Annotated in this window: 219 protein-coding genes and 1 pseudogene (1 of these 220 running past the window's edge); 125 read left to right on the forward strand and 95 right to left on the reverse strand. The window is 66.0% G+C overall.

Features of this window, described 5'->3' with window-relative positions; genetic code table 11:
• The 4 genes from BLS91_RS04655 to BLS91_RS04670 all read right to left on the reverse strand — a co-directional run.
• A partial coding sequence (locus BLS91_RS04655; RefSeq protein WP_208859933.1) for a DUF222 domain-containing protein occupies window positions 1-1,093 on the reverse strand: 1,093 nt, incomplete at its 3' end.
• Between the two features lie 432 nt (window positions 1,094-1,525).
• Window positions 1,526-2,014 (reverse strand): FBP domain-containing protein, encoded by a 489-nt coding sequence (locus BLS91_RS04660; protein WP_092339582.1) that lies wholly within the window; start codon window positions 2,012-2,014, stop codon window positions 1,526-1,528.
• 84 nt (window positions 2,015-2,098) lie between these two features.
• Window positions 2,099-2,389 carry a hypothetical protein gene (locus tag BLS91_RS04665; RefSeq protein ID WP_092339583.1) on the reverse strand — a complete coding sequence of 97 codons (291 nt, stop codon included), beginning with the start codon at window positions 2,387-2,389 and terminating at the stop codon, window positions 2,099-2,101.
• Window positions 2,390-2,407: 18 nt separating this feature from the next.
• Entirely contained in the window at window positions 2,408-2,893 is a 486-nt protein-coding gene (locus BLS91_RS04670; protein WP_092339584.1) for a phospholipase A2 family protein, read from the reverse strand.
• Window positions 2,894-3,277: 384 nt separating this feature from the next.
• Between BLS91_RS04670 and BLS91_RS04675 the strand changes: the two genes are divergently transcribed.
• Window positions 3,278-4,246 carry an NAD(P)-dependent alcohol dehydrogenase gene (locus tag BLS91_RS04675; RefSeq protein WP_092339846.1) on the forward strand — a complete coding sequence of 323 codons (969 nt, stop codon included), beginning with the start codon at window positions 3,278-3,280 and terminating at the stop codon, window positions 4,244-4,246.
• On the opposite strand, the gene BLS91_RS04680 is transcribed toward BLS91_RS04675, so the two are convergent.
• Window positions 4,224-4,808, reverse strand: a complete 585-nt coding sequence (locus tag BLS91_RS04680; RefSeq protein ID WP_092339585.1) for a CGNR zinc finger domain-containing protein — start codon at window positions 4,806-4,808, stop codon at window positions 4,224-4,226. The two genes, BLS91_RS04675 and BLS91_RS04680, sit on opposite strands and share 23 nt — an antisense overlap.
• Window positions 4,809-4,893: 85 nt before the next feature.
• On the opposite strand from BLS91_RS04680, the gene BLS91_RS04685 reads away from it, so the two are divergent.
• Window positions 4,894-5,913 carry an EamA family transporter gene (locus BLS91_RS04685; protein ID WP_092339586.1) on the forward strand — a complete coding sequence of 340 codons (1,020 nt, stop codon included), beginning with the start codon at window positions 4,894-4,896 and terminating at the stop codon, window positions 5,911-5,913.
• Here BLS91_RS04685 and BLS91_RS04690 read toward each other — a convergent pair.
• From BLS91_RS04690 to BLS91_RS04700, 3 genes are read right to left on the reverse strand one after another with little or no spacing between them, the layout of a single operon-like run.
• Entirely contained in the window at window positions 5,910-6,548 is a 639-nt protein-coding gene (locus tag BLS91_RS04690) for a hypothetical protein (RefSeq protein ID WP_092339587.1), read from the reverse strand. The genes BLS91_RS04685 and BLS91_RS04690 overlap by 4 nt on opposite strands.
• A gap of 44 nt (window positions 6,549-6,592) precedes the next feature.
• On the reverse strand, window positions 6,593-7,249 hold the full coding sequence (locus tag BLS91_RS04695) for a response regulator (protein ID WP_092339847.1): 657 nt from the start codon (window positions 7,247-7,249) through the stop codon (window positions 6,593-6,595).
• Window positions 7,240-8,499, reverse strand: coding sequence for a sensor histidine kinase (locus BLS91_RS04700; protein WP_092339588.1), 1,260 nt, complete (start codon window positions 8,497-8,499; stop codon window positions 7,240-7,242). The genes BLS91_RS04695 and BLS91_RS04700 overlap by 10 nt, the downstream gene beginning before the upstream one ends.
• A gap of 128 nt (window positions 8,500-8,627) precedes the next feature.
• Here BLS91_RS04700 and BLS91_RS04705 point away from each other — a divergent pair, with 128 nt between their 5' ends.
• Both BLS91_RS04705 and BLS91_RS04710 read left to right on the forward strand, forming a co-directional pair.
• On the forward strand, window positions 8,628-9,524 hold the full coding sequence (locus BLS91_RS04705) for an ABC transporter ATP-binding protein (RefSeq protein ID WP_092339589.1): 897 nt from the start codon (window positions 8,628-8,630) through the stop codon (window positions 9,522-9,524).
• Window positions 9,521-10,324, forward strand: coding sequence for a hypothetical protein (locus BLS91_RS04710; protein WP_092339590.1), 804 nt, complete (start codon window positions 9,521-9,523; stop codon window positions 10,322-10,324). The genes BLS91_RS04705 and BLS91_RS04710 overlap by 4 nt, the downstream gene beginning before the upstream one ends.
• A gap of 168 nt (window positions 10,325-10,492) precedes the next feature.
• Here BLS91_RS04710 and BLS91_RS04715 read toward each other — a convergent pair whose 3' ends face one another.
• Window positions 10,493-11,818 (reverse strand): hypothetical protein, encoded by a 1,326-nt coding sequence (locus tag BLS91_RS04715; protein WP_134505364.1) that lies wholly within the window; start codon window positions 11,816-11,818, stop codon window positions 10,493-10,495.
• Between the two features lie 195 nt (window positions 11,819-12,013).
• Window positions 12,014-12,646 (reverse strand): ABC transporter ATP-binding protein, encoded by a 633-nt coding sequence (locus BLS91_RS04720; protein WP_092339592.1) that lies wholly within the window; start codon window positions 12,644-12,646, stop codon window positions 12,014-12,016.
• Window positions 12,647-12,873: 227 nt separating this feature from the next.
• Here BLS91_RS04720 and BLS91_RS04725 point away from each other — a divergent pair, with 227 nt between their 5' ends.
• Genes BLS91_RS04725 through BLS91_RS04735 form a run of 3 tightly spaced genes read left to right on the forward strand, consistent with a single transcriptional unit; the run spans window position 12,874 to window position 14,814 of the window.
• Complete coding sequence (locus BLS91_RS04725; RefSeq protein ID WP_241983196.1) at window positions 12,874-13,503, forward strand: DnaJ family domain-containing protein; 630 nt, start codon at window positions 12,874-12,876, stop codon at window positions 13,501-13,503.
• Between the two features lie 5 nt (window positions 13,504-13,508).
• Complete coding sequence (locus tag BLS91_RS04730) at window positions 13,509-13,748, forward strand: nucleoside triphosphate pyrophosphohydrolase family protein (protein WP_174775009.1); 240 nt, start codon at window positions 13,509-13,511, stop codon at window positions 13,746-13,748.
• A gap of 34 nt (window positions 13,749-13,782) precedes the next feature.
• A complete protein-coding gene (locus BLS91_RS04735) occupies window positions 13,783-14,814 on the forward strand; it encodes an NADPH:quinone reductase (protein WP_092339593.1) in 1,032 nt (343 codons plus the stop codon).
• A 176-nt stretch (window positions 14,815-14,990) separates the two neighbouring features.
• Here BLS91_RS04735 and BLS91_RS04740 read toward each other — a convergent pair whose 3' ends face one another.
• Entirely contained in the window at window positions 14,991-16,859 is a 1,869-nt protein-coding gene (locus BLS91_RS04740) for a DEAD/DEAH box helicase (protein ID WP_092339594.1), read from the reverse strand.
• A 244-nt stretch (window positions 16,860-17,103) separates the two neighbouring features.
• Here BLS91_RS04740 and BLS91_RS04745 point away from each other — a divergent pair, with 244 nt between their 5' ends.
• A complete protein-coding gene (locus tag BLS91_RS04745) occupies window positions 17,104-17,535 on the forward strand; it encodes a VOC family protein (RefSeq protein ID WP_092339595.1) in 432 nt (143 codons plus the stop codon).
• A gap of 26 nt (window positions 17,536-17,561) precedes the next feature.
• Here BLS91_RS04745 and BLS91_RS04750 read toward each other — a convergent pair whose 3' ends face one another.
• On the reverse strand, window positions 17,562-18,338 hold the full coding sequence (locus BLS91_RS04750; RefSeq protein WP_092339596.1) for an alpha/beta fold hydrolase: 777 nt from the start codon (window positions 18,336-18,338) through the stop codon (window positions 17,562-17,564).
• A 105-nt stretch (window positions 18,339-18,443) separates the two neighbouring features.
• Here BLS91_RS04750 and BLS91_RS04755 point away from each other — a divergent pair, with 105 nt between their 5' ends.
• Window positions 18,444-18,845, forward strand: a complete 402-nt coding sequence (locus BLS91_RS04755; RefSeq protein ID WP_198412850.1) for an ankyrin repeat domain-containing protein — start codon at window positions 18,444-18,446, stop codon at window positions 18,843-18,845.
• A 73-nt stretch (window positions 18,846-18,918) separates the two neighbouring features.
• Here the strand turns inward: BLS91_RS04755 and BLS91_RS04760 are convergent, their stop codons facing one another.
• The 3 genes from BLS91_RS04760 to BLS91_RS04770 all read right to left on the reverse strand — a co-directional run bounded on the left by BLS91_RS04760 (window position 18,919) and on the right by BLS91_RS04770 (window position 21,254).
• Complete coding sequence (locus tag BLS91_RS04760; protein ID WP_092339597.1) at window positions 18,919-19,482, reverse strand: hypothetical protein; 564 nt, start codon at window positions 19,480-19,482, stop codon at window positions 18,919-18,921.
• A gap of 234 nt (window positions 19,483-19,716) precedes the next feature.
• Window positions 19,717-20,577, reverse strand: a complete 861-nt coding sequence (locus BLS91_RS04765; protein WP_369827374.1) for a 3-methyladenine DNA glycosylase — start codon at window positions 20,575-20,577, stop codon at window positions 19,717-19,719.
• A 2-nt stretch (window positions 20,578-20,579) separates the two neighbouring features.
• A complete protein-coding gene (locus BLS91_RS04770) occupies window positions 20,580-21,254 on the reverse strand; it encodes a TetR/AcrR family transcriptional regulator (RefSeq protein ID WP_092339599.1) in 675 nt (224 codons plus the stop codon).
• A gap of 118 nt (window positions 21,255-21,372) precedes the next feature.
• Between BLS91_RS04770 and BLS91_RS04775 the strand changes: the two genes are divergently transcribed.
• Complete coding sequence (locus tag BLS91_RS04775; protein WP_092339600.1) at window positions 21,373-22,848, forward strand: MFS transporter; 1,476 nt, start codon at window positions 21,373-21,375, stop codon at window positions 22,846-22,848.
• 97 nt (window positions 22,849-22,945) lie between these two features.
• Here the strand turns inward: BLS91_RS04775 and BLS91_RS04780 are convergent, their stop codons facing one another.
• From BLS91_RS04780 to BLS91_RS04790, 3 genes are all read right to left on the reverse strand, one after another.
• The gene (locus tag BLS91_RS04780) at window positions 22,946-23,935 is read right to left on the reverse strand and encodes a dihydrodipicolinate synthase family protein (protein WP_369827375.1); all 990 of its coding nucleotides are present in this window, start codon (window positions 23,933-23,935) and stop codon (window positions 22,946-22,948) included.
• Between the two features lie 176 nt (window positions 23,936-24,111).
• Entirely contained in the window at window positions 24,112-25,995 is a 1,884-nt protein-coding gene (locus BLS91_RS04785) for an HNH endonuclease signature motif containing protein (protein WP_159433823.1), read from the reverse strand.
• 467 nt (window positions 25,996-26,462) lie between these two features.
• A complete protein-coding gene (locus BLS91_RS04790; protein ID WP_092339602.1) occupies window positions 26,463-26,657 on the reverse strand; it encodes a hypothetical protein in 195 nt (64 codons plus the stop codon).
• A gap of 284 nt (window positions 26,658-26,941) precedes the next feature.
• Between BLS91_RS04790 and BLS91_RS04795 the strand changes: the two genes are divergently transcribed.
• From BLS91_RS04795 to BLS91_RS04805, 3 genes are all read left to right on the forward strand, one after another.
• On the forward strand, window positions 26,942-27,412 hold the full coding sequence (locus BLS91_RS04795) for a methyltransferase family protein (protein ID WP_159433824.1): 471 nt from the start codon (window positions 26,942-26,944) through the stop codon (window positions 27,410-27,412).
• Between the two features lie 63 nt (window positions 27,413-27,475).
• Entirely contained in the window at window positions 27,476-28,474 is a 999-nt protein-coding gene (locus BLS91_RS04800; RefSeq protein ID WP_092339604.1) for an LLM class flavin-dependent oxidoreductase, read from the forward strand.
• 9 nt (window positions 28,475-28,483) lie between these two features.
• Window positions 28,484-28,855, forward strand: coding sequence for an MmcQ/YjbR family DNA-binding protein (locus tag BLS91_RS04805; protein WP_092339605.1), 372 nt, complete (start codon window positions 28,484-28,486; stop codon window positions 28,853-28,855).
• Here BLS91_RS04805 and BLS91_RS04810 read toward each other — a convergent pair.
• Window positions 28,812-29,630: a histidine phosphatase family protein gene (locus tag BLS91_RS04810; protein WP_420838490.1), complete on the reverse strand. Its 819-nt coding sequence runs from the start codon at window positions 29,628-29,630 to the stop codon at window positions 28,812-28,814. The two genes, BLS91_RS04805 and BLS91_RS04810, sit on opposite strands and share 44 nt — an antisense overlap.
• On the opposite strand from BLS91_RS04810, the gene BLS91_RS04815 reads away from it, so the two are divergent.
• Window positions 29,620-29,946 (forward strand): antibiotic biosynthesis monooxygenase family protein, encoded by a 327-nt coding sequence (locus BLS91_RS04815; protein WP_092339607.1) that lies wholly within the window; start codon window positions 29,620-29,622, stop codon window positions 29,944-29,946. The genes BLS91_RS04810 and BLS91_RS04815 overlap by 11 nt on opposite strands.
• A gap of 43 nt (window positions 29,947-29,989) precedes the next feature.
• Here the strand turns inward: BLS91_RS04815 and BLS91_RS04820 are convergent, their stop codons facing one another.
• Genes BLS91_RS04820 through BLS91_RS04830 form a run of 3 tightly spaced genes read right to left on the reverse strand, consistent with a single transcriptional unit; the run spans window position 29,990 to window position 31,940 of the window.
• The gene (locus BLS91_RS04820) at window positions 29,990-30,406 is read right to left on the reverse strand and encodes a hypothetical protein (RefSeq protein WP_233197494.1); all 417 of its coding nucleotides are present in this window, start codon (window positions 30,404-30,406) and stop codon (window positions 29,990-29,992) included.
• A 23-nt stretch (window positions 30,407-30,429) separates the two neighbouring features.
• Window positions 30,430-31,446 (reverse strand): DUF6545 domain-containing protein, encoded by a 1,017-nt coding sequence (locus BLS91_RS04825; RefSeq protein WP_092339609.1) that lies wholly within the window; start codon window positions 31,444-31,446, stop codon window positions 30,430-30,432.
• The gene (locus BLS91_RS04830; RefSeq protein WP_134505357.1) at window positions 31,446-31,940 is read right to left on the reverse strand and encodes a hypothetical protein; all 495 of its coding nucleotides are present in this window, start codon (window positions 31,938-31,940) and stop codon (window positions 31,446-31,448) included. Before BLS91_RS04830 ends, BLS91_RS04825 begins: the two co-directional genes overlap by 1 nt.
• A 126-nt stretch (window positions 31,941-32,066) precedes the next feature.
• Between BLS91_RS04830 and BLS91_RS19525 the strand changes: the two genes are divergently transcribed.
• The 3 genes from BLS91_RS19525 (at window position 32,067) to BLS91_RS19865 (ending at window position 36,700) form a co-directional block, all read left to right on the forward strand.
• A complete protein-coding gene (locus BLS91_RS19525) occupies window positions 32,067-32,729 on the forward strand; it encodes a hypothetical protein (protein ID WP_134505356.1) in 663 nt (220 codons plus the stop codon).
• 53 nt (window positions 32,730-32,782) lie between these two features.
• Entirely contained in the window at window positions 32,783-36,412 is a 3,630-nt protein-coding gene (gene metH, locus BLS91_RS04840; RefSeq protein WP_092339612.1) for a methionine synthase, read from the forward strand.
• Window positions 36,413-36,523: 111 nt separating this feature from the next.
• On the forward strand, window positions 36,524-36,700 hold the full coding sequence (locus tag BLS91_RS19865; protein WP_158252869.1) for a hypothetical protein: 177 nt from the start codon (window positions 36,524-36,526) through the stop codon (window positions 36,698-36,700).
• 113 nt (window positions 36,701-36,813) lie between these two features.
• Here BLS91_RS19865 and BLS91_RS04850 read toward each other — a convergent pair whose 3' ends face one another.
• The 11 genes from BLS91_RS04850 to BLS91_RS04910 form a co-directional block, all read right to left on the reverse strand.
• Window positions 36,814-37,641 (reverse strand): ECF transporter S component, encoded by an 828-nt coding sequence (locus tag BLS91_RS04850; RefSeq protein WP_092339614.1) that lies wholly within the window; start codon window positions 37,639-37,641, stop codon window positions 36,814-36,816.
• The gene (locus tag BLS91_RS04855; protein WP_092339615.1) at window positions 37,638-39,590 is read right to left on the reverse strand and encodes an ATP-binding cassette domain-containing protein; all 1,953 of its coding nucleotides are present in this window, start codon (window positions 39,588-39,590) and stop codon (window positions 37,638-37,640) included. Before BLS91_RS04855 ends, BLS91_RS04850 begins: the two co-directional genes overlap by 4 nt.
• Complete coding sequence (locus BLS91_RS04860; RefSeq protein WP_092339616.1) at window positions 39,590-40,171, reverse strand: hypothetical protein; 582 nt, start codon at window positions 40,169-40,171, stop codon at window positions 39,590-39,592. The genes BLS91_RS04855 and BLS91_RS04860 overlap by 1 nt, the downstream gene beginning before the upstream one ends.
• A 20-nt stretch (window positions 40,172-40,191) precedes the next feature.
• Window positions 40,192-41,559 (reverse strand): O-acetylhomoserine aminocarboxypropyltransferase/cysteine synthase family protein, encoded by a 1,368-nt coding sequence (locus tag BLS91_RS04865; protein ID WP_092339617.1) that lies wholly within the window; start codon window positions 41,557-41,559, stop codon window positions 40,192-40,194.
• Window positions 41,560-41,615: 56 nt separating this feature from the next.
• On the reverse strand, window positions 41,616-42,797 hold the full coding sequence (locus BLS91_RS04870) for a MalY/PatB family protein (protein WP_092339618.1): 1,182 nt from the start codon (window positions 42,795-42,797) through the stop codon (window positions 41,616-41,618).
• A gap of 130 nt (window positions 42,798-42,927) precedes the next feature.
• Window positions 42,928-43,185, reverse strand: a complete 258-nt coding sequence (locus tag BLS91_RS04875; RefSeq protein WP_241983193.1) for a hypothetical protein — start codon at window positions 43,183-43,185, stop codon at window positions 42,928-42,930.
• 299 nt (window positions 43,186-43,484) lie between these two features.
• Window positions 43,485-43,748, reverse strand: a complete 264-nt coding sequence (locus BLS91_RS04880) for a type II toxin-antitoxin system RelE family toxin (RefSeq protein ID WP_092339619.1) — start codon at window positions 43,746-43,748, stop codon at window positions 43,485-43,487.
• A complete protein-coding gene (gene relB / locus BLS91_RS04885; RefSeq protein ID WP_158252870.1) occupies window positions 43,745-44,032 on the reverse strand; it encodes a type II toxin-antitoxin system RelB family antitoxin in 288 nt (95 codons plus the stop codon). Before relB ends, BLS91_RS04880 begins: the two co-directional genes overlap by 4 nt.
• 963 nt (window positions 44,033-44,995) lie before the next feature.
• Window positions 44,996-45,256, reverse strand: a complete 261-nt coding sequence (locus tag BLS91_RS04900) for a Txe/YoeB family addiction module toxin (RefSeq protein ID WP_092339621.1) — start codon at window positions 45,254-45,256, stop codon at window positions 44,996-44,998.
• On the reverse strand, window positions 45,253-45,504 hold the full coding sequence (locus tag BLS91_RS04905) for a type II toxin-antitoxin system Phd/YefM family antitoxin (RefSeq protein ID WP_092339622.1): 252 nt from the start codon (window positions 45,502-45,504) through the stop codon (window positions 45,253-45,255). The genes BLS91_RS04900 and BLS91_RS04905 overlap by 4 nt, the downstream gene beginning before the upstream one ends.
• 493 nt (window positions 45,505-45,997) lie before the next feature.
• Complete coding sequence (locus tag BLS91_RS04910) at window positions 45,998-46,732, reverse strand: phosphotransferase (protein ID WP_092339623.1); 735 nt, start codon at window positions 46,730-46,732, stop codon at window positions 45,998-46,000.
• A gap of 210 nt (window positions 46,733-46,942) precedes the next feature.
• Here BLS91_RS04910 and BLS91_RS04915 point away from each other — a divergent pair, with 210 nt between their 5' ends.
• A complete protein-coding gene (locus BLS91_RS04915; RefSeq protein ID WP_104090569.1) occupies window positions 46,943-47,566 on the forward strand; it encodes a Pr6Pr family membrane protein in 624 nt (207 codons plus the stop codon).
• Window positions 47,567-47,726: 160 nt separating this feature from the next.
• On the opposite strand, the gene BLS91_RS04920 is transcribed toward BLS91_RS04915, so the two are convergent.
• Both BLS91_RS04920 and BLS91_RS04925 read right to left on the reverse strand, forming a co-directional pair.
• On the reverse strand, window positions 47,727-49,385 hold the full coding sequence (locus tag BLS91_RS04920) for an MFS transporter (RefSeq protein ID WP_092339625.1): 1,659 nt from the start codon (window positions 49,383-49,385) through the stop codon (window positions 47,727-47,729).
• The gene (locus tag BLS91_RS04925) at window positions 49,382-50,191 is read right to left on the reverse strand and encodes a tryptophan-rich sensory protein (RefSeq protein WP_092339626.1); all 810 of its coding nucleotides are present in this window, start codon (window positions 50,189-50,191) and stop codon (window positions 49,382-49,384) included. The genes BLS91_RS04920 and BLS91_RS04925 overlap by 4 nt, the downstream gene beginning before the upstream one ends.
• 58 nt (window positions 50,192-50,249) lie before the next feature.
• On the opposite strand from BLS91_RS04925, the gene BLS91_RS04930 reads away from it, so the two are divergent.
• The 8 genes from BLS91_RS04930 (at window position 50,250) to BLS91_RS04970 (ending at window position 63,102) form a co-directional block, all read left to right on the forward strand.
• Window positions 50,250-50,723, forward strand: coding sequence for a MarR family winged helix-turn-helix transcriptional regulator (locus BLS91_RS04930; RefSeq protein ID WP_198412844.1), 474 nt, complete (start codon window positions 50,250-50,252; stop codon window positions 50,721-50,723).
• An 823-nt stretch (window positions 50,724-51,546) separates the two neighbouring features.
• Window positions 51,547-53,790, forward strand: coding sequence for a HelD family protein (locus tag BLS91_RS04940; protein ID WP_167552417.1), 2,244 nt, complete (start codon window positions 51,547-51,549; stop codon window positions 53,788-53,790).
• Between the two features lie 138 nt (window positions 53,791-53,928).
• The gene (locus BLS91_RS04945) at window positions 53,929-56,037 is read left to right on the forward strand and encodes a S9 family peptidase (RefSeq protein ID WP_092339630.1); all 2,109 of its coding nucleotides are present in this window, start codon (window positions 53,929-53,931) and stop codon (window positions 56,035-56,037) included.
• A gap of 57 nt (window positions 56,038-56,094) precedes the next feature.
• Window positions 56,095-57,618, forward strand: a complete 1,524-nt coding sequence (locus BLS91_RS04950; protein ID WP_158253345.1) for a DUF3375 family protein — start codon at window positions 56,095-56,097, stop codon at window positions 57,616-57,618.
• Complete coding sequence (locus tag BLS91_RS04955; protein ID WP_092339632.1) at window positions 57,611-58,318, forward strand: DUF4194 domain-containing protein; 708 nt, start codon at window positions 57,611-57,613, stop codon at window positions 58,316-58,318. The genes BLS91_RS04950 and BLS91_RS04955 overlap by 8 nt, the downstream gene beginning before the upstream one ends.
• Entirely contained in the window at window positions 58,315-61,683 is a 3,369-nt protein-coding gene (locus tag BLS91_RS20930) for an ATP-binding protein (RefSeq protein ID WP_092339633.1), read from the forward strand. The genes BLS91_RS04955 and BLS91_RS20930 overlap by 4 nt, the downstream gene beginning before the upstream one ends.
• A gap of 173 nt (window positions 61,684-61,856) precedes the next feature.
• Window positions 61,857-62,333 (forward strand): DUF2231 domain-containing protein, encoded by a 477-nt coding sequence (locus BLS91_RS04965; RefSeq protein ID WP_092339634.1) that lies wholly within the window; start codon window positions 61,857-61,859, stop codon window positions 62,331-62,333.
• Between the two features lie 94 nt (window positions 62,334-62,427).
• Window positions 62,428-63,102: a hypothetical protein gene (locus tag BLS91_RS04970; protein ID WP_134505354.1), complete on the forward strand. Its 675-nt coding sequence runs from the start codon at window positions 62,428-62,430 to the stop codon at window positions 63,100-63,102.
• On the opposite strand, the gene BLS91_RS04975 is transcribed toward BLS91_RS04970, so the two are convergent.
• Both BLS91_RS04975 and BLS91_RS20150 read right to left on the reverse strand, forming a co-directional pair.
• On the reverse strand, window positions 63,089-63,556 hold the full coding sequence (locus BLS91_RS04975; RefSeq protein ID WP_092339636.1) for a DoxX family protein: 468 nt from the start codon (window positions 63,554-63,556) through the stop codon (window positions 63,089-63,091). The two genes, BLS91_RS04970 and BLS91_RS04975, sit on opposite strands and share 14 nt — an antisense overlap.
• 190 nt (window positions 63,557-63,746) lie before the next feature.
• A complete protein-coding gene (locus BLS91_RS20150; RefSeq protein WP_092339637.1) occupies window positions 63,747-63,911 on the reverse strand; it encodes a hypothetical protein in 165 nt (54 codons plus the stop codon).
• 153 nt (window positions 63,912-64,064) lie between these two features.
• Between BLS91_RS20150 and BLS91_RS04985 the strand changes: the two genes are divergently transcribed.
• Window positions 64,065-66,362 carry an FdhF/YdeP family oxidoreductase gene (locus tag BLS91_RS04985; protein WP_092339638.1) on the forward strand — a complete coding sequence of 766 codons (2,298 nt, stop codon included), beginning with the start codon at window positions 64,065-64,067 and terminating at the stop codon, window positions 66,360-66,362.
• An 18-nt stretch (window positions 66,363-66,380) separates the two neighbouring features.
• Here the strand turns inward: BLS91_RS04985 and BLS91_RS04990 are convergent, their stop codons facing one another.
• The 3 genes from BLS91_RS04990 to BLS91_RS05000 all read right to left on the reverse strand — a co-directional run bounded on the left by BLS91_RS04990 (window position 66,381) and on the right by BLS91_RS05000 (window position 68,589).
• Entirely contained in the window at window positions 66,381-66,698 is a 318-nt protein-coding gene (locus BLS91_RS04990) for a DUF6457 domain-containing protein (protein ID WP_092339639.1), read from the reverse strand.
• Window positions 66,699-66,810: 112 nt separating this feature from the next.
• Window positions 66,811-67,299 (reverse strand): DUF427 domain-containing protein, encoded by a 489-nt coding sequence (locus BLS91_RS04995; protein WP_092339640.1) that lies wholly within the window; start codon window positions 67,297-67,299, stop codon window positions 66,811-66,813.
• A 9-nt stretch (window positions 67,300-67,308) separates the two neighbouring features.
• Complete coding sequence (locus BLS91_RS05000) at window positions 67,309-68,589, reverse strand: MFS transporter (protein ID WP_092339641.1); 1,281 nt, start codon at window positions 68,587-68,589, stop codon at window positions 67,309-67,311.
• A gap of 85 nt (window positions 68,590-68,674) precedes the next feature.
• On the opposite strand from BLS91_RS05000, the gene ligD reads away from it, so the two are divergent.
• A complete protein-coding gene (gene ligD, locus BLS91_RS05005) occupies window positions 68,675-69,697 on the forward strand; it encodes a non-homologous end-joining DNA ligase (RefSeq protein WP_092339642.1) in 1,023 nt (340 codons plus the stop codon).
• Window positions 69,698-69,717: 20 nt separating this feature from the next.
• On the opposite strand, the gene BLS91_RS05010 is transcribed toward ligD, so the two are convergent.
• Both BLS91_RS05010 and BLS91_RS05015 read right to left on the reverse strand, forming a co-directional pair.
• Entirely contained in the window at window positions 69,718-70,719 is a 1,002-nt protein-coding gene (locus BLS91_RS05010; RefSeq protein WP_092339643.1) for a glutathione S-transferase family protein, read from the reverse strand.
• Window positions 70,720-70,728: 9 nt separating this feature from the next.
• Window positions 70,729-71,064, reverse strand: a complete 336-nt coding sequence (locus BLS91_RS05015) for a hypothetical protein (protein WP_092339644.1) — start codon at window positions 71,062-71,064, stop codon at window positions 70,729-70,731.
• 144 nt (window positions 71,065-71,208) lie between these two features.
• On the opposite strand from BLS91_RS05015, the gene BLS91_RS05020 reads away from it, so the two are divergent.
• Window positions 71,209-71,676, forward strand: coding sequence for a VOC family protein (locus BLS91_RS05020; protein WP_092339645.1), 468 nt, complete (start codon window positions 71,209-71,211; stop codon window positions 71,674-71,676).
• Here the strand turns inward: BLS91_RS05020 and BLS91_RS05025 are convergent.
• On the reverse strand, window positions 71,650-74,124 hold the full coding sequence (locus BLS91_RS05025) for an ATP-dependent DNA ligase (RefSeq protein ID WP_092339646.1): 2,475 nt from the start codon (window positions 74,122-74,124) through the stop codon (window positions 71,650-71,652). The genes BLS91_RS05020 and BLS91_RS05025 overlap by 27 nt on opposite strands.
• A gap of 71 nt (window positions 74,125-74,195) precedes the next feature.
• On the opposite strand from BLS91_RS05025, the gene ku reads away from it, so the two are divergent.
• Window positions 74,196-75,035 carry a non-homologous end joining protein Ku gene (gene ku / locus BLS91_RS05030; RefSeq protein ID WP_092339647.1) on the forward strand — a complete coding sequence of 280 codons (840 nt, stop codon included), beginning with the start codon at window positions 74,196-74,198 and terminating at the stop codon, window positions 75,033-75,035.
• Between the two features lie 33 nt (window positions 75,036-75,068).
• On the opposite strand, the gene BLS91_RS20155 is transcribed toward ku, so the two are convergent.
• Window positions 75,069-75,212 (reverse strand): hypothetical protein, encoded by a 144-nt coding sequence (locus tag BLS91_RS20155; protein ID WP_166792444.1) that lies wholly within the window; start codon window positions 75,210-75,212, stop codon window positions 75,069-75,071.
• A gap of 101 nt (window positions 75,213-75,313) precedes the next feature.
• On the opposite strand from BLS91_RS20155, the gene BLS91_RS20510 reads away from it, so the two are divergent.
• Genes BLS91_RS20510 through BLS91_RS05040 form a run of 3 tightly spaced genes read left to right on the forward strand, consistent with a single transcriptional unit; the run spans window position 75,314 to window position 76,075 of the window.
• Window positions 75,314-75,484 (forward strand): hypothetical protein, encoded by a 171-nt coding sequence (locus BLS91_RS20510; RefSeq protein ID WP_233197497.1) that lies wholly within the window; start codon window positions 75,314-75,316, stop codon window positions 75,482-75,484.
• Window positions 75,478-75,627 (forward strand): hypothetical protein, encoded by a 150-nt coding sequence (locus tag BLS91_RS20515; RefSeq protein WP_233197498.1) that lies wholly within the window; start codon window positions 75,478-75,480, stop codon window positions 75,625-75,627. The genes BLS91_RS20510 and BLS91_RS20515 overlap by 7 nt, the downstream gene beginning before the upstream one ends.
• 25 nt (window positions 75,628-75,652) lie before the next feature.
• Window positions 75,653-76,075, forward strand: a complete 423-nt coding sequence (locus BLS91_RS05040) for a YbaY family lipoprotein (protein WP_092339648.1) — start codon at window positions 75,653-75,655, stop codon at window positions 76,073-76,075.
• Here BLS91_RS05040 and BLS91_RS20520 read toward each other — a convergent pair.
• The 4 genes and pseudogenes from BLS91_RS20520 to BLS91_RS05050 form a co-directional block, all read right to left on the reverse strand.
• Complete coding sequence (locus tag BLS91_RS20520) at window positions 76,046-76,348, reverse strand: DUF8189 domain-containing protein (protein ID WP_476728478.1); 303 nt, start codon at window positions 76,346-76,348, stop codon at window positions 76,046-76,048. The two genes, BLS91_RS05040 and BLS91_RS20520, sit on opposite strands and share 30 nt — an antisense overlap.
• Window positions 76,305-76,520, reverse strand: a pseudogene (locus BLS91_RS21115) (DUF8189 domain-containing protein); the annotation flags it as partial. The pseudogene BLS91_RS21115 and the gene BLS91_RS20520, both read right to left, overlap by 44 nt.
• A gap of 30 nt (window positions 76,521-76,550) precedes the next feature.
• A complete protein-coding gene (locus BLS91_RS20290; RefSeq protein WP_198412843.1) occupies window positions 76,551-77,819 on the reverse strand; it encodes a M12 family metallopeptidase in 1,269 nt (422 codons plus the stop codon).
• A 132-nt stretch (window positions 77,820-77,951) separates the two neighbouring features.
• Window positions 77,952-79,442, reverse strand: coding sequence for a maltokinase N-terminal cap-like domain-containing protein (locus BLS91_RS05050; protein WP_104090595.1), 1,491 nt, complete (start codon window positions 79,440-79,442; stop codon window positions 77,952-77,954).
• 268 nt (window positions 79,443-79,710) lie between these two features.
• On the opposite strand from BLS91_RS05050, the gene BLS91_RS05055 reads away from it, so the two are divergent.
• A complete protein-coding gene (locus BLS91_RS05055) occupies window positions 79,711-80,391 on the forward strand; it encodes a GntR family transcriptional regulator (protein WP_092339649.1) in 681 nt (226 codons plus the stop codon).
• A gap of 17 nt (window positions 80,392-80,408) precedes the next feature.
• Here the strand turns inward: BLS91_RS05055 and BLS91_RS05060 are convergent, their stop codons facing one another.
• From BLS91_RS05060 to BLS91_RS05085, 6 genes are all read right to left on the reverse strand, one after another.
• Window positions 80,409-81,641: a M20 family metallopeptidase gene (locus BLS91_RS05060; protein ID WP_092339852.1), complete on the reverse strand. Its 1,233-nt coding sequence runs from the start codon at window positions 81,639-81,641 to the stop codon at window positions 80,409-80,411.
• 9 nt (window positions 81,642-81,650) lie between these two features.
• Window positions 81,651-82,862, reverse strand: a complete 1,212-nt coding sequence (locus tag BLS91_RS05065) for an aminotransferase-like domain-containing protein (RefSeq protein WP_241983192.1) — start codon at window positions 82,860-82,862, stop codon at window positions 81,651-81,653.
• 58 nt (window positions 82,863-82,920) lie between these two features.
• Entirely contained in the window at window positions 82,921-84,093 is a 1,173-nt protein-coding gene (locus BLS91_RS05070) for a M24 family metallopeptidase (RefSeq protein WP_092339651.1), read from the reverse strand.
• Between the two features lie 79 nt (window positions 84,094-84,172).
• A complete protein-coding gene (locus BLS91_RS05075; protein ID WP_092339652.1) occupies window positions 84,173-85,657 on the reverse strand; it encodes an NAD-dependent succinate-semialdehyde dehydrogenase in 1,485 nt (494 codons plus the stop codon).
• Window positions 85,654-88,605: an FAD-binding and (Fe-S)-binding domain-containing protein gene (locus BLS91_RS05080; protein WP_198412842.1), complete on the reverse strand. Its 2,952-nt coding sequence runs from the start codon at window positions 88,603-88,605 to the stop codon at window positions 85,654-85,656. The genes BLS91_RS05075 and BLS91_RS05080 overlap by 4 nt, the downstream gene beginning before the upstream one ends.
• Before the next feature lie 34 nt (window positions 88,606-88,639).
• A complete protein-coding gene (locus BLS91_RS05085; protein ID WP_092339653.1) occupies window positions 88,640-89,926 on the reverse strand; it encodes an aspartate aminotransferase family protein in 1,287 nt (428 codons plus the stop codon).
• Between the two features lie 133 nt (window positions 89,927-90,059).
• On the opposite strand from BLS91_RS05085, the gene BLS91_RS05090 reads away from it, so the two are divergent.
• The 6 genes from BLS91_RS05090 to BLS91_RS05115 all read left to right on the forward strand — a co-directional run bounded on the left by BLS91_RS05090 (window position 90,060) and on the right by BLS91_RS05115 (window position 95,248).
• Window positions 90,060-91,052, forward strand: coding sequence for a D-2-hydroxyacid dehydrogenase (locus tag BLS91_RS05090; protein ID WP_092339654.1), 993 nt, complete (start codon window positions 90,060-90,062; stop codon window positions 91,050-91,052).
• Between the two features lie 165 nt (window positions 91,053-91,217).
• Complete coding sequence (gene ehuB, locus BLS91_RS05095; protein ID WP_092339854.1) at window positions 91,218-92,111, forward strand: ectoine/hydroxyectoine ABC transporter substrate-binding protein EhuB; 894 nt, start codon at window positions 91,218-91,220, stop codon at window positions 92,109-92,111.
• Window positions 92,112-92,210: 99 nt separating this feature from the next.
• The gene (gene ehuC / locus BLS91_RS05100) at window positions 92,211-92,921 is read left to right on the forward strand and encodes an ectoine/hydroxyectoine ABC transporter permease subunit EhuC (RefSeq protein WP_092339655.1); all 711 of its coding nucleotides are present in this window, start codon (window positions 92,211-92,213) and stop codon (window positions 92,919-92,921) included.
• Window positions 92,918-93,574 carry an ectoine/hydroxyectoine ABC transporter permease subunit EhuD gene (gene ehuD / locus BLS91_RS05105; protein ID WP_092339656.1) on the forward strand — a complete coding sequence of 219 codons (657 nt, stop codon included), beginning with the start codon at window positions 92,918-92,920 and terminating at the stop codon, window positions 93,572-93,574. Before ehuC ends, ehuD begins: the two co-directional genes overlap by 4 nt.
• Window positions 93,558-94,442 (forward strand): ectoine/hydroxyectoine ABC transporter ATP-binding protein EhuA, encoded by an 885-nt coding sequence (gene ehuA / locus BLS91_RS05110; RefSeq protein WP_092339657.1) that lies wholly within the window; start codon window positions 93,558-93,560, stop codon window positions 94,440-94,442. The genes ehuD and ehuA overlap by 17 nt, the downstream gene beginning before the upstream one ends.
• Window positions 94,442-95,248 (forward strand): maleate cis-trans isomerase family protein, encoded by an 807-nt coding sequence (locus BLS91_RS05115; protein WP_158253346.1) that lies wholly within the window; start codon window positions 94,442-94,444, stop codon window positions 95,246-95,248. The genes ehuA and BLS91_RS05115 overlap by 1 nt, the downstream gene beginning before the upstream one ends.
• 91 nt (window positions 95,249-95,339) lie before the next feature.
• On the opposite strand, the gene BLS91_RS05120 is transcribed toward BLS91_RS05115, so the two are convergent.
• On the reverse strand, window positions 95,340-96,074 hold the full coding sequence (locus BLS91_RS05120; protein ID WP_092339658.1) for a maleate cis-trans isomerase family protein: 735 nt from the start codon (window positions 96,072-96,074) through the stop codon (window positions 95,340-95,342).
• Window positions 96,075-96,218: 144 nt separating this feature from the next.
• Here BLS91_RS05120 and BLS91_RS05125 point away from each other — a divergent pair, with 144 nt between their 5' ends.
• Window positions 96,219-97,622: an amidase gene (locus BLS91_RS05125; RefSeq protein ID WP_092339659.1), complete on the forward strand. Its 1,404-nt coding sequence runs from the start codon at window positions 96,219-96,221 to the stop codon at window positions 97,620-97,622.
• 8 nt (window positions 97,623-97,630) lie between these two features.
• Window positions 97,631-98,134 carry a DUF3830 family protein gene (locus BLS91_RS05130; RefSeq protein ID WP_092339660.1) on the forward strand — a complete coding sequence of 168 codons (504 nt, stop codon included), beginning with the start codon at window positions 97,631-97,633 and terminating at the stop codon, window positions 98,132-98,134.
• Here the strand turns inward: BLS91_RS05130 and BLS91_RS21120 are convergent.
• The gene (locus BLS91_RS21120; protein ID WP_369831313.1) at window positions 98,131-98,751 is read right to left on the reverse strand and encodes a helix-turn-helix domain-containing protein; all 621 of its coding nucleotides are present in this window, start codon (window positions 98,749-98,751) and stop codon (window positions 98,131-98,133) included. The genes BLS91_RS05130 and BLS91_RS21120 overlap by 4 nt on opposite strands.
• The gene (locus BLS91_RS05140) at window positions 98,688-100,388 is read right to left on the reverse strand and encodes an HNH endonuclease signature motif containing protein (protein WP_159433825.1); all 1,701 of its coding nucleotides are present in this window, start codon (window positions 100,386-100,388) and stop codon (window positions 98,688-98,690) included. Before BLS91_RS05140 ends, BLS91_RS21120 begins: the two co-directional genes overlap by 64 nt.
• An 898-nt stretch (window positions 100,389-101,286) precedes the next feature.
• On the opposite strand from BLS91_RS05140, the gene BLS91_RS05145 reads away from it, so the two are divergent.
• Window positions 101,287-101,835: a DUF1003 domain-containing protein gene (locus BLS91_RS05145; protein ID WP_338061547.1), complete on the forward strand. Its 549-nt coding sequence runs from the start codon at window positions 101,287-101,289 to the stop codon at window positions 101,833-101,835.
• A gap of 11 nt (window positions 101,836-101,846) precedes the next feature.
• Here the strand turns inward: BLS91_RS05145 and BLS91_RS05150 are convergent, their stop codons facing one another.
• Window positions 101,847-102,347, reverse strand: a complete 501-nt coding sequence (locus tag BLS91_RS05150; protein WP_092339662.1) for a GNAT family N-acetyltransferase — start codon at window positions 102,345-102,347, stop codon at window positions 101,847-101,849.
• A gap of 26 nt (window positions 102,348-102,373) precedes the next feature.
• Complete coding sequence (locus BLS91_RS05155) at window positions 102,374-103,318, reverse strand: ornithine cyclodeaminase family protein (RefSeq protein ID WP_198412840.1); 945 nt, start codon at window positions 103,316-103,318, stop codon at window positions 102,374-102,376.
• Between the two features lie 100 nt (window positions 103,319-103,418).
• Here BLS91_RS05155 and BLS91_RS05160 point away from each other — a divergent pair, with 100 nt between their 5' ends.
• The 3 genes from BLS91_RS05160 (at window position 103,419) to pflA (ending at window position 108,442) form a co-directional block, all read left to right on the forward strand.
• A complete protein-coding gene (locus tag BLS91_RS05160) occupies window positions 103,419-105,140 on the forward strand; it encodes an AMP-binding protein (RefSeq protein WP_092339664.1) in 1,722 nt (573 codons plus the stop codon).
• A 70-nt stretch (window positions 105,141-105,210) separates the two neighbouring features.
• Entirely contained in the window at window positions 105,211-107,478 is a 2,268-nt protein-coding gene (gene pflB, locus BLS91_RS05165; RefSeq protein WP_092339665.1) for a formate C-acetyltransferase, read from the forward strand.
• A 151-nt stretch (window positions 107,479-107,629) separates the two neighbouring features.
• On the forward strand, window positions 107,630-108,442 hold the full coding sequence (gene pflA / locus BLS91_RS05170; protein WP_233197544.1) for a pyruvate formate-lyase-activating protein: 813 nt from the start codon (window positions 107,630-107,632) through the stop codon (window positions 108,440-108,442).
• 9 nt (window positions 108,443-108,451) lie between these two features.
• On the opposite strand, the gene BLS91_RS05175 is transcribed toward pflA, so the two are convergent.
• Both BLS91_RS05175 and BLS91_RS05180 read right to left on the reverse strand, forming a co-directional pair.
• On the reverse strand, window positions 108,452-109,303 hold the full coding sequence (locus BLS91_RS05175; protein ID WP_139165809.1) for a TIGR00645 family protein: 852 nt from the start codon (window positions 109,301-109,303) through the stop codon (window positions 108,452-108,454).
• Window positions 109,304-109,346: 43 nt separating this feature from the next.
• Complete coding sequence (locus BLS91_RS05180; RefSeq protein WP_092339667.1) at window positions 109,347-110,060, reverse strand: AfsR/SARP family transcriptional regulator; 714 nt, start codon at window positions 110,058-110,060, stop codon at window positions 109,347-109,349.
• A gap of 286 nt (window positions 110,061-110,346) precedes the next feature.
• On the opposite strand from BLS91_RS05180, the gene BLS91_RS05185 reads away from it, so the two are divergent.
• On the forward strand, window positions 110,347-111,198 hold the full coding sequence (locus BLS91_RS05185; protein WP_092339668.1) for a caspase family protein: 852 nt from the start codon (window positions 110,347-110,349) through the stop codon (window positions 111,196-111,198).
• A gap of 3 nt (window positions 111,199-111,201) precedes the next feature.
• Here BLS91_RS05185 and BLS91_RS19870 read toward each other — a convergent pair whose 3' ends face one another.
• Complete coding sequence (locus BLS91_RS19870; RefSeq protein WP_158253350.1) at window positions 111,202-111,642, reverse strand: hypothetical protein; 441 nt, start codon at window positions 111,640-111,642, stop codon at window positions 111,202-111,204.
• A 1-nt stretch (window position 111,643) separates the two neighbouring features.
• On the opposite strand from BLS91_RS19870, the gene BLS91_RS05190 reads away from it, so the two are divergent.
• Together BLS91_RS05190 and BLS91_RS05195 are read left to right on the forward strand one after the other, a co-directional pair.
• Complete coding sequence (locus BLS91_RS05190) at window positions 111,644-113,941, forward strand: caspase family protein (RefSeq protein WP_159433826.1); 2,298 nt, start codon at window positions 111,644-111,646, stop codon at window positions 113,939-113,941.
• A 244-nt stretch (window positions 113,942-114,185) separates the two neighbouring features.
• Window positions 114,186-115,859, forward strand: coding sequence for a flotillin family protein (locus tag BLS91_RS05195; protein WP_159433827.1), 1,674 nt, complete (start codon window positions 114,186-114,188; stop codon window positions 115,857-115,859).
• Between the two features lie 142 nt (window positions 115,860-116,001).
• Here BLS91_RS05195 and BLS91_RS05200 read toward each other — a convergent pair whose 3' ends face one another.
• From BLS91_RS05200 to BLS91_RS19875, 3 genes are all read right to left on the reverse strand, one after another.
• Window positions 116,002-116,643: a PKD domain-containing protein gene (locus BLS91_RS05200; protein ID WP_092339671.1), complete on the reverse strand. Its 642-nt coding sequence runs from the start codon at window positions 116,641-116,643 to the stop codon at window positions 116,002-116,004.
• A 215-nt stretch (window positions 116,644-116,858) separates the two neighbouring features.
• Window positions 116,859-117,365: a hypothetical protein gene (locus BLS91_RS05205; protein ID WP_092339672.1), complete on the reverse strand. Its 507-nt coding sequence runs from the start codon at window positions 117,363-117,365 to the stop codon at window positions 116,859-116,861.
• 170 nt (window positions 117,366-117,535) lie between these two features.
• Window positions 117,536-118,288, reverse strand: a complete 753-nt coding sequence (locus tag BLS91_RS19875; RefSeq protein ID WP_159433828.1) for a TetR/AcrR family transcriptional regulator — start codon at window positions 118,286-118,288, stop codon at window positions 117,536-117,538.
• Window positions 118,289-118,405: 117 nt separating this feature from the next.
• Between BLS91_RS19875 and BLS91_RS19880 the strand changes: the two genes are divergently transcribed.
• Together BLS91_RS19880 and BLS91_RS05220 are read left to right on the forward strand one after the other, a co-directional pair.
• Complete coding sequence (locus BLS91_RS19880) at window positions 118,406-119,260, forward strand: ATP-binding cassette domain-containing protein (protein WP_159433829.1); 855 nt, start codon at window positions 118,406-118,408, stop codon at window positions 119,258-119,260.
• Window positions 119,261-119,272: 12 nt separating this feature from the next.
• Entirely contained in the window at window positions 119,273-121,366 is a 2,094-nt protein-coding gene (locus BLS91_RS05220; protein WP_241983195.1) for a YhgE/Pip domain-containing protein, read from the forward strand.
• Here BLS91_RS05220 and BLS91_RS05225 read toward each other — a convergent pair.
• Entirely contained in the window at window positions 121,363-121,926 is a 564-nt protein-coding gene (locus BLS91_RS05225) for a carboxylate-amine ligase (protein ID WP_092339676.1), read from the reverse strand. The two genes, BLS91_RS05220 and BLS91_RS05225, sit on opposite strands and share 4 nt — an antisense overlap.
• Window positions 121,927-122,092: 166 nt before the next feature.
• Between BLS91_RS05225 and BLS91_RS05230 the strand changes: the two genes are divergently transcribed.
• A complete protein-coding gene (locus tag BLS91_RS05230) occupies window positions 122,093-124,369 on the forward strand; it encodes a transglycosylase domain-containing protein (RefSeq protein WP_134505350.1) in 2,277 nt (758 codons plus the stop codon).
• 31 nt (window positions 124,370-124,400) lie between these two features.
• Here BLS91_RS05230 and dnaE read toward each other — a convergent pair whose 3' ends face one another.
• Together dnaE and BLS91_RS05240 are read right to left on the reverse strand one after the other, a co-directional pair.
• Window positions 124,401-127,895, reverse strand: a complete 3,495-nt coding sequence (gene dnaE / locus BLS91_RS05235; protein WP_092339678.1) for a DNA polymerase III subunit alpha — start codon at window positions 127,893-127,895, stop codon at window positions 124,401-124,403.
• On the reverse strand, window positions 127,892-128,164 hold the full coding sequence (locus tag BLS91_RS05240) for a hypothetical protein (RefSeq protein WP_092339679.1): 273 nt from the start codon (window positions 128,162-128,164) through the stop codon (window positions 127,892-127,894). Before BLS91_RS05240 ends, dnaE begins: the two co-directional genes overlap by 4 nt.
• A 223-nt stretch (window positions 128,165-128,387) precedes the next feature.
• Between BLS91_RS05240 and BLS91_RS05245 the strand changes: the two genes are divergently transcribed.
• The 7 genes from BLS91_RS05245 to fdhD all read left to right on the forward strand — a co-directional run bounded on the left by BLS91_RS05245 (window position 128,388) and on the right by fdhD (window position 137,933).
• Window positions 128,388-129,527 carry a CdaR family transcriptional regulator gene (locus BLS91_RS05245; protein WP_158252879.1) on the forward strand — a complete coding sequence of 380 codons (1,140 nt, stop codon included), beginning with the start codon at window positions 128,388-128,390 and terminating at the stop codon, window positions 129,525-129,527.
• A gap of 75 nt (window positions 129,528-129,602) precedes the next feature.
• Window positions 129,603-130,775: a glycerate kinase gene (locus tag BLS91_RS05250; protein ID WP_092339681.1), complete on the forward strand. Its 1,173-nt coding sequence runs from the start codon at window positions 129,603-129,605 to the stop codon at window positions 130,773-130,775.
• A 29-nt stretch (window positions 130,776-130,804) separates the two neighbouring features.
• On the forward strand, window positions 130,805-132,163 hold the full coding sequence (locus BLS91_RS05255; RefSeq protein WP_092339682.1) for a GntP family permease: 1,359 nt from the start codon (window positions 130,805-130,807) through the stop codon (window positions 132,161-132,163).
• Between the two features lie 184 nt (window positions 132,164-132,347).
• Window positions 132,348-134,369: a PhoX family protein gene (locus tag BLS91_RS05260; protein ID WP_241983194.1), complete on the forward strand. Its 2,022-nt coding sequence runs from the start codon at window positions 132,348-132,350 to the stop codon at window positions 134,367-134,369.
• Between the two features lie 181 nt (window positions 134,370-134,550).
• A complete protein-coding gene (gene fdhA / locus BLS91_RS05265) occupies window positions 134,551-135,768 on the forward strand; it encodes a formaldehyde dehydrogenase, glutathione-independent (protein WP_092339684.1) in 1,218 nt (405 codons plus the stop codon).
• 144 nt (window positions 135,769-135,912) lie between these two features.
• Window positions 135,913-137,031: a GTP 3',8-cyclase MoaA gene (moaA, locus tag BLS91_RS05270; protein WP_092339685.1), complete on the forward strand. Its 1,119-nt coding sequence runs from the start codon at window positions 135,913-135,915 to the stop codon at window positions 137,029-137,031.
• Window positions 137,032-137,081: 50 nt separating this feature from the next.
• On the forward strand, window positions 137,082-137,933 hold the full coding sequence (gene fdhD, locus BLS91_RS05275; protein WP_092339686.1) for a formate dehydrogenase accessory sulfurtransferase FdhD: 852 nt from the start codon (window positions 137,082-137,084) through the stop codon (window positions 137,931-137,933).
• Window positions 137,934-137,939: 6 nt separating this feature from the next.
• On the opposite strand, the gene BLS91_RS05280 is transcribed toward fdhD, so the two are convergent.
• On the reverse strand, window positions 137,940-140,240 hold the full coding sequence (locus tag BLS91_RS05280) for an FdhF/YdeP family oxidoreductase (protein ID WP_092339687.1): 2,301 nt from the start codon (window positions 140,238-140,240) through the stop codon (window positions 137,940-137,942).
• Window positions 140,241-140,447: 207 nt separating this feature from the next.
• Here BLS91_RS05280 and BLS91_RS05285 point away from each other — a divergent pair, with 207 nt between their 5' ends.
• From BLS91_RS05285 to BLS91_RS05295, 4 genes are all read left to right on the forward strand, one after another.
• Window positions 140,448-141,842 (forward strand): OFA family MFS transporter, encoded by a 1,395-nt coding sequence (locus BLS91_RS05285; RefSeq protein WP_092339858.1) that lies wholly within the window; start codon window positions 140,448-140,450, stop codon window positions 141,840-141,842.
• Window positions 141,839-141,940, forward strand: coding sequence for an MFS transporter small subunit (locus BLS91_RS21125; RefSeq protein WP_420838491.1), 102 nt, complete (start codon window positions 141,839-141,841; stop codon window positions 141,938-141,940). Before BLS91_RS05285 ends, BLS91_RS21125 begins: the two co-directional genes overlap by 4 nt.
• A gap of 334 nt (window positions 141,941-142,274) precedes the next feature.
• Entirely contained in the window at window positions 142,275-144,593 is a 2,319-nt protein-coding gene (locus BLS91_RS05290; RefSeq protein WP_092339859.1) for a glycosyltransferase, read from the forward strand.
• On the forward strand, window positions 144,590-145,903 hold the full coding sequence (locus BLS91_RS05295; protein WP_092339688.1) for a glycosyltransferase: 1,314 nt from the start codon (window positions 144,590-144,592) through the stop codon (window positions 145,901-145,903). The genes BLS91_RS05290 and BLS91_RS05295 overlap by 4 nt, the downstream gene beginning before the upstream one ends.
• Before the next feature lie 91 nt (window positions 145,904-145,994).
• On the opposite strand, the gene BLS91_RS05300 is transcribed toward BLS91_RS05295, so the two are convergent.
• Entirely contained in the window at window positions 145,995-146,579 is a 585-nt protein-coding gene (locus tag BLS91_RS05300) for a nucleotidyltransferase family protein (protein ID WP_092339860.1), read from the reverse strand.
• 220 nt (window positions 146,580-146,799) lie between these two features.
• Between BLS91_RS05300 and BLS91_RS05305 the strand changes: the two genes are divergently transcribed.
• The 7 genes from BLS91_RS05305 (at window position 146,800) to uraH (ending at window position 152,564) form a co-directional block, all read left to right on the forward strand.
• Entirely contained in the window at window positions 146,800-147,882 is a 1,083-nt protein-coding gene (locus BLS91_RS05305) for an acetamidase/formamidase family protein (RefSeq protein ID WP_092339689.1), read from the forward strand.
• A gap of 4 nt (window positions 147,883-147,886) precedes the next feature.
• Entirely contained in the window at window positions 147,887-149,071 is a 1,185-nt protein-coding gene (locus BLS91_RS05310) for an amidase family protein (protein WP_092339861.1), read from the forward strand.
• A 146-nt stretch (window positions 149,072-149,217) separates the two neighbouring features.
• Complete coding sequence (locus BLS91_RS05315) at window positions 149,218-149,856, forward strand: pyridoxal-phosphate-dependent aminotransferase family protein (protein WP_092339690.1); 639 nt, start codon at window positions 149,218-149,220, stop codon at window positions 149,854-149,856.
• Window positions 149,853-151,130 carry an allantoate amidohydrolase gene (locus BLS91_RS05320; protein ID WP_092339691.1) on the forward strand — a complete coding sequence of 426 codons (1,278 nt, stop codon included), beginning with the start codon at window positions 149,853-149,855 and terminating at the stop codon, window positions 151,128-151,130. Before BLS91_RS05315 ends, BLS91_RS05320 begins: the two co-directional genes overlap by 4 nt.
• Window positions 151,127-151,978 carry a MurR/RpiR family transcriptional regulator gene (locus tag BLS91_RS05325; protein WP_241983190.1) on the forward strand — a complete coding sequence of 284 codons (852 nt, stop codon included), beginning with the start codon at window positions 151,127-151,129 and terminating at the stop codon, window positions 151,976-151,978. The genes BLS91_RS05320 and BLS91_RS05325 overlap by 4 nt, the downstream gene beginning before the upstream one ends.
• Before the next feature lie 14 nt (window positions 151,979-151,992).
• On the forward strand, window positions 151,993-152,166 hold the full coding sequence (locus BLS91_RS19885; RefSeq protein WP_158252880.1) for a hypothetical protein: 174 nt from the start codon (window positions 151,993-151,995) through the stop codon (window positions 152,164-152,166).
• The gene (gene uraH, locus BLS91_RS05330) at window positions 152,163-152,564 is read left to right on the forward strand and encodes a hydroxyisourate hydrolase (RefSeq protein ID WP_092339692.1); all 402 of its coding nucleotides are present in this window, start codon (window positions 152,163-152,165) and stop codon (window positions 152,562-152,564) included. Before BLS91_RS19885 ends, uraH begins: the two co-directional genes overlap by 4 nt.
• Before the next feature lie 64 nt (window positions 152,565-152,628).
• Here the strand turns inward: uraH and BLS91_RS05335 are convergent, their stop codons facing one another.
• From BLS91_RS05335 to BLS91_RS05355, 5 genes are all read right to left on the reverse strand, one after another.
• Entirely contained in the window at window positions 152,629-154,041 is a 1,413-nt protein-coding gene (locus BLS91_RS05335; protein WP_092339693.1) for an amidohydrolase family protein, read from the reverse strand.
• Window positions 154,042-154,217: 176 nt separating this feature from the next.
• Window positions 154,218-155,123 (reverse strand): factor-independent urate hydroxylase, encoded by a 906-nt coding sequence (gene pucL, locus BLS91_RS05340; protein ID WP_092339694.1) that lies wholly within the window; start codon window positions 155,121-155,123, stop codon window positions 154,218-154,220.
• A gap of 31 nt (window positions 155,124-155,154) precedes the next feature.
• Complete coding sequence (locus tag BLS91_RS05345) at window positions 155,155-155,748, reverse strand: amidohydrolase family protein (RefSeq protein ID WP_092339695.1); 594 nt, start codon at window positions 155,746-155,748, stop codon at window positions 155,155-155,157.
• 354 nt (window positions 155,749-156,102) lie between these two features.
• Window positions 156,103-158,952: a molybdopterin-dependent oxidoreductase gene (locus BLS91_RS05350; RefSeq protein WP_241983189.1), complete on the reverse strand. Its 2,850-nt coding sequence runs from the start codon at window positions 158,950-158,952 to the stop codon at window positions 156,103-156,105.
• On the reverse strand, window positions 158,949-159,779 hold the full coding sequence (locus tag BLS91_RS05355; protein ID WP_167552418.1) for an FAD binding domain-containing protein: 831 nt from the start codon (window positions 159,777-159,779) through the stop codon (window positions 158,949-158,951). The genes BLS91_RS05350 and BLS91_RS05355 overlap by 4 nt, the downstream gene beginning before the upstream one ends.
• Window positions 159,780-160,016: 237 nt before the next feature.
• Between BLS91_RS05355 and BLS91_RS05360 the strand changes: the two genes are divergently transcribed.
• Window positions 160,017-161,510 (forward strand): dihydrolipoyl dehydrogenase family protein, encoded by a 1,494-nt coding sequence (locus BLS91_RS05360; protein ID WP_241983188.1) that lies wholly within the window; start codon window positions 160,017-160,019, stop codon window positions 161,508-161,510.
• Here BLS91_RS05360 and BLS91_RS05365 read toward each other — a convergent pair.
• Together BLS91_RS05365 and clpS are read right to left on the reverse strand one after the other, a co-directional pair.
• Entirely contained in the window at window positions 161,492-162,037 is a 546-nt protein-coding gene (locus tag BLS91_RS05365; RefSeq protein ID WP_092339697.1) for a DUF2017 family protein, read from the reverse strand. The two genes, BLS91_RS05360 and BLS91_RS05365, sit on opposite strands and share 19 nt — an antisense overlap.
• Window positions 162,034-162,318 (reverse strand): ATP-dependent Clp protease adapter ClpS, encoded by a 285-nt coding sequence (gene clpS, locus BLS91_RS05370; RefSeq protein WP_092339698.1) that lies wholly within the window; start codon window positions 162,316-162,318, stop codon window positions 162,034-162,036. The genes BLS91_RS05365 and clpS overlap by 4 nt, the downstream gene beginning before the upstream one ends.
• 95 nt (window positions 162,319-162,413) lie before the next feature.
• Between clpS and BLS91_RS05375 the strand changes: the two genes are divergently transcribed.
• Window positions 162,414-163,754 (forward strand): aminotransferase class V-fold PLP-dependent enzyme, encoded by a 1,341-nt coding sequence (locus BLS91_RS05375; protein WP_092339699.1) that lies wholly within the window; start codon window positions 162,414-162,416, stop codon window positions 163,752-163,754.
• The gene (sufU, locus tag BLS91_RS05380; RefSeq protein WP_092339700.1) at window positions 163,751-164,245 is read left to right on the forward strand and encodes a Fe-S cluster assembly sulfur transfer protein SufU; all 495 of its coding nucleotides are present in this window, start codon (window positions 163,751-163,753) and stop codon (window positions 164,243-164,245) included. The genes BLS91_RS05375 and sufU overlap by 4 nt, the downstream gene beginning before the upstream one ends.
• 62 nt (window positions 164,246-164,307) lie before the next feature.
• On the opposite strand, the gene BLS91_RS05385 is transcribed toward sufU, so the two are convergent.
• The 4 genes from BLS91_RS05385 to BLS91_RS05400 are packed head-to-tail and all read right to left on the reverse strand — an operon-like array spanning window position 164,308 to window position 167,619.
• Window positions 164,308-164,706, reverse strand: a complete 399-nt coding sequence (locus BLS91_RS05385; protein WP_092339701.1) for a flagellar assembly protein FliW — start codon at window positions 164,704-164,706, stop codon at window positions 164,308-164,310.
• Window positions 164,703-165,644 (reverse strand): flagellar hook-associated protein FlgL, encoded by a 942-nt coding sequence (gene flgL / locus BLS91_RS05390; RefSeq protein WP_092339702.1) that lies wholly within the window; start codon window positions 165,642-165,644, stop codon window positions 164,703-164,705. Before flgL ends, BLS91_RS05385 begins: the two co-directional genes overlap by 4 nt.
• Before the next feature lie 3 nt (window positions 165,645-165,647).
• Entirely contained in the window at window positions 165,648-167,099 is a 1,452-nt protein-coding gene (gene flgK, locus BLS91_RS05395; RefSeq protein WP_092339703.1) for a flagellar hook-associated protein FlgK, read from the reverse strand.
• Between the two features lie 34 nt (window positions 167,100-167,133).
• Complete coding sequence (locus BLS91_RS05400) at window positions 167,134-167,619, reverse strand: flagellar protein FlgN (RefSeq protein WP_092339704.1); 486 nt, start codon at window positions 167,617-167,619, stop codon at window positions 167,134-167,136.
• Between the two features lie 309 nt (window positions 167,620-167,928).
• Here BLS91_RS05400 and BLS91_RS05405 point away from each other — a divergent pair, with 309 nt between their 5' ends.
• From BLS91_RS05405 to BLS91_RS05420, 4 genes are all read left to right on the forward strand, one after another.
• Window positions 167,929-168,762: a sigma-70 family RNA polymerase sigma factor gene (locus BLS91_RS05405; protein ID WP_092339705.1), complete on the forward strand. Its 834-nt coding sequence runs from the start codon at window positions 167,929-167,931 to the stop codon at window positions 168,760-168,762.
• Window positions 168,763-168,836: 74 nt separating this feature from the next.
• Entirely contained in the window at window positions 168,837-169,172 is a 336-nt protein-coding gene (locus BLS91_RS05410) for a flagellin (protein WP_241983187.1), read from the forward strand.
• Between the two features lie 239 nt (window positions 169,173-169,411).
• The gene (locus BLS91_RS05415) at window positions 169,412-170,548 is read left to right on the forward strand and encodes a flagellin N-terminal helical domain-containing protein (protein ID WP_092339707.1); all 1,137 of its coding nucleotides are present in this window, start codon (window positions 169,412-169,414) and stop codon (window positions 170,546-170,548) included.
• A gap of 226 nt (window positions 170,549-170,774) precedes the next feature.
• A complete protein-coding gene (locus BLS91_RS05420; protein WP_092339708.1) occupies window positions 170,775-172,100 on the forward strand; it encodes a flagellin N-terminal helical domain-containing protein in 1,326 nt (441 codons plus the stop codon).
• Between the two features lie 87 nt (window positions 172,101-172,187).
• On the opposite strand, the gene BLS91_RS19890 is transcribed toward BLS91_RS05420, so the two are convergent.
• Entirely contained in the window at window positions 172,188-172,394 is a 207-nt protein-coding gene (locus BLS91_RS19890; protein WP_092339709.1) for a hypothetical protein, read from the reverse strand.
• 671 nt (window positions 172,395-173,065) lie between these two features.
• On the opposite strand from BLS91_RS19890, the gene fliD reads away from it, so the two are divergent.
• The 29 genes from fliD to csrA all read left to right on the forward strand — a co-directional run bounded on the left by fliD (window position 173,066) and on the right by csrA (window position 196,991).
• On the forward strand, window positions 173,066-174,421 hold the full coding sequence (gene fliD, locus BLS91_RS05430) for a flagellar filament capping protein FliD (RefSeq protein ID WP_092339710.1): 1,356 nt from the start codon (window positions 173,066-173,068) through the stop codon (window positions 174,419-174,421).
• A gap of 5 nt (window positions 174,422-174,426) precedes the next feature.
• Entirely contained in the window at window positions 174,427-174,855 is a 429-nt protein-coding gene (locus BLS91_RS05435) for a flagellar export chaperone FliS (RefSeq protein ID WP_092339864.1), read from the forward strand.
• 1 nt (window position 174,856) lies between these two features.
• Entirely contained in the window at window positions 174,857-175,159 is a 303-nt protein-coding gene (locus BLS91_RS05440) for a hypothetical protein (RefSeq protein ID WP_092339711.1), read from the forward strand.
• A gap of 179 nt (window positions 175,160-175,338) precedes the next feature.
• On the forward strand, window positions 175,339-175,680 hold the full coding sequence (locus tag BLS91_RS05445; protein ID WP_092110173.1) for a flagellar basal body rod protein FlgB: 342 nt from the start codon (window positions 175,339-175,341) through the stop codon (window positions 175,678-175,680).
• Complete coding sequence (locus tag BLS91_RS05450) at window positions 175,677-176,066, forward strand: flagellar basal body rod protein FlgC (protein WP_092339712.1); 390 nt, start codon at window positions 175,677-175,679, stop codon at window positions 176,064-176,066. The genes BLS91_RS05445 and BLS91_RS05450 overlap by 4 nt, the downstream gene beginning before the upstream one ends.
• A complete protein-coding gene (gene fliE / locus BLS91_RS05455) occupies window positions 176,066-176,371 on the forward strand; it encodes a flagellar hook-basal body complex protein FliE (protein ID WP_092339713.1) in 306 nt (101 codons plus the stop codon). The genes BLS91_RS05450 and fliE overlap by 1 nt, the downstream gene beginning before the upstream one ends.
• Entirely contained in the window at window positions 176,371-177,987 is a 1,617-nt protein-coding gene (fliF, locus tag BLS91_RS05460; protein ID WP_092339714.1) for a flagellar basal-body MS-ring/collar protein FliF, read from the forward strand. Before fliE ends, fliF begins: the two co-directional genes overlap by 1 nt.
• The gene (fliG, locus tag BLS91_RS05465; protein WP_092339715.1) at window positions 177,984-179,000 is read left to right on the forward strand and encodes a flagellar motor switch protein FliG; all 1,017 of its coding nucleotides are present in this window, start codon (window positions 177,984-177,986) and stop codon (window positions 178,998-179,000) included. The genes fliF and fliG overlap by 4 nt, the downstream gene beginning before the upstream one ends.
• Window positions 178,990-179,607 carry a FliH/SctL family protein gene (locus BLS91_RS05470; RefSeq protein ID WP_092339716.1) on the forward strand — a complete coding sequence of 206 codons (618 nt, stop codon included), beginning with the start codon at window positions 178,990-178,992 and terminating at the stop codon, window positions 179,605-179,607. Before fliG ends, BLS91_RS05470 begins: the two co-directional genes overlap by 11 nt.
• Complete coding sequence (locus BLS91_RS05475) at window positions 179,604-180,941, forward strand: FliI/YscN family ATPase (RefSeq protein WP_092339717.1); 1,338 nt, start codon at window positions 179,604-179,606, stop codon at window positions 180,939-180,941. Before BLS91_RS05470 ends, BLS91_RS05475 begins: the two co-directional genes overlap by 4 nt.
• A complete protein-coding gene (locus tag BLS91_RS05480; RefSeq protein ID WP_092339718.1) occupies window positions 180,938-181,387 on the forward strand; it encodes a flagellar export protein FliJ in 450 nt (149 codons plus the stop codon). The genes BLS91_RS05475 and BLS91_RS05480 overlap by 4 nt, the downstream gene beginning before the upstream one ends.
• Window positions 181,384-182,040: a C40 family peptidase gene (locus BLS91_RS05485; protein ID WP_092339719.1), complete on the forward strand. Its 657-nt coding sequence runs from the start codon at window positions 181,384-181,386 to the stop codon at window positions 182,038-182,040. Before BLS91_RS05480 ends, BLS91_RS05485 begins: the two co-directional genes overlap by 4 nt.
• Entirely contained in the window at window positions 182,037-183,494 is a 1,458-nt protein-coding gene (locus BLS91_RS05490) for a flagellar hook-length control protein FliK (RefSeq protein WP_092339720.1), read from the forward strand. The genes BLS91_RS05485 and BLS91_RS05490 overlap by 4 nt, the downstream gene beginning before the upstream one ends.
• Window positions 183,495-183,504: 10 nt before the next feature.
• A complete protein-coding gene (locus BLS91_RS05495; protein ID WP_420838492.1) occupies window positions 183,505-183,990 on the forward strand; it encodes a flagellar hook capping FlgD N-terminal domain-containing protein in 486 nt (161 codons plus the stop codon).
• A gap of 64 nt (window positions 183,991-184,054) precedes the next feature.
• Window positions 184,055-185,263, forward strand: a complete 1,209-nt coding sequence (locus BLS91_RS05500) for a flagellar hook protein FlgE (protein WP_092339721.1) — start codon at window positions 184,055-184,057, stop codon at window positions 185,261-185,263.
• 115 nt (window positions 185,264-185,378) lie between these two features.
• Window positions 185,379-186,302 (forward strand): hypothetical protein, encoded by a 924-nt coding sequence (locus BLS91_RS05505; protein WP_092339722.1) that lies wholly within the window; start codon window positions 185,379-185,381, stop codon window positions 186,300-186,302.
• 134 nt (window positions 186,303-186,436) lie between these two features.
• The gene (locus BLS91_RS05510; protein WP_092339723.1) at window positions 186,437-186,670 is read left to right on the forward strand and encodes a flagellar FlbD family protein; all 234 of its coding nucleotides are present in this window, start codon (window positions 186,437-186,439) and stop codon (window positions 186,668-186,670) included.
• Window positions 186,670-187,536: a motility protein A gene (locus BLS91_RS05515; RefSeq protein WP_092339724.1), complete on the forward strand. Its 867-nt coding sequence runs from the start codon at window positions 186,670-186,672 to the stop codon at window positions 187,534-187,536. Before BLS91_RS05510 ends, BLS91_RS05515 begins: the two co-directional genes overlap by 1 nt.
• A complete protein-coding gene (locus BLS91_RS05520; RefSeq protein ID WP_174775006.1) occupies window positions 187,533-188,390 on the forward strand; it encodes an OmpA/MotB family protein in 858 nt (285 codons plus the stop codon). Before BLS91_RS05515 ends, BLS91_RS05520 begins: the two co-directional genes overlap by 4 nt.
• A 72-nt stretch (window positions 188,391-188,462) precedes the next feature.
• Entirely contained in the window at window positions 188,463-189,374 is a 912-nt protein-coding gene (locus BLS91_RS05525; RefSeq protein WP_174775005.1) for a flagellar motor switch protein FliM, read from the forward strand.
• A complete protein-coding gene (gene fliN, locus BLS91_RS05530) occupies window positions 189,371-190,078 on the forward strand; it encodes a flagellar motor switch protein FliN (protein WP_092339725.1) in 708 nt (235 codons plus the stop codon). The genes BLS91_RS05525 and fliN overlap by 4 nt, the downstream gene beginning before the upstream one ends.
• The gene (gene fliO / locus BLS91_RS05535; RefSeq protein ID WP_092339726.1) at window positions 190,079-190,534 is read left to right on the forward strand and encodes a flagellar biosynthetic protein FliO; all 456 of its coding nucleotides are present in this window, start codon (window positions 190,079-190,081) and stop codon (window positions 190,532-190,534) included.
• On the forward strand, window positions 190,531-191,409 hold the full coding sequence (gene fliP, locus BLS91_RS05540; RefSeq protein ID WP_369827362.1) for a flagellar type III secretion system pore protein FliP: 879 nt from the start codon (window positions 190,531-190,533) through the stop codon (window positions 191,407-191,409). Before fliO ends, fliP begins: the two co-directional genes overlap by 4 nt.
• Complete coding sequence (gene fliQ / locus BLS91_RS05545; protein ID WP_092339727.1) at window positions 191,406-191,681, forward strand: flagellar biosynthesis protein FliQ; 276 nt, start codon at window positions 191,406-191,408, stop codon at window positions 191,679-191,681. The genes fliP and fliQ overlap by 4 nt, the downstream gene beginning before the upstream one ends.
• A 1-nt stretch (window position 191,682) precedes the next feature.
• Window positions 191,683-192,441, forward strand: a complete 759-nt coding sequence (locus BLS91_RS05550) for a flagellar biosynthetic protein FliR (RefSeq protein WP_092339728.1) — start codon at window positions 191,683-191,685, stop codon at window positions 192,439-192,441.
• Window positions 192,441-193,583: an EscU/YscU/HrcU family type III secretion system export apparatus switch protein gene (locus BLS91_RS05555; RefSeq protein ID WP_092339729.1), complete on the forward strand. Its 1,143-nt coding sequence runs from the start codon at window positions 192,441-192,443 to the stop codon at window positions 193,581-193,583. Before BLS91_RS05550 ends, BLS91_RS05555 begins: the two co-directional genes overlap by 1 nt.
• Window positions 193,580-195,631 carry a flagellar biosynthesis protein FlhA gene (locus tag BLS91_RS05560; RefSeq protein ID WP_092339730.1) on the forward strand — a complete coding sequence of 684 codons (2,052 nt, stop codon included), beginning with the start codon at window positions 193,580-193,582 and terminating at the stop codon, window positions 195,629-195,631. The genes BLS91_RS05555 and BLS91_RS05560 overlap by 4 nt, the downstream gene beginning before the upstream one ends.
• Window positions 195,606-196,604, forward strand: a complete 999-nt coding sequence (locus tag BLS91_RS05565) for a hypothetical protein (RefSeq protein WP_104090707.1) — start codon at window positions 195,606-195,608, stop codon at window positions 196,602-196,604. The genes BLS91_RS05560 and BLS91_RS05565 overlap by 26 nt, the downstream gene beginning before the upstream one ends.
• Before the next feature lie 9 nt (window positions 196,605-196,613).
• Window positions 196,614-196,991 carry a carbon storage regulator CsrA gene (csrA, locus tag BLS91_RS21130; RefSeq protein WP_092339732.1) on the forward strand — a complete coding sequence of 126 codons (378 nt, stop codon included), beginning with the start codon at window positions 196,614-196,616 and terminating at the stop codon, window positions 196,989-196,991.
• Window positions 196,992-197,041: 50 nt separating this feature from the next.
• Here csrA and BLS91_RS05575 read toward each other — a convergent pair whose 3' ends face one another.
• Genes BLS91_RS05575 through idi form a run of 8 tightly spaced genes read right to left on the reverse strand, consistent with a single transcriptional unit; the run spans window position 197,042 to window position 203,123 of the window.
• Window positions 197,042-197,419, reverse strand: a complete 378-nt coding sequence (locus BLS91_RS05575) for an RNA-binding S4 domain-containing protein (protein ID WP_092339733.1) — start codon at window positions 197,417-197,419, stop codon at window positions 197,042-197,044.
• A gap of 33 nt (window positions 197,420-197,452) precedes the next feature.
• Complete coding sequence (locus tag BLS91_RS05580) at window positions 197,453-198,352, reverse strand: prenyltransferase (protein WP_092339734.1); 900 nt, start codon at window positions 198,350-198,352, stop codon at window positions 197,453-197,455.
• Window positions 198,345-198,665 (reverse strand): lycopene cyclase domain-containing protein, encoded by a 321-nt coding sequence (locus BLS91_RS05585; RefSeq protein WP_092339735.1) that lies wholly within the window; start codon window positions 198,663-198,665, stop codon window positions 198,345-198,347. The genes BLS91_RS05580 and BLS91_RS05585 overlap by 8 nt, the downstream gene beginning before the upstream one ends.
• On the reverse strand, window positions 198,662-198,985 hold the full coding sequence (locus tag BLS91_RS05590) for a lycopene cyclase domain-containing protein (RefSeq protein WP_092339736.1): 324 nt from the start codon (window positions 198,983-198,985) through the stop codon (window positions 198,662-198,664). The genes BLS91_RS05585 and BLS91_RS05590 overlap by 4 nt, the downstream gene beginning before the upstream one ends.
• Window positions 198,982-200,640 (reverse strand): phytoene desaturase family protein, encoded by a 1,659-nt coding sequence (gene crtI / locus BLS91_RS05595; protein ID WP_092339737.1) that lies wholly within the window; start codon window positions 200,638-200,640, stop codon window positions 198,982-198,984. Before crtI ends, BLS91_RS05590 begins: the two co-directional genes overlap by 4 nt.
• Window positions 200,637-201,545: a phytoene/squalene synthase family protein gene (locus BLS91_RS05600; RefSeq protein WP_092339738.1), complete on the reverse strand. Its 909-nt coding sequence runs from the start codon at window positions 201,543-201,545 to the stop codon at window positions 200,637-200,639. Before BLS91_RS05600 ends, crtI begins: the two co-directional genes overlap by 4 nt.
• Complete coding sequence (locus BLS91_RS05605; RefSeq protein WP_158252881.1) at window positions 201,545-202,591, reverse strand: polyprenyl synthetase family protein; 1,047 nt, start codon at window positions 202,589-202,591, stop codon at window positions 201,545-201,547. Before BLS91_RS05605 ends, BLS91_RS05600 begins: the two co-directional genes overlap by 1 nt.
• Window positions 202,584-203,123 carry an isopentenyl-diphosphate Delta-isomerase gene (idi, locus tag BLS91_RS05610; protein ID WP_092339740.1) on the reverse strand — a complete coding sequence of 180 codons (540 nt, stop codon included), beginning with the start codon at window positions 203,121-203,123 and terminating at the stop codon, window positions 202,584-202,586. Before idi ends, BLS91_RS05605 begins: the two co-directional genes overlap by 8 nt.
• A gap of 82 nt (window positions 203,124-203,205) precedes the next feature.
• Between idi and BLS91_RS05615 the strand changes: the two genes are divergently transcribed.
• The 7 genes from BLS91_RS05615 (at window position 203,206) to BLS91_RS05645 (ending at window position 207,746) form a co-directional block, all read left to right on the forward strand.
• On the forward strand, window positions 203,206-203,775 hold the full coding sequence (locus BLS91_RS05615) for a MarR family winged helix-turn-helix transcriptional regulator (protein WP_092339741.1): 570 nt from the start codon (window positions 203,206-203,208) through the stop codon (window positions 203,773-203,775).
• 9 nt (window positions 203,776-203,784) lie between these two features.
• On the forward strand, window positions 203,785-204,333 hold the full coding sequence (locus BLS91_RS05620) for an adenine phosphoribosyltransferase (RefSeq protein ID WP_092339742.1): 549 nt from the start codon (window positions 203,785-203,787) through the stop codon (window positions 204,331-204,333).
• 56 nt (window positions 204,334-204,389) lie between these two features.
• On the forward strand, window positions 204,390-204,905 hold the full coding sequence (locus tag BLS91_RS05625) for an NUDIX domain-containing protein (protein ID WP_092339743.1): 516 nt from the start codon (window positions 204,390-204,392) through the stop codon (window positions 204,903-204,905).
• A gap of 30 nt (window positions 204,906-204,935) precedes the next feature.
• Window positions 204,936-205,553, forward strand: a complete 618-nt coding sequence (locus BLS91_RS05630; RefSeq protein WP_233197507.1) for a CDP-alcohol phosphatidyltransferase family protein — start codon at window positions 204,936-204,938, stop codon at window positions 205,551-205,553.
• Between the two features lie 190 nt (window positions 205,554-205,743).
• Window positions 205,744-206,178, forward strand: a complete 435-nt coding sequence (locus tag BLS91_RS05635) for an FHA domain-containing protein (protein ID WP_092339870.1) — start codon at window positions 205,744-205,746, stop codon at window positions 206,176-206,178.
• A gap of 29 nt (window positions 206,179-206,207) precedes the next feature.
• Window positions 206,208-206,906 (forward strand): transcriptional regulator FtsR, encoded by a 699-nt coding sequence (gene ftsR, locus BLS91_RS05640; RefSeq protein ID WP_369827364.1) that lies wholly within the window; start codon window positions 206,208-206,210, stop codon window positions 206,904-206,906.
• A 288-nt stretch (window positions 206,907-207,194) separates the two neighbouring features.
• Window positions 207,195-207,746 carry a MerR family transcriptional regulator gene (locus BLS91_RS05645; protein WP_092339744.1) on the forward strand — a complete coding sequence of 184 codons (552 nt, stop codon included), beginning with the start codon at window positions 207,195-207,197 and terminating at the stop codon, window positions 207,744-207,746.
• 116 nt (window positions 207,747-207,862) lie between these two features.
• Here the strand turns inward: BLS91_RS05645 and BLS91_RS05650 are convergent, their stop codons facing one another.
• Entirely contained in the window at window positions 207,863-208,675 is an 813-nt protein-coding gene (locus BLS91_RS05650) for a ParA family protein (protein WP_092339745.1), read from the reverse strand.
• Between the two features lie 78 nt (window positions 208,676-208,753).
• Here BLS91_RS05650 and BLS91_RS05655 point away from each other — a divergent pair, with 78 nt between their 5' ends.
• The 3 genes from BLS91_RS05655 to BLS91_RS05665 are packed head-to-tail and all read left to right on the forward strand — an operon-like array spanning window position 208,754 to window position 214,075.
• Window positions 208,754-212,158 carry a pyruvate carboxylase gene (locus BLS91_RS05655; RefSeq protein ID WP_092339746.1) on the forward strand — a complete coding sequence of 1,135 codons (3,405 nt, stop codon included), beginning with the start codon at window positions 208,754-208,756 and terminating at the stop codon, window positions 212,156-212,158.
• A 36-nt stretch (window positions 212,159-212,194) separates the two neighbouring features.
• Window positions 212,195-213,529: a MinD/ParA family ATP-binding protein gene (locus tag BLS91_RS05660; RefSeq protein ID WP_241983186.1), complete on the forward strand. Its 1,335-nt coding sequence runs from the start codon at window positions 212,195-212,197 to the stop codon at window positions 213,527-213,529.
• Between the two features lie 54 nt (window positions 213,530-213,583).
• A complete protein-coding gene (locus tag BLS91_RS05665; protein WP_092339748.1) occupies window positions 213,584-214,075 on the forward strand; it encodes a peptide deformylase in 492 nt (163 codons plus the stop codon).
• A 197-nt stretch (window positions 214,076-214,272) separates the two neighbouring features.
• Here BLS91_RS05665 and BLS91_RS05670 read toward each other — a convergent pair whose 3' ends face one another.
• Window positions 214,273-216,105, reverse strand: coding sequence for an AMP-dependent synthetase/ligase (locus tag BLS91_RS05670; protein WP_092339749.1), 1,833 nt, complete (start codon window positions 216,103-216,105; stop codon window positions 214,273-214,275).
• A 174-nt stretch (window positions 216,106-216,279) separates the two neighbouring features.
• Between BLS91_RS05670 and BLS91_RS05675 the strand changes: the two genes are divergently transcribed.
• The 3 genes from BLS91_RS05675 to BLS91_RS05685 all read left to right on the forward strand — a co-directional run bounded on the left by BLS91_RS05675 (window position 216,280) and on the right by BLS91_RS05685 (window position 219,466).
• On the forward strand, window positions 216,280-217,224 hold the full coding sequence (locus BLS91_RS05675) for an ROK family glucokinase (protein WP_092339750.1): 945 nt from the start codon (window positions 216,280-216,282) through the stop codon (window positions 217,222-217,224).
• Between the two features lie 82 nt (window positions 217,225-217,306).
• Complete coding sequence (locus BLS91_RS05680) at window positions 217,307-217,996, forward strand: lysophospholipid acyltransferase family protein (RefSeq protein WP_092339751.1); 690 nt, start codon at window positions 217,307-217,309, stop codon at window positions 217,994-217,996.
• Window positions 217,997-218,095: 99 nt separating this feature from the next.
• Window positions 218,096-219,466 carry a class II 3-deoxy-7-phosphoheptulonate synthase gene (locus tag BLS91_RS05685; protein ID WP_092339752.1) on the forward strand — a complete coding sequence of 457 codons (1,371 nt, stop codon included), beginning with the start codon at window positions 218,096-218,098 and terminating at the stop codon, window positions 219,464-219,466.
• 670 nt (window positions 219,467-220,136) lie between these two features.
• On the opposite strand, the gene pknB is transcribed toward BLS91_RS05685, so the two are convergent.
• On the reverse strand, window positions 220,137-222,095 hold the full coding sequence (gene pknB / locus BLS91_RS05690; protein ID WP_476728479.1) for a Stk1 family PASTA domain-containing Ser/Thr kinase: 1,959 nt from the start codon (window positions 222,093-222,095) through the stop codon (window positions 220,137-220,139).
• 106 nt (window positions 222,096-222,201) lie between these two features.
• A complete protein-coding gene (locus BLS91_RS05695; RefSeq protein ID WP_092339872.1) occupies window positions 222,202-223,437 on the reverse strand; it encodes a LysM peptidoglycan-binding domain-containing protein in 1,236 nt (411 codons plus the stop codon).
• Between the two features lie 290 nt (window positions 223,438-223,727).
• Here BLS91_RS05695 and BLS91_RS05700 point away from each other — a divergent pair, with 290 nt between their 5' ends.
• Complete coding sequence (locus tag BLS91_RS05700; RefSeq protein ID WP_369827365.1) at window positions 223,728-224,060, forward strand: Rv2175c family DNA-binding protein; 333 nt, start codon at window positions 223,728-223,730, stop codon at window positions 224,058-224,060.
• Between the two features lie 44 nt (window positions 224,061-224,104).
• On the opposite strand, the gene BLS91_RS05705 is transcribed toward BLS91_RS05700, so the two are convergent.
• Window positions 224,105-225,283, reverse strand: coding sequence for a polyprenyl synthetase family protein (locus BLS91_RS05705; RefSeq protein WP_092339755.1), 1,179 nt, complete (start codon window positions 225,281-225,283; stop codon window positions 224,105-224,107).
• 119 nt (window positions 225,284-225,402) lie between these two features.
• Between BLS91_RS05705 and BLS91_RS05710 the strand changes: the two genes are divergently transcribed.
• From BLS91_RS05710 to BLS91_RS05730, 5 genes are all read left to right on the forward strand, one after another.
• Entirely contained in the window at window positions 225,403-225,780 is a 378-nt protein-coding gene (locus BLS91_RS05710; protein WP_092339756.1) for a DUF3040 domain-containing protein, read from the forward strand.
• Window positions 225,781-226,056: 276 nt separating this feature from the next.
• Entirely contained in the window at window positions 226,057-226,488 is a 432-nt protein-coding gene (mraZ, locus tag BLS91_RS05715; RefSeq protein WP_092339873.1) for a division/cell wall cluster transcriptional repressor MraZ, read from the forward strand.
• A gap of 98 nt (window positions 226,489-226,586) precedes the next feature.
• A complete protein-coding gene (gene rsmH, locus BLS91_RS05720) occupies window positions 226,587-227,558 on the forward strand; it encodes a 16S rRNA (cytosine(1402)-N(4))-methyltransferase RsmH (RefSeq protein ID WP_092339757.1) in 972 nt (323 codons plus the stop codon).
• Window positions 227,555-228,121 carry a cell division protein FtsL gene (gene ftsL, locus BLS91_RS05725; protein ID WP_092339758.1) on the forward strand — a complete coding sequence of 189 codons (567 nt, stop codon included), beginning with the start codon at window positions 227,555-227,557 and terminating at the stop codon, window positions 228,119-228,121. The genes rsmH and ftsL overlap by 4 nt, the downstream gene beginning before the upstream one ends.
• Before the next feature lie 27 nt (window positions 228,122-228,148).
• On the forward strand, window positions 228,149-228,911 hold the 5' portion of the coding sequence (locus tag BLS91_RS05730) for a peptidoglycan D,D-transpeptidase FtsI family protein (RefSeq protein ID WP_092339759.1). It continues 1,055 nt past the right edge of the window; the window shows 763 of its 1,818 coding nt (coding positions 1-763); its start codon is at window positions 228,149-228,151; the stop codon falls past the right edge of the window.

A 228,911-nucleotide genomic window follows, 5' to 3' on the forward strand; every position in this document is an offset into this window, starting at 1 on the left:
CGAGGTCGGTCTCACGGAACGCGACCCGGGCACGTGGAGGGGCGTCGGAGACTCGGGCCGTGCCGGACGCCCGGGTCGCGGCGCCGTCGGCGCCGGGGACCGGGTTGGCCGCGGCGGCGGACAGGTACGCATCGAAAACGTTGCTCATGATGGCGCGGTCGAGGGTGGTGAACCAGCCGTTGAGGCTGTAGCCGCCGTTATTGAGGGTGCCGAAGGTGAGCCAGCTGCGCCGTTCGGTCGGGGCCTCGCCGGGCGCGCTGCCGTCGGGGGCGAGGCGAGCTTTCCACTGGATGCCCTGCTGCCGCAGCAACTCCGGCGCAAACGCGATGCCAGCACCGGGGAGCCCCTCGGTTTCGGGGATGATCGCACCGGAGCCGCTGGCCACCAGAGAGCGTTCGACCCGGTCGAGGTCCTCCACCAGCACGGAGGAGCGCAGGCCGTCGAGCACCTGCACGATCACCCGGGCCTGCTCCAGGCCGAGCTCCCCGCCCTGCAGGGCCTCCCCGAGCACCGGGTAGGTGGGGGCCAGCGGGCGGCCGAGCAGCATCCGCTGCCCAGCCTTCTCACCGAGCACGGCCCGCTGACGTACTTCGGAGCGAGAGAGGCGGGCGAGGGTGCAGACCAGCTCGACGCCGCTGCGGCAGCCGAGCCGACGGGCCAGCGTCGGCGCAGCCAGAGACGCCGCCGCACACGCCACGCTCGGAGAAGCCGCAGCAGCCTCCGGTGCCACGGAGTCCGGTGCCACGGCCTGCGCTTCAGCATCGCTCTCAGCTGCACTCCGGTCGGCACTCCGGTCGGCACTCTGGGCAGACGACGCCTGGGCAACCGCAGTCTCGGCGGCGCTTTTTGCAGCGGCGGCATCGAAGTATTCGGAGCGGCGCAGCACATCGGACGTGGAGAGCACCCGGGCACCGTCGACGACCCGGCCCACGCTCTCGATCGCGAGCAGCATGCTCAGCGATTCTTCATCACCGAGCAGCCCGAAGGACACCCCGCTCAACGCCGCCAGCAACGCATCCCGAGCCTGCTCCACCGCGGCAATGACGGGGTTCGAACTGGCCTCGCTCGGGTTTTCCATGAACATGGTCGCCATTGCCTCCTTGACACCCATTCTACCGCAAATCGAACACAAAAGCGAGAGAAACTCAGATAAATTCTCAGCACTAAATTTGACCGCCTGATCCGAATTTATCGACGCTGGTACCACTGCTAAGGCACAAGACTTGATAGCAGCTCGTATTTCATCGCCGCAGCGATTTAGTTCCGACGTGGTGGTGTAGAAGTAATGAGCGATTTCTCGTCACAAATACGTACCGAAAGTTCGCGCATGTCCCACGTCACCGCCCATCAGCATTGCTGCCGTTCCGCGTCGCCGATGCCCGAGTGCGATGTTCGACCGCGGCGATCGACTTTGCTGAGTTGACTCGTGGCCAACCCGCCGGAACTCCGACGACTCGGCTCAGCCTGCACTCATACCCGGCCAGTACGACAAGCTCACTGTCAGCTCGGAGGACTCCGCACCTCACTAGCCGTCGCGCACGTCCTGCAGAAAGTTGCGTACGTGCTCGCCCAGCGCTTCGATGCGCTGCTGCCGTGCGGCCTCAACGTCGAAGCCGATGTAGGCGACAGAGGGAAGCTTGCGAACGTTCACCGAACACTCGAAATTGGCACAGGCCAGAATGCCGATGGTGTCGCCGTTTCGCCCGGCCTGCCCCGCGCGTTTGGTACTGAAGAACGCCACCTCATTGGGCAGCTGCACGTCATTGCACCACGAGCACTGCGGTCGCGTAGTCATCTTTCCCTTGCGCTCGCGCAGCAGTAGCCCGACCGGGTCGTCATCGAGCAGGGCGATGATGTAGCCGATGCCGGGAGCCTTGGGGTCACGCCAGCCGAGATAGTCGAGCTTGTCCCAGGCGAGCGTTGCCAGGTTTGACGGCAGGGTCACCGCCTTGCGCTCACTCAAGGAAGCGTTGATGAACGCGGCCCGGATATCCGTTTCGGTGAGCGGGAGCATGTGAAGCCTTGTCTGTCGGGTGCGCGTTTGGGCAGTTTGTCCAGACTACGCTTGCGGTCGCCACGCGTGCAGCGGTGACTCGAGTCAAGGGCCGCTGGCCAGCGTGACGACGAGGATCAGGCATTGGATCAGGGCGAATCCCCAGACGGCGGAAACGATGGCCCACCAGAAGTGACGGGTGCGTACCGCGAACACCGCACCGCCCAGGCCCAAAACGATGGGAACCACAAAGAGCCAGAGGGGTCTGTTGGCTCCCGATTCGGTCCAGTCCGGTATGAGTGCCACGACGATGAGCGCCAAAACCATGAGCCACCAGGTGGCAACGGGCCGGTTGGTCTCATTCGAATTGCGGCCGGATGTTTGGGCGGTAGACATAATGCGAATTCTCCCGTCTTAAGCGAACGGATTACACAGACAATAGGTGAAGTAGGTGCTGACGGCAGCGGCCATAACACGCTCTCCGGACGTCATACGATAAATGTTATTGCGAATGTCGAGAACAATCTGGCGGTCACACGAGCAAGCGAAATAGCCGCGTGCAGCGTAGCAATAGTCATGGGTCTGGCAGATGGAGTCGAGCACGTCGACAGCGTTACCGCCACCGTGGCCCGGACCGCACCAATTGCCCCAGATCGGAACGCTCAGCATGGTGGTCATTTGGTTCTCGCTCGCTCCGCGTTGCGAGACCGCGAGCTGATTGATCAGGCTACCGATCTCACGAGTGGCAGCGGATGCCCCGGCTTCTTCTGCAGCAGCCATGTCGAAGTACGTGGACTCGTCTGCGGCCGTGCGCATGTACTGCAGGGCCAGATTGAGCTGCTCGTCGAATTGGCTCCCGAGCGCGTCGTTGTGTGCCGTTCCATCCCCGGGGGGAGGCAAAGTGTGCGACGGTGGCCCCGGCGGTAAAGCTTGTGCTGCGGGAGACGACGTAAAGCCCAGTATTGCTACCAGGGCCAGTGCCAGTGCCAGCCATGCCCAGACTGGCCGCACAGCGCGCCGTTTAGCTAATCCAATCACGATTGAACCCCCCAATGTTTCACGTACCCTATTCACCTAGCTATGTATTCGCATATCACGTTAGGCCTAACCCGCGAATGGGTCAAGGATTGGCACGGGAATTCGCTATTGGTTATCGGCGAGATTCGCGTAATTCCTTCTGAAAGCAATTAAAAGACTAACGGAATCTTGTCCTTAATGGATGTGCCGGCGTCGCTCCCGCGGTCGATCGAGAGCAATTTGTCGTTCGAGAGTACGCTGTGCCGCATGAAAGCCGCCGTGTACCGCCATTACGGACCCCCGAGCTTCGTGCACGTCGAGGAGGCGTCGCCTCCGGTGCCGAATGCAGGAGACCTGCTCGTGCGGGTCTTTGCCAGCACGGTCAATCGCACGGACTGCGGGTTTCTCAGCGGCAAACCCCTCGTGGTGCGGCTGTTCAGCGGACTGCGAGCGCCCAGGGCGACGATTCTGGGCTGCGAATTCGCCGGCGAGATCATGGGCGTCGGTACCGGCGTCAGCGCATTCGCAGTCGGCCAGCGGGTGTTCGGCTACAACGGCGTGAAATTCGGCGGCCATGCCGAGTATCTGACCATCGCCGAGACCGGGCTCGTTGCCGAGATCCCGGCCGGGACATCGTATGAGCAGGCAGCGCCGATCATCGAGGGCGCCCACTACGCGCTCAACATGATTCGCGCGGCACGGGTCGCGGCCGGGCAGAATGTGCTGGTCAACAGCGGTACGGGAGGTATCGGGTCGGCCGCCGTGCAACTTCTGGTGCAACTCGGCGCCCGTGTCACCGCGGTCTGTGCCACCGCCCATCTGGCCCTCGTGGAATCGCTCGGCGCCGAACGAGTCGTGGATTACCGCAGAGAGGACTTCACCGGCCTCGACAATGAATTCAACGTTGTGCTCGATGCTGTCGGCAAGAGCTCCTTCGGACGGTGCCGGAGACTTCTCGTTCCGGGAGGAATCTATGTTTCGTCGGAGCTCGGCACCCTGTGGCAGAACCCGGTTCTGGCGCTCACAACGCCCCTGCTGCGCCGGAAGCGAGTGCTGTTTCCCATTCCCCGGGACACGCGCGAGGACGCCCTATTTCTGCAGGGGCTGGTCGCCTCGGGTGAATTTCGGCCGGTGATCGATCGAAGCTACCCGCTCGAGCAGATTCGTGAAGCCTACGAGTACGTGGCGGCCGGCCAAAAGATCGGTAACGTCGTCATTCGCATGCGCGAGGAGTGACCGCAGCAGTAGTTCCGACGGCCTGACGCTCGCGGAATGCGATCATGTTCATGCGGTTACCGCAGCGCACGCTGCAGAAACGCTTAGACCCATTGCGGGAGAGGTCGAGAACCAGGCCGGTGCAGTCATCCGCTTCGCAGATTCGCAGGCGCCGCATTTCGTCGCTGCGAATCACGTCGATCAGTGCCAGGGCAGCCTCCACGCGCATCCGCTCGCCGAGGGGTGCCTCGGGCACCGTCGCGTGCAGGTGCCAGTCCGACACGTCGTGGCGGGCGAGCTGGGGGAGGGCCCTGGCCTCGCGCAGGATGCGGTTGACCTCGGTGACCGCATCATCGCGGTCGAGGGTCCAGACCCGGCGAAGCAGCGCGCGGGTCTGCCGCACGTCGAGCAGTTCGGCATCGTTGCCGTCGATGCGGCCGGTGAACGGAATCGGCGCGAGCAGCGCGGCGAGGTCGGCGACCGTTTCGAGTTCGTCACGGCCACTGCGCGAAGCGCCCGGATCGGTGTCGCCCAGAAGCACCACGAATTCGAGAGCCTCCTCAGTGTCAGGGGCAAAATGCAAGTTGACTCCTTAACAAATCGGTTCTACTGTCAGTGGCGTAGGCCAGTTTAGACCATGACGGGCCCGTGTCGTCCGAAGGAGAAGCATGAAGATCTCGTCCCTGCCGGGAGGCCTGATCGTCGCCGCCCTTGCCGCCATCTCGTTTGGAACATCAGGCGCTCTGGTCAAGCCGATGCTCGAGGCCGGCTGGTCACCGACGGCGGCCGTGACAGCCCGCGCGTTGACCGCCGGGCTCGTGCTGCTGCCGCTCGCGCTGTATTCGCTGCGCGGGCGTTGGGCTGCCCTGTGGCTGGGCCGCTGGCGGGTGCTCGGAATGGGCATCGTCGGTGTTGCGTGCACGCAACTGGCCTATTTTGCCGCGCTGCAGACCATTCCGGTCACGACCGCGCTGCTCATTGAATTTCTCGCACCGCTAATTCTGGTCGGCTTTGTCTGGGTGACGACCAAACGGATGCCGCGCCGCACGGTTTTGCTCGGCTCGACTCTCGCCGTAGGCGGGCTGCTCCTCGTGATCGGGCCCGGCGCCATTCGGGCCGTCGATCCGGTGGGAGTGCTGTTCGCCTTCGGCGCGGCCATCGCCTGCGCCGTGTTCTTCGTGGTGGCCGCCCGCCCTGCCCAAGGCTTGCCGCCGATCGCGCTGGCGGCGTTCGGGCTGCTGGTCGGGGGTGGTGTGCTGGGTTTGCTCGGCCTGACCGGCCTGCTCCCGTTCACCGCATCGCTTCGTGACCTGTCCCTGCTCGGCACGGTCGTGCCGTGGTGGGTGCCGCTGCTCGCCCTGGCGACTATCAGTACCGCGATCGCCTATGCGGCCGGCATCACGGCGGCGGGAATTCTCGGGTCGAGGCTCGCCTCGTTCGTGGGCCTGCTCGAGGTTATCTTCGCGTCGCTCTTCGCCTGGCTGCTGCTGGGCGAAGTGCTGACGCCGCTGCAACTGCTCGGTGGGGTCCTGATTCTGGGAGGCATCGCAGCCGTGGGGGAGGAGCGCGTCGAACTGGCCGCCGAGGCGCTGCCGCCCGACGAGCCGGAACTGCCGCACGCGCCCGGGGACGCGCAACGCGACGAGGCCGCCGCCTCCGATGCGGCGAAAGCCGACGCATCCGCTTAGGCGATCAGCACCGGGGCCGGATCGTCGATGGTCGGTGGGTTCAGCACGACCTCGAGGGCGTCAGCACGGCCGAGCGAACCGGGATAGTTGTAGCGGGCAAAGCGCCCGGTGGGGTCATTGGGGGTCTGCGGAACGGCAATCGACGACCGGCGGATGATCTCCGCAACGATGTCGGTCACCGCGGTCGGCAGCGTCTGTGCGGTGCGACCGCGCAGGCGAACGGATGCCCGTGGCCCGCTCTCCGCGCCGAACCGCAGCGTGAGCATGCGGGTGTGGGCGCGCTTTCGGTCGAACATTTCGAGTCGGGCCCACACGATGTCAGCCAGCGGCACGACTCGGCGGCCGGCCCGCAGTTCGTTCCTGTCGAAGCTCACCCAGGCCTGCGGGTAGCGCAGTCGCTGCACCAGGTAGAGCACCAGGAACACCGGCACGATGGCTCCGAGGGCCATCAGGAAACCCCACCAGATCGAGATATCGAAACTTCGAGCGGTCGTGGTTCCGAGATTGATCGGCACGATGCCGAGCATGATGCCGTTCAGCGGGGTTACCGCGAAGGTGCCCCACCAACCGGCCCGGTCCAGTCGCAGCCAGCCTGCAGGCAGCGGCTCTGGAGTCGGCGCGGTGGATTCGCTCATGCCTGCAACGTACCAGGCACCGCCCTGTGCTCGGGCGGCGAGCGTCAGACCAGGCCGGCATCGTGAACGCAGCGGGCGATGTGCACCCGGTTGGCGGCGTCGAGTTTCGTGAACAGGTGCCCGACATGCGTCTTGACCGTGGCGACGCCCATGAACAGTTCGGCGGCGATCTCCGCATTCGAAAGCCCGCGCCCGATCGCGATCGCCACCTCGGTTTCGCGTTCGGTCAGTTGGCCGAGCACGGTCTGAGCACGCTGCTGCCGGTCATCCGGGGCACGGATCACGGTCGCGATGAGCTGAGCGGTGACGCTCGGCGACAGCATCGGCTCTCCGTGGACGACCCGGCGCACCGCTGCGACGAGCTCGGCCGGCGGGGTGTCCTTGAGGAGAAAACCTGCGGCACCGTGCCGCAGGGCGGTGAGCACCATTTCGTCGGTGTCGAAGGTGGTCAGCACGATCACCCTGGCGGGGTCGCCGCGTTTCTGCAGCGCGCGGGTGGCCGCCAGTCCGTCCAGAAGCGGCATGCGGATGTCCATGAGGACGACATCGGGGGTCTCCCGGCCGATCAGTTCGAGCGCGGCGTGGCCGTCGCTGGCCTCCCCGACGATCTCGATCGCCGGGTCTCCGCCCAGAATGAGGCGCAGACCGGTGCGCACCAGGGCGTCGTCGTCAACGAGCACTACTCGCACGCTCAGGTCCATGGCAGCCATGCTTGCAGAAGAAAGGTGCCATTGGGTTCGATGCCGTGGCGGATGCGGCCACCGACGAGGTCGGCGCGCTCCTGCAGGCCAATCAGGCCGACGCCGCTTCCGGGCGGGCTGGCGGCGCGTGCTCGGGGATCGATCGGATTGCGCACGTCGAGGTGGAGCAGGTCGCCGGAGTGCTCGATCCAGAGGGTGACCGGCTGGCCGGTCGCGTGCTTGCGGGCGTTGGTGAGCGCTTCCTGCACGATGCGATAGGCGGTGCGGGAGACTGTCTTCGACGGCCCGGCGGCGGCGTCTGACCAGGCCGCGACGGAGGTATCCGTCGTTTGGAGAGTGATCGCGGTGCCGGCCTCACGCGCCTCGGCTATGAGCTTGGGCAAGTCGGCGAGTGTGGGCTGCGCGGGTTCGGCCGTGCCGTCGCCAGTCTGCCCGCCGCGCAGCACGCCGAGTACCTGTCGCAGCTCGGTCAGGGCGAGGTGGGCGTTGTCCTGGATAATGCCGGCGGCCTGCGCCGTCTCGTCCCGGGTGAGATCGGTGCGATAGGTGAGTGCGCCGGCGTGCAGGGCGACGAGGGAGATGCGGTGGGCCAGTACGTCGTGCATTTCGCGGGCGATGCGGGTGCGCTCGGTGCCCCGGGCCGACTCGTCGCGCAGGGCCTGCTCGCGTTCGGCGTTCTCGGCACGCTCGCGCAGACTGATTAGCAGGTCCCGGCGCGCTCCGATGTAGAAGCCGGTGGCGACGCAGACGGCGTAGATCGCGATCGCGATCAGACCGGATGCCCAGGGCACCGGGTAGACCGCAAGATCGGCGACCCGCGCTCGCACGATCACCTCGTAGATTCCGGTGGCGAGGCACCAGATCGCGCCGACCACCACAGTCCCGCCCCAGCGACGCCGGGTGCTCATTGAGATGGCAGCCCAGATGGCCGCTGCGAGCGCTGACGCCGACAGGGCCGAGAGCGCGGCTGTCACGGAGGCGATCACGAACGGGTGGCGACGACGCAGCGGCAGCAGGGTGAGGGCGACGACGCCGAGCAGAAGGTCGAGGAAGATGAGACCGCCAAGGACCGATTCTGACGCTGCGCTATCCGAGAACTCACCGGTGTAATCGGCGAAGACCAAGAGTAGAAACAGCAGGGCCGTTATAGCCGTCACGAGGTACCGCCAGATACGCGACCAGGGTCGCAAACCGGACGGGTGCCCGCGGTCGCTCGATTCCACAACGGTGGGAGCAGGCCAGGGGATCATTGTCCCAGCGTATGGGGGAGCGTTCCCACCCGCCTCCACCCCGCGTCTCGTCCGCCTGCGACTAAAGGGGGAGACGATCGAGACCCCGGGTCGATCCGCCCGGCTGTCCGCGCCGCAACCATGGAGGCATGATCAACGCAGAACACCTCACCAAGCGCTACGGCTCCCGGCTGGCCGTCGACGACGTCTCCTTCAACTGCCGCCCCGGCCGGGTCACCGGTTTCCTCGGCCCGAACGGGGCCGGTAAATCCACCGTGATGCGCATGCTGTGCGCGCTCACCGCCCCCAGCACGGGGCGAAGTCTCGTGCTCGGGCATCCGTTTCGAGAGTTACGTAACCCCGGCCACCAGGTGGGCGTGCTGCTCGACGCGAGTGCCCAGCACGGCGGACGCACCGGCCGGGAAATGCTCTCGGTCTCGGCACAGCTCATGCGATTGCCGGCCGGCCGCGTACGGCAGATCGTCGACCACGTCGGGCTGACCGCGCGTGAAGCGGATGCCCGCACCCGCACCTACTCCCTCGGCATGCGCCAGCGGCTCGGGCTCGCGCACGCCCTGCTCGGCGACCCGCAGGTGCTGATTCTGGACGAGCCGGCCAACGGACTGGATCCGGCCGGCATCCGCTGGATGCGCGGCCTGCTGCGTTCCTTTGCGGATGCCGGTGGCACGGTTTTGCTGTCGTCTCACCTGCTGCACGAGGTCGAGGCCATGGCCGACGACCTCGTGATCATCGGTAACGGGCGCATTTTGGCCCAGGGCAGCGCGGACCAGCTGCTGGCGGTGCCCGGAACCCGGGTGCAGAGCCTCGACAACGACGGACTGCTGGCTGAGCTGATCGCGGCCGGCCATGCGGCGGACGCGACGAGCGACGGGGTGTCGACCGGGGCATCCGTCGTGGACGTCGGGCGGATCGCGCTGGCCGGCGGCATCGTGCTGATCGACCTGCGGCCCGCCGAAGCCTTCGGGCTGGAAGAACTGTTCTTTGACATGACCGCCCAGCATGGGCGAGACGAAGTCGCAGCATGAGTATCCTGACCGCACCCGCCCAGCGCCTGGAGCCCGCCGTTCGACAAAGCGTCGAGGAGCACGGCATCCCGTTCGCCCGACTCTGCCTGGTGGAATTGCGTAAGCAGATTGACACCCGGGCCGGGCTCTGGCTGCTGATCGTGATCGGGCTGGTCAACACCGGCCTCATCGTCCTGACCCTGACCACGGCCCCGCCCGCGGAACTCACCTGGGCGAACCTGACGAACGCGGCGTCCATGGGGCAACTCGTGCTGTTGCCGCTCATCGGCGTGATGGCGGCGACGAGCGAATGGTCTCAGCGCACTGCTCTCACGTCCTTCGCGCTCGAGCCGCGGCGAACGCGGGTGAACCTCGCAAAGCTGGCATCCGCTGGTGTGCTCGGGCTGATCGTGATGTCACTGACCCTCGTGGCCGGTGCGCTGATGAACGTCATCGGTATCGTCTTCCGCGGGGGCGACGGCTCGTGGGCGATGGACTGGCCAGTGCTCGGCGGTGCCGCGCTGGCCCTGCTGATCCTGGTCGCACAGGGAGTCGCGTTCGGCCTGGCACTGTTGAGTACGCCCATTGCCATCGTGGCTTATCTCGCGCTGCCGACGGTGTGGACCATTCTCACCCTGTTCATTTCCGGTCTGGCGGAGCCGGCCCGCTGGCTCGACCTGAACGTCACGCTTCTGCCGATCATGTTGGGGGCAGAAGTGAGCGCGACGGGATGGGCGCAGCTGGCTACTTCGGTCGCGGTCTGGGTGGGACTGCCGCTTCTCGTGGGTCTCTGGCGCACGGCGCGCCGCGACGTGGCCTAGCGCACGTCGCTGCTACCGCCGGCGGGGTGGGAGGCAGGACATGGGGCGTTTGTTGGCATCTCGCGCGCGAGACGACAACAACGGCCCCATGGGAGTCGCGCTGCATCTGCGAGACGACGACAACGGCCCCATGGGTGAAAGACCGGGACTGAAAGACCGGGAGTGCGCTCACCGCCCGAGGGCGCGGATGCGCCGCAGCGCGAGCGCTGCCACGAGCGCCCCGGCGACGGCCAGCCAGAGGGCAGCTCCCAGCCCGGTAGCTTCGAGCCCGGCCGCCCCGGGCCCGGCCGCACCGACCTGCACAGTCAGACCGCCGGCGACGATGAGAACGATGAGCAGAGCATCCGCTTGCCACGCGATCGCGTTGAGAATCGACACGTCGCCCACCGGGGTCGGGATGGGCAGGAGCAGACCGATCGGCATCGGACCTTTGGCGCAGTCCAGAACGCGCACGAGCACGATGAAGGCGGCCAGCAGCATCCACCAGGCAACATTATTGTTATCGCCCATTGCCCCCAGTGAGCCGAAGGTGATGGCGGCGAGAACGGGGACAACCGCGTGAGAACCGATCATGCTGAGGGCGCTGCGCCCATACAGCGACCCCGGAGTCGCGTTGTCGGCGGCGTTTCGCAGGCCGTCGCACCAGACGCCCACTCCCAGGTAGGCCAGCGATACCCCGGCGAGCGCCGTGATCCAGGCGATGCCCTCTGGCATCGTCGACGTTACGGCGGTGAGCCAGCCGGCACCGACGAGAGCCATCGAACCGAGAGCGATGCGCACCGGGAACCGCCCGGCAGCAATGAGATCGCGCTGCACGATCGCCACCAGCAACGGTCCGGTCAGGGGCATCCGCCGGCGTCGACCGCGAGTCGGTGGGTCGCGCAGCGCTCCAGAGGCCCCGGCGACGTCGCCGGTCTGCACCAATGCTGAGATGGACTGCCAGCGCCGCGATTGCGCCATCATCTCGTCTGCGCGCAGGTTGCCCAGCAGCGCGGGCACGCCCAGGAGCGCGAGCGACGACAGGGCGAGGGCTAGCGCCGGCCACCAGACGGTCGGCTCCCCAAGGCCCTGCCAGAGCAGGGCGATCCAGCCCCACGGCGTGAACGGAAGTGTGCCGTCAACAGTCACCGTTGCGCCGGTCACCGTGACGACGAAGGCGAGGCCGACCGTGAAACGCCGCGGCAGGCTTTGCCCTACCAGCCAGAGCCCGGCGAGCAGGCCGGAGAATCCGAGACAGCCCAGCACGACCAGCACCGCCGAAACGGATGCCGCCGCGCCGCCGACCACCCGCGCCGCGACCACGAGACCCACCGCTGCAACGACCGAACACGCGAGCACGGCCCCGCTCGCCAGAAAAGGGCGGAGCACAGTAGCACTGCGGGGGAGGTCGCTGCCGACCAGAAACTCCGTGAGGAACGGACTCGGCACCACGGGACCGCGGGTGCGACCGAGCAGCAGCGCACCCGCGGCGAGCAGCGCCGCAATCATTCCCACGATCCGGGCGCTGCCCCGGAGAGCTGAGCGCCGCCACAACCTGGGGCTGGGCCAGGCCGCGCACGATCGCCACCACGGCCGGAGCCGCGATGAGGGCGGTGACGAGCGCCGAGACGTAAATCAGGTAAACGGTGTCGCTGGGCGTAGCGGCCCGGCGTTCGGCCAGCACCGATCGCGCCGACCTGAGCGTCGGCTTCACGGTTGCCCGAGCGTCACGGTTGCCCCAGCGATGGAGGCCACCAGCTCTGCGCTGTGACTGGCGATCACAACGGATGCGCCACGGTCGATTTCTCGGCGCACCGCCGCCGCAACGAGATCCCGGCGGTGCGCATCCAGGCGTTGCTCCGGTTCGTCGAGGATGAGCACGTCGAAGGGCCGAACGAGGGCCGTGGCCACCGCCAGCAACTGGGTCTGCCCGGAGGAGAGCTCGTTCACGAACCGGTTGCGCAGTTCGAAGATGCCGAGAGCTCGCATGGTAGCGTCCGCGGCATCCGTTGCGGTGGAGCCGGTGCGGCCCCAGGTAGTGGCGATGAAGCGCAGCTGTTCGTGCATGGTCAGCTCGCGTGCGAAGGCCGGGAGGCCGATGCGGGCCGAGATCCCGCGCCGAGCGGTGCGGCTGCGTTCATCGACGGGACGGCCATCGAGTAGCGCCGTGCCGGTCGTTGGTCGCAGATGCCCGCTGAGGAGGCGCAGCAGTGTGGTCTTGCCCGAACCGTTCGCCCCCCGAACGGCAAGCGCCGTGCCCGGCGGCACAGCGAACGACACCGGCGCGAGCAGCATCTCCGAGTCGATCGAAACGGAAACGGCATGGGCTTCGAGGTGGGACACAACTCTTATCCTCTCGCACCCGCTGGCGGCCGCGCGCGTTCGGAACGCCGCGGCATCCGCTGACGAAATTGCTCGCAGTGCCGCTGGAGCCAGTCATGGGGCGTTTCCTGACTTGTCGCGGGTGAGATGCCAACAACGGCCCCCTGAGCGATCTGAGGCAGCCGGATTGGCCTCTGCAACAGCGTTCCGGGTCGACTCGGAGACCACCTCGATCTAGGCTGGCAGCCATGACCGGCAAGAAGGAGCGTAACGACGGGGCACCCACCGACGCCCGACTGAGCGTGGCTCGATACCAACTCAAGCGGATGCTTCCGCCCGATCCGGCAGACACGCCCGCGCCGACCGACAATGACCCCGAGCCGAACACTGCCGGGCAATCCATGATGGAAGCTCGCGCACAGTACGTGGAAATGGCTATTCAGCAGGCCATTCGTCGCGGTGAGTTCGACAACCTGCCGGGTGCGGGCAAGCCGCTCGCGAACCTCGAGCGTGGGTATGACCCGGACTGGTGGATTCGGCAGAAGGTCGAGAGCGAGAAGATCACCGGGCTCGGGCCGCTGGCCCTCACCCTGCGCACCGAGAACGCCGAGCTCGACGCGCGGCTGGACAGTGCGCAGTCTGAGGCTGCGGTCACCGAGATTCTCAGGGATTTCAACAGCCGGGTGGTGTCGGCACGCCGGCAGCTGCAGGGTGGGCCGCCCGTGGTCACGCCCACCCGGGACGTGGCCGAACACGTCGCGCTGTGGCGGGAGCGCCGGGCCGCCCGGAGCGACGCGGCCCGGCAGCAGCGGGAGAGTGAGGCCGCATTGCTCGCCGCCCTGACCTGGCGGGAACGCCGCCGCGCTCGCCGCCGCTGAACGAAATGGCCATCGGCTACACCAATGACGTCGGCTACGTCGGCCGGTTGCTGCTCGTCCACGACGGAACCTGGCCGATCGACGGAGACGCGACCGCTGAACTCAAGCACAAGCTCGCTGAATCACTCTGGTGGACCTTCGTACTAGCGGACAAGCTCGACATTGATATCGACCAGGCATTCACCGGCACCATGACGACCATTCGCACTAATCTCGAGGCCACGAGCGAACGCACGAAACCGTAGGGAACAAATTGGCGCAGCAGGCGTTGGGTTTGCCATGAAGACAATTGTGTACAGCGAAACCGGTGACCCGTCCGTGCTCCACCTTGTCGATCGAATGGTGACCGAACCCGGAGCCAGCGAAGTGCGCGTGCGCATCATGGTGAGTGGTGTGAACCCGACCGACTGGAAGTCGCGGCGCGGCTCACAACCGGGAGAATCTCTGGCTTTTCCCGACGTGGTGCCGAATCAGGACGGCTCGGGACTCGTCGACGCCGTCGGAGCCGGAGTCTCGAACGTGGCCGTCGGTGATCGCGTCTGGCTCGCGCTCGCCGCCTACCAGCGGGCCAACAGCGGCACCGCCCAGGAATACGCGGTAGTCCCCGCAGAACGTGTGTTTCTGCTGCCCGCCGCGGCCAGTTTCGACCAGGGCGCCAGCCTCGGAGTGCCGGCCGTCACCGCCTACCGCGCCCTTACCGTGGCCGAGGACGGGCCGCGGCGCCTGCATCCGGGCGCGCTCGACGGCAAGATCGTGCTCGTCGCGGGCGGCGCCGGTGCCGTCGGTCACGCCGCCATCCAACTCGCTCGCTGGGCCGGAGCGACGGTGATCACGACGGTGAGCGGGCCGGTCAAAGCGGCCCTCGCGAAAGCCGCCGGCGTCCACCACGTCGTCACGTACACCGACTCCGATGTCGCCGCTGAAATTCGAGCCATCGCACCCGATGGAGTCGACCTCATCGTCGAGGTAGCCCCCGCCCAGAACTCCGACCTCAACCTTAAGGTTATTCGCAACCGCGGCTCCATCGCCGTCTACGCCAACCACGGCGGCGATCTGATGACCCTCGACGTGCGCAAACACTTCAGCCTCAACGTGCGCTACCAGTTTCTGCTGCTTTACACGGTCGGCATCGAAGTCGTGCAGCAGGCCGCAGCGGCCATCCATGAAGCACTCGTCGACGGCGCGCTGCCCATTGGAGCGGATGCCGGACTCCCACTGCACCGCTTCGACCTGGCGCAGACAGCCGATGCCCACGCCCTCGTCGAGAGCGGCGCCACTGGCAAGGTACTCATCGACGTTTCGGCGAGCTGACCCGCGGTGGCCAAATCAGGAGATCCTGCCGGGTGTCGAACGGGTGCCGCGTGTTTTTGGTCACCAAGGATGCCCGAGGTGCGTTCTTCCTCAATTAGCCCCCGAGATGGCCGAGACATAACTGAAACGCACCCTCGTCGCGAACGACGAGGGTGCGTTTCAGGCGATCGAGGGTTCTAGTACTCGCGGCGCGGGGCGCGCGGCGGGCGATCATTCTGCTCGGCGGAGCGTGAAGCGCCGCCCTTGTCGGCCCGCAGCTCGATGAGCTTGCCGCTGATGCGGGTGTTCTCCAGCTTGGAGAACACGTCGCCCGACAGGTCAGCGGGCAGCTCGACCAGCGAGAACTCCGGCAGAATCTTGATGTGCCCGAAGTCGTCGCGGCTCAGGCCACCCTCGTTGGCGAGGGCGCCGACGATCTGACGCGGCTCCACCTTGTGACGCTTGCCGACCTCGATGCGATACTGCGCCATCGGCTTGCCACTGGAGCGCACCGGGCGTTCGCTGCGAACCGGACGGTCGTCGCGGGTGCCGTAGCTACCGCGGTCGTCGCGGCTGCCGCCACGGTCATCGCGATTGAAACGATCGGGGCGGTCGGATCGGCCGCCACGCTCCGGGCGGTCGCCGCGCTGCTCCGAGCGCTCAACGCGCTCGTCGCGTTCGATGCGCTGCTGGGCGCGAACATCCTCTGCGGACAGCAGCAGGGGAGTCTCGCCCTGCGACACCACGGCCAGAGCAGCGGCCACGTCGACCTCTGGCACATCGTGGTGGGAGACATAGTGCGCGATAATATCGCGGAACTTGCTGATGCGATCGGTCTCATCCAATGCCGCGGTGATGGCATCGTCGAAACGGGTCAGGCGCGTCACGTTGACGTCCTCGACGCTCGGCAGCTGCATTTGGGTGAGCGGCTGCCGGGTGGCCTTCTCGATCGCGGTGAGCAGGCGACGCTCGCGCGGGGTGACGAAGCTGATCGCGGCTCCCGAGCGGCCGGCCCGGCCGGTGCGGCCGATGCGGTGCACGTACGACTCGGTGTCGATCGGGATGTCGTAGTTGACGACGTGGCTGATGCGCTCCACGTCGAGGCCGCGAGCAGCGACATCCGTTGCGACGAGAATGTCGAGCTTGCCGCTCTTGAGCTGGTTGATGGTGCGTTCGCGCTGCACCTGCTGCACGTCGCCGTTGATCGCCATGGCCGAATAGCCGCGGGCGCGCAGCTTCTCGGCGAGAAGCTCGGTCTCGTTCTTGGTGCGGGCGAAGATGATCATGCCCTCGAAGTTCTCGACTTCGAGAATGCGGGTGAGCGCGTCGAGCTTCTGCGGGTACGACACCATCAGGTAGCGCTGGGTGGTGTTGGCGCTGGTCGTGGTCTTGTTCTTGACCGTGATCTCTTCGGGATCGTGCAGGTACTTCTTGGAGATGCGGCGAATCTGCGCCGGCATCGTGGCCGAGAAGAGGGCGACCTGCTTGTCGTCCGGGGTGTCGGCCAGAATCGTCTCGATGTCCTCGACGAAGCCCATGTTCAGCATCTCGTCGGCCTCATCGAGCACCAAAAACTTCAGCTCCGTGAGGTCAAGGGTGCCCTTGGCCAGGTGATCCATGATGCGGCCGGGAGTACCGACGACGATGTGCACGCCGCGACGCAGGGCCGACAGCTGCTGACCGTAACCCTGTCCGCCGTAGACCGGCAGCACGTGCACGCCGCGCATGTGGGCAGCGTACTTCTCGAAGGCCTCACAAACCTGCAGGGCGAGCTCGCGGGTGGGCGCGAGTACGAGGGCCTGCGGGTTCTTCTGCGACAGGTCGAGACGGTTCAGAATCGGCAGCGCGAACGCGGCCGTCTTTCCGGTACCGGTCTGGGCGAGTCCGACGACGTCGCGGCCCTCCAGCAGCGGGGGAATAGTGGCGGCCTGAATGGCCGAGGGGGTTTCGTAGCCGACGATTTTAAGCGCCTTGAGCATGGCGTCATTGAGTCCGAGATCGGCAAATGTCTTGGTTGCAGTGGCAGTTTCTGCCTCGTTCTGCGCTGCGGTGTCTGGTGCGGTCATAGTACAACGGTAGTCGAAGAGTTCGCCCGCGGCGTAAAGGCTCGTCCGGCGACCGGGAAAGCGGATGCCGGCAGCCGCGGCATCCGCTTACTCAGTGCGCTGGTCGACCTGAGTCCGCCCCCGCTCGCGGCACGTGTTTGAGAGGTTCGCCCCTGTTTGAACCAGTGCCAAACTCTCAAACCAGTGCCACGAGCGCCATACAGACAATTGACCCACGCTCAGGCCGGGCTGTAAGACTTGATGCATGGAACAACGCGTAAATTTCATCACCCTGGCCACCAGCGACCTCGAGGCGGTTCGCACGTTTTATCGTGACGGCCTGGGCTGGACTCCGCTGGTGGACGTTCCCGGTGAGATCGCCTTCTTCCAGGTTGGTCCCGGCCTCATGCTCGGCCTGTTCAACGCTCGGAAGTTCGACGAAGACTTACAACGCGAACACACAACCACCGGTGCGACCGGCATCACCCTCTCGCACAACCTCAAAAGCCGGGACGACGTCACTGCAACGATTGCCGCCATGAAAGCCGCCGGCGGAACCGTGCTGAAGCCCGCCCAGGACGGCGCCTTCGGCGGCATCTTTCACGGCCACGTCGCCGACCCGAACGGCGTCATCTGGGAGATTGCGCACAACCCCGGCTGGCACGTCGACGATGACGGAACCGTGTCGCTCGGCTAATCCTTCAGAAGCTAAGCCTTCAGAAGCTAAGCCTTCAGAAACTCGATCGCAGCCTCGCGGAACGGCCGTGACGTGGGCGCGTTGAAGTGGTTGCGGCCGGGAACCTCGAAGAAGCCACCGTTCGGTGTGGCCTCGGCCAACGCCCTGGATGCATCGAGAATGCTGTCCTCACTTCCGGTCGCGAACAACACCGGTTGGTTCGGCGCGTTGGTCGGTCCGGGCTGCGGCCCGCCACGCATTCCTTCGACCAAGGCAACCAGCGCCGCGAGGTCATTGCCCGGCTGGGCCTTTGCCATCTCGAGGAAGATGCCGGTGAGGCGATCGGTTACTTCGGTGCCGTGCTCGAGGTGGGCGCGGGCATCCGCTATCTGAAAACGTTTCAGCGGATCGCCGTCGGGAATGCCGCCGAGCACCGCCTGCGTGATGCGGCCACCCATTTCGCGGGCGGCCTGCCAGCCGACGCGGGCGCCGAGGGAGTAGCCGACGTAGCGCACCTCGGTGAGCAGGTAGGCGTCGAGTACGGCCTCGACGTCGCCGACCAGCAGCTCCATCGTGTATGCGTCGGGGGAGTGCGGCTTGTCGCTTGCGCCATGGCCACGCTGGTCGATGCCGATCACGTGAAAGCCGGCGCGGGTGAGGTCGCGAGTCCAGCCGGTGGCGTGCCAGTTCGCGATCGCGCTCGACGCGAAGCCGTGCACGACGAAAACGGTCGGATTCTCGGGATCTCCGAGCTCATAGGTGGCCAGCTGCACGCCGTCCAGGGACGGAACAAAACGGTGCTCGGGCGCGGTTCGGTGCAACATCCCCCTATCTCACCACGGATGCTGCGGTCGTTGTTCACCACAATCGCTCACCACCGCCCCGCGCCGGTTACGCTGGGCCAACGGTAAACGAGCGAGAGCAGTGCAGTGAACGAGAACACATCCGGGCTCAGCCCCGAGGTCATCGAGGGCGTTTTCAACCTCGCCCGCGACGGCCAGACCGGTCCGCTGAGCGAAATGATCGACGCCGGAGTCGGCCTCAACGTTCTCAACCCGCGGGGCGACACCCTGCTCATCGTCGCGGCCTACCAGCAGCACCCCGAGACCGTCGGTGAGCTGCTTCGGCGCGGGGCGGACGCATCCGTTGTGAACGCCATGGGTCAGACCGCGATCTCGTGTGCGGTCTTTCGGGGTAACGAAGCCATTCTGCGGCTGTTGCTCGAAGCGGATGCCGACCCCCGCCTTGGCACGCACAGCGGGGTGGCCATCGCCGACCAGTTCGGCCTGCCCCGCATGCGCGAGATCATCGAGTCGTACCCGCGCGACTGACTGCCCGCGCGACCGACCGCACACAAAAAGGGCGCCTCCCGAGGGGGAGACGCCCTGGCTGCTGGTGGGTTGGTTAGCGGCCGAGTCCGAGGCCGAGGCCACCGAGAACATCGTTGACGATCGAGTCGACCGAGCTGTTGATGTCGCCGCTGTTGACATCTTCGACGTCGACTCCGTCGACATCGGTGCCGTTGCCGGCGTCAATCGGTGCGGTGATGGGGGCTTCGATCGGTGCGACCACGTCGTTGCCGTTGCCGACGGACGCGCCGTTGCCGACCTCGTTGCCCGAGGCGACGTCACCGTTGAGCGAGTCTGAAACGAGCGGGCCGATGACGACTCCGCCGTTCACCAGACCGCCGTTGGCCACGCCACCGAGCGAGGTATCGTTGCCGAGCACGCCGTTGCCGGTCGAGTCGTTGCCGGAGAGGTTGAACAGGTCGCCGATGAGGTCGAGGCGGTTCTGCTTCGAAGAGCTGTCCGTGGAGGTGCTGGTACTCGTCGTGGTGCTCGTGCTGTCGCCGTCGAACGCCTGGGCTGGGGCGACGAAGCCACCAATGATAAGAGCGGATGCCGCGGCGCCGGTGACGCCCAGCGCGGTGATCTTGCGAATGTTCGTGTGCTTCGTGATCGCGTTCATGAGAGCTCCAATTCGTTGTTCTGTTCCGGCCTCGAGGTCTTTTCGGGCCGCACAGATGGTCCGGAGCCCCGGCCAATGTGGTTTGGTCGGCATGCCCCAAATGGGTGCCGCCGACCGCTCTGAGCTGGGCGCGCACTCGCCGTGACCCGCCAGGATCGCCGCGGCGAGGGGCATCCGCTCGTCGCGGAGGCAAAACCTGAAAAGAAGCTGGCAACCGAGCAATCGCGAGCAATTTTAGGCGAGAAGGCTCACGACCCGGTCGCGCAGCAGATTGCTGCGCTCGGTGAAACCGCGCTGGCGGCGCACATACTCGGCTTTGCCCTCGGGGGTCTCGACTTCGACCGGCGCATAGCCCCAGTTGCTCAGGTCGTAGGGGGAGGCCTCCATATCGAGCCGGCGAATGTCGCGCGCGAGTTCGAAGGAGTCAAGCAAAACTTCACCGGGAACCAGGGGCCCGAGCTTGATTACCCACTTATAGATGTCCATTCCGGCGTGCAGGCAGCCGGGCTGCTCCATCGCCGGCTGGTTCTCACGGGTCGGCTGCAGCCGATTGAGCGGCAGGGCTGCGGGAGTGAAGAATCGAAAAGCGTCAAAATGGCTGCACGCTATGCGGCTTTCGGCGACGACGGCATCGGTGTCGCTCTGGCCGAGGCGCAGCGGCGCGACGTGCCGGTGTTCGCCCTGGCGGTAGACCATCGCCCACTCGTGCAGGCCGAAACAGCCGAAGTGGGCCGGTTGTTGCCGGGTGGCCGTGAGGAGATTTCCGATGAAACGGATGACGCGCTCGTTCTTTTCGGAGAAGGCCGCAGCATCCACCTGGCTGGCGGTGCCTATCGTGCGATACCACTTCCAGCTGGCGCGGGGGTCGTCAGCGGCGTCCTGCAGCAGCACGCCGGCACCGGGATGCCAACGGCGCAGCAGGCCGGGACGAAACGGGTAGTAGGTGAACAGAAAATCGTCGACCGGATGCGTCTGACCGGTCGCCGCGCGCTCGCGCCTGGCCCGAGTGAGCGCGTCGGCGCGGTGTTCGTGGTCCTGCTCGAGGCTTCGCCACTTGGTGGCCCCGAGCACGCGAGTCTCCGTGTTCACTGTCACTGTCACGTGTCCGTTGCACCCGCCCCGCCGTCAACCGTGGCGAGTGGGCGGCCCAGGCCGACCGCGGGCAGCACAACGCCGTCGATCAGCTGAATGAAGAAGTCGCGATTGACCGGTTTCTGCAGCACCAGCACGCGGTAGATGGCCATGGACTGGCTGAGCATGGCGAGGCTATCGATGTCGGAGTGCTCCGAAATCTCGCCACGGTCAATGGCGCGCTGCAGCAGAATGCGATTAGCGGATGCCCGCGGCTCCACGATCGCCGCCCGCGCCACCTCGGCGAGCTCGGGGTTGCGGGAGATCATCGACATGAGTCCGGCCATGATGCGCATCTTGCGGGCGCCATCTTCGATGGCGTGCGGCTTGATCATGGCCACGAGGTCGCCGCGTAGAGTGCCGGTGTCTGGCAGGTGGTCGCGATCGAAGTCGCCGCGTTTCATGCAGGCGACGGCGTCGATGACGAGTTCGCCCTTGGACGGCCAGCGACGGTAGAGCGTGGCTTTGCCCGCCTTGGCCCGGGCGGCCACCATTTCCATGGTCATTCCGTCGTAGCCGGTTTCGGCGAGCACTTCGAGGGCAGCGTCGAGAATGTCGGGGTCGCGGGTGTGGTCGCGTTTGCGCCCCAGTTTCGGGGCCTCCTCGACGGTTTCCTCGAGCGGGCTCGCATCGCGCGTCATCGCTGGCCCCCTTCACTATGCTTGGTGTTTCGTGCCCGGTGTTTCATTCTCGTAAATTATCGCATATTCAGGAACTGTTAAGATCCGGAACTACTCAGTTTCGTATAGAGTGTCCGACATGTCACAGACTTCCTCCGTCGCGTCGCCCGAAATCGTCGCCGCACCACCCACCTCCCGCCGCTGGTGGACCCTCTGTGTGGTCGGGCTCGCCCAGCTCATGGTCGTACTCGATTCCACCGTCGTCAACATCGCCCTACCGTCGGCCCAGGCCGACCTCGGCTTCTCCAACGGCGACCGCCAATGGATCGTCACTGCCTACTCCCTCGCCTTCGGTAGTCTGCTGCTGCTCGGCGGTCGCCTCTCCGACCTGATCGGCCGCAAACGCACCTTCATCATCGGTCTGATCGGATTCGCCGTCGCGTCGGCGCTGGGCGGAGCGGCCGACAGCTTCGGCATGCTGGTCGGAGCCCGCGCCCTGCAGGGAGCATTCGGCGCACTGCTCGCCCCGACCGCCCTCGCGGTGCTGACGACGACCTTCACGATTCCCAAGGAACGCGCCCGTGCCTTCGGTGTGTTCGGCGCGATCGCCGGCGCCGGCGGTGCCGTGGGCCTGCTCCTCGGCGGGTACCTCACCGAAAACTTCGACTGGCGCTGGAACCTCTGCATCAACGTCGTCATCGCCGTGATCGCCATCGTCGGCGCGGCCATCTTCTTCAGCCACGCCACGCGCACGGGCCCTCGCCCCAAGCTCGACATCCCCGGCACGTTGCTCGTCTCCGGTGCTCTGTTCGGACTGGTCTACGGATTCTCCAACGCGGAGACCGACGGCTGGGACTCGATCCTTACCTGGGGAACCCTGTCAGCGGCCGGGGTTCTACTGGTCGCTTTCGTGCTCTGGCAACGCAAGGCGGCGCATCCGCTTCTGCCGTTGGCCATCGTGCTGGACCGCAACCGCGCAGCCGCGTACATCTCGATTCTCATCGCCGGAGCGGGCATGTTCGGCATCTTCCTCTTCGTGACCTACTACCTGCAGACGTCCTTGCAGTACTCGCCGATGCAGACCGGCGTGTCCTTTTTGCCAATGATCGCCATGCTCGTGCTGGCCGCGCAACTGTCGACCAACATTTTTGTACCCCGATTCGGACCCAAAATTCTGGTGCCGATCGGCATGAGCCTCGGCGCGATCGGCATGATCTACCTCACGCATCTCGACCTGAACAGCGTCTACGTGCTCGACGTGCTGCCGCCACTGATGATTCTCGGACTCGCCATGGGAACGATCATGCCCGCCTCGATGCAGACCGCCACGCTCGGTGTCGACGGCCAGTTCGCCGGCGTCGCCTCGGCCATGGTCAACACCAGCCAGCAGGTCGGTGGATCCATCGGCACCGCGCTGCTCAACACCCTCGCGGCCACCGCGGCCACCAACTATGTCGCCGCCCACCTGCCCGCGACGGCAGCAGTCGCCGCCCAGGCCGCCGTGCAGAGCTACGCGGTCGCCTACTGGTGGGGTGCGTCGTTCTTCATCGTCGGCGCCATCGTGGCTGCCTTGCTGTTTCGCCGCATCGGGCACGGCATCTCGCTGCGCCACTGAGAATGCGCCACTGAAATGCCCAGCCTCGAAGCTGCCCGCTACCCGCGTCGAGAGCGGATGCCCGGCCTCGGCCGTGCAGACCTCGCCTGGGTCTGCGCTAATTCAGGCCAAGCACGACCAGCGCCGCCTCGAGTTCGCGCCGGGCGGCATGGTCGAGTCCGAGCAGGGGCAGCGGCAGGTTGGGCGAATTCACGAGACCTAGCGATTCCGCCGCTGCCGACACGACCCGCAGGCTGCCGTAGCGTTGAAAAAGCGCCCACAGCGGTTCGAGTCGGTCGGAGGCAGCGACGGCCGCCGCACTGCTTCCAGTTTGCGCGGCACGCGTGATGGCGAGTACGGTCTCGGGAAACAGGCCGGCGAGCACGCTGTACCAGGCATCGGCACCGCCGAGCAGTCCGCCGGCCGCGAGCCAGTCCCCGGAGACGCCGATCGTGACATGCGCGGGAATCACGGCGCGGAGCACGGCGATTCTCCCAGGGGCCTCTTCGACGGCGATCCCCGGAATCTTGATCGAGCCGATTTTGGGAAGCACGGCAATACGACCGTGCAACTCGTCACTGAACGTGACGTGGGTGGTGCCGGGGTTGTCGTAGACGACGAGCGGAACGGATATTTCTGCTGTGACGGCCTCGTAGAGTCCGAACACCTCATCGTCGGTCAACGGCTGATAGGTCATCGGCGCCAGCAGTACCGCCGCGGCGCCGGCGCTCTGGGCATCCGCTGCGAGGTTGAGCACGTCGCGGGTGCGGAGTGCGCCGATTCCCACGATGACCGGGGTCGTCCCGGCCGCCTCGACGGCAGTGCGTGCGGCCCAGGCCCGCTGTTCACGGCTGAGGTAGGCGTACCCGCCGGTGGAGCCGAGCGCACCGATCGAGTCGACGCCGGCATCTGCCAGCCGGGTAACCAAACCGACGAACGCCCGCTTATCGATGCCCTTTTCGTCGATCGGGGTGAGGGGAAATGCGCTGAGTCCAGTGAACAGAGTGTGCCCCTTCGTCGGTGTGCGCGCCTTGCGGCGCTCTGACCATCCTCCCGTACGTTGTGAGATCGGATTGGCCGCTCGTTCCGCAATGTAGGGCCAATCCACTGATGGAGGCCGCGCTGAGTGGGGCGTGATCAGTCTTCCGGTCGCGACGGCGCCGCTGGTCGAGCCTGTCGAGCCCGCCATAGTCCTTGCGGTGGCTGTCTGCGCCGCCCAGCCATTCCGGGTGCCGGGTTCCGGGTGCCGAGCTCCGGGTGCTGGGTGCCTTGGGCCGTTCGGGCTTATTTGTTCCAGTTGGGTTTCTCGGCGGGGATGGCGGCGCGGTTTTGTCCGGCGGGGCGCCAGGTTTGGGTGGGGTCGAACAGGAGGGGTCCGCGTACCCAGGGTCGGCCGTCTCGCATGTCGATGTCCCAGCCGGAGGTGTCGATGCTGGAGTGGCTGGCGTTGCAAAGAAGGACTGCGTTGTCGATATCGGTCAGGCCGCCTTTCTGCCAGGGAACGACGTGATGAACCTGGGCCAGGTGGGGTGGCACGGTGCAGCCGGGGATGACGCAGCCGCCATCTCGGGCGGCCAATGCTCGGCGTTGACTGGCGCTGAAGCACCGGTTGCTGGTGCCGAGGTGCAGGATCGTGCCGGTCTGGCCGAACAGCACGGGTTGGTAGCCGCCGGCGCAGATGAGTTCGTCGACCTGGCCGGGGGTGAGGGGGCCGTCGATGCCGTCGATCCAGCCGGCGCCGCGGCCGTCGAGGAGGTCGTTGATGTTGATGTGTACGAGCACGGTGGGGGCGGCGCCGCCCATGGTAGGGGTGCCCGGCTGCCGGGCTGCGGCTTCGAACACGGCGCGGAGGATGCTGGCTTGTTTTTCGTTGCGGGAGCGGGTGTCGTCGGGTTGCTGCGGGCACGGACTGAGTAGGTCGGGACTGATCCTGTCGGGGCTGAGCGGGTCGGGTGGGTCGGCGTCGAGCGTGTCGCTGGCCTCCATTTTCGCACCCGCCTCGCCCGCCTGGCCAATTTCGGTGGCTTGGCCCGCCGCGGTGGCGTTCCGCGCCTCGCTGGTTGCTTCTTGTGCCGCTTCGTTGTCGTCTGCGTGGGCGAGGTCGGTCTCACGGAACGCGACCCGGGCACGTGGAGGGGCGTCGGAGACTCGGGCCGTGCCGGACGCCCGGGTCGCGGCGCCGTCGGCGCCGGGAACCGGGTTGGCCGCGGCGGCGGACAGGTACGCATCGAAAACGTTGCTCATGATGGCGCGGTCGAGGGTGGTGAACCAGCCGTTGAGGCTGTAGCCGCCGTTATTGAGGGTGCCGAAGGTGAGCCAGCTGCGCCGTTCGGTCGGGGCCTCGCCGGGCGCGCTGCCGTCGGGGGCGAGGCGAGCTTTCCACTGGATGCCCTGCTGCCGCAGCAACTCCGGCGCAAACGCGATGCCAGCACCGGGCAGCCCCTCAGTTTCGGGAATGATCGCACCGGAGCCGCTGGCCACCAGAGAGCGTTCGACCCGGTCGAGGTCTTCCACCAGCACGGAGGAGCGCAGGCCGTCGAGCACCTGCACGATCACCCGGGACTGTTCCAGGCCGAGCTCCCCGCCCTGCAGGGCCTCTCCGAGCACCGGGTAGGTGGGGGCCAGCGGGCGGCCGAGCAGCATCCGCTGCCCAGCCTTCTCACCGAGTGCGGATCGCTGCAGGACTTCGGAGCGGGAGAGCCGGGCGAGGGTGCAGACCAGCTCGACGCCGCTGCGACAGCCGAGCCGACGGGCCAGCGTCGGCGCAGCCAGAGACGCCGCCGCACGCGCCACGCTCGGAGAAGCCGCAGCACCCTCCGGGATCACGGATTCCGCAGCAGCCTTGCCCGAACCAGCCTTCTCCCGGGCTGCATTCTGCGCGGCGGCGGCACTCTGATCAACAGCAGCCTGGGCGGCGGCTTTCGCTGCGGCAGCATCAAAGTATTCGGAGCGGCGCAGCACATCCGACGTGGAGAGCACCCGGGCCCCGTCGACCACCCGGCCCACGCTCTCCACCGCCAGCAGCAGGGTCAGTGATTCTTCATCACCCAGCAGCCCGAACGACACCCCGCCCAGTGCCGCCAACAGAATCTTCCGGGCCTGCTCCACCGCCACAATGACCGGGTTCGAACTGGCCTCGTTCGGGTTTTCCATGAACATGGGCGCCATTGCCTCCTTGACACCCATTCTACCGCAAATCGAACACAAAAACGATAGAATCTCAGAAACATTTCTGGAAGCAATTTGGAAGGTCGACGCGGATAGCTTTAGCCTCGGTACCCCAGAATGCTTGTTTGCAAGCCGTTCGGGGTGTACTAGTCGCGTGACGGTTTGCCTTTCCGACGGGATAATATCGAATTCAACAGCGGATTCCTCTCACGAAACGTACACGTCAGGGCTTCTTTTGATCGATGCACGCGGCGATCTGTGATGCTGAACCCATCTTCGCTGGGCGCAGCATCCAAATCTTGCCCTCGTTCCGGGCCTAGGCCTCGACTGCAGGCACGGTGGCCCCCGGCGAGACGCAGGCGCAGCGTCTGCCCCGGGCGAGCCGTCGACACAGCCACGCACACAATGACCGTCGCAGCGAGGCGGCAGCCACCGCGCCGTCCGGGGGGTGAGCGCATCACGGTGAGCTACGCGGCCAGGGGAGCGGCTCCTGCCTGCCAGCGGATAGCGCGCACGCCAGCCCGGGTGCCGTGCATGTTGTCATCGTGGCCGCGCCAGCGACGGCACTCGACCAGGTCCCCGGCCGGCGTGATGCGCGGGTCGCGGCACGAGTTGTCGTAGCCGGTGTAGTCGATTTCAAGGAGGAGTTCGTCGTCAGTCATGGTTGAAGTTCCAGTTCAGCGGAGGCACCCGAGGTGAGGTGTCCCGGCGAATGCAGATGCCGGATCACAGCGCTTGCCTCGAACCGATCGTGCAGTACACGACCCGATCTGAGGCCCGATGTCACTCTCCGGCAGCATCGGCGGAGCCGGTCTCTGCGTTCGAGGGTAAGTCGCCGCGGTGCGGATTGTCTGCAAAAAAGCGAAAATGTTTCATTTCGTTACACGGTGGTGATCTGGAGTTAACGTCGATCGGCCGGCTCGCCGCCCGGGCGTACCCTCGAATTATGAAACGTGCGCTCGCGCTGAGCCTGGTCACCGTGCAATTTCTGCTGCTGGGGGCTCTGGCCTTTCTGCCCCATGGCTCGCTGTGGTCGCCCGCCATCGGCATCATCGTGGCGGCCATCACGTTGGGTCTGGTCGGCGGCGCCCTCGTGGTGCTCGGCGTCGTCAGCCTGGGGCCAGCGTTGACCGCGAGTCCGATTCCGCGGGAGGACGCCCCGCTGGTCACCGAAGGCGTCTATGGGCTCATGCGCAGCCCGATTTACGCGGGACTCATGACCGGCGGTGTCGCACTCGTGCTGGTGGGGGCATCCGCTTGGCACGTCGTGGCGTGGCTCGCCCTGGTCGGCCTGCTATCAGTGAAGACGCGGTGGGAAGAGCGGATGCTCGTGGCCGAGCACCCCGATTACCTCTCCTACGGCGCGCGGGTCGGGCGATTCTTTCCGGGCATCGGTCGGCTGGCCGAGCGCGGCTGACGCCCTTTCATGCTGGTTTCGGGTGTCGGGTAACGATTTTGCCGCCCGAGTGTTGGCCCCAGTATGACTATTCCGCTCTCCATTCTTGATCTCGCTCCGATTGCCCCCGGGCAGACCGCTCGGGAGAGCTTCGCGGCGAGTGTCGCGCTCGCGCAAACGGCCGAAAAACACGGGTACGAGCGCGTCTGGTATGCCGAGCACCACAACATGCCCACCATCGGATCGTCGGCGACGAGCATCCTGATCGGCCACGTCGCCGGGAAGACCAGCACCATTCGGCTCGGATCCGGCGGCGTCATGCTGCCCAACCACTCCCCGCTCGTGATCGCCGAGCAGTACGGCACGCTGGCCGAGCTCTACCCTGACCGCATCGACCTTGGCCTCGGCCGGGCCCCCGGCAGCGACCAGAATACCGCCAGAGCGATGCGCCGCGACCCGCGCGCCTCCGACCAGTTTCCGCAGGACGTCATGGAACTGCAGGCCTACCTGCGCGGCCAATCGATCGTGCCCGGCGTGCAGGCGGTTCCCGGTGCCGGCACGAACGTGCCGCTGTACATTCTCGGATCCTCACTGTTCGGCGCCGGACTCGCCGCCGCCCTCGGTTTGCCCTACGCCTTCGCGTCACACTTCGCACCCGATGCTCTGCACGACGCCATCGCGCTCTACCGCCGCGATTTCACGCCGTCGGAGCAGCTTGCCACGCCGCACCTCATCGTTGCCGCCAACGTGATCGCGGCCGACGATAAAGCGGATGCCGTGGCCCAGTTCGAGACGACCCGCCGCACCAGGGTGCGCGGCATGCTCTCCCGCGGGCCGGCGACGCCTGAGTACAGCGACGACCAGATCGACCTGTTCCTGACCACGCCGGAGGGCCGCAATATCGCCAACATGATGCGGTATTCAGCGGTCGGCACCGCCGACGAGGTACGCGCCTATCTCGAGGAATTCGCCGAGGGAACCGGAGCTGACGAGCTCATTCTCGCGCACCAGTCGCCGCTCATCGAGGGCCGCCTGCGTTCGGTCGAATTGACCGCCGATGCCATGAATCTCGTATCGGCGTAGGTTTCTAGCATGACTCCGGACACGCTCGTCGATCTCTGCCTGAGCCTGCCCCAGGCGATCGAGACCTTTCCGTTCGGCGAGGAGACGAGCGTGTTCAAGACCAGCGGCAACGGCAAGATCTTCGCGCTCTCCGCCCTCGGTGGCGAGCCGTTCACGGTCTCGCTCAAAGTTGATCCGGAGGAGAGCCGGGCGCTCCGTGAAGAGTTTCCGCAGTGGATCACCCCGGGATACCACCTCAACAAGAAGCACTGGATCACGATCGTGCTGGACGGCCACGTGCCCGCCGAGCTCGTGGAGCAGCTGCTGCGCGACAGCCACGCGCTCGTGCGGCCCCGCCTCACGCCTCAGACAGCGGCTCGCCCAGGGGATCGGCAGCGCTGAGGTCGGCCAGTGCCATGCCGCCCACGGGCAGGCCGGCCCAGGACAGCAGGGTCCAGCCTTCTTCGGGCGAGCCGGTCAGCTCGACAACACCGGTGTTGTCGAGCTCGTTTTCGCCCGCGAACGTCGCGGGCACGTTCTGCGCGCGGGCCGCGGTCCACACGCGAATGGCGGCGCCGTGGCTGAACACCGCGGCGACCTCAGAACCGGCAGCGGCCCGCGCGATGTCGGTGTCGAACCGACGGAAGAAGTCGTGACCGTCGTGAGCGCCCGGCATCCTCTTGTCGAGGTCGCCGGAGCCCCAGGCCACCGCGGTTTCCAGATAGGTGCGAACGGATGCCCGATCGCGCAGCCCCTCGAGCGACCCGGCTTCGATCTCGTGTAGTCCGGACGCGACCTGCAGCTCGAGGCCGCGATCGGCGGCGAGCGGATGCGCGGTCAGATGCGTGCGCAGCAGCGTCGACACAAAAATGGCGTCGATCGGGTCGGAGCGCAGGGCATCGGGTATCGCGGCGGCCTGGCGCAGGCCGAGATCGGTCAAACCCGGGCCGGGACGCGCGGTATCGAGGCGTCCGAGAACGTTGCCGGGAGTCTGGCCGTGGCGGATCAGGAGTAGTCGCATGTCTGTTCCAGCATAGGGAACCTTGCTGGGCGGTGGGAGACGGATGCGCCGACGGCTGCGGTACGGGGCGATACGGCGCGGTCTCGCAGCGGAGAGTGGCAGCATGGAGGAAATACCTTCGAGCGTTCGAATAGGAAGCAGTTTTATGACGATCATCAAGATCAATGCCATCACCGTACCGAGCGACGGCGGCGACGAACTCGCCCAACGCTTCGCGGCCCGCGCCGGAGCCGTCGACGACCGCCCCGGTTTCGAGGGTTTCGAGCTGCTCAAGCCGACCGACGACCGCCTGACCTGGCTCGTCGTCACGCGCTGGGCCGACGAGGAGTCGTTCCAGGCCTGGCTGACCTCCCCGTCCTTTGCCCACGGCCACCGCAGCGAAACCCCGAAGGAGGGCGAGCCGAAAGCGCGCCCCGTCGGTGTGAGCAGTGAGCTGTGGTCCTATGCGATCGCCGGCGGGACCGCCAGCTAAAGCATCCGGGCTGCCGGCTTCCCGCGAAGGCGGTCCTGCCGCCCTACGCGGGCGGGCCTGCCTCGGCGCCGTCCTCTTGAAGCAGTTTGGTGATCGACCGCAGAGTTTCGGGGGAAACGTCGCCGAGCATCCGCGCCGCAAAGCTCACGACTCGGGCAACGCGCAGGCTCTTGACAAATTCGAGCTGGGCGTCGACCCGGTCGGGCAGGTCGCCGGCGGCGCCGAGCATGTATTCCGGAGGGATGCGGAAGAACTCGGCGATGCCGGTGAGGAGGGCCGGATCGGTGACGAGGGGGCCGTCGCCGGTGATCATGTAGGCCCAGCGTGCTCGGGAGAGCGTGAGTCCGCGTTCCTTCAGCCCCGCCTCGATTTGGCGGAAGGTGTACGGGGTATTGCCCTCGGCCACGACGACATCGAGCAGCAGGTTGAGTTTGCGCGCCAGCTCCAGCTGCGGGCTCACGTCCCCACAATTCTGCGGCGCGCTCATCGTGTCGGCCCGACGAGGGCGGCGGGGGTCGCTGGCAGACCCACCTGGGTTCGCTGTTCGGCCAGTTCGATAATGACCAGCTCGGCCGGGGTGACGGCCTGCTCGGGGCGAAGCAGCAGGCTGTCGCGAATCTCGACGTGTCGTCGATACAGGTGCGCGCCGGGTCCACTGACCGTGAGCAGCTGCCGCGGTGAGAGCTGCCGCTCGATGCTGAGGTGCGGAGTGTCGCTCAAAAGCCGCCGCCACAGCGGTGTGATGCGCCAGAGCAGCACGCGGTCGCGGTAGTTCTCTCGGCCGGCGGCCAGCGCATCGACGGCCGCCGTCAACCCGAGGCCGATGACGAGACTGATGGGGGAAAGCAGCAGGGTCAGCGTGTAGGCAGTACGCGCCCAGCCGACCAGGAGATAGTCCGCGTAAAAAACGGCAAGCACGGCACTGGTCAGGCTGATGACCGCGTAGGTGAGAACGCCCAGGCAGGCGAGTAGCACCAAGCTCAGTGAGATCAGCGTGACCGGGCGGCGTTGCCGCCGCAGGTCAGCCAGGCAGGCTATAGCGAAGGACACCGCAAAGATTCCCATCGCGATCCAGGTCGTGGCCGCGTACGCGGTGAAATCCCAGCGAGGAATGAACGAGGCGGCGATATCGTCGGTCACCCGCCAATCGCTTCCGAAGAACAAGATGGCCTGCGCGACGATGATCCCGCTGGTGACCAGGGAGGTCGCACGCTTGCGCGCCCGGGTGAGGCCGCGCGGCGACATGGCTTCCTGCACGATGACGTCGAGCAGAGCAATGGCAACGATCGTCAGAGCGTGGAAGATGAAATAGGTCACATTGCCGTTCCCGAGCAGCGCATCGACCGGACGGTACACCGGCTGGGGCATAAGCGTCATGGTCAGAGCGAAGACTGCGAGAAACAGCAGGAGTGGCCGTCGGCGTCCCCGAATGGCCGACGGCACGCACACCGCCGCGGCGACCCAAAAGACGGCTGACAGGATGAAGAGAACTGTTTGCATCAGAGAACTCGTCCGAATCCGGTTAGGGTGCCGTGGACGGCCAACGGCCCATCGTGCAGCATGATGAGCGCCAGCCGATCGCCGATGGCCTCCGCCAGTGCCTCCTGCTCATCGGTGAATCGGCTGCGGGCCAGTGCGTGGACGATTGCGTCAAGGGGAATGAGCGGCGCCAGCAGGGCGATTCGCTCTGCGGACGGCAACTCCTGTTCCTGGTTCAGAATCATATGGCCGAATTCGTGATTGATGAACTGCTGCCGGTGCACCATAGAGGAGGTCGGCGCGTGGTAGATCCGTTCAAAATTCTCGCCCGATACGGCAATCCATAGCCCGCAGAGACCGGCCTCGAGCATGCGCGGAGTCGCCCTCTGCACCACGATTTTTTTTCCGAGCACTGTTTCCATGTGCCGGTGCAACAATTCGGCCGTGAGCGGCCGGGGCAAACCAAGGTCGGACACCATCGTGTGCGCCCGCTTCTGTCGCGACTCGTAGTTCATCGGATGCCCCCTGTTTGCCCAATCAGCCTACCCTTCGCCGGGTGCGGCCAGCCTCGGCGCGCGCCGCGGCCCTCCAATGGGTTACGATAGACATGTCTAACGTGGGTCTGTGGGGGAGGATCAGCAATGGCATCGCTCGACAATGGCGGCAATGCGGGGGCTCTGATATCGGTGTCTAACACGTGGTATGGGCGGCCAACGGTCGAGCGGGCACTGCGCTCCACGTGGAATTTGCGCGATCGGCGCCCTCTTATTGGGGGCGCCGAGCGGCAGATTTCCCAAGCCAAGCCGTTCCGTCATGGGGGAACCGGCGTGTTCGACCTCTGGCTACGTTCCCGAAGATCTCACTCTGGAGCCCGATCCGACCGTCTCGTGCAGTCGTGGTTGCTTGGCTTGGTTCCAGCGGGGGTCAGCCCGCGCGTCATCCTCACCTTCGACAGCTGGCACAACGCACGAACGAGCACGGAAATATCCAGGGACGCCCTCGGAACCGTGACCATCGCGAACCTGGCTACTGTGCGTGCGGCACTGAAAATCATTGATGCCGGAAACAGCGTGGTGGTGCAGGTCTGTTCTATTCCTGACCCATCGGAAGAAACCCTCCCCACGATTCGGGTATGGGTGTGCAATCGAAACGAGGCCAAAGCCATCGACGCAGCTACCCTCGAGCAGAACCGGCGGGGCTTGCTCCCCGTGCAAGCTCCGCGTGCGGCAGCACGATTCGAGACCGGGTGGATCGTGACCGGGGAACCCGGCGGGGCGCACCGTACTCGTGGGCGCGCACGCTAAGAAACGTTACTTCGGGGCCGCGCACCGTTCGGGGCCGCCGTTAGGCTGATCCAATGAACACCGACCGAGAGCCCGAGCGAACGACTGACACCGAAACTTCCGTCGCCCAGGCGCGCCCAGCCCGATCGCAGGCCCTGTTGAACGCCGTCAGGTCAAGTGTCGTTATCGCCGACGGCGCCATGGGCACCATGCTGCAGGAGCACAACCCCACCCTCGACGACTACCAGCAGCTCGAGGGCTGCAACGAGATCCTCAATGTGAGCCGCCCCGACATCATCGCGGCCATCCACGACGTCTATCTCGAGACCGGCATCGACGCCATCGAGACCAACACCTTCGGCGCCAACTGGTCGAACCTCTCCGACTACGGCATCGAAGACCGCATCGAGGAACTCGCCCGGCTCGGCGCCGAGATCGCCCGCACCAGTGCCGAGATGTTCGAAGCCCGCGACGGCCGCGTGCGCTGGGTGCTCGGCTCGATGGGCCCCGGAACCAAGCTGCCCAGCCTCGGCCACACCACTTACTCAAACCTCAAGGCCACCTTCGCCGAGCAGGCGCTCGGCCTTATTCGCGGCGGCGCTGACGCCTTCCTGATCGAGACCTCGCAGGACCTGCTGCAGACAAAAAGCGCGGTGAACGGATGCAAGCAGGCCGTAAGCGAGACCGGCATCCGCTTGCCGATTTTCGTCGAGGTGACGGTGGAAACCACGGGAACCATGCTGATGGGCAGCGAGATCGGCGCGGCGCTGACCGCGCTCGAACCGCTCGGTATAGACGCGATCGGCCTGAACTGTGCCACCGGGCCCACCGAGATGAGCGAGCACCTGCGCCACCTCTCGAAGTTCTCGCGCGTACCCGTGATCTGTATGCCGAACGCCGGTCTGCCCCAGCTCACCAAGACCGGCGCGAGCTACCCGCTGACCCCCGACCAGCTCGCCACGGCGCACGAACAGTTCGTGAAGGAGTTCGGGCTGGGGCTGGTCGGCGGATGCTGCGGCACGACTCCCGCACACATGCGCAAGGTGGTTGAGCGGTTGCGCGGCGTCACAGTGAAGCCGCGCACGCTCGAAGCGGATCCCGGCGTCGCCAGCCTGTACCAGCACGTCAGTTTTGACCAGGACAGTGCCTTTCTGGCCATCGGGGAGCGCACCAACGCCAACGGCTCCCGAGCCTTTCGGGATGCGATGCTCGCCGAGAACTGGGACGACTGCGTCGACATCGCCCGCAGCCAGGTGCGGGACGGCGCCCACCTGCTCGACGTCTGCATCGACTACGTCGGCCGTGACGGCGTCGCCGACATGAAGCAGGTCGTCTCCCGGCTCGCGAGCGCGTCGACCCTGCCGCTCGTCGTGGACTCCACCGAGCCGGCCGTGCTGCAGGCCGGCATGGAGCTCATCGGTGGCCGCCCGGTGGTGAACTCGGTCAACTTCGAAGACGGCGAGGGGCCGACCTCGCGGTTCGGCCGCATCATGCCGCTCGTGAAGGAGCACGGCGCCGCCGTGATCGCCCTCACCATCGACGAAGAGGGCCAGGCCCGCACCGCCGAGCACAAGGTGCGCATCGCCACCCGGCTGGTCGAGACGCTCGTCAACGTGTGGGGCATGCGGGTCGAGGACATCATCGTCGACGCCCTCACCTTTCCGATCGCGACCGGCCAGGAGGAAACCCGTCGCGACGGCATCGAAACCATCGAGGCGATCCGCCAGATCAAGGCGAAGTACCCCGGCATCCACACCACCCTCGGCGTCTCGAACGTGTCGTTCGGGCTCAACCCGGCGGCTCGCTCGGTGCTCAACTCGGTGTTCCTGCACGAGGCGACCGCGGCCGGCCTCGACTCCGCCATTGTCAACTCGGCCAAGATCGTGCCGCTCGCCTCGGTGCCCGATGACCGCCGCAAGGTGGCCCTCGACCTGGTCTGGGACCGCCGCGAATACGACGCCGAAGGCACCCTCACCTATGACCCTCTGGTGGCCCTGCTCGACCTGTTCGCCGGCGTCGACTCCGCCGCATTGAAGGACGAACGTGCCGCCGAACTGGCCGCCCTGCCGGTGGGCGAACGGCTCGAGCGCCGCATCATCGACGGCGAGGCCAAGGGCCTCGAAGCCGACCTCGACCTCGCCCGGGCCGGGGGCCTGAGCGCCCTCGACATCGTCAACGTGCACCTGCTGGTGGGCATGCAGGTCGTCGGCGCCCGCTTCGGCAGCGGCGAGATGCAACTGCCGTTCGTACTGCAGTCCGCCGAGGTCATGAAGGCCGCGGTCGCGCTGCTGGAGCCGCACATGGAGAAATCCGAAGCGGCCGGCAAGGGCACGATCGTGCTCGGCACAGTTCGCGGCGACGTGCACGATATCGGTAAGAACCTGGTCGACATCATCCTCACCAACAACGGCTACGACGTGATCAACATTGGCATCAAACAATCGATCGCTGAATTTATTCGCGTCGCCGAAGAGAACAATGCTGACGTCATCGGTATGATCGGCCTCCTCGTGAAATCCACGGTCGTGATGAAGGAGAACCTGCTCGAACTCGAGTCCCGCGGGCTCGCCGATAAGTGGCCGATTTTGCTCGGCGGCGCCGCCCTCACCCGCTCCTACGTGGAGGACGATCTCGACAGCGTCTTCGCCGGACAGGTGCGCTACGCCCGCGATGCCTTCGAGGGCCTCGCCCTGATGGAACCGCTCGTGGCCATCTCCCGAGGCGCCGACCCCTTGTCCGTCGGGCTGCCGCCGCTCAAGAAGCGCATCCACAAGAAGAGCCTGCTCACCCTGACCGAGCCGGAGGAGATGCCCGCCCGCTCCGAGGTCGCTGCCGACAACCCCATTCCGGTGCCGCCGTTCTGGGGTACCCGCATCGTCAAGGGCGTCGCTCTCGCCGATTTCTCGGCCTTTCTCGATGAACGCGCCACCTTCATGGGCCAGTGGGGGCTCAAACCGAGCCGCGCCGAAGACGGCGCCAGCTACCAGGAACTGGTCGACACCGTCGGCCGGCCGCGCCTGCGCTACTGGCTCGATCGCATCCTGAGCGAGGGCATGCTCGACGCTTCCGTGGCCTACGGCTACTTTCCGGTCGTCGCCGAGGGTGACGACATGGTCGTGCTGCACCACGGCGACGACCCCACCGGGCTGGTGGGCCAGGCCGGACTTCTCGCGCCCGACGGCGGTTCCGGCGGCGTGCTCGGCACCGACCGCCTGCGCTTCAATTTCCCGAGGCAGCGCCGTGACAAGCACCTGTGCCTGGCCGACTTCGTGCGCTCCAGGGACACCGGCCAAACGGATGTCGTGGCCCTCCAGCTGGTCACGGCCGGCTCGAACGTGGACTCGGTGACGGCCAAGATGTTCGCTGCGAACCAGTATCGCGACTACATGGAACTCAATGGGCTGACCATGCAGCTGACCGAGGCGCTGGCCGAGTACTGGCACTCGCGCATCCGCTCGGAATTCGGTGTGGGCGGCGAAGACCCGACCGATATCGCCGGCATGTTCAAGCTGGAGTATCGCGGCGCCCGCTTCTCGCTCGGCTACCCGGCCTGCCCCGAGATGGAGGACCGCCGCAAGGTTGTTGAGCTGCTGAAACCGGAGCGCATGGGCGTCGTCTTGTCGGAGGAGCTGCAGCTGCACCCGGAGCAGTCGACCGACGCGTTCGTGTTCCACCACCCGGAAGCGAAGTACTTCTCGGTGTAACGGGTCGTTCCTCCCGAATCACCCCGCGTGGCGCTCGAAGTACTCCGAGAGGGCGTCCCGCATGATGTCGCTTTGCGGTCGCTGCGCCGCCGTGACAAAGGTCGCGAGCTGATGGTCGAGTTCTTCCGTCAGGCGAAAGGTTCGTTTGGGCGACTGGTACCCACGAGCTTTCTGTTCACTCGCCAAACTTGGGCGCCCGCGAAAGGCCTTCTCGACGCCCTCAGCGCCGCCCAGCGCCGCCTCGAGAGCTGCCCGGCCGTGGGCCGCGGCCGCGTCGCCCTCGCGTAGGCGCGCGTCGGGCCGCGCAGCTCCCGTACGTCGCGCGGGAGCTGCGCTCGTGCGCGCGAGTTGCGCCTCCCGCGCAGCTGCGCAAGTCCCGCGAAGCGTGAAAACGGGTGCGGTCAGCGGCGGGGGTTCAGACGGGCACGACGCAGGGCCGCGAGTACGGCAGGGCCGACGAGGGCGATGCCGACGACCGTGGTGATGGCGCGCACGGTGTCCCAGGTGAGGGTCGACGTGACGAGCGAGTAGAGCGCGAACGAGGCAAGGTTCTGGCCGGGGTCGGCGGCGGCTTCATAGGAGATTCCGGTGCCGCTGCCCACGGCGAACGGCCAGAACCAGAGGTTCATCAGAAGCCCGAAGAGGTACGAGGCGACCACGCCGTAGGCGGCCAGCAGGGCGATTTCGAGGCTCGCACGCCAGCGCTGCGCGGTTGCACGCCGCGCGGGTTCGGTCGGCGGAGTCGCTTTCGGCCAGCGCTGCAGCAGCCCAGCACCCGCTCCGACCCAGCCGCAGGCAAACATTTGGAACGGAGTCCACGGCCCGAAACCACCCCAGAGCAGGGAGGACACCGCGATGGTGAGCAGTCCGAGCAGAAAACCGAACCGGGCGCCGTAGACCCGTCCGGCCAGAATCAGCAGCACGAACACCGCCTCGACCCCGCCGACACCGGCACCCGCGATGCGCACCGCGGCACCGACTGCCGAGAGCACACCGAGCAGCGCCACTGTTTTCGCCGTGTACATCTCCCGGTCGAGGGTGAGCGCGAGGGCCACGATGAGCGCCGGTATGAGCGCGAACGCCACGATCGGCACCGCCATTTGCGCGTCGGCCGGCACCGCCCCGACGAAGAACGGCCAGGCGAAAGCGGCTGCCGCGAGAGTGTTACCGCCACCGAGAATCCACGACTTCCAGCGGATGCTGCGGCGCGCGCTGACAATAACCGTCACGTGAGCACCTCGATCGGCGCGGATAGCCGGCCCGCCGCCATGCGTAGGGTTCGCGTGGCGAGACCCCGCGCAAAGTTATTGTCGTGGGTGGCGAAGATGACCGCGGCGCTGTGACCGGCGGCCGTGAGGAGCGCCGCGCTGACCAGGGCACGCGCCGCCTGGTCGAGTCCGCGGGTGGGTTCGTCGACGAGCAGTAGGGCCGGCCGGGCCGCGAGCTGAATTGCGATCACGAGGCAGAGTCGTTCGCCGGCGGAGAGGTCGCGCGGGTGACGCTCGAGCAGGTGCGCGGCATCCGTTGTGGCGTCGAAGCCGAGCAGCTGCGCGAACAGCGTTGCGGTGCCTGCGAACTTTGGGAGCTGAAGACCACGGTCGGCCCGCCGGCATTCCTCTGCCACCGTGATCGCGAACAACAGGTCGTCGAAGTTCTCGGGCACGAGCGCCACAGCCCGACGCCGCCCGCGCCGTTTGAGGGTCTGGACATCGTGCCCGGCGACAATCACGGTGTCGGCAGCCGTCGGCAGCGCGATCGCGCGCAGCAGGCTGCTCTTGCCGGCACCGTTGCTGCCGCGCAGCGCGATGAGTTCGCCAGCTCGCACCTCGAACGATACGTCGTCGACGGCCAGATCGGCGGCGTGCCGAACGCTGAGACGACGGATGCTCGCCAACGGCACTGCAGGTAGGGTCGCGATCGGCTTCAGTGCAGGAATCTCGAGGACGTCCGCGAACTGGAACTCGGCGGGGGAGAGCTGGTGCAGGCGGCTGCCTCGAATCTGCAGCCAGACATCCGCTGTTCCGGCGAATTCGTGGGTGTTGTGTTCGGCGAGAACGACGCACACACCAGCCTCGTGGGCGAGCTGGCCGAGTACCGTGCAGACGCGCGCGCGCGCGGACTGGTCGAGGTCGGCGAGCGGCTCATCGACGAGCAGCAAGATGGGGTGGTTCACCAGGGCGGCGGCAATGGCGACGAGGCTGGCCTCTCCGGCCGAGAGCTGCTCGATCGGACGAGATATGAGGTGCTCGATTTTCAGCCGGGCGGCGACCTCGAGCACGCGGGCGTGCACGATGGGCGGGGCCACGCCTCGCACCGCGAGGGTGAACCCGATCTCGTCGTGCACCGTTTCGGCCGCGAACCCGAGCCGCACATTCTGGGCGACGAGTCCGACGAATCCGGCGGTGTCGCGTGGGGGAGTCGAGGCGCGGTCGGCTCCGGCAATGTCGATGCGCCCGGTCTGGACTCCGTCGTAGAAATGCTGGAACAGCCCGCTGAGGCTGTGAAGCAGGCTGGTTTTGCCGGACCCGGTCGCGCCGACGATCACGGTCAGGGTGCCGGGTTCCAGGGTCACGTTGAGGTCGTCGAGGTGCCAGCCGGCTCCGAAACTCAAACCGGCACCGGTGAGCACCACGGGTGCCTCGCACACGCCGGGGACAGCGCGGGTCGCCGCGAAACCGCGCGTCTCCATCGACGCGGCCAGTGCGAGGGCCCGCTCGATGGTCTGCTCGAACACGGGCACGAGCAGCGACGCGATCGACCGTTCACCGCGCAGGGCACGGGCCACCCGAACCCGCCGCACCGACTCCAGGAGCGCTGGAAAGGTGGCCCAAGCGATCACGAGGGAGCGCGAAATAGCGCGCAGCGGCCCTCGGCCCGCACCGCGCGCGAACAGGGACTGCACGTTGATGACGGCGTTGAGCAGGCCGAAGAACACGATGACGGCCGCGACCGGCAGCGCGCTGAGCGCGGCGTTACCGAGTCCGAGCAGGGTGATCGGGCCGAACAGCGTCATGTGGCTGAACGGTCCGTCGAGCCGCAGCCGCGGAAGATCCAGAAGCACCGGGTCGAGGCCAACGCCGGCGCCGCCGAACACCACCCGGTAGACGACTCGCAGCAGCACGAAGCCGACAGCGAGCACGACTGCCGCGCGGAGCGGGGCGAGGCGCAGGCGAAACACTAGCTGCCGGGCGTGGGCGTCTCGGTGCCAGTGGTGTACACGAGGCCGAGGGACTGGCCGGGCTCGACCTCGAGCGTGCCGAGACCCTCCATGGCGTAGTCCCAGTCGGCGTCGGGGGTGGCTTTCACCCAGAGAGCCCAGTAGGCGTAGGCGGGCGGCATCGACGCGCAGGTCTCGGTGAACGACTCCTGCCCGTCGACCACGACGGTTTCGTCCGCGGCCGGGCGGTCATTGACGCGGCAGACGATGGCGTCGCCGTATTCCACACTGCCCTCGGTAGTGATGCCGGTCGTCGTGAGTGCCGCGCTGGCGGCGATAGCCGCTGTCGCGTCGACACAATCCGTGACCGTGTCGGCGTCGAGCGTGCCGAAATCGACGACGACGTTGACCCCGGCACACTCGGAGGCAGAGACATCCGCTTCGGCCGGTGCGGTGGCGGTGGCGGCAGCGGATGCGCCCGAGCCCGAGCCGGAGCCGGCATCGATGGTGGCGCATCCGCTCAGGGCGGCGAGCAGAACGAGCGCGCCCAGCGCGGCAAAGGTGCGAGTGGGCGCGGTGACAGGCGGTGCGGTGAGGATCATTACTTCAGAATACCTAGCGTTTAGAGGATGCCGGCGACTCGGTCGAGCCCGCCGCGGAGGTCGAGCAGAAGGTCATCGAGTGCTTCGATGCCCACCGACAGGCGCAACATTCCGGCGGTGATGCCGAGGCGGGCGTTGAGGTCGGGGGCGAACGAGGCGTGGGTGGTGGTGAGCGGGTGCAGCACCATCGAGCGGGTGTCGCCGATTCCGGTCATGCGGCTGAACACGCGCAGGCCGTTGGTGAAGGCTCGGGCACCCTCGATGCCGCCCTTGACGGTGACGGCGAAGACAGACCCGGTGCGGCCGTTGTAATACTTCTGCGCAATTTCGTGCAGTGGGCTGCTCGACAGGCCGGCGTAGTCGACGACCTCCACCTCGGGCTGTTCCTCTAGCCAGTGCGCGATGGCGATGGAGTTGTCGACGTGGCGTTCCATGCGCAGCGACAGGGTTTCGATGCCCTGGTGCAGCAAAAATCCGTTGAACGGCGAGAGCGACGGCCCGACATCGTTCACGACGGCCTCGCGCACATACTGGGCGAAGGCGGCCGGACCGAACCGGTCGAGCAGGGAGGGCAGGCCGGGGCGCAGAGAGTCGGTCAGCAGCGGGTAGCGACGCGAGCTCGCCGCCCAGTCGAAGGTGCCGCCGTCGACGATCGCGCCCGACACCCCGGCGCCGTGGCCGCTGAGGAACTTGGTGGTCGAGTGCACGACGATGTCGGCGCCGTGCTCGAACGGACGAATCAGGTACGGCGTGGCCACGGTGTTGTCGACGACGAGCGGAATGCCGTGGCGGCGGGCGACGGCGGCGATGCGAGCGATGTCGACGACGTCGTTGCGCGGGTTCGGGATGGTCTCGGTGAAGATGGCCTTGGTTTCCGGGCGAATCACGGCGTCCCAGGCGGCGTCGGAATCGGTGTCCCAGACGTAGTCGACCTCGATGCCCATGCGGCGAAAGCTGCGGCCGAGCAGAATGCGGGTGCCGCCGTAGATGCTCGCGGTCGAGACGATGTGCTCGCCCGCTTCAGCGAGGGCGAACAGGGCCGAACTGATCGCGGCCTGCCCGCTCGACACGGCGACACAGGCAGTGCCGCCCTCGAGCGACGCAAGGCGCTGCTCGGCGACCGCGTTGGTGGGGTTGCCCTGCCGAGAGTAGATAGGCTCCCGCGAACCCCCGTTGAACCGGGCGGCCCCGTCGTCGAAGCTGTCGAAGACGTACCCGGCGCTCAGGGTGAGCGGCGGAATGCGGGCACCACAGTTCGCGTCGGCGTATTCGCCGACGTGCACCTGGCGGGTGTCGAAGCTGAAGCCATCCCAGTCGGTGATCGGCTCCACGACCTCGGTGGCGTCGGAGTTCAGTAGCGAAGCGGATGCTGGTGCTGGCGTGGCCATGGAACTTCCTGTTGCGTCGGTGTGGAACTGGAGCGGGGCATCCGTTGTCGGCGCCATCAGGCGGCCGTGACCGTGGGGTCGGCGGCCACCCGCGCTACGAGTGCCGCGATGCGGGCGACGGCCTCGCGCAGGGTGTCGGGCGAGCAAGCCAGGTTGAGCCGCGCGAAGCCCTGGCCGCCGAGCCCGAAGGACTCACCGCTATTGAGAGCGACGCGGGCATCGTCGAGAATGCGCTGGTACGGGTTGTCGCCGAGACCGACATGGCGAAGATCCATCCAGGCAAGATAGCTGGCGCGCGGCCGGTGATAGATCACGGCGGGCAGGTGTTCGCGGAGCAGTTCAGACAGCAGCAGATCGTTGGCGACAATTTGATCGATGGCATTGTCGAGCCAGTCGGTACAACCGAACGCGGCGATGTTCGCGTGCAGGCCGAGGATGCTGGTGCGACAGGCGACCTCTTCGGGCAGGCGGCCGAGCAGCTCGTTGGTCGCGTCATCGGCCGCGACCACGATGGCGCACTTGAGCCCGGCGATGTTCCAGCCTTTGCTCGCGCTGGTCACGGTGACCGCGCGGGCGCCGGCGGCGAGGGCGACCGGCGCGAACGGAGTGAAGGTAGCGCCGGGGTAGGTGAGCGGCGCGTGGATCTCATCGGAGATCACGAAGACGTCGTAGCGGGCCGCGAGTTGGGCGAGTTCGTCGAGGGTGCCCGGGGCCCAGACGATCCCGTGTGGGTTGTGCGGGTTGCAGAGCAGGAAGGCATCGATGCCGAACGCGAAACTGCGCTCCAGGGCGGCGAAGTCGAACAGCCAGGTGTCACCGTGCTCGATCAGCGGGGTCTCGATGACGGTAGCCAGGGCCTCTTCGACGAGTTCGTAGAACGGCGGATAGACCGGCGGCGTGATCGCCACCCGCCCACCGGGTGGTACGGCCAGGCGCAGCGCTTCGACGATGCCGACGCTCACATCGGTAGCGAGGTGCACGTGGCTCGGGTCGACGACCCAGCCCCACCGGTCACGGGCGAACGTGGCGAAGGCCGGGGCGAGCGGGCCGGGGCCGTCCAGGTAGCCGGTATCCGACGCCTGCACCCGCTCGACCAGGGTCGCGATGATCTCCGGCGCCAGGGGGTAATCCATCTCGGCAACAAACAAGGGAAGTACGTCGGCGGGAAACCGAGTCCACTTGATGCTGCTGCGCTCGCGCCGGATATGCTCCAGCGGTGCGACCTTGATGACTGACATGACCACAGCTTGTGGCCGCGAGCGCGAATAAGCGAACAGGCACGTAAACATTCGACACATGAGCGGATGTCGCCGGCTTGCCGGTCGCAGCGGTCACGGGTGTTGTTTACATGAGTTCGCGCACCCGGCGTTAGCCGCGGGCCGGCGGGATCGTCTTGCGCATCACGGTCTTGCTCTTGCCGATGTGACGCTCGAACGTGAATCCCGCTTTCTCGAACATGGCCCTTGTGCCCTTGCGGTGGTAAATGCGCGGCAGTTCAACTGGGCTGCCAAACTCGCACCACGCGATCGCCGCGTCGCCGTCGAAGACGAGAGCGGCCTGGGCGAGGCCTCCGCCACGAGTCTCTGCTTGAACATCGGCCCGTCGTACTCGCTCTTGACGGTGCATTCCGTGTCGCCGTGGAAATACGAGCAGTAGCACCCGCCCCAGACCCCGTTGTGCTTCTACGCGAGCGCCAGTCACGCCGAAAAGGTCTCGGGAGTCAGCGGTTTGACCACGTGCGAAGTCATCACGTCCACCTCCGGGGTTGACTCGGGAATTCATCCGCAGCGCGCGAGCGCGGAACCGGGTATCAGCCCCGGTCACGGGCGTTATCACCCCCTGACGGACGCCTTCAGGCTCCCGAAATACTGCCATGGCGGGCGGCGCGACGCACCCGAGAGCGCCCGCAAGCCAGCGATCTTCGGTCATTCATAGATGCTGTTGCGGTGATCAATGTCGATCACCAAAACGATCAGGCGTGCGTCTTGGAGGTCGCATACAACGCGATAGTCTCCGACGCGATACCGCCACAGACCTGAGAGAATTCCGGTGAGGGCTTTGCCTTGATCCCGGGGATGATCGAGTGTCGCGATTGCTCGAAGTGCGGCGCTTATACGGTGAGCGGTCTGTGGATCAGCTTTCCGAAGCCACTTCGCCGCGTCGGGTGACAGGTCAACTTCCAAACTCACTCGATCTTATCCAGGATGCTGGCATCGACCGGGGCATCGCTGAGCCCCAGCTCGCGCTCGACGACGGCTAGCGGCACGGCCTGCACCCGACCCGAGCGAAGATCCGCAGCGCGGGCGATGATGCCGTGCTCCCATTCCAACTCCGCCAGGTCGCGCTCCAATACTTCGCGCACAACATCGCCCTGGCTTCGCCGGGTCGCTTTGGCGAGCGCTTCGACGCGCGCGCGCAGGTCGTCAGGAAGCCGTACTGACATGGGGCGTCCCAGTGGCGCTGAATCACTCATGTACTCATTGTAAACGATGTTTACATGCATGTGCGATATTCGCGTACTTCGCCTGTTTAATGCGGAATCGCTGCTGGGCGGCCCATCCGGAGCACCTTGCCGCTGTTGGCTCGCTTCGAACCCTAAACGGGCAGCGAAGTCTGTGCCGATGGACGGCTATAGGACGCGAAGTGCTGAACGTTCATCTCGTTCTCGGCGGCTGAGTGCATGGAGGACCTCCCTGTCTCCATGACGCTCACGCGCGGCCGCCACGAGCACGTCGACGGCGCGGGTAATAGCAGCTAGAGGCGCCTCCGCCGTCGAACCCGCACTCAAACTGAGGTCCTCACTGTGCACAGGCAACTCAACGAAGCGAGTCGCCAGATATTCGTCCAGCAGCAGTTTCTCACCGGGGCGGTGCGCAGCCAATACGCCGACGCTCATCCCCTCAAGAACGGATGGCAGATTCTACGCTTTCGTCGTCGGCTCTTCCGCGAGTAGTTCGACGGCAGCGCGAGCGGCCAACAGAAATGACGACCGAATTTCATTCACACGCATCACTACGTCAGCAAGAGGCACGAAGACTTCCAGTAATCACTGGATAGATCCTTAGCGCAGTGCAGATGAAGGACGACCGGATTCTTCCCATCGCGGGGCGCTCTGCGGGGATCAGTCGACGACTCTGAACCGCTCAAGCACCACGAGCGTGTTGTCATCCACGACGAAATTCGGGGTCCCTCAGAAAGGCTCGCAATTGTTCGCCCTCCCAGAATCGCTCGTGCGCGAGACGCCACTCAGCTCGCCCGCGCTGTGCTTGCTTTCGCTGCGGGGCTTGCCTCCCAGCTTCTTTACGACCCCATGGACGAAGAATCGGCACGAACGCTCGTGACGTCGACGATCGGCGCGCTAACTCTGACGCCTGGAGGACCTAAAGATTCCAAGCGTCCGTAGCAGGAACCCTATGCGGGCAGTGCGGATCTCGGGTCAGTAGTGTTCTCGGGCTTGCAGGATGACGATGTGGTCGTCCGTGACGTAGTAGACGAGGCGGTTCGTGTCGTCGATGCGGCGGGACCACGCGCCGGAGAGGATGTGCCTGAGGGGCTCGGGTTTGCCGATACCAGCGAACGGATCGCGCAGCGCGTTGGTGATCAGCTGGTTGATGCGTTTGAGAGTCTTGCGGTCCTGGGTCTGCCAGTAGACGTAATCCTCCCACCCATTGGGGTCGAAGGCGATCGTCCGCGTCACGCGTCCAGGAGGTCGTGCTGCTCGAACTCGCCGCGCCGGGCCCGCTCTATCGCCGCGAGCAACCGCTCGGCGTTCGCGGGGTTCCGCAGCAGGTAGGCCGTCTCGGTCATCGCGTCGTAGTCCTCCTTCGACAGGATGACCGCGTTTCCGTGCCGGGATACGACCTCGATAGCGGTGTGGTCGTCGTTGACCTGTTGGATGAGCCCGAACAGACTCTTGCGTGCTTCGCTCGCGGTGATCGCCGACATGATCGCCTCCTGTGAGTTGTACTTGATAGCGTACCACTAAAGGTGTGGTGGAGGGCGCGCTTTGCAAGGCGTGACCGGGAAAGCGCCTCGTGCACTGCGCACGCATAGTCTTCCTGCCGACTGCATCGTGAGCGCGGCCGGCCGCGTCGCAAGCGGGACCCCTACGGGACGGACAGTCGCACTACCTATTCTCAAGACCTTCGGCGGTGCAGCCCGGGCCGACAATCAGAAAATCTGCTTTGGTTGACCATCGGGCGTATGACCAAATCGGGCTAAGAGCAAGAGAAAGAGCAAGAGCAAGAGCAAGAGCAAGAGCAAGAGCACATGCGCGGTGCCTGATAACACCCCGTCCAAGAGTCCGGCGGGAAGCAGGATCAACCGTCCCTGATTTCCTGCCGCTTTCTTTCTGGTGAAAGGATTCGGATATGCCCAAGAAACACCCAACAGAGGTTCGCGAACGAGCGGTCCGTATGACTCTTGATCGTTTGAAGGATTACCCGTCAATGTGGGCCGCGTGCCGCGACCTAGCCCCAAGCTCAACATCGGCGCCGAGACGCTCCGAAAGTGGGTCATCCCAGGCACAGGCCAACGCCGGCGAACGTACCGGGCCCACGAGCGAGGAGCTCGAGGAAATCAAACGCCTCAAGCGCGAAAACCGTGACCTGCGCGAGACGAACGACATCCTCAAAGCAGCGGCGTCTTTCTTAGCGAGGGAGCTCGACCCTCGCAACCGTCCATAGTCGCTTTCATCGTCCAGATGAAGGCGAACGGCCATGGAGTCGAGTTGACGTGTGGCGTCCTGCGCGAGCAGGGCGTCACGGTCCTGGTCGAAGTCATAGCCGTAGGAGCGAATTAGGGCATCGAGCCGACCGGGGCGAGCATCCTCTCCCGGAACGTCACGGTCTGCGTACTCGCCGAGCGGTACGAGCCGATAAGCGAGGTACGCAAGATTCCAAATCCGAGGCCCAGGGGAAGCCATGTCGACATCGATAAGACCCGTGAGGTGCCCGTCTTGGAAGACCATATTGTAGGGAGCGACGTCGTTCAGGCACGCCGCCTCGATTGGCTCGTGCGCCGGAAGCTGCCACGTGGCGGCCAGGTGCGCGAGTGGCACGTCGGCGCCATGAATCCGTCGGAGCAAAGATCCAGCCTCGTGCAGGATCGTCGGCGACCACATCCAGCCTGGCAATGGGTAGTTGCCGACGGTTCCCGGGAGGTAGGACAGCATTTCCCTGCCCTAAGTGGGAGCAAACGCTGGCCGTTTTCCCGGTATCGGGGGTGTCAGATTCCATGGCGTGGAATCTTCCACATAAAAACAGGTTGGGCCCATAAAATTTGTGCGGGTGACGCATTACCCGAGACTGGCACCACTAATCAAAGGCGGACCGTGAAATATTTCGTAGCTGCAGTCCGACTATCTGTCGCGATACTGGGCACTGTGGCGATTCTGTCGACATTTTTCGACACGGCCACGCGGGCGACGATTAACCCGTTCAACTTCTTCGGGTTTTTCACCATGCAAAGCAACATTATTCTGGTTGTTGTGCTGCTGGTGGCCGCGGTCGTGTCCCTCTCCGGACGACGCCAGTCGCGGTCGTTGATGTTGGCGCGAGGATGTGCAACAACTTACATTGTCATCACTGGCGTCGTGTACAACGTGTTGTTGGCCGGACTTGAAGGTGGCGTGTCCCTCGCGTGGGCTAACTCCGTGTTACACATAGTCCTGCCCCTCTATGCCGCGCTTGATTGGGTGATCTTCAGCGACCGTAGTGCCCTGCCGCTGAACAAGATATGGGTCGCGCTTGTCTACCCAATCGTGTGGATCATCGTCGTCACTATCCGTGGGGCGACCGACGGATGGGTACCCTACCCATTCCTAGATCCGGCACAGGGCTACGGCGTCGTCGGGCTCTACGCTCTGGCCATTGCTGTCGCAACGGTCGTTTTCGCTTCGATTATCTGGCTCACCAGTCGATTGCATGTCGTGCGCAATTTAACACCTGGGGATGGGCCCGAAACCCGTTTCTCGGAATTTGGGCTGCACCCAGTCATTCAAAAATAAGAGCCCAGATAGACGGTAAAAACTAGGTTGCACTTCCTTCGCGGGTTTACGTGCCACTTCAGCGCGAGTCAATCCGAGACCACTCAGAGTCAGACAGCACGGCAATACGAGGCAGGTGCAAATTCTGCTTAAACCCTCACCAGGCCTTAGGAGGTACGCCTTAGATCGGCTCTCCCGACGTCTGGGCCGCGGTGACGCTCTCGCCGGCAGCTTCCTCTTCGCTCTGCTCATGGTGCGGCGCCGTTCCCGAGAGCCGCAGCGTCGCCAGGAAGCCGAGCACGAGGAACCCGGCAGCGGCGAAGGCCGAGTACCGGGTGCCGTCGCTGAAGGCCTCCCGCGCGGCATCCGCTACAGCCGGGCTCTGCGCCTCGAGAGCCGGGATCGCGGAGCCGGCACTGTTCACGACCGCGTCGACGATTTGCGTCTGGGTCTGGGTCGGCAGGCCCGGCACGGAGGACAACTTCGCGTCGAGCGATGCGCCGACCGCGGTGAACAGCACAGTGCCGAGCACCGCGATTCCGAGCGCGGACCCGATCTGCCGGGCGGTGCTGGAGGTGCCGGAGCCCTGGCCGCTCTGCGCCACAGGGACGTCCTTGAGCACCACGCCGGTCAGCTGCGCGGTGGCCAGGCCGACGCCGATCCCGTAGACGAACAGGAACGGCACGACCACCAGCCAGGTGGCTTCCGCGGTAATGACAATGCCGAGCCCGGTGACACCGATGATCTCCGCGACGATGCCCATGCGCACGATCGTCTCCGGCGAGGTCTTGTTTCCGAACGCGCCCGACAGCCCGCTGGCCACGAACGAGCCCAGCGCGAGGGCGAGCAGCACGAAACCGGTCTGCAGGGCGTCATAGCCGAGCACGTTCTGCAACCAGAGCGGCAGCGAGAGGATGATGCCGAATTCGCCGAGCGACACGATCATGGCGGCGATATTGCCGTTGCGGAACGAGGGGATCGCGAACAGGGAGAAGGCGAGCAGGGTGGTCTGCCCGGCCCGCTGCCGGTAGCGCCCCCAGGCGACGAAGGCGATCCCGGAAACGATGGTGAGCAGGAAGACGAACGGGATGATCGACCAGGAGTACGGCCAGGTCCAGTCGCCGAAAGTCGGGGCGTTGTTGGTGAGCCACCAGCCGTAGGTACGGCCCTCGATCAACCCGAAGACGAGCGAGGCGCTGGTGATGACCGAGAGGATGGCACCGACCACGTCGACGCGGCGGGGCTCCCCGGCATCCCGGGATTCGACCACGAAGACCAGCACGCCGATGATGATGACGATGCCGAGGGGCACGTTGATGCCGAACGCCCAGCGCCAGGAGAAGTAGGTGGTGAGCCAGCCGCCGAGCAGCGGGCCGACGGCCACCATGCCGCCGATGGTCGAGCCCCAGATCGCGAACGCGATGCCGCGGTCCCGGCCACGGAACGTGGCGTTGATGATCGACAGGGTGGTCGGCAGCACCATCGCGCCGCCGACACCCTGGATCAGCCGGGACAGGATCAGCAGGTCACCCGACTGGGAGAACGCGGCGAAGACGGATGCCGTGGCGAAGACGATCACGCCGAGCACCATGATGCGGCGGCGCCCGAAGCGGTCAGCGAGCGTGCCGAACACAAGCAGGAGCGCGGCGAAGACGAGCGTGTAGCTCTCCTGCACCCACTGCACCTGGGTCGACGTGATGCCCAGGTCTTCCACGATCGAGGGAATGGCAACGTTGATGATCGTGGAGTCGACGATGATCAGGGCGACCGCGATGCTGATGAAGACGAGGCCGGCCCAGCGACGGCGGGCCGAGGGTGCGGTGGGGGCGGTGCTGGTCATGCGGGTACCAATCCTCGCGTTGACGTGGAAGAGGAGCTTCGGATGCGAATGGTGACGGTGACCGTGAGAATGACGACCACCGCGACGAGGGCCGCGATCGCGGCCGGGGTGGAAAGAAGAGTGCCAGTGAGGCGGGCGACGGCGATCCAGGCGAGTCCCCAGCAGAGGGATGCGGAGGGGGCGAGCCGGCCACGTCCGGAGAGGGCGATCAGCACGCCGACCAGACCGGCCACCGCGATCACCGCGACTGCCCAGACGTCCGGGCTGATACCGAAGCCGCCGAAGCCGGCGGCGACGAGCACGGCCGTCACGTTCGCCGCGGTAGCGATGCTGACCCAGCCCAGGTACAGGCCGATCGTGCCGTCGGCGACGATCGTCTCGACCAGGTTCTTCGGCCGCGAGGCGAGGGTGAGCAGGAACGCCCGGATAAGCACGGCCAGAAGCAGCACGATCACGGGGACGCTGAGTGCGAGCAGGTCGAACTGGATGCTGAGGATCCAAGCCGCGTTCAGGACCAGCGACGCGGCGACCGGGTAGCCGAGGGTGCGCTGCCGGGCATCCGTTGTCTGCGCAGGCAGGAACTGCCAGATAGCGTAGGCGATCAGGCCGAGGTAGATCGGCGTCCAGATGCCGAATGCCGGGCCGTCGGGGGCGATCGGGGTCGCGTCGGCGGCCAGGGCCCCGCCCGACGCGTTCTGGATCGGGGTTCCGCCGGCGGCGCCCGAACCGATGAACGATCCCACGATGGCCAGGATCGCACTGACCAGCACCACGGTCTGGCGCAGACGATCGTTGCTCAGTTTCATCTCAGTCTCCTAGTAATCAGCTAGCTGATTAGTTGACGCTAGCACTAGATTAGGGGGCATGACCACACCTGATCCGAAACCCCCGGCGGACCAGAAGCCGAGACCGGCGCCAGTGCAGGAGTCCATGGCCTGCTGGCCGACCGGACGCCTGCTTTCGACCGCCGCGCGGCTGGTTGAACACGCCTGGGTGGAGGCGCTGGACCAGCTGGGACTTACCCACGCCGGCATGGTCGCACTGCACCTGCTCGGCTCGGGGCCGCTCAGCCAGACCGAACTCGCTCATGCCGCCCGCGTGCAGACGCAGACCATGTCCCGCACCCTCGAACGACTCGAGCGCGAGGGCTACGTGGTGCGAACCCGGGACGAGCACGACGCCCGGCGACGCTCCGTGGTCAGAACGGATGCCGGCACCGCCGTCTGGGAGCAGTCCCGCACGCTCGAGGCCGACCTCTTTCCCGAGCTCGAGAACGCGGACGCGATGCGTGACGCGCTGCTCACGATCATCTCTGCCTCCTCAGCCCGCCGCTGGTAACCCGGCCGTACGACACCTGGCAAGCGGGGCACCCCGCGGGCGTGTCTCCTAACGGCTTCAATCAGATCGTGATGGCCCGGAGGAGGACTCCGCCGCGGTGGATGACGGCGCGCTTGTCCTACCGGGTCGCGATGCCGCACATCGCTGCTCACTGCCTGGGCTGATCTTGCCCAATACCCATGCATTTGCCGGCCAGCCGCGCGACTGTCGCACTCGTCTGGTGCCTGGTGGTCGCGTACACGGTGGTTATGGTGGTCTACCAGCGCAAGATTGCCGAAGCGTCGGTTTTTCGCGTTCATTGCGAACCCCTTAGCCGCAATACCGTTCAGTTAAGCACCTGAATGGTGATTTCTGGCTCGTGAATGGGTTGTGGCCAGTGGGCGTGGTGGAAGCGTTTGGCGGGCCATTTCGAGACCTTGCGTTTGATGACGCGAGTGTTTGATCGTCGTCGGCGGGCGGGGTTCAGCCTCCGGACAAGGGCGCGAACCGCATGACGCCAGACCGCTGTGGCGTGGTCAGGTTGCGGAGGGGGAAAAAACGCCCTGTGCCACGGAGCGGCGGGCGATTCGGAGTACGGCAACGAACGACACCCGGTCGGGGTCGCGGTGAGCGTGGCGCCCGTGACAAGAAGATGACGGCTGCCTCGTGCACGCAAATGCGCGGGAGCCGAAAGCAACCCGCACGAGGTCCCGTCCCCCGAGCTGACTTTCCTTTTGCGCAAGTGTGAAGCGTGGCCGTCCCGGCCTTGCCGAGCGGCTCGATATACACAGCAAGGCCCACACTGACCGCGACTAAACTAAATACTTCGGTTTAAGGGGTGTTCGTGATCGACCAGGAGCTTGTTCGGGAACAGAACTATGTCCAGGGCCTGTATGCGCGGCTGGACGCGCTGGCGAAAGAGGCCGAAGGTCAGCTGAAAGCGGTGCGCCGCCTCGATGTCGGTGGCAACCACCAATCGCGCAGCGAACGCGACACCTTTGCCCGCCTCTACGAGGACCGCATCGTGCAACTGCGCGAGGTCGACGACCGGCTCGCCTTCGGCCGACTCGAAACCATGCCCGACGACTCCGGCGAGTCGGTCTACCGCTACATCGGCCGGGTCGGCCTGCGCGATGAAGACCACAAACCTTTGTTGCTGGACTGGCGGGTGCCGCAGGCGAGCGCGTTCTACCAAGCCACCGCCGCCACACCGCTCGGCACCCGGGCTCGCCGCCACCTGCTGTCCAAGGGGCGCAGCATCATCCGCATCGAAGATGAGATCCTCGATGCCGCCCTGCTCGCTGATCCTTCGGCGAGCGCGCACCAGGGCGAAGGCGCCCTGCTCGCCGCCCTCACCGCGCAGCGCACCGGGCACATGTCCGACATCGTCTCGACCATTCAGGCGGAGCAGGACCGCATCATCCGCTCTGAGCTGGCCGGTGTTCTGGTCGTGCAGGGTGGCCCGGGCACCGGCAAGACCGCCGTGGCACTGCACCGCGCCGCCTACCTGCTTTACACGCACCGGGATCGCCTGCGGGACAGCGGTGTGCTCATCATCGGCCCGACACCGTCGTTCCTGCAGTACATCGAGGCCGTGCTGCCCTCGCTCGGCGAGACCGGCGTCGTGCTCAACACCGTCGGCCAGCTTTTCCCCGGCATCGAAGCGACCAAAACGGATGCCCCCGCCGTCGCGGCCCTCAAAGGCCAGACCTTCATGGCCGACCTCATCGCGCGGGCTGTGCATTCCCGGCAACGCACCCCTGCCGCACCGCAGGTGCTGGTCGTGAACGGTGATCGCATCGTGCTGCAGCCCGAACTCGTGGCCCACGCGATCGCGCGTGCCCGCGGCACCAATAAGACTCACAACGAGGCCCGCGTGACGTTCGTGAAGACCGCCATTAACGCGCTCTCTCGGGTCTGGCTCGAGCAGCTGCAGAAGCAGGGCCGGTCGATGGACGACACCGACCTGCCGATGCTGCGCGATGACCTGCGCCTGGCCGACGATGTGCGGGTCGCACTGAACACCGCCTGGCTGCCGCTGACCCCGCAGAAACTGCTGCAGGATCTCTATGCGCGGCCGCAATGGCTGGAGGAACTCACCCCCCGCTGGCGTTTCGCCCAGCGCAAGCTGCTGGCACGCCCGCGCGACGCCGAGTTCACGATCGCCGACATTCCGCTGCTCGACGAAGCCGCCGAACTGCTCGGTGAGTACAACGCGGTGGACCAGGCCAAGAAGCGCGCGCTCAAGGAACAACGGGGGCGCGATGTGGAGAACGCCGAGACGGCCATCGAGAACATGCAGGTGAAGGGCTTGGTCAACGCAAAAGACCTCGCCGCCCGAGCCGGTGAACTCGATGAGCGCTCGACGACGAGTGAGCGCGCCGCCCGGGATCGCAGCTGGACCTACGGCCACGTCGTCATCGACGAGGCTCAGGAATTGTCGCCGATGCAGTGGCGCCTGGTGCTGCGGCGTGGTCCGCGCCGGTCGTTCACGATCGTGGGTGACATTGCGCAGGCGGCCAGCGCCGCGGCATCCGCTACCTGGAAAGAAGCGTTGCAGCCGGTGCTCGACGGCTCGCCCGAAGCGGACCGTTGGCGACTCGAAGAGCTCACCGTGAACTACCGCACCCCCAGCCAGATCGCCACGGCGGCCGAAACGGTGGCGCTCTCACACGGTCTGTCGATCACGCCGTCGCGCACGGTGCGGTCGAGTGAGTGGCCGGTCGAAACGGTAGCGGATGCCGCGGTGGCGGTCCGCAGCGACCGCGCGCTCGGCGCAGGTGGCACCCTCGCCGTGATCGTCGTCGACGCCGGGCTCGATGAGCTCGAAGCCACCCTGCGCGCCGAATTCGGCGATCTGCTCGGCGTCGGAGCACTCGGCCTGAGCCGGGAGATTGCGCTGCTCACGCCGCGAGACGCGAAGGGGCTGGAGTTCGACGCGGTGATCGTCGTCGACCCGGCGGCCATTCTCGCGGCCTCCGAGCGTGGCGCTGGCGCACTCTACGTAGCGATGACCCGGGCCACGCAGCGGCTGTACCTCGTGGGGGACGCGCCGCTGGGCGATACACAGACTTCCTCCGTGGCTTAATTAGGAAATCCGTGGGGCGTAGCGCTTCTTGCCCGCGGAGCAGTGCGGGACCGGGCCACCGGCCGCACGGATTTCCTGAATTAGCCACGGGTAACGCGGGAGCCGTGGGCCGCCTACCCAGTCGGCTACCGTGGAAGCATGACATTGGAGTCTCAGCCCACACCCTTTTCCAGCCTCGACGACTACATCGCGCTGCCCCGCGTGGAGGGTCTCGCGCTCTCGCCCGACGGGCAACGCGTCGTGCTCACCGTCGCCACCCTCACCCGCGATCAGACGAGCTATGAGCGCGCACTCTGGTCGGTGGCCGCCGACGGCAGTGGTGTTCCCACCCGTCTGACCCGGTCGGCGAAGGGCGAATCGCAGGCGGCGTTCACGGCCGCCGGTGATGTGCTGTTCGTCTCCGGCCGGCCCGACGCGGCCGTTGCAGAGAAGGACACCGAGGCCGCCCAGCTCTGGCTGCTGCCCGCCGCCGGCGGCGAGGCCCGCGCGATCACCCGGCTCACCGGGGGAGTGTCCGGCATCGCAGCGGTGGCGACTGCCGCGCGGTCCCTCGTGATCGCGGCCGACCTGCTACCGAGCGCCGCCGACCTCGAAGCTGAGGGCGCCGCCCGCAAGGAACGCACCGAGAAAAAGGTCGCGGCCATTCTGCACGAGAGCTATCCGGTGCGCTTCTGGGACCACGACCTCGGCCCCGCAGAACCCCACCTGCTCGCGGTCAGCCTCGCCGACCTGCACGACACGATCGCGGCCCCCACAATCAACAGCGAAGCGGATGCCCCTGCCCCGTACCCCGCCGACCTCCCACGTCCCCGAGACCTCACGCCCACCCCCGGCCGCACCATGGATACCGCCGGCCAGGCCCTGACCCCCGACGGATCCACGCTCATCGTGGCGCTGCGGGTGGCCGAGCAGCGCTCCGGCCGGTACGTTCTGGTGTCCATCGACGTCGCGACCGGCACCCAGACCACCCTGTTCGACGAGCCGAAGGTCGACTTCGAATCGCCAACCGTGAGCATCGACGGCCGTCAGGTCGCCTTCGTACGTTCCGCCGTCAGTACGCCGGACGGCCCGGCCGACCAGGAGATCTGGGTCGCCGACCTCGACGGCGGCCACCCGCGCCGCCTCGCCGCCGAGTGGGACCGTTGGCCGTCGAGCTTGGTCTTCGACTCGCCGGCAGAATCGCCGGCCGACTCGAGCCAGGCCCTCATCGTCACCGCCGACCACGACGGCCGCGGACCGATCTTTCGGGTGCCGCTCGATGGCGGCACGCCCGAACAGCTCACGACCGACGACTTCAGCTATACCAATGTCTCTGTCGACGCCCAGACCGGCGCCATAGTCGCGTTGCGTTCCTCGTGGATCACGCCGGCGCATCCGGTGCGGATCAGCCGGTCCGGTGTCATCACCACGCTCGCTACCCCGGCCGCGCTGCCTGTGGTTCCGGGCACGATCACGGAGGTGGAGACCGTGGCGGGGGACGGAGTGCGAGTGCGCGCGTGGCTGCTGCTGCCTGCGGGAGCCTCGATGCAGCATCCGGCACCGCTGTTGCTCTGGATTCACGGCGGCCCGCTGAACAGCTGGAACGCGTGGAGCTGGCGGTGGAGCCCGCTGCTCGCCGTGGCTCGCGGCTACGCGGTGCTGCTGCCCGACCCGGCGCTCTCGACCGGCTATGGCCTGGATTTCATCGCGCGTGGCTGGAACTCCTGGGGTGCCAAGCCGTACACCGACCTGCTCGCGATTACGGATGCCGCCGAAGCGCTCCCCGAGATCGATGAGTCTCTGACCGCGGCGATGGGCGGATCATTCGGCGGCTACATGGCCAACTGGGTGGCCGGCCACACCGAGCGGTTCCGCGCCATCGTGAGCCACGCGAGCCTGTGGTCGCTCGACCAGTTCAACGGTACGACTGATAACTCCGAGTACTGGCAGAGCATCTTCTCGGCACAGGGCATGATCGACAACTCGCCGCACCAGGCGGTGCGCGACATTGTCACGCCGATGCTCGTCATTCACGGCGACCACGACTACCGGGTGCCGATCGGCGAGAGCCTGCGGCTGTGGTCGGAACTGGCCGAGCACCACGCCACTGCCGACGGCAGTACCCAGCACAAGTTCCTCTTCTTTCCCGATGAGAACCACTGGGTGTTGAAGCCGCAGCACGCGGTGATCTGGTACGAGACCGTGTTCGCGTTTCTCGACCAGCACGTGCACGGCGCCAACTGGAAGCGGCCGCGCCTGCTCGGCTGAGCGTACGACCCGGCCGGGAGTTTCGGTTAAAGTGGAGAGCTGGAGAGGAACCGGCTATTGAGTGATATTGCGAGCGAATTGGCGCGGGTGCGCGAAGCCTTCGACAAACCCACCCTGCGCCTGCTCGACCGCAAGTGGGCGCCATTCGTGCTCGCCGTGTTCAAGAGCTCGTTCAGCCGGGACCGACGCAGCGTGCCGTGCGAACTGCTGCACACCCAGGTGGATGCCTACCTCGCCGACCTCCGCAGCATCGGCATCGGCGCCCCAGAGAAAACCGGCCGGGCCCTGTGCGTGCAGTGGATGAACGACCTCTGGCTGTACCGCGAAGTGCGCGACACTGCTGACGGCAACCAGGAGCACTACTCGCTCACCAGCCACGCCCTCGAAGCCCTGCTGCTCGTTGACGGTCTCGCCCGGGATCGGGCGCTGATCAGCGAATCCCGACTCAGCACTATCGTCGACACGGTGCGCCACCGGGCCACGGAGGCCAACCCCGATCGTGAAGAGCGGGTGCGCCGCCTCGACCAGCAGATCGACGAGCTGACCAGCGAGCGCGATCGCCTGGCCGGAGGCGGCGACATTGCAGCCGCCTCGAACGAGCAGATGCACGAGGGCTACGCCGACCTCATCGACCTCATTCAGCAGCTGCCGAGCGACTTCAAACGGGTCGAAGAATCCGTCGCGGCCATGCACCGGCAGATCGTCAGCGACTTTCGCGGCGAGGAACGCCCGATCAGCGAGGTCCTCGACGGCTACCTCGCCAAAACGGATGCCCTCATGTCGTCAACCGCGGAGGGTCGGGCCTTCGAGGGCGCCTTTACCCTGCTGCGCAACGACACTCTCATGCAGGGGCTGAAAGCCGACCTCGAAACGATTCTGCTGCATCCGTTCGCCCTCGAACTGAGTTCTGCCGAACGTCGTAGCTTCATGAGCACGGTGACGCTGCTGCGCAAGGGCATCGACGACGTGCTCACCCAGCGCAAGGGACTCACCACCACCCTGCGCGAGCACATCGTCAACCACGACGTCGTGAAAGACCGCGAGCTCGAACGAGTGCTGCGGGACATCAACCGTGAACTCGCGACCTGGATGCAGACCGCAGGTCCCCGCTCTACCGTCACCGCCGAGCTCATGCCCGGCAGCCTCGACGTCGAACATCTGCGGGAGCGGTTCTACGATCCGGTCGCCCATCGGGCCCCGCCGGCGCTGATCGACGTGTCCGCCGCGGCGCCCGCAGCCCCGAGCCTCGGTGACCTGCGCCAGCAGGGCGGTCCGCTGCTCGAAGAACTGCGTGACGCTCTCGTGGCGGCTTTCGGCGCGGGTTCCGGTGCGGGGGAGGCGGCATCCGTTGGTGGCTTGTTCAACGGATTCGACGTGAGTCTGCGCCGGCCGGTGGAGATTCTCGGCCTGCTGCAGCTCGCCGCCCAGCTCAGCCAGACAACCGATTCGACCGGCCTGGAAAGCTTCGAAACGGTGCGACCGGATGGCTCGGTGCGGCTCTTCGACGTGCCCCGCCGTATTCTGACCGACGACGACACGGCGGCCCTGGCCGCTCAGAATTTGGGATACCAGCATGAATGACGAATTGTCGGACGACCTGGCGCGCGACCTGGAAAACACCGGGATCGACAGCGACCCGCGGAGCCTGTCGCTGTTCGAGGGCGATGAGGGCGGACTCAGCGTGGAGCAGCGCCGCACCCTTGTGTTGCTGCTGAAGCACCGCTACATCTCGGCGGCCCTGCAGCCGGTCGAATGGCAGACGCTGCTCGCCTCGCAGAGCCTGCTCAAGTCGCGCCTCAACGACGTTTTCCTAGACCTGCACGTCGACCTGCACTACGAGGTCGCGTTCAAGCGGCAGGCGGTTGCCGAGGGCGGCGAACGGTTTCCCACGCTGCTGCACGACGTCGCGTACACCCGCGAAGAGACCATTCTGCTCGTGCTGCTGCGCCAGCGGTTTCGCAGCGAACGGGCAGGCGGCCAGGAGATCGTGCTCGTCGACCGGGAGAACCTGGTCGAGAACGTCGCGCACTTTCGCCCGGACTACGCCACCGACCTCTCCGGCGACGCCCGCAAGGCGTCGGCCGCGGTCGACAGCCTCGCCAAGGCGCGGGTGCTGCTGAAGACCAGCGACCCTGACCGGTTTCGCGTTTCGGCGGTGATCGAGGTGCTTTTGTCGGTGGAACGTCTCGGCGAACTGCTCGACTGGTTGCGCGAAGAGAACGGCGACGCCACCAACGACGACCCATCGCTCACCGCCTCGCACCAGGAGCTGCTCGTATGAACGATTCCCCGCTGTTCTACATTGACGGTGCCACCGAGGGCACCACCCAGTGGCGGGCCGAATCGATGCAACTGGTGAACTGGGGCGGTTTTCACGGCCATCACGAGATAGATTTCGCGGTGCAGTCCACGCTCGTCTCCGGTGCGTCGGGAACCGGAAAGAGCAGCCTGCTCGACGCCTATCTGGCACTGATGATGCCCTCGGACACCCCGTTCAACGGTGCCTCGAACGACGCCGGTTCCGGCCGCGCGCGCAGCGTTGACCAGCGCAACCTGATGACCTACCTGCGCGGCAAGACCGACGCCAACCGGGAAGTCACCACCGGGGAGCTCACCGACCAGGTGCTGCGCGGCGCACACGAGGCCACCTGGGGCGCCATCGCACTGACCCTGATCGACGACAACCAGCGCCGATTCACCGTGCTGCGGGCCTACTTCGTGCCGCGCGGCGCCCACAAATTCGCCGACGTCACCATGAAAATGGCCACCACAGACGGATCCCTCGACCTGCGCGACCTCGCCTCCTGCGCCGAAAGTCGGTTCGACAAGCGCGTGCTCAAGGCCCGCTTCGAGGGCTTCGACGTGTTCGACACCTATGCGGCGTTCGCCCAGACCCTGTACACCCGGCTCGGAATCGGCGCGAACGGCGAGGGTGGCAAAGCACTGCGCCTGCTCGCCCGCATCCAGGCCGGCCAGCAGGTGAAAACGGTCGACGGACTCTACAAGTCGATGGTGCTCGAAGAGCCGGCGACCTTTGCCGCCGCCGACAAAGCGGTCGACCACTTCGAAGACCTCGAACGCTCCTACGGCGCCATGGTCACCGAGGCCCAGAAAGCCCAGGTGCTCGAACGCCTGCCCGACCTGCACCAGGCCTACGAAACGGCCACCGCTAAGGCCGACCTGGTCGACACCTTTGGCGTGCACCGCGCCGGGGACACCCCGTTCGTGCTCTGGCAGCTGCTCACCGAGCAGACCCTGCTCGAGGCCGCCGCCGATACCAACCGGGCCGCCCGCCGTGACAACCAGTCCGCCCAGATTCAGGCCCGCGACGCGGAGACCGCGCTCAAGACCCGCTTAGCCGAGCTGCAACAGCAGCAGCGCGACAACGGCGGCGACGTGCTCGAACGCCTGCAGACCGAACTCGTGCACCTCGGCAACCAGCACGACGACGTGGCTCGTGAGCGCGCCGGCTTCGACGACCGGGTCAAGGTTTTGGCCGTGCCGATCGATTCCGCCGCCGGCTTCGCGGCCGCCCAGCAGGGCGCTGACCGGTTTGCCGCTGGTTTCGCCGACGCCGCGGCCGCCCTGGAGGCGACCCGCTCGGCACTACAACGCGAGTCGTACCCGGTGGAGGAGGGCATCCGCTCACTCAAGCAGGAGCGGGCGTTTTTGACCGGGCGCGAAAGCCTCGTGCCCCAGTCGCTAGACAAGGCTCGGCTGCTGATCGCCGAGGCTGCCGGCATTGGCGCCGAGGAGTTGCCGTTCGTGGCCGAACTCATCGACCTCGCCGCCGGTGAAGAAGCGTGGCGGCAGGCCGCCGAGGTGATCCTATCGTCGGTCGTGCGCGTGCTGCTCGTTGACGAGACGCGGCTGGCGCACCTGAGCGCGGCGATCGACCCGTTGCAGCTGCCGCTGCGCATCCACTTTGAGGGGGTGGCGCTGAAGCCGCACGAGGCCGTGGCCGGCGACGCCCGGTACATGTCGGGCAAGCTCGACGTGAAGGATTGCCCGTTCAGCAGCTGGGTTCAGACGCGCCTTCGCTCGTCGAACCTCGACGCTCTGTGCGTGGCCGACCCGTCCGAGCTGGGTGGCGGGGGTGCACGGGTGACCCCGAGCGGGCAGACCCGCAACGGTTCCCGCGGAGCCCATGGCGCGAACAGCGGCCAGAAATCGATCATCGGTTTTTCCAGCCGGGCTCGGCTGGACGACATTGCGGTGGAGCTGGCCGCGCAGGGGCTGGCGGCCGACGCTGTCGCGGGGCGGGCATCCGCTGTGTCGGGGCAACTGGGTGAGCTGCGGGAACAGCAGGCCGCTCACCAGCACATTCTCGACACGGACTGGTCGTCGATCGACGTCGCTGCGGCCACCGCGCGCATTGCCGATAAGAAGTCCGAATACGAGCGGATGCGCTCCGGCAGCGATATCCTGCGCGCCCTGAGCGACGAAGAGGGCCGGCTCACCCTCGAACTCGACGCTGCCCAGAAACTCAAGCACACCACCGACGGGGTCGGTTCGGTGCTGGGCGAGGAGCAGGGCAGCATCGTCGACGCGCAGGACACGGTGAACGACCGACTCGAGCAGATCGAACGGGGCGAGGCCCTGACCCTGTCAGAGGAGCACGCCGCACACCTGAACGAACAGTTCGCGCTGGTTACCGACCGGAACGACCTCGCCGGTTTCCCTGGCGGCCTGAAGCGCCTGCGCGAGCGGTTGATCGACCAGTCGGCGCAGGATCGTGACCGCGCAGCCCGTGACCGGGCCACCATGATCGGCATCTTCTCGACCTACCAGGCCCGCTGGCCCGACCCGAATATCGGTGTCGCGCTCGAATCGGTCACGAGCTACACCGACATCCTCGACGCCATCCGCACCCTCGGCCTCTCCGAGCGTCGTCAGGAATGGAAGCGGCGGCTGTCGGCGTGGAGCGGCCAGGACCTCGTGCCGCTCACCGGCGCCTTCAACACCGCGATCGAAGAAATCGAAGACCGGCTGCGGCCGATCAACGAGATTCTCGCGACCCTGCCGTTCGGTGCGACCCGCGACCGGTTGCAGATCGCGCTGCGGCGGCTGCACCGGGACGATGCGACGGCCTTTCGCAAGGAGCTCAAGGTGCTTTCCTCGGGTGCGACCGAGCAATTCACCGATGACGAGACCGAAGACCGATTCACCCGGCTGCAGCAGTTCATGAGCCTGATCCGCCCTGGTACCGCTGAGACGCCTTCGCAGCGGGACCTGCTGCTCGACGTTCGGCAGCACGTGGAGATCACCGCCGTGCGCGTCACACCGGAGGGAGCCCGGGTCAGTACCTACTCGTCGCTCGGCGGCAAGAGCGGCGGCGAGTCGCAGGAACTCGTGGCCTTCGTCGTCGGCGCCGCCCTGCGCTTTCAGCTCGGCGACGAGAGCCGTACCCGGCCGCGCTTCGCCCCGGTGTTCCTCGACGAGGGATTTGTCAAATCCGACGCCGAATTCGCAGGCCGGGCCGTGGCCGCGTGGAAGGGCCTCGGCTTTCAGCTCATCATCGGAGCCCCGCTCGACAAGGTCACCGCCCTGGAACCGCACATGCAGCTGGTGCTGTCGATCACCAAGAACACGGCCACCGGCTATTCCTACATCACGCCGCTGGCGTCGCCGCAAGCCGCGGCCTAGCTGGAATAGCGGGAATAGACGGTGGCGTGTTTCGCCCTCGGCCGGACCGCCGCATCCACTTAGCGCAGGCTGTCCTTCGTGGCGGTGGCAGAAGGCCGTCCCTAGCATCGACGTAGAGACGCACGTTCAATCGGAAGAACCTGCGCCGAGACGATTCACCTGTGGGGATAATCATGTTTGACACCTTTTTCGGACTGCCCATGCATCCGCTCATCGTGCACGCGACCGAGGTCGTGGTTCCGATCGCAGCGCTGGTCCTGCTTCTGGCAGCAATCTGGCCGCGTTTTCGCCGCTGGGCCAAGCTGCTGCCGCTCGGGCTGACCCTGGCCGCGCTCGTACTCGTGCCGTTGTCGACTGAATCGGGGGAAGCCCTGGAGGAGCGGGTTTCCGAGAGCGCCCTCATCGATACTCACGCAGACCTGGCCGAGGGCTTGCTGCCCTGGGTGATCGGAATGGTCCTCATCGCCGCCGTGCTGTTCTGGTGGAACCTCAAGAAGGCACCCACGACCCGCGCGCCGAAGTGGGTCGCCATCGCCATCGCCGTTGCTGCGTTTGGGGCTTCGTCGGGCACAGTGGTGCAGGCCATTTTGATCGGTCACAGCGGGGCGACTGCCGTGTGGTCCGAAGACATGGACACTCCGGCCCAATAGCGCAGTTCCGGCTCCAGTTACCTTGGCGACCTCTGGTGAGCCTTCCGGCCGTCAGGGTGCACCGGCCGAGGCGTAACATGTTTGCGTGTCGGTCATGCGTTCTTCTGACTGGAGCACACCCATCGACCGGCGCTTAGGACTGGAGGCAATCGTGACCAGCACGCGGCGGCTCCGTCGGAATCCCAGCTTTCGTAACCCCACCTTTTTCTCTACCTGGCTGATCTGGCTGGTCGGGTTCCTGGCTTTTCCGATCGCGGGTCTGGCGGGCACGGCGGTGGGCGGTCGGGTCAGTAATCCCGTCGCGGCCCTGATCGGCGGCGCGGTCTGTGGGGTTGTCATCGGAGTCGGTCAGGTGTTGGTCAGTCGGCGTCGCCTCGATCCGTTGATCTGGATTCCCTTGACTGGGATCGGCATGGGCGTCGGGCTGCTGCTCGGCTCGACCGTCGTCAACTATCGCACAACGTTGGCCGAGCTGGCCCTGATGGGAGCGATCACCGGGATCGTGCTCGGCGCGGCGCAGGCCGTGGGGTTGCCGCCACGCACGCGTCGACGCTGGCTGTGGGCCCTCGGTATGGCCGCGCTGTGGGCGCTTGGCTGGACCGTGACGACGCTGGTCGGCGGCAACGTCGAGGCGCAGTTCACGAATTTCGGCGCCATTGGAGCGGTCACCGTCACGGCATTGTCCGGGCTCCTCCTGCACCTGCTGCTGCCGTTTCACCCCGCCTCGGGTGTGTGGTTGCGTTCACACCCCATCACTAGCTCGACCTAGGTGGCGCACCCGAGTCACGGTGCCGGCTGTCGCGCCAGGCACCGGTGGCCCACAGTGCCCACAGTACGAGCAGGGGTTGAAAGGCGAGGCGGATGCCCCGCGACAGATCCGAATTCAGCCCGAACGAGTCCGTGGCCGTGACGAATTGTGAGATGTTGCCGGGAAAGATGGCCACAAAGAACGCGGCCACGGTCCAGCCGACAGCCACGCGCCAACGGTGCAGCGCGAGTAGTGCGAGTCCCAAGGCGATCTCGACGATTCCGGAGAGTACAACGACGAGGTCGGGGCCGAGGGGAACCCAGGAGGGAACCTGCGCCTGAAAAGCGTCACGATTGAAGGTGAGATGGCTGACTCCGGCCAGCAGGAGTAGGGTGCCGAGGGCCAGCTGGCCCAACAGTCGTGGCCACGAACGACGCGAGCGCGGGCCTGCTTCAAGAAGCTGAGAAGGGGTCATTGCATTGAGTGTAATTGTTCGACCGTCAACCGGCCCACGGCGACGCAGGTAAAGTTGGTCAGTCACGTCATGCGGGAACCAACCCGCGCGTCCACGAGTTGCGCTTCGATCGGGTCGACCGTGCCCGAGGCATCTGGCAATCGTGGAGACAGCATGTGCACCGATCTCACCCTCAGCAGTTAGCCGGTGGCTACCGACCTATCAGGCGAGCGAAGAAGCCGCCGGTGGACTTCACCTTCACGTGTCCCTCGCAGCGCTGGTTGCGGGGCACGCCCTTCATAACCTGGTCGACGTGCTGGCCGCAGCCGGCCCAGGTGGTCTTCTGGCAGGTCTTGCAGGTGACTGCTCTGCACATGGTGGGTGCCTTTCGTTGGGGAAGTATCTCTACACTATACCCTTGGGGGTATACAGAGAATTCACACCTGACGAACGGATGCTCCCGCCCCGGTCGGTGTATCGTTCGAGCATCGACCACGTGGCCGGCTGAACAGATCGAGAGCGGCGCAGCATGAGTAGTGAACCTCCTATCAACGACGTCACCGACGACGACATCGAGGTCACACACTCCAAATCCTGGGCCGCTGGCGTACCCGGCGTGCTGCACTCGATGGAGCCGGCGATCACCCAGATGGGCGCTGTGCGGGGCATGCGGGCGCTGCTGTCGATGAACCAGAAAGACGGGTTCGACTGCATGAGTTGTGCTTGGCCAGACCCTGACCATCGTAAGGCCTTCGAATTCTGCGAGAACGGCGCCAAAGCGGTCACCTGGGAGGCGACGCCGATCACCATCCCGACCAGCTTCTGGGCAGAGCACTCGCTCGCCGACCTGCGTGAGAAGAGCGAATACTGGCTCGGAATGCAGGGCCGGCTGGTCGAACCGGTCTACAAACCGGCCGGCAGCGACCACTACCGCCCGGTCAGCTGGCCCGAAGCCTTTCGGGTGATCTCCGCCAAGCTCAATGCCCTGGACTCACCCGACCAGGCCGCGTTCTATACCAGCGGCCGCGCCTCCAACGAGGCCGCGTTCGCCTACCAACTGTTCGCTCGCGCGTACGGCACCAACAATCTGCCCGACTGTTCCAACATGTGTCACGAGTCCACCGGCTGGGCCATGGGTCAGACCGTCGGTATCGGCAAGAGCACGATCAGCTATGACGACTTCGCCAAGTCCGACCTGATCATCATCATGGGGCAGAACCCCGGCACCAACCACCCGCGCATGCTCACCGCGCTCGAAGAGGCGAAGGACGCTGGCGCCCAGATCGTCGCGGTCAACCCGCTGCCCGAGGCGGGCCTTCGCCGCTACAAGAACCCACAACGAGTGCGCGGGGTCATCGGCCACGGCACCGACATCGCCGACCAGTTTCTGCAGATCCGCATCGGCGGTGACATGGCGCTGCTGCAGGCCGTCTCCAAACGGGTGCTCGACGCCGAAGATGCCAGCCCCGGAACCGTGCTCGACCAGGCCTTCCTCGATGAACACTGTCACGGACTGGCCGAATTGCGCGAGCATCTCGCCCAGCTGGACGAGCGGATGGTGCTGGCCTCGACGGGCCTGCGCGCGGCCCAAATCGATGAACTGGCGAAGCGGTATATCAGCGCCGATCGGGTGATCATCACCTGGGCGATGGGGCTCACCCAGCAGAAAAAGGGCGTCGTGACCATCAAGGAGATCATCAACCTGCTGCTGTTGCGTGGCAACATCGGCAAGCCCGGTGCCGGCGCCTCGCCGATTCGCGGCCACAGCAACGTGCAGGGCGACCGCACCATGGGCATCTGGGAGCAGATGCCGCCGGCCTTCCTCGACGGACTGGAAAAAGAGTTCGGCTTCAATCCGCCGCGCAAGCACGGTGTGGACTCCGTCGACGGGGTTCGCGCCATGCGGGACGGAAAGATGAAGGTGTGGATGGGCCTTGGCGGCAATTTCGTCGCAGCCATGAGCGACACCGGCATTGCCGAGGCTGCCATGGCGCGCACGGAGATGAGCGTGCAGATTTCCACCAAGCTCAACCGGTCGCACGCCGTGACCGGCGAGGAGGCTCTGATTTTGCCGACCATGGGCCGCACCGAGATTGACGAGCAGGCCACTGGGGAGCAGTTCGTCTCGGTCGAAGATTCGGTCTGCGCGGTGCATCCGTCCTGGGGCAAGCTCAAGCCGGTCTCGACGAACCTGCTCTCCGAGGTCGCGATCATCTCGCGCCTGGCCCGGGCGGTACTCAGCGACAAGGTGGCGGTGGACTGGGCCGGTTTCGAGGCCGACTACGACCTGATTCGCGAGCATATCTCGCACGTCGTGGGCGGCTGCGAAAACTACAACGAGCGCATCCGTCAGGAGGGCGGTTTCGTGCTGCCGAACGGCCCGCGCGACTCCCGCACCTTCAACACTCCCACCGGCAAGGCCATGCTGACCACGAACACGCTGGAGCACCTCGAGGTGCCGCCCGGGCGTCTCGTGCTGCAGACGCTGCGCAGCCACGACCAGTTCAACACCACCATCTACGGCCTGGACGATCGCTACCGTGGCATCAAGAAGGGTCGGCACGTGGTCTTCATCAACAAGAAAGACCTGATCAATCTCGGCTTCAGTGACGGCGACCTGGTCGACGTGCACAGCGAGTTCAGCGACAACGTCGACCGGGTGCTGCGCGGCTACCGGCTGGTCGCCTACCCGACGCCGCGCGGCTGCGCTGCCGCGTACTATCCGGAGGCGAACGTGCTGGTGCCGCTCGACAGCGTTGCCGACGGCAGTAACACGCCGGTGTCGAAGGCCGTCATCATTCGATTGGAGCCTGCTGCCCAGTCGTGAAAGCTAGTGTGCTCATGGTTACTGAGCAGTATTGACCCAGCCGGCCTCGTCGGGGTTCTCCTCCGCGGGCTGCCGGCAGACGTCGAGCACGATCTCCGCTGCCCGGGCGATCGCTAACTGCGAGGCTATCGTCGAGTTGGCTGCGGCGAGGCCTGCGGCGTAGCCGACGACGAAGGTGGTGATCGGGGCGGCCATGGGGCTGACAGCGTGAGCAGCCTCATCGGCGACGTTGAGAATGAGGTGGTTGTCCAGTTCCAGGTCCAGAATCTGCAGGGCCTGGCTGAGCCGGCGGGTCCACTGCTGGAGGATCTTTTCGTCTACGGCGTTATGCGTCACAGCAGCTCCTTGAGTTGTCGGGTCTCACGTGTCGGATGCATCGGATGCTTAGCTGATCTGAGGGTACCCTCGCCGGAGAATTTCTGTGCAACGAAATAGTGCCGACCGCGCGTTACCAACCCATCGTGCCCGCGGCCCCCTTGAACGGTCCGGCGATTTTTGCCGTGATCCAGCCGCCGTAGTAGTCACCCTCCTGCGCGCGCACGGTTTCACCGTCAACGGTGCAGCGCGCCATGGCTCCCGGGTAGATAGCCACCCGGTCCGCCAGCGTTTCGAAGCCTGCGGTCGGCGTGGGATAGAACCAGGCGGCCCGGGCGCTTGAACCGACGGTGAGGTAGCCGGCGACGCCCTTGTATTCGCAGTAGCTGTGGCCCGGTGCGGGTTGCAGCAGGCCAGGGTCGAACGCCGTGCGCGGCAGGTAGTACACCGGGGGATGGCTGGTTTCCAGCACCCGCACCACGTCGGTTGTGTCGGCGATCGTCACGCCGTCGAGTTCGATCGTGACGTGCTCACCGGTGTGTTCGACGCGCGGCGGTCGCGGGTAGTCCCAGACGGATTCCTGGCCCGGGCGGAGGGGATCGCGTTTCACTCGCTCATTCATGACCCGATGCTAGAACGGTAACCTGCGAAGCCAGCTGTCAGTTCTGTGGGGGCGCAGGTTTCGGGGACGCAGGGCGACCACGGTCAGCGCGGCGGCCAGCACCGCGAGACCGGCGACCATGCCGACCGTGCCGCCCCAGCCCCACTGCACGAAGAACACGCCGCCCAGCCAGCCGAACAGGCTCGATCCGGCGTAGTAGGACAGGTTGTACAGCGATGATGCCTGAGCGCGACCGACCGTGGCCTCGGCGCCGGTCCACCCGGAGGCCACGGCGTGCGCGGCAAAGAAGCCGGCCGTGGCCAGCACGAGGCCGAGCAGAACGACCACGAGCACGCTCGACAGGGTTAGAAGTACGCCCACTGTCATGCAGGCGAGCGAGCCGAGCAGAATCGACCAGCGTCCGAATCGGGCAGCCAGGATGCCGGCCTGGGCCGACGACCAGGTGCCGGCGAGGTAGGCCACGAAGACGAGACTGATCAGGGCTTGTGGAAGGTTGAAAGGGTCGTGGGCTAGGCGAAAACCGAGGTAGTTGTAGAGGGCAACGAACCCGCCCATCAGCAGAAACCCCTGGGCATAGAGCGCGAGCAGGCGCGGTGACTTGAGGTTGGCGCCGAGTAGCCTGACCAGGCTGAGATCCGTGCCGCGTTCGCGTGCCCGGCGCGGCACAAAACCGCGAGGCGCCGGAATCAGACTGATGAACAGCACGGCCGACACCGCGCAGAGCACGCCGACGGTGAAAACGCCGACTCGCCAGTTGGTCAGTTCGGTGACCGGCCCGGCCACGAGACGCCCGAGCAGTCCACCGATCGAGGTGCCGGCCACGTAGGTGCCCGCCGCACGGGCGGCGTGCCTTGGTTCGATCTCCTCGCTCAGGTAGGCGATCGCGATCGCCGGCACCCCGCCGAGCATCAACCCTTCGACGAAACGGCCGGTGAGCAACAGCGAGAAGGTGGGCGCGAACGGCACCAGCAGCCCGAACACCGTGGCGGCGATCACCGCGATCGACATGGCCCGCACCCGGCCGAGCCGGTCGGCTACGAGCGACCAGGGAATCACGCCGATGGCCAGGCCGAGTGTCGATGCGGAGATGACGAGGGCGGCATCCGCTGCGCTGACCCCCACGTCGCCGGCGATCTGGGCGAGCACAGCCTGGGGCGAGTAGAGCTGGGCGAACGTGGCGATGCCGGCGAAGAACAGTCCGGCGAGCAGTTTGCGGTAGTCGGAGCTGCCGTGCGAGTGCCCGTTCCAGCTCGCGGATGACGCCGCCCGGCCCGGGTGCGCGGGCGTCATCTGCGGGTGGTCAGGACTGGGGGCACTCGTTCAGAGTACCCGGCTGCGCCGCACCCACCGTGACGAATCTGGCTACAGTGTGCGCATGAGTTCTGATGCGGTAAATCTGACGGTTGACGGCCCGCACGGTGCGCGCGAGGTGCGCCTGTCGAGCCCGGCCCGGGTGCTCTGGCCCGAGCCGGGAATCACCAAACTCGACCTCGCCCAGTACTTCATCGACGTGGGGGAGGCGTTTGTTGGGGCCAACGGTGACCGTCCGGTGTCGCTGCAGCGCTTCAGTGGCGGCATCGACGGGGAGCAGTTCTTCTCCAAGAACCCGCCGAAGGGCGCACCGGACTATGTGCGGGCCGTACCCGTGGTCTACCCGAGCGGGCGCACGCATCCGCAGCTCGTGCTCGACGAACCGGCCGCCGTGGTGTGGGCGGTGCAGATGAACACGATCGTGTTCCACCCCTGGCCGTCCCGGGCCGAACTCCCCGATAATCCCGACGAACTCCGCATCGACCTGGATCCGCAGCCGGGAACCGATTTCGCCGATACCATTCCCGTCGCCGTGGAACTGAAGAACCTGCTCGCCGAAGACGGCCTGACGGCGTTTGTGAAGACATCCGGTAATCGCGGGCTGCACGTCTTCGCGCCGATCGAACCCACCCGCGAATTTCTCGACGTGCGGCACGCGGTCATTGCGGCCGCGCGCGAACTGGAACGACGGATGCCCGAGACGGTCACCACGAACTGGTGGAAGGAAGAGCGGGGCGAGCGCATCTTCATCGACTATAACCAGGCCAACCGCGATCGCACCATGGCCGGCGCGTACAGCCCCCGGCCGCTGCCGCACGCTCCGGTCTCCTGCCCGCTGGAGTGGAGCGAACTCGCCGGGGCCGACCCGCGTGCATTCACGATTCTGACGGTTCCGGATCGACTGCGGAGCCAGGGCGACCCGTGGGCGACGATGCATGGGCACCCCGGCACCATCGACACCCTGTATTCGTGGTGGGAACGCGATCTGTCCAACGGGCTCGGCGAACTGCCCTTTCCGCCGGACTTTCCGAAGATGCCGGGGGAGCCGCCGCGCGTGCAGCCCAGTCGCGCCAGGAAGCCCGGCTAGCCCGCCGCCCGAGCCCGCGGTCAGTTCGCTATGCGCTCGAATGGCAGGGGCGGCTCCGGCGGGGTGCCAGTGCCGAACGGGTGCCCGCCGAGGTCGGCGCGAGCGTGCGGGGCCAGCCAGGCTGCGGCATCCGGTCCCTTAGGCACGATGCCGCTCGGGTTGATGTCCACGTGGGTCACGTAATAGTGTTTTTTGATCTGGTCGAAGTCGATGGTGTCGCCGAACCCGGGGGTCTGGAACAGGTCGCGGGCGTAGGCCCACAGCACCGGCATCTCGCTGAGCTTGTTGCGATTGCACTTGAAATGCCCGTGATAGACCGAGTCGAACCGGGCCAGGGTGGTGAACAAGCGGATGTCCGCCTCGGTTATCGTGTCGCCCACGAGATACCGCTGCCCGGCCAGGCGCTGTTCGAGCCAGTCGAGCCGCGCGAACAGGGCGTCGTAAGCCCGCTCGTAGGACTTCTGGCTGCCGGCGAAACCGCACTTGTAGACGCCGTTGTTCACGTCGTGAAAGATCAGGTTGGCGACCTCGTCGATCTCGGCCCGCAGCACCTCGGGGTAGAGGTCGGGGGCGCCGGGACGGTGGTACTGCGTCCACTGCGTCTCGAAATCGAGGGTGATCTGCGGGTAGTTGTTGGTGACGACCTTACCGCTTGGCACATCGACGATCGCCGGCACGGTGATGCCGCGGGGATAGTCGGGAAAGCGGGCGAAGAAGGCCTGCTGCAGGCGTTCGATGCCGAGCACCGGGTCGAGGCCGCCGGGGTCGAGGTCGAAGGTCCAGCTGTTCTTGTCGTGCGTGGGGCCGGGCAGACCGAGCGAGATCACACCCTCAAGGCCGAGCAGGCGGCGCACGATGGTGGTGCGGTTCGCCCAGGGACAGGCGCGGGCCGCGACCAGGCGGTACCGGCCCGGTTCGACCGGCCAGCCGTCCCGGCCGTCCTGGGTGATGCGGTCTTCGATGTAATTGGTGTCGCGGTTGAAATCCAGGCCGGGCGTGATGTAACTGGGGTCGAGGCTCATGCGTCCACGCTACGCGCTGCCGGGCTCCGCTGTAGGTTCGGCCGTGAGTTCGGCCGTGATCTCCGCGTCGGTGCGTGCGTCGATGATGCCCCACATCATGTGGGTGGGGCCGCTGCTATCGCTCGGTTCCACCCGCGGCCGGCTGGCCCAGCCGCGGGAGACGGCGGCAGCACCGAGTTGCGCGAGCGAAGCCGCGACGCGGTTCTTGCGAATCTTGCCGGCCAGCACGCTGCCGTCGGGCGACTGACGCCAGCCTCGCTTGGCGGCGATCACCCGTCCGATCTCTTCGTCGGTCAGCCAGCGCGAAAAACTGCGGGTGGGCGGGTCGATGGCAATCAGCTTCATGCCCACACTGTACCCGCCTCCGCACCGTGAGCACGCCGAGCAATACGGCGACGCTGTCGGAAAAATCTGTGCCCCGAGCTGCGTGCGATCGACTGATCCGGGCGATGATCACAGCATCACCCCGACAACATAAGGAGAACGACCATGAGCAGTCGACTCAACCCGTATCTCGGTTTTCGCGACACCGCGCGCGAAGCCATGGACTTCTACCAGAGTGTCTTCGGCGGAGAGATTACGCGCAGCACCTTCGGTGAATTCAACGCGAGCGACGATCCGGCCGAGAAGGACAAGATCATGCACTCGGAACTGACCACTACGAGCGGTTTCTCGCTCATGGCTTCTGACACCCCCAGCAGTATGGAACTCCCCACCAGCAGCAGCGTCACCGTGTCCCTCAGCGGCGACGACGAAGCCGAACTGACCGGGTACTGGGAGAAATTGCTCGAAGGCGGCACCGCGACCAGGTCGCTCAGCAAGGCACCGTGGGGTGACAGCTTCGGCATGCTGGTCGACAAGCTCGGCACCAGCTGGATGGTCAACATCGCGGGGACCACGGCGGATGCGGCCTCCTCGAGCGGCACGAAGTCAGTCCGCGACGACGTCACCCGGTGACTTGTCGGGGCGCCAGCCCCGCCACGAGGGCTGGCGCAGCCGACCGGTCGCTGTCCATTCGGCGAACTCCACCTCGGCGACGAGGGTGGGGCGCACCCAGACGGCGCTCTGGGCATCCGTTGGCGGAATGTCACTGAACGGTGTGGTTTTTCGCACCAGCCGGGTCAGTCGAGAACGGATGTCGGTGAGGTCGCGCTCCCCAAACCCCGTGCCGACGCGCCCGACGTAGCGGAGGCCCGCATCGGCCGGCACCCCGAGCAGCAGCGACCCGATCGCGCCGGTGCGGTTGCCGCGGCCGGGCCGCCAGCCGCCCACGACGACCTCCTGGGTACGAAAGTGTTTGATTTTCACCCAGTCGTGGGAGCGGCGCCCGCCCGTGTACCGGCCGTCGAGCCGCTTGGCCATAACCCCTTCGAGCCCGAGCTGACGGCTGGTCTGAAACGCCTCGGAGAAATCACCGTCGAACCGTGGCGGCACCTGCGTGGAGCCGGTCGCGGTGACCGCGTTCTCCAGCCGGTCCCGGCGCGCGCTGTAGGTGAGCCCGGTCAGGGAGCGGCCGTTTTGTTCGAGCAGGTCGAAGAGCATGAACTGCACCGGGGCACGTTTCGAGGCAGCCGCCACTTCCCGTTCCTCGGTGAGTTTCATGCGGGTCTGCAATAGCCCGAAGTTCGGTCGGCCGCGTTTGTCGACGGCCACGATCTCGCCGTCGAGCACCGCGGCATCCGTTTCTGGTTGGGTCGCCAGTCCGGCGAGCAGATCGGCGACGAGATCGGGATAGGACGCCGTCACGTCGTGCCCGTTGCGGGTGACCAGGCGCACGCTTTGCTCGGCCAGCGACACGTAGGCGAGCGCACGCATGCCGTCCCACTTCATTTCGAAGGCCCAGCCGTCGCCGCCGAGGTCGGTTTCGGAACCGGCAGCGGCCAACATGGGGGAGTAGGTGTGCTTCGTCGGTGCGGGTGCGATGCTCGCCGCCGATGCGCTGTGCGGGCGGGCATTCGTGCGGGAGCCGGCGCCACCGGTGAGTGGCTTCATGCGGTGGATCAGCCAGTTGTTCGCTGGTTTGCTGCCGTGGCCGTCGCTCGTGCGAATCAGGGCAAACCGGGCTGAGCCGCCGAGCCCGGCGTCGGGTTCACCGTGCAGGGTCACGATCACCTCGTCGTCGCGCCATTTTTCGAGTTCGTAGTCGCCGCGGTCCCAGATGGATACATCGCCGGCGCCATATTCTCCGACTGGAATATTTCCCTCGAAACTGCCGTATTCGAGCGGATGATCCTCCACGTGCACCGCAAGCCGGTTCTGGGCGGTCGACACCGGCACGCCACGCGGCAACGCCCAGGACACCAATACGCCGTCGTGTTCCAGCCGAAAATCCCAGTGCAGGCTGCGGGCGTGGTGTTCCTGAATGACGAAAGATTGGCCAGTGGAGGCCAGGGCCGGTGCCTCGGGAACCGGCTCGGGGGTCTTCGACGCATCGCGCTTGTCGCGGTACACCGTGAGGCGGTCCGGTGTGACCAGGGCGGACGCCGAATCGACCTCGGCGGCGGCGTGCTCGAACGACCCGGCCGACAGCTGTGCGAGCGGATCCTCCCGCCGTTTTAGACGAGCGAGCACCTGCTTGTAGTCGAACTGTTCGAGGTCGGCCGAGGCCAGTTCCTTCCAGGTGCGCGGGGTCGCGACCATCGGGTGGCTCCGCCCCCGCAGCGAATACGGGGTGATGGTGGTTTTCGCGGCGTTGTTCTGGCTCCAGTCCACCAGCACCTTGCCGGGCCGCAGGCTCTTCTTCATGTCGCTCACGACGAGGTCGCGGTGGTCGGCTTCGAGGGCTCGTGCCAGTTCGTGCGCCACCGCCGACACCTGATCGGAGGTGTACGACAGATCGAGGGCCGCATACAAGTGGATGCCCTTGCTTCCGCTGGTCACGGGCATCGGTTCCAGCCCAATGTCCTGCAGAATCGTGCGGGCCATCCGCGCCACCTCCGCGCATTCGGCGAGTCCGATGCCCTCACCCGGGTCGAGGTCGAGCACGAGCCGGTCGGGATTGCGCTGGGTGCCGGTGCGGCCGAACTGCCACTGCGGCACGTGAATTTCAAGGGCGCTCATCTGCCCGAGCCAGGTGAGGGTGGCGAGGTCGTTCACCAGCGGGTAGATGTTCACGTGGTCCTTGTGCTGAATCTCACGCCGTTTCACCCAGCTCGGCGCCCCGGGTTCCAGATTCTTCTGGAAGAACATCGGGCCGGGGCTCTCATTCGTGCCGACGCCGTGCACCCAGCGTTTTCGGGTGGCCGGTCGGTTCGCCGCGTGGCCAATGAGCACGTCGGCGATGGCCGCATAGTACGCCAGCACGTCAGCCTTGGTGGTGCCGGTCTCCGGGTACAGCACCTTGTCGAGGTGGGTGAGCGAAATGCGGTGCCCCTCAACGGAAACCACCTGACTGCTGGCGTTCATGCATCAACTGTGCCGCAGAAACCGCGGGTCTACTAGGCGAAAAATGTCTCATTCGGGTGTGTACTGGTCGAATGAGAAGCATCTGGACCGGTGCGATCACCTTCGGGCTCGTCAATGTGCCCGTCAAGGTGTATAGCGCAACTGAAGACCACGACGTGTCGCTGCACCAGGTGCACGATGCCGATGGGGGGCGCATCCGCTATCAACGCCGGTGCGAGATCTGCGCCAAGGTCGTTCCATACGACCACATCGACAAGGCTTTCGAGGACGGTGAGCAGGCCGTGGTGCTCACGGCGGACGATTTCGCCACGCTCCCCTCCGAGCGCAGCAAGGAGATCGACGTGGTCGAATTCGTGCCGAGCGACCAGATCGACCCGATCATGCTCGACAAGAGCTACTTTCTCGAACCCGACGGCAAGTCGTCGAAGGCCTATGTGCTGCTGCGTCGCACGCTTGAAGCCACCGATCGGACGGCCATCGTGCACTTCGCGCTGCGGCAGAAGACCCGGCTCGGAGCGCTGCGTGTGCACGGCGACGTGCTCATGCTGCAATCCCTGCTGTGGGACGACGAGGTGCGCGAGGCCAAGTTCGCGTCCCTCGACGAGCTGGTGAACATCAGCGCCAAGGAACTGGACATGTCGGCCGCGCTGGTCGAGTCGTTCGCGGCCGACTTCGCACCGGATGCCTTCACCGACGACTACCAGGACGAGTTGCGGGCGCTGATCGAGGCCAAACTGAAAAGCGGCGAGGCTGTGTCGACCGAGGTCACCTTCGGTGAAACCGAGGATGAGGGCGAGGGCGGCGAGGTACTCGACCTAATGGAGGCCCTGCGGCGCAGCGTCGAGGCCAGCCGCGATCGGGCCAAGCCCAAGCCGCACGAGAAGGCGAAGCGGGCCCGTTCCGCCTCCTGATCGGGCAGCTTCACGGTTCGCGCGAGGCGAACCTCAGTGGTGGCGCTTGGCGAGCAGGTACATCTTTACGTTGAGCTGCAGAAAGCGCACGAGCTGAACCAGCACGTTGCTGCGTCGTCTCAGTTCGCGGGCGCTCGGCAGCGGCGCGACGTCGATGTGGGCTTGGGCGGTGTCCATGGTGTTCTTCCTTCTAACTCGGTGGCAAAGTGGATGCGTGCGACTCACTCCGGAATGAGATACCAGAACGGGTACGCCTTGGCTTTGTACACGAACATCGTGTGCAGCACGCCAAGAGCGGCGAGGGCAGCCTGAGCGTGCGCAGCGGCACCCAGCACGGCCACGAATACCGCGTGCTCGGCTCGCTCAAGGGGCTCACGGACGCCATCGAGCCCACCCTCGTCACGCTCACCTGTTCCAGCACGCCGGCACGGAGTTTCTCTACATGCTGACCGGCAAAATGGTCTACGGCCACGGCCCCTACAAATACACCATGGTGCCCGGCGACTCGCTGCTGCTCGACGGCGAGGGCCCGCACGGCCCGCTGCAACTGCTCGAGCTGCCCATCACCTTTCTCGCCATCACCGCCAAATAGCTCGGCTCCGGGTATCCTGTGCGGCATGGCCGAATCGGCAAGCGCCCGGGGTGAGAGCGCGACCCTGCACGGCGTCGTCGAGTTCGCACCCGAGCAACGACCGCAATCGCCGTGCACGGTCACGGTGCTGGTGGAAGACGTGTCGAAAGCGGATGCCCCCAGCACGATCGTGGGCCGCTCCCGGTTTCAGATTCCCGCGCCGCCCCGCAGCGAACTGTCCGATCGCGACGTGAACTTTGCCATGACCGTACCCGCCGATGCGCTCGACTCCGTGCGGCGGCTGAACGTGCGGGTGCACGTGAGCGCGCGGATGCGGCGGGAACCGGACGTGACCGAACGGCCGGACATCACCGAGGGGGACTTCGTCTCAACGCAGTCCCACCCGGTGCTGCCTGACCCGGTTCTGCCCGGCCTCGCGTCAGTTCGTGTCCCGGTTCTGCGAGTCTGAACCCTCGGCAACGGCACGCGCCTCAGCCTCGTCGAACGACGTGATCACGCCGCCGAGACTCTCGTAGCCGGTGAGCGACGGACCCCACGCTGCTCCGTTGAACCACTTGTGGAACAGCGCGCTGTTGGTTCCGGTCAGGAACACGTCGAGCCGCCCGGGTGCCCAGGACACCACGCGCGGCTGTGAGGTCGGCGATGCCGCCCATGTTCTCGTAGCCGAGCACCGACGGCCCCCACCCGTTGCCGTCGAACCACTTGTGGTGTAGCGCGCCATCCGTGCCCGTGACGAAGACGTCGAGCCGGTTCGGGCCCCAGGAGACTACCCGCGGCGCCGAGGTGCAGACTCCGCCGAGACGTTCATACCCGGTGAGCGACGGGCCCCAGGCTGAGCCGTTCCACCACTTATGGTAGAGCGCCCGGTCGGTGCCGATCACGAACAGGTCCAGCCGGTTCGGACCCCAGGAGACGACTTCGGGCTAGCCGACGACGATGCCGCCCATGTTCTCGTAGCCGGTCACCGACGGGCCCCACGCCCCGTTGAACCACTTGTGATAGAGCGCATGGTCGCTTCCAACGACGAACACGTCGAGCCGGTTCGGACCCCAGGAGACCACCCGTGGGTCACCGAGGATGACGCCGCCCATGTTCTCGTAACCCGTCACCGACGGGCCCCACGCGCTGCCATTCCACCACTTGTGGTACAGCGCACTGTCGGTTCCGGTGACGAACAGGTCGAGCCGGTTCGGGCCCCACGCCACGGCTTGCGGAACACTCTCGGCGATGCCGCCCATGTTCTCGTAGCCGGTGACCGACGGCCCCCAGGCTCCGCTGAACCACTTGTGGAACACCGCACGATTGGTGCCGAGCACGAAGGCGTCGAGCCGGTTCGGTCCCCACGACACGACCGGGCTCGAACTTGCCCTGGGCGTTTGTGGGTACATGAAGTTGACCGCCGCGATGTCACCGGCCGACAGGGCCGTGCGCTGGCCGATCTGGGCTTCGGCCTGCACCGGGGTGATGGTCTCTAGCCCATTCTTTGAAAACGCGGTGCGCGGGTAATGCATGATCGAGCCGTAGTCATAGCCGCCGACGTCATCACCGTCGACGATGTGCTGGTCGAACTGGCTCTCCATACCTGGTGAGATGTTGGCCGCGTTGATGGTCACGAAGGTGTTGCGGTCTTCGCGGCTCTGTTCGTGCCAGAGACCGACCGCGTGGCCGATCTCGTGGATGGCGTTGCCGTTCGTGCAGCCGGTACCCAAACTGATGGTCTGCAGGCCGTTACCCTGCATACCGAGCATCGACCAGCATCCGCCGGCATCGCTGAACTCGACGAAGTTGGGAAATTGAGCGGCATTGGCCGGGGTGCGTTCCGAAAAACGGATGGGCGTGCGCGCCTCCCAGTGCGTGATCGCGTCCCGCACCCGCTGCTGGTAGGGGAGGGCGGCGTTGATCTGAAACGGAACCTGCGCGTTCGGCCAGCGAAACCGCGCGCCGGTGATGATGACGGCCCGGGCGGGACCGTCGTCCTGGTTCGCCTGATCCTTGCTCTGCTCCAGTTCGGCGACGGTGCCCAGCACAATGTCACCCTCGAAGACCGCCAGGCTGTTGACCTTGTAGTAGACCACTTCCGTCGGTCCGAAGGTGACGCCGGAGATGATACCGGAGGCCGACTCTCCTGCCTGAAATTCACCCTCACTGACGAATTTCTGGTCCCCGCCAGGGCCGGAATTGTTTACTGCCATGGAACTGCTCCTTGTGTCCTCTGTTCCCTCCTGGCACGGGCCGGAATTGGCGGTGCCGGAATGAGCGCTGTGCCGCAAGTGGTACCAGTGACCACTGGCGGTCAAGCTACGCCGGCAGGCGTTATCGGAGCGTTACTCGATGTGCGACGGCGCGACCAGCCGTTCGATCGCGGCGAGGGGGATGGGCAGCCAGGTGGGGCGATTGCGAATCTCGTACACTGCTTCGTAGAGTGCTTTGTCGAGTTCGAACGCATCGAGGAGCGCGCTCTGTTCGGCCAGCTTGATGCCGGACCGTTCGGAGTAACCGTCGAGGAAGGCGTTGCGGCAGGCCGTGGCCCACTCAAAAAAAGTGGGCAGGGCATCCGTTGTTTCGGCCATCGCCCCCGCCACATACGAGAACGAACGCAGCATGCCCGCAACGTCGCGCAGCGGAATGTCGGGTTGCGTGCGCTCGCGCAGGGTACGCAGCGGCTCCCCCTCAAAGTCCAGGAGCACCCAGCCACGGCCGTTGACATCGAGCACCTGGCCGAGATGGAAATCACCGTGAATGCGTTGCAGCCGCGGCCAAGCTGCCGCCTCGGCCCGGACGAACACCGCCTCGATGGCATCGCGGTAGGCGGCCAGAACCGGCACTTCGTCCAAGGTCTGGCTGCAGCGCAGGCGCATCTTCGCCATTTCGTCCGCGATCACGGTGGGGGTGGCATCCAGGGTCGGAAGGGTTCGGGCGAGGTCGGCGTGCACATCAGCGGTGGCCTGCCCCAGTCGAAAAGATGGGCCCGTGAAGTCGGTGCCGGCGGCAGCGGCGACCAGGGCGGTGCGCCAGGCATCCGGAGCATCGGGTAAAAACTCCTGGGCGAAGGCCAGGTGTCCGACGGCACGGCCGCCCGGTTCGGCGGGGTCATCCCACTGGCCGAGGATGGCGCCGAACGGCAGCGGGATCCGCGCTGATCCGGCGCTCGCCAAGGCAGCCTGCACCGTCACGTCCGGATTCTCGCCGGCATGAATGATACGAAACACCTTGCAGATGATCGGCATCGTCGGCGCTCCGGCAGCGTCCGTGCGCTCCACGATGATCGAGGTATTGGATTGCTCACCGCGGAGTACGCGGCTGGAGGTCACCACGGTCTGCGACGGGGCCGCTGAACCCGATCGCAGATCGTCGCCGCGCGCACTGGCGGCGGCACGATCGGTTGAGGGCAGGCTGGAGACCGATACGCCCTGCAGCTCCATGAATGTGAGTACGGCGGCAGCGAAGGCCGGATCGTAGGCCGCGTCGTAGATGAAGCGTGCGTGATCAGAACCGGGCTGGCGCACGGTGATCAGGGCATTGGCCGCACCGGGCAGTTCAGAGACGCGCTCAGTTGTGGGCAGTTGGTACAGAGTGATTCCCAGGCTCGCGGTATCCAACATGAGGTCGACGCGGATGCTCACTCCGGCCTCGAGGGAGTCCAGCGAGAAATGGCCGATGCTGCGCAGGGCCGGTACCTGCCCCTTATTGCCGAACCAGCGCTGCCCCGCGACCCATGCGTTCACATAGTCGGGCAGCGGAGTACCCCGATGGTTCGGGGCGAGGTCGGGATTGCTGGAGCCGTGTGCATTCTGGGCGCGCTCTCCATCGATCATGCCGCCAGCGTAGCCTCCTCTCCCGGATTACGCCCGAGGATGCGTGCGGGTCGTCACGCCGACGCCCCAGCGGATTCTCGGCCGGCGATATTCGATGGACGACCGTTCGTCAAGCCCCCCAAACGGGATTTCTCGAATCCGACGACATTTTCGAGAGCTTGCGCTAGAATTGTAAACAATTGACAGACCGCTGAACTGCGTCACATCGTCAATGAAATTCTCATTCCATGCAATTCAGACATTCACCCAAGGAAGAACTGTGAAGGGTATGCCCCAGCGATATTCATTGGAACCCGTCATCCAGGAATCCACCCCGTCGATCATCGCCCGCAAGCTTCGGTACGCGATCGCACACGGCGAGGTGGCTCCCGGGGCTCAACTGGGCGAGGCCGAACTCGCCCGCGAGCTCGGCGTCAGCCGGGGTCCGCTGCGCGAAGCGATGCAACGGCTGACCCAGGAGGGCCTGCTGGTCAGTATTCGCAACCGGGGCTTGTTTGTCATCGAAATGACGGATGCTGAGATTCGCGACATGTACGTGCTGCGCACCGCCATCGAATCGGCCGCCTGCAAGCTGCTCGTGCGCGCCGACCACGTCGCCGCCGGTGAAGACCTGCTGGCCAAGGTATCCGAGATGGAGAATGCGGCCGCCTCCGGCGACCGCGCCGCCATGAGCGACGCCGACATGGCCTTCCACGAACACCTCGTCGCGTTGAGCGGCAGCCGCAGCCTCGCACGTATCCACAGCACGCTCATGACCGAGACGCGCATGTGCCTGACCGTGCTGCAGGACTCGTACCGGGTCACCGAGGAGTGGATCGCTGAGCATCGCGGCATCGCCGAGGCTGTGCTGGGCGGGGATGGTCCGTTGGCCGAAAGCCGGTTGAGTGACCACGAAGACGATGCGCTGGCGCGACTGACTACCGAACCGGCATCTGTTTCGGTCGGTTGAGTCCGAAACCGGCGCTGCTACGGGGTGACCTCGCCGACCAGCCGCAGGCAGAGCAGAGCATAGGCGCGGGCGGCGCAGACCAGTTCGGTGACGCTCACCGATTCATCGATCTGGTGGGCCTGGTGGTTGAGGTCGCCAGGCCCGAACACGATCGTCGGAATGCCGAACTCGCGGTCGATGAAGCCGCCGTCGCAGGCGGCGCTCCACCCGCCGATCGGGCTTTCCCCGCCTCCCGCGTCTGCCGCTGCAGCGACGGTCTGGATTACGATCGGACTCTGGGCGCTGGTGCGAAAGCCGGGCATCTCCATGGTCACCTCGAAGGTCACGGTGATGCCAGCACGGTCGATGCCGGCCGCCGTGACCTGGGCGGCGAGGGCCGCCACGATCTGCTGCGGGTCTTCGCCCGGCATGAGACGCCGATCGAGCCAGACCCGGCAGTCGGCCGCGACCATCGAGGTGCCGTCACCACCCTCGATGCGGCCGACGTTCCAACTGCCCGCGCCGAGCAGGTCATCCTGGTTCGCCTGCAGCCGTGCGTGATCGGCCAGAATGAGCGCAATGATCTTCGAGGCGGCGCTGATGGCATTGCGCCCATCGGCCGGGCGACCGGAGTGCGCGGACTTACCCTGCACGGTCAGCTCAATGTAGGCGTCGCCGCGGCAGGCGATGACGGTGTGCAGGTCGGTCGGTTCGGCGACCACGCAGGCCCTGTAGTGGCCGATACCACCGGCGGCTGACGCGGCCGCAGTCAGGGAGCGGATGCCGAGCCCCAGATCTTCCTCATCGACCGTGCAGAACAGGGCGGCCGGGCCGGCCAGGGTCACGTCGGCGCGCTTGATGGCGGCCAGGGCCAGCACGATGGCGGCCAGGCCGCCCTTCATGTCGGTGGACCCACGCCCGATCAGCCGGTCGCCGTGTCGCATCGGCACGAAGGGGTCGCGGCTCCAGCCCTCGCCGGCCGGGACGACGTCGGAGTGGCCGAGAAACATGAGGCCGGGCGCTGTTCCTCCCGTCAGGGTGGCCACGAGGTTGGGGCGCCCGGGGGCGACCTCGGTCACCCTCGTGCTGAGACCGTGCGCCGCGCAGGCGGCGCGCAGCACGCTCACCGTGTCGTTCTCGGTGCCGCCTGGGTTCTCCCCGGCCGCAGCGATGAGCGCGGAGGCGAGATCGACAATGCTCTGCTCGGTGATGAGGTCGAGTACACGGGACTCGGTGTCGCTGAGCACGCCTTCAGTGGTCGTTGTGGTCATCATCGGTTCTCAGAGTAGATCGGTCTCGCGCGCGGCGCTGGCACGGTCGAGGGCCCGGGTGAGGCGAATGACGCCTTCCTCGGTGCGCTCGGGGCTGGTCGACGCGAAGCACAGGCGCAGGGCGTCATCGAACCGGCCGCTCGGCGACAGGGCCGGCCCCGGAATGAAGGCGACGCCCTCGGCCAGGGCCGTTTTGAACAGCGCCTGGGTGGAGGTGGCGGCATCCGCTCCCTGCAGGGTGAGCCAGAGAAAGAAGCCGCCCTCGGGGTCGGTCATCGTGACGCGATCGCCGAGGTGGCGGCGCAGGCTGGCCTGCATCGCCTCCTTACGGGCGCGGTATTCGATGCGCAGAAAATCGAGGTGGGCATCGAGGCTGCCGCGGCGGATGAACTCGGTGAGAATGTGCTGGCCGGGAATGTTGGTGCAGGTATCCATGGTCTGCTTGGCGTTGATGACCAGCTGGCGCACGGCGGGGTCGGTGTCGACCCAGCCCACCCGCAGACCGGGCGCGAGAATCTTGGAGAAGGTGCGCACCGAGAACAGCAGCGGGTCGTTCGGGCTGAGCGTCTGAAAGTTAGGAATGTCGGTGCCAGCAAAGCGGAGCAGGCCGTAGGGGTCGTCGTCGATGATGACGGCATTCCACTGGTGCGCGAGCTCGATCAAGAGTTCACGGCGGGCCAGCGACAGGGTGGTGCCAGACGGGTTTTGAAAGTTGGGGATGACGTAGATGGCCTTGGGCGTGCCACCGGCCCGGGCGACCAGCCCGGGCAGCGCCTCGACGATAAGACCGTTCTCGTCGATCGGCGCTTCGAGCAGTTCGGCGCCGTAGCTCAGCGCGGTCGCCGACCCGTTGGTATAGGTGGGGGACTCGACGATCACGAGGTCACCCGGGTCGACGAAAATCTTGCAGGCCAGGTCGAGGCCCTGCATTCCGCCGGTGGTGATGGTGATGCGCTCGGCGCTGGTCGGGTCAGGCGTGGTCGACAGGTAGTCGACGAGGTTCGACAGCAGACCGGGCTCACCCTCGGTGGCGCCATAGGTGAAGGAACTGTGATCGAAGCGGCTCGCGGCGATCTCACGGAACGCCTCAAGGGGTACTGCATCGTCGGCGGGGGAGCCCATGGCAAAGCGCACGATGTCGTGTTCCTGGGCGGCGAGCAGCGAGGTGCTGGAGTCGATCACCGACCCGATCAGGTTTTCGGCACGGCGGGCGAGGGGCATGGTGGAACTTTTCATCGGATATCGCAGTTCATCGAGCGTCGGTGTTGCGTGTTCGGGGTTAGGAATGGGAAGTGAGAAGGCGCCGGGGAAAGCTGGTGAAGGTCTCCACGCCGGTCGCGGTGACCCGAATGGATTCGCTGAGCTCGCAGCCGAAGTTCTCCATCCACATGCCGCCGATCAGATGGAAGGTCATGTTCTCCTGCAGCACGGTGTCGTCTTCGCCGCGCAGGCTCACGGTGCGTTCGCCCCAGTCCGGCGGGTAGGCCAGGCCGATGGAATAGCCGATCCGGGAGGGTTTCTCGAGTCCATACCGAGCGAGCGTCACATTCCACGCCTCGGCAAGGTCGCGGGTACCGACGCCGGGGCGTACGAGGTCGAGCACGGAGCTGAGTCCGTCGTTGATGGCGTCGGCGAGCCGGGCGAGTTGGTCACTCGGCTGCCCAAGAACGATCGTGCGCGCCATCGGCACGTGGTAGCGGTGATGGGCACCGGCCAGCTCAACGATCACGGCCTGGCCGTCCTCAAACGGCTGGTCGTTCCAGGTGAGGTGGGGCGTGTCGGCCTCCACCCCGGTGGGGAGCATCGGCACGATCGCGGTGTAGTCCCCGCCGATTTCGGGGGTGCCCGCGATCTGAGCCTGGGAGATGGCGGCGGCGGCATCGCACTGGCGCACGCCGACTCTTACGTGTTCCACCGCGGCGGTCATGGCCGACTCGGCGACTCTCGCGGCGAGCCTCATCTGCGCGATCTCGGCATCCGTTTTGATGACGCGCACCCAATTGACCAACTCGACCGCATCGACGAAGGTCCATTCGGGCAGACCGGTTTCGAGGGCGCGATACGCCTTGGGAGAGAAGAACTGCGAGTCCATCTCGAGGCCGACCCGATTCGGTTCGACCAGGCCGCGCGCGCGCAGGGCGTCCGCGACCCAGTCGAAGGGGTGTAGGTGCGGGCGGTGCACGAAACTTTCGGGGTAGCCGATCATGTTGTCCGGCGGCAGCCAGGCGGTGCGAAAGGCGCCCTGGGCATCCATCGCCCGCAGAAAGAACAGCAGGTCGCCGGTCAGCGGAACAAATAGTACCTGCGGGGTGTAAAACGACCAGGCGTTGTAGCCGGTGAGATAGTTCAGGTTGGCCGGGTCGGTGACCAACAGGCTGGAGAGCCCCTGGGCCTCCATTCGGCGGCGCACATTGGCTAGTCGTTCGGCATACTCGCTGCTGGTGAAGAGCACGGGATCCCTTACATCGGTATTGCCTATTGTTTACAATCTACAGCCTGGGAGTGCTGGGGGCAAGGCCCAGGGAGGCCGGTCAGCGCGGGATCGCGAGGTACTTGTACTCGAGGTACTCGTCGATACCAAGCTTGCCGCCCTCGCGGCCCAGGCCGGATTGCTTGACCCCGCCGAACGGGGCGAACGGGTTGGACACCATGCCGGTGTTGAGCCCGAGCATTCCCACCTCGAGGTCTTCGCCGAGGCGAAAGGCCCGGTTGATGTCCTGAGTATAGAGGTAGCCCACCAGGCCCCAGGGCGTGTTGTTGGCGAGTTCTACCGCCTCATCTTCGGTGTCGAACGGCACCACCGGGGCAACCGGGCCGAAGATCTCGGTGTTCATGAGGAGCGAGTCGGGGCTGACGTTTCCGAGCACGGTGGGCTGGTAGAAATAGCCGGCGCCGCCCTCACGCGAGCCGCCGACCACAACGGATGCCCCGCGCGCCACCGCGTCATCGACCAGGCCCTGCACCTTCAGCAGTGCCTTCTCCTCGATCAGTGGGCCGACGTTCACGCCGTCGGCAGCGCCATCACCGACGCTGAGCTCGCTCATGCGCTGGGCCAGTTTCGCGGCGAACTCGGTCGCCACGGACCGGTGCACGAACATGCGGTTCGCGGCGGTGCAGGCCTCACCCATGTTGCGCATCTTGGCGACCATCGCTCCATCGACGGCCCGGTCGAGGTCGGCGTCGGCGCAGACGATAAACGGGGCGTTTCCGCCGAGCTCCATCGAGGAGCGCATGACGTTGCGGCTGGCCTGCTCCAGCAGCAGCTTGCCGACGGCGGTGGAGCCGGTGAAGCTCACCTTGCGGGCGATGCCGCTGTCCATCCACGGTTCGACGACGCTGCCGGCCTTCGACGTGGTGACGACGTTCAGTACCCCGGCCGGAAGGCCGGCCTCCACCAGAATGTCAACGAGAGCGAGCGAGGTGAGCGGTGTGAGTTCGGCCGGCTTGAACACGATCGTGCAGCCGGCGGCGATGGCCGGGCCGATCTTGCGGGTGCCCATGGCGAGCGGAAAGTTCCACGGGGTGACGAGTACGCAGGGCCCGACCGGTTCGCGGGTCACCAGGATGCGGTGCTTGCCGTCGCCGGTGATCGTGTGGTCGCCGCCGACGCGCACGGCTTCCTCGGAGAACCAGCGAAAGAACTCCGCGGCGTAGGCGACCTCGCCGCGTGCATCGGCGAGCGGCTTGCCCATCTCGGAGGTGATGACGAGGGCGAGCTCTTCCTGCCGGCTCATCAGCAGGTCGTAGGCGCGGCGCAGAATCTCGCTGCGCGAACGCGGCGAGGTCTTGCCCCAGGCCTTCTGGGCGCGACCGGCCGCCTGGATGGCGAGATCAGCATCCGCTGGGCCGCCGTCAGCGACGTGGGCGAGCACGACGCTGGTGGCAGGGTTTTCGACGGCGAAGGTCGCCCCGGACAGAGCGGGCCTCCAGGCACCGTCGATGAACAACCCGGTGTTGATCGTGGCGATGATCGTGGCCGCGTCGAGAGCGACCGGGAGTGTTGCGGTGGGGGTCATGGGGTGTCCTTTGGTTGAGTGCTAGCGGTGCGTGCGGGGTCAAGGAGTTGGGCGAGATGGTGGGTCTGACGATTCGGGTCGAGCTGCTGCACCTGCATGTGGCAGCTGAACCCGTCGGTCAGCACGGCCTGTTGCGGCGGCAGTGCGCGTAGTGCTGGCGCCAGGGCCTGCTCGGCGACGGTCATGCTGAGCTCGTAGTGATCTTTCTCGAAGCCGAAGTTGCCGGCCACGCCGCAGCATCCGGTCGCCTCCAGCACGTCACGAATACCGACCGCGGTCAGGGCCGCTTTCTGAGCGTTCGCGCCGAAGACCGAGTACTCGTGGCAGTGTGCCTGCACGGTGACGCTGTTCGGAGCCTGGCCGCCGGCCCAGGTGGGCTGCCAGCCGCCGGCGGCCAGTTCGGTCACGGCGCCGGCGAAACTGCGGATGCGCTTCGACACCCGGCGGGCGGCGGCGGTGGGCACGAGTTCGGGCAGGTCCTTGCGCAGGGCGGCCGCGCAGCTGGGCTCGAGCACGACGATCGGCCGGTCGGTGCCATCGTCGAGCGCGGCGGCGACGTTGGTGAGCAGGCGGCGGGCGGTGGACAACTGGCCGGTGGAGATCCAGGTGAGGCCGCAGCAGGCCTCGGCCGAGCACTCAACGGTTTTGCCGGCCGATTGCAGCACCCGCTGGGCTGAGCCGGCGACGTCGGGGCGAAAACCGCGGGTGAAGGTGTCGACGAACAGCACGACGTCGGCCGGGCCCGTGCTGGCCTGCCGTGACAGGGACGGTGAAAGCGTGCGGCGCCAGGCGGATGCCGCGTGGAACCGCGGCAGGCGCCGCTTGGTCGTGACGCCGCCGAGTCGGGCAATGAGCGTGCCGAGCGGACTGCTCAGCACGAGGTTCACCAGCGGCGCCATCAGCCCGGTCAGTTTCAGCCAACGCGGCAGCCAGCCGAGCGAGTAGTGCGAGATGGGCCGCAGCCGTCCCTCGTAGTAGTGGTCGAAGAACTCGGATTTGTAGGTGGCCATGTCGACGCCGGCCGGGCAGTCGCTCGAGCAGGCCTTGCACGACAGGCAGAGGTCGAGAGCCTCGCGCACGTCCTCGGAACGCCAGCCCGCCTGCACGGTGTCGGAGCCGCGAATCATATCCTGGAGCACGCGGGCCCGGCCGCGGGTGGAATCCTTCTCGTCGCCGGTGGCCCGGTAGCTCGGGCACATGACTCCGCCGGCGTCGCTCCGGCAGCGACCGATGCCGACGCAGCTCTGCACGGCGTGACTGAACGGGTCGAGCCCAGAGCCGGCCTCAGATCCGTGCTGACCGACCGGGGTGAGATCGAAGCTCGTACGCCAGGCCCGGTTCGGCACGTCCGTGAGGGCCAGGTGCTCAACCGTTGGTTCCGGGGCGACGATTGAGCCGGGGTTGAGCAGCTGGTTCGGGTCCCAGAGTGCCTTGAATTGGGCAAACGCGCCCATCATGGCCGGGGAGTACATCAGTGGCAGCAGAGCCGAGCGGGAACGCCCGTCGCCGTGCTCGCCCGAGATGGAGCCGCCGTGCCGCACCACGAGTTCGGCGGCGGCGCGGGTGAAGTCGTCCATGATCTGGCGACCTTCGGCGCTGCGCAGGTCGAAGGTGAGGCGCACGTGCATGCAGCCGGCGCCGAAGTGCCCGTAGATGACGCCGGTCAGGTCGAACTGCGCCATCAGGTTGCGAAAGTCTTCCAGGTATGCGGCGAGATTCTCCGGGGCGACGGCGGAGTCTTCCCAGCCGGGCCAGGATTCCCCGCCGCTCGCGAGCCGGGCCGACAGGCCGGCGCCGTCTTCACGTACCCGCCAGAGGGAGGCACGTTCGGCGAGGTCCGGCACGGCGCGGCCGGCCCGCATCCGCCCATTTTCCCGCAGTCGTGCCAGCAACTTCTCGCCCTCGGCCGCGACGGCGACCGGGTCGTCGCCGTCGATATCGATGTAGAGCCAGGCCTTGCCAGCCGGCAGTCCCTGCACCGAGTCCAGGCCCCGACGGGCCTGCATGGTCTGCACGATCGCCTCGTCGATGCCCTCGATGGCGGCGGGGGAGAACGCGAGAATGGTGGGCACGTCGCGGGCGGCGTCGACGACATCGTCGTAGCCGAGGCTCAGCAGCAGGGCGGCCTGCGGTTGGGGTACGAGCTGCACGGTCGCTGCGACGACGATGGCGCAGGTTCCCTCGCTGCCGACGAGGGAGCGGGCCACGTCGAAGCCGTGCTCGGGCAGCAGATGCGAGAGGTGATAGCCCGACACCTGCCGGGCGATCTGGCCGAGTTCGAGCCGAAATTCCGTCAGATGGTCGGCGGCCAACTGCCGCAGCCCAGCGGTGAGGGTCGAGGCGAGCGTGACGGCGGCGGCATCCGCTTGATCGGTGGCCTGCAGGCCGGTGCGCGTGGCGGTCAAGCGGATGCCGGCTGTCGTCACCAAGTCGAGCGCGAGCACGTGGTCGGAGGTGCGCCCGTGCCGTACCGAGTGATTGCCGCAGGCGTCGTTGCCGATCGCTCCGCCGATCGTGGCGCGGGTGCGACTGGACGGGTCGGGCGCGAAAGTCAGCGTGCCGTTGGATGAGGCCGCGACCTCGCGTTGCAGGGTGGAAAGGATGACTCCGGCGTCGACCACGGCCGTCCGCGCGGCCAGGTCGATGGAGTGAATGCTGTTGAGGTAGCGGGAGAAGTCGAGCACGATTCCCGCCCCGACGGCATTTCCGGCCATCGAGGTGCCGCCGCCGCGGCTGACCAGCGGAATGCCCTGCTCACTTGCGAACCGGGCGACCGCCACCACGTCAGCCACACTGCGCGGAAAGATCACGGCGACCGGCGCGACCCGATAGTTGCTGGCGTCGTAGCTGTACTCGCTCAGGCGGCGGGGCGCCGTGTCCACCTCGATTCCGCCGTCCCGCAGCGAGCGGAATCGATCGGAAGTCAGCGTGAGTGGCATCTGGGGCATTGGGCGAGGCTATCGGGTGGGTTTGTGCGGGCGTTCAGGCGGTTGCGCCGGTGGGCTCGAGCACGGGAACGGCGCCGGAATCGTTCAGGGCAGCTTCGAACGCGCTGAGTCCCTGCTCGATTTCGGCATCGCTCACGATGAGAGCGGGAATGACGCGCACGACGTTGCCGCGCGTTCCGCAGGTCAGCAGCAGCAAATTTTGCTTGATGGCGGCCTGCTGCACGGCGGCAGCCGCCTCGGGGTTCGGCTCCCCGTCGCCGTCGACGAACTCGAGGCCCTGCATGAGGCCGAGGCCGCGCACATCGCCGATCACCGGTCGGGTGGCGGCGAGACGCTTCAGGCCGGCCTGCAGTTGCAGACCGCGCACCCGGGCGTTCTCCACCAGGCCTTCCTCGCGCACCACGTCGAGTGTGGCCACGGCGGCGGCGCAGGACACCGCGTTACCGCCGTAGGTGCCGCCCTGCGAACCTGCCCAAGCCTTCTTCATAAGATCGAGTGGTGCCGCGATGGCCGAGAGCGGAAACCCGCTGGCCAAGCCCTTGGCGGTGATGAGGATGTCTGGGGTGATGCTTGAGTACTGGTGACCCCAGAACTTGCCGGTACGGCCGACGCCGGCCTGCACCTCGTCGAGAATCAAAATGATTCCGTGGTGGGTGGCGCGTTCGCGCAGTCCTTCGAGGAACGCGGGCGGGGTGGGCAGGTAGCCGCCGTCGCCGAGGGCCGGTTCAATGATGAAGGCAGCGGTGTCGGCCGGGCTCGAGATGGTGGCCAGCAGGGAGTCGAGCTCCTTGAGCGCGAAGGTGACGGCGGTCTGTTCGTCCCAGCCATAGCGAAAGGCGTAGGGGAACGGGGAGATGTGCACCCCGCCCATGATCGGCGAGAATCCGGAGCGAAACTTGGTGCCGGCGGTGGTGAGGCTCGCAGCGGCCACGGTGCGCCCGTGGAACCCACCGTGGAAGGCGATGATGTTGGGCCGGCCGGTGGCCATGCGAGCCTGACGAATGGCGGCTTCGACCGCTTCGGAGCCCGAGTTGAGGTAGAAGACGCTGTCCATGCCCTCCGGCAATACCTCACCGAGCTTGTCGGTGAGCTCCAGCAGCGGAGTGTGCATTACCGTGGTGAACTGGGCATGGATGATCTTGCCGGCCTGTTCGCGGGCGGCGGCGACGACGCGCGGGTGGCAATGACCGGTGCTCGTGACGCCGATGCCGCTCGTGAAGTCGAGGTACTTCTCGCCGTCCGTGCCGAAGATGTAGGAACCGATCGCGTGGTCGACAACGACGGGTGTGGCTTGTTTGAGGGCGGGGCTGAGAATCGTCATGTGTCCATCATGCGAGTGGATGCTCGGATTGTCAACAATCCTTTCAGGGTGAACGGATGTCGCGAGCCGACTGCCGAGGCTGGCCAGCAGAGCCATTGTTGACAATCATCCGTTTCTGCACTGTGCTGGCAGAATGCAAACGACAACTCCAAACCGCCCGATCCTCGTCGTGCTGTGCGAACCGCTGGACGCGGCGCGGCCCACTGGGATGGACGCTATCGAGCGCGTCGCTGACGTCAGGTACAGCGATGCGGCCGGCCTGCCCGACGCCATCGAGCACGCCGAGATTCTGCTGCTCTGGGACTTCTTCTCGACCGCGCTTAGGGACGCCTGGCCCCGGGCTCGGGCGCTGAAGTGGGTGCACGTGGCCGCGGCTGGAGTGGACACCGTGCTGTTCGATGAACTCCGCGCCTCCGACGTCGTGCTCACCAACGCCCACGGCTTCTTCGACGGTCCGATCGCGGAATTCGTGTTGGCGAACATTCTCGCCCACGACAAACAACTGCACGAGAACCGCGCTTTGCAGCAGGCTCACGAGTGGAAGCACCGGGAGACCCGGCGCACCGCCGGGAGTACGGTCCTGGTGGTCGGCACCGGCGGCATCGGTCGGCAGATCGCGCGGCTGCTGCGTGCCGTCGGCCTCGAGGTGCGGGGCGCCGGTCGACGAGCGAGCGAGAACGACCCGGACTTTGGCGCCATCGTCTCGTCGGCGGCGCTCGCCGAACACGTCGGCTGGGCCGACAACGTGGTCGTGGTCGCGCCGCTGACGAATGAGACCCGCGGCCTGATCGATGCCGACGTCTTCGACGCGATGAAGGCATCCGCTCATCTGGTGAGCGTCGGCCGCGGCCCACTGATCGACGAGGCGGCCCTGCTGCAGGCGCTTGAAACCGGCTCGATCGCGGCGGCGTCGCTCGACGTCTTCGTGACGGAACCGCTGCCGGTCCACAGCTCGCTCTGGGACGCCCCGGGGGTTACCGTCTCGGCCCACATGTCGGGCGATGTTGTGGGGTGGCGCGACGGCCTGGCCGCTCAATTCACCGGCAACGTGACCCGTTGGCTGGCCGGGGAGCCCCTGGTCAATGTCGTCGACAAGCAGCTCGGTTACGTGGCCCGCGCACAGTGATCGCCGACTCGCTGATGATCACGAAACAAGAACTTTACAATCAGATTGTTGACAATCATTGGGGTGACTGCGTAGCTTCGACTTACACGTAGAACTCATTCACCTGGCCGTTCCCGAAGCGCTCCACGCGGCGTTCTCGGCCAGGTGACCCAGATCGGAGTAATCATGATTGCCAATCTCACTCGGCGTAATGTTCTGCAGGGGGCCGGCGTTGCCGCGCTCGGCGCCGTCTTCGCGGTCGTCGCCACCGGCTGCGCCACCGTCACCCCGGCCGGCGAGGCCGTCGACGGCGGCACCGACCTGCTCGCCCTGGCCAAAAAGCAGGGCTACCTGCGCGTGGGCATCGCCAACGAGCCGCCATACACGCAGGTGAACAGCGACGGAACCGTCACCGGCTGCGAGCCCGACGTTCTCAAGGCCGTCTGCAAGCGCCTCGGAATCGACGATGTGCAGGGCATCATCACCCCCTACGAATCCATGATTCCCGGCCTGCAGGCCAACCGGTGGGACGCCGTTGCGGCCGGCCTGTTCATGAAGCAGTCGCGCTGCGCAGAGGTGCTCTACTCCGAACCGGTAATTGTCTCGACCGAGTCGTTCGGCGTGCCGAGCGGAAACCCGAAGAACATCCTCACCGTCGCTGACGTGCTCGCCGACGCGAGCCTGCGCATCGCCGTGCTGCCCGGAGGGTTCGAAGAGGGTATCCTGAACACGGCCAAGGTTCCGGCCTCCCAGCAGGTCAAGGTCAACGACGGCCGCAGCGGCATCGAAGCCCTCGCCGCCGACCGTGCCGACGCATTCTTCCTGCCGACCCTGTCGCTGCGCGCCATCGCCGAGACCGACACAAGCTTCGAAGTGACCGAGCAGGTTCCGGATGCCCCGCGCACCGGCTCCGGCGCCGCTTTCCGCACCACTGACACCGCGTTCCACAAGGCCTACAACGTTGAGCTCGAAGCCTTCAAGAAGACCCCCGAGTTCAAGAAAATTCTGGACCTCTGGGGCTTCGACGCCGCGGCCGTAGAGGGCGTCACCGCCGACGAACTCTGCCAGACCGAGGGCTAAGCGCTTCTGCCGCCGCGGGTCTGGTGCCCGCGGCGGGCGCACGATCCGGACCAGTCGTATCGGACCATACGTCTCGACCTCGTTGAATTGGAATGAGTGATGTCCGCCATAATCGAGTACGCGCCACTGCTGTGGCAGGGACTGATGACGACGATTCTGGTCGCCGTCCTCAGCGGCGCCTTGTGTTTATTGGTCGCCTTCAGCATGGGCCTGGCCCGGCTGTCGCCGCACTGGATCATCCGCTGGCCGGCGGGAGTGTTCGTTGAAGTGTTTCGTGGCACCTCGCTCATCGTGCAGATGTTCTGGTTCTTCTACGCGCTGCCCTTCTTCGGTATCCAACTGCATCCGCTGACCGCTGCGGTGCTCGCCCTCGGCCTCAACGAAGGTGCCTACGCCGCCGAGGTCGTGCGCGGCGCGATCAGCTCCCGGGCGAAGGGCCAGACCGAGGCCGGCATCGCCCTCGGCATGTCGCCAGCGCTGCGCCTACGCCGCATCCTGATTCCGCAGTCGATCCCGGCGATGCTGCCGCCGTTTGGCAACGTGATGGTCGACCTGCTGAAGAACACCTCGCTGGTCTCGCTCGTCACCGTCACCGACCTCACCTTTCGAGCGCAGATGATTCGCAGCACCACCGGCGAAACCGCCGCGGTGTTTTTGACCATCCTCGTGATGTACTTCCTGCTTTCCGTGCTGCTGACCATGCTCACGCAGTGGATGGAGAAGCGCTACGCCCTCGACCGCAGAGCTCTCGCGGTGCAGCGCAAGGCTCTGCGTGAAGCCTCGCTCAAGGACAAGGTGGGTGCACTGTGATCTGGGACAACGCGTTCGCGATCTCCATCATCCCGATGCTGCTCAAGGGACTCTGGGTGACTATCCAGCTCACCCTGCTCGGCACGCTCATCGCCGCCGTACTCGGACTCGTAGCCGCGGTCATCCGTCGCCTGAATATTCCGGTGCTGTCGCCGCTCGTCTCGTTCATGGTCATCTTCATTCGGGGCACACCGCTGCTGATTCAGGCCTACGTGGCGTTCTTCGTGCTGCCGATCTACGGCATCAGCTTCAACGCCTTCACGACCGGTGTCGTGATCATCGGCATCAATTACAGCGCCTACATGGCGGAGGTCTACCGCAGTGGAATCCAGGGCGTGCCAGCCGGCCAGTGGGAGGCCGCGACAGCACTGAGTCTGCCGCCTGTGCGCACCTGGTGCCGGGTCATTCTGCCGCAGGCCGTGCGCACCGTCATCCCCATGCTCGGCAACTATCTCATTCAGATGTTCAAGGACTCGGCCGTGCTCTCGGCCATCACCGTGGTCGAACTCATGGCGACCGCGCAGTCCATCGGCACGTCCACCTACCGCTACCTCGAGCCGCTCACCATGGCCGGCGCCCTCTTCCTCCTGGTCAGCTACCCGGCCTCACGGCTCGTCAACAAAATGGAGCGACGCTATGCACCCAAGCAATGATTCATATTCAGCGGATGCCGCCCGGCCCGATGCTGCCTTTCCCGGCGGGCCGCGCACCGACCGCATCACCGGGCTGCCCACCGGATCGGCACCGATCGTGGCCGGCGGGCCGATCGTGGCGTTCGACAACGTCAGCAAGAACTGGGGCGAGAACCAGGTACTCAAGGCCCTGAACTTCAACGTGAACCCGGGGGAGAAGGTGTCGATCATCGGCCCGTCCGGGTCGGGCAAGACCACCATCCTGCGCATTCTCATGACGCTCGAGTCGCCCACCGATGGCCAGGTTCACGTTGACGGGGATGTGCTGTGGAATGTGAAGCACGGCGACAAGATTCGGGAGACCAAGGTGATGCGCGCCACCCGCCGCAAAATCGGCATGGTTTTTCAGGGCTTCAACCTGTTTCCGCACATGACGGCCCTCGAGAACATCATCGAGGCGCCGGTGCACGTGCTCGGCATGAATAAGGCCGAGGCGCGCGATCGGGCCGCCGAACTGCTGCAGCTCGTGGGCCTCGGCGCGCATATGAACCACACCCCGCCGCAACTGAGCGGTGGCCAACAGCAGCGCGTCGCCATCGCCCGCGCCCTAGCCATGCGCCCCAAGGTGCTCCTGTTCGACGAACCGACCTCTGCCCTCGACCCGGAGCTGATCGGCGAGGTGCTCAACGTCATTCGCAATCTCGCCAACAGCACCGACATGACCATGCTCATGGTCACCCACGAGATGCGCTTCGCCGAGGAGATCAGCGACCGGGTCGTCATGTTCGACCACGGCTCGGCGGTGGAAGGCGGACCGCCCGAGCAGATCTTCAAGAACCCGCAGGAAGAGCGCACCCGCGCCTTCCTCCAGGCCGTACTCAAGCACTGATGGACTTCCCTCGCGCCGACGCCGGCGAGATCTACCGACCGCCGACCCCCGTGTCACTGTCACCGGCGGTGGCCCCGGGCGACCGCCCGCCCACCGTCGGTCCGTTGCGCCAACGCGGAATCGGCGTCATCTGCCCGTTCGACATGGCCCTGGACCGTGAGCTGTGGCGGTGGATGCCGCCCGAAGTCTCACTGTTTTTCACCCGCACGGTTTTCGTCGACGAGCCGGTCAGCGTCGAGCTCGCCCTCGAGGTCAGCGACACGGCCGATATCCTGGCGGCGGCTCGCAACCTCAGCGGTGTCAGCCCCGAAGTCATGGCGTACGCCTGCACTTCGGGCAGCTTCGTCAACGGGGTGGCCGGCTCCGACCGAATCTCGGCCGCGATGGAATGCGGGGGAGCGCCCCGTGGAATCACCACGTCGGGGGCCCTCGTTGACGCCCTCGACTATCTGGCCGTGCATCGCCTCGTGGTCGTCACGCCGTATGTCGCCGACCTGGCCTCGCTGCTCGACGTGTACCTGGCCGAGAGCGGCCGCCTGGTGGTCGCGCAGTCCTCGCTCGGCCTCGGCGAGAACATCTGGCAGGTGCCCTACGCCACGGCGATCGAGCTCATCCGCAATGCCGATGTGCCCGAGGCAGAAGCGATTTTCGTGAGCTGCACCAACCTGCCCACCTACGACATTCTGGCGCCGCTCGAACTCGAGCTCGGCAAACCCATCATCTCGGCCAACCAGGTCACCGCGTGGGCCGCGCTGCGAGCACTGGGACTGGCTGCGGTCGGGCCCGGGCAGCGCCTGCTCGCGTAGGGCGGCGCATCCGCCTATTTGCGTTCCGGGTGCAAGTTTGCTGGCCAGGCGCAGTCTTGATCGTGCGCCCATCCAACGAAGGTGTGCTCCGCTAGGCCGGGAGGACCGCCGCGTCGCGAAACAGCGTGCCAAGGTCGTCGGTCGGGTGGATTTCGCCGGCCAGACGCAGTCCCTGCCACACCGTGACCTGGTTGGCGGTGAGTACGGGCTTGCCGAGCGCGGCTTCGAGTTCGTTGATCCAGCGGGCGGAGTGCAGGGCGGTGTCCGGAATGAGAATGGCCTGCGCCGCCGGGCTGTCGTTGCTGCGGGCGAGCGCCAGCACGCCGTCGTGGTCGAGCTCGCCGGCCAGGGCGGCCGTCTTGATGTCGTGGCTGACCAGTTCAAGCACCGTGATTCCGGCGTCACCGAGCAGGCGGGCAAAGTGTTGCGCCACATCGTGGGGGTAGGTCGCGGCGACGGCAACCGTGGTGAGGCCGAGGGCGCGCACCGCCTCGACGAAGGCGAGCGAGGTCGACGACACCGGCACGCCGAGCGCCGCCTTGACCTCGGCGACCTGCTGGTGGGCGCCCTCCCAGCCGAACACGAAGCTGCCGGAGGTGCAGGCCCACATCACGGCGTCGGGAGCGTATGCCCGCAGCGCGGCAGACCCCTCGAGCAAGCGTGCGCTCTTGCCGAGGTCGAGCAGGGCGTCAACCTCGTGGGCATCGACGCCGACCGAGGTATGCACGAGCGGAAGCCGGGCGTACCCGCCGAGCACCTGCTCCAGAAAGGGGTAGTCATCTTCGGCTCCGAAGCCGGGGTAAAGCATGCCGACGGTGACGCTCATCTGGATCTCCCTGCGTAAATCATCATTAGAATGTAGACAATACTACAAGAATCGACCCCACTGTGATAGTTTGAGGATTGTCGACAATCTCGCGCACGGGTCGTTTTCAGGTTCGATCCGCGCTTCCAGAAGGAGCAGCCACTCATGGATTCACTCGAATGGGCCACCGCGACCGAGCTGGTCGCCGCCTACCGTGCCCGCGAGGTCTCGCCGGTGGAGGTGACGCAGGCTGCCCTTGACGCGATCGAGACGTGCAACGCGGCGATCAATGCCTGGTGTCTGGTCGACGCCGAATCCGCACTCAGCGACGCGCGGGCATCCGAAGCGCGCTGGCAGGCGGGAACACCCCGCGGGCTCGCCGACGGCGTGCCCACCTCGATCAAGGACCTCATGCTCACCCGTGGCTGGCCCACCCTGCGTGGCTCCCGGCTGATCACACCGGGCAGCAACGAATGGACCGAAGACGCGCCCGCCGTCGCCAGACTGCGGGAGAACGGTGCGGTGCTGCTCGGCAAGGTGACGACCCCGGAATTCGGCTGGAAGGGCGTCACCCACAGCCCGCTCACCGACGTGACACGCAATCCCTGGGACACGTCCAAAACCTCCGGCGGATCGAGCGGCGGCAGCGCGGCTGCGGTCGCCGCCGGCATGGGTGCGTGGTCGGTGGGGACGGATGGCGGCGGCTCGGTACGCATCCCGGCCAGCTTCACCGGCGTGGTCGGCCTCAAACCCACCTACGGGGTCATTCCGCTGTACCCGGCCAGCCCGTTCGGAACCCTCGCCCACGCCGGCCCGCTCGCCCGCTCGGTCGCGGACGCCGCCCTCATGCTGGACGTGCTCGCCGGCCCCGACCCGCGCGACTGGTCGTCGCTCGCGGCTCCGCGCGACTCGTTCAGCGCGGGCCTTGATGGCGGAGTACAGGGAATGCGCATCGCGTTCAGCTCCAACCTCGGCTACGGCAGCAACGATCCCGAGGTTGAGGCTGCCGTGCGCACCGCCGTTGCCGTGCTGCAGGGCCTTGGCGCAGAGGTGACCGAGCTCGACCTCGGCTGGAGCGACCCCGTTGACGCCTACCACGTGCTCTGGTTCGCCGGCGCGGCCAAGGTGCTCGAGCCGTTCGGGCCCCAAGCACGCGAGAGCATCGATCCCGGCCTGCTCGCCGCGCTCGAACGCCACCACGATTTCTCGGCGAGCGACTTTCTCGATGCGACCGCGGTGCGCATGAAACTCGGTCACGACATGGGCTTGCTGCACGAACAGTACGACGTGCTGCTCACCCCGACCCTGCCGATCACCGCGTTCGAAGCCGGTGTGGATGTTCCGGCCGGTTCATCCTCGTCGGACTGGACCTCGTGGACCCCGTACTCTTACCCGTTCAACCTCACCCAGCAGCCCGCGATCACGGTGCCCTGCGGCGTGACCGGCGAGAACCTGCCGGTGGGCCTGCAGATCGTCGGGCCACGCCACGCGGATGCGCGCATCCTGCGGGTCGCCGCCGCCTACGAACAGGCCGCGCAGTGGCCGGCCGGTATCAACCCCAACAGATAAGGACCCCCATGGCTCGCTACATCACCATCACCCTGGAACAGCGCGGCGTCAGCTGCAAGGCCATTCTCCTCGACGACGAGGCGCCCCGCACGAGCAATGCTGTCTGGGACGCCCTGCCCCTCTCCGGCCAGGTCTTTCACGGCAAGTACGCCCGCAACGAGATCTACAACCTGGTGCCGGCCTTCGCTCCCGCCGAACCCGGGCCTGAGAACACCACGATCACTCCGATCCCCGGCGACGTCTGCTATTTCACCTTCTCGGCGAACGACCTGCAGACCCCCTCGCACGGCTACGAGGTGGGCGGCGGTCCCAAGGAGCTCAGCACCATCGTCGACCTCGCCGTGTTCTACGACCGCAACAACCTGCTCATCAACGGCGACAGCGGCTGGGTTCCCGGCAACGTGTTCGCGACCATCATCGAGGGCCTGCCCGAAATGAAGGCCGCCTGTCAGGACGTCTGGATGGGCGGCGCCCGCGGCGAGACCCTCACCTACGCCCGGTTCGAGGACTAGTCGACAACGAAATAAGCGGATGCGCCGGTCCCGGCGCATCCGCTTATCCGTTGTCGCGTTAGCGGATGACTTTGATCGGCACAGTGTGAAGCGCCACCGCACCGAGTTGATCGGTCGGTACCCGGTATGTTTCCCGGGCGGTGAATGCCGAGCCGCACCTCGCCGGTGTCGGCACGTTCAAGCAGTCGCTGCTCGACCAGCTGTGCAACGAGCCGGTGCGTGGTCGCCAACGGAATTTCGACCCGCCGGGCCAGGGTCGAAACTGTCATCGCGGTGCGTGTGGCGTCGAAGGCGCCGAGATGCTCACGAGTCGCGTCAGCATTGAATCGCCCGATGGAGAGTTGGCCATGAGACTCAGTATGCCGGTAGCCCGGTTGGGCTGACCGGGACGCATTAAACGGATGCCCGTCGCAACCGCCATAGTAATCGCCGCACCCAGTCTCCGAAAACGCCACCACCCGTTGGTCGAGCCTGCCGAGACCGCCACGGTCTTGCGGTGGCGGTCTGCGCCGCCCAGCCATTCCGTCGGTCAAGTGCTTCGGGCAGTTCGGGCCTACTTGTCCCAGTTGGGTTTCTCGGCGGGGGTGGCGGCGCGGTTTTGGCCGGCGGGGCGCCATGTTTGGGTGGGGTCGAACACGAGCGGGCCGCGGATCCAGGGGCGGCCGTCTCGCATGTCGATGTCCCAGCCGGACGTGTCGATGCTGGCATGGCCGGCGTTGCAGAGCAGCACGGCGTTATCTATATCGGTCGGGCCGCCCTGGCGCCAGGGGACGACGTGGTGAACCTGGGTGAGATGGGGTGGCACGGTGCAGCCGGGGATGACACAGCCACCATCGCGGGCGGCGAGGACTCGGCGCTGTTGGGCGCTGAAGAATCGGTTGCTGGTGCCCAAGTGCAGGATCGTGCCGGTGTGGCCGAACAGCACAGGTTGGTAGCCGCCGGCGCAGATCAGTTCGTCGACTTGGCTGGGGGTGAGCGGGCCGTCGATGCCGTCGATCCACCCGGCGCCGCGCCCGTCGAGGAGGTCGTTGATGTTGATGTGCACGAGCACGGTCGGGGCGGCACCGCCCATGGTCGGGGTGCCCGGCTGCCGGGCGGCGGCTTCGAACACGGCGCGGAGAATGCCGGCTTGCTTCTCACCGCGGGAGCGGGTGTCGTCGGGTTGCTGCGGGCACGGACCGTGCGGGCCAGGTGGGGGGTTAGCCTCGACCTCGACTTCGACCCCGGTTTCTGCTTGGGTTTCGGCCTCGTTGCTGGTGCCGTTGGTGCTGGCGTCGGAGGGTTTGGTCCCCCGGAACTCAACCGTGGTGCGGGGTATGACATCGGTGGCAGGGGTGGCCGTGGGGGTATCGTTCCCGGGGACCGGGTTGGCCGCCGCGGCGGACAGATACGCGTCGAAAACGTTGCCGATGATGGCACGGTCGAGGGTGGTGAACCAGCCGTTGAGGCTGTAGCCGCCGTTATTGAGGGTGCCGAAGGTGAGCCAGCTGCGCCGCTCCGGCGCAGTCTCACCGGGCGCAGTGCCATCGGGGGCGAGGCGTGCCTTCCACTGGATGCCCTGCTGCCGCAGCCACTCCGGCGCGAACGCGATGCCCGCACCGGGCAGCCCCTCAGTCTCCGGGGTGATCGCCCCGGAGCCGCTGGCGACCAGGGAGCGCTCGACCCGGTCGAGGTCCTCCACCAGCACGGAGGAGCGCAGACCGTCAAGCACCTGCACGATCACCCGGGCCTGCTCCAGCCCGAGCTCCCCGCTCTGCAGGGCGCCGCCGAGCACGGGGTAGGTGGGAGCGAGCGGGCGGCCGAGGAGCATCCGCTGGCCGGCTTTCTCACCGAGCGCTGACCGCTGACGCACTTCGCTGCGGGATAGCCGGGCGAGGGCGCAGACCAGCTCGACGCCGCTGCGACAGCCGAGCCGACGGGCCAGCGTCGGCGCAGCCAGAGACGCGGCCGCACCCGCCACACTTGGAGCGGCCGCACTCTGATCAATAGCAGCTTGGGCGGCGGCTTTCGCTGCGTCAGCATCGAAGTATTCGGAGCGACGCAGCACGTCCGACGTGGAGAGCACCCGGGCTCCGTCGACGACCCGGCCCACGCTCTCTAACGCTAGCAACATGGTCAACGATTCTTCATCACCCAGCAGCCCGAACGACACCCCACCCAACGCCGCCAACAGAATCTCCCGAGCTTGCTCTACCGCCGCAACGACGGGGTTCGAACTGGACTCACTCGGGTTTTCCATGAACATGGGCGCCATTGCCTCCTTCACGCCAATTCTACCAAGAATCGAACGCAAAAGCGATAGAATCTCACAAATGCTCCAGGCACCAAAGTTGCCCGACCGATCCAATTTCGTCAACATTACTGCGACCGCCATCAGGCAGCACAAGGACGATCATTCGTGTTTCACCGCAGTACCGTCTTGGCGTCAGTCGTGCAATGTCGAAGTAATGAGCGATTCTCCTTCGCGAATGCGCCCCAAGCATTCGCACTTACCCATTGCCCGACGCAACACTGTTGCGCCAGTTCCGCGCCGCCCGTGCCCGACAGCGGTGCCCGACAGCGATAGTCGACCCCGCTGAGTTGGCTCGTAGACAACCGGGGCACCCACGACGACATGACACCGCCGGCAACCTTTGCCGGCATCCCAGGCTCAACCTGAACCCTGGACGAAGAAATCGCCTACCAGCGAGCAGTTAGGCCGAGGCGAGGGTGTGCGCCCGACGCACGGGTTCAACGCGAATGCTGGTGCGTTCGCAACCGGTGCACTTGAGAACGTAAAGGGGAAGGGTAATGCGCAGGGCCTGCGCGGGGTTGGGTTTCAGGTCGGCCTGAGACTTGCAAAACGGGCAGGTAATTCGCATCGAGGGTTGTCCCTTGGCTTGGTTCTGCGCAAGCGATAACTCGCGTCAGATTGACCATAGGGGGCGATAGCATTTTTCCGCTCCCCCTTGAACTTCTAGACAAAGTATGTATACAGAGCAGTTCGTCTGTCCCCGTTTCGACGGACTCTATCGCAGAAGACTCAAGGCGAGCCCGAATGGTGTTCTCAACGAGAAGGATTTGTGTATACAGAGATTTGTTGCGGGCTGTGCATTCGCTGCCGTGTCAGCCCCCACGAGAGCGCTTGAAGCCCGCAGACATACACTGTGCCCATGAATACTGTGTCAACAAATGCCGCGCCCGGCACCCCCGGGCCGGCCGCGGCCGAGCCGAGTCTTGCCTCGGCGCCGCCCCTTGCACCGAAGACCGCGAGTGCCCGCCGCGGACTCACCGTCACCTGGCACCAGCAGCACAAGAAATCCCTGACCACGGGGGAGCGGGCCGCCGACACCATGCGCAACTCCATGGGCAGCTGGCGGTTCGTCGGCGGCTTCGTGCTGTTCATGATCCTCTGGGCCGTGGCGAATTCGTTCGCGTCCGGCTGGGATCCGTACCCGTTCATTCTGCTCAATCTGTTCCTGAGCATGCTCGCCGGTCTGCAGGGCGCGATTCTGCTCATCTCGGCCAAGCGGCAGGATGCGATCGCCGCGGCGCTGGCCCAGCACGACTTCGATACGAACATCGCGGCCAAGACCGACATCGAAGCGCTGCTGGAGATCAACAATCGTCAGCTCGCCATGATCGGCGATCTGCAGGCTATTCTCGAACGCCTCGACCTGCCGACCCGATCGGCCGGGCCGACGCCCGCGACGAACGACTAGCCGTCTTCAGCCTAAACGGACGCCGCCAGCAGGCTCACGACAACGGTGTCGCCCTTTGTCGACAGCTGGCCGACCTCCACAAAGCCGAGCCGGTCGTGGAAGGCGAGGGAGCCCGGGTTCCGCGGCTCCAGGTTGACCTCGCAGAGCACTTCGGCGAGCTCCAAACGGCGGGCAGCGCGGAAGATGGCGTCGTAAAGCACCTGGCCGAGGCCCTGCCCGCGATACCCGTCGGCCACGACGATGCGGTCGACGTAGAGAAAATCACTGGACCGGGCGGAGAACCAGCGGTAGTTCTCGCTCTGGTACTCCGCTCCGGCGACGAACAGAATGGCGAAGCCGAGCACCGTGCCGACATTATCGTCGTCGACAACGGCGACCGCGAGGTGGCTGTGCAGCGCCAGCGAAGCCAGCGCCTCGGCATCCAGCTCATTGACCGCGGGAACGGCCTCATTGTTGAGCGCGAGCAGGCGCGGCAGATCGGCGGGCACGAAGGAACGAATGGAGAAGGTCACCCCTAACGATAAGCCGTGTCTCTACTTCACAGCTCGCCGGCCCGATGCACCGCCGTCGCGATGACCAGGTCTTCCCAAGACATTCCCGTGCTCTTGAAGATGCGTGGCCGACCCAGATCTACGGCGATCGCACCGATCACCAGTTCACGCAGCGGCACGAGGTCTCCCGGCCGGACCACACCCTCGGCCAGGGCCATGATCACATCACCGGCCTCGCGCAGCGCCGTCGCCGGGTCTTCGACCACAACCTGGGCGCGGGAGAGGAGCGCGGAGTCGAGCTCGCGGGCATCCGCTTCGTGCGAACCGACCGCGACAACGCAGCAGTCGTCGGGCACCAGCGACCCATCGAACAGGGGAGTGCGGGCGGTCGTGGCGCACACGATGAGCTGCGCCGTCGCGACGTCGGCCGCGATGCCGACCCGGGCCGGCAGCCCGGTCGCGCTCACCCGAGCTGCGAACAGCTCGGCACGGGCCTGGTCGCGGGCCACGATAGTGATTCGATTGATCGAGCGGATGGCCCACATCGCCTCGATGTGGCCCCAGGCCTGCGGCCCCGATCCGAACACGACCAGGTGTTCCACGGTAGCCGGAGCCAGGTAATCGCCGGCGGCGGCCGACACGGCCGGGGTGCGCAGGGTCGTGATCGCGGCGCCATCGAGCAGGCAGACCGGGGTCAGCGTCGCGGCATCGAGCAGCAGGTAGACGCCCTGGATGCGCTCGACGCCGAGCGCCGGGTTACCCGGAGCGACCGAGGCCACCTTGATACCGACGAAATCCGGCGCCTCGGTGGGCATGAGCAGCAGGTGGCCGCTTGCGACCGGCAGCACCTGCCGGGCGAAATCCTGTGCCGGGTCGAGCCCGCCGAGGAGCGCGTTCTGCACCGCCCGAACAGCGGCGCGGTAGTCGACCCGCGCGAATATCTCGTTGGCCGTTATCATGGCGGGCAGGACGGGCGCGTTTTCAGATGTCATCCCTCGCAGACTATCGGCCCGGTGCGGTCCGACCTTGAGCACTGCCAGAATGGATTGTCGCCGTTTCACTCTGGCGACTCGTTCGAGGAGACAACGGCGTATGACTCACCAAGTGAGCACGAACACCAACACGAGCACCGGCAACTACCGCGCGGCCCGCGACCAGCTTCTGGCCCTGCGCGACGATCACGCCCGCGCCGCGCAGGAATTTGAATGGCCCGACGTGGGAGACCACTTCAACTGGGCCACCGACTGGTTCGATGTGCTCGCCCGCGGCAACGACAAGATAGCGCTGTGGATCGTCGAAGAAGACGGTAGCGAGCAGAAGTTCACGTTCGACGAGATGGCTCACCGGTCAGACCAGGTTGCCACGTGGCTCAGCCATCAGGGCGTGCGGCGCGGCGACCACGTCATGCTCATGCTTGGCAACCAGCGCGAAATCTGGGAGGCCATGCTCGCCATCATGAAGGTCGGCGCCGTCATCATGCCCACGAGCGCCGTGCTCGCCTCGCACGACCTGAGCGACCGGGTGCAGCGCGGCGGCGTCACTCACGTCATCGCCAACTCGTCCGACACGGCCAAATTCGATGACGTTCCCGGCGACTACGGACGCATCGGCGTCGGTGCCCCGCAACCCGGCTGGGCCGATTTCGCCGATGCCTACAGTGTCACGCCCGAGCCCATCGAGACGGTCGTGGCATCCGCTGACCCCTCGCTGATCTACTTCACCTCCGGCACGACCAGCAAACCCAAGATGGTGCTGCACTCGCAGACCTCCTACCCGGTCGGCCACCTGTCCACCATGTACTGGCTGGGCCTCCGCCCCGGCGACGTGCACCTCGCCATCAGCTCGCCCGGCTGGGGCAAACACGCCTGGAGCTGCTTCTTCGCCCCGTGGATCGCCGAAGCCACCGTGTTCGTCTACAACTACTCCAAGTTCGATCCCAACGCCCTCATTGCGCAGCTGCATCGCGCCAGGGTCAGCACCTTCTGTGCGCCGCCCACGGTCTGGCGCATGCTCATCCAAACGGATGTTGGCGCCCGCCCCGCCGCCCTCCGGGAACTGCTCTCGGCCGGTGAACCACTGAACCCCGAGGTCATCCGGCAGATTGACAACGGCTGGAAACTGACGATCCGCGACGGATTCGGCCAGACCGAGACCACCGCCATCGTCGGAAACGGGCCCGGATCCGTGCTGAAAGCCGGGTCGATGGGGCTGCCCCTGCCCGGCGTCTCGATCAAACTGCTCGACCCCATCACCGAGCTGCCCGCCGACGAGGGCGAGATCTGCCTCGACCTCTCGCAGAGCCCGGTCAACCTCATGAGCGGCTACCACGGCGAACCCGACCTCACCGCGCACGCCATTCGCGGCGGCTTCTTTCACACCGGCGATGTCGCCAACGTGGATGCCGACGGCTACCTCACCTTCATCGGCCGCACCGACGACGTGTTCAAATCGAGCGACTACAAGGTGTCACCGTTCGAGGTGGAGAGCGTGCTGCTCGAACACCCCGCAGTTGCCGAAGCCGCCGTCGTTCCCGCGCCCGACTCCACCCGGCTGAACATTCCCAAGGCCTACATCCACCTCGCCCCGGGCTGGGAACCGAACGCCGAGACCGCCGAAGCCGTACTTCGACACGCCCGCACCGGCCTGCCCGCCTACATGCGGGTGCGCCGGGTGGAATTCTTCGAGCTGCCCAAGACCATCTCTGGCAAGATTCGCCGGGTCGAGCTGCGCGAGCGCGAAGACGATGCGGCCGCCGCCGGCACCCGGCTGCCCGACGAATGGCGCGACGACCAGTTTCCGGGGCTGAAAGGGTAAGCATCCGCTGACGGAAAAGTCGGGACTTACGGCCCGAGACAGCCGCCGGCCCCGTCGCTAGCGTGGAGGTATGACCCTCCTTGACTGCCCGCGTTCCGCCGCTCCCAGCATCGATGATGGTTGGGCCGGTTTCACCGCCGGACCCTGGCAGCACGGAATTGACGTGCGCGATTTCATTCAGCGCAACTACACGCCGTTCACCGAAGACGCGAGCTTTCTGACCGGGGCGACCGAGCGCACCCTGGGCCTGTGGGCTCGCCTGTCGGCGATGTTTCCCCGGGAGCGGGCGCTCGGCGTCTACGACGTCGACCCGACGACCCCGGCATCGATCACCGCGCACGCACCCGGCTACATCGACCGACCGAACGAGATCATTGTCGGATTACAAACGGATGCCCCGCTCAAGCGCGCCATCATGCCGTTTGGCGGCTGGCGCATGGTCGCGACGAGCCTCGAGACCTACGGCTACCCGGTCTCGCCCGAGCTGGAAACGATCTTCACCAAGTACCGCAAGACCCACAACGACGGCGTGTTCGACGTGTATCCGCCGGCCGTCAAGCGGGCCAGGCACAGTCACCTCATCACGGGGCTGCCGGACGCCTACGGTCGCGGCCGCATTATCGGAGACTACCGCCGCGTCGCGCTCTACGGCGTGACCGCGCTGATCGCGGCGAAGAAGATCGAACGCGCGACGCTGGACGAGCAGCCGAGCACGGAAGAGATCATCCGCGCAAGGGAGGAGAACGCCGAGCAGGTGCGGGCCCTGAAAGAACTCGTTCAGATGGCCGCCAGTTACGGGTTCGACATTGCCCGGCCGGCACGAACGGCGACCGAAGCGGTGCAGTGGCTGTACTTTGCCTACCTCGGCGCGGTCAAGGAGCAGAACGGTGCCGCCATGTCGTTCGGCCGCAACAGCGCCTTCCTCGACGCCTACCTCGAGCGTGACCTTCAGGCCGGAGTGTTGACCGAGAGCCAGGCGCAGGAACTCATTGACGACCTCGTGATCAAGCTGCGTATCGTGCGATTTCTGCGCACCCCGGAATACGACCAGCTGTTCTCCGGCGACCCCACCTGGGTCACCGAGTCGCTCGGTGGCATCGGCCTCGACGGGCGCACCCTCGTGGTGAAGACCGCGTTCCGGTTTCTGCAGACCCTGTACAACCTGGGCCCGGCGCCGGAGCCGAACCTCACGGTGCTGTGGAGCGACGCTCTGCCCGAGGGATTCAAGCGCTTCTGCGCGCAGGTCTCCATCGACACCTCGGCCATTCAGTACGAGTCGGACGACATCATTCGTGAGGCCTGGGGCGACGACGCCGCCATCGCCTGCTGTGTCTCGCCGATGGGGGTCGGCAAGCAAATGCAATTCTTCGGCGCCAGGGTCAACGTCGTCAAGGCGCTGCTCTACGCCATCAACGGCGGTCGCGACGAACTGACCGGCGAGCAGATCGCGCCGGTCACCGCCCCGCTGGCCGGGGACGTGCTCGACTATGACACCGTCTGGGCCGCCTACCTCGCGAGCCTCGAATGGCTCGCCGAGACCTACGTCGACGCGCTCAACTGCATCCACTACATGCACGACAAGTACGCCTATGAACGGCTCGAGATGGCCCTGCACGACGGCACGATTCTGCGCACGATGGCCTGCGGCATCGCCGGCCTCAGCGTCGCCGCAGACTCCCTCGCCGCGATCAAGTACGCCACCGTGCGTCCGGTGCGCGACGACACCGGCCTCGTCGTGGACTACGCGATCGACGGCGAGTACCCCTCGTTCGGCAACGATGACGACCGGGTCGACGAGATCGCGGTCACCATCGTCGAGACTTTTATGGCCATGATTCGCAAGCACCCCACCTACCGGAACGCCGTACATACCCAGTCGGTGCTCACCATCACCTCGAACGTGGTCTACGGCAAGAAGACCGGAAACACGCCCGACGGACGCCGCGGCGGAGCGCCCTTCGCTCCCGGAGCCAACCCGATGAACGGCCGCGACACACACGGCATGCTCGCCTCGGCCCTGAGCGTGGCAAAACTGCCCTATTCCGAAGCGCAAGACGGCATCTCCCTGACCAACACGGTCGTGCCGACCGGTCTCGGCCACACGCCCGAGGAGCAGATCACCAACCTCGTCGGCCTGATCGACGCCTACACGCTCGCGAGCGGGTATCACCTCAACATCAATGTGCTCAACCGCGAAACCCTTGAAGACGCCATGCTGCATCCCGAAAACTACCCGCAGCTGACCATCAGGGTGTCGGGCTACGCCGTGAACTTCGTGCGCCTCACCCGCGAGCAGCAGCTCGACGTAATCAGCCGCACCTTCCACACGAGCGTCTGACGTCGTGGGTGCCGCGGTCAATGTCGGTCCACACCGCCTGGGTGTGCCGGTAAAGAGAACCTCAGACGGGCCGTCGCGAGCGGATGCCGTGAGCCGGGCCGTGCGCGCAGCATCCGTGGCCCGCGCCTCCACCACTGCTGACCTGCACCAGTTGGACCTCGCCCACACCGCCACCCGCGCGACGGGCGCTCCGGCGACCAAGAAGCACCACGAGAATCTGGCCGCGATCCGCGACGGTCGGGTGGCGAGCGTGCACTCCTGGGAACTCGTCACGGCCGTCGACGGGCCGGGCACCCGGCTGACCTACTTTCTCTCCGGCTGCCTGCTGCGCTGCCAGTACTGCCACAACCCGGACACCTGGAAGAAGCACGACGGCGTGATCACGCCGATTGAGGATGTGCTCACCCGTATCCGTCGCTACCTCGGTGTGTTCGCGGCGACCGGAGGCGGTCTGACGCTGTCCGGCGGGGAGCCGCTCATGCAACCGGCATTCGTCGCACGGGTGTTCGCCGAGTGCCATGAGCTCGGCGTGCACACGACCCTCGACACCTCGGGGTATCTCGGCACAAGCGCGTCGGACGAGTTGCTCGATCACACCGACCTCGTACTGCTCGACGTGAAGTCCGGCCTGCCCGACACCTACCGTGAAGTGACCGGGCGAGAGTTGGCACCGACCATCGCGTTCGGCGACCGGCTGAGCGCGCGCGGCACCAATGTCTGGGTTCGGTTCGTGCTCGTTCCCGGGCTGACCGACGCGATCGACAACGTTGACGCCGTCGCCGAGATCGTGGCCCGCTGGCCCAACGTCTCCAGGGTCGAGGTGCTGCCATTCCACCAGATGGGCGAGGACAAGTGGAACCGCCTGGCCATCCCGTATCCGCTGCACGGCGTGCAACCGCCGGACGCCGCCCTGCAGGAGCGGGTGCGCGGCCAGTTTCGCGCCCACGGCCTCATGACCTTCTGAATCAGCCTCCTAGTAGCGGGCGAGCAACTCCGTCTTTTTGGCGAGGAATTCGGCATCCGTTACAACGCCGGCGTCGCGGAGCTGACCCAGCTGGGTCAGGTGCAGGGCGATTCCGGTGGATGCCGCGGGCGCGAGTTCGCGCCGGATGGGTGCGGCAGTCAGAGCCGTGATCGGCCCGGGGGCGACGGTGGGCCCGTGCACCGGTGACGGCGCAAACGCCGGAGCAGCATGCCCGGCCTGCGACATTCGGTCGATCCAAGCCAGGGCGATGGCGGAGAGAATGAACACCATGTGGATGATGACCTGCCAGAGCACGCCGTCCCAGGTGTAGACGTTGCCGGTGATGGTCTCGGTGGGGTTCGAATCCACCGGCGTGCCGCGCGCGGCCAGATCGCCGACCTCGATGAACGTCTTGAGCAGATGAATCGACGAGATCCCCACGATGGCCATAGCGAGTTTCACCTTGAGCACGTTCGCGTTGACGTGCGACAGCCATTCCGGCTGGTCGGGGTGACCCTCTAAGCGGATGCGCGAGACGAACGTTTCGTAGCCGCCGATGATGACCATGATCAGCAGGTTCGCGATCATCACGACGTCGATCAGGCCGAGCACGGAGAGCATGATCGCGGCTTCTTCAACGTGGATGCCGCCGTCGTTACTCGGAACGGTCAGTGACGTCCAGACGTCACCACCGAGGTTGATGAGCTCAACCATGAACACGATCACGTAAATGATCTGCGCGATGATCAGGCCGATATAGAGGGGTGCCTGCAGCCAGCGGCTGAAGAAGATCATGAGCCCGACGCTGCGTACCCAGCGGGACTGGGGGCGGAAGGGGCGGGGGAGGGCTGTTTCAGTCACCGGTCGATCATAAGTTGGCCCCGAGTGAGAACCTCCTGTGAGCTCAGCTGGTTTTCATCGCCCGCACCAGCAGGCGGGAGTCGGCGATCGCAGGTTCCAGCCCGAGCAGCTCGGCGAAATGGGCCGACGGTTCGACTCCGAGTTCCCGCCCCAGGTGGGCCCGAAAACTGCGGTACACCCACACCGCCGAGGCGTAGTTGTCTTCGGCGATGTGGCAGCGTACGAGCAGGTGCTGGGCGCTTTCCCGCAGCGGGGCGACAAGCGCCGCTGCCCGTGCCGCTCCCAGGGCGCGGTTGAAACTGCTGGCGACCAGGTAACAGCGGGCCAGGGCTTCCAGCGCATCGACCCGCTGGTTCAGCAGGTGATCCTGCTGGTCGATCACCCATTCCTCGTACCAGCCCGGCAGCAGGTTGGCTTCCTGCAGCAAATCGATCGATTCGGGCGTCACCGATCGTGCGCCGTTCAGGGTGACCTCGGTGATCAATTCCCGTACCTCGCGCAGGTCAACGCGCACCGCGGCGTCGAGTTGCGGAGGATCAGTCGCGCTCAAGAGTCGGGGCAGTTCATGCGAGATGCGAAAGACGCTCGCCCGCAGGTTTCCGGCCGACTGACGCTCGGGGCTGTCGGGCCAGAGCAAGGCGGCCAGCACGGGTCGCGGTTGGGGGTGCAGCAGGGCGAGGGCAGCGAGCAGCCGCTTCTGACGTGCACCGACCTCGACCGGAAGGCCGTTGTAGCGCAACTGCCAGTGGCCCAGCACGTGAAGATCCTAGCCGGGTGTCGCCGAAAATCCCATGAGTGCTCGATCCGCGAAAGAATACACAGCGGACCCGCAACGAGACAGCGGGTGCTGCTACCGCCCAGAATGGCCAGCACCGGCTCGGTTGTCAATGCCGATACCCCCAAAACGGATGCTTTCGCACCCGCGAGCGCGGCGCCCGAGTAACTCGCCGGTAACGCCCCTGCGGCTACCCTCGGTTCGCGCGGAGTGTGCAGCTGGCACCCGCGGCATCCGCTTGTGTTGGCTCTGTCAGATTTGGACCATCATGACTCAATTCGCTCTCTGCGTGGGAATCAACAAGTTCGAGAATCTGCCGATGGCGAGCTGGCTGAACGGCTGCGTGAACGACGCCAACGATGTCAGGGAGCTGCTCGCCTCGGGTTTCGGATTCGCCGACGCGAGCATCACCGTGCTGACCGACCAGGCAGCGACCAAGGACGCTGCGTTCGGCGCGATGACCGAGGCGCTGGACCGGGCGAACGCGCCGGGGGAGCACCTCGATCACATCGTTTTCACCATGTCGAGCCACGGCACGCAGCTGCCCGACACGAGCGGCGACGAAGCCGACCAGGTCGACGAAGCCTTCGCCACCTACGACCTGCGGCAGAACGGTGCCGCGTGGGACCCGGGCTCTCTCATCGTCGACGATGAACTGCACGACCTGTTTGCCCGGCTGCCAAAGGGGGTGCTGGTCGATGTGATCCTCGACACCTGTCACAGCGGCAGCAGGCTGGGCGCCATGGACCTCGTGCCCACGGTCGACGACCGGCGCCCGCGCTTCGTGCCGCCGCCGACACCGCTCGGTCGGGACGGCGCCGAAGCCGAGGGCGCCGACACCCGTACCCTGCGGGACCTGGTTCGCACCTCCAAGGCCGCGGCCAAACCGGTGTTGTTCGCCGCCTGCCGCGCCGACCAGACCGCCGCCGACGCCAACTTCGACGGCCGGTACAACGGCGCGTTCACGCACTTTCTGCTGGACGCGCTGCAGTCCGGTTCGAGCCGTGGTGAGGTGATCAAACAGGTCAACGCGAAGCTGCGGGCGCGCAAGTTCGCGCAGCGTGCGCAGCTGGAGGCATCCGCTTTGGGAAAGTCGACGGCGTGGGGCACGGCGTTCTGAACCTCAGGGATGAAAGGTCGGCCGACGGTCGGCCGAGACCTCGGAGGGCGGCGCGGCGATTTTTCGCGGGCTGGGCTGCGGCGGTACAGGCGGGGCGGCGGCATTCGCTGGGCGAGTGGCGAGCTGCGCGGCGGCGAGCTTGGCGCGCTGGCGGTCGGGATCGAGAATCGGTTTGAGGGCGGCGAAGCTGAGGCGCCCGCCCTCGTCGAACCGCAGTTGCCCGCCGCCGCGAATGAACACCGGTGCCCGGGTAGCGAGCCCCAGGCTGCGGGCTTCAGCGGCGCTCAGCCGAAACTCCTGGGTGAAGGTGGCGCCGATCTCCGACACGACGAAACCGTCGGGGCCGACGCGCAGGGTGGGGCGCACCCGTTCGACCGCGATCGGCCGGGTCGGATCGATTCTCGCCGCCGCGAGCAGTGTGGGGTTCTCCCAGAGAAACCGCACGATGTCCTCCGGATCGGAAGCCAGCGCGGCCAGCCGAAAACTACGGCCGCACGTCGTCAACCTCAGCGGCGGCACATTCTCGTCGACCGGGGCGTTCACAACGACCAAGAAAGACGTCGACGCCATCTTCGCCACCCACCTGCCGGCCTTTGTGGCCGAGCATGGCGGCGTCGTTCCCGTGGTGTTCTACGCGCACGGCGGGCTCGTCGATGAGCAATCCGGGCTGCGCATCGCGGCCACCCAGGTGGACTGGTGGAAATCGAACGGCGTCTACCCGATTCACTTCGTCTGGGAGACCAGCCTCGCCGGGGCCATCACGAGCGCGGTCGGAGACTGGGCGCAGGGTCGCCGCGGCTGGCTCGACGATGCAAAGGACCGGGTACTCGAACTGGCGGCCCGATTCGGGCAGGGCCAGGCGATCTGGGGGCAGATGAAGCGTTCGGCCGAGGCGGCCCCGGCCGGTGACGGCGGCGCCCGCTACGTGGCCGAAGCGCTTGGCGCGTACTGCGCAGCGCATCCCGACACGATCACCGTGCACGCCGTCGGGCACAGCGCCGGGTCGATCTTTCACTCCTTCTTTCTGCCGACGGCGTTGAAAGCCGGGGTGCCGGCCATCGAAACGCTCAGCCTGCTCGCGCCGGCCGTGCGCACCGACGTCTTCGAGAAGCAGATCGTGCCCCTGGTCGGCCACGGCGTGGAATCCCTCGCCATGTTCACCATGACCGAGAAACTCGAACGCGACGACACCTGCCTCGGCGCCTACGGAAAGTCCCTGCTCTACCTCGTGCGGGCGTCGTTCGAACCCGAGGAGTTTTCGCCCATCCTTAGACTCGAGGAATGCCTGCGCGCCGACCCCGTGCTGGCTGGGCTGTTCGGGCTGTCCGGCGCGAGCGGGTCGCCCGGGGTCGGTGGGGCGGCCGATATCATCTGGTCGAAGACGCCAAGCGGCCCGCTCACCAGCCGCAGCACCTCGACCAGTCACGGCGGTTTCGACAACGACATTCCCACTATGGACAGCGTCGCCCGCCGGGTCACCGGCAGCTCGCGCATCCAGTCGTTCCCAGCCACTCGGGATCTCGGCGACGAACTTTGGCCTATGGCAGGCCCGGCAGCGCCCCGACCGGTCGGCACTCACCAGGCGCTCTGTGTGGGCATCAACGCCTATCCGGGCGGGGATGCCCTCTACGGCTGCGTAGCCGATGCCGAGGCCTGGGCTGCGCAATTCAGCATCGCCGGGTTCGCGGTGCGCACCCTGCTCGACGCGGAGGCGACCCGGCAGAACATTCTGCTCGGGCTGCTCGACCTGGTCGCCAGTAGCGTCGCCGGCGACGTGCTGGTCTTTCAATACGCCGGCCACGGCACCTACGTCGACGATCTCGACGGCGACGAGTCCGAGGCCGGCAACGAGGAGACGAAGTACGACGAAGCGCTCTGCCCGATCGACTTTCGCGACGGCAACCTGATCATCGATGACGACCTGGGCGAGATCTTCGACCAGCTGCCCGACGGCGTCAGCCTCACGGCCTTCTTCGATTCCTGCCACTCCGGTGATGGTCAGCGCCGGTTGCAGCTGCAGCCGGCCGATGTGGCCGACCTGAGTGCGGCATCCGCTCCCCACGGGCGGCGGGCGCGGTTCATCATCCCCGATGAGCAGACGAGCAGGAACTATCGGGCCAAGCGCGGCGCGCCCGCTCGGGCCGGCAAGCGGGCGCTGACCCGGGAAGTGCTGTTCAGTGCGTGCAAGCCCACCGAGGTCGCGTATGAAACTGGCGGGCACGGGAACTTCACCGTTGCGGCCAGCCTGCTCGTGGTTCCGAGCGCGAATCGCCTGACCAACGCCGAATTCCTGGCCAAGGTGCGGGAAGCATTCTCCAGCCAGCCGAGGCAGAACCCCGATTTCAATGGTCCGCGGGCGGCGAAGTCGCGGGTGTTTTTGGGGGCTCTGGTTGGCGGTGCTGGTTCGGTATCTGTTGCCGGTGCTAACAGTGCTGGTTCGGCGCGGGCGGGGTCGCCGCCGGTGCGGGCTCGGGTTCGGGCTTTGGGTCCCGCAACGATTCCGGGCGCTATTTCGGCTCTGCTTGACGCGGCCGCCGGCGTGGGAACCGGGGTCGGAGCCGGGGTCGGCGCGGGCGGGATTGGCGCGGGCGGGGTCGGCGCGGGCGGGATCTACCCGCTCGCGGCATCCGCTGGCCCGGCAGGAATGGCGGGCAGCGCCGACTCGTGCGAAACGGATGCCGCCGCTCGCGCCCTCGCGGCTGCCGCGTTCCTGCGCACTGCTGCGGACTTCATCGACGGGTAGGCCAGGGGGATTCGGGGGCGTCGCCGGGGTCGTGGCGTAGCTCCCGCGGCGCCGTGAACTGGGCGCGCGCGGGCGCCGTGAAACGGCGATTGGCAGGCCGAAATGGGCACAACGGCAGACTCGGATTGTCGACATCTTTCGCATCCGGTGCCGTGGCCTGCGAGACTGGATGCACAGCTCGGCGCCGAGGTCGCTCGACCGGATCGCCGAAACGATGTATGCGCTTGCGCCTCGGAAGGACTCCATGCTCGATTTTCTGTTCAGCCCGATCCCCGGGATCATTTTCACGATCATTGTGGTTCTGCTCATCGGCCTGATCTACGCCAAGACCATCTACAAGAATGCCGGGCCCGACGAAGCCCTCATTATCACCGGCAAGAAGAGCCGCAAGACCATCGTCGATGGTGCCACGCTCGAGGAATCCGGCCAGCGCGTCGTGCACGGACAGGGTGTGTTCATCACCCCGTTCTTCCAGAAGGCGTTCAAGATCAGCCTGCGCAGCCGGGCGATTGAGATCACTGCCGTGGCGCAGGATCGCAACGGCATCACGCTCTCGGTTGAAGCCGTCGCCATCGTCAAGGTCGGCGACGACCCGGCAGCGATCCGCGCCGCCGCCCAGCGGTTCCTCGGGCAGGACAAGAACATCGACGGCTTCGCGCAGGAGGTACTGAGCGGTTCGCTGCGATCCTCGATCGGCGCGACCGACGTGATGACCGTCATTCAGAAGCGCGACGAGCTCGGCACGTCCGTGCTTGCCACCGCGCGTGAGTCGCTCGCCAACCAGGGCCTCGACGTTGACTCCTTCGAGATCAAGGGTATTACCGACGAGAACGACTACATTCGCGACATCGGTCGTGCAGAGCAGGCCAAGGTTCGCCGCCAGGCCGAGGTTGCCGAGCACGTCGCCAACCGAGAGTCGCAGGAAGCCCTGATCACCGCCGAGCAGGCCATCGCAGAAGCGCAGAACACGCTCGCCCTGCGCAAGGCCGCCCTGCAGCTCGACACCGATAAGGCCTCCGCTGAGGCCGCCGCATCCAAGCCTCTCGCCGAGGCCAAGGCACAGCAGGCCATCGTGCAAGAGCAGGAGCTCACCGCTCAACGTCGCGCCAGCCTGCGCAAGGCCGAGCTGGAATCCGAGGTCAACGCCATTGCCGACGCTGACGCCTACCGAATTCGGGTGACCGCGATCGCGGCCGCCGAGGCATCCGTCGCCAAGGCCACCGCCGATCGCGACAGCCGTGTCGCCAACGCCGACGCCACCCGCGCGGAGGGCCAGGCCGAGGCCGACGCCATCCTCGCCCGGGGTACCGCAGAGGCAACGGCCACCCGGCTCTCCGCCGAGGCCGTCGCCCAGCAGTCCGAGGCGCTCATCCAGCTGCGTCTGGTCGAAATGCTCCCGCAGATCGCACACGAGCTCGCCGCTCCGATGGGGAACATCGACCAGCTCACCGTAATTTCAACGGATGGTGCCAGCCAACTCTCCAAGAACGTCGCGTCGGGCTTCAGCGAGGTCGACGCCGTGCTCGGCTCCACCATGGGAATCGGCATCAAAGACCTCCTCGGTGGGCTGCTCGGCGGAACGGCGGGAGCCGCTTTGCGGAACGCTGCGCCCGCGCACAGTGGCGCATCCGCTTCGCCTGCTGCTGCTACGTCGGTGCGTTCCACAGGGGCCGGCGCCGCGTCGCCCTCGGGGGCAACCTCGCCTTCAACAGCAGCGCCTTCAGCAGAGTCGTCACCGTCGGTTGGTGCCTCGGCGGCGACCGGCGCCGCAGCTGCACGGTCGGCAGCGGAAGCATCCGTTTCTGATTCGATCAACAGCGTCGACTTCGACGCAGTCGCCGACGAAGCCGCGGCAGCAATCGCCCGCGCTGCGGCAGCCCGGCTGCCGAAAAAAGCCGCGGACCGCCTGCTGCCGTAGGCAACGTGGCCCGCGGCCCCGGTTCGAGTCGAACCCGCAGACGGCGGGCGGGCTCGCCAATCGCGGCACTCCTTGCCGACGAGGGCACTCTTGGGTAGGGGTGCCCTGATCTGTAAGGGGTGCCGCCACGCGGGCCGGAGCGTCAGCAGCCGGGACCATGGGAGTTGGCGTTGCAGTCTTCAGCCACGAGCACGGTGGATTCCTTCGCCGCGACGACGGTGAACGGAGCTGACGGCACGGAGACGATTCCCTCGACGGGTCGCCAGCCCTGGTCGCCGAAGCTGTAGTCGGCTCGGTAGTCGACGGTGAGGGTGGTTGTGTAGGTGCCCTTGGCGGTGTATTTGTGGCTTGTGGGAGTGGTGGAGAATTCGGCCAGGCCGAGGTCGGCCCAGCTGGCTCCGCCGGTGGGGCTCGATGCGGCGCTGCCGTCGCCGTAGTTCCAGCGGTACCCGATCGGTGTGAACATGACCTGCGCTGGTTCGCCGAGGAGTAGTCCTTCGCCGATTTGAGCGGATGCTTCGGCCCAGAAATTCGCGGCCAGCCCGACGATGGCCCAGCCATTGGGTTCCATGCCCGTTGGGGCAGCGGGCGCGGGGAAGTTCTGCAGGTCGGTGACCGTGACGATGGTGGCGGCGGAGCAGATGGCGCAGGGCGTTGTGGGGGCGGCGATAGTGGGTTGCCACTCGGGGTGCCGCGAGAGTAGTGGCAAGTCGCCCGTGCCGCACAGCGACCACTCCTGCTCCGAGGTCAGTTTGCCCTGTGGGTGGGCGCAAATCTCGGCCACGGTTGGGCCGGTACCAGCCCGACCGCTGGCGGACCCACCCGTTCCGCCGCCAGAACTTCCGCCGTACCCGGCCGATAAGTCCACGCCTGGACCGACTACGTCAGCCCGCGGTGGGCAGACGAAAAGTGCACCTTCCAATCCGACACATGATTGTTCTTTGAATCCGGCCATTGCGCTTTGGTTGGGGATGGCGATGGCTGTCGCAAGAGCCACGATCAGCAGAAGTTTGAACCGGACCATGAGTCTGATTTCTCGACGAGGAGTCGGTCGGAGGCGGAATCACGCAGCAGAGAAACTTGAATCGGGTAGCGACCGGGGCGGCCAGGTGGGACGACAGTAAGACCAGTGGCGTCAACGACATCAGTGCCAGAGACATCAAGGCAAACGTAGGCGACTACTTCGCCTGATTCCAGGTCGGCGCTTTGGATAGACAGTGAGTCGAACGCGAGGTTGCCAATGAGGTGGAGACCGCCTGACGACAACGTTTTGTAGATTCCAAGTTCTGACTCGAGAACTTTCCCGACTGCAAAATCGGAAATTCTCTCGGGATCTGCTCCGCCTTCGTGGGCGATCGTGTTGGACATCGACTGATATTCGCCGAAGGCGGCGGTCGCGGCCGCCAGCGCCTCGTCGTTCGACGCGAAGACCGGGGGAGTCACGGTGGGCTCGGGACTAGCCACGGCGACCGGCGTTGCCGGGACGGGCGGGGCGGGAGCGGCCATGCATCCGCTTAGGAAAACAACGGAGACAGACAGCACGAGAGCGTTGAGCACAGCAGTGTGGATCGGGCGGCGGCGCGACGGATTTCGCATGGGGCCACAGTAGACCGGATTGCTACAATCCCGTTTAAGTTCTCCACAGGCTGGTGGCGGGGCTCAAATTGCGCTAAAAACTATCGCAGAGTCCCCACCAGAAGCCCCTCAATCATGCGGGACTGCACCTCGTTCGTGAAGTAGTCCGGGTCGAGAATGCGCTCGAGCGCCAGGATATTGGTAGCCGACATAACGAGGGGAGCGAGCACGTCCACCCGGTGGGTAGCCGGGTCGATGCCGAATTGGTCGGCGCGTTCCAGGATCACCGCGCCGAGGGCGAGGCGCACGCTCCGCCGACTCTGGCGATAGAGATCCGCGGCCTGGGGGTTGCGGGCCGAATGAACGGCCAGTTCCATGAGCAGCAGGTGCCAGGGGCCGTCTTCGACCAGGGTCTCGGCCAGACGGCGGGCGATGCGGGCGAGCGCCGCGTCGTCGAGCCGTATCTCGTCGCCGAGAATGGTCGCGAGCCGCCCGCTGAGCAGGGTAGCCAGGCGCTCATTCAGGATCGATCCGAATAGGGCTTGCTTGGAGCCGAAATTGGAGTACACGGCGCCCTTGGTGTACCCGGCCCGCGTCGCCACGTCGTCGAGTTTGGTTCCGAGGTAGCCGGATTCGAAGAATTGCTCGGTCGCCGCCCGCAGAATATCCGCACGTACGTCGGTGCGCAGGGGTCGTTTGCGAGCCGGTGGCGGGGCGTCGCGCGCGAGGGCTGGTGCGAGATTGGGCGACGTTTCGGGTGCCAACGCGGAGTCGGCCGCGAGAACGCGCGAGGTGCCACGAGCGTGAGCCGTTCCTGATGCCATCTCGGGTGTCGTGCCTGGCGTCTCGTCCATGAGTGCCTTTCGGATTGCTGTTGACAAGCGGATACTTTGGGTATTGGATACTCTCGGTATTGAAAATACTACGGTGGCATTGCGCCCCGCACAACCCAACGTTGGATGGAACTCTGCATGACCCTCGACTCCGCTTCGACCCCCGCTTTCGACTCGACTGAAATCGCCCTCGCCATCCGAGCGAGCAACTTCACGATTCGAAACGGTGGCCAGACCGTGATCGGCGCCACTAACCTCGTTATTCCGGTCGGTGCACTCTTCGTCGTGTCGGGCCGGTTCGCCTCGGGCAAGACAACACTGCTGCTCGCTCTTGCCGGCCGCCTGCGTGGGTTCGCCGGAACGGCGACCGTGTTCGGACATCCGCTGCGCCAGAGCGGCGGGCAGGTGCGGCACCTGTCGGCCCTCGCCGAGACGCCGATCGTAAACCGCCTCGACGACGATCTCACGGTTGAGCGCCAGATCGCGGCTGCTCTCGTGCTCCGTCAACCGTGGTGGAAACCGCTGGTCAGCCACAAAACGGTGGCACTCTGCTTGGTTCGGGTGAACGCGCTGCTGCGTCAGGTCGATGCGCGGGCCGGCGAAATCCTTGAGCAACGTCATGCCGGCCTGCCGCGACTGACCGGCACCGATCGCATCGTCGACCTGCAACCGCTCGATCGTGCGGTGCTCGGCGTCGTCCTGGCCCTGATCGGCCGGCCACGCCTGCTGATCGTCGATGACGTCGACACCCTGCGCGACACGGATGACCGCGCCCGCGCCTGGGCCGCACTGCTCGTTCTGCGCATGGCGGGCTGGCACGATCTCACGATCGCGGCGAGCGGGCAGGACCCCAAGGAGCTCGTCGAGATCCTCGAACGCGTCGGCGCCGACGTCCACCCCGCGCCAGCCCGCCCGGTGTACCTGCTCGACCTGGATTCCGCCGACCGCACCCTCACAGCCCGCACCCTGATTGCGTCCACCCGGAAGGCCTGAACCGTGGCCAAGATGTTTTCACTGCCCAGCATCGAGCTGTCCCGGTTTCGGTCTTCCCGCTTGGCCATCGTGGCGCTGCTCATGATCGCCGCCGTTCCCGCCATCTATGGCGGCGTCTACCTCTCGGCCAACTGGAACACGAGCGGCAACATCGGCGAACTACACGCCGTCATCGTCAACAACGACGTGGCCGCGAACGTCACCGGCACGGACGGCCGCGAGCAGACCATTGACGCCGGCGCCGGCCTGGTCGACTCCCTCGTGGGCAGCGACAGTGCTGGCTTCACCTGGAGCAGTGCCACCAGCGAAGCGGATGCCCGCAGCTCGCTCGCCGATAACCAGAATTTCGCCGTGCTCGTCGTTCCCGCCGATTTCTCGAGCACCCTGGCCTCGACCGCTGCAAACCCCGGCGCGGTGAACCCCGCCGCCACGACGACCGGCACCGCAGCATCCGTTTTCGCCCCCGAGCAGGCCCGCCTGCGCGTGTACACCGACGACGCTTCGAACTTCATCGTGGGGCAGGTCACGAAATCGGTCACCGCCGCGATACGCACCGAGCTGTCGACGTCCATCTCGGCGACCTACCTGGACAACGTCTACCTGGGGTTCACGAGTGTGCACGACAGCCTCGCTCAGGCCGCCAACGGCGCACTCACCCTCAGCGACGGCGCCACGAGCGCGAGCGACGGGTCGGCGCAACTCGTGATCGGCCTCGGAACCCTCTCCGACGGCGCCGCCACGCTCGCGAGCGGGGTGTCCCAAGTGGATGCCGGCACCCACACCCTCGCCACCGGCGCGAGCACCCTGGCCACCGGGTCGTCGAGTGTGGCGAACGGTGCGGCGGAGGTCGCGAGCGGTTCGGCAGCGCTCGCGACGGGCGCGGCCACCCTCGACGCGAGCGTGAGCACACTGCCGACCGCCACGGCCCGGCTGGCGGCGGGTACCCAAACCGTTTCCACGACTCTCGGCACGATCGCCGCGCTCACGGCTGCGCACCCTGACTGGACCCTGACCCAGCTGAACGCGGCCCTCGCCACCGGCGGCGGATCGATCGCGGATCTCGCGGCGGGCGCCGCGACCGTCGTAGCCGGGGCCAACATCCTGAACCAGAGCGCGACACCACTCGTCGCCGGCATCGGCACGCTCGCCGACGGCGCCGCGACCCTCGCCACGGGAGCGTCGAGCGTCTCGGCCGGAGCCCAATCCGTCTCAACCGGCGCGGCATCGCTCTCCGCGGGTGCTGCCTCGCTCGCCACCGGTGCCGACAGCGCTGCGGCCGGCGCCAGCACGCTGGCCACCGGCGCGACGACCGCCAGCACCGGCGCGAGCACCCTCGCCGACGGCCTCGGCCAGCTCGCGACCGGTGCCGACAGTCTGAGCACCTCGCTGCAGTCGGGCGTGACGCAGGTGCCGAGCTACACGTCCGCGCAGGCCAGCGAACTCGCCGCGGTGACTTCCGAACCAGTTGCCGCGGAGCATGTGCGCGAGAATGCCGTCGGATTCTATGGCGAGGGCATCGCGGCGTACTTCATTCCGCTCGCGCTCTGGGTCGGCGGAATCGGCATGTACTTCCTGTTCCGTCCGCTGTCGCCGCAGGCCGTCGCATCCACTGCCCGGCCGGTGCGGGTGGCGCTGACCGGCCTCGCCCCTGGGCTGCTGTTTGGATTGCTGCAGGCCGGACTTCTGCTCGCCGTGCTGCACTTTCTGGTGGGGCTGGAAGCCGCCAATTTCGCGGCCCTCGCCGCCTTCACGGTGATTGTCGCGCTCGTGTTCACGGCCATTCACCACAGCCTGATCGCCCTGCTCGGCGGGCGCGGTCGGCTGGTGGCCTTGTTACTGCTGATTCTGCAGTTGGCCTCGGCCGGAGGCACCTACCCGGTTCAGACGTCGCCCGGCTTCTTCCAGTGGATCAGCCCGGCCTTGCCGATGACCTACGCGGTCGACGGCGTGCGGCGACTCATCGCCGAGGGCTTCACGAGCGCGATTCTGGTTGACCTTCTCGCCCTGATCGCTTTCGGAATCGGAGCGTTCGCCGTTTCGGTCTTCGCCAGTCGTTCGATGAAGATCTGGTCGATCGCCAAGCTGCACCCGTCGCTGAAGATCTAGTCGTGCGCGGTCAGCGCCTGCCTGAGCAGGGCGGCCAGCGCCGGCTGCCCGCCGCTTCTCATGGCGGCCCGCTGGCGTTCGGCTCCGGTCCCGAGTCGCCGCGCCCGCGCCAGCAGCCCCACAATTCGCTCGCGATTGCCCACCTCGTCAATCGCATCGCCGGCATAGCGCAGCAGCTCGTCCGTCACGATCAGCGCACTCTCCAGGGTTCCGATCGTGGACCACCGGCGCATGTGCACGCTCCGCCAGCTGGAGAAGCCGGTATCGGCTCCGTGCCAGAACGGCGAATTCACGGCCAGCGCGAGCAGCGTCGGCAGCCAAACGCGCACCCGGTTGAGCGCCTGCACCCCGGCATCACGGCTGGGAATGCCCACGTGCACGTGAAGCCCGTTGATGAGGTGATCCGGCACCAACCCCCGAAATTCGGTCTCGACGGTGTGGTAGCGCTCCACATCGGTTACCTCAGGCCAGCCCTCGGTCTGGAACGGCGCGCCCACGCCGGCCGCGAGCACCCCGCGGGCCACGGCAGCGCGCGCCAGCCGTGATCGAAAGGCGAGCAGGTCAGCGGATACTACTCACAAACCGGTATCAAGCCGATACATTCTCAGATCGGCCAGCCGGTCACATTCGAGCCCACAGGTGACTAACATGACAATTAATTGGCAACCGATGTGCAGGCGTTGGCTCTCGCACTGATCGACTCAGTTGGGGGTAAACGTGGTGCAAGTGACCGAGGTTCCAGCCGGCGCGGCCCAATCGTGGCGGCGTTCTCTGCACGGCGTTCTCGGCGGGATGCTCGGATTCGTCGCGATGAGCGCGGTGGCCGGCATTCTGGTCACCGTGTCGGTAACCCCTGTCGTTGCGCTCTCGGGTATGGCTGCCACCAATACCATTTCGGTGTTCGAGAATCTGCCCGGCTACATCAACATCGAGCCCCTCTCGCAGAAGAGCGACATTTTTGCGACCCGCAGTGACGGAACCTTCGAACTGCTCGCCTCGTTCTACGATCAGAATCGCATCGAGGTGGGGTGGGATGCGATCAGCCAGTTTGCGAAGGATGCCGCGGTGTCGGGAGAAGACCCACGCTTCTACGAGCACGGCGGGGTCGATTTGCAGGGCACCCTGCGGGCCACGGCAACGACGGTGGCAGGGGGAGACACCCAGGGCGGGTCATCCATTACTCAGCAGTACGTTAAGAACGTGCTGGTGCAGAAGTGCGAGGTGATCACCGACAAGCGCGCGCACGATGCCTGCTACACCGCGGCGACCGAGACCACGCCCGACCGCAAGCTCAAAGAGATGCGGCTCGCCATCGGGGTCGAGAAGAAGTACAGCAAGCACGACATCCTGCAGCAGTATTTCAACATCACCGGCTTCGGTGGCACCGTCTATGGCATCGAAGCCGCCGCCAACTATTACTTCAACAGCACCGCGGCCAACCTCACCCTGCCGCAGGCGGCCAGCCTGGTGGCGATCGTGAACAACCCGGTCAAGTTCCAGCTCGACAAGCCGGCCAGCGAGACCAATGGGGCCGCCAACGGTTACGCCGCGAACAAGCAGCGCCGCGACTACATTCTGCGTGAGATGCTGCGCCACAAAAAGATCGCCAAGGCCGACTACGAAGCGGCCCTGGCGGCACCGGTCGAACCCGTGATCACCGAACCCAGCACCGGCTGCCAGACCGCCGCAGCCAACGCGTTCTTCTGCGACTATGTGACCAAGATTCTGCAGACCGATCCCACCTTCGGCGCCGACGCTGCCACCCGCATGCTCAACTTTCGCCGAGGCGGCTATGACGTCTACACGACCCTCGACCTCGACGTGCAGGGCGCGGCCGTGACGACCATGAATCAGCAGGTTCCCAAGGTCTACGCCGGCGGGGACGTGGGCGCGGTGATCACGAGCGTGCAGGTCGGCACCGGCCGGGTGCTGGCCATGACCCAGAACAAGGACTACAGCCAGGACCCCACGGTGCAGGCGACCGGTGCCAACTACACCGGAATCAACTACGCCACGGACTTCGCCGAGGGCGGTTCGAGCGGATTCCAGCCGGGGTCGACCTATAAGGTCTTCACCCTGGCCGAATGGCTCAAAGAAGGGCACTCGCTCAACGAACGCGTGGACTCCCGGCGCAAGTCCAACTGGGGCACCTTTCAAGACAGCTGCCTCGGGCCCCAGAATTACGACAAGGAGAAACCACCCTTCAACCCGCGCAACGACGCCAACGAATCCGGTGCCAACTACAGTGCGCTGCAAGCCACCGTCGGCTCAATCAACACCGGCTTCATCGGCATGGCGAAGCGGCTCGACCTCTGCGGTATCCGCAAAACTGCGGAGGCGTTCGGTGTGCACCGGGCCGACGGTAACCCGCTGTCGCAGTCCGCAGCAACCGTGATCGGAACCAATGAGGTTGCGCCGCTGACCATGGCCGTCGCCTTCGCCGGCATCGCCAATAAGGGCGTCACCTGTTCGCCGATCGCCATCGACCGTATCGTCGACCGCGGCGGCGTGGAGGTCGCGGTGCCGCCGTCGGTCTGCACGCAATCGGTGGATTCGACGGTCGCCGCCGGCATGGCCTACGCCATGCACCGGGTGATGACGAGCGGCACCGGACAACAATCCAACTCGAATACGAAACCGAATGTACCGATGATCGGCAAGACCGGAACAACGGATGGCGCCAAGGATACCTGGATGAGCGGCGCAAGCACCAAGGTGGCCACGGTAGTCGCCGTGGTGAGTGTGACGGGATCACTCAGCCAGCGGCGGCAGTTCTTTGGGCGTGACCAGATCGCGACGGCGCGGCACCGCATGTGGCCGGTCGTGATGTCGGTCGTCAACGCCAAGTACGGCGGTGATGCCTTCGACGAACTCGCCCCCAAGTACATTCCACCGCCCGTGGTCGTGGCGCCACCGGTCGTGGCGCCACCGGTCGTGGCGCCGGTGGCTCCGCCGGCCGCACCCGCCCCGCCGGAGACGGCTCCGGCGCCGCCGGGCCAGTAGCGCCCGGCCAGCGGTGCCGGCCGCTTGTTGGCTAGGCACTCTGCGCCCCAGTGAGCTGGTGCAGGGTACCGCCGCCCGAAGACTGCTGCGCCGGGGTGCGCAGCAACGGATGCGCCGCAAGTTCGGCGGCGTAGGCGGCAGCACTGGCCGCTTCCTCCGCGGCGGCGCGTTCAACGGCGTGGCGTTCCTTCACCTGGCGGGCCACATCGAACAGGTTCCACAGATTCTCCCCGGTCACCGACACTCCCTTGGCGCCGGAGCGCCGTGTTCGACCGCGCACGAGCATGTAATTGGTCTGGAACACCTGCCCGCCCACCCGTTCCTGTGCGTCGTGAAAGAACACGACGTTCGCGACCGGGCCGGTGCCGTCGTCGAGGCTGATGAACACCACGCGGCGGCCGCCGCGCATCGGCGGCGTGTTCGTAGCCCGCCGCACCCCGGCGAGCAGAACCTCGGTGCCGCCGGGCAGGTTGCCGAGCTCGCTCGCCGGCGTCACCCCCAACTCCTTGAACAGCGAGTGAAAGCGTTTCATCTGGTGTGATCCGACGGCCAGGTTCAGATCGAGCAGCTCCAGGTCGGTCTGGGTTCGACCGCGCAGCTCGAGCGAGGTGATGGCACCCGCACGGTCGCCGGAGTAGCGCGGCACCGGCAGCTCCACCTCGAACGCGAGCTGGTCGGCACGAATGACCACGGCCGTGCCGCGCAACGACTGAATGTGCGCGAGTAGCTCGTGCCGCCGGGCCCGGTCGTAGCCGATGAACGTGTCGAGGGCGCCGACCCGGGCCAGCGCTTCGAACGTGCGCCTGCGGGGGTGCACCCGGTCACGAAAGTCCTGCAGCGACCCAAACGGCTGGTGCTGGGCAATGCGCGCCCGCTCGGCTTCGGTGCTGCCGACCAGCTCAGGCAGCGCCAAACGGATGCCCTGGCTCCCGTCGGCGAGATCTTCCACGCGGTAATCCAGCGCGCTCGACTGCACGTCGAGGGGGAGCACCGGCACCCCGAGCACCCGAGCTTCGGCCACGATGAGGTCTTTGGGCCACATGCCGGGGTCGTGGGTGAGCAGCCCGGCCAGGAAGGCGGCCGGATGGTGGGTTTTCAGCCAGGCCGACTGGTAGGTGGGCAGGGCGAAGGCGGCGCCGTGCGCCTTGGCGAAGCCGAAGCTACCGAACCCCGCAAGCACCGTCCAGATCTGGTCGATCACCTTCACGCTGAAGCCGCGGGCGAGCGCTTTCTCGCGCAGATACTCCTCGATCTGGGGGAGTTGCTCCGGCTTCCCCAGGTGGCGGCGAAAGACATCCGCTTTGCCGAGGCCGCAGCCGGTGAGTTCGTCGAACAACCGCATGACCTGTTCGTGAAAGATCACGACGCCCTTGGTTTCGCGCAAAATAGGCTCGAACCGGGGGTGAATGTAATCGGGCGCGACCTCGCCGTGCCTGGCCTGCAAATATTTGAGCGGCATGTTGTTTTTCATCGGGCCGGGTCGAAACAGCGAGATCTCCACGGTGAGGTCGTTGAACACCTCGGGTTGCAGCTTGCCGACCAGCTCCATCTGGCCGGGGGATTCGATTTGAAAGATGCCGAGGGTGCGGGTGGAACGAATCAGCTCGAACGTTTTCGCATCGTCGAGCGGCACCCGGTCGAGGTCGATACTCTCGCCGGTGAGCCGGTGGTGCTCTTCAACAGCGTGCGCCATGGCTGACTGCATGCGCACGCCGAGAATGTCGAGCTTGATCAGGCCCATCGGGTCCATGTCGTGCTTGTCGTACTGCGACATGGGCAGGCCCATGCCGCTCGCCTGCACCGGGGTGCGGTCGAGCAGGCTCGCGTCGGAGAGGATCACGCCGCAGGGGTGCACCGAGATATGCCGGGGGAGCCGGTCGAGTTTCGCGGTGAGGTCCACCAGCAGATCGAGTTGCTGCGATTCGCGCACCTCGGTGGCGAGGGCCTCGAGTTCGGGTTTCTCCTCGAGGGCGCGGCGAAAGTCGCGGGCGTTGAACCGCCACATCTGCTTGGCGATCACGTTGATCTGGGCGTCGGGCAGGCCGAGCGCGAGGCCGGCGTCACGCACGGCGCCGCGGCCCCGGTAGGCGTTGGTCATCGACATGAGCGAGACCCGGTCGCTGCCGAAAGCGCGAAAGACCTCGCGGTAGATATCGTGCCGCCTCGCTGACTCGACGTCGATGTCGATATCGGGCAGGGTCTGGCGCTCGGGGGAGAGAAAACGCTCCCAGAGCAGGCCGTTCGCGATCGGTTCGACCGAGGAGGTGTGCAGCGCATAGTTGAGCACCGACCCGACCCCTGAACCGCGGGCCTGAATGCGAATGCCCATTCCGCGAATAATGTCGGCCACCCGCGACACGGTGAGAAAGTAGCTGGCAAAGCCTAAGTGTTCGACCGTTTTCATCTCGTGGGCGAGCTGATGGTGGGCCGCTTCGACCGCGCGTGAGCCGCTCGCCGAGTACAGCTCGGCGATGCCGCTTCGGGCGCGGCGCCACAGCTCGGTGACCGGGTCGCCGGTGACGCCGATGATGCGCGCCTCCGGCATGCGCGGGCGGCCGAGGCCGATGTCGCTCACGGGGTCGAGGCTGCAGCGGTCGCCGAGCTGCTCGGTGTCGCCCAGCAGTCGTTCGAGCGCCCCGTTGTCGTGCAGGCCGGCGTCGACGACCATGCGGGCCACCTGGCGCATCGCGCCGGCCGGTTTGAGCCAGGCCTGACCATTGGTTTGGGGGGTTTCGAGCTCGGCGAGCGGCAGCAGAAAGCGGGCGGCATCGGCGAGGTCGGCGGTGACCGCTTCGTCGGGGGTGCCGTAGCGCACGGCATTGCTGAGCACCGCCGGCAGTCCGGCGTTCTCGGCCAGGGCGAGCATGCGCGTGGCCGGAGTGACACTGCCGACGGTGCCGCTTTCGGCGAGGTGGCAGACGATTTCGAGCACGACGGTGCCTGCGGGCAGGGCGCGCTGCCAGTGGGCCAGCCGCGCCGCGGCATCTGAATTGTCGCGGCGGCCGATGGCCAGGCCTACGTCGGAATCGGGGCCGAGCAGCACGGTGAGGGAGGCCAGGCCGGCCAGGTCGGCCAGGCGGGCGCGCGAAATGCTCGGGCCGGCAGCTGCGCCGTGGGCGGTGCTGTGCTGGGCTGTGCTGTTCTGGGGTGCGTCGTGGCCGGCGGCGCCGTGCTGAAGTGCGTCTCGATCGGTGCTGTGGGCGGCACTGACCGCGCGGCAAAGTGCGGCGTAGCCTCTACCCGCCGTCTGGCCGTGGGCGAGCACGACCACCCGACCGAGCGGGCGATACTGGTCGTCGTGCACGGCGAGTTCGGCGCCGAGCCCGGGGCGGATGCCGGCGGCCACGCAGGCGCGCACGTGTTTGACTGCGCCGTAGAGTCCGTCACGGTCGGTGACGGCCAGAAAATTCGCGCCCTGCGCGGCCGCCTGCTCGGCCAGGGCTTCGGGAAGCGTCACCCCGTAGTGGGTCGAGTAGGCGCTCGCGACGTGCAGGTGACTGAAAGTCGTCCCCGGTGCGGTGCTCATCCCCAGTCCAATGCTAAAGTCCAGGACCCGTCGGTGCTGCGGCGCAGGTCGTAGCGGTGCTGCTCTTCGCCGCCACGGCAGGCATCGAGCCGCCACAGTTCGGTGTCGATGCGGGTGGGGGTTCCCTCGTTTTCCCACCATCGGGTGCGTTTGAATACGGCCTGCGGCTGACCGATGACGGTGTGTTCGAACCGATTCCAGATGAACGCGCGCGGGTCGCCGTCGGGGGACAGCTCAACGTCGACTGGTGCGTCAATAATGTGGGGCAAGGTGGGCTCCCTAGGCTCGTGACGGGTGGCTCGGGGTGGGCGATAATGGTAAAAACCTGATGAGCGATGGTTAAAAAAATCCCACAATGAGTTCGAGCAAAATCTCGTCGAAATCAACTGCTATCGAATATGTCTTCTAGGTAAAAGTGTATGTCACTCCACCGACATGCGCCATGGGCGGATGCTCGTGAGACAGCCGGAGCCTGCGATCTACGATGGTCAAATGACCGACGCAATACCGAACGGCACCGCACCGACCGGCAGTGCACCCGGCACCGCACAGATCACCCGTGAGCTCGCCCAGCGCCTGGTGGAGCAGGTCGCGCCGAGCCTCGTGCACAACGTCAACATCATGGATGCGGGCGGGGTGATCATCGGCTCACTGGATGCTGCCCGCATCGGCACCCTGCATGACGGTGCCCGGGATGCCGCTGTTCGCGGGGAAGCGGTGCACATCGCTCCCGGCGACGAGCATCAGGGAACCCGGCCGGGAGTGAATATTCCGTTGATCGTCGACGGACAGGTCGTGGCCGTCGTCGGGGTCACCGGAATCCCCGCCGAGGTGCTGCCGGTCGCGCAGGTGCTCGTGCTGACCGTTCAGATGCTGCTCAGCCAGGAGCGGCAGCGCGATAACGCGTCGTGGCGAGAATCCGCGATTCGGGACATCCTCGGGGCCCTTGCGCGGGGTAATCTCACCGAGAGTCGCCTGATGGCGGGCTTGCGGGGCATCGACGCGCCACTGCAGCCACCGTGGAACCTCACTGGAATCGTGGCCGAGAACCAGTCGGTGGCGCTGCTTCGTGGGTTGCGCGAGTTCACGGGAGTGGTGGCCGCCGACATTAACGGTGCCGTCTGGGTGCTCAGCGGATCGTCGTCTGCGCTGGGCCACGAGCTGCTTCGACAGCGTCTGCAGCGCTCCGGCGAGCCGCCCCTGCGTTTTCTGATCGGACGCGTCGGAGCCACCATGCAACAACTCGCGAGCGACGCTGAACGGCTGGGCGCGCTGCTGGCCCGGCCCGGGCTGCTCGAGCTGGTAGACGTCGGGTCCGAGACTCGCCTCGACGCCCTGGGTCTGGAGCTCGCGATCGCCGGCCTGCCCACCGCCATGATCGAGGATCTCGCTGAATCGGTGCTCGCGCCGCTCAGCGCGGCCCTGAACGAGACGGCACGGGTGTTCCTGCAGGCCGAACTGTCGATTGCCGGCGCGGCGCGGGAACTCGGCGTGCACCGCAATACCCTCGTGCAGCGACTCGACCGCATCGAGCTGCTGACCGGCCTCAACCTCCGACAGTTTCACGCCGCCGTGCGGATGCGGGTCGCACTGGCGGCCGATGCCGCTCGCTATGTGCACGATGCACAGTAAATAGCCCATGATTTGCCGAGAACTGTGGTGTGATTCCACCTGAATTTGTGTCTGGTTGTGTTCTAGCCTGAACCAATGCACGATCGCACGGCGCTGAAGCCGCTCACCATAGTCATCGCGCCGGACTCGTTCAAAGGAAGCCTCAGCGCGGCCGAAGCCGCCGCCGCCATGGCCGAGGGTGCCCGCGACGCCGGCCTCGCGCTCGGCCGGCCCGACCCGCAGCTGATCCTCTGCCCGATGGCCGACGGCGGCGAGGGAACGCTCGATGCCATCGCCGCCGTCTGGGGCGTCCTGCCCCGCACCATGCTCACCGTCGACGCGCTCGGGCGCAGCCGCCGGGCTCGCTACGCCACCTCGTCCGACGGCCGCACGGGCCTCATCGAAGCGGCCGAATCCAACGGCCTGCCCCTGACAGCGGATGCCCAGCCCCAGCCCCAGCGCGCTGACAGCTTCGGCGTCGGGCTGCTCGCCCGGGAACTACTCGATCAGCAGGTCGATGAGATTCTGCTCTGCGTCGGCGGCTCCGCCAGCACCGACGGCGGAACCGGTCTGCTCGCCGGGCTCGGCGCGCGCTTTCTCGACGCCGCCGGCAAACCGGTCGCGCCCGGCGGCGCGGGCCTGGCCGAGATTGCGTCCATCGATCTGACCGGCCTGCACCCGCGCTCCCGCGAGGTCAGCTGGCGCGTCGCGGTCGATGTGAACAACCCGCTCTGCGGCACAAACGGCGCAGCCGCTGTGTTTGGCCCGCAAAAGGGCGCGCAGCCCAACGATGTCGTGGAGCTCGACGCGGGCCTGGCCCACCTCGCCGCCATCGTGCTCGCTGAAACCGGCGAGAACATGCAGGGCCGGCCAGGCGCCGGAGCGGCCGGCGGTATGCCGGCCACCCTCGTGCCGCTGCTCCACGCCGAGCTGGTACCCGGTTCCACCCTGGTAGCGGATGCCGTGGGCCTGGCCGACAAGATGGCCCGCGCCGACCTCGTACTCACCGGTGAAGGCAGCTTCGATTCCCAATCGCTCGGCGGCAAGGTGGCCGTGGCAGTCGCACGTCTGGCGCCGACCGGATGCCCGGTCGTCGTCATCGCCGGGCGGGTGGCGCTGTCGCCAGCCGACACCGCGGCATCCGGTGTCAGCGCCGCATTCTCGATCGCCGGCGGACCGGCGACCCTCGACGACCTGCAGGAGCACGCGGCCCAACGCCTACGCGAGACCACGGCGCAGGTCGTTTCCTTCTTTCTCCAGACCCACTAGTTCCACCCTGAAATAGAAAGGCCGTCTCAATGCTGAGCATCGCCATCCTGGTGGCTCTCGTCGCCGCCATCGTCTTCGCCACCGCGAAGCTGAAAATCAATCCCTTCCTGGCGCTGCTCGCTGCGGCGCTGGTCGGTGGTTTCGCGTTCGGTCTGCCGGTTGACACGATCGCCCCGACCATGACGACGGCCTTTGGGGCCACGCTCGGCAATATCGGCCTGATCATCCTGTTCGGCACCATCATCGGCGTGATCCTGGAGCGCACCGGCGCCGCGATCGCCATGGCCGAAGCGTTGATTCGCGTGTTAGGCACCCGGTTTCCGACGCTGACCATGAGCGTTATCGGCTTCATCGTGTCGATCCCGGTGTTCTGCGACTCCGGCTTCGTCATTCTGAACTCCCTCAAGAAGTCGCTCGCCGCCCGGGCCAAGGTATCGCTCGTAGCCATGACCATCGCCCTGATGACCGGCCTGTACGCCACCCACGTTTTCGTACCGCCGACTCCCGGCCCACTCGCCGCCGCCGGCAACCTGAACATCATCGACCAGCTGGGGCTCATCATCGGCTTTGGCCTGATCGCCGCCGTGGTCTCGGCACTGGCCGGGCTGCTCTGGGCGAACCGGTTCCTGAAGAAAAACATCGAGCTCATGCCCGAGCCGAGCGGCGAGGAGAGCGAGCAGGACTACGAGAAGATTCGCGCCGCCTACGGCAAGCTGCCCAACGCCTTTCTGGCTTTCCTGCCGATTCTCGCCCCGATCCTGCTGATCTGCCTTGCGTCGATGGCCAAACTGCCCGCCGCGCCCTTCGGTGACTCCGGCTTGTATATCGCCATCGTCTTCGTCGGCACCCCGGTGATCGCCCTGGCCGTCGGCCTGATCGCCTCGCTGTTCCTGCTGCGCGGTAAGGGCAAGCTCGACGCGTTCGGCGATCGGGTGACCGAGGGCATCCGCATCTCGGCGCCCATCCTGCTGATCACCGCCTCGGGCGCCGCCTTCGGAGCCGTGCTTGCGGCCTCCGACCTCACCGACTTTCTCGGCAGCACCCTCTCGACGCTCGGGCTCGGACTGGCCGTACCGTTCCTCATCTCGGCCGCGCTCAAGACCGCGCAGGGTTCATCCACGGTCGCCATGGTGACCACGTCGGTGCTGCTCCTGCCGCTGCTGCCGGCCCTCGGCCTCGACTCCGACCTCGGCAAAGTGCTCTCGGTGCTCGCGATCGGCGCCGGAGCCATGGTCGTCTCGCACGCCAACGACAGCTTCTTCTGGGTGGTGTCGCAGCTCAGCCGTATCCCGGTCGCGACGGCCTACCGCACGCTCACCCCGGCCACGGCCATCCAGGGCGTCGCCGGTTTCGCCGCTGTCTGGGTGATCGGTCTCATCGTCCTGTAACACTGATCAGCACCGAACGTTCATATTCGGTTCACCGTGGAGTCACCGGGTGGCGGGAGGGTGGTTCTGCCCCCAGTTCGGGGTTCACCAAACCATCAGGAGTACCCGCATGTTGAATCGTGAAGCCAAAGATCTCCGTCAGAGCGTCACCGATCGTGACCGGCCGCTGATCCCTCTGCTGCCGATGGATGGCCATACGCTCGGTAAGCGCAGTGCGGTCACCTGTCACCTCAAGTGTGCAGACGCCTGCTTTCACCCGGTGCCCAATGAGAGCACGAATGATTACTTTCGCGACATCGTCGGAGCGGCCCTGAGCCGCCGTTCCCTGCTCGTGGGCGTTGGCGTCGGCGCTGCGGCGATCGTACTGGGGGCTGGCCAGACGACTCCCGCGTTGGCGGCACCGGGCGGTCCGGCCGGCGGCGGCCTCGCGTTCACGCCGATCGCGCCGGTTCCGGCGGCCGTCGATGCCTTCTCGGTACCGGCGGGGTATTCCTGGAACCCGATCATCCGCTGGGGCGACCCGCTGTTCGCCGCCACCGACGTGTTCGACCCTGATCACCAGACCGCCGCGTCGCAGGCCTTGCAGTTTGGCTACAACAACGACTACCTCGCCATTCTCGAGACCAAGGGCCGTTCCGGCACCCTCGTCACCAACCACGAGTACACCAACGAAGGCATCATGTTCACCCCGGCCACGACACCGGCCGAAGCGGATGAGCAGCGTCGCGTCGCGATGATGGCCCACGGCATGTCCGTGGTCGCCCTCGAACGAAAGCGTGCCGGTCAGCCCTGGACCTACCGGGTCGGTGACCGCCTCAACCGTCGCATTACCGCGAGCACCCCGTTCACCGTCACCGGTCCGTCCGCCGGCAGCGACCTGCTGAAGACCAGGGCAGACCCGGCCGGCCGCACCGTGCTCGGCACCCTCGGCAACTGCGCCGGCGGCACCACACCCTGGGGCACGGTGCTCTCCGGCGAGGAGAACTTCAACGGGTACTTCCGCACGCCGGGCACCAGCGCAGCGGATGCCCGCTACGGCCTCGCCAACCGCCCTACCGGCCGGCTGTGGGAGCAGGTCGACAACCGGTTCGACGCCACCATCGCCGGCAACGAGAACGAGCCGAACCGGTTCGGCTGGATAGTGGAGATCGACCCGGAGGCGCCGAACGAGCCGCCGGTCAAGCACACGGCCCTCGGCCGGTTCAAGCACGAGGGCGCCAACGTTATCGTCGGAAAGACCGGCCACGTCGCCGCCTACATGGGCGACGATGAACGCTTCGACTACCTCTACAAGTTCGTCTCCTTCGATCGGTTCGATAAGAGGAAGGGCCCGAAAGCCCGCACCCACAACAAGACCCTGCTCACCCGTGGCTCCCTCTATGTGGCCCGGTTCACCGGCAACTCGCCGGCCGGCGAGATCACCGGCACCGGCCAGCTGCCCGCCGACGAAAAGTTCGACGGCACCGGCCAGTGGGTCGCGCTCGTCATCGACGGCGTTTGCCAGGTGCCCGGCTTCAGCACCGACGACGCCCTCGTGAACACCCGGCTGGTAGCGGATGCCGTCGGCGCCACCAAAATGGACCGCTGCGAAGACGTCGAGCCGAGCCCGGTGACCGGCAAGATCTACGTCGCCTGCACCAACAACACCGACCGTGGCCTGCCGGGCAAGGAGGGCGCCACCGAGCCCAACCCCCGCGCGATCAACCGGGATGGCCACATCGTGGAGATCACCGAAACCGGCTCCGACGCCACCGCGGTGACCTTCGACTGGAACCTGCTGCTCGTCTGCGGCGATCCGAAGACGAACACGAGCACCTACTTCGCCGGTTTCCCGAGCGAGAAGGTCTCGCCCATCTCCTGCCCGGACAACGTTGCCTTCGACGCCGAGGGCAACCTGTGGATCTCCACCGACGGTGCCCCGAGCACGATCGGATTCTGCGACGGCCTGTTCAAGGTGCCGCTCACCGGCCCCGAGCGCGGGCGGGTGCAGCAGTTCCTTTCGGTGCCGCGGCAGGCGGAGACGTGCGGGCCGGTCATCCGCTCTGAGCAATCGATGGTGTACGTGGCCGTGCAGCATCCGGGGGAGAACGGCAGCTGGGCCGCCCAGTCCAGTCGATTCCCGGACTACGTTGCGCTGGGTGCTGCGGCGCCGGCCGGTGCGTGGGCGGGGCCCCGGCCATCCGTCGTGCAGGTCTGGAAGTCCTGAGTCGTTCCCCGATCTGGTCGTCCCATAGGCCAGAACGGGGGGCACGAACTGGGAGTTGGCTGATTGTAATTTCTGAAAACCGTGGTGAAGTAAAAGGGCTGCAGTCAGAATCGGCAGCGCTCATTCAATGTGGAGAAGGTCGTCTGACTTGCTCCGCGAAGAAAAACGAGGAAGGTAGTTCATGACGGGGAACAGAGCAGTTGCCTACAAGAGCGCGGGAGTCGTCGAGGTCATCGACATCGATTACCCCACGTTTGAACTCAAAGACGGACCGGGTGTCAACCCGGCCAACGTCGGCCGCAAGGTGCCGCACGGTGTGATTCTCAAGACCGTGACCACCAACATCTGCGGCTCGGACCAGCACATGGTGCGTGGGCGTACCACCGCACCGAGCAACCTGGTGCTGGGGCACGAAATCACCGGCGAAGTGGTCGAAGCCGGCCCCGACGTGGAATTCATCAAGGTCGGCGACATCGTGTCGGTACCGTTCAACATCAGCTGCGGTCGCTGCCGCAACTGTAAGGAACGTAAGACCGGCATCTGCCTCAACGTCAACCCGGACCGTCCGGGTAGTGCCTACGGCTACGTCGACATGGGCGGTTGGGTGGGAGGCCAGGCCGAGTACGTGCTGGTTCCCTATGCCGACTGGAACCTGCTGAAGTTTCCCGACCGGGACCAGGCGCTCGAGAAGATCATGGATCTCACCATGCTGTCCGACATCTTCCCGACCGGCTTCCACGGGGCCTATACGGCCGGTGCCGGCGTCGGCACGACCGTGTACGTGGCCGGAGCCGGCCCGGTGGGCCTTGCGGCCGCCGTCTCGGCGCAGCTGCTCGGTGCGGCCGTCGTCATTGTCGGTGACATGAACGCGGATCGTCTCGCGCAGGCCCGCAGTTTCGGCTGCGAGACCATCGACCTCACCAAGGGTGAGCCGGGGGAGCAGATCGAGCAGATCCTCGGCGTGCCAGAGGTCGACGCCGGTGTTGACGCCGTGGGCTTCGAGGCGCGCGGCCACGGCAAGGACGCCGATCACGAGGCTCCGGCCACCGTGCTCAACTCGCTCATGACGGTCACGGCAGCTGGCGGTGCCCTCGGCATTCCGGGCCTCTATGTCACGGGCGACCCGGGCGCCAAGGAGAAGGCCGCGCAGGTGGGCTCGCTGTCGATTCGGCTCGGCCTCGGCTGGGCCAAGTCGCTGTCCTTCACGACCGGCCAGTGCCCGGTGATGAAGTACAACCGCCAGTTGATGATGGCGATCCTGCACGACAAGGTGCAGATTGCCAAGGCCGTCAACGCCAAAGCCATCAGCCTCGAAGACGCCCCGCGTGGCTACGCCGAATTCGACGCCGGTGCGGCGACGAAGTACGTGCTGAACCCCAACGGTTACGTCAAGGGCTAACAGCACTGCCGGACGGCACAGGTGAAGCGGATGGCCTGGCCGGGAAATCTCCCGGCCAGGCCATCTCCTGTACCGGCCCCGGGCATCCGCTTATTACCGGTGTTCTGGGTATCTCCGGGCGGAGCGCGGGGTTAGGGTGGAAACATGACCGGCGCCGACCTTGCAGAACCAGCTCCGCGCTTCTATCGAGAGCGCTCGGACATTCCGGTGCACCTTGAAACGCCCACCGGCACCGTGACCGACCGGCTGAACCGGCCGCTGCACGACCTGCGCCTCAGCGTCACCGACCGCTGCAACTTTCGCTGCGTCTACTGCATGCCGAAGGAAATCTTCGGCCGGGACTTCGCGTTCATGGAACACGACGAACTACTCAGCTTCGAGGAACTCACCCGGCTCGCGCGCGTGGCCGTCGCCCATGGCGTTGAGAAGATTCGGCTGACCGGCGGTGAACCACTGCTGCGTAGGGGGCTTGAAGACCTCATTGCCCTGCTGGCCGAGCTGCGCACCCCCGACGGCCGTGAGATCGACATTGCCCTGACCACGAACGGGTCGGCGCTGGCCCTGAAGGCGCAGGCGCTCAAGGATGCCGGCCTGAAGCGCGTAACGGTGTCGCTCGACTCGCTCGACGACACCACGTTTCGCACCATGAACGACGTGAAGTTTCCCGTCGCCAAGGTGCTGCACGGCATCGATGTGGCCGAAGCCGTCGGCCTCGGCCCGATCAAGGTCAACATGGTCGTGCAGCGCGGCAAGAACGACCAGGACATCGTGGCCATGGCCCGTCATTTCAAGGACACCCCGTACATTCTGCGCTTCATCGAGTTCATGGACGTGGGCACCAGCAACGGCTGGGAGATGGGCGCCGTCGTGCCGTCGAAAGATGTCATCGCGCGCATCCACGCCGAGCTGCCGCTTGAAGAGATCGCCCCGAACTACAGCGGCGAGACCTCCCGCCGCTGGCGCTACCAGGACGGCGGCGGCGAGATCGGTGTCATCTCCAGTGTCACCCAGAATTTCTGCCAGACCTGCTCGCGCGCCCGCGTGTCGACCGATGGCAAGCTGTTCACCTGCCTGTTCGCCACCGACGGCCACGACCTGCGGGCGCTCATGCGCGGCGGATGCTCCGACGCGGAACTCTCCACCGTTATGGCGCACCTATGGCGGGAGCGCACCGACCGCTATTCGCAGCTGCGGAGCGCGAAGACCAGTGAGCTGCGGGCGTCTGGTGCCAAGAAAATCGAAATGTCCTACATCGGCGGCTAATCGGCAAGGCTGGAGTGCGGTAACGGCACCAGCGTTTTGGAGACTTTAGAATGAACAGAATTACCGCGCGACGCAAAATTACCCGAATCACCGTCGGTGCCCAGCCTCTGGCTGGCGAGGACCTGCTTGCGGTCGAAGAACCGCTGGAAATTCGAGTGAACGGCCGCCGCCTTGCCGTCACGATGCGTACCCCGGGTAACGACATCGACCTTGCGGCGGGGTTTCTGGTCTCGGAGGGCGTCATCACGCAGGGCGACGATTTTAATTCGGCCCGCTACTGCGCTGGGGCGATCGACGGGGTCAACACCTATAACGTGCTGGACGTCACCCTCGGTGCCGGCGTCGCGCCACCGGCACCGAGCTTGGAGCGCTCTCTCATCACCAACAGCTCCTGTGGCCTGTGCGGCAAGGAGAGCATCGATGCCGTGCGCACCAAATCAGTCTTTGAGATAGCGGATGACGCGGTGCGAGTGACTGCCGAATTGCTCACGACTTTTCCCGACAAGCTGCGCGCGGGGCAGAACGTGTTCGAGAAGACCGGCGGCATTCACGCGGCCGGCCTGTTCGATGCCGCTTCCGGCGAAATGCTCGTGCTGCGCGAAGACGTCGGCCGGCACAACGCCGTCGACAAGGTCATCGGCTGGGCGGTCAAGGAGAACCGGCTGCCGCTGACCGGCACGGTGCTCATGGTATCGAGTAGGGCGAGTTTCGAACTCACCCAGAAGGCCCTGATGGCGGGCATTCCCGTGCTCGCGGCGGTCTCGGCGCCCTCGTCACTCGCCGCGGAGTTCGCCGTCGAGGTTGGCATGACCCTGGTCGGCTTTCTCCGCGGCAACTCCATGGTCGTCTATGCCGGCGGCGACCGGATCATCGACGCACACAGTGACGAGCAGGCCGCCTGACTCAGGCTAGGCAGTGGCGCCGGCCGGAACGAAGCGCACGGTCATGGCCTTGTAACCGGGGGTGTTCGATTCGCGGGCAACGAGCTCGCGGTGCATGAGTGCGTTCGCCTCCGGAAAGTACGCAGCCGCGCAGCCGCGCGGTGTCGGATAGACCACGAGGCGGAACGTGTCGGCTCGGCGCTCGACGCCCTGGTACGTGCTGATCACGTCGACCATATCGCGGTCGGCGAAGCCCAGCTCGGTGACATCGTCTTCGTGGATGAGAATGACGCGACGACCGTTCTTGATGCCGCGGTAGCGGTCGTCAAGACCGTAGAACGTGGTGTTGTACTGGTCATGGCTGCGGATGGTCTGCAGAATCAAGTGACCCTCTGGCGCCGACAGGTACTCGATCGGGCTCACCGTGAACCGGGCCAGACCAATATCGGTGGCAAAGCTGCGCGTATCGCGCGGCGGGTTGGGCAGCACGAACCCATTCTTGGTCTTGAGCCGAACGTTGAAGTCGACGAAGCCGGGTACGACGCGGGAGATGTGGTCACGAACGACGTCGTAGTCTTCCGCCATCGCCTTCCAATCGACCGGGTGGTCTTCTCCGAGCGTGGCGTTGGCCATGCGGGCAATGATCACCGGTTCGGCGAGGAGGTGCTCAGACACCGGCTCGAGGCGTCCCTGAGTGGTACGAACGACCGACATCGAGTCTTCCACTGAGAGCACCTGGCGGCCCGACGGATGCTTGTCATCGGTGTCCGTTCGGCCGAGCGTCGGCAGGATGAGCGAGGTCAAACCGTGCATAACGTGCGAGCGATTGGGTTTGGTCGACACATGCACGGTGAGACCGACGCGCTGCATGGCTTTCTCCAGCAGGTCGGTATCGGAGCAAGCCAGGGCGAAGTTGCCGCCCATGGAGACGAACACGTCGACGCGGTCGTGCACGAAGGCATCCACCGTGTCGACGGAGTCGAGGCCATGCTCCCGCGGGGATACGATGCCGAACTCGGCGTCGAGGGCGGCGAGCATGGGCTCCTTCGGCTTTTCCCACACGCCCATGGTGCGGTCGCCCTGCACGTTGGAGTGGCCGCGCACCGGGCAGGCGCCTGCGCCGGGCTTGCCGAAGTTGCCCTGCAGGAGCAATAGGTTGATGATCTCCTTGAGGGTGTTCACCGAGTGCGGCTGCTGGGTCAGTCCGAGCGCCCAGCAGATGATGGTGGCCTTGCTCGCGATGAGCAGTTGCGCCACTGTCTCGATCGCGGCACGGTCCAGGCCGGTGGCCTTTTTCGTTTCGGCCCAGTCGATCACCGATCGGGCGGCCCGATAGGCCTCGATTCCGTCGGTGTTCGCGGCGACGAACTCGTGGTCGATGACCGACCCCGGTATGCGGGCCTCCTCCTCGAGCAACAGATGACCGAGCGCCTGGAACAGGGCCAGGTCACCGCCGACCTTGATCTGCAGAAACTCATCAGCCAGGTTGGTGCCCTTGCCGACGACGCCCTTCGGAGTCTGCGGGTCCATGAAGTTGAACAGTCCCGCTTCGGGCAGAGGGTTGACGGCCACAATCTTGCCGCCGTTGTCCTTGCATTCGGCCAAGGCCGACAGCATGCGCGGGTGGTTGGTGCCCGGGTTCTGGCCGACCACCATAATGAGTTCGGCCTGGTGGATGTCTTCGAGCGAGACCGTGCCCTTGCCGATGCCGATCGTGGGGTTCAGTGCTGAGCCGGAGGACTCGTGGCACATATTGGAGCAGTCGGGCAGGTTATTGGTGCCGATCGACCTGGCGAACAGCTGGTACATGAACGCCGACTCGTTGGCGGTGCGGCCAGACGTGTAGAAGACGGTGCGGTCGGGCACCGTGGCGCGAATCTGCTCACCGATGAGTTCGAAAGCATCATCCCAGGAGATCTGCGAGTAGTGCGTGTCGCCCGGGCGAATGACGACGGGGTGCGTAATGCGGCCCTGGTTTCCGAGCCAATACTCGGTCTTGGTGGCGAGCTCGGCGATGGAATGCTCTGCCCAGAACGCGGGCGTCACCGTGCGTAGCGTGCTCTCTTCAGCGACGGCTTTCGCGCCGTTTTCGCAGAATTCTGCGGTCTTGCGATGTCCCTGGGATTCCGGCCACGCGCATCCGGGGCAGTCGGTGCCGTCGCGCTGGTTGAGGCGCAGCAGCGACCGTGCGGTGCGAACGATACCAGCCTGGGCAATACCCCGATCGAGCGCCACCGCTACGGCTTGGATGCCCGCCGCATGGGTCTTGGGCGCGGTGACGACAAGATTTTTTTCGTTGATGTCGTCGATAGGTGCTGAACGTGTCATATATCTATCCTGCCTTGCCGCCAAGGGGAATTCCCCCGAATTACCAAATGGGCGAGATTTTGGAACGAAATGTGCTCGATGAATCGTCTAGGATTGCTTCCGCAGACTATTCAGTCAATCCGTTTGCGGAGTACGTCCACGGCCATCGTGGACAGCCGAAACGCACAGCAGAGTCGCTATCGCCATACCGGCAGCAAGGATATCTCCATGAGCTGGCTCGACCGAGACCGCACCATCGCCCCACCCGGATTCAACCGCTGGCTGATTCCGCCGGCCGCACTCGCCGTGCACCTCTGCATTGGCCAAGCCTACGCCACGAGTGTTTACAAGACCGCGCTTGTGGCGCACTTCGACGCCAGCCTGGTGCAGATCGGGGTGATCTTCTCAATCGCCATCGTGATGCTCGGCCTGTCGGCGGCCATCATGGGTACCTGGGTCGACACCAACGGGCCGCGCAAGGCCATGTTCGTCGCGGCACTGTTCTGGTCGGGCGGATTCCTCATCGGTTCGCTCGGAATCTTTACGAACCAGCTGTGGCTGGTCTACGTCGGCTACGGCTTCATCGGCGGTATCGGCCTCGGCATCGGCTACATATCGCCCGTCTCGACGCTCATCAAGTGGTTTCCGGACCGCCCAGGCCTCGCTACCGGCATGGCCATCATGGGCTTTGGCGGCGGCGCCCTCATCGCCAGCCCAGTGTCGACGGCGCTCCTCAGCTTCTATGACCCCAACTCCGGGGCAGCGAACTGGGTGGCAAGCGGCGACTCCGTGGGCAAGCTTTTTCTCACCCTCGCCGTGGTCTATCTCGCGTACATGATGTTCGGGGCTTTCACGATCAAGGTTCCGGCTGCTGATTGGGTGCCGGCCGGTTTCGATCCGTCGAAGGTGCGGGTCAAGGCCCTCGTCACGAGCAACCACGTTTCAGCCAGGAACGCCATTCGCACGCGTCAGTTCTGGCTGCTCTGGGTCGTCCTGTTCTGCAACGTCACGGCCGGTATCGGCATTCTCGAGCAGGCCGCACCGATGATCCAGGACTTCTTCCGGCAGAGCGACGGCAACTCGCTGGTCTCGGCGGCCGTTGCCGGAGGCTTTGTGGGCTTGTTGTCGCTCGCTAACATGGGCGGACGATTCGCCTGGTCGGCCACGTCGGACAAGACCGGACGCAAGAACATCTACATGGTGTACCTCGGCGTTGGCACGGTGTTGTACGTGCTGCTGGCGCTCTTCGGATCGAGTACGACGGCGCTCTACGTTGTACTGGCCTTCGTTATCATTTCTTTTTACGGTGGCGGTTTCGCTACAGCTCCGGCCTACCTGCGGGATTTGTTCGGAACCTTTCAGGTGGGGGCCATCCATGGTCGCCTGCTGACGGCCTGGTCGGCGGCCGGCATTGCCGGTCCGCTCATTGTCAACTCGTTCCTCGATGCTCAGGGCGCTCCGGGTGAGTTGACGGCCGCGGCCTATCAGCCGGCCCTGCTCACCATGGTTGGGCTGCTCGTTGTTGGTTTTGTGGCGAACCTTTTCGTGCGACCGGTTCACACCGACTTTCACGAACCCGAAAAGCCGCTCGTCGGTGCAACAGCTAGGAAGGCGCACGCATGAAGGTTCTAAAAGTCATCGTGGCTTGGGCGCTGGTAGGGATCCCGCTGGCCTTTGGCATTTCTCAGACACTCGCGAAGGTGACGGCCCTGTTCGGCTAAACCCGGGCCGGTCAACGCGCGTCACCAGCATAGAGTCACGCTCCATTCATTGGGGCGTGACTCTATTCGTATTCCGGCAAAGGATCGAGAATTTCGCTACAAATCCGGCGCTTTCAGGCGATGTGAGAAGTCTCCCAGCTTTGAGGCCCTAATTCATGCCATGATGACGAATGGGGAATTAGCTAACTCAGCTAGCTAAATCTGGTCCGGCCACATCAGTGCTCGGATTCCTGAGTTTCTCGGCGTGGACTGGCCGAGGGAAGCCCCGTTCACTCGCGGCGTGCCCGAATCGCCGCGATCGATCCGTGGAGAAGTCCGCGGGGAGGAGAAGCTCGTGGCCACCCACACTGCCCTGGACGAGCAGCGCTCTGCCGCCACCATTCTCGACGGCATCCGTCGGGCTGACGATCTCACGGTGGCGGCTGCACGCGACGGCGGTGTTCGCGCCGTGCGGCTGCTGGCCCAGGCGGCGACCGACCCCGCCGATCAGCTCACCGCCATTGCAGCGGTGCACGCCCTCGCCCAGGTCTTCGACGACTCGGCCGACGAGGTTCTCGTGGCCCTGTTGCACCACGACTCGGCGTTCCTGCGCGAGCACGCTGCCTGGGCGCTCGGCACCCGGCTGCCCCGCTACGACGCCATTGCTGGGCTGGTCACACTCGTGCGGCAGGGCGGTTTCACCGGCATGCTCGCCCAGCGCACCCTCGAGCAGTGGGGCTCCTCCGCTGCAGATCAGGTAGGCCTGTTCCTCGAGGGCATCCTGCTCGGCACGAGCGAAGCGGATGCCCGCGCCCGCTTGGTCGAGACCATCGGCCTTATCCCCGGCCGGATACCGGAGCGCCTGCTGCGCCGCGTCGCCGTCGATCGCACCGAGAAACTGCACGCTCGCGTCGTCGCCATCGCGGCACTCGGCGACCGGGCCCCGACACCGGCCGTCATGTCGTTGCTCTCCACGCTATCCCAAGCTGATGCCCTCACGCCCGGTGCCGAGGCTCCCGACGAGGCCCCCGATGACAAAGCCCATGACGACAACGCCCCGGACGACAGCCTCGAACTCGCCGCGGTCGCCCGCCTGGCCCTGTTCGACCTCACGGCCACGGCGGCCCCGCGCGGATCGTGGCAGCACGGCAGCCAGAGCGCCACGATCGCCCAGTTGTTTTTGCACGCCGACATCGACGGTGAGCTCTCTCAGGTAGGCGTCGGCGACAATGGCGGCATCGCCACACTGCTGGTGCGCCTCGGCGACGCCCTCGTCGCCGGTCCGGCCGGGGGGCCGAACTCTGCGGCAGCCGGGGTCGACCGGGTCATCACCATCTCCCGCGGCACCCACGAGTACGCGCTCGACGCTCTCTCCGACGTCGGATCGACCCAGCCCGGGCACTCGTTTGCGGCCGTTCCGTTCGTCGGTAGTCCGGTGCCGTCGATCGACGCGTGGCCGCGCCGGGTGGCCGCGCAGCGCGGCATCCGTCGTATTCTGCGCTCGGCCGGCACGGTCGACGCCATTCACCTGCGCATGGCCGACGTCGGCAGCCTCGCCGCGGCCACGGTCGCCCGCGACCTCGACATTCCGGTGGTGTTCACCGTGGCACCCGACCCGCACGGCGTGATCGACTCTCTCGAATCGAGCGGCGCGCTCACCCGGGCCAATTTCGGCACCGTCGACGCGGCCGAACACTTCTGGTTTCGCGCCCGCCTGGTGCAGCGCCTCGCCGCGGATGCCGCCCACACCGTGCTGTTTCCGCGCCCGCAACTGCAGCAGGACATCGAACGACTGATCGGCATCGACATCGACGCGCACCCCGAACGTCACTCCGTCATTCCCGAAGGTATCGACCTGGCAGTGATCGACCGTTCGCGAACGGATGCCCTCGGCTCGCTCGGCCTCACCGGCGGCAGCCTGCTGGTCTCCCGCGCCGCCCACGCGCGGGCCGCCGTCGAACCGGCCGCCGTGGCCTTCGACCAGCTCGACGCCCTGCTCGGTACGCTCCCGCCCGACCGGCGCGGACTGCCGCTGCTGATCAGCGTCGGCCGACTGCACCGGGTCAAGGGCATGGCCGCCCTGGTCGAGGCGTGGAGCAGCGACCCGAAACTGCAGGCTCGCTGCAACCTGCTGATTGTGGGTGGCGACCTGGAGCATCCGTCGCGGGATGAAGGCATCGAGCTGCACCGCATGCAGGCAGCAGTGGCGGGCGCCGAAGCATCAACTCGAGGCCTGCTGTTGGCTGGGCACCGCGCCAACGACACCGTCGCGCGCTGGCTTGCCGCCGCCCGCTATGGACGTCCCGGCCTCGCGGCTCCGCTCGGCGTCTATGTCTGCGCGAGCATGAAAGAGGAGTTCGGCATCGCACTGCTCGAGGCGATGGCCACCGGGCTCACAGTGGTTGCCCCCAACGGCGGCGGACCGGCGACCTACGTTGAGCACGGCGTGACCGGGTTGCTCGTCGACACCGGTGACTGCGACGCCTTGGCCCACTCCATCACTGACGCGCTGACCCTGGCGGCGGGAGCGCATGGTGGCGCCAACGCGGCACGGGCTCGCAGCATGGTCGCGAACAGGTTTACCATCGAGGCAATGGCGTCGATCCTGACGGAGGTCTACCGTGACGTTGCTCTGGCCAGCGAGCCGATCGCCTGGGAATTGAGCGTGTCGTGACCCTTCTGATCATCAGCCCGGACTATGCCTCGCACCTGTACCCGCTCGCCACGCTCGGTACCGCCTGGGCGCAGGCCGGCGAACGCGTCGTGGTGGCGACCGGTCCGGCGACGGCCGACATCGTGACCGCGTTCGGGTTCGAACGGGAGAATCTGCAGCTGGGCCGCGGCTCCAACCCCGGCACGATTCGGGCCGAACAGCAGCCCGTCGGTGAAGACGATGCCCTGCGCGGCTTCTTCGACGCCACCCGCCGCGGCATGGTTGATGTCCTGCGTTTTCAAGCCAAGGCGCGCAGCAGCGACCTGCTCTACAATCCGGTAGAGATCGCCCGCGAGGTGCAGCGCATCGTCGCCAAGGTGCGGCCAGACCAGATCATCGTTGACCACCTCGCCTTCAGTGCCCGGCTCGGCCTGCTCAGCGCCGGAGTGCCGCACGCCGACGTCGTGCTCGGGCATCCGTCGGCCTTGCCCGTTGAAACCGAGGTCTATGGCTACCCGCCTTCTTGGCCTGCCGTGTTCGCGCCCGATGCGACTGAACTCACCCTGCTCGAATTGCAGTGTGAGGCCGTGCGGGATTCGTTCACCCGCCAGTGGAATGACGCCCTGCATAAGCTTGACCCCCAGGCGACGCCGAGCCGCGACGCCTTCCAGGAGTGCGGCGACGTGCTGCTTCTCAATTACCCGGCCGAACTGCACGCCCCCGAGCGCACCAAGGCGCTGCCGCCGCACGTCTTTCTCGGCTCCGCCGTGCGCACCGAAGCTGTCGATCCCGAGGTCGAGGCGTGGCTGGCCGCAGATTCGCTGCCCGTGGTCTACGTCAGTTTTGGAAGTTTTCTCTCGGTACGTGGTGATGTGCTCACGCGCGTTGCCGCCGCCCTGAGAGGCCTGCCGGTGCGGGTCGCTCTCGCTGTCGGGGCGACTGATCCCACAGTGCTCGGGCCCATCCCCGACTCCTGGCTGGTGCGCGGGTTCCTGCCGCAGGTGCGCCTGCTGCAGGATGCCGCCCTCGCCGTGACGCACGGCGGCAATAATTCGGTTACCGAGGCGATGCGCGAGGGGGTGCCGCTCGTCGTGCTCCCGTTCTCAACCGACCAGTTTGCCGGGGCGGCCGCCCTCGACGACGCCGGCTTCGGCACGTCTCTGCCACCCAACACCGCGACCGTTCTCGACCTGCGGGAGGCTTGTGAGCGGATGCTGCGCCTCACCGGCTCCGCGCGCACCCACCTCGACTTACTCGCGGTGTCATTGACCCTGCAGTCCGGAGCGTCGCGCGCCTACGCGGCAGTCACCCGGGTGCCCGCCCGAGGTTAGCCCCTTCTCTCCGGGCCGGACCCGGACACTGGGCCCAGGATAGATCATGGTCCCGGCTTCCTAAGCTGGGCCCGGCCCTCTACACAACCGGTCAGTTCGGCCGGTCGACATCAACTCCGGTGCCTAGATCGCCGCACTCGACGGCCTCGGCCGCGTGCGAGCGCAGATAGGGACCGGCGCCGGAGTCACCGGTCGCACCAGCAATGAGGGGCTCCCAGTGTGCGCGGCCGATCACGACCGGGTGACCGGGTTGCCCGGCGAACCGTGCCTGGCGCAGGGTGGTCTCGGTGCTGGTGCCGATCATCCGCTCGATCGTCGCCTGATTCAGGTCGGGCACATCCACCGGAACCACGGCGACGCTGGTCAGACCGGGCTGATCGAGAGCGCAGAGCAGCCCGGCACGCAGCGAGGCAGAGAGCCCGTCGGCCCAATCGGTGGCCTGCACGACTAGAACGGATGCCGCAGGCGTAAGCAGCGCCGCGGCCTCGGCCCCGCGGGCCCCCAGTACCACGATCACGGGGGAGCAGCCGGACGCTGTCAGGACATCGATGGTGTGCCGAAGCCAGGAGTGCCCGGCGGCGTCGTGCACGAGCGCCTTCGGCTGACCGTAGCGTGAACCGGCCCCGGCGGCGAGCACCAGCCCCGCGGCGTGGCTGGCGGGCTGCGGCGTCTGCATGCCTGCCATCGTACGGGCCAATCCTGCGACGGTCACGATCCCCCCACCACGGGGGTGAATGGGCGTTTCGCTGGCCGCGGCGCTATACGCTCGCAGGAAGAGCCCGATATTTTCAGCCCTGCCGCGTGAAATTCACTCCGATTCGGCCTGGCCCTCGCCGGATCAACAACGATGCGTCGCTCGGCGCGTTGTTTGGTACCTGCTTGTCTGGAAGGCTACGATGAACGCTTTGATCCTTCAGCCGCAGCGCTGCAGCATCCGCTCGGGGCAATATCTTCCCGCGACTATCAATACTGTGCTCTGGGGGCGTCTGCCGTGCGCGCGGGACGTGGGTGTGATCACTGTCGACTCGGGCGAGGAGCTGACCATCGACACGATCAGCCACGAGGGGGTGCTCGAAGATCAGGGCCGCGACCCGGCCGCGTTCTTCGGCCGAAACGGTGTGCCGCGCGAATTCGTACTCGACGACGCCGTCGCGCTGGCCGCCTCGGACATCGACCGCGACCCGGGCAGCGACGGCCCGCACGTTGTCACCGGCCCCATCCACGTGCGCGGGGCGATGCCCGGCGACCTGCTCAAAATGACCGTCCTCGAGGCGACACCGCGTGTGCCCTACGGAATCATCTCCAACCGGCACGGTCGCGGCACCCTGCCGGGCGAGTATCCGCTCGGTAACGAAAATGTGAGCGTGTTCGCGGCCGTCGAGGAGTACGAGGGCCGTCAAGTGGGCACACTGCCGCTCCAGCCCGGCGGCGACCGGGTGGTGCGGTTTCCCCTGAACCCGTTCCTCGGCATCATGGGCGTCGCCGTCGCGGGCGACGTTCGGGCGCATTCCGTGCCGCCGGGCGCGCACGGCGGCAACCTTGATATCAACCTGCTCACCGTTGGATCGTCGTTGTACCTGCCGGTGCAGGTCCCGGGCGCGCTCGCCTACGTCGGCGACCCGCACTTCGCTCAGGGCGATGGCGCGGTCGCCCTCACGGCCATGGAGGCGTCGCTGCGCGTCAGGGTACGCTTCGACGTGATCAGCCAAGCGGATGCCCTCACACAGTTTGGCGCGCTCGTCGGCCCACTCGCCGAGACGAGCGATTTTCTCGTGCCGACCGGCCTGAACGTCGACCTCGACGAGGCTGTGCGCGAGTGCGTGCGGGCGGCAATCAACCTGCTCGCCGCCCGCTACGGCATGGATCGCACCCTCGCCTACGCCTATCTCAGCGCCGCAACCGACTTCAACATCTCGCAGGTGGTTGACCGTGTCACCGGCGTGCACGCCCGCATTCGAGTGGCCGACTTTCGTGGTTGATTCGATGCGTTCGGCAGCGGTGCCGGCCTTTGACACCAGCATTTGGCGGGTCCTGGGCAACCCCCTCGTGGGCAGCGAATCCGGCAGTGAAACCGGCGCTCCGCTGCACGGTTTGACCGTCGCCGTCAAAGATCTCTACGACGTGGCCGGTTTCGCTGTCGGCGCCGGTAGTCCGGAATACCTGCGCGAGCAGTCCGTCGCGACGGAAAGCGCCCCGGCCCTGCGGTCACTGCTCGGTGCGGGCGCCAGTGTGCGCGGTATCGCGCAGACCGATGAGTTCGCCTACAGTATCGCCGGAGCCAACGTGCATTACGGCACCCCGCCGAACCCGCGGGTTCCCGATGGGCTCCCCGGCGGGTCGTCGAGCGGCCCGGCCGCAGCGGTCGCGCTCGGCCACGCCGACATCGGGCTCGGCACCGACACCGCGGGATCCATTCGCGTGCCCGCGTCGTACCAGGGTTTGTGGGGCCTTCGGAGCACCCAGGACGCCGTGAATCGCAGTGGACTGCTGCCACTCGCGCCGCGGTTCGATGCGGTCGGCTGGCTCACCCGCACCCCCGACGTGCTGCGTGCGGCCGTGGTCGCGTCGGTGGAACCGCACCTGCAACGTATTGCGCCGCAGCGCTACGCGGTGGCGGCATCCGTTGTTTTCGGTCTGGAGGACGACGTGCAGGCGGAGTTTCTCGGTGCTGCCAGCCGACTGCCGGTCGATCTCGTCGATGTCGGCGATGTCACCGCCCTGTTCCAGGCCTTTCGCACCGTGCAGGCGGCTGAGGCCTGGCAGATCCACGGCGGCTGGGTGCGCGCCCACCCCGGAGCGCTCGGCCCCGATGTGGCCGCACGTTTCGCCGGGGCGTCTCAGGTCACCGGCAGCGCCGACCGCGCGGCGCGGGGCGTTCTCGCGGTAGCGCGCGAGCGACTGGACCACATTCTGAACGACCGGGTATTGCTGCTTCCGAGCACCGCGTCGACGGCGCCCCGCCGCGACAGCGACCCGGCGACGCTCGATCGCAGCCGCAGCGCGACCCTCGCGTTGACCTGCCTGGCCGCGATCGGCGGCTACCCGGCCCTGTCGGCGCCGCTGCTTTCGGTGGGCGGTGGCCCGCTCGGGCTGTGCCTGGTCGGGCCGAGGTTCAGCGACCTGGCGCTCGTGGATGCCGCAGTGGAACTGGCCACCGCGCTCGGGTGAGCCACCGGGTTTCAACACTGCGACATCCCCGTAACGTGCAGGAAACGTCTGCTGCCTAAACTGGGCACCTGAAACACCTGTTTCACCATGCCGAGGGAGTGAAACACATTTCCAGTCTTCCGATCAACCCGCCCGCGCGACTTCTCATGGGTCCCGGCCCGATCAACGCCGATCCTCGGGTGCTGCACGCCATGGCGGCACAACTGGTGGGCCAGTACGACCCCGCCATGACCGGCTACATGACCGAGACGCAAGCGTTCTACCGCACCGTCTTCGGCACCACGAACGAGCACACGCTGCTCGTGCACGGTACCGCCCGGGCCGGCATCGAGGCCGCCCTGGTTTCGCTGATCGACGGTGCCCGCGAATGCGCCCGGCTGCTCGTGGAGGAAGGGCTGCCGGAGGCCGTTGAGCGGCACCGTCGGCACGGCGCCGCGATGCTGGCCGGGGTACAGGCTCTTGGCCTCGATACGTTTGGTGACCTCGGGCACAAGATGAATAACGTCGTCGCGGTCGTGATCCCCGACGGGGTGAACGGCGACAGCGTGCGCGGGGCCCTGCTGAACGACTTCGGCATCGAGATCGGAACCTCGTTCGGCCCACTGCACGGCAAAGTTTGGCGCATCGGAACCATGGGCTACAACGCCCGCCAAGACACCGTGCTGACCACCCTCGCCGCGCTCGAGCAGGTGCTGCGCCGCGCCGGGGCATCCGTTGTGGGTGGCAGCGGTGTGGGCGCCGCCTACGATGTGTACGCCGATAACGCGCGACAGGATGCCCTGTGACGACCGCGGCCGACATCCTCGACCGGTGCGACGAGCTCGCCCGGCACAGCTCTCTGCCGAACGGCCTGATCGAGCGGGTCTACCTCTCGCCCGAACACGCCGCCGTGAACGCCCTCGCCGCCGAGTGGATGACCGCGGCCGGCCTGGCCACCTGGCAGGATGCCGCGGGAAACCAGTGCGGTCGGCTCGAAGGAGCCACCCCCGGGCTACCCGCACTGCTGCTCGGTTCGCACCTCGACACGGTTCCTGCGGCGGGGCGGTACGACGGAATCCTCGGGGTGCTGCTCGCCATCGCGGTGGCCGAACGCCTCGCGCAGTCGGGTCGCCCCCTACCGTTTGCCCTTGAGGTGGCCGCCTTCGGCGACGAAGAGGGCACCCGATTCGGCACCACCCTGCTCGGCAGCCGCGCCCTGGCCGGAACCTGGCAGAACGAGTGGTGGGGCCGGCTCGATGCGAACGGTGTGAGCCTCGACGCGGCCTATCGTGCGTTCGGCCTCGACCCGGCGTTGATCGGCGAGGCCGCGCGCACCCCGGTCGAACTGATCGGCTACCTCGAAGCGCACATCGAACAGGGCGCAGTACTCGATGACGCCGGCCTCGCGCTCGGCGTCGTGTCGTCGATCGCCGGAGCCCGACGGTTCCAGGTCGTGATCGAGGGGGCTGCAAGGCACTCCGGAACGCCGTGGGCGCTGCGCCGAGACGCCCTGGCCGGGGCGAGCGAGGTCATTCTCGCGATCGAACGCATTGCCCGCGAGGCGGACCTGATCGGCACGGTCGGTCACCTCGCCCTCTTTCCCGACGCGGTGAATGTCATTCCGGGGCGGGTCGAGTTCAGTCTCGACCTGCGCGGCGAGTTTGATCCGCAACGAGACCGGGCGTGGGCCCTGATCGAGCAGACGGCGGAGCAAATTTGCGAACGCCGAGGGCTGACGCTGACGAGCGTTCAAACTCACGGCGCACCGGCCGCGCACTGCAGCCCGCACCTGCGGGCGGCCGTGGCGACCGGCATCCGCTTGGCTGGTGGTGAGTCGTCGCCGACGACGCTGTTCTCTATGGCTGGCCACGACGCCATGGCGATCGCGGCGCTCACCGACATCGGCATGTTGTTCGTGCGCTGCCTCGGCGGCGTCAGTCACCACCCCGACGAATCGGTCACCGAGGCCGACGTGGCCGTCGCGCTCGATGCGTTCGAAGCAGCGGTGCTGGCCCTGGCCGACCAGTACGACGCCGACGAGATGGACTCCGAGTACGACGCACGTGCGGCTCTGAGGTGACCGACACGATGAACATCGGGCAGCGCATCGACGGTCGCTACGGCGAGCTGTCGCCGCAGGAGCAGCGGGTGGCCGATTTCATCCTCGATCACCTGAGCGACCTCGCGGTGTACAACGCGTCGGAGCTGGCCCGACTTAGCGGTGTTTCCAAGGCCACGGTGTCGCGACTGTTTCGCCGGCTGGGCTTTCAGGATTCCGCCGAGGTACGCGAGCACGCGCGCACCCTGCGCAGTCACGGCGCCCCGGTGGGTGGGGCGGGAGCCTCCGCCGGTACGCCGTCGCGCCTGGCCGCGCACCTGGAGGGTGAGCAGGAGAACCTGCGGCGACTGCTGCAAAACCTCGAAGACGGTCGACTGGATGCCGCGGCGCGGCTGATCGCGCACGCCGGCAACGTCGTCGTGATCGGGCTGCGCAACAGCTACCCGCTGGCCCTGCACCTGCGCCAGCAACTCGCCCAGGCCTGCCAGAGCGTACGGCTTGCGCCGCTGCCCGGGCAGTCGATCGGCGAGGATCTGGCCGGACTCGGCCCGCACGACGTGGTCGTTCTGCTCGGTTTTCGGCGCCGCACCGCGGGCTTCGGACAGCTGGTCGCGGCGATCCAGCGGCGGGGGATCCCGCTCGTGCTGATCGCCGACCCGTCGGCCCGCAAGCATGCCGACGGCGCGGCGGTCTGGCTGGAATGCCCGATCGATAGCGCTTCGGCCTTCGACAGCTATGCCACGGCGATGAGCCTGATCAACCTGCTCGCGACCGGCGCGATGGGGGCGCACGTGCGCGAAACCCGCACCCGCATCGCCGCCATCACGCAGGTGTACGAAGACCTCGACGAACTCGAGGCGCCCTGGTGAGTAGATTGGGCACCATGTTGACTCTCTCGGTCTCTGCGCTGCGCGACCGCCTGCACACCTGCCTGGCCGTCGACCGCTGGGCCGAGGAGGTCGCGGCGGGCGCCCCCTACGTCGAGGCCGGTGCGCTGCTCCTGCGCGACATCGCCCTGTTGCGCCTCGCCGCCCTGCTCGACGCTGGCGCGGTATGAGCGCGGACGGCGCCGAGCGGGCGGCGCGCACGCCGGGACTGGAGCTCGCGGATGTCGCGGCACGCAGCCACGTCACGACGCACGTGCTCGACTCCGTCACCGGCCGGCCCGCGGCGGGCGTGGCGGTCACGCTGGAGCAGCGCGTCGGCACCGCGTGGGTGTTGGTCGAGACCGGCGAAACGGATGCTGACGGGCGCCTCACCGCGCTCGGCCCGGCGGCGCTGCCAGCCGGCCGGTACCGCATCAGCTTCGATACCGGAGCCTGGTTCGCGCAGGCCGGGCGGGACACCTTCTACCCGGAGGTGACGATCACGTTCGACCTCGCCGACGTTGCGGAGCACTATCACGTACCCCTGCTGCTCGCCCCGTTCGCCTATTCAACCTATCGAGGCCGCTGACCGCGCCGAGCCGTGAGTTTCGAACGCCGAGGCGTGAGTCTTGGGCGGATGCACCACCCCGCGACTACTCCACGCTCACCCGGCGACCGCGCACATACACCCCGGTGATCGCGGGCTCCCGTAAAGCGAGCAGCAGCGCGAACAGAGTCTGCTCAGCGGCCAGCGCGGCGTCGTCGGCCCGCACGGCGTTTGCGAGCACGAGCGCGAGCGATTCCCAGCGATCGGGGTCGATGAGCAGAAAGTCCGCGTCCTTGCCGAGATCGAAGTTGCCGAACCGATCCTCCATGTCGAGGGCTCGCGCGCCGGCAAGGGTTCCGGTGAACAGCAGCGCGGCCGGGTCGATCGCCACGCCGGCCTCGCCGGGTTCCGACAAATGTGCTTTGTAGCAGTCGTTGAGCACCCGCGCGACGAGCCATTCGTCGCCGCCGCCAACATCCGTTCCGATCGCTACATTCACGCCGAAACCCGTTGTGCGACGCCACGGCATGGTGCCGGAGCCGAGGAACCCCTGCGAGGTCGGGCAGTGTGCGATCGACGTGCCGGTGTCGGCCAGGCGGGCGAGCTCCGAGTCCTGGCAGTGCACGGCGTGCGCCAGGATGCTGCGCCGCCCGAGCAGCGAGGTGCCGCCGCGGGCTGAGCCCGGCAGGAAGCATCCGTCGTAGGTGTCGAGGTACGTTTTTGTGCCGTACACCGATCGCACGGCGGCGATCTCGCCGGTATCGGGCCGGTCGTTCTCGTTGAGGTGGCTGTGAAAGTAGACGCCGCGCCCGCGCACCGAGTCGTAGAGTTCGCCGAGCCCGGCCAGGGTTGTCGGCGTCACCGAAAGGCTGAATCGCGGCACGATCGCGACCTGCAGCAGCGCGGTCTGGGCCGTACCGGTGTCGACGGCGTGCCAGCGGTCGATCTCGGCGGCCGCGAGCTCAAGAGCCTGCTCCTCGCTAGTCAGAAGCGTGGCGGCCGAGTCGGTGCCCACGGTCTGGATGCCGCGCCCGCTCACCAGCCGCAGGCCGGCCGCCTGGGTTTCTTCAAACAGCGCGTCCTGCGCCGGCGCAAACGCCGACCCGAACACGAGGGCGCTGGTCGTGCCGACGGATGCCCGCCTTCTCGTGAAATCCCGCGCCACCTGTCGCGCAAACCCCGGGTCTTCCAGCAGGGACTCCGCCGGAAACACGCACTCGTCGAGCCATTCCAGTAGCTGGCCGCCGCCGTAGGCATCCGTCGTGTAGGTCTGCGGAAAATGAATGTGGGTGTCGACGAACCCCGGCAGGATGTACCCGGTCCTGGTCACCGGCAGCGCGGCGAACGCCGTCGGCAGCTCGGCGAAGGGACCGACCCAGGCGATCGTGCCGCCCGCCGTCGTGACCAGGGCGCCGTCGGGCACCGAAACGAGGTGCGAACGGGCCTGATCCACGGTCGGCGCGTCGGCAATGTGAAAGATGTGGCCGCGGAAGACCGTTCTACCCGATGCTTCGTACATATCTACGGAGATTATCGCCTCGAACCTGGGAGATCGGCGATTTCGGCACCATCTCGTGAAACTCTCCGCAGATTTGCACGGTGCCCACCGGAACCGGGCCCGACGTCGCCGAGCCGCCCGGCAAAACCGAGCCCCACTCGTTCGGGCGGCCCGTCACGCCGCGCCGCCCACAGCACCTAAACCAGCCCGGCATACGAATCCCAGGCGGGACCGGCGTCGGACGCATCATCGTGCGTGATGGTCGCCTGAATGAGTCCGTAGGGCCGGTCGGCGGCGTGGTACACCTCGTCGTTGTTCGCCACGTTGAACGGCGACAGGTCGTATAGAAAGTGATGCTTGTTCGGCGCCGACAGCCGAATCTCGGCGATGAGCGGATACGCCTCCAGTACGGCCTCGCCCATGCGGTACAGCGTCTGCTGCAGCGCGAGAGAGTGTACGAGCGCGAACTGGGTCATCAGAATCTGCTTGATGCCGGCATAGATCGCCTCCCAATCCACGTCGGTGGTCATGAACCGCCAGCCCGCCGTCAAAGACGTGGCCATCACCCGGTCGTTGGTCGGTTGCAACAGCGTGTACGGATCCTGCATGAATCCGGCGAACTCCGACCCTGTCGACTTGAGAATCACCTGGTCCTTTAGCCCGCCGACCACCCACACCTGCTGCGCCGGCCCGGTTCCCTCGACCGAAATCGCCGCCGTGCGTGTTTTCTGGCCGCGCCGCATCCAGGTGTGGTTGTGCTCGGCGCCGTCCACGACCACGCGTTCCCAGGCGAATTCCTCGATCTCGATGCGCGCCCCCGCGACGGGTTCGATGTGGTCGACGAAGTGCGTGGCGAGGTCGATGCCGTAGCTCTCGATCGACAGCAGCCCCTTCTCCTTCGCGAACGAGTAGGCGGTCTGCTTTTGCGTGTTGGTCGGCAGTACGTGCAGTTGGTCGCCCACGAGGTGCGCCGCCGCGAAATCGCCGTGCAGCGCCGTCGACACGCTCACATCGTGGATCTCATGCCGCGGCGTATCCCGGTAGATGCGCACGATGCGGTTCTCCGCCTTGCCATAACGGTTGGATCCGAGAACGATCGACATCTGGTGCTCCCTGCTGGTTGTTCGAATAGATCTAGAAACGGATGCCGCCCTCGGGCATGAGCAACGCTCCGGTCGGCCGCCCGGCCACGTCGTCGTACACCGAGAACACCTCGCGTCCGGCGAGCCAGGTCGTATGCACCCGGCCGACCAGAAGTGCGCCGTCGAAGGCGCTGACCTTGTTCTTGTGCCGCAGGGATTCGGCGTCGACGAGAAACTCCTCGGCCGGGGCGAACGCGACGAGGTCGGCATCCGCTCCGACCGCGATGGCACCCTTGCCGGCCAGGCCGTCGTGACCGGCGAGGCCAACGAAGCGGGCCGGGGCCGCGCTCATCCACTCGACGACCTGCTCCAGGCCGAGGCCGCGGGCGAGGCCGGCCGACCACACCGCGGCGAGGCTGACCTGCAGGCCGGAGATTCCGCCCCAGGCGAGGCGCACCTTACGCAGGGCGGTGGCGGTCGGCGCTTGGTCGGGGGTGGCGACATCCGTTTTTGACGGGGCGTCGATGACCGCATCGATCGGGAGAATCGCGGTGATGACCCCGTTCGTGACGCAGACGGCGGCCGGAATGAAGCCCTGCGCGGTCAGTACCCGTTCGGAGCGGATGACGAGATCGGGGTCGGTCATAGGGTCCTCTCGGGTGTGAATACCGGCGGCTGCTGTGCCTGTTTTCACCCTACTGAAATCGGATTCAGCCCATTTGGGGGTTTGGAAACGTGCCCGACCTGCCCCGTGATCAGGCCGAAATATTGCGCGGCTGGGGCCATCAACTGCCGCGCGCCGCGAAGTGGGGGCGACAGGCCCGCGCCGGCCCGGGGAACTCAGCCATTCTGCCGCCGGATCAGGCCGCTTTTGCTCCTGAGACAGCCATCGCCCGACGCAGCCTGCCCACGCGACCTGCCACACCCGTTGGTCGAGCCTGTCGAGGCCACCATCGCCCAACGCGAGCCGGCCTAAGCGACCCGGGCCCGCAGCATCCGCTCAACCGTGCAGCAACCGCCAGATGCGGTCTCGCGACATCGGCAACTCGGTGGGACGGATGCCGATCGCGTCACGCACCGCATTGGCCAGCGCCGGCGCGACCGGGTTGTAGGTCGATTCGCTCATGGACTTGGCTCCGTAAGGCCCGAGCACGTCGTGACTCTGCGCAAAGTAGACCTCGGTGACCGGCAGATCGACCAGCTGGGGAACGTGGTAGTTGCGCAGCACTCGGGTCGTCACCGCGCCGGCGCCGTCGAGCAGCACCTCCTCGAACAGGGCCGTACCGAGCGCCTGTGCGACGCCGCCCTCGATCTGCCCGCGACACTGCTCGGGATTCATGACGAAGCCGGCGTCGGCGGTCTGGATCGACTGCAGAATGCGCACTTCACCGGTGTCGGTGTTCACGGCCACGCGAAAGGCGTGCACGTTGAAGGCCAGGGAGCGCAGCGCTCCGTCTTCGCGCCGCGTGGCGGTCAGATCGATGTCGTTGGCGGTCGCCCAGGAGGCAAGCTCGTCGAGCGAGACGACCGTGCCCGCCGCGCGCAGCCCATCCCGTTCGAGCTGCCACGTCACGTCGGCCGACCCACTGCGCGACGCCGCGGCTGAACTGAGCGTCTCGGCCAGCGCGGTCGCCGCGGCGAGCACGGCTTTGCCGGCTACCACCACCCCGGCCGAGCCGAACGCGCCGGAATCGTAGCCGGCGGCATCTGTGTCGGAGTGCACCAAATCGATGCGGTCCACCGTCGTGTGCAGGGCCGTCGCGGCGATCTGGGCGTGCACGGTCGTGGTGCCGTTGCCGAATTCGGTCGTGCCAACCCGCACCAGATAGCGGCCGCCCGCGAGCAGCTGAACGGATGCCTGCGACCGGTGGCCGCGCGGCGGCGTCGTCGCGATCATCGACGACGCCATGCCGGTACCGACCCGCCACGGGGGCCCGGCCGGAACGACGGCCCCATTGCCACGCTTCAGCGCCGCTTCGGCCAGGTCGAGGCACTGGTCGAGGCCGTAGCTTCCGAAGATCAGGTCGGGTCCTTCCTCGTGCGTGACCACGAGCGGGTCGCCGGGCCGCACCGAGTTCAGTCGGCGCAGTTCGAACGGGTCCACGTGGAGTTTGCGGGCCAGTTCGTCGAGCGCGCACTCGATGGCGAAGATGATCTGGCCGAGGCCGTAGCCGCGGAAGGCGCCCGACGGGGGGTTGTTTGTGTAGACGCTCTGGGCATTTACTTGTTTGTTGGGCACGTGGTACAGCGCGACGGACTCGCTCGTGCCGTGGAACATCACACCGGGCGCGTGGTTGCCGTAGGCGCCGGTGTCGGCGAGCACGCCGAGTTTCAGGGCGGTCAGGCGGCCGTCGGCTGTGGCTCCGAGGGTGACGTCCAGCGTCATGGGATGCCGCACCGGGGCGATGGTGAGCTCGTCGGTGCGGGTGAATTCGTACTGCACCGGCCGCCCGGTTTTCAGCACGGCGAGGGTGACGAGGTCTTCGGTGAGCAGCTCCTGCTTGCCCCCGAAGCCGCCGCCGACCCGGGCGGTGAAGACGCGCACATCGGCCGGTTCGAGGTCGAACAGACGGCAGATCTCCTTCTGCACCAGGAACGGCACCTGCGAGCTCGTGCGCAAGTTCAGCCGGCTCTGGTCGAGCCAGCCGATTGTGGCGTGGGTTTCGAGGTGGGTGTGCGAGATGCGCTGGGTTTGCCAACTGCCGGAGACGATGGTGGTGGCCTCGGCGAGGCCGGCCTCGACGTTGCCGTATTCGCCGTGCAGTTCGGCGACCAGATTGCGCCGAGGGTCGGCCAGGCGCGACACAACCGGGTCCTTGTCGCCGTGCACGAGCGGCGCACCGGGAGCGCCGGCCAGCTGCGGGTCGAACACGGCATCGAGTAGCTCGTATTCAACCTCGAGCAGCCGGCAGGCGGCCTCGGCGATGGCGACCGAGTCGGCCACGACCGCCGCAACCCGCTGTCCGCGAAAGCGCAGCGTCGCATCGAAGACCAGGGTGTCGTCGGGGTCGTCGAATCGGCTTTCATGCCGTGCCGTGGAGAACAGCGTCGCGGGGGAGTCGGCGTGGGTGAGCACGCGGTGCACGCCGGGCAGTGCGGCCGCCCTGGTGGAATCTAGAGAGCGGATGCGTGCATGCGCGTGCGGACTGCCCAGCACAGCAAGGTGCAGTAGCCCGGGAATAGCCACATCGAGGGTGTACGGCTCGAGCCCGCTGACCACGCGTTCTCCGGCGATCGCCCCGGAGGAGGTGCCGACCGGGCCGACGGCCTGGCCGGCTCGGCCGGTCGCACGCACCCGGCCGAGCATTGATGCGTCCGACTGTTCGCGCCCGGGCACCACGTGGCAAGAGCCTTCCGGCGGGGTGTGCTGGCCGGTAATTGCGTCGGTGATCGAGCGGTAGCCGGTGCACCGGCAGAGGTTGCCCTTGAGTAGTCGGGGCAGGTCGTGCAGTCGCGGCACCGCGCCCGGTTCGGTGTCGGCATCGGCTTCGATGGCGGCGGCGGTCACGACCATGCCGGGCGTGCAGAAGCCGCATTGAAAGCCCGCGGAATCGACGAAACGCTGCTGCACGGGCGCGAGATTGCCGGGCTGGCCGAGGCCGGCCGCGGTCGTGATCTGCTTTCCGGCCGCCCGGTACGCCGGGTAGATGCAGGAGTGCACTGGTGTGCCGTCGACCTGCACCGTGCAGGCGCCGCAGTCGCCGGTGTCGCAGCCCTTCTTCACCTCGAAGTGTTCCTGCTCCCGTAACAGCGTGCGCAGGCACTGGCCGGCAGCGGGCGTCGCCTCGACCCGGGTGCCGTTGACCTCGAAGGTGACGGTGGCGACCATCGCGGCCTGTTCCAGCGTCATGACTGACTTGCGACGTCGGTCGAGGCGGCGAGTTCGGCGCGAATCTCTTCGCCGAGCAGCAGTCCCATCGCGCGTCGCCAGTCGGCGGCGCCGTGGGCATCCGTGAACCAGCAGTCGATCGCGGCAATATCGCCGGCGAGAACGTCGGCGGCGGGCAGTTCCGAATACCGCAGCTGCACGGGGCGCAGCGTCGCCGCCGTGACCGTGAGCACGAAGACGCCGTCGGCGTCGACCCGCCCGGCCAACACCGCGCCCGAGCGTCCGAGCGGTGACAGGGCAATCTTGCGATACGCCGTCGTGGCCTGCAGCGAGGTCAGCGGCACTCGGATGGAACGCAACACATCATTGGCCGCAAGCGCATTGGTCATATTGCCGGTGACGAACTGTCGGGCCGGTACGACCTCGTCACTGCCGTCGCCGCGCCAGACCAGCAGCTCGGCATCGAGCGCGACGGCGAGGGTGATCATGGGCCCGGCTGGAAGCGAGGTGGCCAGGTTGCCGCCGACCGTCGCCACATTCCACACCTTGAACGAGCCGAACAGGGCCGTGCAGCACTGATAAAAAAGCGGATGCGCCGCCCACCCGGCCTGCATGGGCAGCCGGGAGAGCTCGGCCAGAGTGCATGTTGCCGCGATCTCGAGGCCATCCTCGGTAATCGTGAGCGCCGGCCACCCCAGGGTCTGCAAATCGACGAGTGCCCTGAGGTGGGCGCGCGGGTCGGCAAACAGCTCGGATCCCCCGGCCAACGGTACGACGGTCGGCCCGAGCGCGATGAGGTCGCTGCGCGTTCGAGCCGGGATGATACGGGTCACGGTACTGAGGTCCATTGTTGTCTCCGTTGGATGCTGTGAATCCCACTCACTATGCGGTGGCGCATCCATGCGAGCGGCGCTGGCACACGGTTTGAGTTCACGAGGGCGAAGCGAGCACGGGAGTAGGCGCCCCGCCTGGTCGGGACCAGACTACCTTTGGCGGCCCGGGATTAGCAGACACGAGAGCACCCGCAGGTTGATTCCCAGCCGACGCTGTCATTATTTGGTCGATTACGACGGTGGGAGACCGAGATGACCGCTGGCCCAACCTCCGAACACACGATGCCGTTCGAACAACGGGATGCCGATTCGAACCGGCCGGTTCCTGATCATTTCGATGTGGTCGTGATCGGTGCCGGCCCGGCTGGAACCGCTGCAGCCCTGCGCGCGGCGAAACTGGGCGCATCCGTCGCCGTCTGCGAATCTGACCGTCTCGGCGGCACGTGCGTGAACACCGGATGCGTACCCACCCGCGTACTGGCGAAAACGGCTCGGCTCATGCGGGAGATCCGCACCGCCAACGCGTACGGCATCTCCGTGTCCGAGCGCCCCCTGGACTGGCCCGCCACCGTCGTCCGCGTCCGGCAAACCGTTGACCGGGTGCGTTTGATGAAAAATGAGGCGACGCGATTCGCTGACGCCGGTGTGGAACTCATTCTTGAGGGGCGCGCCTGCTTTCTGGATGCCTCCACGCTCAGACTGGAATCTGGGCGTCGGGTGACCGCCGGTGCCGTACTGGTGTGCGTCGGCGGTCATTCCCGGCGGCTGCCGGTTCCAGGAGCTGAGCTCGCGACGGTACCGGAGCACGTGCTCGACCTTCCGAGTGTTCCCAGTCGCCTGGCCGTGATCGGCGGGGGAAACACCGGTGCCCAACTGGTCACTGTGTTTCGTTCCTTCGGCTCGGCTGTGACCCTGCTCGATGTGGCCGACCGCGTGCTCGCCACGTCTGACGAGACCGTCTCGCACGCCGTCGCCCAGGCTTTCGTCGAGCAAGGTGTCATACTCCGCCTGGGCATCGACGGAATTGACGGACTTCAACGCGCCGCTGACGGCTCGATCACGCTGACCTGGCGGGAGAACGGGCTCGAGAGTGTGAGCAGCTTCGACGCTGTGATCATGGCCACTGGCTGGCCTGCGGATATCAGTGACCTCGGACTGGAAAATGCCGGTGTCGTCACGAGTCGTTCGTCCGTTCCCGTCGATGCGTATTTTCGAAGTTCGATACCGCACATTTTTGCTGTTGGCGACGCCAACGGCCGAGATATGCTCGTGCAGGCCGCACAATTCGAAGGAGAGGCCGCGGCCGAGAACGCCGTGTTGGATGCCAATCGACGAACCCCGCACCACCTGCTTCCCGCGGGTGGGTTCACCGATCCGGACTACGCAGGTGTCGGTCTGACCGAGGCCGATGCCCGGCGGCGCGACAAGCTGTGCGTCGTAACGGTGGTGCCCTATTCGCTGCTGGATCGGGCGGTGATCGATGATCGCCAGCGGGGATTCCTCAAGCTCATCGCCGACCGCCGGCGGGAGCTCATTCTCGGCGCCCACGCGGTCGGTGAAAACGCCGTGGAGGTCATTCAGTCCGTGACGACGGCGATGGCTTCGGGGATCGACGTGGCCACGCTGGCAAACGTGCGATTCGCCTACCCCACCTACAGCGCCGTGATCGGACTCGCTGCACGAGCCCTGCTGGCCGAGCACGCCGATCGCTCGGCCACGCGGGATGGTCAGACGTCGATCGTGTAGACGAGTTCTTCCTGCAGCATACCGAGCCATTCGTAGAGCTCGCGCAGAAACGGGGTGTTGTCACCAAGGAGGTGCACGACCCCGTCCGGGGTGATCTGCAGCCGGTCGGCGAGGGTCAGCCGCAGGTCGGTGAGGCTTCGCAGCCAGGCCTGCACGGCATCGGGATCGAGACTGATCGTGAGCGGCTGGAGGTCGTCGCTGTCGTCGTCGGGGGAGGAATCGGGAGTGTCGGTATCCGCTTCACTGGAACCCAGCGAATTCAGCACGACCTGGGCGTTCTGCGCCTTGCGATCGAGCAGGTCGGTCGCCGTGAACCGGCGAAACTCGGCGGCCGCGTCGTCGTCGTCGCGGTAGGCGTCGGGCAGCAGGCGCCCGAAGATTCCGTCGCTCGCGGCGAGAGAGGGGTCATCGGCACCCGAGTCGAGCATCTCGAGAAGCTGGGTGGTAGCGAGGCGCAGCAGGTCGGCTTCGATCGGTTCGAAGCGGCCGTGCAGGGTGCCATCCGGCTGAGTGGTGAATCGACTCACTCGTCGGCCTTCGCCAGCGTCGCCATCAGGCCGTAGCCGTGCATGGCTTCGACGTGACGTTCCATGGATTCGCGATTGCCAGTGGCCACGACGGCGCGGCCGTTATTGTGCACCTGCAGCATGAGCCGTTCGGCCTGCTTGGGCGAGACGCCGAAGTAGCTGCGAAAGACGTAGGCCACGTAGGACATGAGGTTCACCGGGTCGTCCCAGACCAGGGTCACCCACGGTCGGTCGAGTGACACGTCCTCGCGAAGGTCGGTCTGTTCGGTAGTCTGCGTCACCCCTTAAGCCTCACACGCTCCCGCCGGGTTTTCCACCGCCGCGTCATACTCGCCCGCGCGGCGTGCGGGTTCGGGGCGAGGGAATATCCTTGAGTATGACGTCTTTTGCACCATCGTCCGCTTTGTCCCCAGCCCACGGCGCTCAGCACCCTGAGCTGGCCCCGCTGACCAACATCGATGTTGAGCGCATTCGCAACGACTTTCCGGTGCTGCACCAAACGGTGAACGGGCATCCGCTTGTCTATCTGGACTCTGGCGCCACCTCGCAGAATCCGATCAGCGTGATGGAAGCCGAGCAGGAATACTACGAGCAGCGCAACGCGGCCGTGCACCGCGGCGCCCACACGCTCGCCGTCGAAGCGACCGAGGGGTTCGAAGCCGCCCGCGAAAAGGTTGCCGCGTTCGTCGGCGCCCAGACCGACGAGATTGTCTGGACCTCCAACGCCACCGAGGGCATCAACCTGCTGGCCTACAGCTTCTCCAACGCCTCACTCGGCCTCGGCGGCCCGGCCGCCCGCCGCTTCAGCCTCGGCGCCGGTGACGAGATCGTGGTCACCGAGATGGAACACCACGCCAACCTCATTCCCTGGCAGCAACTCGCCCTGCGCACCGGTGCCACGCTGCGCTTCATTCCCGTACTCGACGACGGCACACTCGACCTGCTGGCCGCAGCGGATGTTGTCGGCCCCCACACGAGACTGCTCGCCTTCACCCACGGCTCCAACGTCACCGGCACCATCAACCCGGTGGCCGAACTCGTGGCCCTGGCCCGCCGCGTCGGTGCGCTGGTCGTGCTCGACGCCTGCCAGACCGTGCCGCACCTTCCCGTGGACGTCAAGGCGCTCGACGTGGACTTCGCCGTCTTCTCGGGCCACAAGATGCTCGGCCCCACGGGCATCGGCGCGCTCTACGGTAAAGCCGAACTGCTCGCCGACATGCCGCCGTTCCTCACCGGCGGGTCGATGATCACGACCGTCGACATGACTCAAGCTGAGTTTCTCGCTCCGCCGCAGCGCTTCGAGGCCGGCACCCAGCGCATCTCGCAGGCCATCGCCCTGGCCGCGGCCGTCGATTACCTGAGCGAAACCGGCATGGATCGAGTGCACGCCTGGGAGGCCCAGCTCGGCCAGCGCCTGGTTGCCGGCTTGGCTGAAATCCCCGGTGTACGGCTGCTCGGCCCCGGTCTCGGCGTGGAACGCCTGGGACTTGCCGCCGTCGACGTCGCCGGAGTGCACGCGCACGACGTCGGTCAGTTTCTCGACGACGCCGGCATCGCCGTGCGGGTCGGCCATCACTGTGCGCAGCCCCTGCATCGCCGACTCGGCGTGACCGCGTCCACCCGCGCGAGCACCTATCTCTACAACACGACCGATGAGGTCGACCTGTTTCTGGCCACCCTCGCCGAGGTCGCCCCCTTCTTCGGAGTCAAGCAATGAGTGACTTGCAGCAGCTGTATCAGACGATCATTCTCGAGCACGCCAAAGCCCGGCACGGGGCGGTCGAACTCACGCCACTCGCCGAGGCCGTGGCTCTCGGCGCGGCCGGTGGCCGGCGGGTAGCCGAATCGCACCAGATCAACACGACCTGTGGTGACGAGGTCACCCTGCGCGTCTCGCTCGGCGTCGGCGCTGAAACGGATTCTGCCGTGAGCGACCTGGTCTGGACCGGCGAGGGCTGCTCGATCTCGCAGGCATCCGCTTCGATTCTGACCGACACCCTGCGCGGTCTCAGCATAACCTCGGCACGCGCGTTGCTCGACAACTTTCGGGAGATGCTGCGCTCCCGCGGAAAGATCGAGCCCGATGAGGAGATTCTCGGCGACGCCGCCGCCTTCGGGGGAGTCTCGCGTTACCCGGCCCGAGTCAAGTGCGCCATGCTGCCCTGGGTCGCCTTCGAGGCTGCCCTGATCGACGCTGAGTCGCACTAGTTTGCTCGTGCCTGCGGCCCGCTCAGATCGACCGGGCCCGGGCCCGGAAAGTGGGCCAGGCCTCAGTTTTCGCCGGTGCCGAGCTCGGCGTGCAGCGGCCAGTCCTGGTCGTCCAGAATGAGCTGCGCGCAGGCGCCCGTGCGGGCGTTGACCACGATGGGCGCCATCAGGTTCACCGTCGTGGTGCTCTCGCCGGGGTTGACGACCACGAGCACGAGAGCATCGTCGGGCGTCGTCAGCGACAACGCGATCGACTGCTCGCTCGAGATCGCCGGGGTGTAGTTGGGCAGAAAGATGGCCGCGTCGAGAACGAACAGGCGCGTGGTCGGGTGAGCGGATGCCTGCAGCGAGTAGAGTCCAGCGGCCCCCTCGATCTCGTTGAGCACGAAGTCGGTGAGCGGCGCCAGCCCGGGCGGGGGAGAGACGAAGCTGAGGGTGGGGCTGGTGAGGGTAGTCGTCATGAGAGAAAGTCCATCAGGGTTGGTTGAAGTACACGGGCGGTAACAGCGAGTGCGGCCTGATAGGTCACTTCCTGCAGTTTCAAATCAATGATGACCTGGCCCAGGTCGGCGTCTTCGATGCCGGATCGTTGGGCATCCAGTGTGCCGGTCTTTTCGAGCAGGGTTGACTGGGCGCGTTCCATCTGCACCTGGCGGGCACCCATTTCACTGCGTTGACCGGTCATGATGGCCATCCTTGTGTCGAGTTCCTCAAGGCGAGAGCCCACGTTGACCGCGCTGTTGGTCGAGCGCAGGTCGGCGACAATATTGTCGAGCAATGCGAAAACCGATGACGAGCCGGTGCTTTCGTCATCCTTGCCGAAGATCGTCGCGCCTGCTGCGTCGACCCGCACGGTGCTCGTGGCACTGATGCGCCGTTCGACGCTGCTTGCGCCCGCCGTGTCGCCCGAGTATGCGTAGATCGTCGCTCCGGTGCTGTCGGTGCCCGCTGCGGCAAACGCCATAGCAGCGTCCGAATTGCCGGCGAAGACGCTGCGCCCGAGAAACTTCGTGTTGGCCTGCGAGAGGAGATCGGTTTTGAGTCCGTCGATCTCAATGGCAATGGCCTCTTTGGCCGTCGCTGACAGCGAGCCGGAATTGGCGCCCTGCACGGTGAGGTCCCGCACGCGGTTCATGATGTCCGAGACTGACCCGAGTGAGGATTCGATGGTGGTCAGCCAGTCGTTGCCATTGTCGGCATTGGCGCTGTACTGATCGACCGCACGCATCTCGGCGCGCACCGCCATAGCCGCTGCAGCCGCGGTCGGATCGTCCGAGGAACGGTTGATGGACTTGAGCGTGCTCGCCTGCTCCTGCAGCCGCGCGAGGTGCGTCATGTTCTCCTGCAGGTTGCGCTGGGCAGCGCGCATCTGGGTGTGAGTAGTTACCCGATCGACCATGAGCTACCTCCCGACCAATCCGGTGCGGTTGATCAGCGTGTCGAGCATCTCGTCGACGGCCGTCATCATGCGGGCCGCGCCCTGATAGGCGTGCTGGAACATCAGCAGGTTGACGTTCTCCTCGTCGAGGTCCACCGAGGAGTTGGCGAGCTGCTGGTTGGCAGCGCCTGACGCGGTCGAACTGGCCAGTGCGGCTGACTTCAACTCGGTCTGCGTGAGCACGCCGGTCTTGGTGACGAAGTCAGACCACGTGGTGCTCGGCGAGACGATCGCGCCGTCGACGTCGGTCGCGAATCCGGCGCCGAGCTGGGCGATGGCATCCGCTATGGTACCGTCGTAGGCGCCCGACGTCGCAGACGCCCGCACGGCCATGTCAGCGGATGATTTCGGCACAATACTGAGAGCCTGTGCGGCGGGTGCGCCATCTAAAGACGAGAAGAACTCGAAGCCATCGTCGCCGTCTTGGTTGAAGCCGGTCTTGTAGATGTCGTTGACCGTGGCCTTCAGTTCGGTCGCAAACGTGTTGTACGACGCGGCAGCCTCAGCCAGCGCGCCACCGGACCCGCTGACGTTGGCCTCGCCGAGCAGAGACAGTGCGCCGGCCATTTCGCCCCGGTCCATGGTCACGGCGGTGCCGGCGTTGTCGGCCCACACCAGGGTTACGTCACGGCTATCCTGCATCACTCGCGGAGAGTCGGCGGTGACCTGCACCTGATGCGCGGTGCCGCCGGAGACGAGTGCGTTGCCGCCCACGAGCACGGTGACGGTGCCGTCGGCCTGCTCGGTGACGCTCGCCCCGGTCAGGGCGGCGATCGTGGTTGTGAGGGCGCTGCGCTGGTCGAGCAGTTCGTTGGCCGTACCGCCCGTGGCGAGGCTCTGGCGAATCTGCACGTTGAGCGCTGCGACCTGGGTGGCCGCGCCGTTCAGTTCGGAGACCATATTGTTCAGGTCGCTGCGCACGTTCGACCACTCGTCGGAGACGGCCTGGTAGCCCTCGGAGATCTGGGTGAGCAGTTCGCCGGCCGTGCCGAGCAGCAGCGCTGCGGGGGCTGCGGTGTCGGTGCCGTTCGATAGGGTCTGCCAGCCGGCCCAGAATTCGTCGAGCTTGGCTGAGATGCCGTTTTTGCCGGGCTCGTTGAGCGAGTCCTCAACCGAACCGAGCGCGTTTGCACGCACCGCCGTATAGCCGGCGGTTGCGGCGGTTGCTCGCACGCGGGCATCCAGTTGGGCACTGGCCAGTCGAGCGATGCCGTCCATGGCAACGCCCTCGCCGACGCGGGCGCCCTGGGTGAAGATGCCGGTCGGGGCCGTGGCGCCGAGAGCGGAGGTCGATATGCGCTGGCGGGTGTAACCCTCCGTATTGGCATTGGCAATGTTCTGCCCGACCACGTCGAGGCCCTGGCGCGCGGCAACGAGGCCGGTGTACGCGGTGTTCAAGCCACCAAATGTGCTCACCGTGTTCTCCGTTCTTCTCGTTGGTCGTGCAAAGTTACAGGTTGCGGTCGAAAATGCGGGCGGCGGTCACCGGGGCGTCGGTCACTCCGCTGGCGTCGTAGGTTTTGGGGTTGGCGCTGACCGTGGTCATCGTCTCCTGGGTGGAGCGGGCCGCGGCACGAATAAAACGTTCATTGGTGTCGCGGAGTTCTTTGATCTGGCTGGTGAGATCGCCCATGGCTTTGAGGTGTGCGGCGAAGATTTCGCCCCACGGCCCCGCGGGAGCATTGGCGGCGAGTTCACGCAGGGTGGCGTCTTCTGCTGTTCCCCATTGGGTAGCCAGTGCGGCTACCTCAACGGAACGCCCGAGGCCGGCTTCACGCACGAGGTTCAAAACCTGTTCAACCTCGCGAGTGGCGTGTTGCAGCCAGCGGGACTTGCCGCCCTGCAGCAGAAGCTGTTCCTCTTCGAGTTTGAAGACCAGCAACTCGAGAAGTTCACGTTCTCGCCACAGCAACGCAGACAATTCGTTGGCGCCCATGACTCCTCCAGCCCACAATTTCACTCGCGCTCAGGGCTACACGGGTGCGTGTGCTCTGGTTCATTCGTTGCCACTATCGGCCGTGAAAACATCGCGGTTAGGCAAAATAGCCTGATTTCTTGCCGAATTGCCCAACCGTGTCCTCTAAAGAGAGGACGAATTAATGTACCAAATGGGCGTTGTAGCGCTACCCATTTGCCTCCTAGTGGGGGTAGCTTTGATTTCGCAGGCATTGGGGCCTCTCGCGGGAGGTAAGTAAGCCCTTCCGTGCACATTCGAAAATTGGCATGAGAAGCTCGGGGGACGCACGTGAATCGCACTGACCGCAATGCCCTCGTCGTCGAGAATCTCCCCCTGGTCGGCTACCTCGTTTCGGAGGTGTGGGCCAAGGCCCGCCACCTCTCCCGTGACGACCTCGCCTCGGCCGGCGCTGTTGCCCTCATTACCTCAGCGGATGCTTTCAACCCCACCCTCGGGGTTCCCTTCGGAGCCTTCGCCCGGCGCCGCATCATCGGCGCTTTCGCCGACGAGATGCGCTCAAGCGACTGGGCCACCCGCTCCGCTCGCCGCCGCATCAAAGAAACTCTCGCCGTACAGGACACCCTCGCGGCCGCCCTCGGGCGAACCCCGAACGTGAACGAGATCGCCGATGCTCTCGGTGTCGACCGCGACACCGCCGCGGCCGGCCTGGCCGACGCGGCCCGCACCCTCTCAGCCCTCGACGACACGACCGCCGAGTTTCTCGTCGCCGACACCGCCATGCCCGAAGAGTCGCTGCTCTCCACCGAACGTCTCGTCTACCTGCGGGCGGCCATCGCGGCCCTGCCGGAAAAGATGCGCGCCATCGTAGAGCAGATCTACTTCGACGACCGCCCGGTCAAAGACATCGCCGCGGAACTCGGCACTACGCACTCCGCTGTTTCCCAAATGCGCGCCGAGGCGATTCGCCTGCTGCGCGACGGACTCAGCACGCACTACGCCGACGAAATCGAAACCGCGGCTGCGTATCAGCCGGAGTCGCGCATTGCTCCGGCTCGCCGCAGCGCCTACCTCGCCCGACTCGCCGACCTCGCCACGGTGGGAATGACTCGCACCGCGCACGAACACCTGCAGCTCGACACGGTCGAACGCGCAGCATCCTGACTTTTCAGTAATCTCACCGCTAGCCCATGGATGGGCCGGCTTCATAACACCTCACGGAAGAAACCCTCATGGTCATGCAGATCAACACCAATACCTCAGCATCCGACGCCTACCGCGAACTGGCCGCCGCACAGACCAGTCTCGCGCAGCCGACCGTTGCAATCTCGAGCGGTCTCGCCTCGACCGAGTCTGTCGTCGCCGCTGACAGCGTCGACTTTGAGGGCAAGACCCGTGCCGTCTCCGCCGAGAACACCCTCGCCGCAGCATCACGCCTGACCAACAGCGCCATGGCCGAGCAGATGGTTGACCTCACCCGCGCAAGCATTCTCGCCCAGCCGGTCACCGCGGTCTCCGCCCAGGCCAACCAGGCAAACTCCGACGTTCTGCAATTGCTGCGTCCCGCAGCGTAGCTGCCGCTCTTCGGGCAGTGGATGCCGCCGGCGCCGCCTGTATTGACCGTTGCAGAATTGCGTGACCTGCCGTGAGTGGCGGTCGCCCATTTCTGCAGCGGTCATTTTCGTTTTGGGTGACTCATTTCACGAAATCAGTTCACCCAGATTTCTAACCCGCTATCGCAACTGGTCGATAGCTCATGGTGCTGGCCCATGGATGGGCCGGCGTACTTTGACCCAATCACGGAGGATTTATCATGGGCATGCAGGTAAACACCAACGTCGCGGCAAACAACGCGTACCGCAACCTGGCAACAACACAGAATGACCTGTCGAAGTCGCTGGAAAAGCTTTCCAGTGGTCTTCGCATCAACCGTGCAGCAGATGACGCTGCCGGTCTTACCATCTCGGAAGGCCTGAAGTCGCAGGTCGGCGGCCTCACTGTTGCCAGTCGCAACGCCCAGGACGCCATTAGCGTCATCCAGACCGCTGAAGGTTCGCTCAACGAGGTGCAGTCGATCCTGCAGCGCGTGCGCGACCTCGCCGTTCAGGCGGGCAACGACTCGAACAACGCTGACTCCCGCACCGCTATTCAGACGGAGGTAACGGCCCTTACTAATGAGCTCGACCGCATCGGCAAGTCCACCAACTTCAACGGCAAGACGCTTTTGGATGGCACCGCTTCGTTGAGCTTTCAGATCGGCGCAAACGGCAACGCGGTGAACGACCGCATTGCCGTGAACCTTACCGGAACAGACATTGACGCTCTGGCTGCGCGACTCACGACGGGCGTTGTAGGCGGGAAAATGGATGTACTCACTCCGAGCAGCGTCGCTGCCGGTGCTCAGACGTTCACCATCACGAACTCAGACTCCACGACCAGCTCCGCAACCGCGACTCTCCTTGCCGCCGGAACGTACGACACGGTGCAGGAAATTGCCACAGCAATGAACGCGCAGTCGAGCTTCAGCTCTCTGGCCAAAGCAACAGTGGATTCCGACAACAAGCTGGTCGTCACCGCCAATAACGGCGGCGCGGTGAACCACGCAATCACCGGCGGGATTGGGGTGGCAACTCCAACAGCGGCTGTTGCTCTCAACTTCACAACTGCGGCCGAGGCCGCGGCCGCCATCGGAGTGATTGACACCGAACTCAAGGCGATCTCAACGTCGCGCGCCACGCTTGGTGCCGTACAGAATCGCTTCGAGAGTGTCATCAAGAACCTGGCCGTCTCCAAGGAGAACCTCACCGCTGCCGGATCGCGAATTCGCGACACCGACATGGCCGAGGAAATGGTCAAGTACACCCGAGCGAACATCCTCTCGCAGGCCGGTACCGCCATGCTCGCGCAGGCCAACCAGTCCAACTCGGGCGTGCTGCAGCTGCTCCAGTAACACCTGGTAGCCGCCAGGTCGATCATTGATCTGAGCCAGGCCGTAATCGCTGGAGTAAAAGAGTTGCTCTCGTATTTGCGGCCGGGCACCACGTTCGTCATCGGCGGGGTCCAGCGGACCCCGTCACGGGCCCGATTCTGGGCCACCGTTAGATGGCGACCGACCCTGCACAACGCTCGCCCATGGACGGGTCAGCGTTTCACCGCCCAGTCATGGAGGATTTCACATGGGCATGCAAGTTAATACAAACATTGCAGCGAATAACGCCTATCGCAACTTGGCAACAACGCAGAACGACCTGTCTAAGTCGCTGGAAAAGCTCTCCAGTGGCCTGCGCATCAACCGCGCCGCGGATGACGCAGCTGGTCTGACCATCTCAGAAGGCCTGAAATCACAGGTCGGGGGGCTTACGGTCGCCAGCCGTAATGCTCAGGACGCCATCAGCGTCATCCAGACCGCAGAAGGTTCGCTGAACGAGGTCACCTCGATTTTGCAACGCATGCGAGACCTCGCCGTTCAGGCCGGTAACGACTCGAACAACGCGGATTCTCGTACGGCGATTACGACTGAGGTCGATGCGCTGACTCTAGAGCTTACTCGAATCTCAAACTCGACCAACTTCAATGGCACGAAGTTGCTCAGTGGCGATGTTGACTCAGTGACGACGGGCAATCAGTCGTCTTTGTCTTTTCAGGTCGGAGCAAGCGGCGATGGCAGCAGCCGCATCAACGTCAATCTGGCCAACGCGAACGTAAAAAACATCACGAACAACTTCGCGATTGTCGCGGGAACTGCCGAGATTCCGTTCAGTGCGGGCAGTCCGGCGACCACCGGTGCTGTCACGGTTACCGATATCAAAATTGACCGCACGAAGCTGGCCAATCACTTCACAGTAACTCAGGGTGGCACCGGCGGCAAGACGTTTAATGTCGACTTCGGGGCTGCTGACACGAATCGAACGGACGACAGCATTCAGGTCGCTCTGCAAACAGCTGCGGATGCGTTGGGTACCGCTAGTCAGTACTTCGTCGTCACCAAAACGGCGCCGGGAGTGTTTAGCATTGAATCCCAGACAGCCAGCCTCAATAGCGCCACGACTAACGCGATCACGATGAGTGCAAATGCTACAGCGAACACTGCTGATTCGAACGCTGTAACGGGAGGGCTGACGGACGGAGTCGGTACGAGCACTGCAGAGGTAATCCCTAAGGGCGCCGACACTGTGTTCGTGGCCGCAACGCAAGACACTGGCCTGAACTTCGACTCCGCGGAGAAGGCCGCAACATCTATCCGCACCCTCGATGCGCAGATCGCAGTGATCTCGACGGCTCGGGCGGAGCTCGGTGCGTCGCAGAACCGGTTCGAGAGTGTCATCAAGAACCTTGCGGTCTCGAAGGAGAACCTCACCGCTGCCGGTTCGCGTATTCGCGACACCGACATGGCCGAGGAAATGGTCAAGTACACCCGAGCGAACATCCTGGCGCAGGCAGGAACCGCCATGCTCGCGCAGGCCAACCAGTCCAACTCAGGCGTGCTGCAGCTGCTCCAGTAACACAAGCACCACTGAATAAACAGGTCGATTCTGATCTGAGCCTGGCCGCAGTCGCGGAGCGAATTGGACGTCGCTCCTCGCCTGTGGCTAGGCTATTTTCATGTCATTCCTTCCGTTGCGCAGCACAATCATGGAAAAGAGGAGGGCGGTGCCAGCAACACGGCCGGTCGCCGACCGGTCGTGCTCGTCTACTTCGAGGAATACGAGCTGATGATCGATGCCTACGGTCGCGAGAAGCAGCTGCGCGCAGATCGCGTCGTCGATTCCGCTTATGTTGCGGAAGTCGATTGGCACGCCGCGACTCCAAGACTGATGCTGCACGGCGGTCGGGAAACAGATTCCGCGTGGCCGATGGCTTGTCCGATTGGGCGCGTTTTTCGACCATTGGGAGGCTGGCGCGGGCTCCCTCTGAAGCCAGCCATTTCGCATCCGCTGTTATGCAGCGGATGTCGCAGGGCGGTGTCGTGGGCGCGGTAGACAACGCGGGTTTCTGAGGCGGGTCGCGTTGGTCGATGGGGATCTCGGCGAGCTCGATCAACGGCGGGCGGATTGCGGCTGTGCTAGATGCGCCCATGACGCACGCTGTCTCGGACCGGCCGCACGCCCAGATTTCTGCGCGGTTTTCTAACCGGGGGGCACGGGCGGTCGATAGCTTATGGTGCTGGCCCATGGATGGGCCGGTGCGGCATCATTTGTTCACGGAGGAATTACCATGAGCGCGCAAAGAGACAGACGAAGTGCGGCGAATCACGCTTTTCGTCAAGGCGCACGGCATTCGCCGAACCTTGGCCGCGGTAAGCCCCGAAACGGATGCGAAACCAGCGTCGCTCCTCAGCTCCCGCACCACCAGGGCTGACCCACAATCTTGCATGGTGGCGGTGAACCGACGAGCTGGACCTCGCCCAGCACTGCCGCCATGCATACCTCGCACCAAATGATTGACCGAGCACTAGGAGAGGCACCCCATGTCGATGGCAGTCGATGGACTCATCAGCGGTCTGGATACCACCTCCCTTATTAACTCCCTGATGACCCTGGAGGCTGGTCCACAAAACCAGCTCAAGGCCAAGGTCACCAGCACGAACACGCTCATGACGGCGCTGCAAGGGCTGAATTCTCAAATTGCGTCGCTCGCGACCCTGGCCGGCAAGGCTACGGCGACCAACGCGCTTGACCTGTACTCGGCGAAGAGCAGCTCGACGGGGGTGTCCGTCACTGCTGGCGCGACCGCCACCAGCGGTTCCATCGACATCGTCGTCGATAAGCTCGCTCAGGGTCAGGCCTCGGTCTCCAGCGCAGTAACCGCCTGGCCAACGTCGAGCTTCTCGATCACCAACGCGGCGTCGGGGGTGGCGACGACGATCTCGTCCGGCACGACGAATCTCGACGACATCGTCACCGCGGTGAACGCTTCGGCAGCCGGAGTGACGGCCGTCAAGGTTGCTGCCGGCAAAGATGCCAGTAACAACCCGCTGTATCGTCTGCAGTTCACGTCGACTTCCACCGGGGCATCCAGCGCTTTTTCATTGTCCTTCGACCCGTCCGACCCCGCCACTGATCCCGCAATGACCCAGGTCAAGGGTGCGCAGGACGCCGAAGTGCGGCTCTGGGCCAATACCGGGGCCGCGCAGAAGATCACGTCGTCGACCAACACCTTCAGCGACCTGCTTCCGGGAGTGTCGGTGACGGCATCCGCTGTCGCGGCCGACCCGGTGACCGTGAGCGTGTCACGCAACGACGGTGCGGTGGGCACAATCGCCTCGGATCTGGTGGGCGCCCTCAACGGAGTGTTTGCGCTGATTTCCACCAAGAGCGCCGTGGTGAACAGTACAGACTCGACCGGTAAGGCCATTTTGTCGGCCGGTGTGTTTAGCAGTGACAGCACCGTGCGTGACGTGAAGCAGCAGATTTTGAACGCTGCCAGCCAGCCGATCGACGGGCGCTCCCCGTCGGAGATTGGCATCAGCATTACGAAGTCCGGCACGATGGAATTCGACTCGGCCAAGTTCGCCACGGCCATGGCCGCCGACCCGAACTACGTGAAGGGCGTGCTGGCCACGATCGCCGCGCGGGTCGAGGCCGTCGCCGAGAACGCGTCGGACAAGTACGACGGCATGATCACGTCGAGAATCACCGGGCAGGAATCGCTCGTGAAGAGCCTCGGAACGCAAATCGATGGGTGGGACATTCGGATGGCCTCTCGGCGCTCAACCCTCGAACGCACCTACTCGGCGATGGAAGTACAGCTCAGCAACATGAACGCCCAATCCGCCTGGCTCACCGCCCAGGTCGATGGCCTCAATGCCTCCAACGGAAAATGATGACTATGACAATGGGAACCAACGCCCAGCGTTCGCGTTACAACCGCGACGCGGTTCTGTCGGCCACCCCGGTTCGTCTGCTCACCATGCTCTACGACCGCCTGCTGCTCGACCTGAACCGGGCCGAGGCTGCCCAGCAGCGCCAGGACTGGCAGATCGCGTCGGACAATCTGATTCACGCCCAGGCGATCGTGTCGGAGCTGAGTACCTCGCTGAACGTCGACGCCTGGGACGGCGGCGAGGGACTGTTCTCGCTCTATACCTATGTGTCGACGGCGATGGTCAGTGCGAATACGCACCGCGACCCGGCACGCACCCGCGAGTGCATCTCGTTGCTCGAACCGCTTCGGCTCACCTGGCACGAGGCGGCGGAGTTGCTGCCGGCCGCGCCGGTGCCGATCGCACGCCTGAGCGGTGAGCTCGGCATTGGCTAATTTGGCAGTCTGGCAAGCCGCGCTCGACGACCTCGAGAATCGGCTGGATGCTGCGGCACGTTCGATGGCCGATTCGACCAGCGATGGTGGCGCGGCCGTGGGGGAGTGGAGCGTGCCAACGGGGCTCGGGGCTATTCCGGAGGAACTCGCCGCACGAGTTCAGGACCTGCTGCACAACCAGCACAAGCTCATTGGAGAGCTCGAAAACGCACGCAATGTCACCCTGAAGCACCTCGCAGCGATACGGTCGGTGCCTCCGGAGCGCGACGCGCGGGCATCCGTTTATCTGGATGTGAACGGGTGACCCCCGTCTGAGGGTAGTGAAACACCGGCGACACGCCGTAGCGCAACAAACTTGGGGAATGTTCTTACGAACTCCTTACCCATCTGTCGGGGCGACCGATAGCAAGGAGTGAGCACGGATTGCTCACCACCGGGCCACGGATTGGCCGTCTTGTCTTTTTGTCGACGAAGCGGGTAATCATGCTTGATTCCGTGACCTCCCTGGCTCTCACCAGCGCCCTGGACGGCCTCGCGCTACGCCAGCGCACCATCGCGAACAACATCGCCAATATCAACACCCCCGATTACCACGCCAAGGTCGTCTCGTTCGAGAACGCACTGGCCAAATCGGTCGCTGACGGCAACGGCGTTTCGGCCGCGACGACGGAGCGTTCGCTCGACCCGACGCTGCTCAACGGCAACAACGTGAACCTCGACACCGAGACCCTCGCCAACATCGACGCGCTGCTGCGTTACCAGTTCGCCGCCAAGGCCGTCGAAGGCCCGGTCTCGTCGATTCGCGCCGCGATGAAGACCGCCTGATGGTCGACGCCATCGGCATCGCCGGCAGCGGCATGACGCTGCACCGCAAGTGGCTCGACGCCATCGCCGACAACCTCGCCAACGCCAACACCGTGACCGCCACAACGGATGCTGCCTTTCAGGAACGCTATATCCTCGCGCAGGAAGGCCCCGGCAACGTGGGCGCCAGTACCACGGCCGCCTTCGGCGGTGCCGAGGGAACCCTGGTGTACGAGCCGGAGCATCCGCTCGCCGATGCCGATGGTTACGTGCGTTACCCCGATATCGACATGGCCGAGCAGATGGGCCACCTCATCATGGCCCAGCGCGGCTACCAGGCCAACGCCGCCGTCGTCGACCGGGCCAAGACCGCCTATGAAGCCGCACTACAGATCGGACGTGGCTGATGCCACTTGGCGCCATCAACGCAACCACCGCCCTCTCGGGTGTCATGGGCAGCTCAGCCACGACCGCCACCCAGCGCACCGACGGCTCGGGCTTCGGCACCGCCCTCTCCGGTGCCGTCGACAACCTGCAGCAGCTGCAAGGCACCTCCAACACCCTCGCCATCCAGGCTGTCACTGGTGACTTGGGTGACATTCACACCGCCACCATCGCGGCCACCCGCGCCCAGGTGACCATGGAACTCGTAGCCGCCGTGCGTAACAAAGGCGTCGACGCGTTCAACGAGATCATGAGGATGCAAGCCTGATGCCCCGGCAAGTCACCAGCGTCTTCAAGCGCTTCGGAAACGCGATTCGCGAGTTCACCATTGCCCAGCGCACTGTCGCCATCATCGGCGTCGCCGTGCTCGTGCTCGGCATCGCCGCACTCAGCATGTGGGTCACCAAGCCGGCTTTCACGCCCCTCTTCTCCGGCCTCAGCGGCGAAGACGCCAACAGCATCGTCGAGCAGTTGCGCACCGACGGCGTCGAATATGAGCTTGCCGACGGCGGCGCCACGATTCTGGTGCCCGAAGCGAGCGTCTACGACGAACGTATCAAGTCGGCCTCGGCCGGCCTGCCCACCTCGAGCACCGGCGGCTACTCCCTGCTCGACACCATGGGCGTAACCTCGAGCGAGTTCCAGCAGTCGGTCACCTACAAGCGAGCGCTCGAGGGTGAACTGGCCAAGACCATCGGTGCCCTCGACGGTGTCAAGATGGCCTCCGTGCAGCTTGCCATCCCCGAAGACAGCGTGTTCGTGTCGCAGAAGAACGACCCGACGGCATCCGTTTTCGTTGAAACCCAGAACGGCGTCACCCTCTCCAACGACCAGGTGCAGGCGATCGTGCACCTGACCAGCGCCTCGATCGACGGCATGACCGCCGCCGACGTTGCCGTCGTCGACTCCACCGGAACCGTGCTCTCCGCCGTCGGCGTCGGCGCCACCGGGGGAGCCGATCAGCAGGCCTCGGACTATGAGACCCGCGTGCGCAGCGCCGTGCAGGCCATGCTCGACAAGGTCGTCGGTGCTGGCAACGCCACCGTCGTCGTCGCCGCCGACATGAGTTACGAATCGGCCGAACGGGTCGAAGAGTCCTTCACGAGCCCGACCGAAGCACTGGCTCTCAATGAATCCGTCGACACCGAGACCTACTCGGGAACCGGCGGCAGCGCCGCTGGCGTGCTCGGATCCGACACGGCCGCCGTGGCCGATGGCGCCACCGATGGCACCTTCTCAAGCGAGTCGACGACCCGCAACAACGCCGTGAACAAGGTCACCGAGAACCGCACCATTCCAGCCGGAGCGATCACCCGGCAGACGGTCTCCGTGGCCGTCGATGCCGATGCCGCCGCTAACCTCAACGTTGCCGACATCACCTCCCTTGTGACTTCGGCCGCCGGCATCGACGCCGTGCGCGGCGACGCCGTGACCGTCGAAGTCATGGCCTTCGACACCACGGGCGCCGCCGCAGCAGCTGCAGCGCTCAAAGCAGCAGCGGATGCCGCGGCCGCCGCACGGTTCGCCGAGATTCTGCGGGTGTCGGTGATCACCGCCGGCATCGTCATCACCCTCGTGGTCAGCCTCATTCTCTACGCACGCCGGTCACGTCGCCAGAGCCGTGAATCGGTGGAGATCGGTGATCTCACCGCAATGCAGAACGCCCTCGGAGAGGCCACCGTCCCGCTCTCGGTGACGTCATCCGCCGGCTCCCTATTCCTCGACAATCCGACCGACACCCCCACCAAAATCATCCCGACCGTCAAATTCGTACCGACCGACACCGATCTGCGCCGCGCCGAGATCGATTCCCTGGCGCAGTCCGACCCGCGCAGCACGGCCGAGTTCCTGCGTGGCCTGATGGATGACCGGCAGCGCGCATGAACGAGCCAGGCACAGCACTGACCGGCACCCAGAAAGTTGCCGTCGTACTCATGAACATGGATCGTCAGCGCGCAACGGAGGTGATGAAGCAGTTTAGCGACATCGAAGCTGAAGTCATCGCCGGCGAAATCGTGCAGCTGCGCAACGTGGACCCGGCCGTCGCCGAGTCCACGCTCAACGAATTTCACGAAATCACCTTGAAGGGTCGTCGGCTGTCCCGCGGCGGGCACGAGTTCGCCGTCGGCCTGCTTGAGGCTTCCTTCGGTGCCGAACGCGCGGCCGGTGTCATGAACCGCGTCGCCACCTCCATGGCCGGCAAGGCTTTTGAATTTCTGGATCCCTCCGAGCCCGGCGATGTGCTCAACCTGCTCGACGGCGAGATGCCCCAGACCATTGCACTGGTGTTGGCGCACCTGCGACGCGACCAGGCATCCGCTATTTTGGCCAGCATGGAACCGGGCCTTCGCACCGACGTCGCCCAGTGCATCGCCACTATGTCGAGTGCGACGCCCGAAGCCATTCGGGTCGTGACGGACACGCTCAAACTTCGCACCGGTAAAATTGTCGCGCGCGAGAGCATCGAAGTGGTCGGCGGAATTCAGCCGCTCGTCGACATTATCAACCGAGCGGATGCCGCCACCGAGCGTGCACTTCTGGAAGGCCTCGAGGAACGTGACCCGGCCCTGGCCGAAGAGATTCGTTCTCGCATGCTCACCTTTGCCGACATCGTCAAACTGGAGAGCCGGGACGTGCAGCAGGTACTGCGCGGCATCGACACGACCGTGCTGGCCATGGCCATGAAGGGCACGTCCGATGCCGTCACCGAGGTCATCCGCGCCAACCTCTCCGAGCGCAACCGCGACGTACTCGACGACGAAACCAAAAGCCTCGGACCGGTGCGGATGCGTCAGGTCGAAGACGCCCGTGCCGAAATCGTGCGCGCTATTCGCGACATGGAAGCGCAGGGCAGCATCACCGTGCAACGCGGTGCCGAGGACGAATATGTCAACTGACACCGGGTTTGGCCGCATGGCGTTTCCGAGACTGCGCGACGAGGAGCAGGACCGCGTCGACGAGCAGTCGCGTGCCGAGGGTCACGCCGCCGGGTACACCGAGGGGCTACGGCTGGCGGCCGCAGACGTCGCCAGGCGCGCCGACGAGATCAACGCCCAGCAAGCCGAGAACGAACGCTACGGTGAAGCGCAGGTCGACAGCGCGGTGCGTTTGCTCGCTGCCGCCGCCCGCGCCCTCAATGAACGAAGCATTCCTCTCATTCAGCAGGCGGAAGCCACGCTCGTCAACACGTCCCTGCAACTGGCCGAAGCCATTCTCGGCTGTGAACTCAGCCATACCGAACCGTCGGCCCGCCGCGCTCTGGAACGTGCGCTGCACCAGCCAGACCAGTTCGACCGCAGCGAGGTGCACAGCATTCGCATGCACCCGGATGACCTCGTGGTGCTGGGCGCGCAGACGCGCGCGCTGGAGAGCATCCGTTTTGTTGGGGATTCCCGACTCAAGCGCGGTGACGCCATCACCGAGTTCAGCGACGGCTTTCTCGACGCGCGTATCAGCACGGCCTTTGCCCGCGCAAAGGCCGCTCTCGCCGAGGTCGAAGCATGATCACCACCTGGCGCCCACGCGCCACGCAGCTCGTGCAGGCAATCGAAGCCGGTCGCCCGGAGCGGGTCGGTGTCGTGTCGTCCATTGTCGGTCTGGGCGTCGAGGTGCGAGGCCTGCGCTCGGCGATTGGTGACATCGTCACGCTCGGAGCCCGACCGGGCCAGGCGGGTATCGACGCTGAAGTCGTCGCCACCACCCAGACCGGAATCCGATGCATGCCGCTTGGCCGCATCACCGGTTTGCAGGCCGGTGCCCGCGTGCGATCGGCTGGCTCGCCGCTGCTCGTGCCCACCGGCCGTGGCCTGTTCGGGCGCGTCATCGACGGCCTGGGCCGCCCCCTTGACGGCAAGGGCCCGCTCGATTCAGACGGCTTCGTCTCCCTGGAACATGACAGCCCCTCGGCCATGCACCGGGCGCGCATCACGACCCCGCTGCACCTGGGCGTGCGCGTTCTCGACACTCTCACGACGGTTGGCCGCGGTCAGCGTATGGGCCTGTTTGCCGGCTCCGGCGTTGGAAAGTCGTCCCTGCTGTCGATGATCGCCCGCGGAACGGATGCCCAGGTCTCGGTCATCGCACTGGTGGGGGAGCGCGGGCGTGAGGTTCGCGAGTTTCTTGAGGACGACTTGGGCCCAGAAGGCTTGGCCCGCTCCATCGTCGTCGTGTCGACCTCCGACGAACCAGCGATGATGCGGCTGCGCGCCGCATTCACCGCCACCCGCATCGCCGAATCGTTTCGCGACCAGGGCGCCGACGTCATGCTCATGATGGACTCGCTCACCCGCGTGGCCATGGCCCAGCGCGAAATCGGGCTCTCGGTCGGCGAACCGCCAGCCACTCGCGGCTACCCGCCGTCGACGTTCTCGGTGCTGGCCCGGCTGCTGGAACGTGCCGGTACCGGTGAGACAGGCTCGATCACCGGAATGTACACGGTGCTCGTCGACGGCGACGACCACAATGAACCCATCGCCGACGCGGCGCGCTCTATCCTCGACGGCCACGTCGTTCTCGACCGCAAGCTCGCTATCATCGGCCATTTTCCCTCGGTCGACGTGCTGGCCTCCATTTCGCGCGTTGCCTCCCGGGTCAACAGCCCCGAACGCAACCAGATCGCGACGACGCTGCGCAAGGTCATGGCGGCCCGCCTGGGCGCGCAGGATCTGCTCGACGTCGGCGCCTACCGGCCCGGCACGAACCCGCTGGTCGATGCGGCCGTTGAGAACGGCCCGGCCATCAACGCTTTTCTCCAGCAGCGGATGGACGACCAGACTCCCAGCGAGCAGGCCTGGTCCCAGCTCACCCGACTGACCCGCGCGTTCGGGGCTGTCGCATGAGCCGCCTCTTTCCGTTGGCCGGGCTGCTGCGTCTGCGCAAGTTGCAGCAGAACCAGGCCGCCCTCGACCTCGCCGAGGCGAATGCCCGCGTGGCCGCGCTCCAGGCCCGCCGAGGTCGTGCCCGCTCGGCCCTAGGCGCTCTCGGGAACACTCCGCAGACCATCGCCGCGCTCAACGCCATGGCCGCGGCCCGGTCGTCGTCGCGCAGCATGCTCGCTGAGCTCGACGCCATGGGGCGTAACCACCAGGAGACCCTCGATTCCGCCCAGTCCAACTACAACGCCGCCCGGGCCGAGTCGGTCGCGCTCGAGAAACTGCATGACCGGCACGCGGCCGCAGTGCTGGCCGAAGACCTGCACGCCGAGCAGACCGTGCTCGACGAGATTGCCGGAGCTCGCTGGCACCGCAGCCGCTCGGCAAGCCTGAACAAGGGGGAGACACCATGACGATGATCGCGGCCATGGGCAGAATCAGCCAGATTCAGGCGACCCTGCAGCAGCTCTCCAGCGTGTCGACCGAACGGGTCACTACCACGGCCGCAGCGACGACCGCAGCGGCATCCCCTTCGGCTGATAGTTTCGCGGCAACCCTCGCTGCGGCGCTCGGAACGAGTGCAACCAGTGCGACCGGATCGGCCAACGGCGCGACCGGCACGGACGTCGTGGCGTCCGCTGAGAAATATCTCGGCGTGCCCTACGTGTTCGGCGGAGAGGATTCCAGCGGAATGGACTGCTCCGGACTCGTTCAAACCGTATATGCCGATATCGGAATAGAACTGCCACGCCTCGTTTCTGGTCAGATGAAGATGGGCACCGAAGTCGCCTCCCTCGCCGAAGCCCAGCCGGGCGACCTCATCGTCACCGGCGGTGGCGACCACATTCTCATCTACGCCGGCGACAACAAGGTCATCCACGCCCCGTATCCGGGCCGCACCGTGTGCCTGCGCGAGGCCTACATGACGGATGCCGATATCACCACTATCCGCCGCATCATCCCCATCACTACCCAGGCCGCCGGCACCGGCTCCACCGACAAGCTCAGCGCCGCCTTCGCCGCTTTCGCCCAGCAGAATTCAACCGCCACGGGAAGCACACTATGACCCTCACCCTCGGCCAATTTCGGCCGGCTGCCGCTCCGGCCACCGCGCCGGCCCAGCGCGAGACCAGTCAGGGCTCGGCTTCGTCGGGCGCTGAAGCGTTCGGCTCTATTCTGCAAGACACCCTCACCGATCGCAGCGCCGCCTCGTCGACATCGGGCCCTAAGGCGGCGATGTCGTCAACGGAGCAGAAGACGGACCCCGCGCAGGATTCCGCGGCCGAGGCCACTGCGGCCGGTTCCCCGGCGGATGCAACCGCCCCGGTGGCGTTTTCCCCAGCTCTGACCTGGGCTGCCGCTGCCGCAGCCGCGTCCCCGGCGGCGGACAGTACCGTAGCCGACAGTATCGCGGGCAGCACTGCTGCTCCCGGCCCGTCGGTTGACGCCGTGGCGAGCACCAATGTCGACCTAACCGCGTCGGTTGCCGCGCCGGCGACGGCGGGCGGTTCGAGTGTAGCTTCCGCCCCCGTCGCTGGAGCAGTCACGGCTGTGCCGAACGCCGCAGCGAACGCCGCCGCTGCGGTGCCCGCTGCTGATACCGCTGCGGTGCCCGCTGCTGATACCGCCGCCGTCCCGCCTGCGGCGGCGGTCGTCGCAGTGGCCGCCGCCGTTCCGGTCGCTGCCGTGTGGGCCGCTCAGGGTCGCACCGCCGACGCCGGTGCAGCCGCTTCCAGTGCCGCACCGACAACGTCCCCCGAAGCGGATGCCGCGGCGCTGCCGGCCCAGGCCCCTTCGACAACCGCAGATTCAGCGACGCCCGCGAGCGCACTCAGTCCGGCCGCCGCGCCGCCCGTGCCCGGCACGGCACAGAACCCCGCCGCGCCGACCAGTGGGGCACAAAGCCTTGCCGGTGCGGCACAAAGCGTCGCCGCGGCCACCGACGGGTCGGCGCGCTCCGCGCTGCCCGACGCCGTGCGGCTGCACGCCACGGGCACGGAGGCCGTCGCGCCGGCGACATCCGCTCTGCCCAGCGTTGCACCGACCGCGCTGGCGACCAGCACAGCCACGCCGGTTGCAGCGCCCGCGCCGGCTGCCGCCGTGCCGCTCACTGCGCAGATCATGAAGCCGCTGTTCTCGCTGACCAATGCTGCGCCGGGTGAGCACGTGCTCACCATCAGCGTCACGCCCGACAACCTCGGGCCGGTCACCGTGCGGGCGCACGTGACGGGGGAGGGCATTCGGGTGGAGCTGTTCGCTCCCACCGATCTGGCCCGTGATGCGCTGCGCGTGATTTTGCCTGACCTGCGCCGGGACCTCGCCGGTTCCGGGCTGAGCGCCCAGCTCGACCTGTCGAGCGACAGCCAGGCCGGCGATCCCGGCGCCACCCGCCAGCCCCGCTCGGAGGCCGACGGGCGCAATCCCAACGCTCGGAGTCCCGCCGAGCGAGCACCGGACACTCCGCTGGAGAACCGCGCGTCCCGATTCGGGTCCACCCACACTATCGACGTACTGGCTTAGGAGAACAACCGTGACAATCGATGCCCTGGCAGGCAATGCCGCCGCTCCGACCGGAATGTACACGTCCACGACTACGACGCGTACGCCCAACCAGTCCATGGACTCGGAGGTGTTCATGTCGCTACTGGTGACCCAGTTGCAAAACCAGGATCCCAGCTCGCCGATGGATACCAACGAGATGATCGCCCAGACCACCCAGCTCGCCATGATGGAGAAGCTCACCGAAATGGCCACCGCGAGCCAGGAGGGCTTCTCCCTGCAGATGCGCACCTCGGCGGCCGCGCTGGTGGGGGAGACGGTCACCTATACCAATGCCGATGGCGACGAGATCACCGGGCTCGCCTCGTCCGTCTCGTTCGCCGGCCCGGTGCCCATGGTTACGGTCAACGGGGAACCCATCGCCCTCGATGTCATCTCCGGCGTGACGCGCGCCACCGCCGCCGTTGACGACTCCGACGACTCCGAAGATTCAGCGGGGGCGACCACCGCGGCCTGATCCGCGGCTTGTCCTCGACCCCACCTACTTCACCACATAGTTCTTTTCTGAAAGGCAGCACCCCATGCTTCGTTCTCTCTACTCCGGCATCTCCGGCCTTCGTTCACACCAGACCATGCTCGACGTGACCGGCAACAACATCGCCAACGTCAACACGACAGCGTTCAAGGCGTCCGCGGCCCAGTTTCAGGACACCCTGTCACAGCTGACCCAGGCCGCCGGCGGCGCCACGGCCACCACCGGTGGCACCAACCCCGCCCAGGTCGGCCTCGGCGTACAGGTCGCTGGAATCTCCACCAACTTCGCCCAGGGATCGTCACAGTCCACCGGCAAAACCACCGACCTCATGATCTCCGGCGACGGCTTCTTCGTCACCTCGCTCGGCGGCGAAACCCTCTACACCCGCGCTGGGTCATTCAACTTCGACTCGGCCGGCCGACTGGTCTCGCCCGACGGCGCGATCGTGCAGGGCTGGGGCGCCGTCAACGGCGTCGTCAACGCTGGCGGGGCGACCAGCAATATCACCCTGCCCGTCGGCGCAATCGTGCCGGCTAAGGCCTCTACCGCCGCAACATTCACCGGCAACCTGCCGTCGGATTCTGTGGTCGATAGCACGCTCACACGCACCGTCGACGTCTTCGACGACCTCGGCAACTCTCGCACGATCTCGCTGACCTTCACTCGCACGGGTGCACCGGATGACGATGGCTGGACTGTTGGGCAATCCAAGCTGGCGGACGGCACGACGCCGACCCCCGTGCAGCTCACCGCTGAGACCGACGCCGACGGCCCCACGGGTAACTTCACCGCCTCCGGCGCCCTGAGAGTTGACGGCATCGATATGGACCTAGCCCAACTCAAGGGCTTCTCCGGCCTCGCCACGGTCGCCGGCAAGACCGACGACGGCAACGAGGCTGGCACGCTCAACAGCTACACGCTCGGCGCCGACGGCACCCTCGTCGGCCTGTTCAGCAACGGCCAGCAGCAGGCCATCGGTCGCATCGCCCTCGCTAACTTCGTCAACCCGGGCGGCCTGGAGAAGGCCGGCTCCTCGGCCTACCGCGCCACGTTCAACTCGGGTGCGGCCGAACTCGGCACCCCCGGCGCGGCCGGCATGGGCTCCCTCACGAGCGGTGCCCTCGAAATGTCCAACGTCGACCTGTCGCAGGAATTCACCAACCTCATCGTCGCCCAGCGCGGTTTCCAGGCCAACGCCCGCATCATCACGACCTCGGACGAGGTCCTGCAAGAGCTGACCAACCTCAAGCGCTAGTTCAGTAGACACGTTTGTGGGGTGCGGAACCGTCCGCACCCCACAATTGTGTCGAGTGAACGCCGCCCTGTGCATAACCATCAGACCTCGGGGCAGAATGCGGCATCCTCATGGCATGACCACGCGCCGAATGCTCCCGCCCCACCTCCTTGCCGGCCCATTCGCCGTGTCCCAGGGCGCTGCGCACGGCTTGTCACCCGGTCGCCTGCGGGCCAGCGACCTCGCCCGCCCGTTCTGGGGCGTGCGCGCACCCGCATCAGCTCACGCCAGTACGCGAGACCTGTGCAACGCCTTCGCACAGCGGATGCCCTTGGGCGCGTTCTTCAGCCACCACACGGCCGCGCTCCTGTTCGGAGCGCCGCTGCCGCCTCAGCTCGCCACCATGAACACCCTGCACGTCACCGTTCCGCTGCCGGGGCGTGCCCTGCGTGTGAACGGCGTCGCCGGCCATGCCATGGCGGTTGATGACGACGAGCTGTTCGACTGGTTCGGATTCAGCGTCACATGCCCGGCGCGCACCTGGTGCGATCTCGCGGAGAGCCTTACCCTGCGGCAGGTCGTAGCGGTCGGGGACTACCTCATCCGCTGGAGTTCACCGCTGGTCACCATCAACGAACTGGTCCAGGCCGTTGAACGCCACCGGCGCGGCAAGCTGCTCCTGGGCCGTGCCCTCTCACTGCTGGACGAGCGCAGCGAGTCGTCGCCCGAATCCGAGCTGCGTGTGATCGTGGTGACGAACGGGCTCCCTCAACCCCTCGTCAACGAAAACATCTTTGCCGCATCGGGTCGGTTCCTGTGTCGTGCCGACCTGTACTTCAAACAATTCGGCGAGCTCCTCGAATACGAGGGAGATCAGCATCGCACCGACCAACGACAGTGGCGCCGCGACCTCACCCGTACAGCCGACGTCGAGTCGGAAGGGCTGCACGTCACCCGCGTCAACGCCGACGATCTGCGTCAGGAGTCCCAACTCGTGGCTCGAATCGCGCGCAATCTGAGCCGTCGTGGATGGTGTGGCACACCCCGCCGCGCTCAGTAGACGATTTTCGTGGGTGGGCAGGGCCGCGCACCCGTCAAAATTGTCCACTGAGCGGATGCCTTACGCCAGTCCACAAACAGCCGACAGTACTGATTGACACCTCGCTTGCGGTGTTCTGACCCAGGGATGAACACATGATCGTACTAACGCGGCTGAACGACAGTCACTTTGCGATTAACCCCGACCTGATCGAACGCATCCATGCGAACCCGGACACCACCCTGGTCATGGTGGACGGTGCCAACTTCATCGTCACCGAGTCCATGGAAGAAGTGATCGAGAAGATCGCGAGCTACCGGGCGCACGTGATCGCGCTCGCGTATGACCCGACCGCCGGGGACCTGCCACGAGGCCCCAGGAAGCTCTAGTGGATCCCGCAACTCTGATCGGTCTGGTGCTCGCCTTTGGCGCGCTCCTGGCCATGATCACCCTCGAGCATTCGTCGGTCATGTCAATCCTGCTGCCGGCTCCCATGATCCTCGTCTTCGGTGCCACCATCGCGGTCGGGCTCGCTGGCGGCACAATAAAGGATTTCATTTCTGCCTTCAAGGCGCTGCCGGGTGCGTTCCGCGGGAAGACCACGCCGCCGCAATCAGTCATCGACCAGGTCGTCGGCCTGGCCGAAACCGCTCGAAGTTCCGGCTTGCTCGCCCTCGACCAGGAAGCGGACACCGTCAAGGATCCGTTTCTGCGGGGGGCCCTGCAGAACATCGCCGACGGCACCGACGGTGACGAACTGCGCATGTTGCTCGAAGACGAGATCGCAACCAAGGCACGCTCCAACCGCAACGCGGCCAAATTCTTTACCGGCCTCGGCGGCTACGCCCCGACTGTCGGCATCATTGGCACGGTCGTTTCTCTGACCCACGTCCTCGAAAACCTCGACACGCCCGCTACCCTCGGCCCGATGATCGCGGCCGCGTTCGTCGCGACACTGTGGGGCCTGCTGTCCGCCAACTTCATCTGGCTGCCGATCGGCTCCAGGCTGCGCCGTCTTGCCGACCTCGACGTCGACCGCATGACCCTGGTCATGGAAGGCGCCCTGGCCGTGCAGGCCGGAAGCCAGCCGCGGCTGCTCGGTGAACGACTGCGGGCCATGGTTCCGGCCGAGCTGTTGCCCAAGGTCGGCGCCAAGGGCAAGGACGTTCAGGCGGATGCTGCCTCACCCGCCGGCAAGATCAAAGCCAAGGGTAAGGGAAAGGGTAAAGACAAAGACCTTCCCGAAGCAGCATGAGTGTGCGCGCCAAGCGGCGCAAAATGGTCGAAGAAGAGGACGTCCACCCCGACGAGCGGTGGATGGCCTCCTACATGGACATGGTCACGGTGCTGATGTGCATGTTCATCGTTCTGTTTGCCATGTCGACTGTCGACCAAGACAAGTACGAGCAACTGGCCAACTCCCTTGCCACCGGCTTCGGTGCCGTCGATGCTGGCAAGGTGGATACCGCCGAGGGAGTCGTCGTTCCGGCCGACCTCATCGACAACCAGGGCGAATCACCCACGGAAGTCACCCACTCGTCCGAGGCAATCGACCCGGCAGAGGCCACGGCCGTGGCCACCGCGAACGCCGAAGCGGCCGAGAAGGAGGTGGCGAAGCTCGATCAGCTGGAGGCTGCTGTGACCGCCAATCTGACCGCAGCCGGTGTGGCCCAACTGGTCGAATTTCACATCACCGACCGTGGCCTGACCCTGGGCCTGGTTGGCAGCGAGACGTTCTTCGCACCGGACAGCGCCCAACTCACCGCGGCGGCGACTGCGGTGCTCGATGCTGCCGCTCCGGCGATGGTGGCCAGCGGGCAGAAGATATCGGTCGAGGGGCACGCCGACAAACACGGCCAGTCCGCGACGTTTGCCACGGACTGGGAACTGTCCGCGAGCCGGGCGACGCAGGTATTGCGTCGTCTGGTGGAGCAGGGTGGGATTGGCGGAGAGATGATATCCGCTGTCGCCTTCGGCTCGGCTCAGCCGGTGAACACCGGATCAACCCTCGACGACATGGCCCAGAACCGCCGGGTGGATGTCGTGCTGCTGTCGGACCAGCCGGACAGCGTGCGGGCGCTCATCCCCGGTGTGGCCGGGAAGGATTGACCCGGAACAGACGCGCTGCATCCGCGGGCTGAGACTCCTTACCATCCGACTGACCCCGCCGATAGTCCCAACGTGACAGTCCAGGATCAGGTCGACAGCAGTGCGCCCGCGAAAGCGGCGAAGAGCGTTGAGCTGTACGACTTTCGGCGTCCCACCACCCTGGCTCGGGAACACGCTCGTGTTCTGGAACTGGCCTTTGAGACGTTCGCCCGGCAGTGGGGCACCCAGCTGACCGCACGTGTGCGCGTGCTCTGCATGGTCACCTGCGAGCAGGTACTCATGGCCACCTACGACGAGTACGCGGGCTCTCTGCCGCCGAAAACGGCCATGGTGCTGTGCACGGTCGCCGGTCTCGAAGCCCGAGCCGTCATCCAGTTTCCGACCACGTCGGCACTCACCTGGGTGAACCACATGCTTGGCGGCAACAGCAGCATCCCCGTGATCGCCGAACGCAATTTCACCCAGATCGAGCTCGCCCTGATTCGCAAGCTCATCGCCGAAAGCCTCGAAGACCTGCGTTATTCCTTCGGACCGCTGCTCGTCGACGAGATGGGGGTCGAGGCGATCCAGTACAACTCCCAGTTTGCCCAGGCGGCCGCAACCGGCGACCTGATGGTGGTCGCGACCTTTGCCATTCGGGTGGAGAAGGTGACCGCGACGGCGACGGTGGCCATTCCTGCTGCGGCGCTGATGCCGCAACTCGGCGAAGCGAACCCCACCAGCACCACGTCGAATGCCGCCGAATTTTTGCAGGCCCAGATCGCGGCCGTACCGGTCGACGTGTCGCTCCGGCTGGAGACGGCCCACGTACTGCCCAGTCGCATTCTGACGCTGGCCGTCGGCGATGTTCTGCACGTTCCGCATCCCCAGCATCGTCCGCTCAATTTGACCGTCGACGGCCAGTCGCTCGCCCGCGCGGCCGTGGGGGCAAACGGTTCGCGGCTGGCCTGCATCGTCATTGATACCGAGGAGACAGCTCAATGATTTCTACCCGATCCATTCCCGAGGTCGCCGTTGACGCTCTCATCCGCGTGTTGCCGACGTCGGTGCCGCTGCTGGCGGTGCCACATACCGGCAGTGCCGAGCTGAGCTCGCGCGCTGGTTCCGCCGTGGTCGCCTCGTTTGTGGGCACGACCTCCGCTGACCTGGCCGTGGTATTGAGCGACTCGGCCTCCCTCGACGCCGCAGCCGGGGCGAACTCCCAGCTCGTCTCCAGCCAGGATGTTCTGCGTCCGGCCCTGGAGAGCGCCTCCGGTGTGCTCGGAATCGGCGTGCTCGGCGACTCGAGGGTAGAAGACGCCTCGGCGCTGTTCGCCGCCGACGACACCGACGTCTTCGAGCTGAGTGCCGGCGGCGTCGTGACCGGCTGGTTCGCCATTCGAGTGCGCCAGAACGGCGTTGTCGGCGGGCCCGTTACGGCCTCTAGCCGCGTCGCCATGGGAAACCTCGGGCGTATCAGCAACGTCGAAATGTCCCTGACCGTTGAGATCGGGCGCACCCGTATGTCCGTGCGCGACGTGTTGTCGCTGAAGCCCGGCGCGGTCATCGAACTGGACCGTTCCGCCGGTGCACCGGCCGATATTCTGCTGAACGGCCGCCTGATCGCGCACGGTGAAATCGTCGTCGTCGACCAGGACTACGCCGTGCGCATCACCCAGATTCTCGATGTCGCGGATGGCCTGTCGTAAGTGGACACCCTTATAGTCGCGGTGCGCGTCGTCCTGTCCTTGGGCGTGGTTCTCGCACTGCTCTGGTACCTGCAGCGACGACTGTCGCGCGGGGCACGCGCGCACGGTATCGCTAACCCGGTGACCGTCGTGGGCCGGCAACCCATCGGGCAGAAGGCATCCGTTGTCGTCGTGGAGGTCGACGGAACTCGTCTCGTTCTCGGCGTGACCGAGCAGGCCGTGACTGTGCTGCACGAAAAATCCGTCGCTGCCGTCTCCACGTCGACCCTCGAGACCGCCGTTGCAGCGCTCGGCAGCCCCGACGCGAGCGACGCCTTTGCCCGTTCCCTGGCCACGGCCGAAGCGGATGACGCCGCCCCGGCCCCGACGCCGACCCGCCCCGCCCCGCTGGCCGGGTCGATCCTGTCACCATCAACCTGGCGCCAGACCGCCGCGCTGCTTCGGCAGGGACGGTGAACTCCGCGGTCGACCGGCAGGTACACCGTCAGGCCTCTGCCCGGCTCGGCCTGCTGATTCTCTGTGGTCTCGTCATCACCGCAGCCCTCGTCTGGCTGAGCGTGAGCGTCGTGCACGCCCTGCCAGTCGACCCGGCCATGCCGGACAGCCCCATCGACCCGACCCTGCCGACCGACCCCACCGACCCGTCCGACACCGGCGGCGGCGGGCTGAGCGTGGACATCAACGGACCCGACGGTGCACCTTCGTCAGCGATCGTCACCCTGCTGGGTATCACCCTGCTGTCCGTCGCCCCGGCTCTGCTGCTCATGATGACGAGCTTCACCAAGATCTTCGTCGTGCTGGCCATGACCCGGAACGCCCTCGCGCTGCCGTCGATTCCACCGAACCAGGTGCTCGCCGGCCTCGCCCTGTTTCTGTCGCTCTTCATCATGGCTCCCGTGCTGACCGACATCAACAACGTGGCACTTCAGCCCTACCTCGACGGTTCGCTGAACTTCACCGATGCCCTGAACCTCGGTTCGGAGCCGTTGCGGCAGTTCATGCTGGCCAATACCCGCGGCGAAGACCTCGCCCTGATGACTCGGGCCGCCGACCAGCCCAACCCCGACAATCCCGACGACGTGACCCTGCTCACCCTCATTCCGGCGTTCATGATCTCTGAACTGCGCGCCGCCTTCATCATCGGGTTCGTCATCTTCATCCCGTTCCTGGTCATCGACATTGTGGTTTCCGCGGCGCTGATGTCGATGGGCATGATGATGCTGCCGCCCGTCATGATCTCGCTGCCGTTCAAGATTCTGCTGTTCGTACTCGTCGACGGCTGGGGGCTCATCATCACGAGCCTCATCGGCAGTTATCAGCTGGCCACATGAATACCAATGCGGTGCTCGATATCGGCCTGCAGGCGCTGATTCTGGCCGCGAAACTGTCGGCTCCCGTGCTGATCACCGCGCTCGTGGTGGGTTTTGCCATCTCGCTGATGCAGTCGATCACTCAAATTCAGGAAGTGACGCTGTCGTTCGTGCCGAAAGCGGTCGCCGTCGCCCTGGCCCTGCTGATCTGCGGCCACTGGATGATCGCCGAATCGGTCGCCTTCACCAACTCGATGTTCGAGAAGATTCCCGCGCTGCTCGGCGGAGGTTGACGTGGAGTTCAACCTCAATTTCGCCTGGATCGAAGCGGTCATGCTGGCCGGTGTGCGCATGGTGGCTTTTCTGGTCATCGCACCGCCGTTTTCCTACCGTGCTTTTCCGGCCCGCATCAAAGCTATGCTCGCCATCGGACTGGCCCTGGCCGTCTCACCGCGGGTCACCGCCGAGTACGTCTCCCAGGACACCGCCGGGTTCGTCGGAGCCCTGATCCTGGAAATCCTGGTCGGCGCCACCCTGGGCTTCCTGGTCTTTCTCGTTTTCGCCGCCGTGCAGTCCGCCGGTGGCCTCATCGACATGTTCAGCGGATTCCAGATGGCGCAGGGTTTCGACCCGCAGTCGATGGTCAACGGCGCCCAATTCACCCGACTGTTCCAGATGACCGCCCTCGCACTCATGTTCGCCTCTGGCGCCTACCAACTCGTGCTCGGCGGTCTGTTTCGCAGCTACACCGCCATTCCGCTCGGCTCGGGCATCGACCTGGCCGCGCCAGCCCAGGCCATGATCGCCGCTACCACCCAGATGTTCCTCGCCGCCGTGCAGATCGCCGGCCCGCTGCTCGTCGTGCTGTTTCTAGCGGATGCCGGCCTCGGCCTGCTCACTCGGGTCGCCCCCGCGCTCAACGCGTTCGCCCTCGGCTTTCCGCTGAAGATCCTCATCACGCTGAGCCTCGCCGCGACGGTGTTCGTGGCCCTGCCGCGCATCGTCTCTTCCCTCACCGGGCAGGCCCTCGATGCGCTCATGGGGGTGAGGTAGTGTCCGACACCGATTCCGGCGAAAAGACCGAACAAGCCACCCAAAAACGTATGAAGAGGGTGCGCGAAAAGGGCGAACTCTCCAAATCGCAGGATGTCACCGCCTGGCTCGGCGTTGGCGCGGCCGGTCTCATGCTGCCAGTCACCATCGCGGCCGGCGGCGATGCGGGCACGGACCAGATGTATCTGATCGGCACGCTCGCCCGCAATCCAGATCCCAGCGTGGCCGTTGAAGCCCTCGGCAACGGGCTGGCCTCGCTGACCGATATTCTCACGCCGTTTTTCGTCGTGGTGCTCGTCGTCGTGCTGGGCGGAGCAATGCTGCAGGGCGGCATCCACTTCAAGAAATTCGCCGGAAAGTTCGAGCAGTTCAATCTCGTCACGGGCATGAAACGCGTGTTCGGCACCCAGGCACTCTGGGAAGGCGTCAAGGTTCTCGCCAAGACGGCCGCCGTGGGCTTCGTACTGTACTCGGTGATTCAGGGCCTGATGCCGGTGCTGCTGACCGCCGGAGGGCTGCCGGTTTCTGAATTGCTCATCGCGGCCGGCGGCGGAACGGCCGCGCTGCTGCAGGCCGCCGTCGCGGCCGGCCTCGTGCTCGCTGCCGCCGACATCTTCGTCATCATGAAACGCAACCGCAAGAAAACCATGATGACGAAAAAAGAGGTCAAGGACGAGAACAAGGCCTCGGAGGGCGACCCGCTGATCAAATCGCAGCGCCGCTCCCGGCAGCTGATGATGAGCCGCAACCGCATGATCGCCTCGGTGACCGATGCCAATGTCGTGCTGGTAAACCCTACCCACGTGGCCGTCGCCCTCAAATACGAGCCGGGCAAATCGGCGCCGCGTGTGGTCGCCAAGGGGGTCGGTCATGTGGCCGCTCGCATCCGCGCGCAGGCCGACACCGATCACGTTCCCATCGTGCAGGACGTGCCGCTCGCGCGGGCGCTGCACGCTGCGTGCGAGATCGGCGACGAGATACCCACGGAACTGTACAACGCTGTCGCCAGGGTGCTCGCCTTCGTCATGGCACTGAAGAAGCGGGGGAGCACGGCGGGAACCCACACCATGAGCGCACTGGCCGCTGCACCGTTTGCTCCATCATCCTCATCAACACCGCAGACTGCCGGAGGCCGCTCGTGAATCGCAATCTCATCAAGCTCGCCGTTCCGGTCGGCGTGGTCGGCATCATTCTGCTGCTGGTCGTGCCGATTCCGGCCGGTCTGCTCGACATCCTGATCATCCTGAACATCATGCTGGGCCTGGTCACCCTGCTCACCACCATGTTCGTGAAGAAGCCGCTGGACTTCTCGGTATTTCCGTCACTGCTGCTGGTGGCGACCCTGTTTCGTCTCGGTCTCAACGTGGCATCCACTCGTCTGGTTTTGGGCGAAGGCTATGCCGGCCAGGTGATCGAGGCGTTCGGGCACGTCGCCGTCGGCGGCTCGATCATCATCGGTGCCGTCATCTTTCTGATTCTTGTCGTCATCCAGTTCGTTGTCGTCACCAAGGGTGCCGAGCGTGTGGCCGAGGTCGGGGCTCGATTCACCCTCGACGCCATGCCGGGCAAGCAGATGGCCATCGACGCCGACCTCAACGCCGGCCTGATCACGGATGCGCAGGCCAAGGATCGTCGAGCTGAAGTCTCGGCCGAGGCCGACTTCTACGGCGCCATGGACGGTGCGTCGAAGTTCGTCAAGGGTGACGCGATCGCCGGCCTGATCATCATCATCATCAACATCATCGGCGGCATCGCGATCGGCATGCTGCAGCGGGGTTTGGAGATCGGCGAGGCGGTCAACACCTACGCCCTGCTGACCATCGGTGACGGCCTCGTCACCCAGATTCCGGCACTGCTCATGGCGGTCTCCACCGGTATGATCGTCACCCGCTCGAACGCGGAGACCGACATCGGTTCGACGGCATCCGCTCAGCTGACGCAGTCGCGGAACGCCTTGACCATCGCCGGTGCCGCAGCAGTGCTCATGGCGCTGATCCCTGGTATGCCGGTGCTGCCGTTCCTCATCGTGGGGATGGCGCTCATGCTGATCGCCCAACGAATCAAGGCCGGCGAAGTCAGCAAACAGGCGAGCATCGAGGCCAGCACGGCGTCGGAGAAGAGCGCTCCCAAGACCGACACCACCGAAGACCTGATCGAGCAGATGCGCGTGCACGCGCTTGAGATCATGCTTTCGCCTGACCTGGTCGATCTCGTCTCCGGCGCCTCCGACGACCTGCTCGCTCGGGTACGGGGCCTCCGGCGCAAAATCGCCATGGATCTTGGCGTGGTCGTGCCCCCGGTGCGTACCAGGGACAGCGTCGATCTGCCGTCGTCGACCTATGTGATTCGCATCGCCGGCGTCGAATATGGGCGCGGCCTGGCACCGGCCGGCAAAGTACTCGCCCTCGGCGACGCCCTGGACACCCTGCCGGGGCAGGTCACGATCGAGCCGGTGTTCGGCCTTGCCGGCAAGTGGGTGCCGAGCGAAATGCGGCACAGCGCCGAGATGACCGGAGCCACCGTGATCGACCGGGTCTCGGTCGTGGTCACCCACCTGTCTTCGATCATCACCACGAACGCGGCCCGACTACTCACCCGGGAAGACGTGCGAGTGCTCACGGATGGCGTCAAACAGGTCAATCCCTCGGCCGTCGACGATCTCATTCCCGGTCTGCTCTCCCTCGCCGAGGTGCAGCGGGTGTTGCAGGGCCTGCTGGTCGAGCAGATTCCGATCAACGACCTGCCGCGCATCTACGAGGCGCTCTCGCTGCGCGCGAAGGCCTCGAACGATGCCGAGGGTCTGGTCGAGGCCGCGCGGCAGGCGCTCGGCCCGGCGCTGACCGCACAGTATCTCGATGGCACGCTGCTGCGCGTGATCATGATCGACCCCACTCTCGAACAGTCCATGCTCGAGGGGTTGCGCCCCTCCGATCAGGGCACGCAGATTCTGATGGATCCGGCGCGCCTGGAGACGGTGCTCGCCTCGGTGCGCAGCTCGGTGGCCAAGGTGGAGGCGAGCGGCCAGACTGCTGTGCTGGTGTGCGCTCCGGCGCTGCGGCCAGCCATCCGCCGCCTCATCTCCACGCAGACCGGCGGTCTGCCGGTATTGTCGTATCAGGAAGTAACATCGGCGAATGTGACCATTGAGACAGTGGGTGTGGTCCGTGGAGCCGAAACGATTTCTGCTTGAAGGTCCGACCCTGCGGGAGCTGCAGGAACGCGTCGTCGCCGAGCACGGTGCCAACGCCACCATCATCGCCGCCGAACGGGTCACAGTCGGCGGGATCCGCGGATTCTTCGCGCGCCAGCACTACGAGATCACCGTCGAGGTGCTGGAGCCGGCAGAGCGTAAGAAGTCGGCGCATGCCGGCCTTGATATCTCGGCCCGGCTGGGTATAGCGGCGCTGCTCGACGACGCCGACGAGGCTGAATTCCAACTCCACCCGGCCCAGCCGTCGCCGCAGCTCTCGACGACCTCTGACGGTTTCGCCAAGCTCATGGACGAACTCACCTTCGCGACCGGCCGCGATGTGGTTCCGGATGCCGCACCCGAGCCGGTCGCGGACGCAGTTCCCGCCCGGGGCTCGGCACCAGCACCGAGCACCGCCCGCCCGGCGTTGGCCCGACCCCCGGTACCGGCCCCGCTCACTCGGCCCGGAGACCTGGTTCTGATCGTCGGGCTCGAGGAAGACCCACTCACGATCGCTCGTCTTATGCTGCGCGTGGCCGGTGCGGGCGAGCTGCGCATCGCCGGCACCCTGCTGGAGGAGCGCATCGAGCGGGTCGACGACCGGCGCGGTGCCATGCTGGCCAGAGCCCACGGCGTGGATATCGGCCACAGCACCTTCATCGCCTACGGCCTCGAACCCGCGTCCGACGCTCTCGCTCGAGCGGCAACCCTCACCGCAATCGGTGCCGACCAGGTTTGGGTGGTCGTCGACGCGAGTCGAAAACCCGAGGACACCATCCGCTGGGTCAATATGGTCGTCACCGCCATTCAGGTGCACGCCGTGGCCGCGCTCGGTCGCCAATTCACGACCTCGCCGGCCACCGTCGACGACCTGGGACTGCCGGTGGAGTGGATGGACGGGCGGGTCGCGGCGGCGCCGACCGGCCGCCGGGCTGCACCGCCGCATTCTCGACCCACCGAGCGCGAACGGTAGGCTGGAACGATGCTCGTTCTGACACGCAAACCGGGGGAAAAGATCCTCATCGGTGACGATATCGTCATCACCGTGCTTGACGCCCGCGGCGACAGTGTGCGCATCGGCATCGACGCACCGCGGGGCGTGAAGATTCAACGCGACGAGGTCGTGCGCGCGGTCAGCGAGGCAAACCTCGCGGCGAGCCACATCGACACCGCCGCCGAAGATCGCATCAAACGATCCCTCGGCGTTCTCGCCGCGCTGCAGTCGGCCCAGTCGGCCCAGTCGCGCCAGGCGCAGCCAGCACCCGCAGTAACACCGGAAGCGCCGATACCGGCCCCAGCGCCGGAATCAGCCGAGCCCCGGCCCAAGCCGGCTCTGCCGCACCCGCCGACACACGCCTGAGCGGTCAGCGCAAGCGCAGCATCCGCTTTGACGTGCGTTTGTCGTAGTGCTCACTCGTTGACATGGCCCCGCAGCTCGTCGATCTCTCGGCGCTCGCGCTTGGTCGGGCGCCCGGCGCCGCGGTCGCGCATCGGCACGAGTGCGACCTCTTCGCGGGGCGGTGGCGGGGGAGTCTTGTCGACGTAGCACTCGGCGGCGATCACGGCGCCGACCCGTTTGACCACGAGACGCGACACAATCAGCACCCGGTCGAAACCGTCGCTGCGCACACGAACCTCATCACCGATGTGCAGGGCCTGCGCGGCTTTGGCTTTGTCGCCGTTCACCCGCACGTGCCCGGCGCGGCAGGCGGTTGTGGCCATCGATCGGGTTTTGAACAAGCGCACGCCCCAGCTCCAACTGTCGACGCGGGCAGAGGTAAGCTCCATCCCTTCACTCTAGCCAACGGGCCGAGTCGAAACTCAGCCGCCCTGCCGCACCCAGAGGATCAGCAGCATGGTCACGACAAAACCCGTGAAGAAATTGAGCCAGAGAAATCGTTTCCAGCCGCGGTTGGCGCTCTCGGACAGCTCGTCACTGACCGACCAGAACGGCAGCGCCGCCAGAATGTAGGGAAAGGACAGCACCGCGGCGAGCGGCCCTGGCCAGGGGGTGGCGAGCATCAGCAGACCGGCCAGACCCCAGAAGGTGATCGCGAGGCGCACCGTCGGCCAGGCGCCGAGCGCTGTCGCGATGGACGCGATTCCGGCCTGGCGGTCGGGCTCGACGTCCTGCACGGCACCGAAGGCGTGGCTGGCCATGCCCCACAGAAAGAAGGCGGCGAGCAGGGCCAGCAGCCCGAAGTTCACGGTGGCACCGGCCACGACGAGGCCATAGATGGCGGGGCTGACAAAGTGGGTGCTCGAGGTGATCGAGTCCAGAATGGGCCGTTCCTTGAACCGCAACCCGCGCACCGAGTACGCCACCACAGCGAACAGGCTGACGGCAAGCACGACCCAGGAGAGCGGATGTCCAGCCCCCACCAACCACACCATCGCACCGCCGACAAGCACACAGCTGAGGACGCCCGCGGCAATCACCGTTCGGTGCAGTGCGGGGTGCAGCAGTGCCCCCTCGGCGCCGCCCTTCCGGGGGTTTCGCAAATCGGACTCGTAATCAAAAACATCGTTGATGCCGTACATCAGCAGGTTGTACGGAATCAGAAAGAACAGTGTGCCCACGATCAGCGTCGCGTCCACACGCCCGGTGGTCACAACGTAGGCGGCGGCAAACGGAAAAGCCGTGTTGATCCAGCTGAGCGGCCGCGACGACTGCACAACCTGCCGGGTCTTCCACCCTGAAGTGCCGAGCTGCTCAGTCATCCGTTTGTCCTAACCTGGTGCCGCCCACCAATGTCCACAGCGCCGGAAGCAGAATCGCCGCGGCGAGCGGGTAGGCAAAATCTTCGATCGGGGCGAGAAGAACGAACAGGCCCGAAATGTGCTCCGGGTCATAGCTGAACAATCCAGCCCTAATCATCAGGTTATCGAACAGGGCCGTGAGTACCAGGGTCAGCAGCAGCGCGGAGGCAACGCCCGCAACGAAGCGGGCCGAAATCAACCGGCGTAGGGCGGCCACTGCGGCTACGAGTGCGGCGACGGCGAGAAAGACCGCGTTCAGGAGCAGGTAGGTCACTTGGTAGCCCGCCGGCCCTGAACCAGCCGGGCCCCCTGCACCAGGTTCATGGTGAGGTAGCAGAGAAAAGTGAGAAAGAAGAATTCCTCGAGCGGCAGTTCCGGCGCCAGCTGCACGCCGGTCATCAGCGATGTTTCCCCGCGGTAGAAGATGCCCAGGCCGATGCCGGCGAGGTCCCAACCGAGAAAGAACAGCACACCGATACCGAGCACCAGGGCTGCCCGGCCGGGCGAACGCCAGAAGAACAGCCGAAAACGCCAGTCCAGCACCACCATGCCTCCAAGCGAGACCAGCAGCGTCAGCAGGTACAGAACGCTCACGAGGGCGGCGCAGACTCCGCTGGCGTGTCGGAATATCCTCCGAATCCTCCGAATCCTCCGAATCCTCCGAACCCACCAGGCACGGCCGGCCGGCCTGGCCGGGCCGGCAGCGGTTCGGGCAGCGGTCCGGTGGTGGTGTCGTGGCGTATCCGCTTGAGCAGAATTTCGGCGCTGATCAGGCACATCGGCAGTCCGATGCCGGGAATCGTGGTACCGCCAGCGTAATACAGGCCGGAAACCTTCTTCGACATATTCGATCCACGCAGGAAGGCGCTCTGTCGTAGCGTGTGGGCCGGCCCGAGAGCGCCGCCCTTCCAACTATTCAGGTCATCGGCGAAGTCGGCCGGGCCGACGGTGCGTCGCACCGTGATGCGGGCGGCGAGGTCGGGGATTCCGGCCCACTGGGCGACCTGCGCGATGGCGGCATCCGCAATCAGCTCGATCGTGACTGAACCGGCACCGTTGATGCCGCCGGCACCGAGGGTCACATCGGCCGGAACGGGCACGAGCACGAACAGGTTGCTGTCGCCGGTCGGTGCGACCGAGGGGTCGGTCGCGCTCGGCATGCAGACGTACAGCGACGCGGGCGACGGCACCGATGTCGTCTTACCGAAGATCTGGCCGAAGTTCTTGCCCCAGTCCGTCGTGAAAAACAGTGAGTGGTGTTGCAGCTGGGGGAGCTCACCGCTCACGCCGAGCATGACCAACACGGCTCCCGGGCCCGACCGGCGCTTCTGCCACCAGCGTTCCGGGTAGGTCTGCAATGCGGTCGGCACCAATTCGGTTTCGGTGTGGTGCAGGTCGGCGGCCGAGACGACGCTTTCGGAGTCGAGGCTCACCGATTGCCCAGCGGAATCCCGGAAGCTGACCCCGGCGACGGTTTTGTCACCGTTCACCCGAACAGCTGTGACCGTAGCTTCGGTGATCACTCGAACGCCTTCGGATCGGGCTATCGCTGCGATGCTGTCGATCAGCGTGCTGAATCCGCCCTGCGGGTAAAGCACTCCGTCGGCGAGGTCGAGATGACTCATCAGGTGATACATCGACGGCGTGAGGTTGGGCGCCGAACCCAGGAAGACCGCGGGGTACCCGAGAATCTGACGCAGCCGTGCGTCAGTCACGAAGCCCGCGACGAATTTGTCGAGCGGTTGCAGCAGCAGGCGCGCCAGTCGCCCGAGCCGGCGCAGTACGTCGGGCACCAGGAACGGGCGGAACGATTCGTAGCTCGAATACAGAAATCGCTTCACGGCCATGTCATAGGTTTCGGTCGCCGAGTCGAGATACCGATCGAGCGCCCGTCCGGCCCCCGGCTGCACCGATTCAAACACGCGGATGTTTGCGGCCCGGTCGGCGCGAATATCCACCGGAACAGGGTCACCCTCAAAGAGCACCCGGTAGCCGGGGTCGAGTTTCACGAGGTCGAGCTGCTCGGCCACGCTGGAGCCGAACAGACGGTAGAAGTGGTCGAACACCTCCGGCATCAGGTACCACGATGGGCCCGTGTCGAAGCGAAATCCTTCGGTCTCCCAGAGGCCGGCCCGGCCGCCGAGTTCGGCGCGGGATTCCAGGAGGGTGACGTCGTGGCCTTCCCTGGCAAGCAGGGCGGCGCTGGCCAGACCGGCGATCCCGCCGCCGATCACGATAGTGCGTGTCATCGCTTCCACGCGCCGCGGCCGATGGTGGAGTTCAGGGCGATCATTAGTTTCTCTCCATCCGGCACCCGCACGCGGGAGCGCAATAACTGGTTGGCCGGGGTCGACCGCAGCCGTCGGGACAGCCGGGTGAACAGGCCCTGTGCGGCGGCGACGGCGCGCCGGCAGCCAGCAGGCAGCAGCGGCAGAACGGCACTGGCAATTGCGAGGTCGGCATCGATGTCGTCGAGGATCACGTTCTTCTGCGCGTCGGTGAGGTGCAGCGGGTCGATCCCCGGAAAATAATTGCGGCCGAGGACCTCGCGATCACAGGACAAGTCGCGCAGAAAATTGATCTTCTGAAAAGCCGCGCCGAGGTGGCGTGCACCGTCTTCGAGCACACTGAGTTCGGAGTCGTTGCGCGGGGACCAGTGCACGAAAGTGCGCAGGCACATGAGCCCGATCACCTCGGCTGAACCGTAAATGTACTCGGCTACGCCCTCGGCGCTGAACGGGGTCGGGTCAAGGTCACGGCGCATCGACGCGAAGAAGGGGGCGATCAGGCTGGAGTCGATTCCGCACTGCCTGGCCGTAGCGGCAAAGGCGTGCACGACCAGATTGGTGCTGTAACCACGCACGATGGCACGTTCGGTTTCTAGTTCGAGTTCGTCGAGCAGCTGCCGCTGTTCCTCTATCCCGACGCCGGCCTCGGTGGCGGCTCCGTCGACGATCTCGTCGGCGATGCGCACGAGGGCATAGATCGTTCGTACCGGGGTGCGCACCCGGGAGTCGAGCAGCCGGGCGGCAAGGCCGAACGACGTGGAATAGTGTCCGATCACCGTCGCGGAACTGGCCCGCGCGGTCTCCGCGTATTTGAGCAGATTCGTGTCAGAGACCGTTCGAGCCGATACAGCTCGCAGCGGCGTCATCAGCGGGCCCGATTCACGGCGGCCTCGGCCAACTCGATCAGGGTTGCCCGCAGCTCGGCGGGAATGATCGCCGGGTCGAGCGTGTCGACTGCCAGTCGAGAATGGTCGTAGGCCAGCCCCTCAGCGGCCGCTTTCGCACCGCAGGCGCGCAGGTGCTCCCGCGCCCGTTCCGCTTCCTCCTCGCTGAGGTCGATCTTGCCGAGATACGGTGCAATCAGCGACCAGCTCTCGGTGCCGCCGGCGTGGGCGATCAACGCGGTCTGCTTGCCCTCGCGCAGGTCGGCGGTGACGCTCTTGCCGGTCTTGACCGGGTCGCCGAACACCCCGAGCAGATCGTCGGTGAGCTGAAAGGCCACCCCGACGAGACGTCCGTACCGCCCGAGCAGGCGAATCGCCTCGGCCGAGGCTCCGGCAAGCACCGCCCCGGCTTGGAGAGGCGCTTCGAAGGAGTAGACGGCGGTTTTGTTCTCCAGGGTGGTGATGACCTCCTCCACGCTGAGCGGATGCTGCGCCGAACTGTTGGTCACGTCGGCCAATTCCCCGGCGGCCGAGACGAACACCGCCCGGTCGAGCAGGTCGAGCAGCCGCAGCCTGGTGTGCACGTCGACCGGCAGCTTGGCCAGCGCACGATGCGCCTCACTGAGCGCCAGGTCGCCGGCGAGAATAGCGGCCGCCGCCGCCCAGACCCCGGCCTGGTCGGCAACGGCTCCGTGCGCGAGCGCCCGGTCGTTGAAACGCCCGGCAATGTTGGCGACCCCGCGACGCGCCAGGTCGCGATCGATGACATCGTCGTGAATCAGAAATGCCGTGTGCAGCAGCTCAAAGCTCACGGCGACCGGTGCTACCAGGGACTGATCACGACCACCGAAACCGGCATAGGCGGCGAGCACGAGCGCGGGGCGCACGCGCTTGCCGCCACTGCTGGCCTGCTCCAGGGAATCCCACAACGCCACATAGTGCTCGCCGTAGTCGCTCGCGCGCAGTCGTGCGGCCGCGAAAAACCGGGTCAGATCGGTTTCGACGCCCGTCGCAACCGTGTCAAGCACGAAAAGTGTCCAGCTGCTGCACCTGCAGAGCCATCCACGGGCTGAACGCCCACGGGGCATCCGTCACTGCCCGGTACAGGTCTGCGGGGCGGGTCCAGGCGTATTCGGCGACCTCGTCGGGGTTCGGCGTGGGTTCGGCGACGGTCGTGGCCAGGTAGACGGGACAGATCTCGTTCTCGACGATGCCATTACTGTCGGTGGCACGGTACCGAAACAGGGGGAGTGCGAGATCGATGTGGTCGAGGTCGAGCCCGAGTTCAAATCCGGCCCGGCGTGTGACGGCCTGCGTCAGCGGTTCGGTGGGAAGCGGATGCCCACAAAACGAGTTGGTCCAGACACCCGGCCAAGCCTTCTTGGTCAGCGCCCGTCGAGTGACGAGCACTTCGCCGAGCGGATTGAGGACATAACACGAGAACGCCAGGTGCAGGACGGTGTCCGATCCGTGGATGCTGTGCTTCGGCGCGGTACCAATGTGGCGGCCCTCGTCATCGAGGAGGATTACGTGCTCATCAAGGGTATTGGCGGTGTGCACGTGTGCTCCCCTTCTCTTTTTAACCTTAACATGATCGGAAATAACTAACCAAGTTAGCGACTGCCCACGTTACCATGGGGATATGTCCCACGATGAGAGTAACCCCCCAGCGCCCGGGACGTACTGGTACGACCCCAAGAACGCCGGAGTTTCTTCGGCCATGGAGGTTTTGCGTGCCGTGCGCCGGTTTCGCGTGGCCGACGCCGCGATGCGTCACCGCGCCCAGGCTGAGATGCAGATCAATGAAACAGACCTGATGGCCATCCGTCACCTCATCGCCTGCGAACGCCAAAACCGCGTCGCCAGCCCCAAGGATCTCAGCGAATTCCTGAACATCTCGTCGGCCGCCACCGCGAAGCTCCTCTCCAGACTCACGGCGTCTGGCCACATTCGCCGGGAGGTGAACCCGGATGACGGTCGGGCCCAGCGCCTGTTCGCTACCTCGTCCTCGCACGAGCAGATGCGGCAGGCGCTGTCGGGCACGCACGAGCAGCTCATGCAGGTCGCCGTGGGGCTCGCCGCCGACCACCAGGCGGCCGTTGTGCATTTTCTTGACGCGATGAGCGCCATCGCCATGATGCCGCACCCGGACACAGTGGCCCGGGAAGCGGCGGCCGCTGCAGCGCCGGGCGGGGAGCCGGCATCCGCTTAAGGTGGATCAGTGACTCAACTCTCTGCCACTGCGCCGAAATCTGCCGCCTCCTACGTTGAGGCCCTGTTGGCCTCGTACCCCGATTTTCCCAAGCCCGATATCCTGTTCCGCGACCTCAACCCGGTATTCGCCGACGCGGTGGCTTTTCGCGCGATCATCGACGACCTGGCCGACCAGCACCGAGGCCGATTCGATGCCGTAGCCGGTATCGAGGCTCGCGGTTTTCTGCTGGCGGCCGCTGTTGGGTACGCGGCGAACGTGGCTGTCCTGGCCGTGCGTAAGGGCGGCAAGCTGCCAGGCACCGTGCTGACCGAAGAATACGAGTTGGAATACGGCTCGGCCCGACTCGAACTCGAAATCGGCCAGCTGCCGGCCGGCAGCCGCGTTCTCATCCTTGACGACGTCCTCGCCACGGGAGGCACGATCGCGGCCACGAGCCGTCTCATCGATCGGGCCGGCTACACCCTCACCGGCGTCGGTGTCGTGCTCGAGCTGACCGACCTGCACGGTCGTGAGCGTCTGGGCACCACGGCGGTACACGCGATCATGTCGATCTAGGTCAGCTGAGCCAAATTTCGCACGAACCTCAGGGCTGCGTGGGGCATGCTTGGAGCATGACTGAGAGTTCGGGTGTCGATGCGAGCGTCGCGCGCGGGGCGGCCGTCCCGCCGGTCGGCCCGGGGCGGGACAGCGGCGACGCCTGGGTTCACGCTCCCGATGGTCGCAAATTCTGGGGCCGATTCGGTGCGGCCGGACTCCTCGTTCATCATCCGCGCCTCGGAGTGTTGCTGCAGCATCGCGCCGTCTGGAGTCATTTCGGCGATACGTGGGGGCTTCCGGGTGGAGCTCGCCACGAGAACGAAAGTGCGATCGACGCCGCCCTGCGCGAAGCAAGGGAAGAGGCCGGCGTGCCAGCGCACCTGGTGCAGGTCAAATTCACGTCCCTATTCGACCTAGGATTCTGGTCGTACACGACCGTCGTCGTGGAGGCGACCGAGGAGTTCGAACCGGTGATCAGCGACCAGGAGAGCATCGCCCTGCGCTGGGTTCCGGCTGGTTCCGTTGATCTGCTCGCCCTTCATCCCGGTTTCGCTGCCAGCTGGCCCACGCTGCGGGGGCGGCTGGATTGAAATCTGGCCCCACTCGATAGACTCTTTCTCGTGACGACGGCAGTGAACGGGGTGGTGAGCGATCGGGTGCTCACCCTGCCCAACGTGCTGAGCCTGCTGCGGCTGGTACTGGTGCCGGTTTTTCTCGTACTCCTCGCCCAGGGAGAGGATGCCTGGGCTTTGGTCGTGCTCAGCATCTCCAGTTTCACCGACTGGCTCGACGGGTTTCTCGCGCGGCGCTGGAACCAGATCACCCGCCTCGGCCAACTGCTGGACCCGGCCGCCGATCGCCTCTATATCTTTGCGGCTCTGATCGGACTCGCCTGGCGCGATCTGGTCCCGTGGTGGATTGTGTTGGTCATCGTGGGGCGTGACGTCTTTCTGCTGGCCTTGGGCGTCATCCTCGCAAACTATGGGTTTGGCCCGCTGCCGGTGCACCACCTCGGCAAGGTGGCGACCTTCTGCCTGTTCTACGCCCTGCCGATGATCATGCTCGGACAGGCCTTTCCTGCACTGGAATGGTGGTCGCAGCCGATGGGCTGGGCGTTCGGCCTCTGGGGCGCTTTTCTGTACTGGTGGGCCGGCATTATTTATGCCATTGAAACGATGCGAGTGATTCGGCTGCCAAGGGTCGCCCCGGGTGTATCTTCCGATACGCTGGAACGATAGGAGGTGCATGATGGTCGATCTAGCCGGAAAGAATAATTCCGAGGAGCAGAACGAGCCCGTGCCCACAGATCAGCCCGAAAACCCGACGACAGGCGAAGCAATGCCCAGCAAGGCGCAGTCCACCCCAGCATCCTCCACTCCTGGCTCCACCGGTGTCGAGACGCCCGGCGAATCGACCACGGTGCACGACATGCTCAGCACCGACACAACGATGAATTTCAGCCAGGAGTTCGCCGCCCAGATCGCGTCGATCAACTCGAACGTCACGGCCGAGGAACAGGAATCCATCGCCGCTCTGCCCTCCGGGTCGGCGCTCATGGTCGTTCGTCGCGGACCCAATGCCGGTGCCCGTTTTCTGCTGGACGCCGATCTCACGAGCGTCGGTCGCCACCCGAACGCCGACATCTTTCTCGACGACGTCACGGTCTCGCGTCGGCACGCCGAGTTCCTGCGTAACGGCACAACCTTCACGGTGAAAGACCTCGGCTCGCTCAACGGCACGTACTTCGATGGTGAGCGCATCGAAACCGCCGCTCTGACCGACGGCGCCGAGGTGCAGGTCGGCAAGTTTCGTCTCACCTTCTACGCGTCGCGCCTCGACCTCGCCCGCGCGGCGAGCGAGTAGTGGCGGCAAACTCCGCCCAGGCTCGTTCCGTGTCTGTGTCGGAAGCTCAAGGGCAAGCTCCGGGATCAGCGCCGCTGCTGAGTATCGGCCAGGTCTTGGCACGCCTCACCCCGGAATTCACCGAACTGACTCCGTCGAAGCTGCGCTTTCTCGAGGAACAGGGCCTCGTCGCCCCGGCCCGCACGGAATCCGGCTACCGCAAGTTCTGCACCAGCGACGTCGATCGCCTGCGACTGATCCTGTCGATGCAGCGCTATCAGTACCTTCCCTTGAAGGTCATCCGCTCCTATCTGGATGATCTGGATGCCGGGCTGTCGCCGGTCTTGCCTGGCGGAACCACCCCCGGAGCGTCGATGCTCGGCACGTCGCGTCGTCTCACCCGCGACGAACTGCTGCGCGAAGCCGGGGCATCCGCCACGCTCCTGCACGATGCTGTCTCCGCGTCGATCATTCTGCCCGCCGAACACTACGGCGACAGCGTGCTGCACGTGCTGCGGGCCCTCGTCGAGCTGCAACGCAGTGGAATCGAACCGCGGCACCTCCGAGGCTTTCGCGGTGCGGCGGAACGCGAACTCGGCCTCATCGAAAGTGCGCTCGTGCCGCTCGCCCGGCGTAAAGACGCCTCCAGCCGGGCGAAGGCAGCTGAAATGGCGGTCGAGATCGCCGGGCAACTCGAGGTCATTCGAGGCAGCCTGATTCGCTCCGCACTGGGCCGACTGACCAACTAGGTCGTAGACTGATTCAGGTTCAAGAGACACCGTCGTCGATTTGATCCGGTCGCTTCCTGGCGGGGCCGCCTGCACTCGACCGACACGCCAAATCGGTCACGCGAATGTCATGCTGCGAGGCACTTCACCTCGGTACCGTAGGTAGAGCGATGCACAGCAGGACATCGTCATAACATCAGTATTCCGTTCACATCCGCACCACAGATAATTCCGCAACACAGTGGCTTTACGCTCGCTTCATCGCAGCTGCAGGTCACGGCACCGCGTAACCCCCGAGAGGCAACCCATATGAGTGAGCTCAAGCCTGACGCTGACGCTTCGCGTTACTCGTTAGGACTGCTGTTCACCGATGGCATGCCCGAGCTTGATGAAAACTCCGGCTACCGCGGCGCTGTCGCCGCGCGTGCGGCCGGCATCAGCTACCGTCAGCTCGACTACTGGGCCCGCACCGGCCTGGTCGAACCCACAGTGCGTGGCGCGGCCGGTTCTGGTTCCCAGCGCCTCTACGGCTTTCGCGACATCCTCGTGCTCAAGCTTGTCAAACGTCTGCTCGACACCGGCATCTCTCTGCAACAGATTCGCACCGCGGTCAACCAGCTGCGCGAGTCGGGAATCAGCGACCTCGCCCAGACCACGCTCATGAGCGACGGCGCAAGCGTGTACCTGTGCACCTCCAACGATGAGGTCATCGACCTGGTCAGCCGCGGCCAGGGCGTCTTCGGGATCGCCGTGGGCAAAGTTCTCCGCGAGGTCGAGACTAGCCTGGTCGAACTCGACATGCATCCGGTCGACCCCGCCGACGAGCTCGCCGCCCGTCGTTCCACCCGCAAAATCTCCTAGCATCCGCTTTTCGGTCCCAGGTGCCGCCATTCGCGGTGCGCTGGAATTCTGGCCAAGCTGCATCTGCGCAGAAGCCCAGGCTCGATTTAGAGACCTCGCAGAAGCCTAGGTTCGAACTAGACCGCAGGGGCCTCGGCGTACTCGCCGATGCGCGCCGTGCGCAGCACCCGGTCGAGCAACTGGTCGAAGTAGCCCGCCATCTCGAGCGCACTGTCGCCCGGCCAGATGTGCAGCGGCTTCGCGGCGCCCTGCGCCTGCTGCAGCGACGTACGCTCCGGCAGTTGCGGGCTGAGCACGAGCGGCCCAAACATGTCGCGCAACTCCTTGATGCGAAACTGGTGCTCGAGCGACGCCGTGCGGGCCCGGTTCACAATGATGCCGAGCGGCTGCAGGCGCGGGCTGAGGCCTCGGCGAATTTCTTCGATCGCGCGCAGCGCACGGTCTGCTGCAGCAACCGAGAACAGGCCGGGCTCTGTAACGACCGCGACGCGGTCGCTCGCGGCCCACGCGGTGCGTGTGAGGGCGTTGAGCGACGGTGCACAGTCGATGAGCACGAGCTCATAGTCTTTCTCGATCGTCGAGAGCGCTTCCTCGAGTTTCCAGATATCGCGGATGCTCGGGTGCGGCCCGTCAAAGTTGATCGCCGACGGGCTGCCGATCATGACGTCGATCGTGCCGGGACGGTTGCGGGTCCAGCCGCTCGGGGCAATAGCCGCGCGCACCGTCTTTTCCTTGGGCGAGCCGAGAACATCGGCAACGTTGAGGTGACCGGCTACCTGGATATCCATACCGGTTGACACGTCAGACTGCGGATCGAGATCCACGACGAGTGTGCGCACGCCGCGGGCGAAGGCAGCAGAAGCCAGACCAAGGGTCACAGTGGTCTTGCCGACACCACCCTTGAGGGAACTTACGCTGAGTACGTGCATGAGTAGCAAGGTTACCTTCACTAGTGTTAGAGAACCTAACCGTTAGCTGTGCGCCCCGTACGCCCTCGAAAGGCTTGCATGTTTGAGAAAATCCTTGTTGCCAACCGCGGAGAGATCGCGATCCGTGCCATGCGCGCGGCGTACGAGCTCGGAGCCAAGACTGTGGCGGTGTTTCCATTCGAGGATCGCAACTCGTTGCACCGTCTGAAAGCCGACGAGGCGTACCAAATTGGTGAGACCGGGCATCCGGTTCGCGCGTATCTGGACGTGAGTGAAATCATCCGGGTGGCCAAGGAATGTGGCGCTGACGCCATCTACCCCGGCTACGGTTTTCTGTCGGAGAACCCCGAGCTCGCCGATGCGTGCGCCCAGGCCGGCATCACCTTCATCGGCCCCGGTGCCGACGTGCTCGAAATGGCCGGTAATAAGGTCACCGCGAAAGAGCACGCCATTGCGGCCGGCGTTCCGGTGTTGAAATCGACGCAGCCATCGACCGACGTCGAACTGCTCATTAGCCAGGCCGACGAAATCGGCTTCCCGATCTTCGCCAAGGCCGTCGCTGGCGGTGGCGGGCGCGGCATGCGCCGCGTCGCCAAGAAGAGCGAGCTGCGCGGAGCCCTCGAAGAAGCCATGCGCGAGGCGAACAGCGCGTTCGGCGACGCCACGATGTTCCTCGAGGCCGCAGTGCTGCGCCCCCGTCACATCGAAGTGCAGATTCTGGCGGATGCCGCCGGTGAGACGGTGCATCTGTTCGAGCGCGACTGCTCGGTACAGCGTCGCCACCAGAAGGTCATCGAGATCGCTCCGGCGCCGAACCTGAGCGATGAGATCCGGGTGCAGCTCTACGCCGACGCCATCAAGTTCGCCCGTTCCATCGGGTACGTCAACGCCGGCACCGTGGAGTTCCTGCTCGACACCGTCGGCGAACGCGCCGGCCAGCACGTGTTCATCGAAATGAACCCGCGCATCCAGGTGGAGCACACCGTGACCGAAGAGGTCACCGATGTCGACCTCGTGCAGGCGCAGATCCGCATCGCGGCGGGGGAGACCCTGGCCGAGATCGGCCTCACGCAGGGCGAGATCCGCCTGCGCGGCGCGGCACTGCAGTGCCGCATCACCACCGAGGACCCCGCGGCCGGGTTCCGCCCGGACACCGGCAAGATCACCACCTACCGGTCACCCGGCGGCGCCGGCATCCGCTTGGATGGTGGCACGGTCAACACGGGCGCGCAGATCAGCCCGCACTTCGACTCGATGCTCGCCAAGCTCACCTGCCGCGGCCGTGACTATGCAGCCGCCGTGGTGCGGTCCAAGCGTGCGCTGGCCGAGTTCCGTATCCGCGGCGTCTCCACCAACATTTCCTTCCTGCAGGCGGTGCTCGACGACCCCGACTTCGCCGCCGGCGACTTGAGCACCTCGTTCATCGACGAACGCCCCGAGCTGCTGCGCGGCCGGGAATCCAAGGACCGCGGCACCAAGATTCTCAATTGGCTTGCCGAGGTCACGGTCAACCAGCCCAACGGCGTGCCGCCGACCACGGTGCACCCGCGCGACAAGCTGCCGCAGTTCGACATCACGACCCCGGCCCCCGACGGCTCCCGCCAGAAGCTGCAGCTGCTCGGCCCGACCAAATTCGCCGCCGATCTTCGGGCCCAAACCGCTCTGGCCGTCACCGACACGACGTTCCGGGATGCCCACCAGTCGCTGCTGGCGACCCGGGTGCGTACCAAAGATCTCGTGGCCGTGGCACCGTATGTGGCCCGGCTGACCCCGCAGCTGCTCTCGGTCGAGGGCTGGGGCGGCGCTACCTACGACGTGGCGCTGCGTTTTCTCGGCGAAGACCCGTGGGAACGCCTCGCCGCCCTGCGGGAAGCCCTGCCGAACATTAACCTGCAGATGCTGTTGCGCGGCCGCAACACGGTGGGCTACACCCCGTACCCGACCGAGGTGACCGACGCGTTCGTGCGAGAGGCCACGGACACCGGCGTGGACATCTTTCGCATCTTCGACGCCCTCAACGACGTGTCACAGATGCGCCCGGCCATCGACGCGGTGCTGAACACCGGTACCGCCCTGGCCGAGGTTGCCGTCTGCTACACCGGCGACCTGCTCGACCCGGCCGAGAACCTCTACACCCTCGACTATTACCTGCGCCTGGCCGACCAGATCGTCGAAAGCGGAGCCCACGTCATCGGCATCAAGGACATGGCCGGGCTGCTCCGCCCGAGCGCAGCCGAGAAGCTCGTTAGCGCGTTCCGCGAACGCTTCGACCTGCCCGTGCACGTGCACACCCACGACACTCCGGGCGGCCAGCTGGCCACCCTGCTCGCCGCAGCCCGTGCGGGCGCCGACGCCGTGGACGTGGCCTCGGCTCCGATGGCCGGCACGACCAGCCAGCCGTCGGCATCCTCACTGGTGGCGGCCCTCGCTCACACCGAACGGGACACCGGCATTTCGCTCAAGGCCACGACCGACCTCGAACCGTACTGGGAGGCCGTGCGCACCCTGTACACGCCGTTCGAATCGGGCCTCTCCGCCCCGACCGGCCGGGTCTACTCGCACGAGATCCCGGGCGGGCAGCTCTCCAATCTGCGCACCCAGGCCGTCGCGCTCGGCCTGGCCGACCACTTCGAACTAATCGAAGACATGTACACCGCCGCGAACACTATCCTCGGCCGCGTGCCCAAGGTGACCCCGTCTTCGAAGGTGGTCGGCGACCTCGCCCTCTACCTCGCCGCGGTGAAGGCCGACCCGGCCGACTTCGAGGCGAACCCTGACAAGTACGACGTGCCCGACTCCGTCATCGGATTCATGGCTGGCGAGCTCGGCGAACTGCCCGGCGGCTGGCCGGAGCCGTTCCGCACCAAGGTGCTCGCGGGCCGCGACGTACGCGTTGGTGTCACCGAGATCACCGCGGGGGAGCGCACCGCCCTCGGCGCATCGAGTGCCGAACGTCGCGCGATGCTCAACCAGCTGTTGTTCCCGGCGCCGACCCGCCAGTTCGAACAGGTCAAGGAAAGCTACGGTGACCTGTCCGTCATCGATACCGTCGATTACCTCTACGGCCTGCAGCAGGGCCAGGAACACGCCGTCGAAATCGCTAAGGGCGTGCGACTCTACGTGGGCCTGGAAGCCATTGGTGAAGCCGACGACAAGGGTATGCGCACCGTCATGACCATCCTCAACGGCCAGCTGCGCCCGGTGTTCGTGCGCGACACGAGCATCACGGTGCAGACCAAGATCGCCGAAAAAGCGGATGCCAACCAGCCCGGCCAGATCGCCGCACCCTTCTCCGGCGTGGTCACCCTGCAGGTCGAGGAAGGCGCTCACGTTGAAGCCGGCCAAAGCGTCGCGTCGATCGAAGCCATGAAAATGGAAGCGGCGATCACCACCTCGATCGCCGGAACCATCGAACGTGTCGCCGTCCCGCTCACCCAGCAGGTCGATGCGGGTGATCTGCTCGTGGTTGTGCGTCCGCGCTAAGATTAGTGCCGTTATCGACCAGTTGAGGATGTACCCGTGCCAGACAAACGTACTGACGACGAGAGCGCGCCCGCGCGACCGGTGTCTGCCGCCAAGCGAACCCGTGACGAGCGCGACGACTATCACAGCGAGTTGCCGCCGCACACGATCGACAACCTCGCTGCGTCCCTGCCCGAGAGCCTGAGCGTTCCGATCGAGGTGCCGGTCGGGCCCCGCCGCTCGGTGCCTGCCGTGGGCCTGTCGGCCAGGGGCACCGGCCTCGACACGACCCGGATCGTGTCCACCCCGGCCACCCACACCGTTGAAATCTCGACGCCGGCGCCGGCTCGTTCAGCAGGGGCTAGCTCGGCCATCGAATCGCTCTCCCGAGCGGATGCCGCCTCCACAGTTCGGCGCGACCGCATCCGTACCGAAAACAGCACGGCCCCCGAGTCGGCCGCCATGCTCACCTCTGATCGCCTGCTCGCGGTCAACCGTAAGACCCGCAAGGCGCCGCAGGGCTCCTGGCCCGAATTCGTCTACGCCCTCACTCTGCACCTGGTCAACCTGGGCGACTCCGCCAAGGTGCAGGCCTACAAGGAGATGGACGAGCGCATCCGCCGCCAGTTTGAGGGCGGCACGCGGTTCGTTCCGATTCTCACCCGCAAGGGCGGCGTCGGCAAGACCACGGTCACGACCCTGCTCGGAATGGCCCTGGCGGATGCCCGCGACGACCGCATCATCGCCATCGACGCCAACCCCGACCGCGGCACACTCTCCGAACGCGTGAGCAAGCAGACCAGGTCGACCGTGCGCGACGTCGTCTCCAAGGCCGCGTCGATCGGCAACTTCACCGACTTCTCCGCTCTGGTCTCCCGCGACGAAACCCGCCTCGACATTCTCGCCTCCGACACCGACCCGCTGCTCTCCGAGGCGTTCGACGAGAACGACTACAACGTCGTCGCCGACCTCGCGGCCCGCTACTACTCGATCGCGCTCACCGACTGCGGTACCGGCATCGTGCACTCGGTCATGCGGGCCACCCTGCAGCGCGCCGACTCCATCGTGATCGTCTCCGGCGGCAGCGTCGACGAGGCCCGTCTGGCCTCCGAAACTCTCACCTGGCTCGAAGCCAACGGCTACGGCGACCTCGTGCGCAACGCGATCGTCGCCCTCAACACCGCCACCCAGGGCACCAACCTGGTTCGCCTCGAAGAAATCGAGTCGCACTTTCGCTCCCGCGTACGCGAGATCGTGCGCATCCCCTACGACCCTCAACTTGCCGCCGGCAGCGTCGTCTCCTACAAAGATCTCAAGCCGATCACCCGGCTGGCAGCACGAACGCTCGCCGAACTGGTCGTCGAGGGGCTCCCCACCGACCGCAACCTGTAGCGAGCCGCGCGCTCGTTCGTCTTTCACACCACCCGCCTACCGAGGAGTCTCCCCGTGCCCGAACGCCAGATCCGTCTCTTCGGAGATCCGGTGCTGAAGACCGTCTCCGACCCCATCGACGGGATCGACGACCGGGTGCGCGGCCTGGTGCAGGACCTGGTCGACAGCGTGCGACTGCCTGGGCGGGCCGGCGTCGCGGCCTCGCAGATCGGCGTGAACCTGCGAGCGTTCAGCTACAACGTCGACGGTGTCATCGGCTACATCCTCAACCCCACGGTCGTTGAACTCTCCGGAGAGCCCGACCTCGTCGACGAGGGCTGCCTCTCCGTTCCGGGACTCTGGTACCCCACCAAGCGCTACCCGTTCGCCCGGGTCACCGGCATCGACCTCGACAATAATCTCATCGAGCTCTCCGGCACCGGCATCATGGCCCAGGCTTTACAACACGAAACCGATCACCTCGACGGCTACCTCTACATCGACCGCCTCGACAAGGACAACCGCAAGGCCGCGATGAAGGAAATCCGAGAGTCCACCTGGTTCTAAACTTCCCAACTGTCGAGAGCGCGAACTCTCTGCGCTGCCGGCACGGGCGAAGCCTCGTGAGTTCCCTAACGTGAGGGGACGGGGGAAGTATTTCGCGGAGTTGCGATGTTTGAGCGGGGAGCGGAATGCTTTTCCCGGCCCCGACCTACAAAAAAATGCCCGACCCACAATAAGAGTGAGCCGGGCCCGCCCTCAAACTACTCGCGTAGCGAAATCCCCTCAGTAACCGGCGCCCCAGAGTACATCGCCTCAATCTCACCGGCGAAGTCCCGCAGAATAATATTGCGCTTGATACTCATCTTCGGCGTTAGATGCCCGCTGTCCTCGGTGAGCTCAATCGCCAGCAGCGTGAATTTACGAATCGACTCCGCCCGCGACACACCCTCATTGGCATGGTCGACCGCGCGCTGAATCTCCGCGAGCACAGTCTTATTGACGGATGCCTGCGCGAGCGACATTCCGGCATCCTCTTGATTGTTGTTCAACCACACCGGCAGCATGTCGGGGTCCAGCGTGATGAGCGCGCCTATGAACGGCTTCTGGTCGCCGACGACGACGACCTGGCCGATCAGCGGATTCGCGCGAATGGGGTCTTCGAGCGCCGCCGGGGCCACGTTCTTGCCGCCGGCCGTCACGATGATTTCCTTCTTGCGTCCGGTGATGGTGAGAAAACCGTCGGCGTCGAAATCACCGATGTCGCCGGTTTTCAACCAGCCGTCATCGAAGGCGTCCGCGGTGGCCTGCGGGTTCTTCCAGTACTCCTTGAAGACGTTGACGCCCTTGACCTCGATCTCGCCGTCGTCCATGACGCGCACCGAGACACCCGGCAGGGGCGGCCCGACAGTGCCGATTTTGGCCCGGGTGGCCAGCCCAACGGTGGCCGGGGCCGTCGTCTCGGTCAGACCGTAGCCCTCGAGAATGACGATACCCAGGCTCTTGAAGAAGTGACCGAGGTGAGCACCCAGCGGCGCCGAACCGGAGACCGCCCAAACGACTTTGCCGCCCATCGCGGCCCGCAACTTGCTGTAGACGAGCTTGTCGAACAGCGCGAACTTGATCTTCATGCCGAGCGGAATCGGCGTTTCGGCTTGCACCAGCTTGGAATGCTCAACGGCCACGTGGGCCGCAGCATCGAAGATCTTGCCCTTGCCGCCGGCGACAGCCTTCTGCTGGGCCGAGTTGTAGACCTTTTCGAACACCCGCGGCACTGCGAGTAGAAAGGTCGGCTGAAAGCTGCCGAGCGCGGCCAGGAGCGTTTTGGTGTCAGCTTGGTGCCCGACGCGCACGCCGGCGTGCACGCACAAGACCGAGATGAATCGGGCAAAGACGTGGGCAGTCGTGATGAACAGCAGGGTCGAGGCGCCCTCGGGGTGAACCAAGACTTCCTTCAGGGCTACCGCAGCGTTGCGGCTGGTCTCGAGGAAGTTCGCGTGGGTGAGCACGCAGCCCTTGGGCTTGCCGGTTGAACCGGAGGTGTAGATGAGGGTGGCCATGTCGTCGCCGACGGCGAGGTTGCGGCGGCGTTCGATCTCGGAGTCCGTCACCTCGACGCCCCCGGCCACGAGCTTGTCGAGGTCGCCCAGGTCGATCTGCCAGACCGAACCAATGGCGGCCAGCTCCGGGTGCACCTCGTCAAAGCGCGCGAAATGGTCTGCGGTTTCGACGATGACCGCCATGGCGCCGGAGTCGCTGAGGTTCCACTGTACCTGGCTGGGCGAGCTGGTCTCATAGACCGGTACCAGAATTGCTCCGGCGAACCAGACGGCGAAGTCGATCAGGGTCCACTCGTAGCGGGTCTTGCAGATGAGCCCGATCTTGTCGCCGGGCTCGATGCCTGCGGCGACGAAACCTTTGGCCAGTGCCACCACCTGGGTGTGGAACTCCCGAGTGGTCACGGGAAGCCACTGGCCGCCCCGCGGCAGCGAGAACAGAATGAGGTCGGGAGTCGCGGCGAGGCGGTCCATGAGCAGGTCGGTGATGTTGGCGCCAGGATCGGCGGGAACGACGGCGGGCATATCAAACTGTTTCACGGCAACTCCTTTGGTACCGGCTGAACGTGCCGCCTGCTCGAGCGCCGAAGAATTCTGCGTTGAGCGGGTGTTTCGTCCAGCGGCAAACTGGTTTACTACACTCTAGAGGGTGTCACTGGCAGCCGCCCCGTGCCGCGAGCCCACTTCCCGATCGCCCCGAACGAAAGGTGCCCCGTGCACGCCATAGGTATCGATATCGGGGGCACCAAAATTGCCGGGGCGCTGGTCGACGAGGCGGGCACCATCATCCGCTCTGACCGGCAGCCGACCACGCCCGGCAACCCGGGCGAGATCGAAGACACCGTCGTCGCAATGATTCTGGCTCTGTCCGAGGGTGAAGCTGTCGTCGCTGCGGGGGTGGCTGCGGCCGGGTTCATCGACGCCGCCCAGTCGACCGTCTACTACGCGCCGAACATCAGCTGGCGCAACGAGCCGTTCCGCGACAAGCTCGAGGCTCGGCTCGACCTGCCCATCGTCATCGAAAACGATGCCAATGCGGCCGGCTGGGCTGAGTTTCGCTTCGGCGCGGGCCGGCCGCACACCGACATGGTCACCCTGACCGTCGGCACCGGCGTCGGCGGGGCGATCGTGACGAATAATGCCCTGTTCCGCGGCGGCTTCGGTGCCGGCGCCGAACTCGGCCACCTCCGGGTGGTTCCCGACGGGCTGCCCTGCGGCTGTGGCGCGCACGGCTGCCTGGAACAATATGGCTCCGGTCGGGCGCTGCTGCGCATCGCCAACGAATTCGCGGATGCCGGCGGCATCGGTCTCGGCCTGGCCGGCGCCCGCGAGCGGCGCGGCAAACTCACCGGCAAAGAGGTGGGGCGTCTGATCCAGGACGGTGACGGCGGCGCCCTCGCTGCCCTGCGCCAGCTCGGCGGTGCCCTCGGACAGGCCTGCGCGAGCCTCGGCGCCGTACTCGACCCGCAGGTGTTCGTGTTCGGCGGGGGAGTGGCGGCCGCCGGCGACCTGCTGCTCGAACCGATTCGCGCGGCCTACCTCGACTACCTGCCGGCGCGCGGCTACCACCCCGAAGCGGAGTTCGCCATCGCCCAGCTGGTGAATGACGCCGGCGTGGTCGGCGCGGCCGATCTGGCCCGGCTGCACGCGGTGCGTTGATCGGGCGCTATGGACGTCGGGGCGGCCTCCGCTTCGATGCGGCGGGCGGACTAAGCTTTTCTAGTCGGATAAAGGAGTGCGAGTGTTCTATTGGATCATGAAGAACATCGTCATCGGCCCGCTGCTGCTCTCGCTGTTTCGACCGTGGATCATCGGCCTGGAGAACATTCCCAAGACCGGGCCGGTCATTTTGGCCAGCAATCACCTGTCGTTCATCGACTCGGTGTTTCTGCCGCTGGTCGTGCCGCGCCGCGTGGCGTTTCTGGCCAAGAGCGACTATTTCACCGGCAAAGGCCTGAAAGGTTGGGCGACCCGGCAGTTTCTCACCGCCGCCGGGCAGCTTCCGATCGACCGGTCGGGCGGTAAAGCCTCGGAGGATTCGCTCAATACCGGCCTGCGGGTACTCGGCGAGGGTCGCATCCTCGGAATCTATCCGGAGGGCACTCGCAGCCCGGACTCCCGCCTGTATCGCGGGCGCACCGGGGTAGCCCGCATGGTGCTGGAATCGGGCGTGACGGTCATTCCGGTGGCCATGATTGATACCGAGAAGGCCATGCCGACCGGCACCAGGATTCCGCAGGTGCGGCGGATCGGCATTGTGATCGGCACACCGCTCGACTTCACCCGCTTTGAGGGAATGGAGGGCGACCGGTTCGTGCTGCGGAGCGTCACCGACGAGCTCATGTACGAACTGCAGCGACTCAGCACGCAGGAGTACGTCGACGTCTACGCCTCCTCGGTCAAAGAGAAGCGGGCCAGCCTTTCGCGCTAGGCTGCCAGAAGTGCTGTCTGCGCTTTGCGCGCTGCGGCACCTCATCCATTTCGGTTCGGTGCGCGTCACCGGTCCAGTACAGAAAACAGGAACTATCCCGTGGTAGACCCCACCGAGCCCATTGTTGCCGCAGAAGCCTCTGTCATCACGGGTCTGGACCACTGGCGCACCCTACCGATCAAGCAGCAGCCGACCTGGCCCGACGCGGCCAAGGTGGCTGCGGCATCCGCTGAACTGGCGACGCAGCCGCCGCTGGTCTTCGCCGGTGAGGTCGACATTCTGCGCGACCGGCTCGCTCAGGCGGCCGGCGGGCAGGGTTTCCTGCTGCAGGGCGGCGACTGCGCCGAGACGTTCAGCGGGGCCACGGCCGATCAGATTCGCAACCGGGTCAAGACCGTGCTGCAGATGGCCGTCGTGCTCACCTACGGTGCGTCGATGCCCGTGATCAAGATGGGGCGCATGGCCGGCCAGTTCGCCAAGCCCCGCTCGAGCGACTTCGAAACCCGCGGCGACGTGACGCTGCCGGCGTACCGCGGCGATATCGTCAACGGCTACCCGTTCACGCCCGAGTCGCGCGAGGCCGACCCGGACCGGCTCGTCAAGGCCTACCACACGTCGGCGTCGACCCTCAATCTGATTCGTGCGTTCACGCAGGGTGGCTTCGCCGACCTGCGTCAGGTGCACAGCTGGAATCAGGGCTTCGCCGCCAACCCGGCCAACCAGCAGTACGAGAAGGTGGCCAAGGAGATTGACCGCGCGATCAAATTCATGATCGCCTGCGGCGCCGACTTCGAGGCGATGCGCCGAACGGAGTTCTACACCAGCCACGAGGGCCTGCTGATGGACTACGAGCGCCCGATGACCCGCATCGACTCCCGCACCGGAACGCCGTACAACACCTCGGCCCACTTCATCTGGATCGGGGAGCGTACCCGCGACCTCGACGGCGCGCACGTGGACTTTTTGTCGCGGGTACGCAACCCGATCGGTGTCAAGCTCGGCCCGGCCACCTCGGCCGACGACATGCTGCGCCTGGTCGACAAGCTCGACCCGAACCGCGAACCCGGTCGCCTGACCTTCATCACGCGCATGGGTTCCGGCAAGATTCGGGACGCCCTGCCGCCGCTGCTCGAAGCCATCAAGGCGAGCGAGGCGACACCGCTGTGGGTGACTGACCCGATGCACGGCAACGGTGTCACCACACCGACCGGCTACAAGACCCGTCGGTTCGATGACGTCGTCGACGAGGTCAAGGGCTTCTTCGAGGCACACCGCGCCGTCGGCACACACCCGGGCGGAATTCACGTGGAGCTCACCGGCGACGACGTCACCGAGTGCCTCGGCGGGTCGGAGCACATCGATGAGGCCGCCCTGGCGACCCGCTACGAGTCGCTCTGCGACCCGCGCCTGAACCACATGCAGTCCCTGGAACTGGCCTTCCTGGTGGCCGAGGAGCTGGCCGCCCGCTAGCCCCGCCCGCCCCATTCTCTGGACGGGGCCCAGGCCCCGTCCCCGGGCCCAGCTTATAAACTGGGCCCGTGGCCATAAGGTGGGCCCGGTGAGCGGATGCGGCGAGTTGCGTCGTTCCGCCCGGAACGTTTATGATGTGGCCAACACAAGGAGGCGGGTCATCCGCTCCTCGCTCAAACATTGCGATGTTCCGGAGGCCTTGCGCGTGTTTCGACAGGCTCAACAACCAGCGTGCGCAAGACCGCCGAAACACCGCAAAACTCGCAACCCCGCGGACAACCCGCCTCCGCCGCTTCCCCGAAGCCGCTCTGAAGCCACGGATTTGATCGAGCCGTGAGTTTTCGAGGTGGGGCATCGTCGAGGTGTGAGTTTTGAACGATTCAACGGCCGAAATCGGGCTAAGACTCACACCTCGGTGACCAAAACTCACGGGTCGGTGAGCGGATGCCGACCCCGACCACCTGCACCCCTTTGACGACGTCATTTGCCCCGGAAGGATTGGGGCCATGTGGCCTCGTATTTGGCTGCTTTTTGGACTGGAGCCAACCCGGCGCGCACGTTACTGTCTACGCTCACGCCATGCCTAGGTCAATTCCGCCGATATCCGTGTGTTCGGGAATGAACCAATGTTCAGGGCCAGAGCGTACGGCTGAGTCGGCGTCGTTGCTGATTATCCGAACGGATTTGTCGGCTTGAGCGAAATCGTGCTGCCCTTTGGCAAAGACGTACCAGCAGCAGGATCTGTCGACGCTACTTGAATTAGAGACGAATATATCGGTGCGTCTGCACCGGGGTTGTAGGTGAGCTTGAAGCCGAGCGCAGTCAGCGCAGCCTTGCCGTCGCTCCAGGACATCCCCACGACATTGGGCACAATGACCGGCTCAGGACCCTTCGAAATCACCAGGGTGATCGTGGCACCCTCACGTAGCGTCCCCTCCGGCACCTGCGACGTGACCACGTCACCCTCAGCGACCGTGTCGTTGTAGGTCTGCTCTCCCGACACCACGAGCAGGTTCTTGCCGACCAGGATGTCGGTGGCCTCGGCAACCGTCTTGCCGTCGACATTCGGAATGGCGCCGAGCGATACGACCAGGTTCACGGTCAGGCCTTCAAAGTATTCACCGCCGGCCGAGACATCGGCGCCGTCAGATTCCTTGCTCGCCGAGATGACCGAACCCTCCGCCACCTCACCATTGAAGACCGGGTCCACAGCGCCGACGACGGCTTTCAGATCCGTAATCGCAGCGGATGCCGCCTCCTGTGTCAAACCCGCCAGCGCGGGCAGCGTGATGGGCTGCAGCCCCTGGGAGACGATGACCGTGACCGTGCTGTCCTTGGGGACGCGACTGCCGGCATCCGGATCGGTGCCGATGACGAGCCCTTCGGCGATAGTGGCGCTGAAAGCACCCGCCAGCTCGGGTTTGAGGCCGAGCTTGGTCAGCTGCGCGGACGCAGCCTCGGGGGAGGCCGCCGCGAAGTCGGGCACGGACACGTCAGAGCCCGGGCCGGAGCCGAAATACCAGCCCGTTCCGCCGAGCGCGGCGGCGAGAAGAATCACCAGGGCGAACAACCAGAAGCCGCGACGCTTGCGCTTGTCGGCCTTCTTGCTGAGCAGGTCGCCGCTGTCCGGCGGACCGACCGGGGCGGTGCCGGCCGGGTGAAGGCCCAGCAGGGTCGCGGCGGGAGGTTTTGTGGGAGCGAGCTTGGCGCCGAGCACCTGGGTTTCGGCGTCCGCTACCGCGTTCGCCCCGGTGCGCAGACTGGCGGGCAGCACCATAGTCGACTGCAGGGCCAGTTCCTGGGTACCGCCGCGCACGAGCGCGCTCACATCGTGCAGCTGGTCGAGCATGACCCTGGCGTCACGGGGACGGTCCTCCGGATCGCGCGCGGTAGCCCAGAGTACGAGCTCGTCGAGCTCGTGCGGAACCGAGGCGACCTTACTGCTCGGCATCGGAACTGTGTCGTTGGCGTGCTGGTAGGCGATCTGCATCGGAGCTTCGCCCACATAAGGCTGCTCGCCGGTGAGCATCTCGAAGGTCATGATGCCGAGCGCATAGATGTCGCTGCGGGCGTCGGCGATGCCCCGGGTGACGAGTTCGGGGGAGAGGTAGGCGATGGTGCCGAGCAGGGCCTGGCCGGTCGCGGTGTTGTTGTTGACCGCGCGCGCCAGCCCGAAGTCGCTGATCTTGATACGGCCGTCGTCAGCCAGCAGCACGTTCTCGGGTTTGACGTCGCGGTGCACGATGCCAGCCTTGTGCGCGGCGGCCAGGCCGCTGAGCACGGCTTCGAGAATGTCGAGGGTCTGCTCTGGGGTGAGCCGGCCATAATCCTTGAGCAGGTCGCGCAGGGTGATGCCGGGCAGATATTCCATGACGAGGTAGGCCATGTCGGCGTCCTGGCCCTGGTCGAAGACGTTCACAACGTTAGGGTGGGCCAGGCGAGCAGCCGAGCGCGCCTCCTGGATGAACCGAATCTTGAAGGCGCTGTCATCGGCGAGATGGCCGTGCATGATCTTGATCGCGACCCGGCGCTCGAGGCGCAGATCGGTGGCGAGGTACACCGTGGCCATGCCCCCGCGTGCAATTCGCGAGCGCACTTGATACCGGCCGTCAATAAGACGGCCAATCATCGGGTCGGTCGAGGGAACGCTCACTCCTTGATTCTACGGAATTCGGCGACGGCACCACTGCACGGCGCGCAGGGGCGCGGCATGCGGGTCGGGACCGGCCGCCCGGCTAGCCGAGCTGGCTGAGCCAGGCCTGCGCTGACGCCTCCCACTTGGCGTAATAGTCGGGGTAGGCCGAGATCTGCACGGCCTGCGCCGCCTGGGTCACGGTCATCGATTCCCAGCCCGCGATGTCGAGCAGACCGCGGGTCACGTTCGGGTTCGGGTTGCTCGCGCCGCCGAAAAAGGCGAGGCTGGCCCGCACCGGGTCCATGACTTGTTCCGGGGTACCCCAGCCGGCACTCGGCCGCTGCTGGAACAGACCGAGCGAGTCCCGGTCGCCGTAGTCCACGTTGCGCAGCCCGGATTCCTGGGCGGCCGCAGCCAGCGCCACGACGAGACCGGCATTGCTCACGCCGGCGCCCCGCCCGACCGAAACAATCGTCTGCGCGTTCTGTCGCATCTCCTCCGACATGGGCGTGACCACCCCGGACGTCGCCACCGGGAAAGTGACCGCCACGGATGCCGGCGCCACCGTGATCGGCAGGGTCAAAACCTGTCCGGGATAGATGATGCTTGACCAGCCGAGGCCATTGGCGTCGAGCACAGCCTGCACGCTGACCCCGGCCGCGTTGGCCACGGCGGTGATGGTCTCGCCCGACGCGATGGTGTGGGTCGTTGCTGCGGCAATCTCGGCGACCGGCTCGACGTAGGCGGCCGGTTCCAACACTGGTGCTGCGGCGAGCACAATGACCTGGCCGGGGTAGATGACGCTGGCCCCGGTCAAGCCGTTGGCCCCCAGAACGTCAGCGGTCTTCAGCCCCTGCGCGGCGGCGATACCGCTGATGGTGTCGCCGCTCTGCACCGAGTAGCTGGCAGCGGATGCGGCCGGCGCGGCCACGACGGCGGCCGGCGCCGCCGCCTGGGTCAGGGTCAAAACCTGGCCCGGAAAGATCAGGGCCCGGGAATCGAGACCATTCTGCGCCAGCACGGCCGCCGTCGACAGGCCGAACCGGGCGGCAATTCCGCTCACCGTGTCACCGTCAACGACCGAATACTGGGCGGGCGCAACCTGAACGGCGGCTGCCACCGCGGTCACCGATAGAACGGGAGTGGCCTCGGCGAGCTTCGACTTGAGCGGCTTCTTAGCCAGGGCCTGAGCCTGGGCCGGCGCCGCCAGGTTGAGGCTGATCGCGAGCGTGCTGACCAGCACGATCGGCACGGTAAGCAATGCCGAGCGGGAATGCGAGTCACCGGGCTTCTTCGCCCGCCGCTTCGCAGCAGCGTCACTGCCCGAGAAGGCCATGCCAACCGTCTCGGGAACGGTCGCGTTTCGTGCGGCGGACGCCGCGGCATCCGTCGTATTCGTTTTCACCTTGGTCGACATGGTGCTCCGTTCATTGTGCGCACGCGCGCTACCCGTTCAGCAAGTTCGTACAGCATCGTCTCGAATGCAGCAATCCCCACTGCGAGGTTTTCACAATTATGAGGGGGAGTCAATTGAATGGGCGACATGAAATGGCCGGTTCGCTAGGAAAAAGTGCCCGAAGGTTTTGCCTCGGACCCAAATCATGGGAAGCTAAAAGAGTGAGTGATGTGTCTTCAGAGCCCGAGTGGCTTACTATTCCTGCCCTAGTCAACCTGCTCGGAATGAGCCAGAGCCGCGTGCGGCACCTGATCGACGACAAGTACCTGCTGGCCATCCGGCGGGACAACGTTGTGTCGGTTCCTTCCCTGTTTCTGCGTGACGGCGCTCCCGTTCCCGAACTTCGCGGCACGCTGTTCGTGCTGGCCGACGACGGCTTCACCGACATGCAGGCCATGACCTGGCTGCTTGAGGTCGACGACAGCCTGGGCGTGCCCCCGATCGAAGCCCTTCGGGCCGGTCGCAAGGCCGAGGTGCGTCGCGTCGCCCAGGCACTCGCCTAACCGGGCACTCGCGCGGACCGGCCGGGCGCCGGCCGAACTGCCCCTCAGAACGCCCGGCGCGTCACCCGATCGGTCAGGTCCAGCAGCTTCTGCCTGGCCCCGGCGCTGATCGGCGCGGTCTCAAGCGCCGCGAGAGCCTCAGCCACCTGAGCTTCGATGAGCGCCTCGACCCGGTCGACGGCACCGCTGGCGCTGATGAGTTGCTGCAAGGCGCGAATCTGGGCGGTATTGAGCGTGGGGTTGCCGAGCTGGGCGTCGAGCGATGCTCGGTCGGCGTCGCTCAGACGTTCCCGCGCCAGCGCGATCAACACCGTGCGCTTGCCCTCGGTCAGGTCGTCGCCACTCGGCTTGCCGGTCACGGCGGCGTCGCCGAACACGCCGAGCAGGTCGTCGCGAAGCTGGTAGGCCATACCAAGCGGCAGGCCGAAGGCACGCAGCGAGTTCAGTTGCGTGGCCGAGGCCCCGGCCAGGGCCGCTCCGATCACCAGCGGGGCCTGAACGCTGTACTTGGCTGACTTGTAGACGATCACGCGCAGTGCCCGATCGAGCAACTCGGCTTCCGGCTGGGCCAGCCAAGCGCGCTCCTCGAGAATGTCCAGGTATTGCCCGGCCGTGACCTCAGTGCGCATGAAGTTGAATTCGAGCCTGGCGCGCCGTGCCGAAGCCCGATCGGCCAGCTCGTCCAGCCCCTCGTCGAGCAGCTCATCGCTCCAGCCCAGAAGTAGATCGCCGAGCAGAATCGCCGACGCCCGACCATACGAGGCGGAGTCGCCAGCCCAACCCTCTCGCTCGTGCAAACTTTCGAACAGCTTGTGGGCGCTCGGAGCTCCGCGACGGGTGTCTGAGTTGTCGATGATGTCGTCGTGCACGAGCGCCGCGGCGTGAAAAATCTCCAGCGCGCTGGCGGCCGAAACCACCGCGGCCAGGCCACCTGCGGCGGGTGCCGGGGCAGCGGATGCCGCGGCCTCGTCGTCCGCACTGACTGACGGCTGGATGGCCGTTGGCTGGCCCGATTCGGGGCCGGAATCCTGCGGCAGAACGCTCCGCGCACCCCAGTAACAAAACTGGGCTCGAAACCGCTTTCCACCGCTGAGAAACTGCCGTGAGTAGTCGATTAGAGGAGTCAAATCGGAGCTGATCAGGGTCACAATTGGTTCGCGGGACATGAGGTACTCGTCGATGCGAGATTGAACCAAGTCGACCAGGCGTTTGCTTTCAGGCACCCGTATAGCCTAGCCATCCTGGCGGGGCTAGAATGAGATAATTCGAACCGGGTCATTCGATTCTGGTCGGTTCGAATTAGTCTACCCACCCGCTCGATCCCGTAACTGGAGGGAATGAGATGCCGCTTTCGGAACAGGAGCAGCGACTCCTTGAAGAGATGGAGCGCAGCCTCTATCACAACGATGCCGACTTTGTCGCCAGCGTTGGAGTGTCCAGGCTTCGCCCGAACTATCGTTCCATCGCGATCGGCGTACTGCTCGCCGTCGCCGGCATTGTCGCTCTCATCGCGGGTGTAGCCATTGCGCAGTTGTGGCTCGGCATTCTCGGCTTCATCGTTATGTTCGGCGGTGTGCTTATCGCCGTGACGCCCGGCAAGGCCATTCGTTCGATGCCCGGACCATCGTCACCCGGTCGCCGTCCGGCGCAGGCCAAGTCCAACCAGGGTTTCATGGAACGATTGAACGACCGGTGGGACCGTCGCCAGGATGGTCAGTAGCGGCTACTCGCGCTGACCTCCACCGGGCACCCATAACTCAATAAATCGCTGCGCTGTAGGGCCGATCATCTGATCGGCCCTTTTTTTGTGCCCAAAAGTGGGTCGAAAGCATCCGTTCTTAGAACTGTCGCTCCATTTCCCTCCACTGTTAGTCCCCAGTGATTTCGGGCAAATTTGGCGATCAATTCTGAAAATTGGCGTAAATACCTAGGTTAGTGGATGAAGGTGGAGTAAAGTGGAGCCACACCTGAATCTGGCCGGAAGAAAGGGGTGAGCGTGTTCCTTGGCACCTACGCCCCCCGGCTCGACGAAAAAGGTCGCATTATTCTTCCCGCGAAGTTTCGGGAAGAGCTCTCCACCGGTGTGGTGATGACGCGGGGGCAGGAACACTGCATCTACGTGTTCAGCACCCGCGAATTCGAAACCCTGCACGACAAGATCCGCCAGGCGCCGGTCACGAGCAAGCAGGCTCGCGACTACCTCCGGGTGTTCCTGTCGGGCGCAAGTTCGGAAACACCCGACAAACAAAACCGCGTCACCATCCCCGGCAACCTCCGCAGCTATGCGGGGCTTGACCGGGAACTGACCGTCATCGGTGCTGGCAGCCGAGTCGAGATTTGGGACAGCGAAGCGTGGGCCACCTACCTCGCCGAGCAGGAAACCTCGTACGCCAACACGACGGAGGAGGTGATTCCGGGACTTTTCTAGCCCCTGGCGCCTGACTCCCAGCCGTTTTGCCCTGACACACTTCCCCGGTGCCAGGACGAAATGGAGGGGAATCAGACCTCACGGACTAGCCCGGCATTATGGCCAGTAACGAAATCCCCAGCAATGAAATCCACACCCCGGTGCTGCTCGAACGCTGCGTCGAGCTGCTCGCTCCGGCACTCACAAAGCCCGGCGCCGTGCTCGTCGACGCCACACTCGGCATGGGCGGCCACGCCAAAGCGATCCTCTCGCGCTTTCCGGAACTAACCCTGGTCGGCCTCGACCGCGACACCGAGGCCCTCGCTATTGCCGAAGAGCGCCTCAAGGGATTCGCAGGCCGGGTGCACCTCGTACACACCGTCTACGACGGTATCGGCGACGCGCTCGACGGACTCGGTATCACCGAGGTCGCCGGCGTCCTCTTCGACCTCGGCGTCTCCAGCCTGCAGATCGACCGCGTCGAACGCGGTTTCTCCTACTCCAAGGATGCCCCGCTCGACATGCGCATGGACGGCACAGCCGGCCTCACCGCCGAGAGCATCCTCGCCGACTACAGCGAACGCGATCTCAAGCGTATTTTCCAGGACTACGGCGAAGAGAAACTCTCGGCCCGGTATGCCAAGGCCATCGTCGAAGCCCGCGAAACGATACCGTTCGTGCGGTCCGCGCAACTGGTCGACGTGATCACCAAGGCCACCCCGGTCGCCATCCAGCGTCTCGGCCACCCGGCCAAGCGCGTGTTCCAGGCGCTGCGCATCGAGGTCAATCAGGAGCTGGCCGTGCTCGAACGGGCCATTCCGGCTGCGCTAGACCGCGTGCAGGTCGGTGGCCGCATCGTCGTCATGGCCTACCAGTCACTCGAAGACCGCATCGTTAAGCGGGCACTCGCCGCGGCATCCGGCTCCACCGCTCCGGCCGGGCTTCCGGTGGAACTGCCCGAACACAAGCCGCTGTTTACCCTCCTGCTCCGCGGTGCCGAACTGGCCTCCGACGAAGAAAAAGCACTCAACCCCCGCGCGACGCCGGTTCGGCTGCGCGCTGCTGTTCGACTGAGAAGGGCCGCCGCATGAGCGACAACCTGGCACGCGTCGCCTTTTCCTTCGAACCTGAACCGTTCGAGACCAGCGCACCGGCACGGCGTGGGTTTCGACTGGTCTCGCCGACGCCGAGCCGCCGTGCCCGCCCGCGCATCTTCTACGCCCTCACCGCGGTAGCAGGCATGGCTGCCATCATGGTCGCCCAGCTGCTGCTGAGCGTCGGCATCTCCCAGGGCGCGTATGAAATCTCCAGCCTGCAGTCGAGTCAGTCGGAACTCGGCCGCACGGCCGCGAGCGTGAGCGAAGACCTCGTGCGGGTATCCTCCCCGCAGAGCCTCGCCGCCAACGCTGAGGGCCTCGGCATGGTCAGCAACTCCAACCCCGTCTACCTGCGCCTCTCTGACGGCGCTGTTTTGGGCGCTCCGGCCTCGGCGTCGGGCTCGCAGGCCGGAGCGGCCAGCCTTGTTCCCAACGCCCTGCTGAACGGCAGTACCCTGCTGTCACAGCTTCCGGCGGATCCGGCGGCCGCCGGTGCTGTTGCGATCACGAGCGCACCGGTAGTTCCTGCGGGACTCGCGGCGCCCACTACCCGATAGTTTCCGTGACTCGACCATGATGGGCAGATGAGCGTGCGCAATACCCGAAGCAGTAGTGCCCGAAACAACCCGACCAATTCGCGGTCCAGCCGTCGTCGCACGCTTGTCACCATCCTCGTGCTGTTCGCCGTCATCGCCGTGTTCCTGGTGCGCCTGGTCGATATCCAGGTCGTGCAGGCCGATTCGCTCACCAAAGACTCAGTAGGAAACCGCTCGGTCGGCCAGGTCGTCTACGGTTCCCGCGGCGAGATCGTCGACACCAACGGTGTCGTGCTGGCCGGAACGGTCATGCGGTACAACATCACCATGTCGCCCGTGAACGCGACGCCCTTCAAACGAACCGTCGACGGTAAGAAGGTCGAAATCTCGGTGGCCGACGCCGCCGCCGAAATCGGTGCCGCCACCGGCCAGACCGGCGACGCCATTCTGCTGACCATCTCCACCGCCCTCGAGGCAAACGCCGAGGCCAACTTCGCCTACATCGCTCAGAAAGTCGATGTCGACGTACTCCGTGCCGTGCAAAACCTGCACATTCCCTGGACCTACTCGGAGAACAGCCCCAGTCGGGTCTACCCGAACGGCGCCGTCGCCGGCAATATGCTCGGCTATCTTTCGGGGGAGGGCGTGCCGCAGGCCGGCCTCGAATCCGGGCAGCATGCCTGCCTGGCCTCGACCAACGGTAAGGAAACCTACGAAAAGGGTGCCGACGGCGTGCGCATCCCCGGCAGCAGCGTCACGAGCACCGCCGCCGTCGACGGCGGTGACGTCGTCACCACCATCGACTCCGACC

This window comes from Cryobacterium flavum (genome assembly GCF_900103805.1).
Classification (GTDB): Bacteria; Actinomycetota; Actinomycetes; order Actinomycetales; family Microbacteriaceae; genus Cryobacterium; species Cryobacterium flavum.

Coding starts and splice junctions, on each gene's coding strand:
- BLS91_RS04660 (WP_092339582.1), bottom strand. CDS start 2,014: ATGCTCCCGCTCACCGAAACGGATATCCGGGCCGCGTTCATCAACGCT.
- BLS91_RS04665 (WP_092339583.1), bottom strand. CDS start 2,389: ATGTCTACCGCCCAAACATCCGGCCGCAATTCGAATGAGACCAACCGG.
- BLS91_RS04675 (WP_092339846.1), top strand. CDS start 3,278: ATGAAAGCCGCCGTGTACCGCCATTACGGACCCCCGAGCTTCGTGCAC.
- BLS91_RS04685 (WP_092339586.1), top strand. CDS start 4,894: ATGAAGATCTCGTCCCTGCCGGGAGGCCTGATCGTCGCCGCCCTTGCC.
- BLS91_RS04690 (WP_092339587.1), bottom strand. CDS start 6,548: ATGAGCGAATCCACCGCGCCGACTCCAGAGCCGCTGCCTGCAGGCTGG.
- BLS91_RS04695 (WP_092339847.1), bottom strand. CDS start 7,249: ATGGACCTGAGCGTGCGAGTAGTGCTCGTTGACGACGACGCCCTGGTG.
- BLS91_RS04700 (WP_092339588.1), bottom strand. CDS start 8,499: ATGATCCCCTGGCCTGCTCCCACCGTTGTGGAATCGAGCGACCGCGGG.
- BLS91_RS04705 (WP_092339589.1), top strand. CDS start 8,628: ATGATCAACGCAGAACACCTCACCAAGCGCTACGGCTCCCGGCTGGCC.
- BLS91_RS04710 (WP_092339590.1), top strand. CDS start 9,521: ATGAGTATCCTGACCGCACCCGCCCAGCGCCTGGAGCCCGCCGTTCGA.
- BLS91_RS04725 (WP_241983196.1), top strand. CDS start 12,874: ATGACCGGCAAGAAGGAGCGTAACGACGGGGCACCCACCGACGCCCGA.
- BLS91_RS04730 (WP_174775009.1), top strand. CDS start 13,509: ATGGCCATCGGCTACACCAATGACGTCGGCTACGTCGGCCGGTTGCTG.
- BLS91_RS04735 (WP_092339593.1), top strand. CDS start 13,783: ATGAAGACAATTGTGTACAGCGAAACCGGTGACCCGTCCGTGCTCCAC.
- BLS91_RS04740 (WP_092339594.1), bottom strand. CDS start 16,859: ATGACCGCACCAGACACCGCAGCGCAGAACGAGGCAGAAACTGCCACT.
- BLS91_RS04745 (WP_092339595.1), top strand. CDS start 17,104: ATGGAACAACGCGTAAATTTCATCACCCTGGCCACCAGCGACCTCGAG.
- BLS91_RS04750 (WP_092339596.1), bottom strand. CDS start 18,338: ATGTTGCACCGAACCGCGCCCGAGCACCGTTTTGTTCCGTCCCTGGAC.
- BLS91_RS04760 (WP_092339597.1), bottom strand. CDS start 19,482: ATGAACGCGATCACGAAGCACACGAACATTCGCAAGATCACCGCGCTG.
- BLS91_RS04770 (WP_092339599.1), bottom strand. CDS start 21,254: ATGACGCGCGATGCGAGCCCGCTCGAGGAAACCGTCGAGGAGGCCCCG.
- BLS91_RS04775 (WP_092339600.1), top strand. CDS start 21,373: ATGTCACAGACTTCCTCCGTCGCGTCGCCCGAAATCGTCGCCGCACCA.
- BLS91_RS04785 (WP_159433823.1), bottom strand. CDS start 25,995: ATGGCGCCCATGTTCATGGAAAACCCGAACGAGGCCAGTTCGAACCCG.
- BLS91_RS04790 (WP_092339602.1), bottom strand. CDS start 26,657: ATGACTGACGACGAACTCCTCCTTGAAATCGACTACACCGGCTACGAC.
- BLS91_RS04795 (WP_159433824.1), top strand. CDS start 26,942: ATGAAACGTGCGCTCGCGCTGAGCCTGGTCACCGTGCAATTTCTGCTG.
- BLS91_RS04800 (WP_092339604.1), top strand. CDS start 27,476: ATGACTATTCCGCTCTCCATTCTTGATCTCGCTCCGATTGCCCCCGGG.
- BLS91_RS04805 (WP_092339605.1), top strand. CDS start 28,484: ATGACTCCGGACACGCTCGTCGATCTCTGCCTGAGCCTGCCCCAGGCG.
- BLS91_RS04815 (WP_092339607.1), top strand. CDS start 29,620: ATGACGATCATCAAGATCAATGCCATCACCGTACCGAGCGACGGCGGC.
- BLS91_RS04810 (WP_420838490.1), bottom strand. CDS start 29,630: ATGATCGTCATAAAACTGCTTCCTATTCGAACGCTCGAAGGTATTTCC.
- BLS91_RS04825 (WP_092339609.1), bottom strand. CDS start 31,446: ATGCAAACAGTTCTCTTCATCCTGTCAGCCGTCTTTTGGGTCGCCGCG.
- BLS91_RS04830 (WP_134505357.1), bottom strand. CDS start 31,940: ATGAACTACGAGTCGCGACAGAAGCGGGCGCACACGATGGTGTCCGAC.
- BLS91_RS19525 (WP_134505356.1), top strand. CDS start 32,067: ATGGCATCGCTCGACAATGGCGGCAATGCGGGGGCTCTGATATCGGTG.
- metH (WP_092339612.1), top strand. CDS start 32,783: ATGAACACCGACCGAGAGCCCGAGCGAACGACTGACACCGAAACTTCC.
- BLS91_RS19865 (WP_158252869.1), top strand. CDS start 36,524: ATGGTCGAGTTCTTCCGTCAGGCGAAAGGTTCGTTTGGGCGACTGGTA.
- BLS91_RS04860 (WP_092339616.1), bottom strand. CDS start 40,171: ATGATCCTCACCGCACCGCCTGTCACCGCGCCCACTCGCACCTTTGCC.
- BLS91_RS04865 (WP_092339617.1), bottom strand. CDS start 41,559: ATGGCCACGCCAGCACCAGCATCCGCTTCGCTACTGAACTCCGACGCC.
- BLS91_RS04870 (WP_092339618.1), bottom strand. CDS start 42,797: ATGTCAGTCATCAAGGTCGCACCGCTGGAGCATATCCGGCGCGAGCGC.
- BLS91_RS04875 (WP_241983193.1), bottom strand. CDS start 43,185: ATGCACCGTCAAGAGCGAGTACGACGGGCCGATGTTCAAGCAGAGACT.
- relB (WP_158252870.1), bottom strand. CDS start 44,032: ATGAGTGATTCAGCGCCACTGGGACGCCCCATGTCAGTACGGCTTCCT.
- BLS91_RS04905 (WP_092339622.1), bottom strand. CDS start 45,504: ATGTCGGCGATCACCGCGAGCGAAGCACGCAAGAGTCTGTTCGGGCTC.
- BLS91_RS04910 (WP_092339623.1), bottom strand. CDS start 46,732: ATGCTGTCCTACCTCCCGGGAACCGTCGGCAACTACCCATTGCCAGGC.
- BLS91_RS04920 (WP_092339625.1), bottom strand. CDS start 49,385: ATGACCAGCACCGCCCCCACCGCACCCTCGGCCCGCCGTCGCTGGGCC.
- BLS91_RS04925 (WP_092339626.1), bottom strand. CDS start 50,191: ATGAAACTGAGCAACGATCGTCTGCGCCAGACCGTGGTGCTGGTCAGT.
- BLS91_RS04930 (WP_198412844.1), top strand. CDS start 50,250: ATGACCACACCTGATCCGAAACCCCCGGCGGACCAGAAGCCGAGACCG.
- BLS91_RS04945 (WP_092339630.1), top strand. CDS start 53,929: ATGACATTGGAGTCTCAGCCCACACCCTTTTCCAGCCTCGACGACTAC.
- BLS91_RS04955 (WP_092339632.1), top strand. CDS start 57,611: ATGAATGACGAATTGTCGGACGACCTGGCGCGCGACCTGGAAAACACC.
- BLS91_RS20930 (WP_092339633.1), top strand. CDS start 58,315: ATGAACGATTCCCCGCTGTTCTACATTGACGGTGCCACCGAGGGCACC.
- BLS91_RS04965 (WP_092339634.1), top strand. CDS start 61,857: ATGTTTGACACCTTTTTCGGACTGCCCATGCATCCGCTCATCGTGCAC.
- BLS91_RS04970 (WP_134505354.1), top strand. CDS start 62,428: ATGCGTTCTTCTGACTGGAGCACACCCATCGACCGGCGCTTAGGACTG.
- BLS91_RS04975 (WP_092339636.1), bottom strand. CDS start 63,556: ATGACCCCTTCTCAGCTTCTTGAAGCAGGCCCGCGCTCGCGTCGTTCG.
- BLS91_RS20150 (WP_092339637.1), bottom strand. CDS start 63,911: ATGTGCAGAGCAGTCACCTGCAAGACCTGCCAGAAGACCACCTGGGCC.
- BLS91_RS04985 (WP_092339638.1), top strand. CDS start 64,065: ATGAGTAGTGAACCTCCTATCAACGACGTCACCGACGACGACATCGAG.
- BLS91_RS04995 (WP_092339640.1), bottom strand. CDS start 67,299: ATGAATGAGCGAGTGAAACGCGATCCCCTCCGCCCGGGCCAGGAATCC.
- BLS91_RS05000 (WP_092339641.1), bottom strand. CDS start 68,589: ATGACGCCCGCGCACCCGGGCCGGGCGGCGTCATCCGCGAGCTGGAAC.
- ligD (WP_092339642.1), top strand. CDS start 68,675: ATGAGTTCTGATGCGGTAAATCTGACGGTTGACGGCCCGCACGGTGCG.
- BLS91_RS05010 (WP_092339643.1), bottom strand. CDS start 70,719: ATGAGCCTCGACCCCAGTTACATCACGCCCGGCCTGGATTTCAACCGC.
- BLS91_RS05015 (WP_092339644.1), bottom strand. CDS start 71,064: ATGAAGCTGATTGCCATCGACCCGCCCACCCGCAGTTTTTCGCGCTGG.
- BLS91_RS05020 (WP_092339645.1), top strand. CDS start 71,209: ATGAGCAGTCGACTCAACCCGTATCTCGGTTTTCGCGACACCGCGCGC.
- BLS91_RS05025 (WP_092339646.1), bottom strand. CDS start 74,124: ATGAACGCCAGCAGTCAGGTGGTTTCCGTTGAGGGGCACCGCATTTCG.
- ku (WP_092339647.1), top strand. CDS start 74,196: ATGAGAAGCATCTGGACCGGTGCGATCACCTTCGGGCTCGTCAATGTG.
- BLS91_RS20155 (WP_166792444.1), bottom strand. CDS start 75,212: ATGGACACCGCCCAAGCCCACATCGACGTCGCGCCGCTGCCGAGCGCC.
- BLS91_RS20515 (WP_233197498.1), top strand. CDS start 75,478: ATGCTGACCGGCAAAATGGTCTACGGCCACGGCCCCTACAAATACACC.
- BLS91_RS05040 (WP_092339648.1), top strand. CDS start 75,653: ATGGCCGAATCGGCAAGCGCCCGGGGTGAGAGCGCGACCCTGCACGGC.
- BLS91_RS20520 (WP_476728478.1), bottom strand. CDS start 76,348: ATGGCGCGCTACACCACAAGTGGTTCGACGGCAACGGGTGGGGGCCGT.
- BLS91_RS20290 (WP_198412843.1), bottom strand. CDS start 77,819: ATGGCAGTAAACAATTCCGGCCCTGGCGGGGACCAGAAATTCGTCAGT.
- BLS91_RS05050 (WP_104090595.1), bottom strand. CDS start 79,442: ATGATCGATGGAGAGCGCGCCCAGAATGCACACGGCTCCAGCAATCCC.
- BLS91_RS05055 (WP_092339649.1), top strand. CDS start 79,711: ATGCCCCAGCGATATTCATTGGAACCCGTCATCCAGGAATCCACCCCG.
- BLS91_RS05060 (WP_092339852.1), bottom strand. CDS start 81,641: ATGACCACAACGACCACTGAAGGCGTGCTCAGCGACACCGAGTCCCGT.
- BLS91_RS05065 (WP_241983192.1), bottom strand. CDS start 82,862: ATGCCCCTCGCCCGCCGTGCCGAAAACCTGATCGGGTCGGTGATCGAC.
- BLS91_RS05075 (WP_092339652.1), bottom strand. CDS start 85,657: ATGACCCCCACCGCAACACTCCCGGTCGCTCTCGACGCGGCCACGATC.
- BLS91_RS05080 (WP_198412842.1), bottom strand. CDS start 88,605: ATGCCCCAGATGCCACTCACGCTGACTTCCGATCGATTCCGCTCGCTG.
- BLS91_RS05085 (WP_092339653.1), bottom strand. CDS start 89,926: ATGACGATTCTCAGCCCCGCCCTCAAACAAGCCACACCCGTCGTTGTC.
- BLS91_RS05090 (WP_092339654.1), top strand. CDS start 90,060: ATGCAAACGACAACTCCAAACCGCCCGATCCTCGTCGTGCTGTGCGAA.
- ehuB (WP_092339854.1), top strand. CDS start 91,218: ATGATTGCCAATCTCACTCGGCGTAATGTTCTGCAGGGGGCCGGCGTT.
- ehuC (WP_092339655.1), top strand. CDS start 92,211: ATGTCCGCCATAATCGAGTACGCGCCACTGCTGTGGCAGGGACTGATG.
- ehuA (WP_092339657.1), top strand. CDS start 93,558: ATGCACCCAAGCAATGATTCATATTCAGCGGATGCCGCCCGGCCCGAT.
- BLS91_RS05115 (WP_158253346.1), top strand. CDS start 94,442: ATGGACTTCCCTCGCGCCGACGCCGGCGAGATCTACCGACCGCCGACC.
- BLS91_RS05120 (WP_092339658.1), bottom strand. CDS start 96,074: ATGAGCGTCACCGTCGGCATGCTTTACCCCGGCTTCGGAGCCGAAGAT.
- BLS91_RS05125 (WP_092339659.1), top strand. CDS start 96,219: ATGGATTCACTCGAATGGGCCACCGCGACCGAGCTGGTCGCCGCCTAC.
- BLS91_RS05130 (WP_092339660.1), top strand. CDS start 97,631: ATGGCTCGCTACATCACCATCACCCTGGAACAGCGCGGCGTCAGCTGC.
- BLS91_RS21120 (WP_369831313.1), bottom strand. CDS start 98,751: ATGGCGCCCCGCCGGCCAAAACCGCGCCGCCACCCCCGCCGAGAAACC.
- BLS91_RS05140 (WP_159433825.1), bottom strand. CDS start 100,388: ATGGCGCCCATGTTCATGGAAAACCCGAGTGAGTCCAGTTCGAACCCC.
- BLS91_RS05145 (WP_338061547.1), top strand. CDS start 101,287: ATGAATACTGTGTCAACAAATGCCGCGCCCGGCACCCCCGGGCCGGCC.
- BLS91_RS05155 (WP_198412840.1), bottom strand. CDS start 103,318: ATGACATCTGAAAACGCGCCCGTCCTGCCCGCCATGATAACGGCCAAC.
- BLS91_RS05160 (WP_092339664.1), top strand. CDS start 103,419: ATGACTCACCAAGTGAGCACGAACACCAACACGAGCACCGGCAACTAC.
- pflB (WP_092339665.1), top strand. CDS start 105,211: ATGACCCTCCTTGACTGCCCGCGTTCCGCCGCTCCCAGCATCGATGAT.
- BLS91_RS05185 (WP_092339668.1), top strand. CDS start 110,347: ATGACTCAATTCGCTCTCTGCGTGGGAATCAACAAGTTCGAGAATCTG.
- BLS91_RS05190 (WP_159433826.1), top strand. CDS start 111,644: ATGTCCTCCGGATCGGAAGCCAGCGCGGCCAGCCGAAAACTACGGCCG.
- BLS91_RS05195 (WP_159433827.1), top strand. CDS start 114,186: ATGCTCGATTTTCTGTTCAGCCCGATCCCCGGGATCATTTTCACGATC.
- BLS91_RS05205 (WP_092339672.1), bottom strand. CDS start 117,365: ATGGCCGCTCCCGCCCCGCCCGTCCCGGCAACGCCGGTCGCCGTGGCT.
- BLS91_RS19875 (WP_159433828.1), bottom strand. CDS start 118,288: ATGGACGAGACGCCAGGCACGACACCCGAGATGGCATCAGGAACGGCT.
- BLS91_RS19880 (WP_159433829.1), top strand. CDS start 118,406: ATGACCCTCGACTCCGCTTCGACCCCCGCTTTCGACTCGACTGAAATC.
- BLS91_RS05220 (WP_241983195.1), top strand. CDS start 119,273: ATGTTTTCACTGCCCAGCATCGAGCTGTCCCGGTTTCGGTCTTCCCGC.
- dnaE (WP_092339678.1), bottom strand. CDS start 127,895: ATGAGCACCGCACCGGGGACGACTTTCAGTCACCTGCACGTCGCGAGC.
- BLS91_RS05245 (WP_158252879.1), top strand. CDS start 128,388: ATGACCGACGCAATACCGAACGGCACCGCACCGACCGGCAGTGCACCC.
- BLS91_RS05250 (WP_092339681.1), top strand. CDS start 129,603: ATGCACGATCGCACGGCGCTGAAGCCGCTCACCATAGTCATCGCGCCG.
- BLS91_RS05255 (WP_092339682.1), top strand. CDS start 130,805: ATGCTGAGCATCGCCATCCTGGTGGCTCTCGTCGCCGCCATCGTCTTC.
- BLS91_RS05260 (WP_241983194.1), top strand. CDS start 132,348: ATGGATGGCCATACGCTCGGTAAGCGCAGTGCGGTCACCTGTCACCTC.
- fdhA (WP_092339684.1), top strand. CDS start 134,551: ATGACGGGGAACAGAGCAGTTGCCTACAAGAGCGCGGGAGTCGTCGAG.
- moaA (WP_092339685.1), top strand. CDS start 135,913: ATGACCGGCGCCGACCTTGCAGAACCAGCTCCGCGCTTCTATCGAGAG.
- fdhD (WP_092339686.1), top strand. CDS start 137,082: ATGAACAGAATTACCGCGCGACGCAAAATTACCCGAATCACCGTCGGT.
- BLS91_RS05280 (WP_092339687.1), bottom strand. CDS start 140,240: ATGACACGTTCAGCACCTATCGACGACATCAACGAAAAAAATCTTGTC.
- BLS91_RS05285 (WP_092339858.1), top strand. CDS start 140,448: ATGAGCTGGCTCGACCGAGACCGCACCATCGCCCCACCCGGATTCAAC.
- BLS91_RS21125 (WP_420838491.1), top strand. CDS start 141,839: ATGAAGGTTCTAAAAGTCATCGTGGCTTGGGCGCTGGTAGGGATCCCG.
- BLS91_RS05300 (WP_092339860.1), bottom strand. CDS start 146,579: ATGCAGACGCCGCAGCCCGCCAGCCACGCCGCGGGGCTGGTGCTCGCC.
- BLS91_RS05305 (WP_092339689.1), top strand. CDS start 146,800: ATGAACGCTTTGATCCTTCAGCCGCAGCGCTGCAGCATCCGCTCGGGG.
- BLS91_RS05310 (WP_092339861.1), top strand. CDS start 147,887: ATGCGTTCGGCAGCGGTGCCGGCCTTTGACACCAGCATTTGGCGGGTC.
- BLS91_RS05315 (WP_092339690.1), top strand. CDS start 149,218: ATGGGTCCCGGCCCGATCAACGCCGATCCTCGGGTGCTGCACGCCATG.
- BLS91_RS19885 (WP_158252880.1), top strand. CDS start 151,993: ATGTTGACTCTCTCGGTCTCTGCGCTGCGCGACCGCCTGCACACCTGC.
- uraH (WP_092339692.1), top strand. CDS start 152,163: ATGAGCGCGGACGGCGCCGAGCGGGCGGCGCGCACGCCGGGACTGGAG.
- BLS91_RS05335 (WP_092339693.1), bottom strand. CDS start 154,041: ATGTACGAAGCATCGGGTAGAACGGTCTTCCGCGGCCACATCTTTCAC.
- pucL (WP_092339694.1), bottom strand. CDS start 155,123: ATGTCGATCGTTCTCGGATCCAACCGTTATGGCAAGGCGGAGAACCGC.
- BLS91_RS05345 (WP_092339695.1), bottom strand. CDS start 155,748: ATGACCGACCCCGATCTCGTCATCCGCTCCGAACGGGTACTGACCGCG.
- BLS91_RS05350 (WP_241983189.1), bottom strand. CDS start 158,952: ATGACGCTGGAACAGGCCGCGATGGTCGCCACCGTCACCTTCGAGGTC.
- BLS91_RS05355 (WP_167552418.1), bottom strand. CDS start 159,779: ATGGACCTCAGTACCGTGACCCGTATCATCCCGGCTCGAACGCGCAGC.
- BLS91_RS05360 (WP_241983188.1), top strand. CDS start 160,017: ATGACCGCTGGCCCAACCTCCGAACACACGATGCCGTTCGAACAACGG.
- BLS91_RS05375 (WP_092339699.1), top strand. CDS start 162,414: ATGACGTCTTTTGCACCATCGTCCGCTTTGTCCCCAGCCCACGGCGCT.
- sufU (WP_092339700.1), top strand. CDS start 163,751: ATGAGTGACTTGCAGCAGCTGTATCAGACGATCATTCTCGAGCACGCC.
- BLS91_RS05385 (WP_092339701.1), bottom strand. CDS start 164,706: ATGACGACTACCCTCACCAGCCCCACCCTCAGCTTCGTCTCTCCCCCG.
- flgL (WP_092339702.1), bottom strand. CDS start 165,644: ATGGTCGATCGGGTAACTACTCACACCCAGATGCGCGCTGCCCAGCGC.
- BLS91_RS05400 (WP_092339704.1), bottom strand. CDS start 167,619: ATGGGCGCCAACGAATTGTCTGCGTTGCTGTGGCGAGAACGTGAACTT.
- BLS91_RS05410 (WP_241983187.1), top strand. CDS start 168,837: ATGCAGATCAACACCAATACCTCAGCATCCGACGCCTACCGCGAACTG.
- BLS91_RS05415 (WP_092339707.1), top strand. CDS start 169,412: ATGGGCATGCAGGTAAACACCAACGTCGCGGCAAACAACGCGTACCGC.
- BLS91_RS05420 (WP_092339708.1), top strand. CDS start 170,775: ATGGGCATGCAAGTTAATACAAACATTGCAGCGAATAACGCCTATCGC.
- fliD (WP_092339710.1), top strand. CDS start 173,066: ATGTCGATGGCAGTCGATGGACTCATCAGCGGTCTGGATACCACCTCC.
- BLS91_RS05435 (WP_092339864.1), top strand. CDS start 174,427: ATGACAATGGGAACCAACGCCCAGCGTTCGCGTTACAACCGCGACGCG.
- BLS91_RS05445 (WP_092110173.1), top strand. CDS start 175,339: ATGCTTGATTCCGTGACCTCCCTGGCTCTCACCAGCGCCCTGGACGGC.
- fliE (WP_092339713.1), top strand. CDS start 176,066: ATGCCACTTGGCGCCATCAACGCAACCACCGCCCTCTCGGGTGTCATG.
- fliF (WP_092339714.1), top strand. CDS start 176,371: ATGCCCCGGCAAGTCACCAGCGTCTTCAAGCGCTTCGGAAACGCGATT.
- fliG (WP_092339715.1), top strand. CDS start 177,984: ATGAACGAGCCAGGCACAGCACTGACCGGCACCCAGAAAGTTGCCGTC.
- BLS91_RS05470 (WP_092339716.1), top strand. CDS start 178,990: ATGTCAACTGACACCGGGTTTGGCCGCATGGCGTTTCCGAGACTGCGC.
- BLS91_RS05475 (WP_092339717.1), top strand. CDS start 179,604: ATGATCACCACCTGGCGCCCACGCGCCACGCAGCTCGTGCAGGCAATC.
- BLS91_RS05480 (WP_092339718.1), top strand. CDS start 180,938: ATGAGCCGCCTCTTTCCGTTGGCCGGGCTGCTGCGTCTGCGCAAGTTG.
- BLS91_RS05485 (WP_092339719.1), top strand. CDS start 181,384: ATGACGATGATCGCGGCCATGGGCAGAATCAGCCAGATTCAGGCGACC.
- BLS91_RS05490 (WP_092339720.1), top strand. CDS start 182,037: ATGACCCTCACCCTCGGCCAATTTCGGCCGGCTGCCGCTCCGGCCACC.
- BLS91_RS05500 (WP_092339721.1), top strand. CDS start 184,055: ATGCTTCGTTCTCTCTACTCCGGCATCTCCGGCCTTCGTTCACACCAG.
- BLS91_RS05505 (WP_092339722.1), top strand. CDS start 185,379: ATGACCACGCGCCGAATGCTCCCGCCCCACCTCCTTGCCGGCCCATTC.
- BLS91_RS05510 (WP_092339723.1), top strand. CDS start 186,437: ATGATCGTACTAACGCGGCTGAACGACAGTCACTTTGCGATTAACCCC.
- BLS91_RS05520 (WP_174775006.1), top strand. CDS start 187,533: ATGAGTGTGCGCGCCAAGCGGCGCAAAATGGTCGAAGAAGAGGACGTC.
- fliN (WP_092339725.1), top strand. CDS start 189,371: ATGATTTCTACCCGATCCATTCCCGAGGTCGCCGTTGACGCTCTCATC.
- fliQ (WP_092339727.1), top strand. CDS start 191,406: ATGAATACCAATGCGGTGCTCGATATCGGCCTGCAGGCGCTGATTCTG.
- csrA (WP_092339732.1), top strand. CDS start 196,614: ATGCTCGTTCTGACACGCAAACCGGGGGAAAAGATCCTCATCGGTGAC.
- BLS91_RS05575 (WP_092339733.1), bottom strand. CDS start 197,419: ATGGAGCTTACCTCTGCCCGCGTCGACAGTTGGAGCTGGGGCGTGCGC.
- BLS91_RS05580 (WP_092339734.1), bottom strand. CDS start 198,352: ATGACTGAGCAGCTCGGCACTTCAGGGTGGAAGACCCGGCAGGTTGTG.
- crtI (WP_092339737.1), bottom strand. CDS start 200,640: ATGACACGCACTATCGTGATCGGCGGCGGGATCGCCGGTCTGGCCAGC.
- BLS91_RS05600 (WP_092339738.1), bottom strand. CDS start 201,545: ATGACGCCGCTGCGAGCTGTATCGGCTCGAACGGTCTCTGACACGAAT.
- BLS91_RS05615 (WP_092339741.1), top strand. CDS start 203,206: ATGTCCCACGATGAGAGTAACCCCCCAGCGCCCGGGACGTACTGGTAC.
- BLS91_RS05625 (WP_092339743.1), top strand. CDS start 204,390: ATGACTGAGAGTTCGGGTGTCGATGCGAGCGTCGCGCGCGGGGCGGCC.
- BLS91_RS05635 (WP_092339870.1), top strand. CDS start 205,744: ATGCTCAGCACCGACACAACGATGAATTTCAGCCAGGAGTTCGCCGCC.
- BLS91_RS05645 (WP_092339744.1), top strand. CDS start 207,195: ATGAGTGAGCTCAAGCCTGACGCTGACGCTTCGCGTTACTCGTTAGGA.
- BLS91_RS05650 (WP_092339745.1), bottom strand. CDS start 208,675: ATGCACGTACTCAGCGTAAGTTCCCTCAAGGGTGGTGTCGGCAAGACC.
- BLS91_RS05655 (WP_092339746.1), top strand. CDS start 208,754: ATGTTTGAGAAAATCCTTGTTGCCAACCGCGGAGAGATCGCGATCCGT.
- pknB (WP_476728479.1), bottom strand. CDS start 222,095: ATGATTGGCCGTCTTATTGACGGCCGGTATCAAGTGCGCTCGCGAATT.
- BLS91_RS05695 (WP_092339872.1), bottom strand. CDS start 223,437: ATGGCCTTCTCGGGCAGTGACGCTGCTGCGAAGCGGCGGGCGAAGAAG.
- BLS91_RS05710 (WP_092339756.1), top strand. CDS start 225,403: ATGCCGCTTTCGGAACAGGAGCAGCGACTCCTTGAAGAGATGGAGCGC.
- rsmH (WP_092339757.1), top strand. CDS start 226,587: ATGGCCAGTAACGAAATCCCCAGCAATGAAATCCACACCCCGGTGCTG.
- ftsL (WP_092339758.1), top strand. CDS start 227,555: ATGAGCGACAACCTGGCACGCGTCGCCTTTTCCTTCGAACCTGAACCG.